The sequence below is a fragment of the Cryobacterium sp. SO2 genome (assembly GCF_026151165.2).
Taxonomy (GTDB): Bacteria; Actinomycetota; Actinomycetes; order Actinomycetales; family Microbacteriaceae; genus Cryobacterium.
Window position 1 is genome coordinate 114399 of sequence record NZ_CP117849.1, and the last position, 227383, is coordinate 341781.

Consider the following 227383-nt stretch of genomic DNA (forward strand, 5'->3'; position numbering starts at 1 on the left):
CAGGGGGCCGGCGCCGGCGATGGCGGCGAAGTGGTGGCCGAAGAGCACCCGGCGGTCGGTGGCGGCGTAGTCCTTGCCGTCGGCCTTGTACTCGGCGGGGGTCGCCCGGCGGTCATCCGGCCGGAGCAGGTGCTTCTGGATGTAGTTGGAGTAGAACCTGTAACCGATCAGGTAGGTGCAGATCGCGGCGAAGACGAACCAGATGGCGTTCACGGTCTCGCCGCGCACCACGGCCAGCATCACCCAGCTCAGCCCGCCGAGCAGCGCGATGGCCACCCAGATGGCGATCTTCAGCGGCGTCCAGTGAGCCTCTTCGGCCTCGTGGATGGTGGGATCCAACGCCACGGGCGGCAGCGCCGGGTCCTGGGTCAGGTCTGGTTCGTCGATAGCGTCGTGCGGAATGCTGGACGTGGCGCCCATTGGTACTCCCCTTTGAGATACACAGTGAAACTCACAGCAGTTTGCCGGGTAACTACGTAACGGTAACAGCCGAGAACTTCTCAGGCGGGGCCTTAGGTCCCGCGCGTGTCGCCCGGACGGCTCCGCACCGGCCCCGCTCAGGGGTGCGCGGCGCTCGTGAACACGTCGTTGAGGGTCACCGTGGTCAGGCCCCGATCGTGCAGCAGGCCGCGCAGTTGCGGGAACACGTTCGTCACCGGTTCGAAGTTGAGGTGCCCGATTACGATGTGCTGGGGCAGGAACCAAGTGGTCGCGAAATCCACCACCTGTTGCTCGGTGATGAGCCCTGAGTCGGACAGCGAGCCGTACCAGGTGGTGGGCGCGGAGTAGCCGAGATCGGCGGCCAGCGCATCCACCCTGTCGTCGTGCACCCCGAACGGCGGCCGGAAGTACGGGCGGGCATCCGTGCCGAAGGTGTCGGTGATGAAGTCGTGGTTGCGGCTGAGCTCGCCGGTGATGTCGGCGTCGGCCAGGGTGCTGAGGTCTGGATGCGACCAGGTGTGGTTGCCGAGCTGGATCTGGCCGGTCTGCACGAGCGGGCGCAGCTGGTCGGCGTTGTCGGTCCAGGCGTCGTAACAACCGGTGACGAAAAAGGTGAGCCGGATGCCCGTCTCGGCCGCGAAGCGGATGTACCGGGCCACCACCTCACTGTTCGAGCCGTCGTCCACGGTCCAGGCGAGCAGGGCGCCCTCGCCCGGCAACCCGGAGAGGGTGCCGGCCGGCACCGGAACCCGCACGAGGTTCGGCGCCGGCTGGAGCGCCGGCACCGGCGGTGGCGGAGTGCCCGGCAGCGGCCGGGGGAGTGCGCTGGGAATGGAGGTCGTGACGGCGGCCCGGGTGGCCGGCGTCGGGGTCTTCGGTGCCGCGGCCGCGCAGCCGGCCAGGGCGAGGGAGAGGCCGAGGGAGGCGAGCATGGTGCGCCGGGTGAGGGCGCCGGGGCCGGTGGCCGGGTCCTGTCGCACGCGGACCTCCCCCCAGAGCCGGTCGATGGAGCTGATGGAACAGCGGAACGAGCGGGCCGAGCGGAGTGCGAGTCGACCGACTCGAAGATAGCGCCGCCGGCAGCGACGGGCAACGCCCGTAAGCGGGGGACGTGCCCGCGTCGCTAAAATGGACGAATCCGTACCCGGGCGCTCGTTCCGGTGTTTTGACCATCCTTTTGGACCATTGGAGCCACCGTGGCCGCACTTTCCCGTCTTGATTCCGTCATCGCCCTCGCCCGCCACCGCGGCTTCGTCTTCCAGGCCGGTGAGATCTACGGCGGTAGCCGGTCAGCCTGGGACTACGGGCCCCTCGGTGTGGAGCTCAAGGAGAACATCAAGAAGCAGTGGTGGCGTTTCATGGTCACCAGCCGCGACGACGTCGTGGGCCTGGACTCCTCCGTCATCCTGCCGCGCAAGGTCTGGGAGGCCTCCGGCCACGTCGAGGTCTTCTCCGACCCGCTGGTGGAGTGCACCAGCTGCCACAAGCGTTTCCGCGAGGACCACCTGGTGGAGGAATTCGAAGAGAAGAAGGGCCGCCCGCCCGAGGGCGGCATCGACGGCATCGCCTGCCCCAACTGCGGCAACCGGCACACCTGGACCGAACCGCGCGCCTTCTCCGGCCTGCTCAAGACCTTCCTTGGCCCGGTCGACGAAGAGGCCGGCATGGTCTACCTGCGCCCCGAGACCGCGCAGGGCATCTTCGTGAACTTCGCCAACGTGCTGCAGGCCGCGCGCATGAAGCCCCCGTTCGGCATCGGCCAGATCGGCAAGAGCTTCCGCAACGAGATCACCCCCGGAAACTTCATCTTCCGCACCCGCGAGTTCGAGCAGATGGAGATGGAATTCTTCGTCGAGCCCGGCACCGACGAGGAGTGGCACCAGTACTGGATCGACCAGCGGATGGGCTGGTACACCGGCCTCGGCATCAACCCGGAGAACCTGCGCCTGTTCGAACACGCTCAGGAGAAGCTCTCGCACTACTCCAAGCGCACCGTCGACATCGAGTACCGCTTCGGCTTCTCCGGCAGCGAGTTCGGCGAGCTCGAAGGTGTGGCCAACCGCACCGACTTCGACCTCAAGACGCACTCCGAGGCCTCCGGCAAGGACCTCTCCTACTTCGACCAGACCAAGAACGAACGCTGGATCCCGTACGTGATCGAGCCCGCGGCCGGTCTCACCCGCTCGCTGATGGCGTTCCTGGTGGATGCCTACCACGAGGAGGAAGTGCCCAACGCGAAGGGCGGCGTCGACAAGCGCACAGTGCTCAAGCTCGACCCGCGCCTGGCCCCGATCAAGGCCGCCGTGCTGCCGCTCAGCCGCAACGAGGCCCTGTCGCCGATGGCGCGCTCGCTCGCCGCGCGCCTGCGCGAATCGTGGAACGTGGACTTCGACGACGCCGGCGCCATCGGCCGCCGGTACCGCCGCCAGGACGAGATCGGCACCCCGTACTGCATCACGGTGGACTTCGACTCGCTCGAGGATCAGGCCGTCACCGTGCGTGACCGCGACACCATGGCGCAGGAGCGCGTGCCCCTGGCCGAGCTCGACGCCTACCTGGCCGTGCGCCTGCGCGGAGCGTAACCCGCCCCGCCACCTCCGGCGCCTGACCCGCTGGCACGTCGCGCGGGTCAGGCGCCGTTGTGCTGGGTGGGCAGGGTCAGGTCGATCAGGGTCACGCCGGCCGCGGGCTGGGGTGCCGACATCGCGGCCAGCGCCGCCGGGGCATCCGCCAGCGGGATGCGGGCAGCGATCAGGTCTTGTGGGCGCAGCCGGCCGCTCGCCACGAGCGCCATCAGCTCGGGGTAGTCGCTCGCGGGCATGCCGTGGCTGCCGAGCACCGCCAACTCGCGGCCGATCACCAGGCCCAGCGGCAGCCGCGGGTCCTCGGCGAGCAGACCGATCTGCACGTGCCGGCCCCGGGTGGCCAGCGAGCGGATGGCGATGCCCACGGTGTTCTCCCGGCCGAGGGCCTCGACCGACACCTGGGCGCCGCCGGCGGAGAGCAGGCGCACCTTCTCCACGACCTCGGCGTCGGTGAGGCCGCTGGAGTTGACCGTGTAGGTGGCGCCGGCGCGGGCCGCGGCGGCGAGGGCGTCCACGCTGATGTCCACGGCGATGACCCGGGCTCCCAGGGCCTGGCCGATCATCACGGCGGACAGCCCCACTCCGCCGCAGCCGATCACCACGAGGGTTTCGCCGGCCACGAGCTTCGCCTGGTGCACGAGCCCACGGTACGAGGTGGCGAACCGGCAGCCGAGCAGCGCCGCGGCGCCCGCGTCGAGGTCGTCCGGCACCGGGATGAGGTTGACGTCGGCGTTGTGCAGCGCCACCCGCTCGGCGTAGGAGCCCCAGTGGGTGAAGCCGGGCTGGGTCTGGTTGCGGCAGACCTGGGCGTTGCCGGCGTCGCACTCCGGGCAGTCGCCGCAGGCGCAGACGAACGGCACGGTGACCCGCTGGCCCACCGTGAACCGGGTGACCAGGGGGCCGGCGGTCTCGATCACACCGACGAGTTCGTGGCCGGGAACGTGCGGCAGGGTGATGCCGTCGTCGTGGCCCAGCCAGCCGTGCCAGTCGCTGCGGCAGAGTCCGGTGGCCTCCACCCGCACCACCACGCCGGCGGCGCTGGGCTCGGGGTCGGCCACCTCCCTCAGCTCGGGCAGACTGCCGAACGCGTCGAACCAGACCGCCTGCACGTCAGGAGGCCGCGTCGGCCGCGCCGGGCAGTTCGACGGCCGCGGTTGCCTCCGGCAGGGTCACGTCGATGCCGAAGAGGGCGTCGAGCCCGCCGAGGAACGCGGCCTGCTCGCCGGCCCTGGCCAGCTCGCGGGAGCGCACCATGGGCGTGTGCAGGAGTACCCCGGTGAGGTGGCGCAGGGCCGCCTCGGTCTGTTCGCTGTTGTCACCGCGGGCGTGCGCCCGCTCGATCTCGGCGTCGAGGATGTCGAAGACGTAGGAGCGCAGCGCCACGACGGCGGGGGCCAGGCTCTGCTCCTCGGCCACGGCGGAGAACTTCTTGGCAGCCCGGCCCACGAGCTTGCGGGCCTCGCTCGTGGCGTTGAGCTGCTCGAGCGGAGCGTGGATGCGGATGGTCTCGAGGTCGAGCAGCTCGACGCCGGGCACCTCGCTCACGTCCGGGTCGACGTTGCGCGGCAGGCCGAGGTCGATGACCAGCTGACGTGCGGTCTCGGTCTCGCCCATCGGGCAGGAGCGCAGGCCGGTCGCATCGGCGGCGGGGTGCACGGCGGGCGCCGCGGCGGCCTTTCCGGCGGCTACGAGCGCGCGGCCCGCGGTGAGGATGCTCGCGTCGATGACGTGGTGCTCCACGGTGGTGCAGGTGAGGATCAGGTCGGCCAGCGCGGTCTCGGTGGCCAGGGCGCCGGCATCCGTCGGCACGGCCGCGATGTCGTGCGCGGTGGCGAACTTCACGGCCCGGCCGGACGGCGAGTACACCCGCACGTCGGTGACGCCGAGGTCGCGGAGGGCGGCCAGCGAGGCGCCGGCGTACCGGCCGGTGCCCACCAGCAGCACCCGGGTGTGCGCCCAGTCGGTGACCCGGCTCTCGGCGAGTTCGAGCGACAGGCGCACGAGCGAGCGCCCGGCGGCGCCGATGCCGGTGCGGTTCTTCACCCCGCGGGAGGTCTGCGAGGCCCGCTGGAACAGGCGCTCCAGCTCGGGGCTGGTGGTGCCCTGGGCGCGGGCCTCCTCGAGTGAGCGGCGCACCTGGCCGGCGATCTCGCCCTCGCCGACAACGACGGATTCCAGTCCGCTGGTGACAGCGAAGAGGTGCTCGGCGACGCCGTTGCCGTGCACGAGGTCGAGGGTGTCGCGCAGCAGGTCGGCGCTCACGCCGGTGCTCACGCTCACGGCCTCGATGGCGGCATAGACGGCGGGGAGCGGGGACACGCCGAACGGTTCGTCAAGGTCGAGGTAGGCCTCGAAACGGTTGCAGGTCGCCACGACCACGGCTCCGCTGAGGGCATCGTGCCCGGAGAGCATGCCGCCGGCTGCGGCGTCCGCGCCGACAGAGAGCTTTTCGAGCACGTCGAAGCTGGAGTTCTTGTGGTTCGCGGACAGACAAATCAACACCGCTTGATTCTACGTTGTGTAGCAGTGCGGCCAGGAATCGATCTGGTCTCGCATTTAGGAGAGAATTGATGGTGATGAACCTCGACGAGTTCCACCCACTTTCCGCCGGACGCACCTCCGACTCACGCCTCATCAGGGCCTACCAGGGCACACGCCCCGCCGTGACCCCGGTCTGGTTCATGCGCCAGGCGGGCCGGTCACTGCCCGAATACCGCGAGTTGCGCGTGGGCACCCGGATGCTCGACGCCTGCCTCGACCCCGGCATGGCCAGCGAGATCACCCTGCAGCCCATCCGCCGGCACGGCGTGGATGCCGGCATCCTGTTCAGCGACATCGTCGTTCCGCTGAAGCTCGTGGGCGTCGACGTGGAGATCGTGGCGGGCAAGGGCCCGGTGCTCTCCCAGGCTGTGCGCACGGCCGCGGATGTCGAACGCCTCATCGCGCTGGACCCCGCCGTGCTCGACACCGCGCTCGCACCTATCCGGGAGGCCGTGGCCCTCACTGTCGCCGAGCTGGGCTCGACCCCGCTGATCGGTTTCGCCGGGGCGCCGTTCACCCTGGCCGCGTACATCGTCGAGGGCGGTCCGTCCAAGGACCACATCCATGCCCGCACGCTCATGCACTCGGACCCGGACGCCTGGGCGGCGCTGATGGCCTGGACCGCCGAGGTCACCGGCCGGTTCCTGCGCGCCCAGGTGCTCGCCGGCGCGAGCGCCGCGCAGCTGTTCGATTCCTGGGCCGGTGCGCTCTCGCTCGACGACTACAGCCGTTTCGTCGCCCCGGCGTCTACCGCCGCGATCGCGCATGTGCGCGACCTCACCTATGCGGAGCCCGTCGATGACGAGGCCGCCAACCCCGAGTCGATCCGCCGCAACGTGCCCGTTGTGCACTTCGGCGTGGGCACCGGCGAACTGCTCAAGGCCATGCACGGCATCGGCGCCGACGTGGTGGGCGTGGACTACCGGGTTCCGCTCGACGAGGCCAGCCGTCGCCTGGGTGGGGTGGTGCCCGTGCAGGGCAACATCGACCCGGCCCTGCTCAACGCCCCCTGGCCGGTTCTCGAGGCGCATGTCCTCGACGTTCTCGAGCGCGGCCGCACCGCGCCGGCACACGTGCTCAACCTCGGCCACGGCGTCCCGCCGGAAACGAACCCCGACGTGCTCACCCGGTTGGTCGAGTTCGTGCACGAAACCAGCTCAACCCCCTCGCTCGCGCTCTAGCGCGACGTCAGCCCGGCGGCACGTGTCGCCCGGGCGGAAGGCACGGTCATGAAAGACGTCTTGGTCATCGGCGGCGGTGTCGCCGGCCTGGTGGCCGCTCGCGAGTGCGCCCACCTCGGCCTCAGTGTCGAGGTGCTGGAGGCGACGGGTGCCGTGGGCGGTGCCGTCGGCAGCCACGAGGTGGCCGGGCTGGTGCTGGACAGCGGGGCGGAGAGCTTCGCCGTGCGCGGCAACACGGTGGCGGCGTTCATCGCCGACCTCGGCCTCACCGATCAGATCGTCGAACCCAACCCGGCCGGCGCCTGGCTGCACCTGCCCGCGAATCGCGCGGGCGGCGCCCCGGTGACGGTGCCGCTGCCCGCGGCCGGCGTGCTCGGCATCCCCGGCTCGCCCCTGGCCGACGACGTGCGCAGGGCCATCGGCTGGTCCGGCGCCCTGCGGGCCTATGCCGACAGGCTCATGCCCGTGCTCAAGATCGGCCGCGAGCACAGCCTCGGCGAACTCGTCGAGAAACGGATGGGCAAGAAGGTCCTCGACCGCCTCGTCAGTCCGGTCGCCGGCGGGGTCTACGCCACCGACGCGAACGACCTCGAGGTGGATGTTGTCGCGCCGGGCCTGAACAACGCCCTCACCACCGTCGGGTCGCTCTCCGGCGCCGTCCTGGCCCTGCGCACAGCGGCGCCGGCCGGATCGATGGTGCGGGGACTGAACGGCGGGATGCACACCCTGGTCGACGCCCTCGTGGCCGACCTCGAACGGTTCGACGTCGCGATCCACACGTTGGCCCCTGTCACCGCGTTCCGCCCCGTCGACACGGAGACCGTGGCAGACGACGGCAGTCTCACCAGCACCCGCACCTGGCTCGTCGACGTTGCGGTGACGGATGCCGGTGACGACGCCGCCGAGGACGCCGCGCCGCGCACCATCGAGGCTCGCCACGTGATCCTCGCCGTCGCCGCGGCGCCGGCGCTCGCCCTCCTGGCCCCGCTCGGCCCCGAACTGGCCGCCATCGCCGCCCTCGACTGGCCGGCCCCCGCCTCGGTGGAACTGGCGACGCTCGTGCTCGACGCCCCAGCCCTCGACGCGCACCCGCGCGGCACCGGTGTGCTCGTCGCCGTCGACACCCCCGGCGTCACGGCCAAGGCGCTCACTCACGCCACCGCCAAGTGGGCCTGGCTGGATGCCCTCACCCCGCCCGGCCGCCATGTGCTGCGCCTCTCCTTCGGCCGGGCGGGTGCACCGGTGCCCACCCTCGGCCTCAGCGACGACGAGCTGCGTGACCTCGCCCTGCACGACGCCGCGGCCATCCTCGGGATCGACCTCGCGGCGCACCAGGTGCGCGGCTTCGCACGCACCCTGTGGAGCGACGGACTCTCACCCGCCACGATCGGCGCACCCGATCGCATCCGCCGGGTGCGCGAGGCGATCGAGCAGACGCCCGGGCTCTCCGTCACCGGCGGGTGGCTCTCCGGCACCGGACTGGCGTCGGTGATCCCCGATGCGATGAACGCGGGTATCCGCGGCAGACGGGCAGTGCTAGACCTCTGATCAGGACTGTTCTTCCTGCCGTCTTGCCCCGGCGCACATGTTCCTCGCCGGTTCGGGGGGTTACGCTGGGAAAAACATGAACGTACAGGAATGGAGTCACAATGCGGGGAAAACTTCTTTTCATCACGGGTGGGCTCGTCGGTTACGTCCTCGGCGCACGCGCCGGTCGTAAGCGCTACGACCAGATCGCGTCGGCCGCCTCCGACCTGTGGAACCGGCCGCCAGTGCAGCGGCGCGTGAACGACGTCAAGGACTTCGCGCTCGAGCGCGTCGGCGACGTTCCCGGTGTGCTGTACGAAGCCGGCAAGAAGGTCGTTTCCGCCGTGCAGAACAAGACCGAGGCCAAGAAGACGGCGACCGTCACCGAGACGCCCGCCGCCGAAGCCGGCAGCGCCACCGCGGCCGGCAAGGCAGCGGCAGCCGCTTCCAAGTCCGCCAAGTCGGCAGCGGCGTCGGCCACCTCGGCGGCCAAGGCCGCCGCCACCGACACGCCGTAACCGTAGTCGAGACAGTCCAGGAAGGATGCCAGTGAGCACCAGCGGGTACAACCCCAAGAGCAAGCAGTCCCTGTTCGCGCTCCTCAGCGAGCTCCCCGGCCAGATCGTCGACCTGGTCAAGGCCGAGATCGACGCTTTCAAGGCCGACATCTCCGGCAAGGCCAAGAACGTGGGCATCGGCCTCGGACTCTTCATCGGCGCAGCGGTGTTCGGATTCTTCGCGATCATCGTCTTCATCGCCCTGGCCGTGATCGCCCTCGATCTTGTGTTGCCGCTCTGGCTGTCGGCGCTGATCGTGGCCGTCGCACTGCTCCTGATCGCGGTGATCCTGGCCCTGATCGGCCTCAACCGGGTCAAGAAGGGCACCAGGCACGATCCGGAGGGTGTGACCGCGAGCATCCAGAAGGACGTCGACGCATTCAAGGGAGTTGGCCAGTATGAGCACTGACAAGACCCCGGAGACCACACCGGAACACCGAAGCACCGCCGAGCTGCGGGCCGACGCAACCCGTGCCCGCGCCGCGCTCGCCGGCACGCTCGACGCCATCGAGTACAAGCTCAACGTGCCCAAGCAGATCAAGATCAACACCAGGCGGTTCACGCTCGGTCTGCACAGGCTCGGCGACGACAACCCGGCCGCGCTGGCGGGCATCGCCCTCGCGGCGGCGGCCACCGTGGGTACTTGCGTGTGGTGGGGAGTCAAGACGGTCCTCGACCGCCGCTGACAGATTGTGAACGTCCGATGGCGTGATTGCCATCGGTGAGAGGGTGCCCGGCTTCGGCCGGCACCCTCTTTTTGCGTGCCCGGCCAGCCAGTTAATATTCCTGCTTGACAGTTGTCGCGCCATAGGCGAAGCTTTCTCATGCAGATGGTCAGACCATCTACCCAACACAAACTTCACCCTCCGATATCAGCCCCCACCTACAAAGGAGTAGACAGTGAATCTGTTTTCGCTACTGCAGAAGCGCACCGAGACGCAAGGCCCCATCCGGGTCGGCGTCATCGGCGCCGGCAAGTTCGCCTCGATGTTCCTCACCCAGGCGCTCGGTTCCGCCGGCATCCACGTCGTGGGCGTCGCCGACATCAACGTGCCCAAGGCCAGGGATGCGCTCGCCCGCACCGGCTGGCCCGTCGAGCGGTACGCGGCCGCCTCCTTCGATGAGGCGATCCGCACCGGCGGCACCTACGTCACCGCCAGCGCGGATGACCTCCTCGAGCGCGGCGAGATCGAGGTCATCCTCGAGATCACCGGAAACCCGCTCATCGGCACGTATCACGCCGTGAAGGCCATCGACAACGGCAAGCACGTCGTCATGGTCAACGTTGAGGCCGATTGCATGGTCGGCCCGCTCCTGCAGCGCCGCGCCCAGGCCGCCGGGGTCATTTACGCCATGGCGTACGGCGACCAGCCCGCGCTGATCTGCGAACTCGTCGACTGGTGCCGCACCGTGGGCTTCGACGTCATCGCGGCAGGCAAGGGCACCAAGTACCTGCCGGAGTACAACTACTCCACGCCCGACACCGTCTGGGACTACTACGGCTTCACGCCGGAGCAGCTCGCCTCCGGCGACTACAACCCGAAGATGTTCAACTCCTTCCTCGACGGAACCAAGTCGGCCATCGAGATGGCCGCCGTCGCCAACGGCACCGGGCTCATCCCGCAGGAGGAAGGCCTGCTCTTCCCCGCGGCGAGCAAGGACGACCTGCCGCGCGTCTTCCGGGAGAACACCTTCCCCGGCGGCAGCCTCACTCGCCGCGGCACCGTCGAGATCGCGTCGAGCATGTACCGCGACGGCACCGAGGTGCCGGACAACCTGCGCTGGGGCGTCTATGTCACCTTCGAGGCCACCACGGACTACGCGGCCCAGTGCTTCAAGGAATACGGCGTGCATACCGACGAGACCGGCCGCTACGGCTCGCTCTACCGGCCGTACCACATGATCGGCCTCGAGCTGAATGTCTCGATCGCCGCCGCTGTGCTCCGCAATGAGGCCACCGGTTCGCCCACCGGCTTCCGCGGCGACGTCGTCACGACCACCAAGAAGGCGCTCCGCGCCGGCGACACCCTGGATGGCGAGGGCGGCTACACGGTCTTCGGCAAGCTCGCCCCCGCCCACCTCTCCCTCGAGCGCGAGGCGCTGCCGCTGGGCCTGGCCCACGGCGCCAAGCTCATCCGCGACGTTCCGGCCGACACCACGGTGTCGTGGAACGACGTGGAGCTTGACGAGTCCCAGCTGGCCGTGCAGTTCCGCCGCGAGCTCGAGACGGAGTTCCGCGCCGAGCAGAACGCCGCCCTCGCCGCGGTCTGACGGTCAGACCCGAGTCGTGGAACCTAGGATGAGCGGTGCGGAGGCATCCAGTCTCCGCACCATTCAGGCCCAGGGGTGCAGATATCGTGACGAACGCAAAAGGGTGGGAACCCGTCCAACGGCTTCGCACGTACGAGCAGGTCATGTCGCAGATCGAGGAACGCATCCTCGACGGCCGGCTGAAGGCGGGCGACCATCTGCCCAGCGAACGCGACCTGGCGGTGCTCCTCGGGGTGTCCCGGCCGTCGCTGCGGGAATCGCTGCGGGTGCTCGAAGCCCTCGGCGTGGTGGACATCCGCCGCGGCGGGGGAGCGGACGGCGGCGCGGTTCTCGTCGGGATCCCCGGCCCGGGCTTCGTCAACCTGCTCAAGTTGCAACTCGCTCTCGGCCACTTCAGCTCGACCGATGTCCTCGATACCCGCACGGCGCTCGAGACCTGGTCGTGCACGGAAGCCGCACTCAGATCCACCGGCGCTGACCACCAGGAACTCGCCGCCATCCTCGACGAGATGGATGACCCGTCCATCGAAGCCAAGGACTTCAACAGACTCGACACCGCGTTCCATGTGCGGATCGCCGAGTCCACCGGAAATGCCCTCACCGCCCACCTGATGGGCTCACTGCGCACCGCGATCAACCGCCAGATGGTCGCGGCCTACGAACGGCTCGAGGACTGGCACGCGACCGCTGTGGTCGTGCGGAGCGAACACCGCACCATCCTCGACGCCATCACCAGGAAGGACGCCACCGCGGCGTCCCGCCTGGTGAGTGAGCACATCCACAGTTTCTACACCATCGGCAACGTCGGAGGCACGTACCCTCCCGGATAGCCCCGGCCCCCGGGAGTCGTCCCGGGCTCCTTCGACGGTGTTCACCAGCGGGCCCACCCCGCCGACCTATCAAAGGAGATATCTCGAATGACCGCCACCATGACATCGCCCGTCCCGCTCTCCCAGAGGGCCAGAGACGGTTCGCCGGACAAACTCAAAACTGCCGTCGGCAGCGCCGTCGGCACCACCATCGAAAACTACGACTTCCTCGCCTACGGCACGGCAGCCGCCCTCTACTTCGGGGATGCGTTCTTCCACGCCGAAGACCCGGTCGTCGGTGTGCTGCTGGGCTTCCTCACCTTCGGTATCGGCTTCGCCATGCGCCCCCTGGGCGGCATCATCGGGGGCCACCTGGGCGACAAGTACGGCCGCAAGCCCGTGCTCGTGGGCGCCCTGCTCATCATGGGCTTCGCCACCGTGCTGATCGGCGTGCTGCCCACCTACGAGCAGGTCGGTCTGCTCGCTCCGCTGCTGCTCACCCTCATCCGAATCATCCAGGGCCTGGCCTTCGGCGCCGAATGGGGCGGGGCCATCCTGATGACCTTCGAGCACGCGCCGTGGAAGAAGCGCGGCCTGTACACCGCCATCCCACAGGCCGGCGTTCCGCTGGGCCTCCTGCTGGCCAACCTGGTGTTCCTCTTCTCGGTCGGACTCGACAACGAACTCGCCTGGCGCCTGCCGTTCCTGCTCAGCGCCGTGCTCATCGTGGCCGGACTCATCATCCGCCTCAAGGTCAGCGAGTCTCCGGAGTTCGAGGAAGCCAAGGCGTCTGGCGCACTCGAAAAGAACCCGGTGCTGTCGGTCATCAAGAGCGACTGGCGCAACGTGCTCCGTGCGATCGCCCTCCGCCTGGCCGAGTCTGGCGGGTTCTACGTCATTGTCACCTACCTGATCTCCTACATCTCCAGCGGTGACGCACCCATCGCAGAGCGGTCGACGGCACTGACCGGTCTGGTCATCGCCGCAGCGCTCGGTGTGGGGGCCACCATCCTGTGGGGCCGCCTGGGAGACAAGATCGGCCGCAAGCCGGTGTACATCCTGGGCACGCTGCTGCTCATCGCGTTCGGCTTCCCGCTGTTCGGGCTGGTCAACACCGGCAGTGCCATGCTCATCGTGTTCGCGTACGTCTTCGGCCTCACGGTGATCCACGACATGCTCGCCGGCACCCAGGGCGCCTGGTTCTCCGAGCTGTTCCCCGTGGCAACCCGCAACTCCGGTGCCTCCCTGGGCTACCAGTTCTCTGCCGCGATCTCGGGGTTCATCCCTCTGATCGCCGCCGCCATCGCCGTGCCACTCGGTTTCGGCGGAGTCGCCCTGGTCTACATGGGCTGCGGAGTGATCGGTCTGGTCGGCGCCCTGCTCACCAAGGAGACCTGGGGGCGCAAGGAACGCGCTGCCGTCGACGCCATCATCGCCGGCGACAAGTAACCCTCCTGCGGCGGGCCGGGACGACATCCCGGCCCGCCTTCACGCCATCACGACCCGTTCCAGCAGAGGAATCCCCATGAAGACCATCGTCCTCGACGACGACCCCACCGGCACCCAATCGGCCAGCGACGTGGTCGTGCTCCTGACCAGCAACGCCGACCTCATCGGCCAGGCCCTCACCGAGGCCGACAGCGTCTATGTGCTCACCAACTCCAGGGCCATCCCAGAGGAGGAGGCGGTGGCGCTGATGCGGGCCATCCGCGCCGACGCCCGCACGGCCGGCGCGCGGCTGGGCGAAGACATCCAGATCGTGCTGCGCGGCGACTCCACCCTGCGCGGGCACGTGTTCTCCGAGACCCTGGTCTTCGCGGAAGCCGATTCGGTGGTGCTGTTCGTGCCGGCGTTCCCCGACGGCGGCCGCACGACCGAGAACGGTGTGCATTACGTAACCCAGGCCGGCCAGCGGGTGCCGGCGCACCTCACCGAATTCGCCGATGACCCGGTGTTCCCGTTCGACACCGCGGTGCTGGTCGACTACGTGCGGCAGAAGTCCGGGCGCGACGCGGTGAGCGTGCCGCTCGAGCTGGTCCGGGCCGACGCGGTGCACGAGGTGCTGCTGACGGCCGCGGCCGGCTCCGTCGTGGTTCCGGATGCCGTGACCAACGACGACATCCGCCGCATCGCCCGCGGCGTGGAGGCCGCCAGGGCCCGCGGCGCCAACATCGTCGTGCGCAGCGCGTCGCCCCTGGCCGCGGCGCTCGCCGGAGTCGAGAGCGACGGTCTGCTCCCCAGCCCGCTCCTGGCGGTGCCGGTGCCGACGCTCCTCGTCTGCGGATCGCACACCCAGGGCGCCACAGCCCAACTGGACCTCGTGGCCGCCGGCCACGGCCCCGCCGTCGTCATCCCCACAGCAGACGCCCTGCGCGACCCGGCCGGCACGGGCTCCACCGTGGCGCGCACGGCCGCCGCCGAACTCGCCGGCCGGGGAGTGAGCGTCGTCACCACGGAGCGCGCCCGCTCCGCCGCACACAACACCCTCGAGCACGGCCGGCTCGTCATGGAGGCCCTCACCTCGACGGTGCGGGCGCTGCTGCCGGCGGTCGAGGTCGTCGTCTCCAAGGGCGGCATCACCTCGGCCGACGTCGCCCGGGTGGGCCTGGGCGCCACCAGGGCGGTCGTGCTCGGGCAAGTGCTGCCGGGAGTGTCAGTCTGGCGTCTGGTGGCATCCGACGGGCGCGAACGCCTGCACGTGGTGGTGCCGGGCAACGTCGGCGAGCCGGATGCACTCGTGAAAGTACTCGCAGCGCTGCGCCACTGACGGTTTACTTTTGGCTCTCCGAGCAAAGCGGTGGAGACTAGTACTCATGACTCACCCGGCTGCCGGAGAGGCAGTAGACATGACCATGCCCACCCCCGATTCACACACCTCCTCAGAGGCTGAACCCACCGAGGCTTCCCCCTCCGGATTCACCCTCTTCACTGTGCTGCGCAAGGACCCGTCCAACCCGGACGACCTCGACGGCCACGACGTGCCGCGGTTCGTGGACGAGCTCGACGACATCGTGGCGCTGGTCGAGGCCGAAGGTGTCACCATCCGCGGGTTCTACGACGTCTCCGGCCTCCGCGCCGACGCCGACGTGATGATCTGGACCCACGCCGACGAGGCCCAGACCCTGCAGTGGGCCAACCGCGAGCTGCGTCGCAGCCGTCTGCTCAAGAGCTTGCTGCCTACCTGGAACGCCATGGGGGTGCACCGCGACGCTGAGTTCAACAAGAGCCACGTGCCCGGCTTCCTGCGCGGCATCGATCCCAAGGCCTGGCTCACCGTCTACCCGTTCGTGCGCAGCTACGAGTGGTACCTGCTGCCGGAGGCCGAGCGCAGCAAGATGCTCGCCGACCACGGTCGCAAGGGCGCCGCGTTCCGCGGGGCCATCGCCAACACCGTCTCCTCGTTCGCCCTGGGCGACTACGAGTGGTTGCTGCCGATCGAGTCCGATGAGCTCACCGAGCTCGTCGACCTGATGCGCGAGCTGCGCGCCACCGACGCCCGCATGCACGTGCGCGAAGAGGTGCCCTTCTACACCGGCCGCCGGATCACCACCGCCGAGCTCGTGGAGGTCCTGCAGTAATGACGAACTACGACGCCATCCTGCTCGCCGGTTTCGGCGGGCCAGAAGGCCAGGACGACGTGATCCCGTTCCTGCGCAATGTGACCCGTGGGCGCGGCATCCCCGAGGAACGCCTCGAAGAGGTGGCGGTGCACTACCGGCACTTCGGCGGCATCAGCCCGATCAACCAGCAGAACCGCGTGCTGAAAGCAGCCCTGCAGGCCGAACTTGACCGCCGAGGCATCGAGATCCCGGTGATCTGGGGCAACCGCAACTGGGCGCCGTACTTGCCGGACACCATCGCCGAGGCCCACGCCAACGGCCAGGACCGTCTGCTCGCCATCGCGACCAGCGCGTACAGCTCGTACTCCGGCTGCCGCCAGTACCGCGAGGACTTCGCCCAGGCGTTGGACTCGACCGGCCTGACCGGCGTCGTGCAGATCGATAAGATCCGCCAGTTCTTCGACCACCCCGGCTTCGTCACCCCGTTCATCGACGGTGTGCGCGCGGGTCTGGCCGAGATCGAGGCCGCGAACCCCGGCATCAACCTCGCCACCGAGGTCGAGGTGCTGTTCTCCACCCACTCGATCCCGTCCACGGATGCCGCCAAGAGCGGCCCGGCCGCCCGTGGCTTCGGGCCGGACGGCGCATACGCCGCCCAGCACCTGGCCGTGGCGGATGTGGTCATGCAGGGCCTCGACAGCCCGTGGCAGCTGGTCTACCAGTCCCGCAGCGGGCCGCCCAGCATGCCGTGGCTCGAGCCCGACATCAACGACGCCATCGCCCTGCTGCCCGCCCGCGGCATCCGTGCCGTGGTGATCGTGCCGCTCGGTTTTGTGAGCGACCACATGGAGGTCATGTGGGACCTCGACAACGAGGCCACCGAATCGGCCAAGGAACACGGCCTGTACTCGGTGCGCGTGCCCACGCCCGGGGCCGACCCGGTCTTCGTGAGCGGGCTCATCGACCTGGTCGAGGAGCGCTTGAACGACGTGCCCGCCGAGGACCGGCCCGCACTGACCGACCTGGGGCCCTGGTACGACATCTGCCGGCCGGGCTGCTGCGAGAACGTGCGCCTCGGCTTCAAGCCGGCGGTCGCGGGTATCGCGCCGTGAGCGCCATCAGAGTCGGCACCAGGGGCAGCGCCCTCGCCATGGCGCAGACCACGGCCATCGCCAACCGCATCCAGGCGGCAACCGGCGGCGAGGTGGAGATCATCCCGATCACCACGCACGGTGACGTGTCCCGCGAGTCCCTCGCCAGCCTGGGCGGCACCGGAGTCTTCGCCAGCGCGCTGCGCGAAGCCCTGCTGAACGACGAGTGCGACGTTGTCGTGCACTCCTTCAAGGACCTGCCCACCGACCCGTACGCCGGCCTCGTCATCGGCGCGACCCCCAAGCGTGCCGACGCCAGGGATGTGCTCTGCGCCCGCGCCGGCCTCACCCTCGCCACCCTGCCCGAGGGCGCCAAGGTGGGCACCGGGTCGCCGCGCCGCGCCGCCCAGCTGCGCGAGCTGCGCCCGGACCTCGAGGTCGTCGACATCCGCGGCAATGTCGACACCCGGCTCAAGCTGGTCGCCGACGAGACCCTGCACGCCGTGGTGCTCGCCGCCGCGGGCCTCGGCCGCCTCGGCCTGCTCGAGAACATGGCCACCGACTACCTCGAACTCTCCGACTGGCCCACGGCGCCCGGTCAGGGCGCGCTGGCCATCGAGGTGCGCACCGGCAAGCCGGAGCGACTGCTCGCCAAGGCCCTCGCCGTGCTCAACCACGCCACCACCCAGGCCACTGTCACGGCCGAGCGCCACGTGCTGGCCCGGCTCGAGGCCGGCTGCGCCGCGCCGATCGGGGCGACCGCCGTGATCGACGACGGCCTGCTGTTCCTCACCGCCACGGTCTACAGCCCCGACGGCACCCGCCGCATCACCGCGTCGCACGCGGCGACACCCGAATCGCACTCGGTCGTCGACCTGCAGGATGCCGCCCTCGACGTCGCCGACCGCGCCGCCAGGGAACTCCTCGCCGGAGGCGCCGCCGAGTTCGCCCCGCTGTCGGTGACCCAGTGAGCGCCCTCCGGCACAACCCCGACAAACCGCTCGCCGGTTGGCGCGTCCTCGTGCCCCGCGGCGGCCCCTGGGGCGACCAGGTCGCCGCCAACCTGCGCTCCCGCGGCGCCCTGCCGATCGTCGCGCCGATGATCAACTTCGCGCCCACCGACGACGCCGCCGCCCTCGAAACCGCGCTGGCCAAGCTGGCCGCCGGGGACTTCGACTGGATGACCGTGACAAGCGCCACAACCGTGGACGTGCTGTCCTCGCACCGGGCCGTCGTGGCGCCCGGCACCCGCATCGCGGCTGTCGGCGAGACCACCGCCGCGGCCCTCGTCGCGGCCGGCTACCACGTCGACATCGTGCCCTCCGAGGACAACTCGGCCAAGGGCCTGCTCGCCGATTGGGAGGCCGCCACCCACGGCGTCATCCCGTTGCGGGTGCTCACCCTGCGCTCCGAGATCGCCAAGCCGTTGCTCACCGAGGGTCTGCGCCGCATCGGCCACGACGTCGAATCCGTCGTCGCGTACCGCACCGTGGGCGTGCCCGTCTCCGACCGCGTCGTCGCCGACGTCAAGGCCGGCCGGGTGCACGCCGTGCTGGTCACCAGCGGCAGCGTGGCCCAGCAGGTGCAGGAGCAGCTCGGTCCGATTCCCACGACCACGCTGATCGCCTGCATCGGCCCGCGCACGGCGAAGGATGCGGCGGCCATCGGCCTCCGCGTCGACGTCATCGCCGACGAACGCAGCGCCGAGTCCCTGATCGAGGCCCTCGTGCGCCTCGCCCCGCGCGACCTGTAACCCTCCGCTCCACCCTCGACCCGACCGGCCGCCGCCCCCGCACTCAGGCGGGAGGCCTAGGCTGGTCGGGTGATAAACCCCGTCATCCGCCCGCGACGACTGCGCAGCACCCCCGCACTCCGCCGCCTGGCCAGCGAAACCCGTCTCCACCCCGCCGAACTCGTCCTGCCGCTCTTCGTGCGTGAGGGCAACGAATCCACCGCGATCTCCTCGATGCCCGGTGTGGTGCAGCACAGCATCGACGGAGCCCGCCGCGCCGTGGCCGAGGCCGCCGCAGCCGGCATCGGCGGCGTGATGCTCTTCGGCGTGCCCGCTGTGCGCGACGCCACCGGCACCGGGGCCACCGACCCCGACGGCATCCTGAACGCCGCCACCCGCGCCGTCGTCGCCGAGGTGGGCGACGCCCTGGTGGTGCAGACCGACCTGTGCCTGGACGAATTCACCGACCACGGCCACTGCGGCGTGCTCGCCGCCGACGGCCACGTCGACAACGACGCCACCCTGCTGCGTTATAACGAGATGGCCATCGCGCAGGCCGAGGCAGGCTCGGCGCTGCTGGGCCTCTCCGGCATGATGGACGGCCAGGTCGCCTCCGTGCGCGCCACCCTCGACGCCGCCGGCTACGCCGACACCGCCGTGCTCGCCTACTCGGCCAAGTACGCCTCCGCCTACTACGGCCCGTTCCGCGAGGCCGTGCAGTCCACCCTCGTCGGCGACCGCCGCACCTACCAGCTCGACCCCGCCAACCGCCGCGAGGGCGTGCGCGAGGCCCGCATCGACATCGACGAGGGCGCCGACGTCGTGATGGTCAAGCCCGCCGGCAGCTACCTCGACGTGCTCGCCGAGGTCGCCGCCATGAGCTCGGTCCCGGTCTGGGCGTACCAGGTCTCCGGCGAGTACGCCATGATCGAGGCTGCCGCCGCGCAGGGCTGGATCGACCGCCGCCGCGCCATCGAGGAGTCGGTGCTCAGCATCCGCCGCGCCGGTGCCGACGCCATTCTCACCTACTGGGCGGTCGAACTCGCCGCCTGGCTCACCGAAACGGATGCCCGATGACCGCCAGCACACACAACGACGAGCTCTTCGCCCGCGCCCAGCTCTCCATCCCCGGCGGCGTCAACTCGCCCGTGCGCGCCTTCAAGTCGGTCGGTGGCACCCCGCTGTTCCTGGTGAAGGCTGCCGGTGCTTACGTCTTCGACTCCGACGGCCGCGACTACGTCGACCTGGTCAGCTCCTGGGGCCCTGCGATCCTCGGCCACGCCCACCCCGCCGTGGTCGCCGCCGTGCAGGAGGCCGCAGCGCTCGGGCTCTCCTTCGGCGCCTCGACCCCCGGCGAGACCGTGCTGGCCGAGCTGATCAAGGGCCGCGTCGCCGCGATCGAGAAGATCCGCCTGGTCTCCACCGGCACGGAGGCCACCATGACGGCCATCCGCCTGGCCCGCGGATTCACCCAACGTGACCTGCTGATCAAGTTCGCCGGTCACTACCACGGTCACTCCGACGGCCTGCTCGCCGAGGCCGGAAGCGGCCTGGCCACCCTCGCCCTGCCCGGCTCGGCCGGCGTCACCGCCGCCACCGCCGCGCAGACCCTGGTGCTGCCGTACAACGACCTGGACGCCGTGCGTGCAGCGTTCGAGGCGTACCCCGGCCAGATCGCTGCCGTGATCACCGAGGCCGCCGCGGCCAACATGGGCGTCGTCGCCCCGGATGCCGGCTTCAACGCGGCACTGTGCGACCTCGCGCACGAATACGGCGCGCTGCTCATCGTTGACGAGGTCCTCACCGGCTTCCGGGTCAACCCCGGCGGTTACTGGGCGCTGCAGGCCGACGACGGCGAGAGCTACACGCCCGACCTGTTCACCTACGGAAAGGTCATCGGCGGTGGCCTGCCGGTGGCCGCGCTCGGCGGCCGGGCCGACGTGATGGACTTCCTCGCCCCGGCCGGGCCGGTCTACCAGGCCGGAACGCTCTCCGGCAACCCGGTCGCCGTGGCCGCCGGCATCGCCACCCTCACCGCGGCCGACGCCGCCGTCTACGCGCGCCTCGACGAGACCGCCGAGCTGCTCTCCGACGCCGTCTCCAACGCCCTGTACGCCGAGGGTGTCGCCCACAGCGTGCAGCACGCCGGCAACCTGTTCAGCTTCGTCTTCGGCCAGGAGGCGGCGATCACCCCGCCGCGCACCTACGCCGAGGTGCAGCGCCAGGAGGGCTACCGCTACGCGCCGTTCTTCCACTCGATGCTGGAGAGCGGTATCTCGCTGCCGCCCTCGGTGTTCGAGGCCTGGTTCGTCTCCGCCGCCCACGACGGCGACTCGATCGGCCGCATCCTCGAGGCCCTGCCGGCCGCCGCGAAGGCCGCCGCCGAGGCCCGCCCCACGGTCTGACCGATCCGGCGGTAGCCCGCGCGACGGTCGGCCTGCCGCCAACTGTTCCCGCAGCGGACAATTGCGCCCGGTGCGCCGGGTGCAATTGTCCGCACGGGCAACAGTTGCCGGCTGATTCCACCGCGGCGGCGTTATGGCTTTGTGAGTTACCGACAGGGGGATTTCCAGCCGGACCGGGCAGACTGGGGGAATGGCTTCCTTGCGCGTACACCCCGACCGGCTGGAGATTCACCTGACGCCCGCGGAGAAGACGCTGGCGTTCCGCCGCGAGGATCTGGTGATCGCGCGTGACACCATCCGTTCGGTGACGATCACCGACGACCCGTGGATCTGGGTGCGTGGCATCCGTGCCCCCGGCGCCCTCGTGCCCCTCGTGCTGGCGGTCGGTGTGTGGAAGTTCCACGGCGGCAAGGACTTCCTCGCGATCAAGCGCAAGCGCCAGGCCGTGGTGATCGACCTGATCGGCGACGAGTTCGCCAGGGTGATCCTCTCCACCAACCACGCGCCCGACCTGATCGCCTCACTCAAGCTCGAAGCCACCGACGCGACCGACGTGCCGGAGCTGAACGAGCCTGTCGAGCCCGAGAGCGCCAAGCCCGCCAAGCCGGCCAAGCCGGTCAGGCGTGCCCGCACCGCGAAGCCGGCCGCACCGCTCGCGCCTGTCGAGCCGATCGAGTTCACCGAACCGGCCGAGCCGGTTGCCCCGGTGAAGCGCACCAGGGCCGCGAAGGCGGCCAAGCCGGTGGACTCGGCCGACGCCGGTGACGCGACAACGCCCGCCACGCCCGCCACGCCCGCGAAGCCGGCCAAGCGGGTGCGTACAGCCAAGGCCAAGGTGGCCGCGCCCACGGCGGATCAGCCCGAGACCCCGGAGACCCCAGAGGCCCCCGAGGCTCAGGAGGCGACCGCGTAGGTCGCTCCCGTCATCCGGCTGGGTCAGCGAATGGTGCTGGCCCGCACGTGGATGCGTTCGCCGGTCTGGCCGAACAGGCTGAGGATCTCCGTCGGCTCCGGCCCGGCGCTGCCGAAGGCGTGCGGCACCCTGGTGTCGAATTCGGCGACCTCGCCCACTCCCAGGATCATGTCGTGCTCGCCGAGAGCCAGGCGCAGTCGCCCGCTGAGCACGTAGAACCAGTCGAAACCCTCGTGGGTGCGCTGCTCCAACGGCTCGTCGCCGGTGCGGCCGGGGATGATCACCTTGAACGCCTGCAGGCCGCCGGCGGTGCGGCTGAGCGGCACGAAAGTGCGGCCGTGCCGGGTGAACGGGCGCTGGTCCAGGCGCGGGTCATCCTCGGCCGGGGTGCGCACGAGGTCGTCGATGGTCACGTCGTGGGCGGCCGACAGGGCGAGCAGCAGCTCCAGGGTGGGTTTGCGCTGGCCGGACTCGAGCCTGGACAGGGTGCTCTCCGAGATCCCGGTGGTCGCGGAGAGCTGCGCCTGGGTGCGTCCGCTGTGCAGGCGCAACTCACGCAGCCGGGCTCCCACTGTCTGCAAAACGGATGGTGCGTCGCTGGTCATCCCCTCATTATGCCAGATCAGCAAGCGCCCTTGCTATTGCTGCTCGGTCCGCGCGCCCGGTAGCTCGCGAAAGCGGTCGTGCGGCTGCCTCAGCGAGCTGAAGTGACCGCATGGCCGCTCTCGCGGGGTCAGGCGAGGCGGTCGAGGAACTGGATGGAGCGCTCGAGGATGAGCTCGGCGATGTCCTCGTCGTACTCGCCGAGGCTGGGATCGGCCACAAGGTGCCCCGAGCCCGGGTAGATGAAGAGCTCGGCCTGGCCGGCGTCTCCGGCCAGCTCCTCGACCTCGTCGAGCTCGACCCAGTCGTCGCCCTCGCTGACGTGCATCTGCAGGGCTGCGGGCGCCGGCCACGCCGACCCGAACATCGCCGCGGGCACGCCGCCGTGGTACAGCAGCGCGCCGAGCGCGCCGGCCCGGCTCTGGGCGAGCTTCTGCGCCGGAAGCGTGCCGAGGGAGAAGCCGGCGTAGACGGTGTTCGCCGGGAGGGCCTCCGCCGCCGCGCGCCCGCGTTCGATGATGGTGTCGAAACCGATGGACTCGGCGTTGGCGACCCCGGCGTCGATGGTGTCGAAGGTGCGGCCCTCGTACAGATCGGGAACGACGACCTCATGGCCGGCATCCCGCAGCCGTTGGGCGAACTCCGCCACCCCGTCGGTGAGTCCCTGGGCGTGGTGGAAGAGGATGACGTGGGTCACAACGGTCCTTTCGACGGGGCCGCCCGGGCCTGAGTGCCTAGGCGAACAGGAAGAGGATGAATCCGATCAGGGGCAGCGTACCCTGCGTCAGCGCCGACCTCACCCGGCCGGGCCCCGAGGTGGTGAGCACGATGGCCGCCACGAACATCGAGGCCGTGCTGAACAAGATCAGCGCGGCACCGGCCTCTTCGGGGCCGCCGAAGTACAGGAACAGCCCGATGACGGCGCCGACGGCCAGGAAGAGGTTGTAGAAGCCCTGGTTGTAGGCCAGCACCTTGGTGGTCTCGGCTTCGGCCTGGTTCGCCAGGCCGAAGCGCAGCCAGGTCTTCGGTCGCGTCCACCAGGCGCTCTCCATCAGGAAGATGTAGACGTGCAGAACGGCGGCGAGAGCGATGAAGACTGAAGCGAAGAGGGCCATTCCTGAAGCCTAGCCGTGTACCGCCGGCGCGCCAGGGGTCAGCGGCGCACGTCCACGACCGTGCGACCGTGCACCTGGCCCGCCAGGATCCGCCCGGCCGCCGCGAACGAGTCCTCGAGGGAGATGATCGCGGTGAGGCCGTCGAGGAGCTCGAGGTCCAGGTCGGTGGCGAGGCGGCCCCAGGCCTCCTCGCGGAGTGCCAGCGGCGCCTGGACCGAGTTGATGCCGGCCAGGGTGACGGCCCGCAGGATGAACGGCATCACCGTGGTCGGCAGGTCGGCGCCCTGGGCCAGCCCGCAGGAGGCCACGACGCCGCCCTGGTGGGTCTGGGCCAGGATGTTGGCGAGCGTGAAGCTGCCCACGGAGTCGATGGCGCCCGCCCAGCGCTGCGCCTGCAGGGGCTTGCCGGCCTCGTCGATGGTGTGCCGGTCGAGCAGCTCGGCGGTGCCGAGTCCGCGCAGGTAGTCGCCGAGCTCGGCGCCGCGCCCGGTGGAGGCGACCACCCGGTAGCCGCGAGCCGCGAGCAGTGCGATCGCGATGGATCCCACCCCGCCGGCCGCGCCGGTCACGAGGATGTCGCCGGAATCCGGGGTGACCCCGCCACGCTCAAGGGCGAGTACGGCGAGCATGGCCGTGAAGCCGGCGGTGCCGATGGCCGCGGCGCGGCTGGCGCTCACGGCATCCGGCAGGCGCACGAGGGAGGCGCCGGAGACGCGGGCCCGTTCGGCGAGGCCGCCGTGGTGGCTCTCGCCGATGCCCGCACCGTTGAGGATGACGCGGTCGCCGGCCGCCCAGCGCGGGTCGCTGCTCGACTCGACCGTGCCGACCAGGTCGATGCCCGCGATCAGCGGCCACACCCGTACTACGCCGGGCTTGCCCATCAGGGCCAGGCCGTCCTTGTAGTTGATGCTGGAGAACTCCACCGCCACGGTGACGTCGCCGTCCATCAGGGCATCGTTCCCGACCGTGGTCAGGGCCGCGGATTGGATGCGTGCGCCCGACTCGTCCTCGGTGCGGGTGACGACGATCGCGCGGAATTCGGTAGCAGACATGCATTCACCCTAGACCCGCGGCAGTTGCCGGATCCGGTCGCACACCGGGCCTTTCTGCCCGCACAGCGCCTAGGTGACGTCGCGCTTCCAGCTGATGAAGTACCCGCCGACGGTGGCCGCGAGGCCGTAGGCCAGCAGCACCAGGCCGCCCTGCCAGCTGGTCAGCACTGCGCCGCCGGGGCTGGCCAGGGTGAAGAAGCTCGCGCCGACGAGCGCGTCGGAGGCGGCGCCGGGCAGGTACTTGCCGATATCCGCCGTCACCTCGGTGAACGCGGCGGCGAAGCGCAACAGCGGCTCGACGAACTGGGTGAAGGCGAGCACGATCACGATCGACGCCACCTGGCTGGGCACCAGGGCGCCCAGACCCACGCCGATCACGGCCCACAGCGCCATTGCCAGCACGGTGCGCCCGATCAGCGCCCAGGTCTCGGCGTCGGCGAGCAGCGGGTCGACGCCGAAGCCGCCGAGCACGAGTGCGCCGACCCCCACGGATGCCGCGAGCCCGACCAGGCCGAGACCGGCGCCCACCACGAACAGCGCGATGGTCTTGGCGCCGAGGACTCGGCCGCGCTTGGGGGTGGCGAGGAAGGTGGGAGTGAGGGTCTGGTGCCGGAACTCGCCCGTGGTGGCCAGGGCGCCCAGCAGCACCGGGAAGACATACCCGACGGAGGCCGCGAAGCTGTAGATGAGGGGAGGCAGGCTGCCGAGCCCGGCGAGGCCGCCGGTGCCGCCGCCGGTGTTCATCGAGTCGGGGCTGATCGCGCCGCTTTCGACACCGCCGAACAGGGCGGAGAGCCCGCCGGCCAGTAGGGCGATGTAACCGAACAGCACCAGGGCGAGGATCCACCACATGCGGGTGGTGAGGATCTTGCTGAATTCGGCGGCGACGGGGCGCAGGATCAGGTTCACAGCGAGTCGCCTCCTTCGACGAGGGCGAGGAAGGAGTCTTCCAGGCCCGCCTTCTGCCGGTGCAGCACATTGAGTTCGACGCCGGCGGTGAAGGCGATGTGCCCCACCTGGCCGGGGTCGGGCACCGCCACGATCAGCCCGGTGCGGCCGGAGGTGAAGGCCAGCCCTGCGGCGGTGAGCGCCGTCACGAGGGAGTCCCGGTCGGGCGAGTCCACGATGACCTGCGGGGCGATGTTGGTGTCCAGGCTGGACAGCGGGCCGGAGTGCACAAGTTCGCCCTTGGCGATGATGATGACGTCGTCGACGCTCTGCTGCACCTCGCTGAGCAGGTGCGAGCTCACCAATACTGTGCGCCCCTCGGCGGCCATGCTGCTGAGGAATCCGCGGATCCACTTGATGCCCTCGGGGTCGAGGCCGTTGATCGGTTCGTCGAGCACGAGCACGCCGGGGTCGCCGAGCAGTGAGTAGGCCAGGCCCAGGCGTTGGCGCATGCCCAGGGAGTACCCGCCGACACGCTGGTTGGCGTGGTCGGCCAGGCCGACGGTGTGCAGCACCTCGGTGACCCGGGTGCGGGGGAGGCCGGCGGCGAGGGTGTACACGCCCAGGTGGTTGGCGGCGGTGCGGCCGGGGTGGAAGCTGGCGGCCTCGAGGGCCGCCCCGACGGTGTTCAGCGGCTGGGGCAGGTCCCGGTAGCGCAGTCCGCCGAAGGTGGCGGTGCCCGAGCTGGGGGCGACCAGGCCCAACAGCATCCGCAGGGTGGTGGTCTTGCCTGCGCCGTTCGGTCCCAGAAAACCGGTGACCCGGCCGGGCTCGACAGTGAAGGAGAGGTCGTTGACCGCCGTGACCTGGCCGAACCTCTTGGTGATGTTCGTGAATTCGATGACAGCGCCGATTGGCATCCGTGTCCCCTTTGTTGCTTGATGCACAGCTTATTGGGGGAACGGGCCGGTCCGCCCGGGTTTTTTCCGCCAGACCGGCAGAATCCGGACTACGGGCGTTCAGTCGAGCGCGAACTCCGTCACGGCGGCAAGCACGGCGTCGATCTCGCCGGCGGTGCTGTACGGGGCCAGGCCGATGCGCAGCGCCCCGGTGTCGCCCAGACCCAGGTGCCGGGAGGCCTCCAGCGCGTAGAACGAGCCGGAGGGTGCGAGGATCCCGCGCTCGAAGAGGAACTCGGTGGCGTCGGCGGCCGCGCGCCCCGCGAACCCCACCAGAATCGTCGGGGTGCGCTGATCAGCCCGGGAATACACGGTCACGCCGGGCAGGGCCGCGAGCCCGGACTCCAACCGTTCGCGGAGGGAATCTTCGTGCGCCTCGGCCAGCCGTAGGGAGGTGCGGAGGCTCTCCCGTCGGCCGACGCTGGGGCGCGGGGCAACCCCGGTGGCCAGTTCGCTCAGCCCGGCGATGAAGTCGACGGCCGCGGTCACCCCGGCCAGGGTCTCGTAGGGCAGGGTGCCGAGTTCGAAACGTTCCGGCACCACATCCGTTGACGGCAGCAGCTTGTCGGGGCGGATGCCCGCCAACAGCGCGGGGTCGGCCGCGAGAACGCCACAGTGCGGGCCGAAGAACTTGTAGGGCGAGCAGACGAAGAAGTCGGCGCCGAGCGCGCCGAGATCCACGAAGGCGTGCGGCACGTAATGCACACCGTCGACGAAGAGCAGCGCCCCTGCCCGGTGCACCACTTCGGCGATCTCGGCGATCGGCGGCCGGGTGCCGATCAGGTTGGAGGCGGCGGTCACCGCAACGAGGCGGGTGCGCTCGGTGAGCACCGCGGCCACAGCCGCTGCGGGCAGTTCCCCGGTGGCGGGGTCGAAGTCGACCCAGACCACCGTGGCGCCCGCCTGTGCCGCCGCCTGCACCCACGGGCGGATGTTGGCGTCGTGGTCAAGGCGGGAGACCACGATCTCATCGCCGGGCGCCCAGTCGAGGGAGAGGTGCCGGGAGAAGTCGTAGACCAGCTGGGTGGCGCTGCGGCCGTAGACGATGCCGAGCGGGTCGGCGCCGAGCAGGTCCGCCATCGCGGTGCGGAAGCCGGTGACGGCGTCGTCGGCGTTCCGCTCGGACACGCTGCGCCGGCCGCGGATCGATAGCGGGCCGGTGAGGGTGTCGGCAATGGCCTGGCCCACACCGCGCGGGGTCTGGGTGCCACCGGGGCTGTCGAAGTGCACGGTGCCGGCGGACAGGGCGGGAAAGTGGGCGCGGATCGATTCGACGTCGTAGGTCACCCCGCTATCCAAGCATCGATAGCCGTGCAGCCACCGGTGGCGCGGCGACCGAACTAGCATGGCGCCATGACAGAGGCGACGACGGTGCCCGCCGGCCGCCGGCGCGTCTCGCCGGGGGCCATGCTCGACTCGTTCTTCTTCGTGCTGGCCGGCTTCGCGTCGGTATGGCTCGCGGTGCTGCTGGCCACCGAGAGCCTGGGGCTGGGCTGGGGCCTGCTCTGGTTCGCCGTGCTGTTCTGGGCGCTGTTGGCCTACCTCGTGCTGCCGCGCCTGCACCGCATCCTCACCCGGCTCTACGTGCCCGACTACTTCATCGGCCGCACCCGCACCAGCGACGGCCTGCTCGGCGACCCGGTCAATCTCGCCCTCATCGGCAGTGCCGACCAGGTGCATGCGGCGCTCGCCGCCGCCGGCTGGATCCGGGCGGACGACGTGACCCTGGCCTCGAGCTGGCGCATCGTGACCGCAACGGTGAGTCGGCGCAGCTACCTCCGGGCCCCGGTGAGCCCGCTGCTGCTCTTCGACAGGGTGCAGGACTTCGCCTATCAGCAGGAGGTCGAGAACAACCCGGCCAAGCGCCACCACGTGCGCTTCTGGCGGTGCCCGGACGGCTGGATGCTGCCCGGCGGGCACCGGGTGGACTGGGTAGCCGCCGGAACCTTCGACCGGGCGGTGGGCCTGTCGCTGTTCACCCTGCAGGTCACGCACAAGATCGACGAGCACACAGATGTCGAGCGCGATCACATCGTGGCGAGCATCCGGCAGGCTGTGCCGGAGACCCGCCTCGTGCTGATCCGCGACTTCGCCACCGGATATCACTCCCGCAATGGCGGCGGCGACTCCATCCAGACGGATGGTGACCTGCCGGTGCTCGACCTGCGCGCGGTGCCGGGTGAAGCCGGCGCCGTCGTCGAACTGACCGGGCTGACATGACGGCGGCGGATGCGCGGGGCCGGGTCAAGCGTCCTCCCTCGGTGACCGGCGGGGTGCTGCTGATGGCGGTGCGGGCGCTGTCCGGCGGGTTCGTCATTCTCACGGTGGTCGGGTCGTGGGACACGTTCACGGCCACGATCGTGCTCAACGGCGAGAAGCTCGCGCAGACCGACCCGCCGGCCGCCGGCGCCCTGCTCGGCGGAGTGCTCGCGGTCTACGGGCTCTACCTCCTGCTCTACCTGGGCCTGGCCGCGTTGGTGTTCACCGGTCGCAACTGGGCCAGGGTGGTGGCGATGTCGTTCGCGTCGGTAAGCATCCTGGTCTCGTTCGCCGACTACGAGCTGGGCGGCGCCCAGATCACCCTGCGCACCTCGCTGGTGAGCGTCACGATCGACATCCTGATACTCCTGGCGCTCTCCAGCACCAACGCCAGGCACTACGCCAGGGCCGTGCGGGACGCCCGCACCGCACGGTCCGAACCAGCTGCCCGCTGATACGGTGCAGACATGGCACTACGGGGTAGCGATCCGAATGATTCGCCTGCCGACCCGAGTGCAGGTGAGGCTGGTGCTGCCGTGCCTGCCGCGGGCGATGCCGGAGTCGTTGACGATCTCATCCTGCTCAAGAGCGCGCCCCTGCGGATCCGCGAGTGGGTCGTGCCGCCGATTCTTCTCGCACTGGCGGGCACAATTCCTACTGTGGTCCTGTCTGGGCTGGCCGTGCGGCAGGAGCTCTCCAGCGCCGGATGGGCCGCCATGGCGGTGAGCGTACTTACGGTGTCCTTCGCCGGCGCGCTGGCCTGGTTCGGATATCGGGCCTACGCGCGAGCCACGGCCCCCGCCGCAAGGTCATTTGTCATCTTCCGGACCGCGGGATTCCTGTCCTTGGCGTCGTGCTCAGTACTCGTCGGCATCGTCGGCCTCATTCTCCCTGTGGTCTATGCCGGGCTCGCCGCGCTTGTCGTGACGTTCTGGGCGTACGCCCACGCACAACCCGACGAGGAACCGGCAGCAATTCGCGTGGTACTCGCCCGTATTGCGAAGCAGGTGACTCTGGCGAACGGGATCGTGCTGGTGATACTGCCCGTGGGCGCCGCGTTCATGGCCCTCAGCGGATCGTATTCGGGAGGCGACATGGCCGCACGGTACGTGGCCCAGGCCTTCGTGCTCCCAGCCGTCGGCGTGTTCCTCATGATCTGGGTGCTGCGCGGCAGACGTGCTCTCTCAGCGCCTTAGCTCGTCGGCTCAGCCGCTGAGCCGTGCCGGGTGGGAGCCTAGGAGACTGCGGCGGCCGTGACGAGAGTGGCGGCGCTCGCCGGAGCGAGCGTGCTGCGCCGGGTCGCGGCCCCGATCATCACGAGCGCCGCGGCCGCGGTGATCGCGGCACCGGCCCAGAGCGGCGAGGTGTAGCCCAGGCCCACGCTGATGGTGATGCCGCCGATCCAGGCGCCCAGGGCGTTGCCCACGTTGAACGCGGCGATGTTGGCGCTCGAGGCCAGGGTGGGCGCGGTGTCGGCGTAGAGCATGATGCGGGTCTGCAGGCCGGGCACGGTGCCGAAGCCGAAGCCGCCCATCAGCACGAGCGCGATGACCGTGGCCACGGGGTTTGCGGCCGTGAGCGCGAAGAGCGCCATCACGATGGTGAGCCCGATCAGCAGCAGCACCAGGGTGAGGTCGAGGCGGCGGTCGGCCGCCTTGCCGCCGAGGATGTTTCCCACGAACAGGCCGGCGCCGAAGACCACGAGCAGCCACGGCACCGCCGCGCTGGAGAACCCGCTCACCTCGGTGAGCGTGTAGGCGATGTAGGTGAACGCACCGAACATGCCGCCGAAGCCGAGCACCGTGACAATCAGGGAGAGCCAGACCTGGCTGGAGCGGAAGGCGCGCAGCTCCCCGCGTAGGTTGCTGACGTGCGCGGTCTCGTCGGTGGCGCGGGGCACCAGGGCCGCGATGCCGGCCAGGGCGATGACGCCGATCACGGTGATCGCCCAGAAGGTGGCCCGCCAGCCGAAGCTCTGGCCGATGAAGGTGCCGAATGGCACGCCGAGCACGTTGGCGAGGGTGAGCCCGGTGAACATGATCGCGATGGCGCCGGACTTCTTGCTGGCCGGCACCAGGCTGGCAGCGACGACGGCGCCGATGCCGAAGAAGGCACCGTGGCAGAGCGCCGCGAGGATGCGGCCGAGCAGCATGATCGGGTAGCTGGGGGCCAGGGCCGAGACCAGGTTGCCGAGAATGAAGAGCACCATCAGGCCCACGAGCACGTGTTTGCGGGGCAGCCGGGTCACGGCGGCGGTGAGCAGGATGGCGCCGACCGCGACGCTCAGGGCGTATCCGGAGATGAGCCAGCCGGCGGCGGCCTCGCTGACGGCGAAGTCGGCGGCCACCTCGGGCAGCAGGCCGGCGATGACGAATTCGGTCAGCCCGATTCCGAAGCCGCCCAGGGCGAGTGCGATCAGTCCAATGGGCATACGAGTGACTCCTTCAAGCGTGTGGGATGAGCGCCAGTGGTCGAGCCAGTCGACAAGACAAACAGTCAACGGTAGTTGCAGGCGCGCTATAAATGATTGCACGCGCTAGGTACCTGCGCAAGCAACTACCCGGAGGGAGTCGTGAGCGCCACCAACTCCGGACGGGCTCAGGCCGCGTGTGCCGCGCAGGCCGGGGCGGCCACGGCCACGCACGCCGGGCACGCGACGAGCTGCTCCCGGCACGACAAATCCCGGCAGTTGAGCATGTTCTTGGTGGCCTCGCCGCAGACCATGCAGTGGCCGAGCACCGCGGTGTGGTCGCTGAAGTCCACCGACATCCGCTGGTCGAACACGTACAGCGAGCCGTCCCAGAGGCCGTCGTCGCCGTAGGCCTCGCCGTAGCGCACGATGCCACCCTCGAGTTGGTAGACCTCGCCGAAGCCGCGGTCCTTCATGAGCGACGAGAGCACCTCGCAGCGGATGCCGCCGGTGCAGTAGGTCACAACGGGCTGGCCCTTGAGATGGTCGTATTTGCCGCTGTCGAGCTCTGCCGCGAAATCCCTGGTGTTGGCCACATCCGGCACCACCGCGCCGCGGAACCGGCCGATCTCGGCCTCGAAGGCGTTGCGGCCGTCGAAGAACACCACGTCGTCGCCGCGTTCGGCCACGAGGGCGTGCAGGTCGGCCGGGGCCAGGCGCGTGCCGCCGCCGACCACGCCGCCGGCATCCACGCTCAGCGACTCCGGCGAGCCGAAGCTCACGATCTCGTCGCGCACCTTCACCACCAGGCGGGGAAAGTCCAGGCTCGCGCCGGAGTCGTCGAGGCCGGTGCCCTCGCTCCACTTGAAGTCTATGCCGGCGAACGCCGCATACTGGCGGGTCTTGCGCACGTAGCGCTTGAGGGCGGGCAGGTCGCCGCCCACCGTGCCGTTCAGGCCGTCCTTCGAGATGAGGATGCGCCCGCGCAGGCCGAGCGACTCGCAGAGGTCGCGCTGCCAGAGCCGAATGGCCTCCGGGTCGCTCAGCGGGGTGAAGACGTAGTAGAGCAGGATCTTCGGAATGGCCACCCCCACATTTTAGGTGGCGGTGCGGGGCGTGGGGCGGCCCACGTAGGCTGGGCCAACCAGACCACCAACCAGATCCATGGAGTGTGTGCATGACCACGACTGATCCCTTCGCCCGCTTCGGTGAAGTGCCCCTGTTCAGCTTGACCAGTTCGGTGATGACCGACGGTGGCCCGCTGGCTGCCGCGCAGTACGGCACGGGCGCCGGCGGGGCGGATGTCTCGCCCGACCTGCACTGGAGCGGCTTCCCCGCCGAGACCAAGAGCTTCGCGCTCACCGTTTACGACCCGGATGCCCCCACCGGCTCCGGGTTCTGGCACTGGGCGGTGTTCAACATTCCCGCGGACGTGGACGGCCTGCCCACCGGTGCCGGCGTGGAGAACTCGGTACTGCTTCCCGCCGGCGCCGTCGTGATGCCGAATGAAGCCCGCAAGCTCACCTTCATCGGCGCCGGTCCGCCGCCCGGAACGGGCACGCACCGCTACCAGTTCGTGCTGCACGCCCTGGATGTCGCCGACCTCGGCGTCGACCCCGCCGCGACCCCGGCCGTGCTCGGTTTCAACGTGCACTTCCACACCCTGGCCCGCGCCGTGCTCGAGGCCACCGGAGTCGCAGGGGGCGCCGCCGCCTAAATCGGTCGCCCCGGCGGTGCGCGGGCGCCGCGCCCGCGCACCGGCCTCAGCTGACTTGAGAGATTCTCAGGTCATCTCAGGGTTGCGCGCCTATGGTCGTCAGGCGGCAAAAAACTATGCAAGCGCTACCATGCCAGATCGGCATTTCGAAGCCGCATCCGGTAGCGCCCCGTCGGCAGTAAGGCACGTCGGCAGTAAGGCACCATGTTCCACGCTTCCCCTCACGTTTCCCCCCGTTCCAGCACCGGCTTCGACCCCGCCGCCGGCCCCGCCCCTGGCGCGCACCTCAGCCACAGGGAGACCGGGCTCTCCAGGGTTCCCGTCTGGCTCTGGAAGGCCATCATGACGAGGATCGCGCCGGGCGAGCTGCACAAGTTCAACGCCGACCCGATCGACGCCGTCGACTACAACTTCGACCTCGACTACGTGGGCGACGGTATCCGCGACCACCGCCTCGATGTGCTCGTGCCGCACGCCGCCGCCGACACGACTGGCGCGACGGACGCCGCGCCGCTGCCGGTCTACATCTACTTCCACGGCGGCGGCTGGACCTCCGGCGACAAGGCGCCGCTCACGAAGTACGCCGCCAGCCAGGCCGTGGAGGGCATGGTCGTCGTCAACGCCAACTACCGTATGGCCACCCGTTTCGGCATCAAGCACATGCTGCACGACGCCAACGCCGTTCTCACCTGGGTCAAGCGCAACATCCTCAACTACGGCGGGGACCCCACCCGCATCGTGATCGGCGGCGACTCGGCCGGCGGCCACATCGCGGCCCTGATCACCGCGGCGGCCAACGACGAAGCCCTCGCCGAGCACTACAACATCGACCTGCAGATCGAGCCAGGGCACCTGCGCGGTCTCGTGCAGCACTGCAGCATCGCCGATTTCTCGGTGATGTTCGACCGCGGTTTCGTGCTCAGCCTCAATTTCCTGCGGATGCTGCTGCCCGAGCGGGGCCGCGGCATGTCCCTGCGCGACGCGTCCAAGTTCCTCTCGCCCATCGAGTGGCTCGACAAGGGGTTCCCGCCGGTGTTCGTCACGACCTCCGAACGCGACTACTTCTACCGCGCCAACCTCAACTTCATCGAGGCCCTGCGCCGCCGCTCGGTGCTCGTCGACACCGTGATCTACGGCCGTCACCGCACCAACACCCGGCACACCTGGCAGCAGGATGCCCGGCACCCCGAATCGCAGGAGGTCTACCGCCGCCTGGGCTCATTCGTGCGCTCCGTGGCGGCGATTCCGGCCGCGGCGCAGAACCTGGTCACGACGGCGCTGGCCCAGCCCGCGCCGGCCGAGCCCGCCCTGGCGTAGCTCCTCACCTGCGGCGCCCCTCAAGCGCTTCCCGGCGGCACGCCCCACCTGCGCATGGTAGACAAGTTCGACACCTGCCAGGCCACCAGGGCCGCGCCACCCAGAGGAGCACAGATGACCCAGGCCGACACGTTCCCGGTGACCGGACTTCCCCGAACCGGCCTGCCCACCCGTGCCCTCGTGGTCGGTGACCCGTTCCGCGCCGAGCGCATCTCCCACCAGCTCACCAATGTGCGGGAGGTCGCCCATCAGCGCGAGTACCGCTCGTTCGTGGGCGAGTGGAACGGGACGCCGGTCGTGGTCGCGTCCCACGGCGTCGGGGCCCCCGGCGCCATCTGCCTCTTCCAGGAGCTGATGGACGCCGGCGTCGACACCATCATCAGGCTCGGCACCGCCGGGGCCATGCTCCGCGGGATCGGCGATGGCGACCTCATCATCGCCGAGTCCTGCGTGCGCGACGACGGCGTCACCCACCAGCTCGTGCCGGAGAGCTACCCGGCGGCCGCCACCCCGGAGGTTGTGGTCGCGCTTGCAGACGCCGCCCGCCGTCATGACGCGCCGCACCACCGCGGGGTCGTCTGGACCAGAGCAGCGTTCTACCCCGGGATCATCGACCTCAACCAGGACGGCTACGTGAAACTGGGCGTGCTCGCCATCGAGATGGAGCTCTCCGCCCTGCTGGTGCTGGCCTCCACCCGCGGCGTCCGGGCCGGCGGCGGCCTGGTCATCGACGGCGCGAACGCCGACGACCTCGTCGACGGCGCCGGCTACGACCCGCACCGCACCGTCGTCGCGGACGGCGTCGCCCGCGGAGTCCAGGTCACCCTCGACGCCCTCGTCGCCCTGCCAGAGCTCGCCTGATGGCCACCGAACCCGTCGACCTGATCCTCACCGCGGATGCCGTGCTCACGGTCGACGCCACCGGCACGATCGTCGAGGCCGGCGCCGTCGCCATCCGCGCAGGGCTCATCGTGGAGGTCGGGCCTGCCGCCGAGCTGCTCGCCCGGTACCACCCCGCCGAGCTCATCGAGAACCCCGGCTGCGTGCTCGCGCCCGGCTGGGTGAACACCCACACCCACCTGGCCATGAACCTGTTCCGCGGCGCCGCCGACGACGTCACCCTCGAGGTGTTCCTCGAGCGCATGATCGCTGCGGAGATGCGCACCCTGAGCGCGGCGACCGTCGCGGTCGGTGCCCGGGCCGGCATCGCGGAATGCCTGGCCGGCGGCACCACCACGGCGCTGGACATGTACTGGTTCCCGCGCGCCACCCGTGCCGTCGCCGCCGAAGCCGGTTTCCGGCTGCTGAACGGACCCATCTTCATGGGCAACCAAGACCCGGAGGGCCGTGATTTCGCGGGCATGCTCGCCGAGGCGCGCGCGATCCTCGCCGACAACCGCGCCGAGACGCCCGACGACGACCTGTGGGTGATGCCGCACTCCGCCTACCTGCTCGACCGGCCGCAGCTCGAGGACATCCGCGCGCTGGCCGCCGAGGCCGGCGCCCGGGTGCACACCCACGCCTCCGAAAGCCTCGGCGAGGTCGCCATGGCCGGGCAGGTCAACGGCGACCGGCCGATCGCGGTGCTCGATGCATCCGGGCTGCTCACCGCCCGCACGGTGCTGGCCCATGCCGTGCACCTCACCGACGCCGAGATCGACCGCATCGCGGCCAGCGGCGCCGCCGTGGCGCACTGCCCGGTGTCGAACCTCAAGCTGGGCTGCGGCATAGCGCGGGTGCCCGAGCTGCTCGCCGCCGACGCCGCGCTCGGCCTCGGCACCGACGGGGCCGCATCCGCCGGCGCCCTGGACATGTTCGCGGCCGTGCGGATGGCCGCGCTGCTTCACAAGGGCACCACCAACGACCCCACCATGGTCAGCGCCGAACGGGCCGTGCGGCTCGGCACCGTCGACGGCGCCCGAGCCCTGGGCCTGAGCGACGTGGGCACGATCGAGGCCGGCATGCAGGCCGACCTGCAGGTGGTGCGGGTCGACACCCCCAACGCGCAGCCCACCCGTGACCCCTGGTCGGCGCTCGTCTACGCCGCCACGGCCACCGACGTACGGCACACCGTTGTGCGCGGCCGCGTCCTGCTGCGAGACCGGGTGCTGCAGACCATCGACGAGGAGTCGGCCCTGCGCGACCTTACGGAGGCCGTCGCCCGCTAGCATCATCGGGTGCACATGTTCTTTCGAACCCTGCTCCACTCCCTGCTGTCGCGCTTCGGCCGCCGCCTCGGGCACTACGACGTCGCCCGCACGCGGTTCATCACGCTGCCCAGCGACCAGGACATCCTGCGGCACATGAACAACGGCGTCTATCTGTCGATCATGGACATCGCCCGGTTCGACATGCTGCACCGCACCGGCATCTGGGCGATCTTCCAGGCCAAGGGCTGGTATCCGGTCGTGGTGTCCGAGACCATCAGCTTCCGCAAGTCGCTCACCCTCGGCCAGCGCTTCACGGTTGAGTCGCGCATCCTCGGTTTCGACGAGAAGGCCGTCTACGTCGAGCAGCGCTTTGTGCGCCCCGTCGACGGTCCGGATGCGACGCCCGGCGAGGTCGAGGTCTACGCGCGCGGCTTCATCCGCGGCCGGTTCCTCAAACGCACGGGCGGCGTGGTGACCATCGCCGAGCTCACGGCCGCCGTCGGCGCCGCGCCGGACGAACTCACGGTGCCGGCCTGGCTGCTCGACTGGAGCGCCGACGTGGCGATGCCGGCCACTCGGGCGCCGGCCCCCAGCGTCTGGGAGTAACGCTCTCGCGGTTCAGACCGAGTCGGCGTTCTGGGGCGGATGCGTGTGCTTGGGCACGATGAGCTCCTGGTAGTGCCGCTTCAGCGCCGGGTAGTACCGGCTGAACGCCGGCAGCGTGTGGTGGGTGCGCGAGGCGACGAGGCGGTCCAGGTAGTAGTCCCAGACCGGCCCGAATGTGGCCGCCTCCGCCGCGGAGTGCAGGCGCAGCCCGAAGGTCAGCACGGTCTTCCCCGACCCCTCGGTCAGGTGTGCCAGGACCCGCCAGGCATCCTCCCCTTCGCCGATGTCCAGCGCCAGCCGGTTCGGCGGGGTGCATTCGAGGATGCTCACGTATTCCCACTGGGAATCGTTCTTCGACTCCATCCGGAAGCGCACCGCCCCGGTCAACGGCGACCCTGTGTAGGTGCCGATCCAACCGTGCAGGGCCTCTGGCTTGGTCAGGCCTTCCCAGACATACTCGGGGGCCGCCGAGAAGATGCGGTCGAAGAGCAGGTAGAGGCCGTCAGCCCGGTGGGCGAACCGCCCGGTGGCGTGGGCGATATCCGGCGGACCCGGCATAGGTTGGGTGGGCATTGTGACCTCCACGGTGAGTGAACACGAGCCTTCTCTCTGAGGCTATGCCTTCTTCAGGGTCGCCGCCAGAGAGCCCCCGTGCTGGGCTCACTCGGCCTCGAGCACCGCCATGGCGGCGTTGTACCCGCCGATCCCGCTGACGCCGCCGCCACGACGCGCACCGGCGCCGCAGAGCAGGATCCGGGGGTGGCCGGTCGCGACGCCCCAGCGCTGGGCCGGGGTGGTCCGAGCGTCGTCGTCCTCCAGGAACGGCCACGACAGCAGGCCGTGGAAGATGTCGCCGCCGGGCATGTTCAATGCCGCCTCCAGGTCCGCGGTGGTCTTGGTCTCGATGCAGGGCGCCCCGGCGGCGTCGGTCATCAGCACGTCCTCGATGGGTTCGGCGAGCACCGAGTTCAGGGAGGCGAGCACGGCCGCCTGCAGCTGGGCGCGTGTGGCGGTGTTGTCCGCCGTGGTGAGGCGGTCGGGCGTGTGCAGGCCGAACACCGTGAGAGTGTGGGCGCCGGCGGCGACGAGGTCGGGGGAGAGGATGCTCGGGTCACTGAGTGAATGGCAGTAGATTTCGCAGGCCAGCGTGCCGGGGATGCGGCCGGTGCTCGCCTCGGCGTACGCGGCCTCGAGTTGGCTGAGGGTCTCGTTGATGTGGAAGGTGCCGCCGAACGCCGCCTCAGCCGAGACCGAGGGGTCGAGCAGCCGGGGCAGCCGGGTCAGCAGCAGGTTCACCTTCACCTGGGCACCCTCCGGCTTCACCCCCGGGCTCTCACCCAACAGTCCCCGCAGCACCCAGGGCGCCACATTCGCCAGCACGTGTCCGCCGACGACGCTGTCGTCCCATCCCGCCACGGTGTACCGCACGGTCCCGTCCGGGTCGATCCCGGTCACGGTCGCCCCGGTCAGGATGCGCGCGCCGGCCTGTCGGGCCACCCGCTCCAGTTCCGCCGTCACCGCGCCCATCCCGCCGATCGGCACGTCCCAGTCGCCGGTTCCGTTGCCGATGGAGTGATAGAGAAAACACCGGTTCGCGTCGAGTGACTCGTCGTGCACCGAGGTGAACGTGCCGATGAGTCCGTCGGTGGCCACGACACCGCGCACGAGGTCGTTGCCGAACCGCCGGGTGAGCAGGTCGCCGAGGGGGCGTTCGATGAGTTCGTTCCACAGCTTGTCGTCGCCGAGCAGCCGCCTGGACTCCGACCGGGTGGGCAGCGGCTCGCAGACCGTGGGGAAGAGGACACGGGCCAGCTGGGCGAGATCCTCGCCCAGCGTCTCCCACGCAGCGAGGTCGCCGCCGGCCCCGATCCGCTCGAAGGAGGCCCTGGTGGCAGCCGTGTCGCCGGAATCGATCAGCAGGCCGTGTGCCGGATTGGCGGGATCCGGCGTGTACGAGGAGAAGCGGCGCCGGGCCAGGCGGATCGACAGGCCGAGCTCGTCGATGATCCGGGCCGGCAGCAGGCTCACCAGGTACGAGTATCTGGACAGTCGGGCATCCACCCCGGCGAACGCCGTCGCTGAGACCGCGGCGCCGCCCACGTGGTCGTCGCGCTCGAGCAGCAGCACGCTCTTGCCCGCCCTGGCTAGGTAAGCGGCGGCGGTCAGGCCGTTGTGGCCCGCCCCGACGATGACGATGTCGTGTGTCTTATCCATGGAGGGACCCTTTCTGGACGGCGGCGATGCCTGGTCTCGACCCTAGCTTCGCAGGGCCGACACGCCCGGGATGTGGATGGGATTTGCGACCCCCTCAGAATCCCCGTAATGTCATCTCTCGTCACCCCACAGGTTCGGAAAGCCGCAGAGCTTCCGGCCTCAAGCGGGACCAAATCCAAGCAGAAAAGAAAGCGATTCTTCGCTTTGTACAGCTTGATGAAGTTCGCTTCGAATCCAGTTTCTGGAAACCAAGCGGGCAACAAGAACAACATCGAAGTGCCCCGGAGCGACAGCCATTAGGCCTGAAGTCGGGTGCGTCCGATCCTTGAGAACTCAACAGCGTGCACAATGTCAAATGCCAAAAACCTCGGTCGTAGGGCTCCTTTCTAGGGAGTACCGCGGAAGAGATTCCTTTGGAAAACATTTAAACAACAAAGCAAGTCAGTAATGATTTGTTCTGTCAGTTTCAAACTTGTGTCTTGTTCGCCTATTCCGGCGGCTGGACACACTAGATGTGCCCACTGAGCTTGCTTGGTGAGGCTATTAAACATTTACGGAGAGTTTGATCCTGGCTCAGGACGAACGCTGGCGGCGTGCTTAACACATGCAAGTCGAACGGTGAAGAGGAGCTTGCTCCTTGGATCAGTGGCGAACGGGTGAGTAACACGTGAGTAACCTGCCCCAAACTCTGGGATAAGCACTGGAAACGGTGTCTAATACCGGATACGAGCTTCAGCCGCATGGCTAGGAGCTGGAAAGAATTTCGGTTTGGGATGGACTCGCGGCCTATCAGCTAGTTGGTGAGGTAATGGCTCACCAAGGCGACGACGGGTAGCCGGCCTGAGAGGGTGACCGGCCACACTGGGACTGAGACACGGCCCAGACTCCTACGGGAGGCAGCAGTGGGGAATATTGCACAATGGGCGCAAGCCTGATGCAGCAACGCCGCGTGAGGGACGACGGCCTTCGGGTTGTAAACCTCTTTTAGTAGGGAAGAAGCGAAAGTGACGGTACCTGCAGAAAAAGCACCGGCTAACTACGTGCCAGCAGCCGCGGTAATACGTAGGGTGCAAGCGTTGTCCGGAATTATTGGGCGTAAAGAGCTCGTAGGCGGTTTGTCGCGTCTGCTGTGAAAACCCGAGGCTCAACCTCGGGCCTGCAGTGGGTACGGGCAGACTAGAGTGCGGTAGGGGAGATTGGAATTCCTGGTGTAGCGGTGGAATGCGCAGATATCAGGAGGAACACCAATGGCGAAGGCAGATCTCTGGGCCGTAACTGACGCTGAGGAGCGAAAGCATGGGGAGCGAACAGGATTAGATACCCTGGTAGTCCATGCCGTAAACGTTGGGAACTAGATGTGGGGACCATTCCACGGTCTCCGTGTCGCAGCTAACGCATTAAGTTCCCCGCCTGGGGAGTACGGCCGCAAGGCTAAAACTCAAAGGAATTGACGGGGGCCCGCACAAGCGGCGGAGCATGCGGATTAATTCGATGCAACGCGAAGAACCTTACCAAGGCTTGACATATAGAGGAAACGGCTGGAAACAGTCGCCCCGCAAGGTCTCTATACAGGTGGTGCATGGTTGTCGTCAGCTCGTGTCGTGAGATGTTGGGTTAAGTCCCGCAACGAGCGCAACCCTCGTCCTATGTTGCCAGCACGTAATGGTGGGAACTCATGGGATACTGCCGGGGTCAACTCGGAGGAAGGTGGGGATGACGTCAAATCATCATGCCCCTTATGTCTTGGGCTTCACGCATGCTACAATGGCCGGTACAAAGGGCTGCAATACCGCAAGGTGGAGCGAATCCCAAAAAGCCGGTCTCAGTTCGGATTGAGGTCTGCAACTCGACCTCATGAAGTCGGAGTCGCTAGTAATCGCAGATCAGCAACGCTGCGGTGAATACGTTCCCGGGCCTTGTACACACCGCCCGTCAAGTCATGAAAGTCGGTAACACCCGAAGCCAGTGGCCAAACCCGCAAGGGATGGAGCTGTCGAAGGTGGGATCGGTGATTAGGACTAAGTCGTAACAAGGTAGCCGTACCGGAAGGTGCGGCTGGATCACCTCCTTTCTAAGGAGCACAGCAGTGCCGTCTGTATACAGCGGAGTAACACTGCCAAGTCATACGAAGACGAATGTTCTTCGATGGCGCTCATGGGTGGAACATTGACATTGATGCGCAGAGTAATGGTTTGAACTAAGTACGCTTCTTCGGGGGTTGGAAAGGTTTGGGCCGGCATGAAACGCATATGCACGCTGTTGGGTCCTGAGGGACCGGAACGATCAGGGCAACCTGGTTGGACTTTTCCTCTGGACCTTTTTCGGTCAACAGTCGTACCTCTAGGGGTCGTTGGTCGTAAGGGGTACCGCCCGTACTTTGAGAACTACACAGTGGACGCGAGCATCTTAAATTTGAACCCTTCGGGGTCAAATTACAAAGATCAACACACTCTTTGAGTGTGTGATCATTGGTCAATTTCGGTCGCGAATTTATTCGCGGCACTTAATCGATTCAAACTCATGTGATTTCAAATTTCTAAGAGCAAACGGTGAATGCCTTGGCATGTAGAGCCGAAGAAGGACGTAGTAATCTGCGATAAGCCTCGGGGAGTTGATAAACGAACTGTGATCCGAGGATGTCCGAATGGGGAAACCCCGCCAGGCCCGCAAGGTGACCTGGTGACTCCCGCCTGAATATATAGGGCGGGTAGAGGGAACGTGGGGAAGTGAAACATCTCAGTACCCACAGGAAGAGAAAACAATAGTGATTCCGTTAGTAGTGGCGAGCGAACCCGGATGAGGCTAAACCGATCATGTGTGATAGCCGGCAGGCGTTGCATGGTCGGGGTTGCGGGACTTTTCTGCTGATTCTGCCGAACAGTGAGCGTTACAAAGTTGTATAGACGAACAGGATTGAAAGCCTGGTCATAGAGGGTGCGAACCCCGTAGTCGAAATGCAGCGATGGCGCGAAGAGTATCCCAAGTAGCACGGGGCCCGAGAAATCCCGTGTGAATCTGTCAGGACCACCTGATAAGCCTAAATACTCCTACATGACCGATAGTGAACAAGTACCGTGAGGGAAAGGTGAAAAGTACCCCGGGAGGGGAGTGAAATAGTACCTGAAACCGTTTGCTTACAAACCGTTGGAGCATCCTTTGTTGGTGTGACAGCGTGCCTTTTGAAGAATGAGCCTGCGAGTTAGTGATATGTGGCGAGCTTAACCCGAGAGGGGAATGCGTAGCGAAAGCGAGTCTGAATAGGGCGATTCAGTCGCATGTCCTAGACCCGAAGCGAAGTGATCTATCCATGGCCAGGTTGAAGCGACGGTAAGACGTCGTGGAGGACCGAACCCACTTCAGTTGAAAATGGAGGGGATGAGCTGTGGATAGGGGTGAAAGGCCAATCAAACTTCGTGATAGCTGGTTCTCTCCGAAATGCATTTAGGTGCAGCGTTGCGTGTTTCTTGCCGGAGGTAGAGCTACTGGATAGCCGATGGGCCCTAAAAGGTTACTGACGTTAGCCAAACTCCGAATGCCGGTAAGTGAGAGCGCAGCAGTGAGACGGTGGGGGATAAGCTTCATCGTCGAGAGGGAAACAACCCAGACCACCATCTAAGGTCCCAAAGCGCGTGCTAAGTGGGAAAGGATGTGGAGTTGCATAGACAACCAGGAGGTTGGCTTAGAAGCAGCCACCCTTGAAAGAGTGCGTAATAGCTCACTGGTCAAGTGATTCCGCGCCGACAATGTAACGGGGCTCAAGCACGCCACCGAAGTTGTGGCATTGATATTTTTGGTAAGCCGCACCCTTGTGGTGTTGGTTCAGCCGTGTTGATGGGTAGGAGAGCGTCGTGTGGCCAGCGAAGCGGCGGTGTAAACCAGCCGTGGAGGCTACACGAGTGAGAATGCAGGCATGAGTAGCGAAAGACGGGTGAGAAACCCGTCCTCCGAAAGATCAAGGTTTCCAGGGCCAGGCTAATCCGCCCTGGGTAAGTCGGGACCTAAGGCGAGGCCGACAGGCGTAGTCGATGGACAACGGGTTTATATTCCCGTACTGATGAAAAACCGTCCAAGCTAATCCAGTAATGCTAAGCATCTGAATCCTCTAGATGGATCCCTTCGGGGTGAAGCGTGAGGCCTAGCGTGCGACCCTATGCTGGTGCGGTTAGCGTATTAACAGGTGTGACGCAGGAAGGTAGCTGAGCCGGGCGATGGTTGTCCCGGTCTAAGGATGTAGGGCGAACGATAGGCAAATCCGTCGTTCATTAAGCCTGAGACCCGATGGGTAGCCCGTAAGGGCGAAATCAGTGATCCTATGCTGCCAAGAAAAGCATCGACGCGAGGTTTTAGTCACCCGTACCCCAAACCGACTCAGGTGATCAGGTAGAGAATACTAAGGAGATCGAGAGAATCGTGGTTAAGGAACTCGGCAAAATGCCCCCGTAACTTCGGGAGAAGGGGGGCCTGAGGCGTGAAGGGATTTACTCCTGGAGCGTTCGAAGGCCGCAGAGACCAGTGGGAAGCGACTGTTTACTAAAAACACAGGTCCGTGCCAAGTCGCAAGACGATGTATACGGACTGACGCCTGCCCGGTGCTGGAAGGTTAAGAGGAACGGTTAGCCGCAAGGCGAAGCTGAGAATTTAAGCCCCAGTAAACGGCGGTGGTAACTATAACCATCCTAAGGTAGCGAAATTCCTTGTCGGGTAAGTTCCGACCTGCACGAATGGCGTAACGACTTCCCAGCTGTCTCAACCGCGAACTCGGCGAAATTGCATTACGAGTAAAGATGCTCGTTACGCGCAGCAGGACGGAAAGACCCCGTGACCTTTACTACAGCTTGGTATTGGTGTTCGGTGTGGCTTGTGTAGGATAGGTGGGAGACTTTGAAGCTTGGACGCTAGTTCAGGTGGAGTCATCGTTGAAATACCACTCTGGTCATATTGGATACCTAACTTCGAACCGTGATCCGGTTCAGGGACAGTGCCTGGTGGGTAGTTTAACTGGGGCGGTTGCCTCCTAAAAAGTAACGGAGGCGCCCAAAGGTTCCCTCAACCTGGTTGGCAATCAGGTGTCGAGTGTAAGTGCACAAGGGAGCTTGACTGTAAGACTGACAAGTCGAGCAGGGACGAAAGTCGGGACTAGTGATCCGGCAGTGGCTTGTGGAAGCGCTGTCGCTCAACGGATAAAAGGTACCTCGGGGATAACAGGCTGATCTTGCCCAAGAGTCCATATCGACGGCATGGTTTGGCACCTCGATGTCGGCTCGTCGCATCCTGGGGCTGGAGTAGGTCCCAAGGGTTGGGCTGTTCGCCCATTAAAGCGGTACGCGAGCTGGGTTTAGAACGTCGTGAGACAGTTCGGTCCCTATCCGCTGCGCGCGCAGGAAATTTGAGAAGATCTATCCCTAGTACGAGAGGACCGGGATGGACGAACCTCTGGTGTGTCAGTTGTTCCGCCAGGAGCACCGCTGATTAGCTACGTTCGGAACGGATAACCGCTGAAAGCATCTAAGCGGGAAGCCGGCTTCGAGATGAGATTTCCATCCCTTAGGGGGAGAGGCTCGCAGCTAGACTACTGCGTTGATAGGCCGGATGTGGAAGTGGGGACTAAAGACCCACGGAGCTGACCGGTACTAATAAGCCGATAATTTGATAACACTCAGTTTGAATAAGCTGCTATGCGTCCACTATGTGGTTCTCGATGTACGGTCGAGAACAAACACACTCCTCATGGGAGTGTTCTATAACTAAAAATATAGATTCGATTCACCATCACCAGGTGTTTCGGCGGCTATAGCAAGAGGGAAACGCCCGGTCACATTCCGAACCCGGAAGCTAAGACTCTTTGCGCCGATGGTACTGCAGGGGGGACCCTGTGGGAGAGTAGGACACCGCCGGACTTAACTTAGCAACACACAAAATGGCCACCCCTCAGGGGTGGCCATTTTGCGTTTAACCCACCCCACCCCACCCCGCCCCGCCCGTCCCGCGACCCGTGAGTCAAACCCCCAAAACCCCCGGTTTTCGGGGTCAAACTCACGGCTCGCGATGTTGGTACCGTGGGGATTCACCTGAACCGGGGGAGACACCTATGAACGTTGGCACCTGGCCCGTCGCAGAACTTCACGTGCACATCGAGGGCACGCTCGAGACCGAGCTTCTCGTGACCCTGGCCCGCCGCAACAACGTGCCCCTGCCCAGTTACGACCCCGACGCGCTCCGTGAGCTCTACAGGTTCACCGACCTCCAGTCGTTCCTTGATATCTACTACGCAAACCTCGCCGTGCTGCGCACCGAGGAGGACTTCTACGACCTGGGCCTGGCCTACCTCGTTCGTGCCGCCCGCGCCGGTGTGCGCCGGGCCGAGATCTTCTTCGACCCGCAGACCCACCTGGCCAACGGCATCCCGCTCGCGGTGGTCTTCGGCGGACTCACCCGCGCCCTCACCGAGGGCCGCGAGAACCTCGGTATCTCCGCCGACCTCATCCTCTGCTTCCTGCGCCACCTCGGTGGCGCCGCTGCGCTGGAGACCCTCGACGCGGCCATCCCGTTCCTCGACCAGTTCATCGGCGTCGGACTCGACTCCGCAGAGGTCGGCTTCCCGCCGTCGCTCTTCACCGAGGTATTCGCCAAGGCCCAGGCGCTGGGCCTGCACCGCGTGGCGCACGCCGGCGAGGAGGGCGGACCCGACTATGTGCACGAAGCTCTCGACCTGCTCGGTGTTGAGCGCGTCGACCACGGCATTCGCGCCATCGAAGATCCCGATCTGGTGCAGATACTGCGCGACAGGCAGATTCCGCTCACGGTGTGCCCGCTCTCCAACGTATGCCTGCAGGCGACCCCGACGCTCGGAGCACATCCGCTGCCGGCGCTGCTTGCCGCGGGTCTGCTCGTGACCATCAGCAGCGACGATCCGGCCTATTTCGGTGGTTACGTCGACGACAACCTCGCCGCCGTCGAACACGAATTCGGCCTGGACCCGCACGAGATGGCGACCCTCGCCCGCAACTCCTTCCGGGCGTCGTTCTTGCCCGAGGCTGAGAAACGCCGGCACCTCGCCGCCGTGGACGAGCACCTCGAGGGGTTGCTGCGACTAATCTCGTGAGCATGACCAATCCCACTCCGAACGTGCAGCAGGACCTCGGTGCGGAGGTCGTGAACCTCGTCACCAAGTGGCTGGCCGACAGCGCCACGATCCCCGCGGACCAGTCTGCGGAGCGGTTGGCCGGGGTGCTGAAGGACCCGAACGGACTGGACTTCACGGTGGGTTTCGTGGACGGTGTGATGCGTCCGGAAGACGTCATGGTGGCCGGCTACAACCTGCAACGGGTCGCCAAACTGGCACCGGCCTTCCTTCCCCCTGTGCTCCGCGGCGCCATCGGCGTGGGCGGTGTGATGGGCCCTGTGCTGCCCTGGGTGGTCATCCCGGCAGCGCGCAAGGTCCTGCGCCAGATGGTCGGGCACCTGGTGGTGGATGCCACACCGGAGAAGCTCGGTCCGGCCATCGACCACCTGCGCGCATCCGGCAACCGGTTGAACATCAACCTGCTCGGCGAGGCCGTGCTCGGCGAGAAGGAAGCGTTGCGCCGCCTCGATGGCACCCGCGACCTCCTCGCCCGCGATGACGTGGACTACGTGTCGATCAAGGTCTCCGCGATCGTGAGTCAACTCTCGATGTGGGCGTTCGACGAGGCCGTCGACCGGGTCGTGGAACGCCTGACCCCGCTCTATGAATTGGCCGCAGCGTCGCCGAGCCCCAAGTTCATCAACCTCGACATGGAGGAGTACCGGGACCTGGACCTGACCATCGCGGTCTTCGAACGCATCCTCGACCAGCCGGCCCTGCAGCACCTCGAAGCCGGCATCGTGTTGCAGGCCTACCTGCCGGATGCGCTCGGCGCGTTGCAGGACCTCACCCAGTGGGCCCATGCGCGCCGTGCCGGCGGCGGTGCCCCCATCAAGGTGCGCATCGTCAAGGGCGCCAACCTTGCCATGGAGCACGTCGACGCTGTCGTGCACGGCTGGCCGCTGGCCACGTACGCCAGCAAGCAGGACACCGACACCAACTACAAGCGGGTGCTCAACTGGGCGCTCACCCCCCAGAACACCGACGCCGTGCGCATCGGCGTGGCCGGCCACAACCTGTTCGACGTGGCCTACGCCTACCTCCTCGCCCAGCAACGCGGCGTGGACGACCGCATCGAATTCGAAATGCTCCTGGGCATGGCCACGAGCCAGGCCGAAGCGGTGAAGAAGGACGTGGGCCGGCTGCTGCTGTACACGCCGGTGGTGAACCCCGCCGAGTTCGACGTGGCCATCAGCTACCTGATCCGCCGCCTCGAAGAGAACGCCAGTGACGACAACTTCATGTCCGCCGTCTTCGAACTAGTCGACACCCCCGCCCTGTTCGACCGGGAGAAGCAGCGCTTCCTCGCCTCGCTGGCCGCCCTGGAATCCGGCGCAGCCATGCAGCGCGGCGTCATCCAGGCGCCGGCGCCCAACCGGCGGCAGGACCGCTCGGTCGTCGTCCCCCTCGAACCGGCGCCCGGCCAGACTGATACGCCCGCACTGACCACGCCGCCGGCTCCGGACGACGACCCCAACCTCACCGCCATGGTTCTCGGACTCACCCGGGGGTCGGTGTCCAGGAGCCTGTCGGTGCTGGGCGGCTTCCACAACGAACCCGACACCGACCCGTCCCTCCCGGCGAACCGGGCCTGGGGGCGCGAGATCCTCGCCCGCGTCGAGGACTCCCGCCTGGGTGCGGACACCATCGCCCAGGCCCGCATCGACGACGCCGACAGGCTCGACGAGGTGATCACGACTGTCACCGATGCCGCCGCCGTCTGGGGGCGGAAGACCGGCGCCGAACGCGCCGCCGTGCTGCACCGGGCCGGCCAGGCCCTCGCCGCCAACCGGGGTCGCCTGATCGAGGTAATGGCCGCCGAAACCGGCAAGACCATCGCGGAGGGTGACCCCGAAGTGAGCGAGGCGATCGACTTCGCGCACTACTACGCCGAACGCGCCCGCGACCTCGACCGGGTGCAGGGCGCCACGTTCGTGCCCGCCCGGCTTACGGTGGTCACACCGCCGTGGAACTTCCCCGTCGCCATCCCCGCCGGAGGGGTGCTCGCCGCCCTGGCCGCCGGGTCCGGCGTGATCATCAAGCCCGCCACCCTCGCCCAACGCACGGGCGCCGTTCTCGTGGAAGCGCTCTGGGAGGCCGGCGTGCCCCGGGACCTGCTGGCCATCGTCGACCTGCCCGACCGCACCCTCGGCAGCCGGCTGATCGCGAGCCCCGGCGTGGACCGGGTGATCCTCACCGGAGCGTACGAGACCGCGCAGCTGTTCCGCGGGCTGCGCGAAGACCTGCCGCTCCTGGCCGAGACCAGCGGCAAGAACGCCATCATCGTCACCCCGTCCGCCGACCTCGACCTGGCCGCCGCTGACGTGATCAAGAGCGCGTTCGGTCACGCCGGCCAGAAGTGCTCCGCCGCCAGCCTGGTCATCCTCGTCGGGTCGGTCGCCAGGTCCACCCGGTTCCTCGGCCAGCTCGTGGATGCCGCGACCTCCCTGCGCGTGGGACGTCCCGCCGATCCCACCAGTCAGATGGGCCCCATCGTCGAGCCTGCCGCCGGCAAACTGCTGCACGCGCTCACCGAGCTCGGCGCCGGCGAACGGTGGCTGGTCGAACCGAAACTGCTCGACGACCCGCTGGAAACCGGCGTCGGGCAACTGTGGTCGCCGGGCATCCGCTCTGGCGTCGCCCCCGGCTCCTATTTCCACCTCACCGAGTTCTTCGGTCCCGTGCTCGGCGTCATGCACGCCCGCACGCTGGCGGAGGCCATCCGCTACCAGAACGCCGTCGACTACGGGCTCACCGCGGGGCTGCACTCCCTCGACGCCGACGAGATCGCCGAATGGGTCGACACCGTGCAGGCCGGCAACCTCTACGTGAACCGGGGCATCACCGGCGCCATCGTGCAGCGCCAGCCGTTCGGCGGCTGGAAGCGCTCCGCTGTGGGACCGGGCAACAAGGCCGGCGGACCCAACTACCTCTTCGGGTTGGGCGGCTGGGTCACCGACCCTGGCCGCAACAGCTCCACCCTGCACCTGCGGGGACTCGAAGACCGGATCACCGACCTGATCGAGGCCTCCCAGCCGTCGCTGCCCTATGAGGACTTCGACGTGCTCCGGCGCTCGGCCCTGAGCGATGCGCTTGCCTGGCGGGAGGAATTCAACACCGTGACCGATGTCTCCGCCCTCGGGCTGGAGCGCAACCTGTTCCGGTATCTGCCCCTGCCCGTCACCGTGCGCCTGGGCGAAGACGGCAACCTCGCGCTCCTGTTGCGTGTGGTCGCCGCCGGCCTGTTGTCCAAGTCGAAGTTCGTGGTCTCCAGCGCCCTGGAGGTGCCACAGCGGGTCCTCGCCGTGCTGGCGCCGCGGGGCATCCAGGTGATCATCGAGACCGATGCGGGCTGGCTGGCCAGGGCCGCCGCGGGCGAGATCTCCACCAGCCGGGTGCGCCTGGTCGGCAGCGACCCGCTGGCCGACGCCACCGAGGCAGCGGCATTGGCCCATGCGCTCGGCGGCAGCCCCGACATCGCCGTCTACGCCCAGCCGGTCACCCAGGCCGGTCGGGTCGAGCTGTTGCCGTTCCTGCGGGAACAGGCCATCTCGATCACCGCCCACCGTTTCGGCAACCCGAGCACCCTCACGGATGAGGTCATCTAGCGCCATAATGGCTGCGGTCGGAGGCGAGGTGATCCAGTGGCGGCACCGAAGTACCTCCGCCTGCGCCGCGAAGCGTGGGGATTCATCGTCGGATCGGCCCTGTTCATCGTGGGCGCCGTGCCCGGATACCTGCAGGCGTTGGGATCCACGGTCGACAACGCCACCTTCTTTATCGGCTCGGTGTTCTTCACGGTGGCGGCGTACATCCAACTCAACCTCAGCGGCCGGCGCCCTCCGCGCGCCGCGACCAACCGGCCGGACCGGTTCGACTGGTGGGCCGCGGCCATCCAATTCGCCGGCACCCTCTTCTTCAACCTGAGCACGGCGGCAGCCCTCACGGCCAGCCTCGGCGGCGCATCCCGCACCGGCTGGCGGCCGGATGCCTATGGCTCGGTCTGCTTCCTGGTGGCCGGAATCCTCGCCGTCGTGGCGACCACCGGGCGGGATGCGCTCTGGGATCCCAAGGCGCGCACCTGGCGCAGCACGTGGCTGAACCTGCTCGGCTCCGTCGCCTTCGGCGTCGCGGCGATCGGGGCGTTCCCAGTCGCGGCGACCGGGCAGGAGCTCATGGCGGGCTGGGCCACGGGCGGCACCATCGTCGGCGGAGTGTGCTTCCTGGCGGCGGCGGCCCTCGCCAGACCGGGGCCCGCGCGTCTGGCCTGAACCGCCTAAACGCGGTACACCGGTCTCAATGCCGACATGCCCGGAGAAAGGGCTGATAATGGAGGGTAGCCGTGGCGGAATCCAGGGAACGAGCGGTCGTTGCGGGTATCAGCTACCGCACGGTTGCCACTCAGACTTCTGAGAGAAAATCGATAGGACATGATTTGTCGCCACTCATAACTCGACAGGGGACCCCGTTGGACGGAAACGCAACGACGATGCACCGCAATGTCGCGTTGTTGTCGGTCGCCACCACGATCGCCCCCCGCATCACGACGTCTGAGGACATCGACCGGCGCCTGCAGCCGGCGCTCAAACGGCTTCGGCTGCCCAAGGGGCTCCTGCAGCGTGTGGCCGGCGTGCACGAACGCCGCAACTGGGCCGAAGGCCAGGCGTTCGACGACGCGGCCGTTTCCGCGGGTAAACGTGCCCTCGCCGAGGCCGGGGTCGACCCCAGCGAGGTGGGGCTGATGATCAACACCTCGGTCACCCGCAAGCACCTGGAGCCGTCGGTCGCTGTGCGCATCCACCACGGCCTCGGACTGCCCTCCTCTGCGACGAACTTCGACATCGCCAACGCCTGCCTGGGCTTCGTCAACGGCATGACCCTGGCCGCCCAGCTCATCGACTCCGGCCAGATCAAGTACGCGGTGATCATCGACGGCGAGGACGCCGACGAGATCCAGACCAACACCATCGAGCGTCTCGGCCGGCCCGACATCGGCCGCAAGGACTTCATGAGCGAGTTCGCCAGCCTCACCCTGGGCTCGGGCGCCGCCGCCGCCGTGCTCGGCCGGGCCGACGCGCATCCGGAAGGCCACCGCATCCTCGGCGGCGTGACCCGCGCCGCCACCCAGTTCAACGACCTCTGCGTCGGCAGCGTCGACGGCATGTTCACCGACGCGAAGGCCCTGCTCAAGGGCGGCATGGAACTGGTCGTGTCGGCCTGGACCGAGGCCAAGCGGGACTGGAGCTGGTCGAACATGGACCGGTACATCCTGCACCAGGTCTCCGACGTGCACACCAACGCCATCGTGAAGGCCACCGGCCTGGACCGCACCCGGGTTCCGCTGACCTACCCCGGTTACGGCAACGTCGGCCCTGCTTCGATCCCGATCACCCTGTCGGAGGAGGCCGCCCGCCTCGAACCCGGCAACCGGGTGCTGCTGATGGGCGTCGGCTCCGGCCTGAACACGGCCATGATGGAGATCCAGTGGTGAGCTACCGGCTGCCGCGTCCTGCGACGGCTCCGGCTCCGGCGAGCATTCCCCCCAGCGGCCTTCCCGGGCTCGACCCGGACTGGTCGCGCATCGTGGACGTGGTGGAGAGCGGCAGCGACACCAGCCACGCCTGGCACCTCCTCGACAACGGGGACCAGCTGGCCGCGCTCGGCGCCGAGCCGGTGGGCACGGTGCTGTGCGTGCACGGCAACCCCACCTGGTCCTACCTCTGGCGTGACCTGGTGGCCCAGGCCACCGCGGTCGCCGCCGCCGGAGGGCCGGCCTGGCGCATCCTCGCCGTCGACCAGCTCGACATGGGCTACTCCGAACGCACCGGCGTCGCCCGGCCGCTCGCCCGGCGCGTGCAGGACCTCGACGACCTCACCCGCACCCTCGGCCTCACCGGCACCGTCGTCACCTTCGGCCATGACTGGGGCGGCGTGGTCTCGCTGGGCTGGGCCGTCGACCACCCCGAACACCTCGCGCGGGTCATGCTGCTGAACACGGCCATCCACCAGAACGACACCGAACCCATCCCGGCCCCGCTGCGCCTCGCGCTCGCCCGCGGGATGCTCAGCGCCGGCACCGTCTTGACCCCCGCGTTCCTCGACACCACCCTTGCGCTCGGGCATCCAGCCCTCGCCACCGACGTGAAGAACGCCTACCGGGCGCCGTACCGCAGCAGCGCCCGCCGCGGCGGCATCGGCGGGTTCGTCGCCGACATCCCCGTGGATGCCCGGCACGACAGCCACGCGGAGCTCGACCGCATCGCCGACGCCCTGCGCTCCCTCACTGTGCCCACCCTCATGCTGTGGGGCCCACGGGACCCGATCTTCAGCGACCGGTACCTCGACGACCTCATCGACCGGCTCCCGCATGCCGATGTGCACCGCTTCGAAGGCGCCGGCCACCTCATCGCCGAGGACGTCGACTACGCGGGCGCCGCACTCACCTGGCTCGGCACGGATGCGTCGGGGCCGCTGGTCGAGCTTGTCGAGACCCCGCAGGTCGAACTCAAGACCCGGCCCCTCTGGCACTACCTCGACGAGCTCCAGGACAGCGACGAGACCGCCCTCATCGACATGGCTCCGGCCTCGGGTGACGAGCCCCGGATCGTCAGTTGGCGGCTGCTCTCCCGCCGGGTACACGAGATCGCGGCCGGCCTGCACCAGGTCGGTGTGCGCCGCGGCGACAGGGTCTCCCTGCTCGTGCCGCCCAGTGCCGACCTCACTGCGGTGCTCTACGCCTGCCTCCGCATCGGCGCGATCGTCGTCGTCGCCGACGCGGGTCTCGGCCTCACCGGTCTCACTCGCGCCGTGCGTGGCGCCCGCCCCGACCACGTCATCGGCGCTCTCCCCGGCCTGATGGCTGCGCGCGCGCTCGGCTGGCCCGGCCAGAAGATCTCCACCAACCGGCTTCCCGCCGCGAGCCGCCGTGCGCTCGGCGTGTCCTACGCGCTCGCCGACCTCATCTCGCTCGGCCGCGACCTGGAACTGCCCGACCCGCCGCAGCCTGCCGACGTGGCCGCGGTGCTCTTCACCTCCGGCTCCACCGGCCCCGCCAAGGGCGTCGTCTACACGCACGGCCAGCTGGCCGCCGTGAGCCGTGCGCTGCACGACCAGTACGGCGTCGGCCGCGGCACCGGTCTGGTCGCCGGTTTCGCACCGTTCGCGCTGCTCGGCCCGGCGCTGGGTGCGCGCTCGGTGACCCCAGACATGGACGTCACCGCGCCCAAGACCCTCACCGCCACGGCCGTCGCTGCTGCAGTGGCCGCGATCGACGCCACTGTCGTGTTCCTGTCTCCGGCAGCGCTCGCCAACGTCGTGGCCACCCAGGGCGACCTGGGCCCCGCCGACCGTGCCGCCCTGGCCGGTGTGACGAGCTTCCTCTCTGCCGGCGCCCCGGTGTCCGAGCCGCTGCTCGCGTCGGCGGCCGCGCTCATGCCCGGCGCCAGCGCCCACACCCCCTACGGCATGACCGAGGGGCTGCTGATGACCGACATCACGCTCGAGGGCATCCGCGAGGCCGCCCGCGACGACGTGGCGCGCGGCCCCGGTGGAGTCTGCGTCGGCCGCCCCGCCGCGACCACCCGGGTGCGCATCAGCGCCCTCGACGAGTCCGGCGCCGCCGTCGGCGCCCTGTCAGAGGCCGCCGGCGTCACCGGCGAGATCGTGGTCTCCGCCCCGCATGTCAAGGACCACTACGACAGGCTCTGGCTCACCGACCTGGCCGCCACCCGCGAGGTCACCCCCGGCGAACGATGGCACCGCACCGGCGACGTCGGGCACCTGGATGCCGCCGGCCGGCTCTGGGTCGAGGGCCGGCTGCCGCACGTGATCACCACGCCGCACGGGGTCGTCACCCCCGTCGGCCCGGAGATCGCCGTGTCGGCGCTGGCGAACGTGGCCAGGGCCGCCGCCGTGGGCGTCGGCCCCTCCGGCAACCAGCAGATCGTCATCGTCGTCGAGACGATCCCCGCGGCCGGCCGCGTCGGGCTCGCCGACCCGGCCGTGGCCGAAGACGTGCGGATGGTCGCCGGCCAGCGGATCGCAGCCGTTCTCGTCGTGCCGCACCTGCCCACCGACATCCGCCACAACTCGAAGATCGACCGCACCCGTCTGGCCGGCTGGGCGCACGGCATCCTCACCGGCGCGAGGCTGACACAGCCGTGAGGGAAGCACAGTCGTGAAGGTGCTCGTCACGGGCGCGAGCGGTTTCCTCGGCGGAGCCGTCGCGGCCGCGATCATCGCCGCCGGCCACGAGGTGCGCTGCTTCCAGCGCCGGTCGAGCGGCGTTGCCGGCGCCACGGATGTGCTGGGCTCGATCACCGAACCGGCCGAGGTCGCCCAGGCCGTCGCCGGTGTCGACGCCGTCGTGCACCTGGCCGCGAAGGTCTCGCTGGCCGGGCCGCCGGCGGAGTTCGACACCGTGAACGTGGGCGGCACCCGCACCCTGATCGACGCGGCCCGCGCCGCCGGGGTCAATCGTCTGGTGTTCGTGTCGTCGCCGTCGGTGGCGCACTCCGGTGCCTCCATCACGGGCAGCGACGCGCTGCCCGCCGACCCGGCGCAGGCCCGCGGCGACTACGCCCGCACCAAGGCCGCCGCCGAGTTGCTGGCCCTCGCCGCCGATTCGCCGGAGCTGCGGGTCGTCGCCGTGCGGCCGCACCTGGTCTGGGGCCCCGGTGACACCCAGCTGATCGCGCGCATCGTGGAACGGGCCAGGGCCGGACGGCTGCCGCTGCTCGGCCACGGCGCCGCCCTCATCGACACCACTTACATCGACAATGCCGCCGCCGCCATTGCGGCCGCCCTCGAGCGGGTGGATGCCGTGCACGGCAACGCCTACGTCGTCACCAACGGCGAACCCCGGCCGGTGGCGGAGCTGCTGGCCGGCATCTGCGCTGCCGCCGGCGTGCCGGCACCGGCCTGGAGTGTTCCCGCCGGTGTGGCCCGCGCAGCCGGTTCGCTCATCGAGGCCGCCTGGCGGGTGTTCCCCGGCGAGGACGAACCGCCGATGACCCGTTTCCTCGCCGAACAGCTCTCCACAGCCCACTGGTTCGACCAGCGCCGCACCCGCGCCGACCTGCACTGGACCCCGTCGGTCACCCTCGACGAGGGCCTGGCCCGCCTGGCGGACCACTACCGCACCGCCTGAATATTCGCCGACTTGCCGTAAAAGTCCCCTTCGGGTGCGCTGAAGGGGCGTTTTGCCGCAACTCGGCGCTCGGTTGCCGCCGCCCGGCGCCGGCCGCATACTCGGACTATGGACTTTCGCGCCGTCATCGAGCAATCCGGCCAGACCGCAACCGGCATCCCGGTGCCGGAGGAGGTGGTGGCGGGCCTCGGCCCGGGCAAGCGCCACGCCATCACGGTGACGATCAACGGGCACAGCTACCGCAGCTCGGTCGCCCCGTACCGGGGCAAGTACATGATCGCGCTGAGCGCCGAGAACCGCGCCCAGGCCGGTGTCGCCGGCGGCGAGGAGGTAGACGTGACGATCGAGCTCGACGACCAGCCCCGCACCGTCGAGGAGCCGGCGGCCCTCACCGCCGCTCTCGCCGCAGACCCGGCCGCTCGAGCGGCCTTCGACAGGCTCTCTTTCAGCAACCAGCGTCGACACGTGCTCGCCATCGACACCGCCAAGACGGATGCCACGCGGCAGCGGCGTCTGGACGCCGTGCTGGTCGAACTCAGCGGGGCCTGAGCAGGTCAGCCGGGCAGCCCCAGCGCCGCCCGCACGATTGCCAGCGCCTCGTCCGAGCCCACCCCGAGCGACTTCGCCCGGTCGGCGTAGGAGACCGCGGCCAGCTGCAGCTGCCGGTGCGTCGCATCCCCGGTCGCCGCGACGAACGAGCCGAGCCGCCCACGGGTCTCGATCACTTCGTCCTGCTCCAGGGCGCGATAGCTGCGCGCCACGGTGTTCGGCGCCAGGCCCAGTTCCTCGGCCAGCCGGCGCACTGTGGGCAGCTTGTCACCGGGGGCGAGGGCGCCGGAGCGCACGGCCTCGATCACCAGCACGCGGATCTGTTCGAACGGCGGTGTCGCCGCATCCGGGTCGACCTGGAGGCTGAGGGAGGGCGCCATCGGGCTACTCCGGACCGCGGTGGATCAGCCGGGTGAGCACGATCGCGCTGCGGGTGTGGTCGACGTTCGGAGCCAGCCGCACCTTCTCCAGGGCCGCCTCGAGGCCCGGGATGTCGCGAGCCCTGATGTGCACGATGGCATCGGCGCTGCCGGTGACGGTGCCCGCGTCGACGACCTCCGGCACGCCGGAGAGGATGCGGAGCAATTCGTCGGGGGCGACGGTGCCGCGGCAGAACAGCTCGACGTAGGCCTCGGTGCTCATGCCGTCGATGGCCGGGTCCACCTGGATGGTGAAACCGCGAATCACGCCGTCGGCGACGAGCCGGTCAACCCGACGCTTCACGGCAGAGGCCGACAGGCCGACGACCGACCCGATATCGCCGTAGCCCGCACGGGCATTCTGGCGGAGGAGGTCGAGAATGCCGCGATCGAGGTTGTCCATTTGATCAGTGTACGCGGCGAACTTGCGCGGACCTCGGTGGCAACGCGCGTTCCCTGCGCCGATTCGCATGAAACGTTGATTCGTGCTGTGTGACACTAGAAGCGGCGTCCCTGTTCGATCGGTGCCATCGATCGTTCCGGGCTCACGAGAGCGACCTGGTCCGCCATCCACCCGCGTTCCGCCTCGCGCCCGCCGGCGGAGCGCCAACAGAGGAGCTCCCGTGTCAATAGATCTCGCGGCCACCCCGAACGAGTCTGCGGCAACAGTCGCGCCCGTTCGCACGCCGGTCACCCGCACCATCCTGATGTGCAAGCCCGACTACTTCACGGTCGTCTACCGGATCAACCCGTGGATGGACCCGGCACTGCCCACCGACACCAGCCTGGCCGTGGCCCAGTGGCAGACCCTGTACGACACCTATGTCGGCCTCGGCTTCGACGTGCACCTGATCGACCCGATCGACGGCCTGCCCGACATGGTCTACGCCGCCAATGGCGGATTCGTCATCGACGGCATCGCGTACGGCGCCAAGTTCACCTACCCGCAGCGCCAGCCGGAAGGCCCGGCCTACATGGACTGGTTCGGCGCCAACGGCTTCGATGTGCGCGAGCCCGTCGAGATCAACGAGGGCGAGGGCGACTTCCTCCTGGTCGGCGATGTCATCCTGGCCGGCACCGGATTTCGCAGCGCCTCGAACAGCCACGAGGAGGTGTCGACGATCTACGGTCGTCCGGTGATTACCCTCACGCTGGTCAACCCGAGTTTCTACCACCTCGACACCGCGATCGCCGTTCTCGACGACACGAACATCGCCTACCTGCCCAGCGCGTTCGACGAGGCCAGCCTGGCGATCCTGCGCCAGCGCTACCCCGACGCCATCATCGTCACAGAAGAGGATGCCGCCATCCTCGGGCTCAACTCTTATTCCGACGGCTACAACGTGGTGATCGCCGCGAGGGCCAAGGACTTCGAACGCCAATTGCGCGAGCGCGGCTACAACCCGATCGGCGTCGATCTGTCCGAGCTGCTGCTCGGTGGCGGGGGCGTGAAGTGCTGCACTCTGGAGCTGCGCCGATGAGCGCCCTGACCGATGCGACCGGCCTGGCCGCCCAGGTGGGCCTGACCGACCAGACCGCGGCGATCGCGCTCGAGAATGAGCACGCCGCGCACAACTATCACCCGCTGGCCGTCGTGGTCGCCTCCGGCGACGGCGCCTGGGTCACGGACATCAACGGCAAGCGCTACCTCGACTGCCTGGCCGCGTACTCCGCGGTCAACTTCGGCCACTCCAACCCGGTGCTGCTGGATGCCGCGCGCGCCCAACTGGGCCGCATCACCCTCACCAGCCGGGCGTTCCACAACGACCAGCTCGGCCCGTTCGTGACCGCGCTGGCCAAACTGGCCGGCAAGGACATGGTGCTGCCGATGAACACCGGCGCCGAGGCCGTCGAATCCGGCATCAAGGTCGCCCGCGCCTGGGGCTACCGGGTGAAGGGCGTCGTGGCGGGGATGGCGAACATCATCGTGGCCGGCGGCAACTTCCACGGCCGCACCACCACCATCATCAGCTTCTCCGACGACGAGTCGGCACGCGCCGACTTCGGCCCCTTCACCCCCGGGTTCCGCACCGTTCCCTACGGGGATGCCGGCGCGCTCGAGGCCGCCATCGACGAGAACACCGTGGCCGTGCTGCTCGAGCCCATCCAGGGCGAGGCCGGCATCGTCGTTCCGCCCGCCGACTACCTGCCGGCGGTGCGGGAGATCACCAGCCGCCACAACGTGCTCTTCATCGCCGACGAGATCCAGTCCGGCCTCGGCCGCACCGGAGCCACCTTCGCCGTGGAGCAGGCCGGCGTCGTACCCGACCTCTACCTGCTCGGCAAGGCCCTCGGCGGCGGCATCGTGCCGGTGTCCGCGGTCGTCGGCAACACCGACATCCTCGGCGTGCTGCGTCCGGGCGAACACGGCTCCACCTTCGGCGGCAACCCATTGGCCGCCGCCGTCGGCCTGGCCGTGGTGAACCTCCTGGCCACCGGCGAATACCAGCAGCGCGCCAGGGACCTCGGCGCGCACCTGCACGAACGGCTGCTCGGCCTGGTCGGGCACGGCGTGCTCGAGGTGCGCGGCGCGGGCCTCTGGGCCGGCATCGACATCGACCCGGCGCTGGCCAGCGGCCGCGCGGTCTGCGAGGCGTTGATGGAGCGCGGGGTCCTGGCCAAGGACACCCACGGCTCCACCATCCGCCTCGCCCCGCCGCTGGTGGTCTCGGCCGAGGACCTGGACTGGGCGGTCGACCAGCTCGCCGCCGTGCTGGAGGAGTTCGGCGCCGCCTAGACCTGCGCCTACAGCCGGCCGGGCAGCGCCTCGACGGCCTGCGCGGCCAGCGGGTCGATGCGGCCGAGCCGGGTGAGCTGGGTCACGTGAGCAGGTTCGAGCTCCTCGAGCGCGTTCACGCCCAGCAGCCGCATGGTGCGGGCAACCTGGTCGGAGAGGATCTGGATGGCCCTGTCCGCTCCGGCCTCACCGCCGGCCATCAGGCCGTACAGGTAGGCGCGGCCGATCATGGTGAACCGGGCGCCGAGGGCCACGGCGGCCACGATGTCGGCGCCGCTCATGATGCCGGTGTCCAAGTGCACCTCGAGGTCGTTGCCCACCTCGCGGGCCACGCTCGGCAGCAGGTGGAACGGGATCGGGGCCCGGTCGAGCTGCCGGCCGCCGTGGTTGGAGAGGGTGATGCCGTCCACGCCGAGGTCGGCGAGTTTTTTTGCGTCGGCGAGGTTCTGCACACCCTTCACGACCACCTTGCCCGGCCACTGCGCCTTGATCCAGGCCAGGTCCTCAAAGGTCACGGTGGGGTCGAACATGGTGTCGAGCAGCTCGCCGACGGTGCCGCTCCAGCGGTCGAGGCTCGCGAACGCGAGCGGCTCCGTGGTGAGGAAGTTGATCCACCATTCCGGCCGGGGCAACGCGTTCACCACGGTGCCGAGGGTGAGCTGCGGCGGGATGGAGAAGCCGTTGCGCTTGTCGCGGAGGCGTGCGCCGGCCACGGGCACGTCCACGGTCACGAGCAGAGTGTCGAAACCGGCCGCGGCGGCGCGCTCGACGAGGGCCATCGACCGGTCGCGGTCCTTCCACATGTAGAGCTGGAACCAGTTGCGGCCCTGCGGGTTGGCCGCTTTCACATCTTCGATGGCCGTGGTGCCCATGGTCGACAGCGAGAACGGGATGCCCGCCTTCGCGGCGGCGTGCGCGCCGGCGATTTCGCCCTCGGTCTGCATCATCCGGGTGAAGCCGGTGGGAGCGATGCCGAACGGTTGGGCCACGGGGGCGCCGAGCACGTCCCAGCCGGTGGAGACCGTGGACACGTCGCGCAGGATGGACGGGTGGAATTCGATGTCTTCGAAGGCCTGGCGGGCGCGCTGCAGTGAGATCTCACCCTCGGCGGCCCCCTCGGTGTAGTCGAACGCGGCCTTGGGGGTGCGCCGCTTGGCGATGGCCCGCAGGTCGTTGATGGTGAGCGCGGCATCCAGCCGACGCTTCTTCGCGTTCAGCTCCGGCACCTTGAACTGCATCAGCGGGGCGAGGTCTTTGATCTTGGGGATGCGGCGGTCAACCATGGGTGGGTCCTGTTCTCGGCGTTGGGTCGGCTGGGTCAGTGCGAACGGGGTCAGTCTTTACGAAACGGGGTGGAGCCGGGTCTCGGCGTAGTAGCCGGAGATGTGCGCGTGCACGAGGGAGTGGGCTTCGGCCGGGTCAGCGGCCTCGATCGCGGCCAGGATGCCCCGGTGCTCGGCGCGCAGCCGCACCGAGGTGGCGCTCCAGGAGGTCAGCCGGGTCACGCCGGCCCGCACGTAGCCCTCGATGGCGGTGCGCAGCCCGGCCATGGTGGCGATGACCACCTGGTTTCCGCAGGCCTCGGCCAGCGACAGGTGGAACGCCGCGTCGAGGGCCAGGAACTCGTCTTCGGTGAGTCCGTCGGCATCCATCGCGTCGAGCAGCTGCACGCAGCGGGTGAGATCCGGGTCGAGCCGGTCGGGGTGCAGGAGGGCGGCGGAGAGCACGGCCTCGGCGAGTTCGGCCGCGACCGCGGTCTCGAGAATGAGGCGTGTCTTGACGATGTCCGCCACCGGGAAGCCCTGGGCCGCGACCTGCAGGCGCATCAGGGCGCTCATGCCGCCACCGGGCAGGGCCACGATGATGGCACCGGCGGTGGGACCGGAGCCCACATTGGTGCGCACCAGCCCGAGCACTTCGAGCACCCGGATGGCCTCACGCACGCTCGAGCGGCCCACCCCGAGGTCGGCGGCGAGGGCGCGCTCGCCGGGGAGCCGGTCACCGGGCTTCAGCCGCCCCCAGAGCAGGTCGTTCTCGATGTGGGCGAGCACGGTCTCCCAGGCGCGGCGGTCGTCGACGGTCACGGTGTCCTCCTCCATTGGCGGGCTGTGGGTCTGACGTGCTGTGGGTCTGACGTGCCGCGGGTCTGACGTGCGGTGTTCTATGTGGTCTGACCACACAGCCTAGCCAGCCCGAGCGGCGAAAGCTACCCCGAAATTTCGGCTCAGCGGGACTGGCGGCGCTTGCCAGGCGCCGATTGGCCCTTGACCGCGGGAGCGCGGCCGCGGCCCTTGGACGCCTTGGCCTTGCCGCCGCCGGTGCCCGAACTGTTGCCGGAACCTTGCGACGGACCGCCGGCCGGCGGCATGTGGGCGAGCAGTCCCTTGGACTCGGCGAGCAGGGCGATGCCGGCCTCGGTGAGGTACGGGTTGTCGGCGGCGGGCTCGAACAGTGCAACGCCCAACTCGTTTTCCAGCGCGGCCACGGACTTCATCAGCGTCGTGCGCGACACGTTGAGGTTCTTCGCGGCGCGGGGGATGTCCAGCTCTTCGGCGACGGCGACAAAACGCCGGAGCAGTGTGGTGTCCACGGGCATCCCCTCGCCGCACGCGCGAATCGCGTGCCTACAGTACAGGCTACGCGGTGGCGACGGCCTCCACTGGCCGGCTCTGCACCCGGGCATCGTCGAGGAGCTTCATGAATTCGCGCATCCACTCGGGGTGGTCGGGCCAGGCGCGCCCGGAGACCAGGTCGCCGTCCACCACGGCCGCGCCGTTCTCGAAGGTGCCGCCGCCCAGCTCCACGTCGAGTTGCAGGGCCGGGTACGCCGACGAGGTGCGTCCGTGCAGCACCCCGGCCGCAGCGAGCAGCATGGGGCCGTGGCAGAGCGCGGCGACGGGGGCGTTGATCTCGAAGAAGTGCCGCACGATGCGCTTGGCGTCTTCGTCGTTGCGGATGTACTCCGGCGCCCGGCCGCCGGGAACCACGACGGCCAGATAGTCCGCGGGGTCGACGTCCTTGAACGCGATGTCAGCCTCCCACATGTGGCCGAGCTTCTCGGTGTAGGTGTCGAAGCCGTCGACGAAGTCGTGCACGACGAATTGCAGTTTCTTCTTCTCCGGTGCGGCGATGTGCACCTCGTAGCCGGCCTCGCGCAGGCGCTGGTACGGGTAGAACACCTCGAGGGTCTCTGCGGCGTCTCCGGTGAGAATGATGATCTTGTCCATGGCATACCTCTCTGTATGGGGGTTCTGCATCTCGGTGGGTCCCGTGATTGAGCGGGTCCGGAATCATGATCGGCCGCAGAGGGCCTTTAGACAACCCGGTTTCTCCCAGGACCGAGCGGGGCTCAGACGAAGAGCAGCACGATCCCCAGGATCGCGGAGCCGACCCCGATTCCGGTCAGGATCAGCCCGGTCAGACGCAGGGCCTTGCCGTCGTGGTCGGGCGAGTGGGTGCGGCAGCGCGCGGGAGAGCGCGGGCGGAACCACACCGTGATGTCATCACCCGGGTCGAGGTCGGCCGACTCGTGGCTGTCGGCCAGGGCCTCGTGCACGTCACCGGTGGTGTCGAACCAGCGGATCACCGGGCCCTGCGCGGTCTGGGCGATGACGCCGTCGGTCTGTTCCCAGCGGCCGCCGAAGCCGCGCATCGACAGGCCGGCGATGTAGAGCGGGATGCCGACGAGCAGGCCGACGATCGTGAAGATCTCGCTGAGCATCGAGACGATGTCGTGAAGGTCCACCCGTGCCCGCCGTTTCCGTCGCTCTGCCTAGGGTGAAATGTTATCGTGCGGAACCCGTCCGGACGGTTCCGGGCGAAAGCTCCGCGGCGGAAACGCCTGCTGCACCAGGGCACGCAGGCTCTCCAGGCTGCCGGTCGCGTATCCCTGGGTGCGGGCTTGCACCAGGATGTTGCCGATGGCCGTCGCTTCCATCGGGCCGGCCTGCACCGACAGCCCGGTGTGGTTCGCGGTGAGCTGGCAGAGCAGGTCGTTCTGCGAGCCGCCGCCCACGATGTGTACTGTGCGCACGACCTGCCCGGAGAGCTCGGTGATGGTGCGGAGTGCGCGGGCGTATGCGGCGGCGAGGCTCTCCACGATGACGCGCACAAGCTCGGCTCGGCTGCCCGGCGGGCGGATGCCGCGCTCGAGGCAGTAGTCGCTGATGCGTTCCGGCATGTCGCCCGGTGGCAGGAACCGGGCGTCGTCGACATCGAAGAGGATGCCGGGGCCCGGCAGCGCGGCCGCCTGAGCGAGCAGGGCGGCCAGGTCGATCTGCTCGCCGCCGCGTTCCCAACTGCGGATCGACTCGCTGAGCAGCCACAGTCCCATCACGTTGCGCAGGTAGCGCACCCGGCCGTCGACCCCGCCCTCGTTGGTGAAGTTCGCGGCCCGGCTGGCCTCGGTGAGCACGGGCGACGGCAGCTCCACACCCACGAGCGACCAGGTGCCGCTGGAGATGTAGGCGCAGTCGTCGGTGAGCATCGGCACCGCGACGACGGCGGAGGCCGTGTCGTGCGATCCCACCGCGACGAGTTCGAGACTGTCGCGCCCGATCTCAGCGGCTACGCCGGGCAGGAGCGCCCCGATCGGCTCGCCGGCCGAGACGAGGTCGGGGAACAGGGCGCGGGGCAGCTGGAGCCTGGCGATGAGAGCGTCGTTCCAGCCGGCGGATGTGCCGCCGACGGCGTGCAGCAGCCCGGTGGTCGAGGCGTTGCTGCGTTCGGCGACCCGGCGGCCGGTGAGCCAGAAGCCGAGCAGATCGGGGATCAGCAGCAGGCCGTCCGCCGCCTGGAGGTCGCCGGCCGCCCGGTCGGCGGCCAGCTGGTACAGCGTGTTGAAGGGCAGCACCTGGAGGCCGTTCTGGCGATACAGCTCCGCCGGCGGCACCAGGGCGTGAGTGGCCGCGGCGCCGGCCGGGTTGCGGCCGTCCCGGTAGTGGAACGGGGTGCCCAGCACCCGGTCGCCGCGCAGCAGCGCGTAGTCGACGGCCCAGGAGTCGATGCCGATGCTGGCCAGCCCCGGCGCTTCGCGCACCGCGGCCTGCAGCCCGCTCAGCGCGTTGCGGTACAGCTCCAGGATGTTCCAGTGCAGCCCGTCGATGGTGCGCACCGGGTTGTTCGGGAACCGGGCCACCGAGTGCAGGTCGAGCCGGTTGGGGCCGACCTCGCCGAGCATGACCCGGCCGCTCGACGCGCCGAGGTCGACCGCCGCGACGGTGCCGCTGCCCCCGCCGCCGACCGTGGTCACCGGAGGAAGGCGGCGGCGACGCCGGCGTCGACGGGGATGTGCAGGCCGGTGGTGTGGCTCAGGTCGCTTGTGCAGAGCACGAACACGGCGTTGGCCACGTTCTCGGGCAGCACCTCGCGCTTGAGCAGCGTGCGCTGGGCGTAGTACTTGCCCAGGTCGTCTTCCTTCACTCCGTAGACCGCGGCGCGTTTGGCGCCCCAGCCGCCGGCGAAGATGCCGGAGCCGCGCACGACCCCGTCGGGGTTGATGCCGTTGACCTTCACGCCGTACTCGCCGAGCTCAGCGGCCAACAGCCGCACCTGATGCGCCTGGTCGGCCTTGGTCGCCGAGTACGCGATGTTGTTGGGCCCGGCGAACACCGAGTTCTTCGACGAGATGTAGATGATGTCGCCACCCAGCTTCTGGTCGATGAGCACCTTCGCAGCCGCCCGCGAGACCAGGAACGAGCCCTTGGCCATCACATTGTGCTGCAGGTCCCAGTCGGCCACCGTGGTCTCGAGCAGCGACTTGGACAGCGACAGGCCGGCGTTGTTCACGACCAGGTCGAGACCGCCGAAGGCGAGCACGGCGGCGTCCACGGATGCCTGCACCTGGGCCTCGTCGGTGACGTTAGCCTGCACGCCGATCGCCACGTCTTCGCTGCCGATCTCGGCGGCGGCGGCCTGCGCCTTGGCCAGGTCGAGGTCGGCGATGACGACGCAGGCTCCCTCAGCGGCCAGCCGGGTGGCGATGGCCTTGCCGATACCGGACGCCGCTCCGGTGACGAGGGCGACGCGGGTGGCCAGCGGTTTGGCCTTCGGCATCCGCTGCAGCTTGGCCTCTTCGAGGGCCCAGTATTCGATTTTGAACTTCTCGGCCTCGTCGATCGGCGCGTAGCTGGAGAGCCCTTCGGCGCCGCGCATGACGTTGACGGCGTTGAGGTAGAACTCGCCAGCGACCCTGGCGGTCTGCTTGTTCGCACCGTAGCTGAACATGCCCACGCCGGGGATGAGCACGATGAGCGGGTCGGCGCCGCGGATGGCGGGGGAGCCCTCCACGGCGTTCCGGTCGTAGTAGTCCTGGTAGTCGGCGCGGTAGGCCTCGTGCAGCTCCTGCAGGCGCGCGATCGAGTCCTCGACCGAGGCGTCGGCCGGCAGGTCGAGCAGCATCGGCTTCACCTTGGTGCGCAGGAAGTGGTCGGGGCAGCTGGTGCCGAGCGCGGCCAGGCGCGGGTGCTCGGTGCGGGAGAGGAAGTCCAACACCTCCGGCGCATCGGTGAAGTGGCCCACCTTGGCGCTGTCGGTGGAGACCAGGCCGCGCAGCACCGGAGCGAGAGCCGCGGCCTTGGCCCGGCGTTCCGCCTCGGCCAGCGGCCCGTAGCCGGCCAGCACCGCGCCAAAGGGCTCGGCGATGGAGTGCTCGGCGATGTAGGCGGTCGCGGTGGTGATGATCCAGAGCGAATTGGCCTCGCAGGTCGCACTGGTGTCGCCCCACGCGCTGATGCCGTGGCCGCCGAGGATACAGCCGATGGCCTGCGGATTGGCGGCCCTGATCGCGGCGATGTCCAGGCCCAGCTGGAAACCGGGGCGGCGCCAGGGCACCCAGACCACGCGGTCGCCGAAGATCGTGCCGGTGAGGGCCTCACCGTCGGCGACGGTCGCGATCGCGATGCCGGCATCCGGGTGCAGGTGGTCGACGTGGGCGGCGTCGACGAGCCCGTGCATGGGGGTGTCGATCGACGGCGCCGCGCCGCCCTTGCCGTGCAATGTGTAGTCGAGCGCGGCGACCATCTCGTCTTCGCGGTCCTCACCGAGGTAAACGTTGACCAGGGCCCGCATCCGGTCCAGCCGCAGCACGGCCAGCCCGGCCTCGGTGAGGGTGCCGAGGTCGCCGCCGGAGCCCTTCACCCAGAGCAGCTCGATGGTCTCACCGGTGACGGGGTCGATCTCGGTGCCCTTCGCGGAGGTATTGCCGCCGGCATAGTTGGTGTTGCGGGGGTCGGCGCCGAGCCGGTTGGAGCGAGCGATGAGCTCTGCGGCAGTGGGGTTGGTCATGGCGAAACTTTCTCTCTCTGGGTCGGAAACGGGGGCTCAACTGTTGCCAATCCGGACATTTGCGCCCGGTGCGCCGGACGCACTTGTCCGTTTTGGGAACAGTTGGTGCAGGTCAGGCGCCCCAGCCGGCCTGCTGGCCGCCGGCGCGGTCGGCGGCGATGGCCTCCTGGTAGCCGGATGCGGCGTAGGCGGCCATCGGGTCGGCCGGCAGCCCGCGGGTCTCCCGCCAGTTGGCGAGGTGCGGGCGCACATCGGTATAGAAGGCATCCATCAGGATGCCGTTCGCGCCGAGTACGTCGCCGGCGTCCTGAGCGCTGGTGAGTGCGGTGCGGTCCACGAGCAGCGCGCGGGCGGTCATCTCCTGTACGTTCAGCACCGACCGGATCTGGCCGGGGATCTTGTCTTCGACGTTGTGGCACTGGTCGAGCATGAAGGCGACGGTGGAGTCGGGGCCGAAGCCGCCGCCGCGGATGACCTCGTAGAGGATCCGGAACAGCTGGAACGGGTCGGCGGCGCCGACGATGAGGTCGTCGTCGGCGTAGAAGCGGGAGTTGAAGTCGAACGAGCCGAGCTTGCCGAGCCGCAACAGCTGCGCGACGATGAACTCGATGTTGGTGCCGGGGGCGTGGTGGCCGGTGTCCAGGCAGACCAGGGCGCGCTCGCCGAGGGCCGAGACCTGGGCGTAGGAGGTTCCCCAGTCGGGCACGTCGGTGTGATAGAAAGCGGGCTCGAAGAACTTGTACTCGAGCACCAGGCGCTGGTTCTCGCCGATGCGGGCGTAGATCTTCGCGAGCGAGTCGGCGAGGCGGTCCTGGCGGCCACGGATGTCGCCCTGGCCGGGATAGTTGGTGCCGTCGGCCAGCCATACCTTGAGGTCCTGCGACCCCGTGGCGTGCATGATGTCGATGCACTCGAAGTGGTGGTCGATGGCCTTCTGGCGCACAGCGGCATCCGTGTGGGTGAGGCTGCCGAACTTGTAGGCGTCGTCCTGAAAGGTATTGGAATTGACCGTGCCGAGGGCCAGCCCGCGCTCGCCGGCGAAGTCCCGCAGGGCGGCGTAGTCGTCGACCTTGTCCCACGGGATGTGCAGTGCCACCGACGGGGCCAGGCCGGTGTGCCGGTGCACGGTGGCGGCATCCGCGATTTTCTCCTGGATGGTGCGGGGGGTACCGGGGGTGGAGAACACCTTGAACCGGGTGCCGGAGTTACCGAATGCCCAGGAGGGCAGTTCGATGGCCTGCGTGGCGAGTTGGGGGGTGATGGAATCGAACGTCGTCATGAGGTGGTCACTTCTCTGTGATCGCTGGTGGAACTGGATGTCAGGGTGGGCCGCCACGGCTGCGACGGCCCACCTCTGTGAGCGCGGCTAGAAGTCGAAGTCGCCGATGTTGTCCTTGTCGAAGACGAACGGGTCGCCGAGGAGAACCACGCCGTCGGCGCCCACGGTGAACTCGCCCAGTTCGCCGGCGTCGAAGCTGTCGCCGTCTTCGCCGGTGATGGTGCCCTCAACGAGAGCCTTGGCCGCGTAGGCGGCCAGGTAGCCCAGGTCAGCCGGGTTCCACAGTGCGAAGGAGGTGACGGTGCCGTCTTCGACGTAGTCACGCATCTGGTTCGGGGTGCCGAGGCCGGTGAGCGCCACGGTGCCCTTGTACTCAGACGTCTGCAGGTACCGGGCCGCGGCCGCGATTCCGACGGTCGTGGGCGACATGATGCCCTTGAGGTTGGGGTGGCTCTGCAGCAGCGCCGCCGTCTTGTCGAACGATGTCTGGTCGTCGTCGTCGCCGTACACGGTCTCGACCAGGGTGATGTTCGGGTGGTTGGTGGCCAGCTCGTCCTTCATCAGCTCGATCCAGGCGTTCTGGTTCGTGGCGTTGGCCGATGCCGAGAGGATGGCGACCTCGCCGGCGTCGCCGATCTGCTCGGCGATCAGGTCCACCTGCACCTTGGCGATGCCCTCGGCATCGGCCTGGTTGATGAACACGTCGCGGTACTCAGGGTCGGTGTCAGAGTCGAAGGTGACGACCTTGACTCCGGCGTCACGCGCCTCGGTCAGGGCACCGCCGATGGCCTTGGGGTCGTTGGCCGACACGACGATCGCTCCCACTCCCTGCTGGGTGAGGGTGTTGATGTAGCTGACCTGGCCGTCCGGCGTGGCTTCGACGGGGCCGACCTCGGCGTAGGTTCCGCCGAACTCGTCGATGGCCGTCTTGCCACCGTTGTCGGAGGTGTCGAAGTACGGGTTGCCCAGGTTCTTGGGCAGGAAGGTGATGGCAAGGTTGGCGTCTCCGCCGGCCTCATCGGTTCCTCCGGAGGAGCTGGTGTCTGACGAGCAGCCGGTGGCGACGAGAGCGAGGCTCAGGGCGACGGCGGCGATGGCCGCCGTGCGGCCCTTCCGGGTGCCGTGGGTGCGAAACAACATCATTGTTCTTCCTTTCAATGCGGTGAGTGTTGGGCTGTGCGATTGCGGAACTACGCCGATGGTGCGGCGCCCCTGCCCTTTCTGGATCTTCCGGCCCGCTGCACGGTGTTCTGCAACCAGACCAGAAAGCTTGTTGACACCACGGAGAGCACGAGGAGCACTCCGGTGATGATGTTGATGACGTCGGCGGTCACGTTGGCGAGGCGCAGAGCGCTGCCGAGGACCCCGATGAGCAGGACCCCGGCGATCACGCCGTGCAGGGCGCCGCGGCCGCCGAAGATGGAGACCCCGCCCAGCAGCACCGCGGCGATCACCTGCAGCTCGAGGCCCGTGGCGTTGTCGCCCCTGGCGCTGCCGAATCGCAGCGTGTAGTAGATGCCGGCCAGTGCCGACACGGCGCCGGCGAGCACGAAGAGGATGAACTTGGTGCGGTTCACGTTGACGCCGGAGAAGGTCGCCGCCTCCGAGCTCTGGCCGATCGAGTAGATGCCGCGTCCGAACGGTGTGAAGTGCAGCAGCAGCGCGAAGATCACCAGCAGGATCACGAAGGGGATCATGATGCTGGGCACCGCCGTTCCGGTGATCTTCGACTTGGCCAGGTCGGTCCAGAACTGGGGGAAGTCGGTGACGGCCGTCGTGCCGAGCAGGCCGACCGCCAACCCGCGGTACAGCGCCAGCGACCCGATGGTGACGGCCAGTGACGGCAGGCCGACGACGGTGACCAGGAATCCGTTGATCGCCCCGCCGACGCATCCGACCAGAACGGCGAGGAGCCCGGCGACGGGGACGCTCAGGCCGCCCTGGTGCAGGATCCCGACGAGCACGCTGCTGAGCCCGACCATGCTGGCCACGGACAGGTCGATCTCACCCGTGATGATGATGAGGGTCATCGGCAGGGCGATGAGCAGGATCGGGGCGACGTCCAGCAGCAGGTAGGTCATGGTGAGGGGGCTGCCGAAGTTGTTCACCCGCAGCATGGCGACCACGATCACGATCACCAGCAGGACGATCACCGCGCTCTCCCTGGTGAGGAGCAGGCGGCGCCAGAGCGGGTGCCCGTAGTCGCGGTAGGTGCGGGTGGCGGCGGTGCCGGCGACTGTCGTGTCACTCATGGGCGTCGTCCCTTTCTTCCCGGAGCTTGCGCGATTGTCGGAGAGCCAGAATGCGGTCGAGCACGATGGCGCCGATGATGAGGGCGCCCACCACGGCTCGCTGCCAGAAGTCGGGCACGCCCAGGATCGGCAGGGCCCGGTTGATGGTGAGGAGCAGGGCGGCGCCGAGGGCGGCACCCCAGACGGTTCCGCTGCCGCCGAAGATGGCGACACCGCCGATCACGGCCGCGCCGACCGCGTCGAGTTCGAATCCGCTGCCGGCCTGGGAATTGATCGTGCCGTACCGGGCGGCGTAGAGCACACCGGCCAGACCGGCCAGGCTGCCGCAGGCGATGAACGCGATCAGGATGCGCCGGGTCACCTTGAGCCCGTAGAGCTCGGCGGCGGCAGGTTCGGAGCCGATCGCGTAGAACTCGCGGCCACCCCTGGTGTTGCGCATGTACCAGCCGGCGGCGGCTAAGACCACCAGGGCGATCAGGGTCAGCAGCGGGATCCCCAGGAGTGAACCGGTGCCCAGCGCCAGGAAGTCCTTGGGCATGTCCGACGCGTTGATCCGGTCGCTCCCGGCCCACAGCACGTTGATGCCCCGATAGGCATAGAGCGTGCCCAGGGTGATCACCAGGGCGGGCACCCGGGCGAAGGCGACGAGTGCGCCGTTGATGAGCCCGAGCAGCCCGCCGAACACGATGCCGGCGACGAAGACCGCCACGACCGGAATGCCGGGGATATCGATGAACAGCCGGCCGGTCAGGTAGGCGGTGAGCCCGAGCACCGACCCCACCGAGAGGTCGACGCTGCGGGTGATGATCACGATCGCCTGGCCGATGGCCACAAGGATCAGGATGGCCGGGGTCAGCAGCAGGTCGCGCCAGCCGTCTGAACTGAAGATGAAGTTCGGGTTGACCGCCGTCGCGGCCACGATCACCACGATCAGGGCGAGCAGGATGCTCGTCTCGCGGGCGCCGATGAAGGACTTGAGCAGGCGCACGGCCGGCTCGCCCCTGGTGGGTGTCAGTGTGGTCACTTGGAGTGCTCCGTTGCGTGGGTCGCGGCGTACATGACGGTCTCAGAGGTGGCGTCGCTGCGGCTGATGTCGGCGGTGATGCGTCCCTCGCACATCACGAGCACCCTGTCGGCCATGCCGAGCACCTCGGGCAGCTCGGAGGAGATCATGAGGATCGCCAGGCCCTGGCCGGCGAGCTCGGAGAGCAGCCTGTGCACTTCGGCCTTGGTGCCGATGTCGATGCCGCGGGTGGGTTCGTCGATGATGAGCACCCGCGGGTCGGTGGCCAGCCATTTCGCCAGCACGACCTTCTGTTGGTTTCCGCCGCTGAGTGTGCCGGCGACGGCGTCGAGGGCGTTGGTCTTCACCTCCAGGCGGCTGGCCCAGATGCGGGCGGCGGCGTTCTCGGCGGCCGCGGAGATCAGGCCGGCCTTGGTGAGCGTCTGCTGGATCGACATCGTTGTGTTGCGGGCGACGCTCGAGTCGATGACCAGACCCTGTTTGCGTCGATCCTCCGGCACGAGGGCGAGGCCCAGGTTCATGGCCGCCACCGGATTGTGTTTCGGTACCCGGCGCCCGGCCATCGTGACGGTGCCGGAATCGTAGACGTCCACCCCGAAGACGGCCCTGGCGACCTCGCTGCGGCCGGCGCCCACGAGTCCGGCCAGGCCCACGATCTCGCCGCTGCGCACCGAGAAGGTGATGTCGTGGAACACTCCGGCGGAGGTGAGGCCGGCCACGTCCAGGACCGTCTCGCCGATGACCGCTTCCTGCTTGGGGAAGAGGTCGGTGATGTCGCGGCCCACCATGCGGCGCACGATCTCGTTCACGCTGGTGTCGTCGATGGCGTCCGTGGAGATGTAGCGGCCGTCGCGCATGACCGTGATGGTGTCGCAGAGTGCGAAGACCTCGTCGAAGCGGTGCGAGATGAAGACGATCGCCCGACCCTCGTCGCGCAGGCTGCGGGCCACCGCGAACAGCCGGTCGACCTCGACGCCGCTGAGGGCCGCGGTGGGCTCGTCCATGATGAGCACCCGGGCATCCAGCGAGATCGCCTTGGAGATCTCGATGATCTGCTGGTCAGCGATCGACAGGCCCTCAGCGGGGCGATCGGGGTCCATCCGCACGGCCAACCTGGCGAAGAGTTCCTCCACCTCGGCGCGCATCCGCTTGCGGTCGATACGCCCGAACCGGTTGGTGGGCTGACGCCCCATGAAGATGTTCTCGGTCACCGACAGGTCGGGGAATAGCGTCGGTTCCTGGTAGATCACGGCGATGCCGGCCGCCTTGGATTGGGCCGTCGAGGTGAAGTCGACGCTCTCGCCGCGCAGCAGGAGCTCACCGGCGTCGCGCTGGTAGAGCCCGGCGATGATCTTGACGAGCGTGGACTTGCCTGCGCCGTTTTCGCCGACCAGGGCGTGAATCGAGTTCATCTGCACGGTGAGGTCGGCAGACGCGAGGGCCACGACGGGGCCGAAAGACTTGGCCACGTTGCGGAGTTGGAGGGCGGCGGGACCGGACGTGCCGGAGCTAATCGTCATTGACGTGACCTATTCTTCGGCGCTGAAGGATGGGGAGTAGTTGAATCGTTTTAATCGACTGGTGAAGAATATATGTCGACGACGAGACAGTGTCAAGCAACGACTTGGTCACGGATGCGCCGCGGGCGCGCGGCGTCCGGAAAACCGGGTCAGGCGTTGAGGGCGGCGAGTTGGCTCTCGAGGTTGAAGGCCTCGGTCAGCTGCAGGAATCCGGTGTCGGGTGCGCCGTCGAGGGCGACGAAGAAGTCACCCATCTCGGCCTGCCAGCGCTTGTTGACCTCGGTCGCCGCCATGCCGGCCTGCGCGGCCGCGAGGTCGTCGGTCTCGAGGTAGCCGATCAGCAGGCCGTCTGCGCGCAGGAACAGGGAGTAGTTGTGCCAGCCGGTGGCGGCCAGGGCGCGCAGCATGTCCGGCCAGACCGCGGCGTGCCGCCGGGTGTATTCGGGAATGAGTTCAGGCTTCACCTGCAGTTGGAAGCACACACGCTCGCGGTGGCTGACGCTCGTCATTGAGGACCTCTGCTTCTGGGGGAAAATGACATGAATCGATTCAATCATGACGTGTCGATGTGCTCTCCGCAAGCCGCGGCGGGCCAAAACGAATCGTTTCACTGACCGGCCGCTAAACTGCAATCGGATTCGCGGCGAAGGAGAACCGGTGGCATCAATCAGTGTGCGCGAGGTTGCGGCCGAGGCCGGAGTCTCGGTGGGCACGGTCTCCAATGTGCTCAACCGGCCGGACAAGGTCTCGGCAGGTACGGTCGCCAGGGTCCAGGCGGCGATCGAGCTGCTCGGCTTCGTGCGCAACGACGCGGCCCGCCAGCTCCGCGCCGGTCGCAGCCGCAGCATCGGCCTCGTCGTGCTCGACGTGGGCAACCCCTTCTTCACCGACCTCGCCCGAGGCGCGGAAGACCGCGCCGCCCAGGCTGGGTTGACCGTGTTGCTGGGCAACAGCGACGAGACCGTCGAGCGCGAAAGCGCCTATCTCGACCTGTTCGAGGAGCAGCGGGTGCACGGCGTGCTGATCTCCCCCCTCGGCGACAGCGGCGAGCAGCTCAAACGGTTGCGACGGCGCGGCACCCCCACGGTTCTCGTGGACCGGCAGACCGAGGATCGCAGCTTCTCGTCTGTGGCGGTCGATGACGTGGCGGGCGGCTACCTGGCCGCGAGCCACCTGATTGCCGTCGGGCGCACCCGGCTGGCCTTCGTCGGCGGGCCCCACAGCATCCGTCAGGTGACCGACCGGCTGGAGGGCGCCCGCAAGGCGGTCGCCGAACATCCGGGCGTCTCGCTCGAGTCGCTTGACACCGCGTCACTCTCGGTTCTCGAAGGCCGCCGGGTGGGCGAAGGCCTTCTGGCGCGGCCGGTGGATGCCCGGCCGGACGCTGTTTTCGCGGCCAACGACCTGCTCGCCCTCGGCGTTCTGCAGGCGCTGAGCATGTTCGGCGATGTGCGCGTGCCGGAGGAGATCGCCCTGATCGGCTACGACGACATCGCCTTCGCGTCAGCGGCTGTCGTGCCGCTGTCGTCGATCCGGCAGCCGAGCGCCCTGATCGGCTCGACGGCCGTCGACCTGCTGCTGCGCGAGGCCGAGGCCGGCGAGGCCTTCGTGCCGGAGCAGATCGTGTTCCAGCCCGAGCTGGTGGTGCGCGCCTCCACTGGCGGCTGACGCCCAGAGCCGAACGGGGCTGGGGCGATCGCGAGGATCGGCGACCCGTTTTCGGGTGCACACGGGCCTCTGTCGAGGGCTGTTCGGCGTGCGCCGCGGCGGAGTTGACCCGCTCCGGCTTCCGGGGTTATGCTCCTTGTGTTGAAACGATTCAATCAAAGGACGAGGATTCCCATGAGCAGGGCAAGCAACGAGCTGAGAGAAGAGATTCTGTACTGGTGCCGCGAGTCGGTGCGCACCGGACTGAACTTCAACACCCAGGGCAACATTTCCATCCGGCTGCCCGAGCACGAGGCGATCGTCATCACCCCGTCCGGCATCCGCTACGACGTGCTGACCATCGATCAGATGGTCGTCGTCGGCTACGACGGCGTCGTACTCGAGGGTGACCTGTTCCCCTCCACCGAAACGGATGTGCACCTCGCGCACTACCGCCGCCGCCCCGACGTCAACGCCATCGTGCACACCGAATCGCCCTACGCCAACATGTTCGGCGCCGTCGGCAAGACCATCGACCCCGTGCTGCTGAACATGGTGCTCTACGCCAAGGGTGCCGTGCGGATCATGCCGTTCGAGTTCTCCACCAACACCGACTTCGGCGAACTGAGCGCGGCCTTGATGGGCGACGACACCAACGCTGTCGTCTGGGGCAACCACGGCATGCTCTCGGTCGGCGAGGATGTCGCCGGCGCCTTCAAGGTCGCCGTTGCGGTCGAAGCCAACGCTCAGGTGCTGCACGGCGCACTCGCGCTGGGCACGCCGAACATCCTGCAGCTGGACCACATCGTGATCCCAGAGGGCGCACGCCTGCCATGACGCTCACCCCGGAAACTCTCTCCCTCCTGGAAACCCAGGCCATCGAACTGCCCTCCTGGGCCTTCGGCAACTCGGGTACCCGGTTCAAGGTGTTCGGCACCCCCGGCACTCCGCGCACCCCGCAGGAGAAGATCGCGGATGCAGCCCAGGTGAATGCCTACACCGCGCTCTCGCCCAGCGTCGCGCTGCACATCCCCTGGGACAAGGTGGACGACTACGACGAGCTCGGCCGTTTCGCCGAAGACCACGGCGTGAAGCTCGGCACCGTCAATTCGAACACCTTCCAGGACGACGCCTACAAGTTCGGCAGCCTCACCCACATCGACGCGGCCGTGCGGCAGAAGGCCATCGACCACCACTTCGAGTGCATCGACGTGATGGACGCGACCGGCTCCCGCGACCTCAAGGTGTGGCTGGCCGACGGCACCAACTACCCCGGCCAGGGCGACATTCGCGGCCGCCAGGACCGCCTCGCCGATTCACTGGCGAAGATCTACGCCCGGGTCGGCGAGAACCAGCGCCTGGTGCTCGAGTACAAGTTCTTCGAGCCCGCTTTTTATCACACGGATGTGCCCGACTGGGGAACCTCCTACGCCCAGGTCTCGGCCCTCGGCGACCGGGCGATGGTGTGCCTGGACACCGGTCACCACGCCCCCGGCACCAACATCGAGTTCATCGTCGCGCAGCTGCTCCGGCTCGGAAAGCTCGGCTCGTTCGACTTCAACTCCAGGTTCTACGCCGACGACGACCTCATCGTGGGTGCCGCCGACCCGTTCCAGCTGTTCCGGATCCTCTACGAGGTCATCCGAGGCGGCGGTTTCGGCCCCGACTCCACCGTGGCGTTCATGCTCGACCAGTGCCACAACGTGGAGGAGAAGATCCCCGGCCAGATCCGGTCGGTGCTGAACGTGCAGGAGATGACTGCCCGCGCTCTGCTGGTGGACGCCGACGCCCTCGCCACGGCGCAGGCGAACGAGGACGTGCTCGGCGCCAATGGCATCCTTATGGATGCCTTCTACGCCGATGTGCGCCCCGACCTCGCCGCCTGGCGCGAGTCCCGCGGTCTGGCCGGCGACCCGATGAAGGCGTACGCCGCATCCGGCTACCAGGAGAAGATCTCGGCCGACCGGGTCGGCGGCCAGCAGGCCAGCTGGGGCGCCTGATGCCGCACGCCGTCGTCGCGGCCGTCGACCTCGGCGCCACGAGCGGCCGGGTGATGCTCGGCCACGTCGGGCAGAACGAGCTGCGCCTGCGGTCGGTGGCCCGCTTCCCGAACGGGCCCACCCCGGTGAACGAGAACGGCCGGGTGTCGCTGCACTGGAACATCTCGGAGCTGTACCGCAACGTGCTGGCCGGGCTCACGGCGGCGGTCGCCGCGGAACCCGGGCTGGTCGGCATCGGGGTGGATTCCTGGGCCGTGGACTACGCGCTGCTGCGGCAGGGCCGGATGCTGCAGGTGCCGTACCACTACCGCGATGACCGCACCCGGCCGGCCGTCGAGACCGTGCACGCGCTGAGCGGCCCGGCCGAGCTGTACGAGGCCAACGGGCTGCAGTTCCTGCCGTTCAACTCGCTCTACCAGCTTCGGGCTGACCTAGACGCGGGCACCCTGGACCTGGCTGACCAGGTTCTGCTCGTTCCCGACCTGCTCACCTATTGGCTCACCGGTGTCAGCGCCGCCGAACGCACCAACGCCTCCACCACCGGGCTGCTCGACGTGCGCACCGGTGACTGGAACGAGGCCCTGATCAGCCTGCTGGGCTTCAACCGCAGCCTGTTCCCTCCGCTCGTGAACGCCGGCACTCGGATCGGCAGCCTGCTGCCCAGTGTGGCGGCCGAGATCCGCTCCAGCCGCCCGATCGAAGTCACGGCGATCGGCTCGCACGACACCGCCTCCGCCGTCGCCGCGGTGCCCGCCACCGGCGACGACTTCGCCTACATCTCCTGCGGCACCTGGGGCCTGGTGGGTGTCGAGCTCGACGGGCCCGTGCTCAGCGCCGCCAGCCGGGCGGCGAATTTCACCAACGAGGGCGGCGTCGACGGCCGCGTGCGCTACCTGCACAATGTGATGGGCCTGTGGCTGCTGAGCGAGTCCATCCGCAGCTGGGAACTGGACGGCGCACCGATCGTGCTCGCCGACCTGCTGCGGGAAGCCGCGGCCGTGACCGGGCCCGTCGCGGTGTTCGACGCCGACGACCAGCGTTTCCTGGCGCCGGGGGACATGCCCGCCCGCATCCGGGCGTACTGCGTCGAGAACGGCCTCGAACCGCCCCGGTCGAAGGCCGAGATGGTGCGCAGCATCCTCGAGAGCCTGGCGGATGCGTTCGCCCGCGGTGTGCAGCAGGCCAGCCTGCTCTCGGGCAAGACCGTTCGCGAGGTGCACATCGTGGGCGGCGGCTCCCAGAACCGCCTGCTCTGCCAGCTCACCGCCGACCGCCTGGGCCTGCCCGTGCTGGCCGGCCCGGTGGAGGCCACGGCGATCGGAAATGTGCTGATCCAGGCCCGCGCCCAGGGGCTCGTCAACGGATCCCTCGAAGAACTGCGCGCCCTCGTGGCCCGTAGCTTCGTACCCGTTGCCTTCACCCCGGCCCGGTCGCTGGTTCGGCAGTAACCGCAACAACACGAAAGCGTCCGGCCCTCGCGGGTCGGACGCTTTTCGGTGTGCTGGCCGGGCCTAGTAGATCGACGTGTACAGCGCCAAAATCTGCTCCACGGTCACGTCGCGCGGGTTGCCGCCGGTGCAGACGTCGTCGAAGGCGGACTGGGCGAGGGCCGGCAGGTCGGCCTCCTTGGCGCCGATCTCGCGCAGCGTGGTGGGGTTGCCCAGCGCGCGGGCGAACGCCGACACGGCCTCGACGGCCGCGGTGCGGGCATCCTGGAGAGGCAGCTCGGCCGCGCCGGCCACCCGGAAGGCCACCGCGATGTCGCGGAAGCGCTCGCCGGTGGCCTCGGCGTTGAACGCCATCACCGGCGCCAGCAGGATGCCGTTGGCCACGCCGTGCGGGGCGTTGTAGAACGCGCCGAGCGGGTGGGCCATGCCGTGCACGAGCCCGAGGCCCACGTTGGAGTAGCCCATGCCGGCGATGTACTGGGCGAGCGCCATGCGGTCGGCGGAGTCCGGGTCGCCGTCGGCGGCGGCGCGGAGGGATTCGGCGATGGTCGTGATGGCCTTGAGGTGGAACAGGTCGGAGAGTTCCCAGGCGCCCTTGGTGGTGTAGCCCTCGATGGCATGGGTGAGCGCGTCCAGTCCGGTCGCGACCTTGAGCGAGCGCGGTGCGCTCGACATCATCTCGGAGTCGACCACGGCGACCACCGGGATGGCGTGCGGGTCGACGCAGACGAACTTGCGTGAGCGCTCGACATCGGTGATGACGTAATTGATCGTGGTTTCAGAGGCGGTGCCGGCGGTGGTCGGCACGGCGATGATCGGCACGGCCGGGTACTTCGTGGCGGCGACGCCCTCGAGGCTGCGCACATCGGCGAACTCGGGGTTGCGGGTGATGATGCCGATCGCCTTGCAGGTGTCCTGCGGCGAGCCACCGCCGATCCCGATCAGCACGTCGGCGCCGGAGGCGGCGAACGCGGCAACGCCCTTCTGCACGGCTTCGATCGGCGGGTTCGGCGTGACGTCGGAGTAGACCTCGTACGGGAAGCCGGCGGCGTCGAGCAGCGCGGTGACCCTGCCGGTCACGCCCGTGTCGACGAGGACCTGATCCGACACGACAAAAGCCCTGGTGAATCCGCGGTTAGCGAGTTCGCCGGGGATCTCCCGAATCGCCCCCGCACCGAAGTGGGCGGTCTGGTTCCAGATCATTCGATTGCTCATTAGTCGTGACTTCCTTATCGTCGACACCGATTATTGAATCGTTTCAGTGTTCGAAGTCTACTCCCGGAAGCCCCCGGAATCAGCGCGGAATCAGCGCGGGCTGGTCGCCTCGACGACCGCGATTTCGCGGGTCGCCGTCTCGCGGTCGCGGTCGCGCCTGGCGGCATCCGCCTTGTCCGAGACGACGCGGATGGCCGAGGTGAGCGGGTGCCCGTCGCCGCGGTGCCGCACGAGCAGCCGGGCGGAGCGGGACGACGTGCGCGGGCGGATGCGCACGCGCAGGCGTTGGTACCTGATCATCCAGAACAGCACGGCGGCGGCGGCGAGCAGGCCCGAGACCGCGGCCACGCCGATGGCCCAGCGCGGGCCGTACTGGTCGGCGACCCAGCCCACCAGCGGGGCGCCGAGCGGGGTGCCGCCGGCGAAGATGGCCATGTACAGCGCCATCACCCGGCCGCGCATGGCCGGTTCGGTGGTGGTCTGCACGTAGGCGTTTGCCGTGGTCATCAGGGTGAGGGAGGTGAGCCCCACGAAGGCCAGGGAGATCGCGAAGGTGATGTAGCTCGGCATCACGGCGGCGATCGCGCAGGTGAGGCCGAAGAAGAAGGCGCCGCCCACCACGAGCCGCATGCGGGGCCGGTTGCGCCGGGCCGAGAGCAGGGCGCCGGCGACGCTGCCCACCGCCATGATCGAACTGAGCATGCCGAACTCGCTGGCTCCCATGCCGAATTCAACGGTGGCCATGGTCGAGGTGAAGATGGCGAAGTTGAAGCCGAAGGTGCCCACCAGGAACACGGTGACCAGCACGGCGACGATGTCGGGGCGTTTCCAGACGTAGCGGAATCCGGCCATCAACTGACCGCGCTCGCGGGGGCCCTGGGTTGGGAGCGGAGTTGCTTGGTACGCAGCAGCGTCATCGCGAAGACCGTGAATCCGAAGGTGATGGCGTTGATCAGGAACACCCAGCCGGCGCCGACGGCGACGGTGAGCAGGCCGGCGGCGGCCGGGCCGATCAGTCGCGCCCCGTTGAAGGAGGCTGAGTTGAGCGCTACGGCGTTGGACAGGTTGTCGTCGGGCACGAGCTCGGAGACGAAGGTCTGCCGGGCGGGCGCGTCGATGGCAGCCACGACGCCCAGGCCGAACGCGAAGAGGTAGACGTGCCAGAGCTCGACGACGCCGGTCACCGTGATGAGCCCGAGCCCCAGGGCGAGCAGGCCCATCAGGGTCTGGGTGAGCATCAGCAGCTTGCGCCGGTCGAACCTGTCGGCGATAAGCCCCGACCAGGGCATCAGCAGCAGCTGTGGCCCGAATTGCAGGGCCATGACGATGCCGACCGCGGTGGCGTTGTGGTCGGTGAGCTGGGTCAGCACGATCCAGTCCTGGGCCGTGCGCTGCATCCAGGTGCCCACATTGGACACCAGGGCGCCGGCGAACCAGATCCGATAATTGACCACGCTCAGGGAGCGGAACATTGCACTCAACTGTTGGAGAGCTCCTTCATGATTTCGGTGGCGGCGGCCAAGACCTGGCGTTGCTCGGGAGTGAGGCGCAGGATGCGCTGGGCGATCCAGTCGTCCCGGCGCTTGCGGGTCTCACGCACGATTGTCATCCCGGTGTCGGTGACCGTGAGCACGACCTTGCGGCCGTCCTCGGCCGACCCGGCCCTGTCGACCAGGCCGGCTTCGACCAGGGCGTTGACGGTGCGGTTCATCGACGGCGGGGTCACCCGCTCTTCGTCGCTGAGCGCGCTGAGGGTCATCGGGCCCAGCCTGAACACGGCGCCGAGGGCCGAGAACTGGCCGCTGGTGAGTTCGTTGTCGGCCTGCTCCTGTCGCACCCGGCGGGCGAGCCTGCCGTTGGCGAGCCGGAAGTCATGGCTCAACTCCGCGACGGTGCGTCGCTTGGCGTGGGGGGCAGCGGCGGGGGCGGTGTGCCCAGGAAGAAGAGTCATGATTACTTAGCCTAACAAATTAGCCATGCTAATGATTCCCCGCTCGTCTGATTGCGCTATCTGTTCCCGTTCCGGACAACTGCGCCCGGTGTGCCGGACGCATTTGTCTGCATGGGGAACAGTTGGGACGAAAACGGGGGCGGGACAGGTGCGGGGGTTGTGCGGCAGAATGAGGCCGTGCCCACCTTCACCGATGAATATGGCGTTCCGATCGTCTACTACGCCTGGCCCGTTGACCACCCGCGCGCCATCGTGCAGCTCGTTCACGGCGTGGGGGAGCACGCCCTGCGCTACCGGGAGGTGGCCCGCGCGCTGAACGCGGCCGGCTACTCGGTCTACGCCGACGACCACCGCGGCCACGGCCAGACCGGGATGCTGCAGCACGGCGGCGACGCCGGCCGGCTCGGCCGGCTCGGCCCCGGTGGACTACGCGCGGCGGTGGCCGCCGTGCACAGATTCACGGACGTGATCCGGCAGGCCGCGGCCCCTCAAGCACAGCAGGGACATCCGCCGGTACCCCTGGTACTGCTCGGCCACAGCTGGGGTTCGTTCATGGCGCAGATGATCATCAACCGGTATCCGCAGGACTATCAGGCCGTCGTGCTCACCGGCACCGCTTACCGCTGGCCCGGCTTCCTCAACAGCGGAGACCTCAATGCCAGGCACAAGCACCTCGGCACGACGGGCGCAGAGTGGCTGAGCCGTGACCCGGCCGTCGCGGCGGCGTTCGTGGCCGACCCGCTCACCACCAGCGTGCCGCTGGCCAAGCTCTTCGGCCTGCGCGATGCCGCCCGCATTCTCGGCCGTCCCGCCAGGCGGCTGCCCCCGACCCTGCCCGTGCTCATCCAGGTCGGCGGCGACGACCCCGTCGGCGGAGAGCGCAGCGCCAGGAAGCTCGTGGACGCCTACACCCGCCGCTCAGGCGTGCGTGATGTGCGCCTGATCGTGTACCCGGGCGCCAGGCACGAGGTCTTCAACGAGACCAACCGCGACGAGGTGCTGGCCGACCTGGTCGGCTGGTTGGACAGCCACCTTCCCGCCTCCGTCCAGGACGGTTCTGTCGACGATTAGGCTGGGCTCCATGCATGGTGAATACAAGGTTCCTGGCGGCAAACTCGTTGTGGTCGATCTCGACGTTGTCGACAACGTCATCACCGATTTCCGCCTGGCCGGTGACTTCTTCCTCGAGCCCGACGATGCCCTCGAAGACATCAACGCCGCGGTGAACGGCCTGGCCGCCGACAGCGACGCCGCCACCATCGCGGGTGTGGTGCGGGCTGCGCTGCCGCCCCAGGCCACCCTGCTCGGCTTCTCGCCGGAGTCGGTGGCCGTGGCCATCCGCCGTTCGCTCGCCCACGCCAGCGGCTGGCGCGACTACGAGTGGCAGCTCATCCACACCAAGGCGGAGCGACCGGTGATGCAGATGGCGCTCGACGAGGTGCTCGCCGTCGAGGTCGGCGAGGGCCGGCGCAAGCCCACGCTGCGCATCTGGGAGTGGAACGAACCTGCCGTCGTGATCGGCAGTTTTCAGTCGCTGAAGAACGAGGTCGACCAGGTCAACGCCGAGAAGCATGGATTCACCGTGGTGCGCCGGGTCTCCGGCGGCGGCGCCATGTTCATGGAGGCCGGCTCGGTGATCACGTACTCGATCTACGCGCCCACCGATCTTGTGCACGGGATGACCTTCGCCGACTCCTACGCGTTCCTCGACGAGTGGGTCATCACAGCGCTCAAGTCGCTCGGCATCGACGCTCACTACCAGCCGCTCAACGACATCACGAGCCCCACCGGCAAGATCGGCGGAGCGGCCCAGAAGCGCCTCGGCAGCGGCGCCGTGCTGCACCACGTCACCATGAGCTACGACATGGACGGCGAGAAGATGGTGCAGGTGCTGCGCATCGGCCGTGAGAAGCTCAGCGACAAGGGCATCACGAGTGCAGCCAAGCGGGTGGACCCGCTGCGCAGCCAGACCGGCCTCAGCCGGGCCGAGATCATCGACCGGATGAAGCAGACCTTCACGAGCCTCTACGGGGCCGTTCCCGGAGAGATCACCGAGGCGGAGTACGCCAAGGCCGCCGATCTCGTGGAGAGCAAGTTCAGCACCGACGAGTGGATCGGCCGCGTTCCCTGACCGCTACCGGCCGCGGCTGAGCAGGTCCTGGTATTCGGCGTGCTGGTCGATCCAGTCGGCGACGAACGGGCAGGCCGCCACCACGGTGAGGCCGGTGCGGATGCGCACGTCGTCAAGCGCCTGCTCGACGAGGATGCCCGCCAGACCGTGCTCCCGCTTGGCGGGGTCCACCTCGGTGTGCGTGAACCGCATCTCCTGGCCCACGATCCGGTAGTCGGCGAGCCCGGCGGGTTCTCCGTCCAGCCACAGGGTGTATCGCGATAGATCGGGTTCGTGCACAACCTCGGCGGCAGCGTCCCCAGCGGCAGAGCCCTCACGTGTCATCTTGTCGATCGTCATCGGATCAGCGTAGGCCGACTGACAGAATGAGGGAATGCCAAACGCGTGGACTCAGTTCTCTCCCAGCCGCGTCATCCAGGCCGACAACCTGGAGATCCTGCCCACGCTGCCCGACGGCGCGTTCACCCTCATCTACCTCGACCCGCCGTTCAACACCGGCCGCACCCAGAAGCGGCAGGCCACCACCTCGGTGCGGAGCACCCTGGCCAGTGGGGCGCACGCCACCGGAACCATCACCGGGTTCAAAGGCCAGCGCTATGAGCGCATCAAGGGTGACCTGCTCGGCTACGACGACCAGTTCGAGGACTACTGGGCCTTTCTCGAGCCCCGGCTGATCGAGGCCTGGCGGCTGCTGGCCGAGGACGGCACGCTCTACCTGCACCTGGACTACCGGGAGGCGCACTACGCCAAGGTGCTCCTCGACGCCCTCTTCGGCCGGGACTGCTTTCTCAACGAGCTCATCTGGGCCTACGACTACGGCGCGAAGTCGAAGAACCGCTGGCCCACCAAGCACGACACGATCCTGGTCTACGTGAAGGATCCGCGAGCGTACTATTTCGATTCCAGCACCGTCGATCGCGAGCCGTACATGGCGCCCGGGCTGGTCACGCCGGAGAAGGTGGCCAAGGGCAAACTGCCCACTGACGTCTGGTGGCACACCATCGTGTCGCCGACGGGCAAGGAGAAGACCGGCTACCCCACCCAGAAGCCCGTCGGCATCCTGCGCCGCATGATCCAGGCATCCAGCCGCGAGGGTGACTGGGTGCTGGACTTCTTCGCCGGCAGCGGCACGACGGGCGCGGTCGCGGCCGCCCTGGGTCGCCGATTCCTGCTGATCGACCAGAATCCGGAGAGCCTCGCCGTGATGCACGAGCGGCTGGGCGCTCTGCCCGACGTCGATTTCGTCGACGACGACCGGGCCACAAGACTGGGAGCATGAGACTCCGCATCTTCACCGAGCCCCAGCAGGGCGCCAGCTACGACGACCTCCTGGCGGTGGCGCAGGCCACCGAGAAGCTGGGCTTCGATGCCTTCTTCCGCTCAGACCACTACCTCGCCATGGGCGACCACGTCTCCGGGCTGCCCGGGCCCACGGATGCCTGGACCACGCTGGCCGGCCTGGCCCGCGAGACCGAACGCATCCGCCTGGGCACCCTGGTGTCGTCGGTCACCTACCGGCCGCCGGGGGTGCTGGCGATCCAGGTGGCCCAGGTCGACCAGATGTCGGGCGGCCGAGTGGAGCTCGGGCTGGGCACCGGCTGGTTCGAGCAGGAGCACCTCGCGTACGGCATCCCGTTCCCGGCCAAGCGGTTCGGCATGCTCGAAGAGCAGCTCGAGGTGATCACCGGCCTGTGGGGTACTCCCGTCGGCGAGAGCTACAGCTTCGCGGGCGAGCACTACACCCTCGTCGATTCACCCGCCCTGCCCAAGCCCACCCAGGCGCGGGTGCCCGTGATCGTCGGCGGCGGCGGTGCCAAGCGCACCCCGGCGATGGCTGCCCGGTTCGCCACCGAGTTCAATCTGCCGTTCCCTGACTTCGCCGATATCCCGGCCAAGTTCGCCGGGGTTCGGGCCGCCTGCGAGGCGGTGGGCCGCGACCCGAAGGAGCTCGTCTACTCCGCGGCGCTCATCGCGGTGGCCGGAGCCGACGAGGCCGAGTTCACCCGCCGGGCCGCGGCCGTGGGCCGGGAGCCCGCGGAGCTGCGCGAACACGGGATCGCCGGAACCACCGGCGAGGTCGTCGACAGGCTCGGTGCCCTCGCGGCCGACGGCGTGGAGTGCGTCTACCTGCAGATCATGGATCTGGCCGACCTCGACCATCTGGATTTCATCGCCCGCGAGGTCATGCCGCAGCTGGACTAGCGGCGCGAGCCAGCCAGGTCAGGCGGATTCGCGCAGCACCAGGCGGGTGGGCATGAAGTTGTGGTGCGGAACCGTCTCGTCGTCGGCCAGGAGGCGCAGCAGCAGGTCTGCCATGGCGAAGCCCATCTCCCGCGACGGTTGGCTCACCGTGGTCAGCGAGATCGGGCCGGAGACGGCCGCCGGGCTGTCGTCGAAGGAGACCACGGCGATGTCTCCGGGCACGGACCGGCCCTGTTCGGCCAGCACGCCCATGGTGCCGACCGCCATGAGGTCGCTCGCGACGAACAGGGCGTCGATGTCCGGGTTCTCGGCGAGCAGGCGGCGGGTAGCGGCCGCGGCGCCGGCAGCCGTGAAGTCGCCGTGCTCGACAGCCGCGGCCACGAGGCCGGCATGGTCGAGGGCCTGGGTGAAGCCGGTGAGCCTGTCGATTCCGGCGGGCATGTCAACCGGGCCGGTGATGGTTCCGATGCGGCGCCGGCCGATGTCGATGAGGTGCTGCACGCCACTGATCGCCCCGGCGACGTTGTCGACATCCACGAAGTAGTTGTCGGCGCCCGAGTGGTTCGTGGGCCGGCCACCGAAGACCACGGGCATGGTGGACTCGAGGTTGTCCACGAAGTCGTCCCCGGTGTGGTGGGAGATCACGAGCGCGCCGTCGACGTTGCCCGACCGGAGGTAGCGCATGGTCTTGTGCCGCGGGTCGCTGGATGCCACCAGCAGGTTCAGTGTGTAGTCACTCTCGTCCAGGCGGTTGGTGATGCCCTGCACGACCGCGGCGAAGTAGGGGTCGCCGAAGAACTTCGTCATGTCTTCGGGCACGACGAGGGCGACGGACTGGGTCTGGTGGCTCGCGAGGGATCTGGCGGCGCGATTGGGCACGTAGTTGAGGCGCTCGATCGCGGCGTTGACCGACTCGACCACCTCCGGCCGCACCTTCGGGGAGCCGTTGACGACCCGGCTGACCGTGGCCCGGGATACGCCGGCAGCGGCGGCGACCATCTCGAGGGTCGGCTGGGGCGGACGCGCACTCCGGGTTCCCAATGTCATGGCGTCATTCTATTTGCGCTGGCACCGCCGGTGTCGCGCGCACGGCGCGCGTCGGTGGTCGCGGGTGCGACGCGCCGGTGGATCGCCCGCGCAGAGCCGTCGCCTTGACAAGCTCTGCACAACTGCCCTAGGGTGACGGTGATTGATGAGAGCGCTCTCACGATGCGAAATGAGAGCGCTCTCACCACGGCACGTATGTCTTGCATTCGCAGCACACGCACACAAAGGAGTGAAAGTGAAGTTCTCACAACGCACCAAGGTTGGCGCCGCAGTAGCCTGCGCCGCATCCTTCGCCCTCATCGCAACAGGCTGTTCGTCGGCAGGCACCGACACCGCCGGCGGCGACGACGCGATCGAGTTGACCGTCACCACGTTCGGCAGCATGGGCATGGACGACCTCTACGCACAGTACGAGGCGGACAACCCCGGCATCACGATCAAGGCCAACAACATCGACACCGGCGGCAACGCCCGCACGGATGCCTTCACCAAGATCGCCGCCGGAAGCGGACTCTCCGACGTCCTGGCCGTCGAAGAGGGCTGGCTCGGCTCGATCCAGACCGTTTCCGACCAGTTCGTCGACCTGTCCGACTATGGCGCAGACAAGATCAAGGACCGCTGGGTTCCGTGGAAGCTCGAACAGGGCACCGACAAGGACGGCCGCATCATCGCGTACGGCACCGACATCGGCCCGGAGGGCCTCTGCTACAACAGCGCAGCTTTCGCCGCAGCCGGCTTGCCCACCGACCGCACCGAGGTCGCGGCTCTGCTCGGCGGCGCGGACGCCACCTGGGACAGCTACTTCGCCCTCGGCGAGCAGTACCAGAAGGCCACCGGCAAGGCCTGGTTCGACCAGTCCGGCTTCATCTGGAACTCCATGGTGAACCAGATGGACGAGGGCTACTACACCGCTGACGGCGAACTGAACGTCGTCGACAACCCCGACCTCAAGGCGGCCTGGACGAAGCTCGCCGACGCCAACGCGGCCGGCCTCTCCGCCAAGCAGACCCAGTGGGACTGGAACAAGGGCTCGTCGTTCACCGACGGAACCTTCGCAACGTTCATGTGCCCGGGCTGGATGCTCGGAGTCGTCCAGGGCCAGGTTGAGACCGCGGGCGGCGACGCCACCGGCGCGACCGCAGGCTGGGACTTCGCCGACGTCTTCCCCGGCGGCGCAACCAACTGGGGTGGTTCGTTCCTGACCGTTCCGACGCAGTCGAAGCACCCGCAGGAAGCTGCCGACCTGGCCGCCTGGCTGACCGACGCCGACCAGCAGGTCGCCGAGTTCAAGGCCCAGGGCCCGTTCCCGAGCGTCACTGCCGCGCAGACGGATCCCGCCCTCGCCGAGGCGACCGGTGTCTCCGCGTTCTTCAATGACGCGCCGATCGCCGAAATCCTCACCAAGCGTGCCGATGGAGTGAAGGCCCAGTTCAAGGGCCCGGATGACTCCACGATCCAGGAGCAGGTCTTCGGACCGTCCGCGATCTCGCTCGACCAGGGCGTGGCCGGAGACAAGGCATGGGATGACGCCATGACCCTGTTCGACCAGCTCATCACCAACAAGTAGTAGCAAAAATCCGCTCTTGCCGGGCTCCCCGGCGCCGCACGCAGGCACCGGGGAGCCCGGCTCGAAGGCAGAAAGCCACCATGACACGAACACTCGAACCAGAGATCAGCGCTCCCGCGCCTCTCAAGCGTCCCGGCCGCGCGAGCGCCCTCACCTATAAGCACCGGCTCAGCCGCCTGGATGTGAAGCTCTCGCCCTACCTGTACATCTCGCCCTTCTTCGTTTTGTTCGGTCTGGTGGGATTGTTCCCGCTGGTCTACACCTTCGTGGTGTCCCTCAACAACTGGAACCTGCTCAGCGGACCGGGGGAGTGGGTCGGCTTCGACAACTACAGCGCAGAACTCGCTGACCCTCTGTTCTGGAACTCACTGTTCAACACCATGAGCATCTTCCTGCTCTCGAGCATTCCGCAGCTCGTCGTCGCCACGGCCATCGCCGCTATCCTCGACCAGAACCTGCGCGCCAAGACCTTCTGGCGCATGAGCGTGCTCATCCCCTACGTCGTGACACCGGTGGCCGTCGCCCTGATCTTCTCCAGCATGTTCAGCGAGCAGAGCGGCCTGGTGAATCACCTGCTCAGCTTCGTCGGCGTGGATCCGATTCTCTGGAAAACCGATGTGCTGCCCAGCCACCTGGCAATCGCCGGAATGGTGAACTGGCGGTGGACCGGGTACAACGCCCTCATCCTGCTCGCTGCGATGCAGTCTGTGCCCCGGGACATCCACGAATCAGCCGCCCTGGACGGGGCAGGCTTCGTGCGCCGGTTCTTCTCGATCACCCTGCCGAGCATCCGCCCCACCATGATCTTCGTGATCATCACGGCCACCATCGGCGGCCTGCAGATCTTCACCGAGCCGCGCCTCTACGACGCAACGAGCTCCACCGCGGGCGGAGCGCACCGGCAATTCCAAACCACCGTGCTCTACCTCTGGGAGATGGCTTTCCAGAGGCAGAACTTCGGCAAGGCCTCAGCTGTGGCCTTCATCCTCTTCCTCATCATCGTGGCGTTCGGTCTGCTCAACTTCATGATTTCGAACCGCATTGCGACGACGGACTCACGCTCAGAGTCCAAGAGACAGAAGCGCGCGTTGCGTCGCACGCTCCGAGACGGCGCTAAGGAGCCCCGCGCATGACCGACACCATCACCCGCCCAGAGAGCGCGTCGGGCGTGCCCGCTTCGGTGCCCGCCACAGCGCCCAAGAAGACCAAGCACAAGGGCCTCGGAATCGACCGCCGGCCGGGCTTCCTCACCTACGGCATCCTGATCGCCCTGTTCGCCGGCGGCACCTACCCGCTCTGGTGGTCGGTCGTCGTGGGCGCGAGTCCCTCGTCGGTCCTGTCGCAGGACTGGCCGCCCCTGCTGCCGGGCGGGCAGTTCTGGGACAACGTCGCCGTCGTCTTCGACACCATCCCGTTCTGGCAGGCCCTGCTCAACAGCGTGATCGTGTCGACGATCATCACGGTCTCGGTGGTGTCGTTCTCCACCCTCGCCGGTTATGCCTTCGCCAAGCTGAGGTTCCGCGGCAGCAACGGCCTGATGGTCTTCGTCGTCGCGACGATGGCGATTCCCACCCAGCTGGGCATCATCCCGCTGTTCATCCTGATGCGTCAGTTCGGCTGGACCGGGTCCATCGGCGCCATCATCGTCCCGACTCTCGTCACGGCCTTCGGCGTGTTCTTCATGCGCCAGTACCTCGTCGATGTCATCCCGGACGAACTCATCGAGGCAGCCCGTGTGGACGGCGCGAACATGATCACGACCTTCTGGAACGTGGCCGTGCCCGCCGCCCGTCCGGCGATGGCGATCCTGTCGCTGTTCACCTTCATGATGGCCTGGACCGACTTCCTCTGGCCGATGATCGTCTCGCCGCAGAACCCCACCCTGCAGGTCGCGCTCAGTCAGCTGCAGTCCGCTCGCTACATCGACTACTCGGTCGTGCTCGCCGGTGCCGTGCTGGCCACTCTCCCGCTGCTCGTACTCTTCGTGCTGGCGGGCAAGCAGCTCATCTCGGGCATCATGGCGGGAGCCGTCAAGGGCTGATCGAGAGAGCCGGTCAACGGCTCACTAAAGCTAGAACGGTGGCGGGCCCTCATCCTCACGCGGGGGCGGAGGAACAACGGGTACCGCCACCGTTCTATTGACCCGGCCGAGCGGACGTCCGGGGTAGTTCGCGGGGTCGGTTTTCGCGGGTGCGAAGGTGTATTTCTTGCCGCCGGGGGTGGTCCAGGTGAGGGCGCCGCCGGGGCCTTGGCTGGTGCTGAAACTGGACTGGTGTTTGAGCCGGTGGCAGGGTTTGCAGAGGTGCACGAGGTTGTCCACGCTGGTCGCGCCGCCGGTGTTCCACGGCTGGGTATGGTCGATCTCGCTGAGCGTGGCCCGTCGGCTGCAGCCGATTCCTTGGCAGGTTTGGTCGCGGATCTGAAGGTAGCGGCGCATGTCCGCCGGCGGTGCGTACTGCTCGCGGCCCACGCTGAGGCGGCAGCCGGTCTCGGGGTGGGTGAGGACCCGCGTCCAGCTGGTCGCGGTGCCCGCGATCTGCCGCGCGGTCTCGGGGTCGATGGGTCCGTAGCCCTCGAGAATCGCCGGTTCGTCGCTCCGGTCCAGCAGCGTCAGCGCCGGCACCGTGAGGCGCACGGTTCCGCGGATGCCGTGGCCGAGCCCGGTGGGGCCGACGCCGTCCAGGAGCAGGTCGCGGTAGGCGTCCGCGCGGCGCTGGTCCTTCGTGCGACCCGGAACTGTTGCGTCGGTGCCCGTCGCCGGGTCGGTATCGGCGTCGTCTGTGACCTCTGTGGCGATGAGGGTCAGCCGGTCGTAGATCGCCTGAGCGTCGTCGGCCTTGAGGTACGCGTTCAGCCAGGCCATGCCGTCCACGTCGGGCTTCATCACCACGCGACGCTTCACGAAGCCGGCGTTCGCGCGCTCCTGCAGGGGCACCGGGTGCATGCGGTCGAGGATGCGGCCGGCGACCCGCACGAACTGGGTGGAGGTGAGTGTCTCCGCTGCGGGCAGCACCGTCGCTTCGAAGACGGGCAGGATCTCTTCGGGCAGACCCTCGGTGAGGTCGAGCATCTTCATCGCGTGGCCCCAGGTGATGCTGCCCCGGGTGAGCGCGGCGTGGAAGAGGGGGAGGTCGTCGGTGAGGCGGGCGGCGTTGAAGACCATGCTGCCCGCGGTGGTCGCGGTGACCCGCAGCACCCCGGCGGCTTCGGCGGCCATGCAGCGGCGGGAGAGTTCCTCGTCGTTCCAGGCCGGCCCGTGGGCCTGGGTGTCGGGGTCGTCCCGGCCGGACTCGACCGGGTCACCGCAGAGCCCGCGGATGATGCGGGGCTGGTGGCCGAGCCGGTCCAGTTCGGCGAGCAGCCGGGCGCGTTCGGCGTACCCGGCGGCGATCACCTTCTCGTTCTCGATCAGCGGGTCGATGACCGCGCGGATCGCCACCACCGTGGGATCCTCCATGGGATCCCCGGCGGCGTTTGTGCTGTCTTCGGGTGTGGCATCTGGGGTGGCCATAGGAACAGCGAACCACCCACCACCGATACTTACAGGCCCGAAAACCCAGGTGGGGAAAGGTCGTTCACCCTCACCCTGTGGAGGAGAGGCGCCCGCGACTCAGGCGAAGATTTCCACGGCTTCGGCCACGGTGGCCGGCCCGGAAATGAGGTGCAGCGTGGTGCGCGCGCCGGCTCCGGTGCGGATGAGTTCGGCCAGCACCGCGGCCACGTCGGCACGGGGGATGCTGCCTTGCGGTTCGGGGTGAACGGCGCCGCTCTCGTCCGGACCGGTGCGCTCGAGGCGGACCAGGCCGGTGGGTTCGTCGTCGGTGAGGGTGCCAGGGCGCACGATGGTCCAGGCCAGGTCGCGGCGCACGAGGTCCATCTCGGCGCCGAGCTTGGCCTGCAGGTAGGTGACGAAGTCTGCCGGCACATCGTCGGGGATGGCGCCATCGCGCACCAGGTCGGCGCCGGTCGAGGAGATCTGCACGAACCTGGGCACGCCGGCGGCTTCGGCTGCATCGGCCAGCAGCACCGAGGCGCCCAGGTCGACGGTGCCCTTGCGGGCGTCGCCGCTGCCCGCACCGGCTCCGGCCGCGAAGACGGCCACATCCGCGTCGGCCAGAACGGCGGCGAGTGCGTCAACCGAACTGTTCTCCAGGTCGAGCACCACGGGCTCTGCGCCATCCAGCAGCAGGTCGGCGCTCTGCTCCTCCGACCGGATCAGTCCGACGACGGTGTGTCCATCGCCCGACAAGGCCCGCGTGAGGAAGCGCGCGATTTTTCCATGTCCACCAGCTATAACAATTCGCATACTCGGTACAACAGGAGGTCGGCCGGCGGAATTCCCCCGACGCCGGAACGGGCACCACGAGGTCGCCGACCCAGGATAGGCTCTGCAACGTGTCAGAAGAATCGCGCCGGGGGGCGTCACCGCGCGTGCGCCGTCGTCGCGCTCTCGCCGCAGGAGTCGGCCTTGTCATCGTGGCGGTCATCACCGTCGTGGCTGTGTCCGCTCTGACCGGGCCGAACAGCACCGTTGCCACGGCCGGACACTCGCCGGCGTCCACGTCGGCGTCCACGGCGCCGACCGAGCCCCCGCGACCGTCTCCCACGGCGTCGCCGGAACCCGCTCCGGCGCCCACCTTCGACCGCGCGGCCCACTCGATCGACGATCCGAACAGCATCTGGGTGGTCGTGGACAAGCTGCGCCCGCTCAACCCGACGGACTACGCTCCCGCCGACCTCGTCGACGTGCCCGTTCCGTTCGCCAACCCGCCCAAGCTCCGGCAGGAGGCATCCGACGCTGTCGTTGCTCTCTTCGCCGCGTTCACGGCCGAAACCGGGCTGGCCCTGCAGTCGCAGAGCGCGTACCGCAGCTTCGAGGCCCAGACGCGGGTCTACGACGGCGACGTCGCCAACCTCGGCCAGGCCGGCGCCGACCTCAGCACCGCCCGCCCGGGAACGAGCGAGCACCAGACCGGGCTGACCATCGACATCAGCGCCCAGCCCCCACAGTGTTCGCTGGATGCCTGCTTTGGCGATACCCCGCACGGCCAGTGGCTGGCCGCCAACGCCTGGCGATTCGGTTTCCTCTTGCGGTACCCCGCCGACAAGGTCGGGATCACCGGGTACGAATTCGAGCCCTGGCATTTTCGCTACATCGGGATCGACCTGGCCACCGAGATGCACAACACCAATGTGAGTACTCTCGAAGAATTCTTCGGCCTGCCGGCCGCGCCGTCATACGGCTGACTCCATACCCACGCATGGACTGTGGAGGTTTTCCACAGGGTTTTACCATCGGCGGATGTTTCCCTAACGGGTCCCCACCCCGCCGACGAGAAACGATTCTGTGCGCCCCGTTCTACCTCCTGCCTCCCAGCCCGCCACCAGACGCCAGCTCAGCCGCCAACGTAAAAGGACCCAGCGCAGAGTCCACCTCGCCATCGTGGCGAGCCTCACGGCCGGCAGCACCATCGTGGCGATCATCGCCGGACTCTCGATCGCTCCTGGGGATGTGCGGGCCGCGGCCGGCGCTGATGTTGCGGTGGCCAGCGCGACGCCCACGCCCACGCCCAGCGCCACCATCACGATGCCCACCGTGGTGGAACCGGCGCAGCCGATCGTGCGCAGCGCCGTTGTCGCCGCCGACGGCAGTCCGGCCGGCCCGGTCACCGGCGGCACCGTCGTGACCGTCACCGGCACCGACCTGGCCGATGTCACGAGCGCGAGTTTCGGCGAGAATCCAGCCCAGGTGGTGTCGGCGACTACGGACACCGTGACCCTGCAGACCCCCGCCGCCACCGGCCTCAGCACCGGTTCGGTGGCGGTGAGCCTCTACGCCAGCACCGGCGAGGCCGTCGCGGTGGCCGGTGGGGCCGGCGTCGACACCACCTCTGCCAGCGCCGCCGCCACGGCCGCCCTCACCGACGCGATCGAGCCGACGGCCGACGCCGCCATCACCGTGCCGTCGACGTCCGCCGCCACGACCGACCCGCCCGTGCTCACCTTCACCTATGTGCCCGACCCGCGGATCACCGCACAGATCGACTATGTGCTCGCGCACTGGCAGAACTACAACTCGGCCGCCTATGGGTCGATCTCCGGCAACGACTGCGTCAACTTCACCAGCCAGTCGCTCATCGCCCGCGGCTGGACCATGGATGCCGACTGGTCGTACGTCGCCGGAAAGTACAGCTCGGCCTGGGCCAGCTCCACGGCCTTCGCCGCCTACCTCGCCGCGCACCCGGAGCGGGCCACCCCGCTCACCGCCGCGCAGCGCGCCGAGGTGAAGGTTGGCGACATCGTGCAGTTCGACTGGGACAACTCGGGCGACAAGGACCACACGGGGATCGTGACCCGGGTGGAGCAAACCTCGACCGGGGTGGACATCTACTACGCGGGACACACCAACAACACCGACTACCGCTCGGTCGACGAATCGTTGGCGCTGTCGGGCGGCAGCGTCACCTACTGGAGCGTCGCCTAACCGGCCCACCTCATCGGCGGCTCATGGCGTGGTCCCAGACACTTCTGAAGATCATGTGGTTGGCTTGAGAATTCGCCCCCCCGAATAGAGGTAGTTGTGGCTTTAGCTCGACCAGCACGGATCGGTGTCGTCGCCCTCGTTATAGGCGGAATCTGCGTCGGAGGTGTGGCCCTGGCCACATCGGGCCAGGACCGAGTCTCCACGGCACAGACCGACGCCGCGGCACCGGCAACCGACACGACCACGGCCACCGCCGAGCCCCGCGAGACGCCGGCGGCGACAGCGGAACCCGTCGCCGTGGACACCGCCGTGCAGGCGCAACTGAACTACGCGCTCACCTACTGGTCCGACTACAACACCGACGAATACGGTGTGGTCACCGGCACCGACTGCGTCAACTTCACCAGCCAGTCGCTGATCGAACGCGGCTGGGCGATGGACGACGCCTGGTGGGCATCCGGCACCGGCTCGGACTTCGACTTCTCGTCACCCTGGGTGAGTTCAACGGCCTTCATGAACTACCTGGCCGACTCCGGCCGTGCCACCGCCCTCACCGACGACCAGCGCGACCAGGTGAAGCTCGGTGACGTCGTGCAGTTCGACTGGGACAACTCCGGCGACCGCGACCACACCGCCATCGTCTCCAAGATCGAGGGCAGCGGCGACAACATCGTCATCTACTACGCCGGGCACACCGACGACACCGACTACCGCTCGGTGGACTACGCGATCACCGAGAAGCACCCGGGCGGCACCGCGTACTACTGGAGCATCCCCTAGCCCCACCCGCACACACAAGAGTGGCCCATTTTTGCTAGTTGAGCGGGGTCCCGCACTAGCAAAAATGGGCCAGTCAGTGGTTCGGGCTAGCTGATCGCGGCGTCGACGATGGCCTTCGCCTCGACCTGCACCTGCTTGAGGTGTTCCGGGCCCTTGAACGACTCCGCGTAGATCTTGTAGACGTCTTCGGTGCCGCTGGGCCGTGCGGCGAACCAGGCGTACTCCGTGAAGACCTTCACGCCGCCGATCGCGGCGCCGTTGCCCGGCGCGTTGCTGAGTGCGCCGATGATCTTGTCGCCGGCGAGCTCGGTGGCCGTGATGGCGGCGCCGTCGAGCTTGCCGAGAGCGGCCTTCTGCGCGGGCGTGGCCACGGCGTCGATGCGCTCATAGGACGGAGCGCCGAAGTGCTCGGCGAGCTCGGCGTAGCGCACACTGGGGGACTTGCCGGTGACGGCCACGATCTCGGCCGCGAGCAGGGCCAGCAGGATGCCGTCCTTGTCGGTGGTCCACACGGTGCCGTCGAAGCGCACGAAGCTCGCACCGGCGCTCTCCTCGCCACCGAAGGCGACCGAGCCGTCGATCAGGCCGGGGACGAACCACTTGAAGCCCACCGGCACCTCCCACAGCTCACGGCCGAGGAAGCCAGCGACGCGGTCGATCATGGTGGAGGAGACGAGAGTCTTGCCGATCGCGGCATCCGCCCGCCAGCCGTCGCGGTGGCTGTAGAGGTACTCGATGGCCACGGCCAGGTAGTGGTTCGGGTTCATCAGGCCGGCATCCGGCGTGACGATGCCGTGCCTGTCGGCGTCGGCGTCGTTGCCGGTGAGGATGTCGAAGTCGTCCTTGTGCGCCAGCACCGAGGCCATGGCGGAGGGGCTGGACGGGTCCATCCGGATCTTGCCGTCCCAGTCGAGGGTCATGAACGCCCAGGTGGGGTCGACGTGCGGGTTGACCACGGTGAGGTTGAGCTCGTAGCGGTCGCGGATGGCGCTCCAGTAGTGCACACTCGCTCCGCCCAGCGGGTCGGCGCCGATGCGGATGCCGCTGGCCTTGATGGCCTTCATGTCGATGATGTTCTCGAGGTCGTCGACGTAGTGGCCACGGAAGTCGTAGGTCTCCACTGCGCTGGGCTCTGCCATGAGCACGGCGCGCATCTCGTCGGCGATGATCTCGTTTGCACGGTTGGCGATCCACGAGGTGGCGTCGCTGTCGGCCGGTCCGCCGTGCGGCGGGTTGTACTTGAAGCCGCCGTCCATGGGCGGGTTGTGGCTGGGGGTGACGACGATGCCGTCGGCCTGGTCGTCGTTCCCGGCACGGTTGTAGGCCAGGATCGCGTGCGAGAGGGCCGGGGTGGGCACGAAGTCGGCAAACTCGTCGACCAGCACCCGCACGCCGTTGCCCACCAGCACCTCGAGCGCCGAGGTGGTGGCCGGTCCGCTGAGTGCGTGCGTGTCCGCTCCGATGAACAACGGCCCGGTGATGCCCTGGCCGGCTCGGTACTCCACGATCGCCTGCGTCGTGGCGAGGATGTGGTTCTCGTTGAATGCCGTGTTCAGCGAGCTTCCGCGGTGGCCGGAGGTGCCGAAGACGACCCGCTGGGCGGCGACGGAGACATCCGGTTTCAGGTCGTAATACGCCCTGATGAGAGCCTCAACGTCGATCAGATCGGATTTCTGGGCCGGGGTGCCTGCGCGTGCGTTCATAGTGCCCAGTCTTGCACTCCAACTAGGCTGTGAGCCATGCCAGAGACTCCCGATGTGCACTACAGCTTCCTTGGGCCGGCCGGGACCTTCACCGAGGCCGCCCTCGCCCAGGTGCCAGAGGCCCAGGGCCTGCCGTGGCGAGCCGTCAACAATGTGGGTGAGGCCTTCGCCGACGTCGTGAGCGGCCGCAGCGTCGCCGCCATGATCGCCATCGAGAACTCCGTCGACGGCGGCGTGAGCGCCACCCAGGACGCCCTCGCCAGCGTGCCGAACCTGCGGATCATCGGCGAATACCTTGTGCCGGTCAACTTCGTGCTCGTCGCCCGCCCCGGTACCACCCTGGACGACGTCAAGATCGTGAACGCGCATCCGGTGGCGTACGCCCAGTGCCGCAGCTGGCTGGAGAGCACCCTGCCCAAGCACGGCCACATCCCCTCGTCGAGCAATGTGGCCGCCGCCGCTGCCCTGTTCGAGCCGGGCCCGGCGGATGCCGCCGTGGCGCCGCCCGGCATCGAGAAGCACCACGACCTCGTTGTGCTGGCCCGCAACATCGGCGACAACCCCAACGCCGTGACCCGGTTCGTGCTCGTCGGCCGCACCACCGTGATCCCGGCGCCCACCGGCGCGGACAAGACCAGCGTCATCGTGGAACTGCCAGAGGACCGGGCCGGAGCCCTGCTCGAGATGCTCGAGCAATTCGCCACCCGCGGCGTCAACCTCAGCCTGATCCAGTCCCGACCGATCGGCGACTCCCTCGGCCGCTACCGGTTCGTCATCGACGCCGACGGGCACATCCTCGACGAACGTGTCGCCGACGCCCTGTTGGGCCTGCGCCGGTTCAGCCCCAAGGTCATCTTCCTCGGCTCCTACCCGCGGGCCGACAAGGCGCCCAATGTGTTCACCGACCGGTACGACGACGAGGTCTTCATCGAAGCCAGGGACTGGCTGCGCGGTCTGGTGGCGGGGGAGCCCACGGCCTAACCGTCCAGGGCGCCCGGCTCAGGCCGCGCTCACCTGGCGTGCGGCGGGCACCCGCACCAGCAAGGCGCCGGCGTCAGCGCGCAGGAACACGCTCTTCACCAGGCCGAACTCGTCACCGTCCAGTTCGAACTCCTGCGGTTTCTCCGGCACGATCCGGATGTCGGTGCCGAGCAGGGTGGTCATGGCGCGTTCGTTGTCGGTCTCGGTGAGTTCGATGATGCGCCGGCCCACCGCCGAGCGTCGCAGCACGCCGTTCTGCCAGGTGACCCGCCGCCAGATCTTCAGCCAGCCCAGGAAGCCCTTGGGCTGCAGCACGGCGATGTCGAGGATGCCGTCGTCGATGAGCGCGTCGGGCAGGAACTGGATGTTGCCGGGCAGCAGCCCGCAATTGGCGATCAGGATCGTGCTCACCGTCGCCTGGTGCTCGCTGCGGGTGCCCAGGTTGTAGCGGATCCGGAACGGTTCGGCCTTGGGGATGGCGCGCATGCCGGCGTCGACGTAGGCCAGCCAGCCCACCTGCTTCTTCAGGTCGGGGCGGGTGGCGGCGATCATCTGCGCGTCGAGGCCGAGGCCGGCCATGACCAGGAAGACATGGTCGTCGATACGCTCATCGGGGAAGGTGACGGACGCCACCCCGAGGTCGATGGCCTTGGTGTCGCCGGTGAAGGCGATACCGATCGCGTCGTCGAGGCTGTTCAGGGGCAGCTGCAGGTTGCGGGCCAGCAGGTTGCCGGTTCCCACCGGCAGCACGCCGAGCGGCACTTCGGAGGCGCGCAGGGACTCCGCCACGGCGCGCACAGTTCCGTCGCCACCCGCCACCAGCACCAGATCCACGCCGTGGCGCAGCGCCTGACGGGTCACCCGCTGGCCCGGGTCCGCCACCGAGGTCTCGAACCACAGGGTTTCGGCCCACCCGGCCGCCTCGGCGACAGCGGTGACGCCGGCCATCAGCCGCACGGCATCCGTCTTCACCGGGTTGTAGATCACCGCGGCGCGGCGCTCGGCAGGGCTGTCATCACTGGAGGTCGATTCAGAGGCCGAACTGGAGGGCTGCACCCGCACAGGCTATAGCAAGGGGGTGCGGGCTGCGCTTGTAGACTGGCCGAGTGATTGATCCGGTGCTGTTACGCGAAAATCCCGACCTCGTCAAGCGATCGCAGGAGGCGCGGGGGGATTCCGTCGACGCCGTCGACGAGGCGCTCGCCGCCGACGCCGAGCGACGAGCCTCGATCACCGCGTTCGAAGCTCTGCGCGCGTCGCAGAACGCCTTCGGCAAGACGGTGGCCCAGGCCCCGCCAGCCGAGAAGAAGGCGCTCGTCGCCCAGGCTCAGAGCCTCGCCGCCGAGGTCAAGGCGGCCGGTGTCGTCGCCGCAGAGGCCGAGGCCCGCTTCACCACCGTGATGCGCACCATCGCCAACCCGATCATCGACGGCGTGCCCGCCGGCGGCGAAGACAACTTCGCCACCCTGCGCACCCACGGCGAGATCCCCACCTTCGACTTCGAGGCCCGCGACCACCTCGAACTCGGCGAGATGCTCGGCGCCATCGACATGAACCGGGGCGCCAAGGTGTCGGGGGCCCGCTTCTACTTCCTGCGCGGTATCGGCGCCAGGCTCGAGATCGCGCTGATGAACATGGCGCTCGACCACGCCCTCGCGGCCGACTTCATCCCCATGATCACGCCCACCCTGGTGCGCCCAGAGATCATGGACGGCACCGGGTTCCTCGGCGAGCACGCCGACGAGATCTACTACCTGCCCGCGGACGACCTCTACCTCACCGGCACCAGCGAGGTCGCGCTCGCCGGGTACCACAGCGACGAGATCCTCGACCTCACCGACGGCCCGCTGCGCTACGCCGGCTGGTCCACCTGCTACCGCCGCGAGGCCGGTTCGGGCGGCCGGGACACCCGCGGCATCATCCGGGTGCACCAGTTCAACAAGCTCGAGATGTTCACCTACGTGCTGCCGGAGAACGCCGAGGCCGAGCACGCCCGCCTCGTGGCCCTGCAGGAAGGCATGCTGCAGGCCCTCGGCCTGAGCTACCGCGTGATCGACGTCGCCGCCGGCGACCTCGGCTCCAGCGCCGCCCGCAAGTTCGACATCGAGGCCTGGGTGCCCACCCAGAACGCGTACCGCGAGCTCACCAGCACCAGCAACTGCACGAGCTACCAGGCGCGCCGCCTCGACATCCGCTACCGCACCGAGTCGGGCAAGACCGCCCCGGTCGCCACCCTCAACGGCACCCTGGCCACCACGCGGTGGATCGTCGCGATCCTGGAGACCCACCAGCAGGCCGACGGCTCGGTCATCGTGCCGGAGGCGCTGCGACCGTACCTCGGCGGACTCGACGTGCTCACGCCCATCCGATGACCGTCGTCACTGACGCCCCCTGGCTCATTGCCCTCGACATCGACGGCACGACCCTGCACGAAGACGGCTCCATCAGCGAGGCCGTGATCAGGCAGATCCGCCGGGTGTCAGAGGCCGGGCACGAGATCATGCTCGCCACCGGACGCAGCGCCGCCGCGACCCTGCCCGTGCTGGACAGGCTCGAGATCACCCCGCAGTTCGTGGTCTGCTCCAACGGCGCCATCACGCTGCACCGTGACGCGGATGCGCCAATGGGCTACCGACGCGAATGGGTGGAGACGTTCGACCCGAGCGACGTGCTCCTCTCCATCCGCTCACACCTCTCCAGCGCCAGATACGCCGTCGAAGACGAGCACGGCTACTACCGCTACACCGAGCCGTTCCCGGACGCCACCATCGGCATCGACAGCGAACACGTCGACTTCGAGGAGCTGCTCCTGCACGACGCCACCCGCGTCGTCGTGGTGTCACCTGACCACGACATGGAGGACTTCCTCCAGGTGGTGGAACAGATGGGCCTCAACCGGGTGAGCTATGCGATCGGGTGGACCGCCTGGCTCGATATCGCGCCGGACGGCGTGAACAAGGCCACGGCCATGGAGCGGGTGCGCGCGGAGATCGGCATCCCGCGCAGTCGGGTGATGGCCGTCGGGGACGGTCGCAACGACATCGACATGCTGCTCTGGGCCGGCGCCCAGGGACGCGGTGTGGCCATGGGACAGTCGCCGGAGGACGTGCTCGAAGCGGCCAGCGAACTCACCGTGAGTGTCGACGACGACGGCCTCGCCGTGGTCCTGAGCAGCCTCTAGCAAGGAGCCGTACGCCTGTGCAGGACCTTGCCAGACTGGCGTGTCAGGCTGCACATTCCGTGATCGGCTAAGATCGGGCGCAGTTCGAAGTTGGATCACGCCCCGCACGGGACGCCTCCGGCGACGAACACGGGAGGGCTGTCCGAGCGGCCGATGGAGCCAGTCTTGAAAACTGGTGGGCAGAAATGTCTCGTGGGTTCGAATCCCACGCCCTCCGCGCCGCGAGGCGCTGCACCTGCATAATGACGAAAGGATCTGAGTGAGCGACCAGTTGCGCCCCCGCTCGAAACGATCAAAGCAGATCAGCACCATCGCCAGGCACGGCAGGCTCAAGCGGTCCAACGCGTTCGCCAACGTCGCCAAGGTCCTCGCCGGCGCGCTCGCCGTTGTCATGGTCAGCGGGGTGTCCGTCGCGGCTCTCGCCACCCTCAACGTGGCCTCCAGTGTGAAGCCCGCCGTCGTGCTCGAGAACGAGACCGACGGCCCCGCTCCCAAGATCGACTCGATCGACGGCGGCGCCAACCTGCTGCTCGTCGGCAGCGACAGCCGCGAAGGCCAGGGCGACGGCTTCGGCGATCCCGCCGAGGAAACCGCCGTGCTCAACGACGTGACGATGCTCATGCACATCGCCGAAGACCACAGCAGCGCCACGGTAATCAGTTTTCCCCGGGACACCTTCGTGCCGATCCCGTCCTGCCCGGATCCCAACGGCGGCGACTTCAGCGCCATGAGCAGCCAGAAGATCAACACCACGCTCAACTACGGCGGCCTGGCCTGCACGGTCAAAACCGTCGAGGCGCTCACCGGCCTGTCGATCCCCTATGCCGCGCTCATCCAGTTCAACGGTGTGGCCGCGATGTCCGAGGCGGTCGGCGGAGTGCCCGTGTGTATCGCCGAGCCCATCGTCGACGAGTACACCGACCTCAACCTCAGCGCCGGCGAACACGAGCTCAAGGGCCTCGAGGCCCTGCAATTCCTGCGCACCCGCCACGGCGTCGGCGACGGCAGCGACCTGGGCCGCATCAGCAACCAGCAGGTGTTCCTGTCCTCGCTCGTGCGCACCCTGAAGAGCGCCGAAACCCTCAGCGACCCGCTCAAGCTCTATTCCATCGCCAAGGCCGCCGTCGACAACATGGAGCTGTCCACGTCACTGCAGAGCATGGACACCATGGTGTCCATCGCCATGGCCCTCAAGGACATCCCGCTCGAGAAGGTCGTCTTCGTGCAGTACCCGGTCAACTACGTTGACGGGGGCGTCGAACCGGACGAGACCGCTGCCGCCGACCTGATCGCCGATATCAACGCGGATGTCTCCCCGACGCTGGATCCCGGCGACGCCAGCTACCTGTCGGTCGCCGATCCCGCGGCGACTGCGGACCCCGCGGCGACGGCGGACCCTGCTGCCACTGCCGACCCCGCTGCGGACCCCGCCGCGGAACCGACGGACACGGCGACTGCCCTCCCGTCGAACGTCTACGGGCAGGACGCCTCGCAGCTCACCTGCTCGGCCGGACGGGCCGTCGAGGACCAGTAAGACCTCCGTCCGCGGCATCCGTTGAGCCAATGTGCAAACGGATGCCGCGGTGCCGTTAGTATGGTGGATGTGCGTTTGCGAAAGCTCTCGCTCGGGAGACGTCGCATAGCCCGGCTTAGTGCACCACCCTGCTAAGGTGGAGTGCCCCTCACGGGGCACCGAGGGTTCAAATCCCTCCGTCTCCGCTCTTCAAAAAACCCGCCTCATCACTCCGATGGGGCGGGTTTTTCGTGCACGAGGTGCCCGGCGAGTCTGCCGCGTCATGGAACTCGCGAGAGCCTGACGACGGTCACCGGAGTGAGGTCCACGGTGACCCGCTCCGGGTCGACGCCGGCCGCGGCCAGCGCCGTTTCCAGCTCAGCGGTCCCTGGCGCCGGTGGGGTGCCCTGCACGTGCAGGATCACCTCGGTGCCCTGCGTCGAGACGCCGGTGACCGACCAGCCGACGCCGGCGGCCCAGTCCCGGCCCACGGTCTGCACGGTGCCCTCGAGGTTGCTCTGCGCGGTGACGGTGACGCTCGTGACGGTGAGCGGAATGCCGATGAGCACCAGCATGCCGGCGAGCAGGGCCACGGGGGCCAGCAGGCTCGGTGCGGTGTGGTCGCCTGGCGCTCGCCGGCGGGTGAGCCGGCTCACGCCGTAGACCGACATCACCACGATGCCGGTGCCGAGGATCGCGACGACGTTGGTGAGGAACAAGAGCAGGGCGCCCAGGAACTGGGCGACCGACCCGGATTCGAGCACGAGGCCGGCTACGGAGAGTGGCGGCACGAGGGAGATGGCGATCGCGACGCCGGGCAGCGTGTCGGAGATGTCCCGGCGCACCAGCGCCACCGAGCCGACGACGCCGGTGCCCAGCGCCGCCAACAGGTCGATCAGCCGGGGGCTCACCCGGGCGGCGACCTGGGCGTTGGTGGCGGCCAGCACCGGTGTCTGCACGAGCAGCCCGACCGCGAAGCCGATCAGCACCGCGGCCGCGGCGCCGCCGAGCACGAGCAGCAGCGACCGCCCCAGGTTGGCCCGGTCGCCCAGCACCGTGGCAAGCATGGTGCCGAGGATCGGCGTCATCAGGGGTGCCACGATCATGGCGCCGATGACGGTGGCCGTGGAGTCGCCCACGATGCCCGCCGAAGCGATGATCGAGGCCAGCACCAGCAGCATCCAGAACCTGGAGTACCGCGCACCGGACGACGAGCCGTCGAAGAAGACGGCGTCGCGCATGTCAGCTGAGGTGTTGAACCGGTCGGCCACGCTGTGAACCTATCCCCGCAGCGCTGTCGGGGGTAGGCGCGCCAGAATGGGGCATGGCCACCAGACTGCTGCTGATCTCGGACACCCACGTTCCCCTGCGTGCCCGGCGCCTGCCCGAGCAGGTCTGGCGAGCCGTGGACGACGCCGATGTGGTGCTGCACGCGGGCGACTGGGTCGACCTCGCCCTGTTTGACGAGCTCAGCGCGCGGGCCAGGGCGCTGCTGGGCGTGTACGGCAACAACGACGGCGCCGGCCTCCGGGCGGTGCTGCCGGAGATCGCCAGGGACACGATCGAGGGCATCCGGTTCGCCATGATCCACGAGACCGGCGCCGCCGCGGGGCGGGAGGCGCGCGCGGATGCCGCCTTCCCCGCCACGGACGTTCTCGTGTTCGGGCACAGCCACATTCCCTGGGACACGGTCTCGCCCGGCGGCCTGCGCCTGCTCAACCCCGGCTCGCCCACCGACCGGCGGCGGCAGCCTGTGCACACCTATCTCACGGCCGTCGCCGACGCCGGGCAGCTCACCGAGGTGACCCTGGTTCCGGTCACTCCGGACTAAGGCCGCCGAATTTCAGGACCGGGAGGTGGACCGCAGATCAAGGAACCTGGCCACGAAATCCTCGGACGGCACCGGCCGTGAATACAGGTAGCCCTGCGCGAATTTACAGCCTCTCACCCGCAGCCATTCGGCCTGCGCCTCGGTTTCGACACCCTCGGCGATCACGTCGAGGCCGAGCGACGCCGCCATCTTGATGGTGAGGTCGGCCACCGGCGAATCACGGTCGGGGGTGATCAGGGCCACGAAGGACTGGTCGATCTTGATCACGTCCAGGTCGATCTCGGTGAGCCTGGACAGGCTCGAGTGGCCTGTGCCGAAATCGTCCATCGAGATGCGCACGCCGGCGTCCCGCAGCACCCGGATGTTGGCGCGCACGTCGGCGGCGTCGGTGCCGAAGTCGGTTTCGGTGACCTCGATGCGCACCAGGTCGGCCGGGAAACCCACCGCCGCGCACTCGGCGAGCACAAAATCGCCGTAGCCGGCGGAGGCCAGCTCCCGGGCCGACGCGTTGATCGACACGCTCACCGCTTGGCGGTCCCACCGGCGCAGCCGCCGCCAGGTCGCCGCCTCGGCGATCGACTCGCGCACCACCCACTGCCCCAGCACCTGGATCGAGCCGCTCGCCTCGCAGAGCGGGATGAATTCGGCCGGCGACACCAGGCCCCTGGTGGGGTGTTGCCAGCGCACCAAGGACTCGGCGCCGACCGCGACTCCGGTGGCCAGGTCGATCACGGGCTGGAAGCGCAGGAAGAACTCGCCGTTGCGCAGCCCGTCCCGCACGGCGGATGGGGAGGCGTAGTAGCCGCCATGGGTGATGATCTTGCCGCGGCCGACCCGCTGCGCCTCGAACAGCGCCTTGCCTGCCCGGCCGAAGAACTCGGTCTGCGACTCGTCGCCGTCCCGGGAAGAGATTCCGGCCGAGAACCCCGCCACCTGCCCCTGGATGCGCACCAGCAGGTCGCGTGCCTGGGTTGAGGTGTGCGCGGGCAGCAGGATCGCAAACGCGTCACCCTCCATCCGCGCCATGGTGGCGGTGGCCGGTAGTGCCGCGGAGACCCCGGTGACGAAGGCCACCATGGCCGCGTCGCCGCCCTCCAAGCCCTCGCGCCGGTTGACCAGGGCGAACTCGTTGATGTCCAGCCGCACCAGGGAGAGCAGTTCCGTGGGCGCGGCGTCCCGCATCGCGGCGCTGAGGATCTGCTCGAAGCCGCCGAAGTTGGGGATGCCGGTGAGCTCGTCGGTCTCGGCCAGGAGCGCGCTGCGGGCGAACCAGGTGAGGCCAAGCCCCGTCGCCAGCATGAGGAGCGCCGACATGGCGACATCGGCCGGGGCGGCCCCGGGGTGCACCGCGAGGGTGATGAGCGACAGCGGGATGAAGATGATCGGGTAGAACAGTGATTGCGCCGCGGGGATCACCGCGAAGGCGATCAGCGCGAGCAGGCTCGGGGTCCAGGCGAAGGTGAACGTGATGGCCTGATCGCCGGTGGCCGCCTGGCAGAGGAGGCCCATGACTCCCATCCAGCACAGGACGAGGTGGCGGAGCGGCACGCGCATCCGGCGCCGGAAGCACACCGTGATCGCCCCGGAGACGAGCAGGGCTGCGCCGACGACGAGAAGCACGCCGTCTCGCTCGTCGTTTTGCAGCATGCCATGAACGCCGTACAGGAACAGGGGAAGGCCGAATCCGAACTGGGCGATGCCCAGCAGGATTCCGGCGGAATCGGCGGCGTTGAACAGGCCGGGACGATAGCCCACTCCGGGGCGCCGAGCAGAGCGCGCCATGCCCCCACCCCCTGCCCCACAATCATCGGCTTCTTCACCGGGTTGACCTCAATCTACTGCCAGCGCCCCCAACCGCGGGACAACGATTATTCAGCGGGCTTGAGCACCTCGTCGGTGAACCCCTCGAGGCGGGCGAGCAGCCCGGCGCCGCGGGTCGCGACCATCTCGGCGGGGTTGGGCTGCATCTGCGACGGCGGCGGCAGAATGCGGATGAGGGTTGAGCAGGCCAGGTCGGAGCAGATGTAGGTGCCGACGGTGTTGCCGTCCCGGCCGGCCTGGCCGGCCTTGGGCACACTGAACAGGCTCACCTGGTGCGCCGGCTGTTGCGTGCGGCACAGGGAACAGAACGCCGACATGGAGCGGCCCGGCCCCCCGGTTGCGGCTCGCAGCACCATGCCCAGCGGGGTGTCGCCGCGCCAGAACACGATGTAGCCACGCTGAGGCGACTGCGGGTCGCGCCAGCCCAGGTACTCGCGTTCGGACCAGATGGTCTCGTGCAGCCCGGGGAGCGGTATCCGGGCGATCTCGTCGGCCGTGGCGTTCACGAAGGAACCCCGGATCTCGGACGCGGTCAGTGGTTTCATGATCTCCCTCCGATGATCCGTACAGCGTAGTCGAGCCTTTCGGCAGGCTCAATGGCAGCGCCCCCGGCGCGCTGGGCGGGCCGGGGGCGGATGCGAAAGGGTTGCGGCGGGAGCGCCGCCGTGGGTTACGCGACCGCGCGCAGTCCGTCCACCAGCGGGGTGGTGGGGTGGCCGATCAGGGTGGCCAGATCGTTCGATCCGCCGGCCAGCAGGCCGTCGCGGGTGTTGCCGTCCAGGGCGACGACGAAACCGACGGTGCCGCCGTCCAGGCCCGCGCCGGTGAGGATGGCGGTGTGCTCCTCCGGAGAGACGGCCGTGAAGACGACCGGGCGGCCGACGACCTCGGTGAGGGCCTCGGCCATCTCGGTGCCCGACCAGGCGACATCGCCGGCGAGCTCGTAGACCGTGTTCTCGTGGCCGGGGGTGGTGAGAACCACGGCGGCGGCCTCGGCGTAGTCGCTTCGCGAGGCGCTCGCGACGCGGCCGTCGCCGGCGCTGGTGAGGTAGACGCCGCTGTCGCGGGCCTGCTGGACGGCGGCGGCATAGTTCTCGGTGTACCAGCCGTTGCGCAGGATCGTGAAGGGAACGCCGGACGCTACCAGGGCCTCCTCGGTGGCCTTGTGCTCCGGGGCGAGGATCAGGGCCGAGGTCGTGGCCTTCGGAGCGCTGGTGTAGACGATGCGGCCCACGCCCGCGGCGGCGGCGGCGGTGATGGCGTTGGTGTGCTGCGCGACACGCTGGCCCACCTCGCTGCCGGAGACGAGCATCAGAACGTCGGCGCCGGTGAACGCGGCGACGAGGCTGGCCGGGTCGGTGTAGTCGATGACCGCCGTGGCCACACCCGTCGCGGCCAGATCGGCAAGCTTGGCGGTGTTGCGGCCCACTGCGGTGATCTCGGACGGGGTGACGCCGCGGTTGATGAGGTGCTCGACGATGAGGTGGCCGAGCTGGCCGGTGGCTCCGGTGACGACGATAGACATGGGGTTTCCCTTCGTAGCGCGCAGTCGCGCGCCTTCTGGGAGGTGTAACCGGCACCCCCGCCCATTACTTCCCAACCGCAGGTACCCACCTTTTGGTAAGCTACTTTCCATGACCACCGACCTGACCGCTCCTGCCGCCCCGCCCGCCGCCGAGGGTGCCGTGCGCGACCGCCTGGCCCGGCTGGTCGGCGACGTCGTTCCGGCCGACGGCGAGGCGCCGGCGGCGAATGTCTTCGCGGCGGGATGCGCAAGCCGGGTGGTCCTCGACCACGTCACGAGCAAGTGGGGCGTGCTCGTGATCGTGGCCCTGGCGGAGACCAGCCTGCGCTGGGGCGAACTGCGCCGCGGTATCGAGGGCATCAGCGAGAAGATGCTCGCGCAGACCCTGCGCACCCTCGAGGCCGACGGTCTGGTGCACCGGGAGGCGCAGCCGACCATTCCGCCCCGGGTGGACTACAGCCTTACCGACCGCGGGCACGAACTCGCGGCCCACCTCATCCCGCTGGTGCGCTGGGTGGGCGCGAACGCCGGCGACATCGTGGGCGGGCGCTGACCCGGTTCGGGCTCAGAGGTCCGGCAGGAACTGCAGCCACGCCACCCGGCGCTCGCCGCGGGGATCTGACTCCACCCGGTCGGCCTCGTCGAAGATCAGGGTGAGCCGGTCGCCCTCGGTGTAGGCCGGCCAGCCGACCCCGGTCAGGCCGGTGCTGGCGAAGCGCAGCCAGTGGGCGCGCATCCGCTCGCCGGTGCCGAGGAAGCTTTCGCGGCCGCCGAGGGCGGTGAGCGTGCGCATCCGGGGCTCGGTGCCGCGGCCGAAGAGGGCCAGGAGTTCAAGGCCGTGGGTGGCGTCGAGGCCCAGCAGCCGCATCAGGCGTGGCGCCAGGTCGAAGCGGTACAGAAAGACCGGCGCCACCCTGGAGTGCAGTTCGGCCACCTGCACGCTGGGGAACCAGAACGCGTAGTCGCCGCTGAAGTCGGCCTCGGCATGCGCGGCCGGCAGGGCGGAGTACACCGAGCGCATGATCGGGTGCGAGTGCGGCGGAGCGCTGTCGAAGAGCGACTGGATGCGCCGGGTGGAGCGGGGCAGGATGTCGACCCGGCCGCGGAAGATCGACCCCTCCCTGTCGTTCGTGCCGATGATGAGCGGCACCGGGTGGGCGCGGCCGTGCCGGAAGGCGTCCAGCGGCCGTTCGGGCAGGAAGGCGCCGTCGACGACCGGGGCCATGCAGAAGGTGCCGGGGTCGACATCCGGAGTGCGACGTTGCAGCACCAACGCGGCGCGCACCAGCGCGGGCCAGGACGCGGCGGCCAGTAGCTCGGCGGCGGGCCGGCGACCGCCGGCGAGCTCCGGCGCACGGGAGTGCCGCAGCACCTCGACGAACTCGGCCGCCCACCGCCCGGCCAGCTCCGGCGTGTACGCGGCGTTGGACGGCGGGCTCTGCGCGATGGCCTGGGCGAACAGGCCGGCCGCCGCCGGGGTGGCGAGCAGGGTGATCACGGCGTTGCCGCCGGCGGACTCGCCGAAGACCGTGACGTTGTGCGGGTCGCCGCCGAAGGCGCGGATGTTGTCCCGCACCCACTCGAGCGCGGCGACCTGGTCGCGCAGGCCCAGATTGCTCTCGAACGGGCGGGCCGGTGTGGCGAACCGGCTGAAGTCGAGGTAGCCCAGGGCGCCGAGCCGGTAGTTGAAACTCACGTAGATCACCCGGCCGGTGCGCACGAAACTCTCGCCGCGGCCGGAGTGGTCCTGGGAAGACCCGGCGCTGTAGCCGCCGCCGTGGATGAACACCATCACCGGCAGGCTGGTGTCAGGGGCGGTGTCTGCCGGGCGCTGCACGTTCACGCTCAGGCAGTCCTCGCCCATACGGGTGCGCCGGTCGACGCCCTTGAACTGGGTGCCGCGGTCCTGCGGGGCGACGGGACCGAACTCGCCGGCCTGGCGCGTGCCCGGCCAGGGGCGCACCGGCTGCGGGGCGCGGAACCGCAGCGGCCCGACCGGCGCCGCGGCATAGGGGATGCCGCGCCAGCTCAGGATCCCGTCGTTGGAGACTCCCCGCACCAGGCCTCCGGTCACGCGCACATCCAGCGGCCACGAGGGGGCCGGCCGGGTCAGGCCGTTCCTGGCCGGGTTCGGGGACAGGCCGCGCACGGTGTCTCCCTCCTTGCCGGGGTGGTCCCGGACGTCTCCCGGCGGTGCTGCTACCGGTATTCCGGGTTCGGTTCGAACCCGAACCTCTCGCCGGCGTCCCACTCCTGCCGCAGGTTGCCGTAGGCGGGGATGCCCCGGTTGGCCTTGAGGATCGCCGCGAGGTGCATGAGGTTCCAGGTCATAAACGTGGTGTTGCGGTTGGTGAACTCGTTCTCGGGGCCGCCGGAGCCCGCATCCAGATAGCTGGGCCCCGGGCCGATCTCGCCGATCCAGCCGGCGTCGGCCGCGGGCGGGATCGTGTAGCCGATGTGCTGCAGGCTGTAGAGGATGTTGGACGTGCAGTGTTTCACGCCGTCTTCGTTGCCGGTGATGATGGCGCCGCCCACCTTGCCGTAGTAGATGTACTGGCCCTTGTCGTTGAACTCGCCCGACATCGCGTAGAGCCGCTCGATGACCCGCTTGGTGACCGAACTGTTGTCGCCGAGCCAAATCGGACCGCCGAGCACCAGGATGTCTGCGGCGGCGACCTTGTCGAATAGCGCCGGCCAGGCATCCGTGGCCCAGCCGTGCGTGGTCATATCGGGGTAGACGCCGGTGGCGATGTCGTGGTCGATGGCGCGGATGACCTCGACGTGCACGCCCTGTTCGCGCATGAGGTGCGCGCTGAGGGTGATGATGCCCTGGGTGTTGCTGATCTCCGGGCTGCGCTTGAGGGTGCAGTTGATGAACAGGGCGCGCAGACCCTGGTAATCGAACGAGGCCTGCGTGTTCCTGGTCGTGTGCGGCATGGGGGCAGTCAAGCACCGAACCCCCGGCCTCGTCTAGGCCGGTGCGCGCGCCGGTTCAGCGTGGGTGGCGGCGATGCGGATGGCGCGCAGCCGGCTGCCGCGGAACGCCACGAGCAGCAGTAGGGCGGCGCCGTCGGCGGCGAGACCCCATCCGTTGATGTCTATGGTCAGGGCGGTGGTGAACAGGGAGGCTACGCCGAAGATGAGCAGCAGGGCGGCGTGGACCGCAGTGAGCGTGACCAGCAACCGCCAGGCGACCTGACTGCCGCGCCAGATGCCGGCGAGGATGAGAGCGTGCAGGACCAACCATGGCGAGAACGACGTCTCCCGCACGACGTGACCGGCGGCCGAGAGCGCCAGCGCGCACCCGAACCAGATCCGCGCGTCGACCTGGGCGATCCTGTTCCGCAGCTGCGTCATGGCCTCACCCTAGCGAGCAGCGGATGCCTCCCGAGCGTTCATTCCGTTCAATTGCGGACTTCGCACCTTCGTTTCGGAAACGAAGGTGCGAAGTCCGCAAATGAAACGTCTCAACCCTGAGTCAGGCCGCGGGGAGGGCCGCGTGCCGGGCGCGGAGGACCTGCCGGAGCGTGGTCGCGACCAGCGCGAGGAGGGCTACGGCGCTGATGGCGTACAGGAGTGCTCCCCAGGGAGCGTGGTCGCCGCCGCTGATCCCGAAGGTATCGGCGAGCGACATCCCAGCCCCGAAGGCGACGAACATGTGGGCTGGAGCGGCCAGGACAAGCAGCCAGAGATCCGTGGCGAGGACCACCGGCGCTGGCATCGCGGGGAGCAGGGCGGCGAGAAGGACCACGAGAGCGGCCAGAACCACGCCGATGATTGCCCAGACGAGCACCAGTGGCTCGCCGAGCGACTCATTCGCCCGCCCGAGTGCCGCGCGAATCTCGTCGAGGGTTGTGCCGGGGGCGGCGGCGAGTGGGTTCCACACGAGGGTCTGCGTGGCGCCGACCGCGGCATACGCGGCGATCGCCACCAACCCGACTAGGCCGGTGACGATGCTCTGGCGCGACCTGTGTGCTCCCGGGTTCCCCATGTCGCGAGCCTAGCGAGCGGCCCGCCGGGTGGGCGGCATTCATTCGCACACTTCCACCCTGAGTTTCCGCGACGAGGGGTCGAAGTTTGCGAACGAGTCGCGCGACATCCGTGTGCGGCGGATGCGGCGCGCCGCGAGCGCGGTCAGGGGGTGGGGGTCGGCGCCAGTGCGCGCGCGGGGCGCGGGCCGAAGCGGCGGGCCAGGAACAGCACGGGGATGAGCAGCGCCATCGGCAGGAGGAACGCGTGGGCGAGTCCGGTGCTGTCGGCGAGCAGGCCCACCAGCACGGCGCCGAGCACGGCCCCGGCGTAGTTGAACAGGTTGACCCTGGCGATCACCTCGTCGCTGCGGGCCTCGTGCAGCTCACCGGCTGCGCTGAACGCCAGCGGCACCAGGGCACCCACGCCGAAGCCGGCCAGGGCGAAGCCGGCCACGGCCGCCCAGGTGGAGGGCACGGATGCCACGACCAGGCAGCCGAGGATCGCCAGCACCGTGGTGACCACGGCCAGGATCACACGGCCGAACCGGCGCACCAGCATGTCGGCGCCGACCCGGGTCACCAGGATCGCGGCCTGGTAGGCGGCGTAGCCGAGCGGGGCGATCGCGGCGCCGGTGAGCAGCACGTCGTGCAGGTACACGGTGCTCCAGGTGCTCACCGCGGAGTCCACCACGAACGCGGCCAGCACCACGGTGCCGAACAGGGCGATGCCCCGGTGCGGCAGCTTGCCGTGCGGCGCCGCATCCGGTGCGGGCGGCAGCTTGGTGAGCCGTGGGTCGAAGCCGCGTACCCCCACGATGGCGATGGCGAGGGCCACGATCGCGCCCACGACCAGGGCGATGCTGGCGTTGGCCGCGGTGCCGGCCACGGCCGACATCAGCAGGGCGCCCAGGATGGCGGCGCCGGTGTACCAGGCGAAGAAGCCGGCCATCACCGAGACGCCCACGCGTTGCTGCACGAGCACGCCCTGCATCGCCCCCGCGGCGTCGACGATGCCCAGGCCGGCGCCGTAGATCGCGAACGCGGCGATGAAGGCGGGCAGTCCCACCGGCGAGGCGATCAGCGGCAGGGCGACGGCCTCGAGCAGCAGGCCCACCACCAGGGCCACGCGGCTTCCCCAGCGCAGGGCGAGCCGGTCGGCCAGCAGCGAGCCGCCGGCCGCCGCGATGCAGACCAGCAGCACGATCAGCGACACCACGGTGTCGTCGATGCCGTGCCGGGTCTTGAGGTTGGGCAGCGAGGTGACGACCACGGCGTAGCCGAAGCCCTGCGCGGCGTAGCTGGCGCTCACGGCCACCCGGGATCGCCGGAGACTGACGGGTGTGCGGATGCTCGTCGGTGCGCTCATGCGGTCAGCTCCAGTTCGGGGTGGTGGGAACGCACGATGCCGAAGGCCTCGTGGGCGATCTCGAGCGTGCGGGTGATGTCGTTTTGGGTGAGGGCGGCGTTGAGGAAGTGGTTGTGGTGCGAGGTGAAGAACACCCCGCGCCGCACGCATTCGGCCACCCACTCCTGGTGCAGCATGAGCGAGTCGTCGTCGGCGATGCGGAGGTAGAACAGGGCGGGTGCCCCGGAGGCTATCAGGCTGAAGCCGTGCTCGGCACCTGCCTGCACGAGTCCCGTCGTGAGCTCGGTGCCGAGGCGCTGGAACTGCGCCGGCGCATCCAGCTGCTTGAGCTTGGTGAGGGTGGCGATGCCGGCCGCGAACGGTATGGCGCTCATCCAGTAGCTGCCGGTGTAGTGCAGGCTGCTCACGGTGTCCTTCAGCGATTCGCGGCCACAGAGCGCCGAGACGTTGTAGCCGTTGGCGAGGGCCTTGCAGAAGCAGATGAGGTCGGCCTTGAACCCGAAGTAGTGGTCGGACCCGGCCAGGTCGAGGCGGAACCCGGCGCGCACGTCGTCGACGATGAGCACCACCCCGTGCGCGTCGCAGAGCGCCCGCACGGCTTGCCAGTAGCCCGCCTCCGGGAGGGTGTTGTCGGTGAAGTTGCCGTGCATGTACGGCTGGGCGATGAGGCCGGCGATGCTGCCACGGTGCTCACTGAACAGGCGCTCCAGGGCGGGCAGGTCGTTGAAGTCCACGTAGAGGTTGTTCGCCACCTCCTCCTCGAGCACGCCGGGGTAGTCGAGCTTCTGGGTCCACGGTGCAACGCCGTGATAGAAACCGTTGATGAAGACAATCTTCTTGCGCCGGGTGGCGGCGCGGGCGGTGAGCACAGCGAGGGTGGTGGCGTCGCCGCCGTTCTTGGCGAAGAAGGCCCAGTCGGCGCTGGCCACGGTGTCCACGAGCAGCTCGGCGAAGTCGACCATGATGGCGGAGGGGATCGTGACCACGTCTTCGAGCCTGGCCTGCTTGGCGGCGGCGGCGTCGACATCCGGGTCGCCGTAGCCGAGCACATTGGGGCCGTAGCCGCACATGTAGTCGATGTACTCGTTGTCGTCGAGGTCCCAGAATCGGGTGCCTTCTGCCCGGGAGGAGAACAGCGGGAACGAGGTCTGCGGGATGTAGCAGCCCTCGGTGGGGCCCTGGTGGCCGTAGATGCCGGAGGGGATGACGTTCAGCGCGCGGGCGAATGCGGCGCGGCTCTTCTCGAAGGTGTACGGGGTGGTGGGCGCGGTGCGCGCGGGAACGAGGCTCATGGTGCTTACTTTCCGAGGTAGTGACCGACGCGGTCGAGGATGCGGTTGACGTTGTCGACCATGGAGATGACGCCGCGCATGGCCAGGCGGCCGTCGCTCATGCAGGCGATGGCGCTGAGGTCGCCGGCGAGGATGCCGCCGGTGACCTCGAGGGTGGAGAAGGTGAGGGCGCCGCGCGGGTGCGGCGACGGCGCGGCAACGAAGGTGGCGTGGTGGTCGCGCAGTTGCAGGTGGTAGGCGAGGGTGCCGGTGACCTCGAGGGCGATGTCGCCGTCGGGGATGTGGTGGGCGCTGAACTTGCCGCTGCGGTCTTCGTTGGCCACCTGGGCGAGGGCGGCCGCGGCCACGTGCAGGGTGAGGATGGTGCTCGTCTCGCGGAATTCCGGGTCGGCCAGGTCGGCCTCCGTGGGCTGCAGGTAGCGGCCGAGCAGGTCGGTGAGGGGCGCGAAGACCCCGGTGAGGAAGCGCAGCCGGTGCGGGGCGGCGAGCGGGATCGGCTGGGCGGTGCCGTCGATCATCTTGTTGAAGTGCGCGACCGAGGTGAAGGCCAGGGTGAGCAGCGGTGCCTTCGGCGCACGGTCCCAGCGCACGCCGGTGGCGTCGAAGGTGAGCACGGGCCGGGGCATCCCGGGGATGACGAAGCGGATGCCCACCGGGGCCGGTGTGCCGGCGAGCAGGGCGCGGGCCGCTGGCACGCGGTCGACCAGCACCGGCAACGTGCCGAGCACGGCGAAGAGGTTGATGTGCGCCTGGACGCGCGGGTCGGTGTCAATCAGCACGGGGCTGCTCCTTGAGGGACGGGGTGGTGTCGGTGGGTATGGTCATGTCGGCCTGGCCGGCCAGCCGGGCGAGGGCATCCGCTGCGAAGACAATGGTGTCGCGGGCCGCCGCGGTGTCGCGGTCGGCGAGCCAGGTGCTGGTGATGCCGTCGGTGAGGGTCACGAGAAGCCGCGCGGCCCGGGGCAGCGGCACCGACCACTGGGCGCCGCACGCGTCGGCCGCCAGGGTGAGGCTGCGCTCGGCCGCCGCGTAGTAGGCGCGGTACTGGCCGGTGGTCTCGGGGGAGGGCGTGTTCTGCCGCATCGCGTACAGGCTCAGCTCCAGCAGGGCCTGCTCGCGCTGCGGGTCGGCCACAAGCAGGTCGAGGTAGCGGTCGAGGCCGTGCCGCAGGATGCCGGAGAGGTCGGTACCTGGCTGCCCGGCGGCCGGAAGGGCCGACAGTGCGGCCTCGAGCTCCGCGTGGGTGACGGTCTCGATGACCGCCGTGATCAGGTCGTCACGGGAGTCGAAGACGTAGTGGAAGCTGCCGAGCGGCATACCGGCCTCGGCGACGATGGCGCGGGTGGTGGCCGCGGCCAGGCCGGAGCGGGCGATCACTCGTACGGCGGCGCTGATCAGGGCCGCCCGGCGGTCGGCGAGGGGGAGGCGGGCCATGGGACGCCGAATCGGCGTGGTTGTGTGCGGTGCGGCGCTCATGCGGTGAGCCGGGCGGAGACGAGCAGGGCGAGCCGGGCCGGGGCCAGCCGGGCGAACATCGCGGTGGCCCGGTTGCGGCTGCCGACCACGAGCGAGGGTGGCGAGGAACGGCGGCCGAGGGCGACGAAGGCGGCATCCACCACCTGGTCGACGGTGAGCATTTGCCCCACCTTGAACCGTTCGGAGCCGGCCGCGGCGAAGAACTCGGTCTGGGTCGGACCGGGCGCGAGGGCCAGCACCTGCAGCGACGTGCCGCGGGACTCCTGCCAGATGGCCTCGGTGAGCGCTGTGACGAAAGCCTTGGTGGCGGCATAGACCGCGATGTTGGGCAGTGGTTGGTAGGCGGCGGTGCTCGACACGTTGAGCAGCAGGCCGGCGGGCGACGCGGTCAGCTGGGGCAGGAGCAGCAGGCTGAGCTGGGTGAGCGCCATCACGTTGACCTGGATCTCGTCGGTGATGCGGCCCAGGTCTTCCTCGGCGAACGGGCCCGCCGTGCCGAAGCCGGCGCTGTTGACGAGGGCGTCGACGGTGATTCCGCGCTCGCCGAGGTCGTCGACGAGGGCTTGCGCGGCGCCGGGCTGGCTGAGGTCGGTGGCCATCACCGTGGTGGTGGTGCCGAACGCGGCAGCCAGGTCGCGGGCCAGGGTCTCCAGGCGGTCGCGGCGACGGGCCACGAGCACGAGGTCGGCGCCCTGCTTGGCGAAGCGCCGGGCGAAGGTGCTGCCGAAGCCGGAGCTGGCTCCGGTGATGAGCACAACACGGCGGGGAACGGCGGGGGTCACGGAATCTCCAGTGGGTCAAACGACTTGGACACTTGTCCAACTAGCTCAATCTCCCGCACCGCAGGCCAAGCCACAAGCGATTTCGGCGGGCTTTACCGGCTCGAAACACAACCGTTCGACGGCGGACATGCGGCCGCGCCCTAACCTGCCCGAAACATCCGCCTCGCACGCTGTGAGATCTCGGCGGCCGCACAGTGCGGCACCGCCGACTGGAACGCCGAACTGGAAGGCTCTCATGGAGACCGAATTCACCCTGTCCCTGCCGCCGTGGCTGACCGAGCTGGTACCGGGACTCCCGCGCATCCTGCCGACCCTCGACGAGCGGATGGCCTTGGTGAACTCGCTGGCCGACCGCAACTACCGCGAAGGCAATGGCGGCCCGTTCGCCGCGATCGTCGTCGACGCCGTCACCGGTGAGCTCGTCTCGGTGGGTGTCAACGTGGTGCTGAGCTCTGGTGTCGCCGGAGCGCACGCGGAGATCATGGCGCTGGGGCTGGCGCAGCGGAGCACCGGCTCCTGGGATCTGGGCGCCGACCCGGCCCGGCCGCTCGAACTCGTGGTCAATTGGCGCCCGTGTGTGATGTGTTACGGCGCCACCATGTGGTCGGGGGTGCGCCGACTGGTGGTGGCCGGCTCTGGGGCCGAACTCGAGGCTCTCACCGGCTTCGACGAGGGTCCCATGCGCGAGGACTGGGCCGAACAGTTCGAGGCCAGGGGCATCACCGTGGTGCAGGGTATTGGCCGGGACGAGGCCCTGCGGGTGTTCCGCGACTACGGCGAGGCGGATGTGCTGGTCTATAACGCCCGCGGCGGACTCGGCTGATCGGGCCCGCCCGGCCGCCTGCGCGCCGGGCATGCCTCTGACCGGCTGCCGACGGAGAGCGTCGGGCAGCCGGTCAGAGGCTCTGTCAGTCCGTTCCGATCAGGCCTGGCTCGTCGGCCAGGTCGAGATCCCCTGTCGGCGTCGCATGCCGGCCAGCAGGATCAGCAGCAGTGATCCCACAGCAATCGGGATCAGGGCGATAGTGAGCACAAGTGTCGTGTTCGCCCCGGTGTTCGCCAGCGCGGTCGGCAGGAAGCCGGCAGCTGTGGAACTCGCGACTCCTATGGTCGTGCCGGCCGTGTTCGGGCCGGTCGGAGCCGGGATCACCGTGGCGCCGGGCACGGTCGGCTGCACCGGGGTGACCGGGGTGACGGGACTTACCGGGGTGACCGGGTTGGTCGGTGCGATCGGGTCCACCGGGGTGACCGGGGTGACGGGTGTTACCGGGGTCACGGGCGTGACCGGGGTGACGGGTGTGAGCGGGTTCACCGGGGTGACAGGCGTGACCGGGGTGATGGGTGTGACCGGGTTGACCGGGGTGACAGGCGTCACTGGTGTGACCGGGGTCACCGGCACCGTGGTCGTGCTGCCGGAGGTGGTCGAGTCACCCACCACCGAGATCGAGTTGCCGGTCACGGTGACGGGAAGTAGACCGCCGAGTACAGCCTGGGTGCCGCCGAGGAGGCTGTCGCTTCCGGCGGTCGCGGCGTCCGGTTCGGAGACACCGGCACCGGGACCCGCCGTAGTGGTGTCGGTGCTGGCCGAGTCGCCGACCACAGAGATCGCGTTGCCGGTCGCGGTGACGGGTGCCACTGCGTCGACGACCGCTTGGGTGCCGCCGAGGGTGCTGTCGTTTCCGTCGGTGCTGGCGCCATCCGTCGGGGTCGCTGCGGTGGTGCCGGCCGGCGCTACCGCAGTGGTGGTGTCAGAGCTGGTGGAGTCTCCGACCACGGAGATCGCGTTGCCGGTCGCGGTGACGGGTGCCACTGCGTCGACGACCGCTTGGGTGCCGCCGAGGGTGCTGTCGTTTCCGTCGGTGCTGGCGCCATCCGTCGGGGTCGCTGCGGTGGTGCCGGCCGGCGCTACCGCAGTGGTGGTGTCAGAGCTGGTGGAGTCTCCGACCACGGAGATCGCGTTGCCGGTCGCGGTGACGGGCGCCACCGCATCGACGACCGCTTGAGTACCGCTCAGGGCCCCGTCGCTTCCGTCTGTTGTGGCCGCCTCCGTCGTTTCCGGTGCGGCTGTCGTCGTTGCCGGGGCAGTCGTGCTGGTGCCGGAGCTGTTCGAATCCCCGACTACGGAGACCGAGTTGCCCGACTCGACGACGGGTGCCGCCGCGTCAACCACTGCCTGGCTGCCGCCGAGGATGCTGTCGCTTCCGCTGGTGGCGGCACCGTCTGATGTGCCGGCATCCGTGGCACCGGCCGCAGGAGCGGAGGTGCTGGTGGCGGAGCTGCTCGAGTCGCCGATGACGGCGATCGAGTTGCCGGTCACGGTGACGGGGATGGCGGCATCGACAACGGCCTGAGTGCCCGACAGGATTCCATCGGAGCCCGAGGTGTCTGGTGCTTCTGCGGCGTTGGCAACGCCGGCGCCGATGACCGACAGGCCTCCGGCGAGGAGGGCGCAGTAGAGGCCCTTTTTGACGTACGAGAACATGGTTTTACTCCTTGATTGAATGATGTTGTGCTCCCTGACGGGAGACTGTGGTCGCGGTCTGCGGGAATTCAGCAGCGCGACCCATCAATCAGGAGTGGACCCGGGGTCGAACGAGGGGTTGATCGGAAGCGCGTCGCCGGCGTCCGGCGACGAGTGGAATCGGCTGGAGGGCACGGGGAGCAGACCGGACGGCGTGGTGGTCGCAGCCAGAGGGCCGTTGCCCGTGCCGGAACTCGTGATTGAGCCACCCGGGGACGCGGGAAGCGCCACAGGGGCGAGCGGGGAACCGAACGGCGCCGCCGGAGCGGTGGGCTCCGGTGTGCCCGTCATTGTGGGCACGGCGGCGAACGCATCACTGCCGGAGTGAGGCGCGGAGAAGGTGGCCCCCACGATGCTGAACGGGTTCGTTAGAGCCGGGGTCGACGCTGCGGCGGAGGAGTCAGGAGCCACGGGAAGCGCAGCCACCTCGCCGGGAACGGGCACTGCCGGGGCGGCGATGCCGGTTGCGGCATCCGGCACGATCGCAGGGTCGAGCACGGGCGTGACGACTGCATCCAGGATGGGCGACGCGACAGGGGCGATCGCACCGTTGACGGCGGGTGGCACGACGGTGTCGATGACCGGGGTGACGACGATGTCGACGACCGGAGTGACGACGATGTCGACGACCGGAGTGACGACGGGGGCGACCACCGTGTCCACGACGGCGCCGGTTGTGGGAGCCACAACTTCATTCACGACCGGCGCAACCACGGTGTCGAGCACCGGGGAAGCGATCTGGTCGACAATCGGTTCGAGAGCGGGCTGGGCGATCGGTTCGACAACGGTAGCGACGACGGGCGTCACCACGGCCTCCACGGCGGGAACAGCAGCCACGACCTCGGTGATCGTCGTGTCGACGGTCGTGACAACCTCGGCGACCTTTACGGCGTCCCGCACCGGCTCCGGTACCGAGACGACGGTGCCCACGGTGTCGACGTGGTCATCCACGGCGTCGACGACCGGGGCCGCCGTGTCCAGAATGCCGCCTATAAGCGAGTCATCGGTGTCGGCGGGACTGGCCGCGGACGGCTGGGTCGAGGCGGATGCCGATGACGCGGTGGAGAGAAAATCCACGACAAGCCAGGCGAGGACAACCATGGCGGCGGCGAGCAGAACGCGCAACGGAAGCATGAAATGCATTTCACGTCGTTGTTCCACGTCATTCACCCCCCGGTGACTTCGTCTGAATGTCAGAACACCACAGGTTTCGCGCAAAGTCCAGCAATTGTGCACAACCCGGGTCCGGCGGCGTTCGGGTGGCGGTGCCAAAACGGCCGGTCCGCCGCCACTCGCGACTGCCCCCGAGGAGAGTTAACTAGAGGAATGACACCCAGCCAGCGGCGCATCCTCGTCGTCGCCATCCTGTCGTCGTTTGTGGCGTTCCTCGATGGCTCGATCATCAACGTCGCGCTGCCGGCCATCTCCCGGGAGCTCGGTGGCGGCCTCGCCCTGCAGCAGTGGGTGGTCGACGGCTACCTGCTCAGTCTGGGCGCGCTCATCCTTGTCGCCGGGTCGCTCTCCGACACCTTCGGCCGGGTGCGGGTGTTGCGGGCCGGGCTGCTCTGGTTCGGCATCACCTCGCTGGCCTGCGGGCTGGCGCCCACCGGTGTCGTGCTGGTCATCGCCCGGTTGCTGCAGGGGGTGGCGGCGGCACTGCTGGTGCCCAGCTCACTCGCCCTGATCACCTCGAGGTTCAGCGGTGTAGCGCAGGGCAAGGCCATCGGGGCGTGGACCGGTTGGACCGGAGTGGCCGGCATCGCCGGACCGCTGCTGGGCGGCATCCTGGTGGACTCGTCGAGCTGGCGGCTGGTGTTCTTCATCAACGTGATCCCGATCGCGGTCACGATGTTCCTGCTGCGCCGGGTGGAGGAGCCGGCACGGCCCGCAGGGCGCGCCCGCGTCGACGTGCGCGGTGCGGTGCTGGCCGTGGTGGGGCTGGGCGGGCCGGTCTTCGCCCTCATCGAGCAGGGCCGGTTCGGCTGGGCCAGCCCGGTCGTCTACCTGCCGATGGCGGTCGGCCTCGTCTCGTTCGCGGCCTTCGTCTGGTGGGAGGCCAGGGCGCCGCAGCCGATGATGCCGCTCGGGCTGTTCCGGGTGCGCAACTTCGCCGTGGGCAACATCGCCACCGTGGGCATCTACGCGGCCCTCAACCTCGGCTTCTTCCTCTTCGCCCTCTACCTGCAAGAGGTCGGCGGCTTCTCGGCGACCCTCGCCGGATTCGCCGGCATCCCGGCGACTGTGATGATGATCCTGTTCGCCACGACCTTCGGCACCCTGGCCGGCCGGTACGGGCCGCGCCTGTTCATGACCGTGGGCCCGTTCGTCGCCGGCACGGGATTCCTCATCCTGCTCACCGCGGTGCCGCCGGTCGACTTCTGGCTGCACGTGCTGCCGGGGATCGTGCTGGTGGGTCTCGGCCTGTCGATCACGGTGGCGCCGCTCACCTCGGCGGTGCTCGGATCGATCCACCCCGGCCAGGCCGGCATCGGATCGGCCGTCAACAACGCCGTCGCGCGCGTCGCCGGCCTCATCGCCATCGCCATGACCGGCACCATTGTCGGGTCCACCCTCGATGTCGCCGGCTTCCAGCGCGCGATGGTGGTCGTCGCCGCGTTGATGTTCGCCGGCGGCATCGTGTCGTGGCTGGGCATCCGCACGCCCGCACCGACGTCGGATGCGCCGGCCGCGGCCATCGGGGAGCCAGCGTGACCATGCCGCACCCGTTGTTGTTCGACGAGCCGGATGCAGCGCTGGACCGCCTGCGCGCCGTCTGCCTGGCCCTGCCGGAGGCGGTCGAAGTGCTCGCCTGGGGCCGACCCACCTTTCGGGCCGGCAAGAAGATCTTCGTCACCGCAGGCGCGAGCATGGACCGGCCGCACAGCCTGGTTTTCAAGCCCGATCCCGACGAACGGCGGGCGCTCGTGCAGGACGACCGCTTCTTCATCCCGCCGTATTTCGGGCCGGCCGGCTGGCTCGCCCTCGATTTCGACTCGCCGCACACCGACTGGGTGGAGCTGGCCGAATTGGTCGAGACGTCGTACCGCCAGGTGGCACTCAAGCGTCAACTGGTGCAATTGGAGCGCTGGAGGGCAGAATCGGCGTCCGACGGCTCCGAATAGCTGCTATAGTTTTCAAGTTGTCTTCGAGCGTTTACGCTGCAGAAGTCACCACTGCGCCCGTAGCTCAACGGATAGAGCATCTGACTACGGATCAGAAGGTTGGGGGTTCGAATCCCTTCGGGCGCACAGGTTGAAAGCGGTTCACTTCGGTGGGCCGCTTTTTTCATTTCTCCGATCCGGGTACTCTCCCCAATGCGTTGCCGCTGACCACCGCGCGGCGGCCGGTGACGCGCTCAAAGCACCATGCGAGATCCCAGACCGAGGAGGAGCAGCAGATGAGCATCACCGAACCATCCGCCACCAAACCGACGGTAGTACTCGTGCACGGCGCGTTCGCCGAATCCTCGAGTTGGAGCGGGGTGATCACCGGTCTGCTCAACGAGGGATACCCCGCGGTCGCGGTCGCCAACCCGTTGCGTGGCGTGACATTCGACTCGGACTATCTGCGGGACACGCTGGCCGACATCACCGGCGACATCGTGCTTGTCGGGCACTCCTACGGCGGCACCGTGATCAGCGGCGGCGGGGCTGGTAATCCCAACGTGAAGGCTCTCGTCTTCGTCGGTGCCTTCGCTCCGGAGGCCGGCGAGACGCCGGGCGAGCTTGCGGCCAAGCTGCCCGGTTCCAGCCTGGGCGACACTCTCACGCAGGTGAAACTCGCCGACGGCGGCGTCGACCTCTACATTCGGCAAGACCAGTACCATGCCCAGTTCGCCGCCGACTCGCCGGCCGCGGTCGCCGACGTCATGGGGGTCACCCAGCGCCCCATCCGGGAATCCGCTTTCGGTGAGGCCTCCGGCGAACCCGCCTGGAAGACCGTGCCGTCGTGGTTCCTGTTCGGGGCGCTCGACAAGAACATCCCGGCGGCCACGCACCGATTCATGGCCGAACGCGCCGGCTCACGCAAGACGGTCGAGCTGGCCGGCGGCTCTCACACCGTCGGTATCCCGGAGGCGGCCAAGGTCATCCAGCACGCCGCGTCGTCCATCCCGGGCCGGGACATCGTGCAGGTACTCACCGAGATCCCCGTCGACGTGTCTTCCGGCTGGCACCACCACCCGGGTGAGGAAGTGGGCTACATCGTCGCCGGCCGGGTGCGGATGGAACGTGAAGACGGGGAAACTCAGACCCTCAACGCGGGCGACGGGTTCCTCATCCCGCCCGGAGTGCCCCACAACGCCACCGACCTGGGCCCGGCCACCGGGCAGATGCTGTCCACCTACATCGTGGAATCGGGTCGGCCCGTGGCCACCCTGGGCAGGTGACCCTGCCCAAGAGCGATGGGGGATGAGCTTCGCCTAGGCTGTCGCGGCGTTCTGCTGCTGGTGCGCGAGCTCGGCGAGCACGCCGGCCAGGCGCCGGCCGAAGTGCGGGGGCACATTCGCGGGCAGCGCGTCGACGGGCCACCAGGCCACATCCTCGCTTTCGGCGCTTGCCACCGGCGCAGCCTCGGGTCTGGCGATCGCGGCGAAGCCCACATCCCAGTGCGCACTGCAGCGAAACCCTCCGCCCAGTTCGTGCCGGTCAAGGTCGAGGATTCCGTCGTCCGTCGGCACGAGGTCGTCGATGCCGCACTCCTCGCGAGCCTCCCGATAGGCGGCGTCGGCCACGGAGCGGTCGGTCGGCTCGACGTGGCCGCCCAGCTGCACCCAGAACTGGCCCTTCTTGTGGAAGCAGAGCAGCACCTGGGCCAGATCGGGGGTGAAGACGAAACAGCTGCCGGTCACGTGCTCCGGGCCGCCGTCCCGCTCCAGCGCGGAGGCCGGCGAGCCGGTGACGAACCATAGGTAGTCCTCCCGCAGCGTGGCCTGCTCGGCGCGCAGCGGCATCCACCCTCGAAGCCGCGCGATCAGGTCGTCTGCGGGGGTGGGAGATGCGGCGGGGAGCGGCGCGGGAGGCCCGTCTGTTGAGGTGAGCGGCGCGGCTGGGCGGGGTAAGGAGGCCATATCTGAGGGTAGCCGCCGCCAACTGTGCCCCGTGCGGACAACTGTTACCGGCACACCGGGTGCCAATGTCCGAAGGGGCAACTATTGCGTCGGCGCCGATCGGGATATCGTGCGCGTCAGTCACGACGGCCGCCGCAGCCACGCTCGCGCCGCTGCCGAGACCAGCCGCAACACTCCAGCTCCATCGAAGCGAAGTGAGGCTCCTCGTGATTCCAGACACCGCTCCAGCCCGCACCGGCTGGCATCGGCGGGCCGCAGCCGCGGTCGCGCTGCTGCTCTCGGCCGGCCTCGTCGGCTTTGCGGCCGCACCTCCGGCGCTGGCCGCCACGACAGGCACGGCAGACGTGACAATCACGGGTGGCGGTGCCGACTTCTACTTTGCCAACGTCCCGGCTATGTTCATCGGTCAGGTGAGCCCCGTCGAGCGCTCCCTGGGCTGGCCGACCGGCACCGTGAGAGTCATCTCCAATGAACCAGGCAATCCCACGGATGAGACAGAGCTCTTCTTCCAGGGCGAGGGGGGCCTTTTTTCGAGCTGGGCGTATCCCACAGAGGTTGGCGTTCGGCAGGTCACCGTCGAGTATTCGGGCGATGCCACTTTTGCGCCCAAGACTCAGGTTCTCGACTACCGTGTGCCGCCGGGCCCGCTGACAAAGACCACACTCACTGCCAGCTCGACGGGACCGGTGGCTGTCGGCCAGACGGTCACTTTCACGTCGAACACAACAGACGACGAGGGCAGGACGCTGGAGGCAGGTGGCGCCACGGGCCGGGTCTCCTTCTTCGATAATGGCGTGCTCTTCGGTGACCAGATCGAGGTGACATCCGGGACGGTACCGGGCAAGACGCTCTACGCCACGAAGTCCAGAACGTTCACTTCGGCTGGCGTGCACACAATCACGGCTCTCTTCGAACCGGGGTATACGTTCTATTACGAGTCGACATCGGCACCGGTGGTGATCACGGTGACCGGAACGCCGACGCCGAAGCCGACGGCCACTGCGACGCCCAAGCCCACCGCGACACCGAAGCCGACCGCCACTCCCGCTCCGCCGGCCACGCCGGCGGCAGTCGGCGGCTCGTTCACCGTCACGCCTCGCGGCACCGTCAAGGCGGGCGCCACCGTGCGCGCCACGGCCGAGATCCACGCCCGGGCGACCGGTTCGGCCGTGACCGGCTCGGTGCAGTTCTACGACGGAAAATTCAAGGTCGGCAAACCGGTGGCGCTCGTCAAGGGCCAGGCATCCGTGAAATACACGAACCTGACGGCTGGGCAGCACGTGCTCAAAGCCAAGTACCTGGGCACCGGCGCCTTCGTCGCCGCTTTCACCCGCAACGTGACCGTCACGGTGCGCAAGTGACCCGCTGACTGTGCCCCGTGCGGACAACTGTTACCGGTGTGCCGGGTGCAATTGTCCGCACGGGGCACTTTTGCGACCGGCGCGCGGTCACTGGGCGTGCTGGATGATGAAGTCGGTGCCGGGGAACACCAGCGACTCGTGCCCGTCGTCGAAGGAGACCAGGTAGGGCGGCTCTCCGTCCGGGCCGCGAACCTCGCGAACGGTTCCGTGCCGGTCCGGTGTCGAGTCGGTCTTGCCTCGAATGATGATGCGGTCGTTCTCTGCTGCGCGCATGGCGCTCACCTCCTGACGGGCAGGCTACGCTCGCACTCACCCAATGCACAGGGCCTCCACGCCGGGCAGAGCCGGTCCCGACGGCAAAATGAGATAACCTTAGTTCCGTTGTGCGAACGAGGCCTACTGTCAGCGCGGGTTCACACCCCTGGCCCGAATGCGGCGGTCCGGGCCTCGTTCGCCACAAGGATTCTCGGCCAGGCAACGTTCGGGTCGCCAGACCGGGAAGGCAATCCTGCAAGGGAGTGCCACGGCGGGGTGAGGGGTAGGGCCCTTACCTCGCCGCTAATCCGCCGCTAACCTCGTCCGGGCTCCTGGTCAGAGCCCAGGCGCAGCCGGTCGCAGAGCGCCGTGAGCTGCACCAACTCGTCGGTGCTCAGGCTGTCGCCGATGCGCGCCGTGATCGTCGACATGTGGTCCACCGCCACGCGCCGGAACAAAGCGAACCCGGCATCCGTCAGTTCGACGATGGCGCCACGGCCATCGTCGGGGTCGGCGTGCTTGTGCACGTACCCGCGAGAAGCCAGCCGGTCGACCAGACGACTGACGCTCGGCTGGGTGAGCAGCACATGCTTGTTGAGTTCGCGAAGGCGGATGCTGCGCTGCGGCTGACGGGACAGGTTGAGCATCACGTCGTACTCGTTGAAGGAGATATCCCGCGAAGGGAAGTCTTCGGCCAGGCTGCGCATGATGGCGACCTGGGCACGAAACAGCGACTCCCACGCGTCGACGGCCACCGCTCGATCCACCATGGCGCCTCCTCGTCCTGCCCAGGGGGCATCCTGTGTTCAACACTATTGGACGTGCGTAGTGCCTCGCCGCAGCCTAGCCCGATCGATCAGCCAATGCGCCGCGGGGGATGTCGTGACCGCGGGCGTAGTGCGGCCTATAGTGCGCGTATGGATGCTTCGTCGAGTCGGCGCCGCAGAGCCGCCGTGATCATCAATCCGAGCAAGTTCGGCGACCTGGCGGGAACCCGAAGCCTGGTGGACGCCTTCGCCGACAGGTGTGGCTGGGCCGAGCCGGCGTGGTTCGAAACGAGCAGGGACGATTCGGGCGTTGCGGCCGCCGTCGCGGCGGTCGCGGATGATCCGGATCTGGTGTGCGTGATGGGCGGGGACGGCACGGTGCGGGCCGTTGCCAGCGTCTTGCGCGGCACCGGACTGCCGTACGGCCTGCTGCCCGGCGGCACGGGCAACCTCCTTGCCCGCAACCTGGGAATCCCGGTGAATTCGCTGCCTGACGCCCTCGAGATCGCCTTCCTGGGCCAGGACCGGGCCATCGACGTAGGTCTCGCGACCTTCGACGACGGTGAAGAGCGCGCATTTCTCGTGATGGGAGGGGTGGGGGTGGACGCCGACATCATGGAGCAGACCGACGGCGCCCTGAAGAAGAAGGTGGGCTGGGGCGCCTACGTCGTGGCGGGCGGAGCGACCATGTTCCGCGGCGGCTTCGGCGCGACCCTGTCGGTCGACGGCGAGGAGCACGCGAGCAGCGACAGCCTCATGGTGCTCGCCTGCAACTGCAGCTCCGTCGTGGCGAACATCGAGCTGGCCACCGGAGCCCAGGTGGACGACGGCAACCTGGAGCTGGTGATGCTGCGCCCGAATGCCGTGGCCGGCTGGGTGGGGGTGGCCATCGATGTCGCCACTGGGATGCGCAACGGGATGGCCTCGCTGGGCCAATGGTCCGGGCGACAGTTCCACTTCGAACTGGACCGGCCTGTGCTCGCCGAGATCGACGGCGACCCTGTGGGGGAGACCCGCTCCGGCCGTTTCGGCGTGGACCCGGGCGCCCTGCTGGTGCGCCTGCCCGTGCCCGCCAGGCTCGGGTGATGCTCGGCGTTCAGTCGGGATGGTGGGGTTAACCCGCCCCGGGTCCGGGAGCCAGCTCGCTAGTGCGGGGTGGAACGCGTCCGTAGCGTCGGAGACAACGAAGTCCAGCCCCATCGTCATCCCGTGGGGCGGCCTTCCCGACAGATTGGAACCCGTGTGGAGGCGCTCAACGAGCTCATCGTTTCCTGGGCGGCATCCCCGTTCGTTCTCGTCGTCATCTTCCTGCTGGTCGCGCTCGACGGGTTCTTTCCACCCGTTCCCAGCGAACCCACCGTGGTGGCCGTCGCGGCGGTAGCGATCGCCACCGGGAGTCCGAATCCCTGGGCGGTGTTGCTCGTGGCGGCGATCGGCTCGTTCGTCGGCGACAACCTCGCCTTCTCCCTCGGCCGCCGGGTCGACCTCGAGAGCTTCCGCTGGACGAGCAGCCCGCGGGCGGCACGGCTGCTCGACCGCGCTCGCGGCGCACTCGAGCGTCGCGCGGCATCCGTCATCCTCACGGCTCGTTTTGTGCCGGTGGGCCGCGTCGCGGTGAACGTCATGGCGGGCTCGAGCGGGTTCCCCCGACGCCGTTTCGTGCCGCTCAGCGCGGTGTCGGGTGTGGCGTGGGCCGGCTACTCGGTTCTCGTGGGCGTCTTCGCGGGAGCCTGGCTTCGCGACCAACCTGTGCTGGGCGCGGGGATGGCGGTTGTCATCGCCCTCGGCGGCGGGGTGCTCATCGACCTCGTGCTCAGACGAGTGCGCCGTCCCTACGCGGGCAGCACCGCCGCGATCGCGCTCACCTCGATGAGCGCGCCGGGCACGCCGAGCCCGGCCACCCGTGCCGCGGTCACGAGCGGCGGAGCGCCCGCCCCGGCGAGTCGTGGGGCGATGGCGCCATAGGCGGCGCCGAGGTCGGCGTCGGCGACGATCAGCACGGTCCACTGCACGACGTCGGCCAGGGATGCACCTGCCGCTTCGAGCGCCACGCTCGCGTTGTCGAGGGCGCGGCTCGACTGCGCGGCGACGTCGGTCGAGACGAGGGCGCCGTTCTCGTCGACCCCGTTCTGCCCGCCCAGGTAGATGGTCGTGGCGCCGGCCGGCACGATGGCGACATGGCTGAACGCCGGGCTTCGCACGAGACCGGCGGGTTGCAGGCGGATGATTTCCATGATTTCTCCTTCGCGTGCACTCGGCTGGTGGGCGGGACGACCGCCTGTTGGAGTGAAACTACGCCGCCGAAAGGGGTGTCCACCAGGGCCTTAGCTCACCCAAAGCGAACACAAGGTGAACTCGCAGGAAAATAACGATTAGATAACTGGCGCTCCGTTACCGCTTCGTTATATATTCGTAGTGCGTCAACCGTTTGCTGTGGCGGAAGACGCGAATGTGATTGCAGGACACTCTTGGTGCAAGGGAAGAGGGTCGGTCGTTTGCCTCTACGACCGGCCCTCAATCACGTTAACGGCCGGTAGGCGCGCCCGGGTTCTGCGAACGCCGCCATCCCGTCAATCGAGCTTGTCCAGACCCCGCGAGCAGGCCTGCGAACGCGACGACGGGGTGCGACACGCACACGCGTCACCGGGTCTCGACAGGCCCGACCTACGATCGGGCGCGACCCGAGGCCACCGAGGGCTAGAAGCGGTCGGGGCTGGGCGTGCTGGCCTGGCGGATCGACACGTCGGCGTGACGGTCGAAACGGTAGCCGACGCCGCGCACGGTGCGCACGATGTCTTCGTAGCGGCCCAGCTTGGAGCGCAGGCGGCGCACGTGCACGTCGATGGTGCGCTCGTTCGGCGCATCCTCTTCGCTGTCGGCGTCCCACAGCTTGGAGATGAGCTCGGCGCGCTCGATGGTGCGGCCTTCGCGCAGCACCAGGTACTGCAGCAGCTCGAACTCCTTGTAGGTGAGCGCCGCGGTCTCGTTGTCGAGGATCACGCGCTTGCGGGAGATGTCGACGACCACGCCGCCGGGGGCGCGGTCGGCGTCTTCTGCCGAGTTGCGGTGCTTGGCGAGGGCGGCCGGGTCCTGTAGGGCGAGGCGCACGACGTCCACGTCACGGCCGCCGACGCCCTCGGGTGCCAGGGCAACGGCGGCGTGGGTCTCGGCCGACGGGGCGATCGCTTGGGTGAGCTTCTTCAGCTCCTCGACGATGCGGTGCAGGCTCGTGCCGGCGGCAGCGGCCTTGGCCTCGTCGATGCCCACGTAGAGCACGAAGCCGCGGGCCTGGGTGCCGTCCGGCACGGCGCGGATGCGCGGTGCGGCCGGTGCGGGCGCCGGGGCGAGGGTGAGCTCGGGGCGGTAGGACTGGACGGAGCGGGCTGAGTCGATGTGTGCGAGTGACATTGGAGGAATCCTTGGATGTGATGATGCGCGTGACCCGGCGCCGAGGCGCTCCTGGGTTCAAGAAAGGGCGGCCGCAGCGGCCGGTGATGCGGGCGGACTCGAAGAGTGCCCTGGAGTCGGGCCTTCAGCGGCTACAGGAGAGCGGGTGAAGGACTATCGACTCGGCGTGAGTGTCAGTTGATTAGCGACACATTCGGCAACACGCCATCACGCTGCCGGGCATCATCATGCCGGCAGTCCCCAAAGCCTCGAAGGAGGTCGGGATGCGTGTGGAGGAAGTCATGTCTGTGAGTAAAGCCGACTATGACGAGTTGTGTCAATTCACTGAGACACGCTGCCCCGGAATGTGATGCACCACGTTCACGGTGATCCGGCGAAATCGGAGGATCTCGCAAAAAGGCCACTTTTGCAAAAGAAAACCCCTCCAAAAGGAGGGGTTTCAAAGTTTCGTGAATTTATCCACGATCGGCGTGGCGTGCGTCGCAGGATCTGCGGTAGTCCGGGCGCGCCGGAGTCGGCGACGCCCGTCACGCTGTCGGTCTAGACCAGGCCGTACAGGCGGTCGCCGGCGTCGCCGAGGCCGGGAACGATGTAGCCGTGCTCGTTGAGGTGGTCGTCGACGGCGCCGAGCACGATGGTGACCTCGCGGCCGGCCAGCGCCTTCTCAACGGCCGCAAGGCCCTCGGGGGCGGCGAGGATGCAGATGGCCGTGACATCCACGGCGCCGCGGTCGAAGAGGAACTCGATGGCCGCGATGAGTGAGCCGCCGGTGGCGAGCATCGGGTCGAGCACAAAACACTGGCGGTCGGACAGGTCGTCCGGCAGACGCTCGGCATAGGTGGTGGGCTGCAGGGTCTCTTCATTGCGGGCCATGCCCAGGAAGCCGACCTCGGCGGTGGGGAGGAGCTTGACCATGCCCTCGAGCATGCCGAGCCCGGCGCGCAGGATGGGGACGACGAGCGGCTTCGGGTCGCTGATCTTCACACCGTGGGCGATCGACACGGGCGTCTGCACGGTGACCTCTTCGACGCGCACGCCGCGGGTGCCTTCATAGGCCAGCAGCGTCATCAGCTCTTCCACCAGCGCCCGGAACATCGGCGACGAGGTGCTCTGATCACGCAGCACGGTGAGCTTGTGGGTGATGAGCGGATGGTCGGCTACGTGGACTCGCATAGGCTCAATCTACTAGCTCACGCGGGCATCCGGCTCTAGTGGGGCGGCCAGGAACGAGGTGACGTGGTGCGGCACAGCGACGAACACGCGGCCTGGATGCGGCTGGCCCTGCACGAGGCACACGGCGCGCTGGCCAGCGGGGACGTTCCGGTGGGTGCTGTCGTGCTGGATGCGGCGGGCCGGGTGATCGGCCGGGGCCGCAACGAGCGGGAACTCCACCAGGATCCAACCTTGCACGCCGAGGTCGTAGCCATCCGCGAGGCCGCCGCCGCGACCGGCGACTGGCACCTCACCGACTGCACACTCGTGGTGACCCTGGAGCCCTGCGTCATGTGCGCCGGCGCCATCGTGGCGGCCCGAGTGGCCCGGGTGGTGTTCGGCGCCTGGGATGAGAAGGCCGGGGCCGCCGGCTCGCTCTATGACGTGCTGCGCGACCGCCGCCTCAATCACCGGGTCGAGGTCGTCTCCGGGGTGGCGGAGGCCGAGTGCGGACTGCTGCTCAGGGAGTTCTTCGAGGATCCTCTGCGGCGTCCGGCAGGGCCGACAGCCACTCGCTGAACAGCGCACGGGAGGCCTCCTGCATGGCATCGGAGTGCAGTGCGCGTTCCCGACGCAGGTCGTCGGGGTCCAGGCCTTCTGCGCGCACTTCCTCCTCGGAGGAGGCCAGCCACTCTTCATGCATCTCCGCGGTCAGCTCGGGGTGGAACTGCACGGCGAGGGCCCAGTCCTCGATGCCGAACGCCTCGTTGCCGTATGCGTCGGAGCCCGCCAGCCGGGTCGTGCCCGCCGGCAGGTCGAAGGTGTCGCTGTGCCACTGCATCATCGGGATGCCACTGACGTGGCGGAGCGGCGAGTCCTGGCCGGCCTCGGTGGGCTCCACGAGGCGGAAGCCGATCTCGTTGCTCGGGCCCCGGTAGACCGGCGAGCCGAGCGCGCTGGCCATCAGCTGGGCGCCCAGGCAGACGGCGAACACTGGCCGGCGAGCCTCGATCCGGCCGTTGATCAGGTCGATTTCGTCGGCGAGCACCGGGAAGAGGTCGGTTTGGTACGCGCCCATCTCGCCGCCGAGCACCACCAGCAAGTCGGCCTCGGCCGGGTCGATGCCCCGCACGCCGTCGGCGCCGAGAGTGTCGACGTACCGCACCGTGTAGTCGTGTTCTAGGAGCACCTGCTCAAGGTTGCCGAGGTGGATCTCGTCGGCGTGCCGCAGCACGAGCGCGACGCGGCTCACGCGGTCACGCTCACTCACGGCCCTTGATGACGATGGTGTCGGTCGGAGGGCTCACGCTGGCCGGGTCGATGTACACGTCGGGCTCGAGGTAGATCACCCGCGCGCTGGGCACGGCCGCGCGCACCCGGGCTTCGATGGTGTCGATCCCCGCAGCCACGTCGGCGAACCGCTGGCTGGAGTCGAAGGACAGCTTGGCGGCGACGAGCAGCTCGTCCGGGCCGAGGTAGAGGGTCTTGAGGTGGATCACGGTGCGGGTCTCGGGGCCGGCGAGGATCGCGGCCTTGATGGCCTCGACATCCTTCACGCTGGCGCCCTCGCCCACCAGCAGGCTCTTGGTCTCGACACCGAGCACGATGGCCACCAGCACGAGCAGCACACCGATCGCCAGGGTGCCGAGGGCGTCCCAGGTGGCGTCGCCGGTGATCACGGTGAGGCCGACGCCGGACAGCGCCAGCACCAGGCCGGTGAGCGCCGCGACGTCTTCGAGCAGCACGACGGGCAGCTCTGGAGCCTTGGCATGGCGGATGAACTGCACCCAACTCTCACCCTTGCGGGTGTGGTTGGACTCCTTCACCGCGGTGCGCAGCGAGAACGACTCGAGTCCGATCGCGATGAGCAGCACCAGGATCGGCAGCCAGGCGTTCTCCAGCTCGTGCGGATTCTGCAGCTTCTCGATGCCTTCGTAGATCGAGAACACGCCACCGACGGAGAACAGGATGATCGACACCACAAAGGCGTAGACGTACCGTTCGCGCCCGTAGCCGAATGGATGCTCGATGTCGGCGGCCTTCTTCGACTTGCGACCGCCGATCAGCAGCAGGATCTGGTTGCCGGAGTCAGCGAGCGAGTGCACGCCCTCCGCCAGCATCGAGGACGACCCCGAGACGAACCACGCGATGAACTTGGTGATCGCGATGCCGAGATTGGCCAGCAGTGCAGCCACAATCGCCCTGTTACCGCCTGATGCGCTCATGCCCACAATCCTAGAACCGTCGGGGCGGTCCTGCGGCCCCGCTGCCAGGAGCACGGGCCGCACCCGGGCGCGAAAACTACACTGGGGGGATGACCTCGACCACACCCGTCACCTTGCCCGCCATCGCCTTCCTGGGCGCAGGTTCCATGGCCAGGGCCGTCCTGGCCGGCCTGCTCAAGCCCACCGTCACGGTGACCGGCGGCATCCGCACCACCAACCGCTCGGCGGCCAAAGCGGCCGAGCTGGCCGGCACCGCCGGCGTCACCGCCTGGGCCACCGAGACCGAGCCCAACGCGAATCGTCTCGCGGTAGCCGGGGCCGGCATCGTGATCGTGGCGGTCAAGCCCGCCATGGTGCCCGACCTGCTCGCCGAGATCGCCGACAGCCTGGACCCCGGCACCCTCGTGGTGAGCGTGGCCGCCGGCGTCACGATCGCCACCTTCGAGAAGCACCTGCCGGACGGGGTCGCGGTGATCCGGTCGATGCCGAACACCCCGGCCGTGGTGGGCATGGCCGTCACCGGGCTGAGCGCAGGCACCCGCTCGACGACCGAGCAGATGGCGCTGGCAACGGCGCTGTTCGAGACCGTGGGGGAGGTGCTCGTGGTGCCGGAGGACAAGATCGACGCGCTGAGCACCATCTCCGGCTCGGGCCCGGCCTACGTGTTCTACCTGATCGAACAGCTCACCCGCACGGCCATCGACAAGGGCTTCACCCCGGCGGAGGCGGCCACCATGGTCAACGGCACGTTCCTCGGCGCGAGCGCGCTGCTGGCGATGTCCGACCTCACGCCCTCAGAACTGCGCCGCCAGGTGACCAGCCCCAAGGGCACCACCGAGCGGGCCGTGCAGCAGCTCGAGACCGGCGACCTCAAGGGCCTGTTCGACCGGGCCACGGATGCCGCGCTCGCCCGGGCCCGGGAGCTCGCCGCCTCCTAGGACCCCGGAGTACTAGGAGCCGAGGGCGGCGAAGCGTTCGATGTCGCTCTCGGTGCCGGCGACGATGATGAGGTCGTGGTCGGAGACCACGGTCTCCGCCGTGGCGTAGGAGAACGGCCGACCGGGGCTCTTCACGCCGACGACGGTCACGTTGTGCTTGGTGCGCACGCCGGACTCGGTGAGGTTGAGGCCGCGGATGGGCTTGGGCGGGTACATCTTCACGAGCGCGAAGTCGTCGTCGAACTCGATGAAGTCCAGCATCCGCCCCGACACGAGGTGGGCGACGCGCTCGCCGGAGTCGGCCTCCGGGTAGATCACGTGGTTGGCGCCGATGCGCTCGAGGATCTTGCCGTGCGTCTGCGAGATCGCCTTGGCCCAGATCTGCGGGATCTTGAGGTCGACCAGGTTCGCGACGATCAGCACGCTGGCCTCGACCGAAGAACCAACCGCGCAGACGGCCACGGAGAAGTCCTGCGCGCCGATCTGGCGCAGGGCGTCGATGGACTTGGCGTCGGCCTGCACAGCGTGCGTGACGCGCTCAGACCACTTCTGCACGAGGGCCTCACTGTTGTCCACGGCCAGCACCTCGCGGCCCAGCCGGTCGAGCTTGCCGGCCGTCGCCGCACCGAAACGACCCAGCCCGATGATGAGAACGGGGGCGTCGTGCTTGATCCGGTCAACCAACGATGGGCCTTTCCTCGGGGCGTTTGAACAACTGTCTGCTCTGGCTCGCTGCCAGCGCCGCCGCGAGAGTCACTGTACCAACCCGGCCCATGAACATCGTGGCGGCCAGCACGTACACGCCCTCCGGCGGCAGTTCGGCCGTCAACCCCGTCGACAGCCCCACGGTGGCGAACGCCGAGATCACATCGAAGAGCACCACATCCAGCGCCTGCTTGGAGATGTGCAGAATCAGGATGGTGGACACGGCCACCGTGGTGGCGCCCCACAGCACCACGCTGACCGCCAGACGCAGGATGTCGCTGGGGATGCGGCGGCCGAACGCCTCCATCTGCTCCTTGCCCTGGGCCTCGGCGAATGCGGCCAGGAACAGCACCGCGAGGGTGGTCACCTTGATACCGCCGGCGGTGGACGCCGAGCCGCCGCCGATGAACATCAGCATGTCGCTGAGCAGCAGGCTGGAGCCGTGCAGGTCGGCGATGTCGATGGTGGCGAAGCCGCCCGACCGGGTCATCACCGACATGAACAGCGATTGAAAGATCGTGTCGCCGGCGTTCAACGAGCCGAAGGTCAGCGGGTTGTCGAACTCCAGGATGATGTAGAAGATCATTCCGACGACCATCAGCACGGTGGTGGTCCACAGGGTGAGCTTCACGTGCACCGACCAACGGCGCGGCCTGCGCCAGCTGCGGGCGAAGGTCATCAGCACCGGGAAGCCCAGGCTGCCCAGGAACACGCCCACCATGAGCGCGCCGAGGAACCAATAGTCGTTGGCGAATTGGTCGATGCCCGCGGCGTTCGGGCTGAACCCGGTGTTGGTGAAGGCCATCGCGGCGTAGTAGATGCTCTGCCAGAGGGCTTCGCCGGTGGGCACGCCGTCGATGAGCATCCGTGGGAACAACAGCAGCGTGACGGCAGCCTCGATGGCCAGGGTGCTGATGGCCACCGTGAGCAGCAGGCTGCCGACCTCGCCGAGGCGCACGGCCTGGCCCTCGTTGACCGGCCCCATATGGATGCGCGACGGGTTCGAGTCGCTGGCGGCCATGAGCTTGGCGCGCAGCCCCAGGCGCCGGGAGATGACCAGGCCCATCAGGGAGGCCAGGGTGAGCACACCGACGCCACCGATGTTGACGCCGACGACGACGAGCACATTGCCGAACGGCGACCAGTGCGTGGCCATGTCGACGGTGCTCAGCCCGGTGACGCAGATCACCGAGACCGCGGTGAAGACGGCATCGTGCAGCGGGGTCTCCGTGTCGCCCGCCGAGGCGATCGGCAGCGAGAAGAGCAGGGTGAAGAGCAGGATCAGGGCGGTGAAGACCAGAAGGGCGAATCTGGACGGAGACCGGCGCACCAGACCGTCAACGGAATCGCGGATCCGGCCGTACCAGGTGTCGGAATGGTGCGTGAATCGCACGTTGGGGGCCTGCGTTTTCACTCGAAGCCCCTTGCCTGGCCTGTGGGTCGCTGACAACTTGTCATATTACCCGCACCGGGAATGACTAGCCTTGGGGCATGGCAGACATCTTTGGCGTGGTGGCGGACTCGACCCGACGCGATATCTTACGCATTCTCCTCGAGCGCTACAACCAGTCCAGCGCCGCCCAGGGGGAGTTGAGTGTCTCCGACATCGTCAGCTCGCTCGGGCTGAGCCAGCCCACGGTGTCCAAGCACCTCAAGGTGCTGCGCGAGGCCGGGCTGGTCGGCGTGCGCGAAGAGGGACAGCACCGGTACTACCACCTCGACTACGCACCGCTGGAGGAGATCGAGGATTGGCTCATCCCGTTCCTCAGCATCGACGTGGCCACCACGGTCCCCGGCGCGTCCGACGAGACCGAGGTTCTCAAGGACGAGCAGCGTGCGTTCGCCGCGGCGATCGGCAAGGCGTTCGCCGACACGTCCTTCCAGATGTCGCACGTGGTCAAGGACAAGGCCGTGACGAAGAGCGTCAAGAAGTGGCGCAAGAACGACTAGCGATCAGGTGGGCTTCGTTTTAGAGTTGCGGCACCAACACCCGCCCAGCCGAGGGAGTCGCCGATGTCACGCGAGCTCTCCTCCGACGCGCGATTCGACGACCCCCGGTTCCTGACGGTCGCCGAGGTGGCGCTTCTCATGCGGGTCTCGCGGATGACCGTGTACCGCCTCGTGCACGCTGGCGAGCTGCCCGCCGTCAGGTTCGGCCGCTCCTTCCGGGTGCCGGAAGCGGCGGTGCTGAAGGCCATCGAACCACCGATTGCGCCAAGTGCGTAGGACACGACTTTCTTTATCCGTTAGAATGGGGTTTTCGTGTCGGTCGCGAATCCCGCGGCTAAACCAAATCTTTGTGAGGTCCGTGTGGGTTCTGTAATCAAGAAGCGACGCAAGCGTATGGCGAAGAAGAAGCACCGCAAGCTGCTTCGTAAGACTCGCCACCAGCGTCGTAATAAGAAGTAGACGGTCTCGACCGTTTTTATGAGCTGAGCGCTAGGTCTGTGACCTAGCGCTTTTTGCTTGCGTGGGCGGCCTTGAGCTGGGCGACCTTCATCTGCATGATCGGCCAGCCGCGCGCAGACGCATACCGGCGCAGAATCGCATCCGGGTTCACGGCGACGGGATTGCCGACGAGCTCGAGCAGCGGAATGTCGTTGTGCGAGTCGGAGTACGCCCAGCAGTAGGTCAGGTCGATGTCGCGAGCCTCGGCGAGGCCGCGCGCGACGACCGCCTTGCGGTCGCCGTGGCAGATGCCGTCCATGATCTGACCGGTGAAGATGCCGTCGACGGTGTCGAGCCGGGTCCCGAGCGCGCCCGTGAGGTCCAGGCGCTCCGCGATCACGTCGGCGACCTCCTGGGCCGTCGCGGTGACCAGCCACACCTCCCGCCCGGCGCGCAGGTGGGCGTGCGCCACGGCGACGGTCTCCGGCCAGAGCCGTTGGGTGAGCCTGGAATCGAAGATCTCATGGCTGAGGGAGACGAGTTCGTCACGGGTGTGGCCGGTGACGATTTCCATCGCCCGCAACCGGAGCCTGGCGATGTTGATGCCGTTTTCCCCGACCGCCAGGAACCGGGCCTGGTTCCAGCCGAAGGACAGGATATCGGCGAGGGTGATGAACCGCCGCCGCCAGGCGCCGACGCCCACGTGGTACAGGCTGGCGCCGCGCAGCAGGGTGTTGTCCACGTCGAAGAACGCGATCGCGCGGGGGCCGGATTCGTCGGACATTGCGCCTGAGTCTACCCAGGGTCGGGGTCGCCCGGCGGCCTAGGCTGGGGGCATGTCCACAGCGCACCTGACCCTTATCGGCAAGCCGGGGTGCCACCTCTGCGACGACGCCAGAACCGTCGTCACGACGGTTCTCACGGACCTGGCGGCCGAACCCGGTGCGCCCCAGGTGGTGCTCGAGGAGAAATCGATCCTCGACGACCCGGAGCTGCACGAGCTCTATGTCGAAGACATCCCGGTGCTGCTCATCAATGGGCTGGTCCACAACTATTGGCGCATCGATCCGGTGCGCCTGCACACCGCACTCTTGGAGGTTCGATGACCATTCTGCATATCGTGTCGTGGAAGCTGGCCGCATCGGACCCCGCAGAGAAGGCCGAGCATGCCGCCCAGATGACGGCCAGGCTCGGCGGACTCGTCGGTGTCGTCGACGAGATCCGCACGCTGCGCATCGGCCCCGACGTGGTCGGCGGCGCGAACTGGGACATCGCCCTCGTCGCCGAGTTCGACGACGAGGCCGCACTGGGCCGCTACCAGGTGCATCCGGCCCACGTCGAGGCGGGCCGCTACGTGAAGGCGGTCACCGCCGAGCGGATGGCCGTCGACTTCGTCGTCTAGTCGAGGTCGCGCTCGTCCGGGGCCGTCGCGCGCCCCGTTGCCCGCGCATCGTGCACCGCGGCCGCGAGAGCGGTGTTGTGGTTGCTTCGTAGCGCTGAGGTGACCGTTAACCCGCTCTCGCGGGAGGTTCGCGTCGTCATCGGGGCGGGTGCGGGGGTGCGGGCGCGAAAAAACGGCCGAGCGGGTGCTCGGCCGTTTTTCGGGTGGTGCTGGGTGTTACTTGGTGGCGACGGTGATGGTGGCGATGCCGACGAGGAGCTGGTCGGCGACGGCGTCGGTGTTGAAGGTGCTGTTGAGCAGGCCGGCGGCTTCGGCGGAGATGTGCACGGTGGTGCCGGTGAGGATGGCGTTGTCGCCGTCCATCTGGAGGGGCTTGAGGGTTCCGCCGTAGAGGTTGAAGAGGAGGACCTGGGTGGCGGCGGATTCGCCGTTGACGGTGACGTCGCCGAAGAGTTCGGAGGTGCCGGGGTCGATGGTGAAGTTGGTCAGTTCGACGACGGTGTCTCCGGCGGTGAGGGAGAAGCCGCTGCCTTCGTGTTCGATGTTGCCCTGGACGTAGGGGCGGTAGTCCTCGGCGGGGTCGTAGTAGTCGACGTTGCCGCCGGTGATGGGGAAGTGGAGGCTGCCTTCTTCGAGGGTGGCGGTGCCGACGGTGCCGGGGGTGAGTCCGAGGCTGGTGAGGGCGGCGGCGAAGTCGGCGTCCAGGAGGACGGCGGTGTCGACACCGGTGAGGCTGGGGATGGAGGCGACGGGGGTGGGGGTGGCTTCGGCGGAGCTGCTGCTGGAGCTGCTGGACGAGGAGGACGTCGACGTCGAGGCCTCGGTGGAGCAGGCGGCGAGGCCGGCGACGAGCAGGCCGGCGGTGGTGAGTCCGAGTGCGGTCTTGGTGAAGCTGCGCATGATGTGTTCCTTTGCTGTGGGGATGGTCTGCGGGGTGTTGCTGGTGTTGCTTGGTATGCAGGTGGTTCGGCCCCCCGGCAGAAACGGTTTGGTCGATGTGGAAAAAAGATTGACGGCAACAAAAATCGCGCCTGTCCAGAGGACAGGCGCGACTTGTGAAGCGGGAGGTGCGGGTTACGGCTCCAGGCGGGTCGGGCCGCGGAACAGGTAGGTGACCTCGCGGATGGACGCCTGGTGCAGCATCAGCATCAGCACGCGGGCCAGACCCATGCCGAAACCACCGTGCGACGGAACGCCGTAGCGGAAGAAGTCGAGGTAGCCAGCGATCTCGGCCGGGTCGACGCCCTTCTCGATGGCCTGCTCGGTGAGCACGTCGATGCGGTGCTCACGCTGGGCGCCGGTGGAGATCTCGGTGCCGTTGAAGATCAGGTCGTAGCTGTTGGTGAGGCTCGCGTCGCCCTCGTGGCGCATGTGATAGAACGGGCGGATGCTCGATGCGTAGTCGGTGAGGAACACGAACTCGTGCCCGTAGGTCTCGGCGACGTACGCCGCGATCTGGCGCTCGCCCTCCGGGTCCATGTCGTCGTCGTCGCGGGGAACCTCGTAGCCGCGGCTCTTGACGATCTCCTTGGCCTCGGCCAGCGGGATGCGCGGGAACGGCGTGCTCGGAACGGTGACCTCGACGCCGAACAGCGCGAGCACCTCCTCGCCGTGCTTCGCCTTGACCGCGGTGAACGCGGCCACGAGCAGGTCCTCGTGCAGCTGAATGACGTCTTCGTGGCTGTCGATCCAGCTGATCTCGGAGTCGACGCTGGTGAACTCGGTGGCGTGCCGGCTGGTGAACGACGGGTCGGCCCGGAACGCCGGCCCCACCTCGAAGATCTTGCCGAAGCCAGAGGACTGCGCCATCTGCTTGAAGAACTGCGGGCTCTGCGCGAGGTAGGCCTTGGTGTCGAAGTACTCCACCTCGAACAACTCGGCGCGGGACTCGCTCGCGCTGGCCATCAGCTTCGGGGTGTGCAGCTCGATGAAGTCGTGCTCGATCCAGTACGTGCGCAGCGCGTGCTCGAACGTGGTCTGGATGCGGAAGATGAGGTTCGACTTGGGCTGGCGCAGGTCGAGGAAGCGCCAGTCCATGCGCTTGTCCAGGCTGGAGTCCGCCGCGATCGGGGTCTCGGGGATCGCCAGGGTGACGACCTCGAGGGACGCCAGCTTGATCTCGATGCCGCCGAGCTTGACCCGCTCGTCGTGCTTGAGCTGGCCCGTCACGGTGACGAAGCTGCCCTGGGAGAGGCCGGAGATGGTGGTGGCCGGCTCGTCGTCGACGACGACACCCTCGGCATCCGTGGTGCGCGGATTGACCAGCTGCACCGCGCCGGATTCGTCCCGCAGAACGACGAATTGCACCTTCTTCTGGTCTCGGACGGTTTCGACCCATCCGGACACGGAAACGAGACCGTCGTCGAGGGCGGCAAGGTTCTTTATCAGTACGCGAGCATTCACCCGGCAAGTTTAGCCGCACAGCTCTCGGCGAATTCGCGGGTGACCTCTCCGTAGACTGGACGGCGTGGTAGCTAGCCAAGTACATCTCGTGCGTCACGGTGAGGTTTTCAACCCCCAGCGCGTGCTTTACGGCAGACTTCCCGGCTTCAGGCTGTCCGATTTGGGACAGCAGATGGCCGAGGCGGCTGCCGCAGACCTCGTCGCGCGTGCGCGCCCCGTCGTGCGGGTGATCGCGTCGCCGCTGCAGCGCACCCAGGAGTCCGCCGCCCCGATCATGGCGGCCTTCGGCCTGCCCATCCACCTGGACGAGCGCCTCATCGAGCCCGCCAACCGGTTCGAGGGCAAGCGGATGCGCGGCCCGGGCGGCGCCCTGCGTGACCCGCGCAACTGGCCCAGCCTGATCAACCCGGCCCGGCCCAGCTGGGGCGAACCGTTCCGATCTATCTCTACCCGGATGCTCGCGGCGATCGATGACGCCTTCCATTCCGTCGACGACGGTGACGTTGTGCTGGTCAGCCACCAATTGCCGATCTGGATGGTGCACCGCAGCCTGGCCAAGGAGCGTCTCGCCCACGACCCGCGCAAGCGCCGCTGCGACCTGTCCAGCATCACCACCCTGACTCTGCGCGGCAACGTGCCCGCCGAGGTCGCCTACGCGAGCCCTGCCGCCGCCCTGCTGGTTCCCGCCAATGACGTGGGTGCAGTGTGAGCCGGCCGCGCCGCATTGCGGCCATCCTCGCCGGGTTCGCTGTTGCTGCCCTGGTCCTCTCCGGCTGCTCGAGCGACGATTCCCTGGCCAACCAGTATCGGGAAGGCAACAGCAAGGGCTACATCGCCGGCGATGGCAGTGTCACCGAAATCCCCGCTGACGAACGCGGTGAGGCCATCGAGTTCGACAGCACCCTCGAAGACGGCTCAGCGGTCAGCTCCGCCGATTACGCCGGCGAGGTGCTCGTGGTCAACTTCTGGTACGCCAGTTGCGCCCCCTGCCGCGCAGAGGCCCCCGATCTCAAGACCATCAGCGAGCAGTTCGCCGGCGAGGGCGCCAGCTTCCTGGGAGTGAACGTGCGCGACCAGCCCGCCAGCGCCATCGCCTTCAACGAGGCCTACGAGATCAGCTATCCGTCGGCGATGGATGTCGACGACGGCGGCATGCAACTCGCCTTCAGCGGCAGCATCCCCCCGAACGCCGTGCCCACCACGCTGGTGCTGGACTCCTCCGGCCGGGTCGCCGCGCGCATCCTCGGCCAGGTCGACTCGCCGTCCATCCTGGAAACCCTGATCAAGGACACGATTGCCGAGGACGGCTAGGCGTGGGCAATCCCTTCGGTGAGATCGTCTTCAGCGGGCAACTGTTCCTGGCGATCCCGATCGCAGTGCTGGCCGGCCTCGTCTCGTTCGCCTCACCGTGCATCCTGCCGCTCGTGCCCGGCTACCTGGCCTACATCGGCGGGTTCGCCGACGGACGCACCGGCTCCGCGCTCAGCGCCCGCCGCGGGCGGAGCCGGCTGCTGCTCGGCGTGGCACTGTTCGTCCTCGGGTTCACGCTGGTCTTCGTGCTCACCGGCGTGGTGTTCGGCTTCGCCGGCTTCTGGCTCAACCAGTACCGCGACCTGATCACCCGCATCGCCGGCGTCATCGTGATCCTGCTCGGCCTGGTCTTCGTCGGCCAGTTCGGCGCGATGCAACGCACCATCAAGTCGTCCTGGCGGCCGCGGATGGGCCTGGCCGGCGCCCCCGTGCTCGGCGCGGTCTTCGCGGTCGGTTGGACGCCCTGCACCGGCCCCACGCTCACGGCCATCAACTCGCTCAGCCTCAGCACCGGCTCGCCCTGGCAGGGCGGCCTGCTCGCGCTGTTCTACGCGCTCGGCCTGGGCATCCCGTTCCTGCTCATCGCCCTCGGTCTGAACTGGGCCACCGGGGCCGTAGCCTTTCTCAAGCGTCACATCCGGGCAATCAACCTGTTCGGCGGCGTGCTCCTGATCGTTATCGGGGTGCTCATGGTGAGCGGCGTGTGGAATGCCTGGCTCCTGAACCTGCAAGGGGTGATTGGCAGTTATGTCCCGGCCATCTGACCACATCGACTCCGCCCCGGCGCCCTCCGGCGACGGCATCACCCAACCCAAGCTCGGCTTCGTCGGCACCCTGCGCTGGTTCTGGCGCCAGCTCACCAGCATGCGCACGGCCCTGTTCCTGCTTCTGCTGCTCGCGATCGCCGCCGTGCCAGGCTCCCTGGTGCCCCAGCGCAGTTCAGACCCGAACGGCGTCACCCAGTACTTCACCGACAACCCGGACCTCGCACCGTTGCTCGACAAGATCCAGGCGTTCGACGTGTACTCCTCGGCTTGGTTCTCCTCTATCTACCTGCTGCTGTTCATCTCGCTGATCGGCTGCGTCATCCCGCGCACCAAGCATCACCTGCAAGCCCTCCGTGCCAAGCCGCCGAAGACCCCCGCGCGCCTCGGCCGGCTGGCCGGCTTCACCACCCGCACCGCCCCGGCGGGCACGGATGCCGCCACCGCCGTCGCATCCGCCCGCACCCTGCTCAAACAGGGCCGCTACCGGGTGGCCCTGTTCGACAGCCCCACAGAGTTCTCGGCCTCCGCCGAACGCGGGTACATGCGCGAGACCGGCAACCTGGTGTTCCACTCCGCCCTGGTGGGACTGCTCGTGGTCGTCGGCTTCGGCAGCGGTTTCGGCTTCAGCGGCCAGCGGGTGCTGGTGGAGGGCCAGACCTTCGTGAACACGCTGTTGGCGTACGACTCGTTCAACCCCGGCCGGTTCTTCAACGACACCGGGCTCGACCCCTACAAGCTCACCCTCGACGACTTCGAGGTGAGCTACGAGACCCAGAACCTCGAGGCGTTCGGCCAGCCCGTCGACTTCACCGCCGGAGTCACCGTGACCCCGCGCGGCGGCGACGCCCAGGCCGGCGAGGTTCGGGTCAATGACCCGCTCCGCACCGGCGGCACCAGCGTTTACCTGCTCGGCAACGGCTACGCGCCCACCATCACGGTGCGGGATCCAGAGGGCACCGTGGTGTTCACCGACTCCGTGCCGTTCCTGCCGCAGGACGCCAACCTCACCTCGCTGGGCATCGTGAAGGTGCCGGACGGCCTGGCCGAGCAGGTGGGCCTGGTCGGCTTCTTCTACCCGACCCAGGACGAGACCACCACCGGCTCCTATTTCTCCAGCTTCCCCGACCTCGAGTACCCGGTGCTCACCCTCAACGTGTACGCGGGTGACCTGGGGCTCAACGACGGCGTACCCACCTCGGTGTATGCCCTCGACACCGACACGATGGAGCCGCTGGCCACCCGAACGAGCGACATCAAGCCGCTCGAGCTGAAGCCGGGCGAAACGCAGGAACTGCCCAACGGGCTGGGCTCCGTGACCTTCGAGAACGCCACCCCGGATGCCGCCGAAGGCGACTATTCGGGTTCGGTGCTGCGGTTCGCGTCGTTCGACATCCACCACGACCCCACCCAGGGCTGGGTGCTCCTGTTCGCCGTGCTCGTGCTCGGCGGGCTACTCACCTCGCTGTTCGTGCCGCGTCGCCGGCTCTGGGTCAAAGCCATCGAACAGGCGGATGGGTCGGTGCGGCTCGAATACGCCGGACTCGCCCGCGGTGAGGACCCCGGCCTGGAGTCCGCGGTGACGGCCCTCGCGGACCGGCACGCCGCCCTGCTCGAGCGCGGCTCTGCTGAGCGCACAAGTCCGGCTCCTAAAACCGCTGATCCCGCTTAGGCTGTACAAGTGAATCTGAACGAGCTCTCGATCCTCAGCCTGTACTCGGCCATGGCTGTCTACGCGCTGGCGTTCATCGCCTACTCCATCGACCTGGCCAGGCGCAGTTCCGCCGTGGGATCGGCAGAGATCGGCTCCGCCGATGTTGCCGGCGAGAACTCGGTGGCCGGTGTTGTCGCGGCGGGCGGCACCACGACGCTCACCCGCATCAGCGCCCGGATCGCCAACGACGCCGCGACGCCGTACGGCCGCTCCGCCAGCCTGCGGGTCGGGGTGTCCCTGACCGTGCTGGCCTGGGGCCTGCACCTGGTGGCCGCGGTGTTGCGCGGCATCGCCGCCGAGCGGGTGCCGTGGGCCAATATGTACGAGTTCGCGATGACGGGCACCTTGCTCATCGTCACGGTGTTCCTCGTTGTGCTCACCCGCGCCGACCTGCGCTTCCTGGGCACCTTCGTCACCGGCCTGATCCTGATCCTGCTCGGCATCGCCGCCCTGCAGTTCTACGTGGAGGTCGCCCCGCTGCCGCCGGCGCTGCAGTCGGTGTGGCTCGTCATCCACGTGTTCGTGGCGTCCCTGGGCACCGGGTTCTTCGCGCTCGGCTTCGCGCTGTCGTTCGTGCAGCTGCTGCAGTCCCGCCGGGAGGAACGAGCCGACACCGCCAAGCCCGGCCGGCTCAAGTTCCTCTCGACCCTGCCGTCGGCGTTCACGCTGGAGAACCTGGCCTACCGGGTCAACATCATCGGGTTCATCCTTTGGACCTTCACCCTGATGGCCGGCTCGATCTGGGCCGAGCGTGCCTGGGGCCGGTACTGGGGCTGGGACACCAAGGAGGTCTGGACCTTCATCATCTGGGTGATCTACGCGGGGTACATCCACGCGCGCGCCACCCGCGGCTGGCGCGGATCGCGCTCGGCGTGGCTGGCCATCATCGGCTTCGCCGCCGTGATGTTCAACTTCGGCATCGTGAACGTCTTCTTCAAGGGCCTGCACGCCTACTCCGGCCTGTAGCCGCCCCGCCGCCCCGGGTGGGCGGATCCCGGTGCGCGGGTGCCACGCCGCTCCGCGGGTGGCGCGCCACCCGCGAAGCGGCGCCTGACCCGCGCATCGCGAAACCGGCGGGTTAGTCGGCGAGCAGCGCGTGCACGCGTGTGATGCGGGCGAGCCACCAGTCGCGGCGCTCAGGCGCGGCCGCGTAGGTGTCGAGCAGGTCGGCATCCGGCACCACCCGGCGCACCGGGATGCTGCCGCCGACCGGCAGCAGCGGGTCGTGCGTCACATCGGCGGCCAGCAGCGACGCCGTGGCCAGGCCGCAGTCGTAGTCGAGCTCGGGCAGGGCCGCGGCGAGGAACGCGCCCATCGAAATGCCCACCGAGGTGTCGAGGGCGCTGGAGACGATCAGCGGCAGTCCGGTCTCGGCCTGGATGGCGAGCACAGCGCGGATGCCGCCGAGCGGCTGCACCTTCACCACCAGGAGGTCGGCGGCGCCTGAGCGCGACACCAGTAGGGGGTCGGACTCTTTGCGCACGCTCTCGTCGGCCGCGATCGGCAGGTCGAGGTAGTCGGTGCGGCGCCGGATCTCGGCGAGCTCGTCGATCGTCGCGCAGGGCTGCTCGACGTACTCGAGGTCGAACTCGGCCAGGGCGTGGATCGCGTGCTCGGCTTCATCGAGGTTCCAGAGCCCGTTCGCGTCCACCCGGATGCGTCCCTCAGGGCCGAGCACCCGGCGCACGGCGCGCACCCGCTCCACGTCTTCGGCGAGGGTCTGGCCGGCGTCGGCGACCTTCACCTTGGCGGTGCGGCAACCGGGGAAGCGGGCCAGCAGGGCGGGCACGGCGTCGGCGTCGATGGCCGGCACCGTCGCGTTCACCGGCACCCGGTCGCGCACGAGCGTCGGAGTCTCCTGCCAACCGAACTCCAGGGCGGCCCGCAGCCAGGCTGCAGCCTCCTCGTCGTCGTACTCCACGAACGGGGAGAACTCGGTCCAGCCGGCCGGACCCTCGATCAATACAGCCTCCCGGCTGGTGAGGCCACGAAAACGGGTGACGAGAGGAAGGTCGACCACTCGGGCGGTCGCGAGCACGTCGTGCAGTGAGGGGAGCATGGCTCTAGTGTGCCAGCATCCGCGCGCACCGCCCGGTGCGGGTCACGGGCTGGGCCGGCTCACTCGGTGGAGTCGGCGACGAAGGTCTGCTCGTCGGTCAACACCACGTCGGGGCCGTTCGGCTGCACATCGACGATGGCGATCGCGGTGCTGGCCGAGATCAGGAGGTACGCATCCTGATATCGGCCGGCACCGCTGTTCACGCGCAGCCAGCTGGGCACCCCGGAGGTCACCGCGGTGGTGATCTCGGCGCGCAGTGACTCCATCGTGCGATCGCCGAGGGTGTACGGCTTGCCGCCGTAGACGATATCGATGCGGGTCACGAGTCATCCTTCACGGTCGAGGTGGATCCCAGCCGGTGCGGTTCTGGCACGATCTGCAGGCCGCCGGATGAATTCGCCGTGAGCATGAGCGCTTCGATCCAGTCCCGGTTCAGGCTGGGCGAACGACCCCCGAAGTACTTGTAGGCCAGCGGGATGCTCGGATGCATCCAGATCGTGCTCCGGCCATCACCACCCTGGGGGTCGTCCCGCCACGTGAAATAGAACGCCTCGCCCCGGCGGAGTTTCGCGCCGATGACGACCTGGATGTGCGCGAGGACACGATCATCGAAGTCCGCCGTGAGGCTCGAATCGTACGTCAGCTTGCCCATTGCACCACTCCGTCATTAGGGTTTGCTGTCACGGTACGCCGGTTTTGGCTTCTAGTCCCTGAGATAACGTTCGAGTCGTGGCACCTTTAGGAGGGCCAAGGCGCGCTTTTCGATTTGGCGGACCCGCTCCCGGGTGACGCCCTGGATGACGGCGATCTGGTCGAGGGTGCGGGGCTCGTCGCCGGTGAGGCCGAATCGTGCCGTGAGGATGGATCGCTCCCGATCCGGCAGGGCGTCCAGGTAGAACGTGATGTCCGCGGCCCGCAGGGTGATCGTGGCGCACTCGTCCGGCTGGGGCAGGTCGTCGTCGATGATCAACTCGGCGATGTCGCCGATGCCGTCGCCGACGGGGGCGTGCAACGAAATGGGCTCGTTGTCGTACTGCAGCAGGCGGGATACGTCGCGCACCGCGATCTGCGACAGCTCGGCGATCTCCTTCAGCGTCGGCTCACGGTCGAGCGTGCTGGTGAGGTCGCGGCGGATGCGCTTGATCTTGTTGAGCTTCTCGGCCGTGTGCACCGGGATGCGGATCATGCGGGACTTGTCGGCCATGCCGCGGTGGATCGCCTGGCGGATCCACCAGGTGGCATAGGTGGAGAACTTGAACCCGGTCATGAAGTCGTACTTCTCCACGGCCCGCACCAGCCCGATGTTGCCGTCCTGCACGAGGTCCATGATGGGCACGCCCCGGCCGGAGTAGTGCTTGGCGATGCTGACCACCAGGCGCAGGTTGGCTTCGATGAAGTGGTTCTTCGCGCGCCGACCCTCGAAGACCAGGGTCATCAGTTCGCGCTTGAATTCGGGGTTCACGTCCGCGCCTTCGGCGGCGGCCCTGGCGATCTTCTCTTCGGCGAAGAGGCCGACCTCGATCTTGCGGGCCAGATCCACTTCGTCTTCGGCGGAGAGCAGCGGGCCCTTGCCGATGCGGCGCAGGTAGTCACCGAAGGCATCCGTCGACGCCCGGCTGTACCGGGAGGTGGCCGCGGCGCTGGCCGCCGCAGACGGGGAATAGGAGGAGGTGGTCGGTTCGGCGACGGGCCGCTCCGACGGGGTGGTGGACCGCGTGGCGGTGCGGGCGTCGGTGGTGGTGCGGGTGTCATGGGTGTGGACGATGGTGCTCATGCGAGTACCCCCCGGTTCAGAAGACTGGCTGTGGCGCGGTCAAAGGAAGTGAAATACGCCCGCTCACGCGGACGACCGAGGTTGGTGACCTCGAAGGCGCTGCCCACTGTCTGGATGAAACCCAGCAGGGCGGATGGATCGTCATGCTCGATGGCCTGGTCGGCGACCCGCCATTCGGTGGGGGAGATGGCGGTGATCTGAACCTCCGCCGGATCGGCCTGTGCGGCGGTGACATCTCCCAGATCCGCGTGTCGCGCGACGCCGACTGGATGGCTGTGATGCTGAATAGAGTGGTGCGGGGCTTCGGCGCTGATGACGGCTGCGTGTTCGGGTAACGCGGTGTCGGCTGCCGAGGGGCTGTTATCAAACATGACCACCTCCGGGTCTTTCGGGTGAGATAAGTAGACAGCCGGGCGTCAGACCCGTTCAAGGGGTTGACGTGAGCGCCGCCGACGAGGTACACCTGAAGAGCCCTCATCTCTTGTGTGAGCGGTTACAGCCTGGTTGGCCCCGCGTAGGCTGGATGCATGCCCGAACAGGTTTCAGAGATCTTCGACCCCAGCCAGTGGCGATCAGTGCGCGGCTTCGGCGCGCTCACCGACGTCACCTATCACCACGACGTCACGGGCCGCATCGCCCGGGTGGCGTTCAACCGCCCCGAGGTGCGCAACGCCTTCCGGCCGCACACCGTCGATGAGCTGTACGCCGTGCTCGAAGACGCCCGCACCAATCCGCAGATCGGCGTGGTGCTGCTCACCGGCAACGGCCCGAGCCCACGCGACGGCGGCTGGGCCTTCTGTTCGGGCGGTGATCAGCGCATCCGTGGCCGTGACGGCTACAAGTACGGCGAGGGCGAGACCGCCAGCGGCATCGACAAAGCCAGGGGCGGTCGCCTGCACATCCTCGAGGTACAGCGGCTGATCAGGTTCATGCCCAAGGTCGTCATCGCGGTCGTTCCCGGTTGGGCGGCCGGTGGCGGGCACTCCCTGCACGTGGTCTGTGACCTCACCATCGCCAGCGCCGAGCACGGCAAGTTCAAGCAGACGGATGCGGATGTCGGGTCCTTCGACGGCGGTTACGGCAGCGCATACTTCGCCCGCCAGGTCGGCCAGAAGGCGGCCAGGGAGGTCTTCTTCCTCGCCCGCGAGTATTCGGCCGAGCGCGCACTCGAGATGGGGGCGATCAACGCAGTCGTTCCGCACGCCGAGCTGGAGAACGAGGCCCTCGACTGGGCCCGCACCATTTTGACCAAGTCGCCCACGGCCATCCGCATGCTCAAGTTCGCCTTCAACGCCGTCGACGACGGCATGGTGGGTCAGCAGATCTTCGCCGGCGAGGCGACCCGCCTCGCCTACGGCACCGACGAGGCCGTTGAGGGGCGGGACTCGTTCCTGGAGAAGCGCGAGCCCGACTGGGCGCCGTACCCCTGGCAGTTCTAGGGATTCCGGTGAGACCAGTACGGGTCGTGCCGGTCGACGACCCGGCCGCGTTCCTGATCGAGCTGCGCCGGGCCCTGTCGGCGACCGAAGAGGCTCTGCTGCCGGTGCCCGCCGGCGAGTCGCCACTCGCACACGGTCGGGACCGGCTCGGCCGGGTGCCGCAGGGCGTGGCCGTGGTGATCGAAACATCCGGCTCGACCGCCGCGCCCAAACGGGTGATGCTCAGCACCGACGCCCTGCTCGCCTCCGCCGCCGCGTCGAGCGTCGCGCTCGGCGGCGACGGGCAGTGGTTGCTCGCCCTGCCCGCGCACTACATCGCCGGGGTGCAGGTGCTCGTGCGGTCGATCGCCTCCGGCACCGAACCCGTGCTGCTGCCGCCGGGCCATTTCGACCCCGCCGTGTTCGCCGAACACGCCAACCGGCTCGTCGAACCGCTGCGGTTCACCTCGCTTGTGCCCGTGCAACTGGCCAGGCTGCTGGATGCGGCGGCGACCGACCCGGCGATCCTGGCGGTGCTCACCCGGTTCACCGGAATCCTGGTGGGCGGGCAGGCCGTGTCGGCGGACCTGATCAGCCGGGCCGAGGGCCTCGGGATCCGGGTTCTGCGCACCTACGGGTCGTCTGAGACGGCCGGCGGCTGCGTGTACAACGGTGTGCCGATCGGGAACACCGTTGTGCGCGCCGTCGACGGGCAACTCGAGATCAGCGGCTCGGTGCTCGCCGAGGGCTACCTGGGTGACGAGGAGCGCACCGGAGACCGGTTCGTCGAGGAGCACGGCGTGCGCTGGTACCGCACCGGCGACCTGGGTGCCGTGGCCGCTGACGGAACCGTGAGCGTCTCCGGCCGGGCCGACAACGTGATCATCTCCGGTGGCGAGAAGGTGTCACTCGATGCCGTCGAGACCGTGGTGCGCGGTCTGCCCGGACTGGCCGAAGCCGTGGTCGTGCGCGCCGTCGACCCGGTGTGGGGCCAGGTGCCGGTGGTGGTGCTGGCGGCCGGTGCCGGGCAGACCCCTCTCGACGCCGTGCGCCGCGCCGTGGCGGCGACCCTCGGCCGGCCGGCCAGGCCGGCCCGCCTCGTCGAGGTCGACGCGATCCCATTGTTGGCCTCCGGCAAGCCCGACCGCCAGGCGCTGGCGGCGATCGTCGGCGGCTGAGCCGGCCGGCGGTCAGGGCAGCTTCAAGGCCGGGGCCAGTAGCATGAAGTCGTGGCACAAGGAGCGCGGCCGAACGGCCCCAAACAGCAGAAATCCCCTCAGAGCGGCAACCCGGCCAAGTCCGGCAACCCGGCCCGCAAGAACGGCAGCGTGACGGGCGCCGTGCGCGCGCCCGGCCCGGTGGGCCTCGGTACCTGGATCTCGGGTGCGCGGCTGCGCACCCTGCCCCTGGCGATCGCCCCCGTTCTACTCGGAACCGGCGCGGCCATCGTGGCCGGCGACGAGGGCGAGTTCCACTGGGTGCGCGCGCTGCTCGCGCTGGTGGTGGCCGTGAGCCTGCAGATCGGCGTGAACTACGCCAACGACTATTCCGACGGCATCCGTGGCACCGACGATCACCGCGTCGGACCTGCCCGCCTCACCGGCGGCGGAGCGGCCCGGCCGCGCGCTGTGCTCACCGTGGCGCTGCTGTTCTTCGGCCTCGCCGCCGTGGCCGGTCTGGTGCTCGTCGTGCTGAGCCAGCACTGGTGGCTGCTGATCGTGGGCGCGGCGGCCATCGTCGCGGCCTGGTTCTACACCGGCGGCAAGCGACCTTACGGGTACCTGGGCCTCGGCGAGATCTTCGTCTTCGTCTTCTTCGGGCTGGTGGCGACCACCGGCACCACCTACGTGCAGGTGGACGTGGTCACCATGGAGAGCTGGCTGAGTGCCGTGGGCATCGGCCTGCTCGCCTGTGCGGTGCTGATGGTGAACAACCTGCGCGACATCAAGCCGGACAAGGTCTCCGGCAAGCGCACCCTGGCCGTGCGGATCGGTGCCACAGCATCCAGGGTCGTGTTCTGCGTTTTCCTGCTGCTGCCGTTCGGCATCGCGGCGTTCTTCGCGCTGCTCTACCCGCTGGCCTGGTTCACGATGTTCGTTCTGCTGCTGGCGCTGCCGGCCTGCCTGATCGTGGCCACGGCGAAGACCGCCAGGGAACTGATCCTGGCGCTCAAGCTCACCAGCATGGCGGCGTTGCTGTACGGCGTGATCCTGGGCCTGGCCTTCGCCCTGTAACCCGTCGTCGGGCGCTCACCCTCGCGGCAACTGTTGCCCGTGCGGACAAATGCGCCCGGCGCGCCGGGACCAATTGTCCGCTTCGGGAACAGTTGACCCGCGGTCTGGCGACCTACGTGCGGTCGGCCTTGTTCGCGGCGGCGCTGGCGGCGGCACTGTCTGTGGCGGCGGCGGCGTCGACCGCGGCATCCTCTGACTCGGCGTCGGGGTGCACGGGCTCCTTCGTGCGGTGCCGCACCTCATAGAGGCCGCGGGCCACGGTGTCCCGGGGCTTCCGCAGGAAGATGTAGGACAGGCACAGGCCGATCACGGCGGCCAGGATGGCGGCCAGCCAGCCCTCGATGGCCAGGGCGAGCAGGAGGACGAACGGGATCGCAAACGTCAGGACCCGGAGCACCGTGAACACCAACCACGCTGGAACAGCTTTCATAGACCCAGCTTAAGCCGTGCTCCAGACGGTACTCACCGATCTCTCGGCTGACCGGCCTACAATTGGGGCATGTTCCGCCTGTTGTTCGGCCTCGGAGTCGTCGTCGTCATTCTCACCATCTATACGTTGGTGGATTGCGCGGTGTTCGACCGCAACCGCATACGCGGTGTGCCCCGGTGGGTGTGGATCTTCGTGATCATCCTCATCCCGGTGATCGGACCTGTGCTCTGGCTGCTGATCGGCCGCGGACGCCGCGGCAACGCCGGCCCGGCCGGCGGCCGGGTCATGCGCTCGATGGCGCCGGACGACGACCCCGACTTCCTCCGCGGCCTGGACCGCGTCAAGGACCAGGACCAGCGCATCCGCGACCTCGAGAAGGAACTGGCGGATTTCGACAAGACCGACCCGGAGGATGACGGTCCCGGCCGATCGGGCACGGCCGGCGTCGACCCCAAGAAGACCGACCCCGGTGAGGGTGACCAGCCGGGCCGACGGGATGCCTGAGGCGGCTCAGGAAACCACGTCGACGACCCCGCCCGAGGCGGCGGGGTTTGCCCTGTTCCAGAACGTCGCCCCCAGCGGTAGCCCCGCGACCGACTTCAGCGTGGCCCTGCTGGCCGAATTCGTGGCGCTCGGCGTGCGCGACATCGTGCTCAGCCCCGGCTCGAGGTCGCAGGCGCTTGCACTGGCTGCGGCCGAATTCGAACGCCTCGGTCTGCTGCGGCTGCACGTGCGCATCGACGAACGCGGTGCCGGGTTCCTCGCGCTCGGCCTCGCCATCGAGAGCGGGCAGCCCGCGCTCGTGGTCTGCACCTCCGGCACCGCCGTGGCCAACCTGCACCCCGCGGTGCTCGAGGCACACCACTCCACGGTGCCCATGATCCTGCTCACGGCGGACCGGCCGGCCGAGCTGCGCGGCATCCGCTCGAACCAGACCACCGTGCAGCCGGGCATCTTCGCCGGGGCGGTGCGACTGTGCGACGACGTGGCCGCACCGACCGGAGACCCGGCAGAGGCCGCCGCCGCGGTGGCGATTGCGCGCCAGGCACACCGGGCCGCTGTGGGCGCCGAGACGAGCAACCCCGGGCCCGTGCAGCTCAACCTGGCCTTCCGGGAGCCGCTCTCGGCCGCGCTCGAACTGGTGCCCGTCACCGGTGGTGACGAGGCGGCGCACCGGCCGGATGCCGCGGCGCCCGCCGCCGCCGACGTCAGTGCCGCTGCCGTGCCGGAACCCGCGCTGCTCCTGGCCCCCGGCCCTCTGACCGTGGTGGTCGCCGGAGCCGGCGCCGGCGCGGCAGCCGAAGAACTCGCCCGCACCGCCGGCTGGCCGCTGCTGGCCGAGGTGTCCAGCGGCTCGCGGTTCGGGCCCAACCTCGTGGTGGCCTACCGCGAACTGCTCGGCGACCCCGACTTCGGCGGTCAGGTGCAGCGCGTGATCGTGTTCGGCCATCCCACCCTGAGCCGGGAGATCCCGGCGCTCGTGATGCGCGACGGCGTGGAGACCATCGTCGTGGCCCCGGTGGGCGCCGAGTGGTACAACCCCGGCCATCGGGTGCACAGCTTCGTGCGCGCCGTGGCCGCCGCCGACGAGACGGTCGCGGCGGCGAGCACCAGGGACGCGCGGGCCTGGGCCGGCCGGTGGGTGATGACGAGCCGGGCCATCCTGGCCGCCGACACCCAGCTGGACGCCCCGGCGTTTGGCGCACACGGCATGACGAAGGCCGAGTTCGCCGCCATGAAGGCCCCGGTCACCCGCGCAATCCTTGCGGATGCGGTGTGGCGGGCCTCCTGGCCGCACGACCGTCTGGTGCTCGGCGCATCCCGGCTGATCCGCGAACTCGACACCCGGGTGACCGGCAAGAAGATCCCGGTGCACGCCAACCGCGGGCTGGCCGGCATCGACGGAACCGTGGCCACGGCACTGGGCATCGCGCTGGCCAGCCAGGCCGGCGCGCATCCGCGGTCGACGGGCACCACGCGCCTGCTCGTCGGTGATGTGACCCTGCTGCACGACGCCGGTTCGCTCCTGATCGCGCCGGGCGAGACCCGGCCCCGCCTGCAGGTGATCGTCGGCAACGACGGCGGCGGCACGATCTTCGACGGCCTCGAGGTGGCGGCGACGGCCAATCCCACCGCCATCGACCGGGTGCTCTTCACCCCCCACAGGGTGAACCTGGAGGCCCTCGCATCCGCCTACGGCTGGAGCTACTCCCGAGCCGCCACCCGAAGCGCCTTGGAGTCCGCCCTGACGGCCCCCGTGACCGAGCCAACTCTCCTAGAGGTCCCACTAGCCCGCGAGCCGTGAGAAGAGCCCCGAAAACCTGGAGTTTTCGGGGCTCAACTCACGGCTCGCGAGAGGTGGGTGGGGTTAGTGGGTGGGTTCCAGGAGGGTTGCCTGTTCTTGGGCCAGCTCGGCGGCGATCTGCTGCTCGAAATCCTGCTCGCGCTGGGGGCGGGGGTGCAGGATGGCCACGAGCACGAACGAACCAATGCCCACCGCTGCGGAGATCATCGTTGTCCAGCCATCGAGGTCGGCCGTGATCAGGGTGTTCGGCACGTAGAACAGGTCGTTCGGCACGCCGTACATGGTGGGGGTGAGCGCCAGCAGGGTGATCCGCACGACGAAGCCCAGCAGTACGCCCACGATCACGGCGCTGGCGCCCGGCCGCTTCCAGAACAGCCCGAGCACCAGCGGCGCCGCGAGGCAGGCCAGCATCAGGTCGAACGCGAAGGTGAGCAGGATGCCGGTCTGGCTCACCCGGATCGCCAGCAGCACGCCGATCACCACGATGGGAACCATCGCGATCCGGGTCCAGCGCAGCAGCGGGTCGGCGCCGCCGGAGACGATGCGGCGCACGCCGAAGATGTTACGCACGGCGATCGCCGAGGTGGCCAGGATCGCGCCGGCCGCGGTGGAGAACGACGCGGCGACGATGCCGGAGAGCACGAGGACGGCCAGCAGCGGCGGTGCGTAGTCGCCGAGCAGGGTGTACAGGATGGGCCCGTCCGCGGTGGAGAGGCCGAGCGCCGCCGTCGTGGTGAGCGCGACCAGTGCGTAAATGATGCCGATCACGAACGTGCCGCCGGCGGCGTAGAAGCAGGACTTCTGGGCCACCTCCGGCGACTTGGCGGCGAAGATGCGCTGCATGAAGTCGATGGCCACGAGGTCGCCGATGCCCAGCGAGATGAGGGTGGCCCAGTTGATCGGGGCGCCCTGGGCGGGGTCGGTGAGCTGGCCGAGGTCGAACGGGCCCATGCCGGCCGGCACGATGATGCCGAAGTTGATGACCACCCAGCCGAGCAGGGCGATGGAGGCCACGACGGTGATGACGGTCTGGATGGCCGCGGTGTAGGCATCCGAGAACAGGCCGCCGGCCAGCGTGTAGGCGAGCACGAGCGACACCGACAGGATGATGCCCCAGACGTAGGAGATGCCGGCGAAACGTTCGAGCAGGAAGCCGACGGCCACGAGGTTGCCGGCGAGGAGAATCGTGAACGAGAAGATCATGATCACCGAGGAGCCGACCTCGACGACGCGGCCGTAGCGGCGGCGGAAGAAGTCGGCGAGCGTGTACAGCCCGAGTTTGTTCATCGGCTTGGCCAGGAACAGGCCCGAGATCAGGAGGCAGATGGCCAGCCCGATGGCCAGCGACGCGCCCGACCAGAAGCCGTAGCCGGAGGTGAGGTCGGTGTTGCCGACGGTGGCGTTGCTGTCGACGGCCGCTGCCATCAGCGAGACCGCGACGAGGGGCACGCCGAGGCTGCGCCCGGCGACGAGGTAGTTGGCGCTGTCGCCGTCGACCTTGCGGGCGACGACTATTCCGACGATGAGGACGATGAGGACACTGATGCCCACGCCGATGACGATCATGGATGCTCCTGACTTGGCTGGCGGAAGGGAACGCTGAAGGGAGTGGCTGGCGGTGATAGGGCCTGGCTGAGCGAGTGCGATGCGGTGCGGGTTCGCGGTCGGCTGACATTCCGGTCGACTGATCGATAAGGCAATTCAGCCCGCTGAGTGTCACAGCGGCGCATCGAATTGACGACGATTGTGTTAACTCGCACCGTCGGCGTCGCGACCGGAGCACCCGCAGTGGCGTTCGGGAAAGGCCGGTCGCCGGCGCCCCGTAACACGCTCTTAACACGGGAGACACGGCGGCGACACCCCGCCGCGGTTTAGTTTCTATCAGTTGATCGAAAACCGTGGTCGACGGACAGGGAGAAGCCACCGTGACAGCAGACACAGCGTCGTCGAGCACGTCGACCACCGCGGGTGCCCGGGCACACGCCAGGGCACAGGAGGGCACCGTCGTGGCCGCCGCCCCCGTGCGGCCGGCGACCGCCTGGCCCGCCCCGGCGGCCGACGTCGCCGCCGACCGCCTGGTCTGGGCCGAGACCGTCGCCGGTGGCGGCTACACCCAGAAGGTGCTCGCCCGCGGCACCACCCTGCGGCTCACCGACCTCGCCGGCGACGCCTGCGCCCACGTGCTGCTCTTCAACGCCGACCAGCCGTTCGAACGCCTCAACGTGGCCGACACCGTGAAGGTGCAGTGGCAGGTATACACCGCCGCCGGCCAGCTGCTGCTCTCCGACCAGGGCCGGGTGCTCGCCACCGTCGTGGCCGACAGCGCCGTGGCCGACGGCCCCCGCCGGCACGACACGATCTTCGGCACCAGCACCCTCGCGCGCAACACCGCCCGCTACGGCGACGGCTCCGCTCAGGGCCCCACCCCGGCCGGCCGGGAACTGCTCACCCTCGCCGGGGCCAAGAACGGCCTCACCCGCCGGGACCTGCCGCCGAGCGTCTCCTACTTCCAGGGCGTCACGGTCGACGCCGACGGCCGGCCGGGCTTCACCGGCAGCGCCGGCCTCGGAGCCAGCGTCACGCTGCGCACCGAGATGCCGGTGATCGTGCTCATCGCCAACACGGCGCATCCGCTCGACGACCGCACCGAGTTCGTCTCGACGGCCCTCGAGGTGCTCGCCTGGGCGGATGCGCCGACCACGCCGGAGGATCCGCTCTGGGATGCCAGCCCTGAGGGCCGCCGCGCCTTCGTGAACACCGCAGACTACCTCGCCGCAAGGGGACTGAAATGACCACCACCACCGCTGCCATCGTCGGCGCCGAACTCTCCCGCGAGACCGTGGCCGCCCGCGCGCCCTGGTCCGCCGTGCTGAAGGCCGGGCAGGTTCTCACCATCGTCGACCTCGACGGCAACCAGGCCGTCGACTTCCTCGCCTACGCGGCCGACGACACCGCCAGGGCCTACAGCGCCCAGGCCACCCTGCAGGAGCAGGACAGCGTCTACCTCACCGTGGGCAGCGTGCTGCGCGACAACGAATCCACCGCCCTGCTCACGATCATCGCCGACGACTGCGGCCGGCACGACACCCTCGGCGGCGCCTGCTCCAAGGAGTCCAACACGCTGCGTTACGGCCTGCACACCTGGGCCCAGCACGCCTGCGTCGAGAACTTCCTGGCCGAGGGCTCCCGCCGCGGCCTGGGCAAGCGCGACCTGGTGTCGAACATCAACTGGTTCATGAATGTGCCCGTCGACGCGGATGGCGCGCTCGGCATCGTCGACGGCATCTCGGCGCCCGGCCTGTCGGTGTCGCTGCGCGCCGAGGTCGACACCCTGGTGCTGGTCTCCAACTGCCCGCAGATCAACAACCCGTGCAACGGCTTCAACCCGAGCAGGGCCGAGATGATCATCAGCGCGGGGGCGCCGGCGTGAGCGCTGCAGCGGCACCCTTCGACACCCTGCTGATCGCCAACCGCGGCGAGATCGCGGTGCGCATCATCCGCACCGCCAAGGCCATGGGCCTGCGAACCGTGGCCGTCTATTCGGAGGCCGACCGCGGCGCCGCGCATGTGCACCAGGCCGACACCGCCGTGCTCCTCGGCCCGTCGCCCGCCGGCGAGAGCTACCTGCGCGGCGACCTGATCATCGCCGCCGCCCTGGAGACCGGCGCCGGCGCCATCCACCCCGGCTACGGATTCCTCTCCGAGAACGCCGACTTCGCCCGCGCCTGCCAGGCCGCCGGCATCGTCTTCGTGGGCCCCACCCCCGAGCAGCTCGACCTGTTCGGCACCAAGCACACCGCCCGCGACGCCGCCACGGCGGCCGGAGGGCCGCTCTTGGCCGGCACCGGCCTGCTCGACAGCCTCGAGCACGCCCTCGCCGCGGCCGAGACCATCGGCTACCCGGTGATGCTCAAGGCCACCGCCGGCGGCGGCGGCATCGGCATGCAGGCCTGCCACGACGCCGCCGAACTCGCCGGCTCCTGGGAGAACGTCACCCGCATCGCCGGAGCCAGCTTCTCCTCGGCCGGGGTGTTCCTGGAGCGCCTCGTCGTGGGCGCCCGGCACGTGGAAGTGCAGGTGTTCGGCGACGGCCTCGGCACCGTCGTGAGCATCGGCGACCGGGACTGCAGCCTGCAGCGCCGCAACCAGAAGGTGGTCGAGGAGGCCCCGGCCCCCGACCTGCCCGCCCACGTGCGCGCGGGCATCGCCGACGCCGCCCGCCGGCTGTGCGCATCCGTGGACTACCGGTCGGCCGGCACCGTTGAATACATCTACGACCCGGTGCGCCAGGAGGCCGCCTTCCTCGAGGTGAACACCCGCCTGCAGGTGGAGCACCCCGTGACAGAGGCGGTCTACGGCATCGACCTGGTCGAGTGGATGCTGCGCCTGGCCCTCGGCGACACCGCCGTCGTGGCCACGCCGCTGGTCGCGGCCGGGTTCGCGGTGGAGGCCAGGGTGTACGCCGAGAACACCGACCTGGGCAACCTGCCCAGCGCCGGCACCATCACCCGGGTCGTGCATCCGGACGCGTCGTCTGACCCGGCCGCCCGCGTCGACACCTGGCTGGAGCCCGGCGCGGAGGTGAGCACCCACTACGACCCGCTGCTGAGCAAGGTGATCACCCACGGTGCCACCCGCGAGGCCGCCTGGCAGGCCCTCTCCGACACCCTCGCCGACGTGCGTGTGGACGGGGTCGCCACCAACCTGGGGATGCTGCGCTCGATCGTGGTCGACCCGGCGGTGCGGGCCGCCACCCACTCCACCGACACCCTTGCCGGCATCCGCAACACCAGCCCGCGGTTCGAGGTGGTGAAATCCGGACTGCTCTGCACCATCCAGGACTGGCCGGGCCGCACAGGCTACTGGGCCGTCGGCATCCCGCCGTCCGGCCCGATGGACGACCTCTCCTTCCGGCTCGGCAACGCCGCCCTGGGCAACGCCGAGGGCGAGGCCGGCCTGGAGATCACCATGCAGGGCCCCACCCTGCGCTTCCACACGGCCGCAACCGTGATGCTTACCGGAGCGCCCACGCCGCTCACCGTCGACGGCGCCGACCTGCCGCAGTGGACGCCGGTGCGCGTGCCGGCCGGCGCGCTGATGGCCATCGGCACGCCCAGCATCGGCATGCGCAGCTACCTGCTCGTAGCCGGCGGCCTCGACGTGCCCCTGGTGCTCGGCAGCGCCGCCACCTTCGACCTCGGTGAGATGGGCGGCGCCGCCGGCCGGGCCCTCCGCACCGGCGACATCATCGCGCTCGCCGGGCGGATGCCGGAGACCGACCCGCAGGCCGTGGCCGTGCGCGACCGCCCGGTGTTCACCTCCGAGTGGCGCATCGCCGCCCTCGAGGGCCCGCACGCCGCCCCGGAGTTCTTCACGACGGCCGACATCGAGGTGTTCCACAGCACCCGCTGGGCCGTGCACTTCAACTCCGCCCGCACCGGCGTGCGCCTGGTCGGCCCGAAACCCGAATGGGCCAGGAACGACGGCGGCGAGGCCGGCCTGCACCCGTCCAACATCCACGACACCCCGTACGCGGTGGGCGCCGTGGACTACACCGGCGACCTGCCGATCCTGCTCGGCCCGGACGGACCGAGCCTGGGCGGCTTCACCTGCCCGGCCACGGTGCCCAGCGGTCAGCTCTGGAAGCTCGGCCAGTTGCGCCCGGGCGACACCGTGGAGTTCGTTCCCGTCGACGACGGGCAGGCGCACGCCCTGCGCCTCGATCCCACCCTGGCCGTCACCGCCGGCCGCGCGCCGACCGTGGACGGCGGCATCCTCCGGAGCCTCCCGGCCACCGCGACGAGCCCGGCCATGACCTTCCGCCGCAGCGGCGACGCCAACCTGCTCGTGGAGTACGGCGAAATGGTGCTCGACCTGGCCTCCCGGATGCGTGTGCACGCGCTCGCCGCCGTGCTGCAGCAGCGCTGGGACGACGGCGAATTGCCCGGCATCATCGACCTGACCCCGGGCATCCGCTCGCTGCAGGTGCACGTGAACCCCGACGTGCTGCCGCTGGCGGAGCTGCTCGACATCGTCGCGGCCGTCGAGGCCGGCCTGCCCGCCACCAGCGAGCTCACCGTGCCCAGCCGCACGGTGTCGCTGCCGCTGTCCTGGGACGACCCGGCCACCCGGGAGGCCATCGAGCGGTACATGTCGGGCGTGCGCGACGACGCCCCGTGGTGCCCGTGGAACATCGAGTTCATCCGCCGCGTCAACGGCGTGGCCTCGGTGGACGACGTGATGCGCACCGTGTACGAGGCCGAGTACCTGGTGTTGGGCCTGGGTGACGTCTATCTCGGCGCGCCCGTGGCGACGCCGCTGGACCCGCGGCACCGCCTGGTGACCACCAAGTACAACCCGGCGCGCACCTGGACGCCCCAGAACGCCGTGGGCATCGGCGGCGCCTACCTCTGCATCTACGGCATGGAGGGCCCTGGCGGCTACCAGTTCGTGGGCCGCACGGTGCCGATCTGGTCGACCCACTCGCAGCGCGGACCGTTCGCCGCGGGCGTGCCGTGGCTGCTCAAGTTCTTCGACCGCATCAGCTGGTACCCGGTACTGCCGGAGGAGCTGCTGGAGATGCGCGCCGAGATGAAGGCCGGCCGGCTGCCGATCCGGATCGAGGAGGGCGAGTTCTCGATGAAGGAGTACGAGGCCTTCCTCGCCGAGAACGCCGAGTCGATCGCGGACTTCCGTGCCCAGCAGGGCGAAGCCTTCGCGGCGGAGCGGGACGCCTGGGAAGAAGCGGGGGAGTTCGACCGTGACGACGCCGCGACGCTGGCCCCCGTGGTGGCCGCCGGCACCGTGCTCGTGCCGGAGGGCTGTGAGGGAGTCGAAGCGCCCTTCACCGCGAGCGTGTTCAGGCTCGACGTGGCCGTGGGCGACACCGTCGCCGCCGGCCAGACCCTGGTCTCGCTCGAGGCCATGAAAATGGAGGCCCACGTCGTGGCGCCCTTCGACGGGCGAGTGGTGCGCATGGTGGCGGCCGCCGGCGACAGCGTCGCGCCCGGCTCGGTACTGGTGATCGTGGAGCGGAAGGATGCGGCATGAGCGGGTTGGTGACGGAGACGGGCGCGGCTGACGCGGTGTTGGATGCGGTTGCGGCCGCCTACGACCGCATCGCGGCCGCCGACCGCCCCGAGGTGTGGATCCACCTGCGTCCCCGGGCCGACGTGCTCGCCGACGCGCAGGAGGTGGCGCGGCTGCTCGCCGACGGCGCCGACCTGCCCCTGGCCGGGCTGTTCTTCGCGGCCAAGGGCAACATCGATGTGCGCGGACTGGTCACCACAGCCGCCTGCCCGGCCTTCGGCCAGGTGGCCCAGACGGATGCGACCGCCGTGGCCCGGCTGCGCGCCGCGGGGGCCGTGTGCCTCGGTGCCACCAACCTCGACCAGTTCGCCACCGGCCTGGTGGGCACCCGCAGCCCCTACGGCGCTGTGCGGAACGCCTTCCGGCCGGACTACATCTCCGGCGGCTCGAGCAGCGGCTCCGCCGTTGCCGTGGCGCTCGGCCTGGTGGACTTCGCCCTGGGCACCGACACCGCGGGCTCCGGACGGGTCCCGGCCGCATTCCACGGCCTGGTGGGCATCAAGCCCACCCGCGGCCTGGTCTCGGCCGCCGGCGTCGTGCCGGCCTGCCGGTCGCTGGACTGCGTGAGCGTGCTCGCCGCCGGCCTCGACCTGGCCGACCGGGTGCTGCAGGTGCTGGCCGGCTACGACGAACGCGACCCGCTGTCGCGGGTGGCTCCGGCCGGGTCCTCGGCCAGCACCGCAGCCGGCGCGCGCATCGGTATCCCGCGCCCCGGCCAGCTCGGCGAGCTCGCCCCCGGCTGGGCCGACGCCTTCGAGGCCGTCGTTGCGCGGCTGCGCACCGACGGCGCCGACCTCGTCGAGGTCGACATCGAGCCGTTCCTGCGCACCGCGCGGATGCTCTACGAGGGCGCGTTCGTGGCCGAGCGCTACGCCGCGGTCGGCGCGTTCGTCGACGCGCATCCGGATGAGGTCGACCCCGTCGTCGGCGCCATCGTGACCGCAGCGCGGGAGGTGCCGGCGTACCGCCTGTTCAGCGATCAGGAGGCCCTCGACGCCGAACGCGTCCTGAGCCGGCAGGTCTTCACGACCATCGACGCTCTGCTGCTGCCCACCACCGTTGAGCACCCCACCCTGGCCGAGGTCGCCGCGGAGCCGTTCGCGGTGAACGGCCGGCTCGGCCGGTTCACCAACTTCGCCAACCTGCTCGACCTGGCCGCCGTCGCGGTGCCGGGCGGCATGGTCGGCGAGACCCACTTCGGCGTGCAGCTGGTGGGCCCGGCGTTCACGGATGCGCGTCTGTCCGCCCTCGCCCGCCGCATCGTCGGCACCGACCCGGCCGGCCTGCCCGCGCCCGCGACACCCGCGCCCGCGACACCCGCGGCCGGGGGCGCACAGGCCGGCGAGATCGTGCTCGCGGTGGCCGGCGCGCACCTCTCCGGGCAGCCGCTCAACCACCAGCTCACCACGCTGAACGGCCGGCTGCTCGCCACCACGACCACCTCGGCCGACTACAGGCTCTACGCCCTCGACACCGTGCCGCCCAAGCCCGGCCTGGTACGGGTGGCCGAGGGCGCAGGGGCGCCGATCGAGGTCGAACTCTGGGCACTGGGAGAGGCGGCCTTCGGCCGGTTCGTGGCGGCCCTGCCGCAGCCCATGGCCATCGGCCGGCTGCTCCTGGCCGACGGCAGCCAGGTCGAGGGGTTCCTCTGCGAGCCGATCGCCACCCACGCCGCCGCCGACATCACCGCCACCGGAGGCTGGCGGGCCCACCTCGCCCGCCCGTCCCGTCCCTGACCCGCGGCCTGACTCGCCCAGCCGCCGGCAACTGTGCCCCGTGCGGACAATTGCGCCCGGCACACCGGGCGCAATTGTCCGGAACGGGAACAGTTGCGGCGCGCGAGCGGGTACCGTTGCAACGTCCCGTCACGTCGTGTCGGACAGGCCCTCAGGAGTGCAGCATGACCGGCAAGTCCTCGTCCGCCCGGCCGACACCGGCCACCACCGCGCCGGTGCGCCCGCGCGCCGACTCGCTCGCCCTCTGGGCCATGATCGTGGGCATCGTCGCGTTCCTCGGCGGCTGGCTGCCGGTGCTGGGCTTCATCCTCGGCGCCGCCGGTGTGATCCTCGGCGTGCTGGCCAAGCGGCGCTCCAACCGGCCGGAACTCGGCCTGACCGGCCTGATCCTCTCGACCATGGCGGTGCTGACCAACATCGTGATCGACGTGATCGTGGTGGTCTCGATCGTGACCCAGTTCAACAACCTGCCCGCGTAGCGCAGCCCGCGCCGACTGGCCCGCGCCCAGGCATCCGCTGACTGTTGCCGAAGCGGACAACTGCGCCCGGTGCGCCGGACGCACTTGTCCGGAGCGGGAACGGTTGCGGCGCGAGTTAGGCGAAGGCCTCGACTATGGGGCGAAACTTCATCTTCGTTTCGGCCAGCTCTCGGTCCGGCTCCGAGTCCAGCACGATGCCGCAGCCGGCGTACGCGGTGACGTCGCCCGCCGGGGAGACCTGCGCGCAGCGCAGCGCGATGGCCCATTCGCCGTCGCCGTCGGCGCCGACCCAGCCCACCGGGCCGGCGTAGCGGCCGCGGTCGAACGGCTCCAACTCGCGGATGAGCGCGAGAGCGTCCTGAGTGGGCGTTCCGGCCACGGCCGCGGTGGGATGCATCGCCGCAATGAGGTCGAGCGAGGTGGACCCGTCGCTCAGGGTGCCCTCGACATCGGTGGCCAGATGCCAGAGGTTGGGCAGCTTGACCGTGAACGGGATCTCGCTCGTGGTGAGCACCGAGGTGTGCGGACGCAGCGCAGCCAGCACGCTCTGCACGGCGAACTCGTGTTCGTCGCCGTCCTTGCTCGAGGTGGCCAACGCGAGCGCGGCCTCGATGTCGGCCGCGGCATCCGCCCCGCGGGAGATGGTGCCGGCGAGCACCCGGGCGTTGACCTCGTTGTGGTCGGCACGGATGAGGGTCTCCGGGCTGGACCCGACCAGGCCGTCGACGGCGTAGGTCCAGCAGTCCGGGTAGCCCAGCGCGAGCTCGGTCAGCAAGCGGCGCAGGTCGGATTCGGCCGGCAGGTGGCCGACGAGGTCGCGGGCCAGCACTACCTTGCTCACCTCGAGCGCGCCGATGCGCTCGACGGCGGTGGCCACGGCCTCCCGGTAGCCGGCCGGCTTCAGCGCGCCGGGCAGCAGCGCGATGCGGTACTCGTCGCCGAGCGGGCGCAAAGCCAGCGGGATCTCCGGGGCGGCCTGGCCGGTGGGCCAGATGCGGGTGACCCAGCACTGGCCGTCTTCGCGGCCCACGATCACCTCAGGCACGATCAGCACGCTGGTCTGGCTGGAGGAGTCGTCGAAGGCGAAGGTGCCGAACGCCAGCAGACCGGTTCCCGTGCGCGCCAACGGGTCCGTCACGGTGGCGGCCGCAACGACCTCGCTCCACGCGGCGGCGGCATCCGTCATGCGGGTGGGGCCGGAGAACTCGAGACGCAGAGCCGTGCCGATGCCGGCGAGGCCCTGGTTGCGGCGCATCCAGAGCAGCGGCTTGCGCTCGTCGAGCAGCAGGACCAGTTGGCGAATGTCGGCAATCGGGGAGGTCTCAACCGTTAGAGCAGGCGCATTCACTCGTCTACCCTACGCCCGCGCTCGTTGATACCCGGTCGCGCCGCAGTGCGGGCGCCGCAATCTAGACTGGACCGGTGAGTAGAGCAGATCTTAATAAGCAGCCAGCACAGGTCGCAGCCATGTTCGATCTGGTCTCGACGCACTACGACCGCACCAACGCGGTGCTCTCCGTGGGCAACGCCTCCCTGTGGCGCGTCGCGACCACCCGGGCGGTGAACCCGAAGGCCGGCGAGCGGATCCTGGACATCGCGGCGGGCACGGGCACCTCGAGTGTTGCCCTCGCGCACACCGGCGCGCATGTCGTGGCCGCGGACTTCTCCGAGGGCATGATCAACGTGGGACGCGAGCGCCACGGCGACAACCCCAACGTTGAGTTCGTGCAGGCGGATGCCACCAAGCTGCCGTTCAAGGACGGCGAGTTCGACGCCGTGACCATCTCCTTCGGCCTGCGCAACGTGGTGGAGCCCAAGAAGGCGCTCGCCGAGTTCTACCGGGTGACCAAGCCCGGCGGCCGCGTGGTCATCTGTGAGTTCTCCACCCCGCCGTTCACGCCCATCCGGGTGGGCTATTTCGCCTACCTCAACCACGTGATGCCGCGCATAGTGAAGCTGGCCTCCTCCAACGCCGAGGCCTACGACTACCTGGGCGAGTCCATCGCCGCGTGGCCGAATCAGCCCACCCTCAGTGCCTGGTTGCGCGACGCCGGATACGATGCCGTCGCGTACCGCAACCTGAGTCTCGGTATCGTGGCTCTGCACCGCGGAATCAAGACCGCAGACGCCCCCGCTGCAACTTCCTGAAACTCCCAGATCCGATCGTTAGGCTGACAGAGTGAAATTGACCGCCCCCGTGGCCCGCCGGAGCCCGTCGGTAACGTCGCAGCTGGGCCTGAGCGATCGAATCTTCTCCACCGCGGCCGACCGCGGCCTGGCCGCGAGCCTTGACAGCGGCCTGGAGCAGGTGACGAAGACCCTGCTCGGCGAACTCGTCTTCGCCGACGAGATCGCCGCCGTCACCAGCCGGTACCTGCTCGACGCCGGCGGCAAGCGTGTGCGCCCGATGCTCGCCCTGCTCACCTCGCACCTCGGTGACGGCACTGTCCCCGATGTCATCCGCGCGGCAGCCGCCATCGAGATCACCCACCTCGCCTCGCTGTACCACGACGACGTGATGGACGACGCCGAGAAGCGCCGCGGGGTGCCCAGCGCCCAGGTGGTCTGGGGCAACTCCATCGCCATCCTGGCCGGCGACCTGCTCTTCTCCCGCGCCAACCAGCTGATGGGCCGGCTCGGCGAACGCGCCGTACGCCTGCAGGGCGACACCTTCGAGCGTCTGGTGCTCGGCCAGCTGCACGAGACCGTCGGCCCCAAGGACGGCGAAGACCCCGTCGAGCACTACATCCAGGTGCTCGCCGACAAGACCGGCTCCCTGATCGCCGCCGCCGCGCAGGCCGGCATCATCTTCTCCAACGCGCCCACCGAGTTCGAGGAGCCCGTCGTGCTCTTCGGCGAGCGGATCGGCGTGGCCTTCCAGCTCATCGACGACGTGCTCGACCTCTCCCCGCAGCCCAAGGAGACCGGCAAGGTGCCCGGCACCGACCTGCGCGCCGGCGTGGCCACCCTGCCGCTGCTGCGGCTGCGCGAGCGGGCCGCAACGGATGCGCGCGCCGCCTCGCTCGTTGGCCGCCTCGAGGCCGATGTGATGAAGAGCCAGGGCGTCGCCACCGAGGCCGCCGACGCCGCCATCACGGCGCTGCGCGAACACGATGTGACCACCCAGACCCTCGCGGAGGCCCACGGATGGGCCCGTGATGCCGTTGCCGCCCTTGCCCCCCTGCCGAACGGCTCGGTCAAGAAGGCGCTCACCCGTTTCGCCGAGACCATCGTCGAGCGATCCAGCTAGAAAGGCTTCCATGACCAAGTTGCGATTGGCCATAGTCGGTGCGGGCCCCGCCGGCATCTACGCCGCAGACATCCTCCTCAAGGCGGAGCGGAACTTCGACGTGTCGATCGACCTGTTCGATCACCTGCCTGCCCCGTACGGACTGGTGCGATACGGCGTGGCCCCTGACCACCCCCGCATCAAGGGCATCATCAACGCGCTCCGCGATGTGCTCGACCGTGGCGACATCCGCCTGTTCGGCAACGTGCGCTACGGCACCGACATCACCCTGGACGACCTCAAGAAGCACTACAACGCGGTGATCTTCGCCACCGGCGCCGTGCACGACGCCGACCTGGCCATCCCCGGCATCGAACTGGAGGGCTCCTACGGCGCCGCCCGCTTCGTGAGCTGGTTCGACGGCCACCCCGACGTGCCCCGCACCTGGCCGCTCGAGGCCGCCTCCGTGGCCGTGATCGGCAACGGCAACGTCGCCCTCGACGTCTCCCGGATGCTCGCCAAGCACGCAGACGACCTGCTGCCCACCGAGATCCCGGCGAACGTCTACGAGGGCCTCAAGGCCTCCCCGGTCACCGACGTGCACGTGTTCGGCCGCCGCGGCCCCACCTCGGTGAAGTTCACCCCGCTGGAACTGCGCGAGCTCGGCGAACTGAACGACGTGGACATCATCGTGCACGACGAGGACTTCGACTACGACGACGCGGCCCGCGCGGCCGTGGCCAGCAACAAGCAGGTCTTCGTGATCGACAAGGTGCTCAACCAGTGGCGGAAGCGCGAGACCGGCACCGCCTCGCGCCGGCTGCACCTGCACTTCTTCGCCCGCCCGGTGGAGGTCACCGACGACGGCAACGGCCACGTCGGCGGCTTCAGGTACGAGCGCACCGCACCGGATGGCCAGGGCGGCGTCGTGGGCACCGGCGAGATCCGCGAGGTGCCGATCCAGGCCATCTACCGGGCCGTCGGCTACTACGGCTCCTCACTGCCGGGCATCCCGTTCGACAAGAAGCGCGGCGTGATCCCCAACCGCGAGGGCCAGGTGCTCTGGAAGGGCGAGCCCGGCTTCGAGTCCAGCACCGCCAGCCAGCAGATGTACGGCGTCTACGCCACCGGCTGGATCAAACGCGGACCGGTGGGCCTGATCGGGCACACCAAGTCCGACGCGATGGAGACCGTGCGGCACCTGATCAACGACGTCGGCAACTGGTGGCGCCCGGAGTCGCCCGCCGAGGACAGCATCGTGCAGCTGCTCGACGAACGCGGCGTGGCCTACACGAACCTCGACGGCTGGCACCGCCTCGACCAGCACGAGCTGGCGCTCGGCGCCGAGCAGGGCCGCACCCGCGTGAAGGTCGTCCCCCGCCACGAAATGGTCGAGGTCTCTCGCGCCCAGGTTCCCGCCGAGCTGTAACCCATCCCTCCTCCCGCGAGCCGTGAGTTGAACCCCGAAAATAACGAGTTTTCGGGGTCAAGCTCACGGCTCGCCTGGCGTGCGGACCTCTTGGGGAGCGACTATCAGCAGGCCACACTGCCGCTGGGGAGTGACGAAGAGGGGGAGGTCGTCGCGACGATCGTGCGGTACCGGCCGGCGCTGAGGGACCTGGTGTCGCCGTTCGCCCCTGCACACGGCACCGACGTGCTCTATCTGCACGGATGGTCGGACTACTTTTTCCAGACCGGGCTCGCCGAGTACTGGCACAGCGTGGGCGCCCGTTTCCACGCCCTCGATCTGCGCAAGTACGGGCGCAGCCTGCGCGAGCACCAGACGCCCGGGTACGTGGCCGACCTGGCCACCTACGACGCCGACATCGAGGCCGCCCTCGCCGCCATGGGCCACGGCGAGCACGCCGACCGGCCGTCGCGGCGGCGCCTGGTGCTGATGGGGCACTCCACCGGTGGCCTCACCCTCAGCCTGTGGGCGGCCAGGCATCCCGGCCGGGCCGGTGCCCTGGTGCTCAACAGCCCGTGGCTGGAATTCCAGACCGGCGGCGTGGGCCGGGCGTTCATCACGCCCCTGGTGCAGCTGGGCGCCCGCGTGCAGCCGCTGGGCACCCTGCCGCAGGTGGACCTGGGCTTCTACAGCCGGTCGGTGTCGGCGAACCTCGGCGGCGAGTGGTCCTACGAGCCGCAGTGGCGGCCGGTGCGCGGTTTCCCGGCGCACCGGGCCTGGCTGAACGCGGTGCTCGAAGGCCACGCGGCCGTGGCCGCCGGCCTCGACATCGACGCGCCGATCCTCACCCTGCTCTCGAAACGGTCGACGATCCTGCCGCGCTGGAACGAGCAGATGCGCCACTCCGACAGCGTCCTCGTCGTCGATGACATCGCGCGCGCCGCCATGCGGCTGGGCGGCACGGTGACGGTCGCGCGCATCGACGGCGCCTTGCACGACGTGACCCTCTCCGCGGAGGCTCCCCGAGCCGCGGCGTATGCGGAAGTAACTCGTTGGCTACGCGCCTACGCCCCCAAATAATCCCGCGAGCCGTGAGAAAAGCCCCAAAATCGCGTCGATTTTGGGGCTTAACTCACGGCTCGCGAGAGTGAGAACCTAGCGGAAGTTGACGAACTGGAGGGCCACGTCGAGGTCCTTGCCCTTGAGCAGGGCCATGGTGGACTGCAGGTCGTCGCGGCTCTTGGAGGAGACCCGGAGTTCGTCGCCCTGGATCTGGCTCTTGACGCCCTTGGGGCCCTCGTCGCGGATGATCTTGTTGATCTTCTTCGCGTTCTCCTGGTCGATGCCGGCCTTCATGCTGGCCTCGATGCGGTATTCCTTGCCGGAGGCGTACGGCTCGCCGGCGTCGAGGCTGCGCAGGGAGATGCCGCGCTTGATCAGCTTCGACTCGAACACCTCGAGGATCGCCTTGACGCGCTCCTCGGTGTTCGCCTTCATGAGCACCTTCTCGCCGCTCATCTCGATGGATGCCCCGACGTTCTTGAAGTCGTAGCGCTGGGCCACCTCTTTGTGAGCCTGGTTGAGCGCGTTGTCGATCTCCATGGGGTCGACCTTGCTGACGATGTCGAACGTTGAATCTGCCATGGGAGCCATGTTACCGAGAAGCCCGCAATGATGCGCCGTCAGGCGCGGCCGGGCCGGTGAGCGGCAACAGGCCGGTGGCGGCGCATATTCATACCCCGCCGATAGCTTCGGCATGCTCCATCCATAGTTCCGCTCCCTAGGTTCGATCGAGTCGGCCGGCGTGAGCCGTCCCCGGACGCCCGCCAGGCCCGTTGAACCCAGCTATGAGGAGATCATGAAGCTCAAGACGTTTCTCACCCGAATCCGACCCCGCACCTGGGTGATCGCCGGGGTCGTTGTCGTGGCGCTGGCCGGCGGCGGCGTCTACTGGTTCGTCATCGCGGCGCCGGCCTCCAGCGCCACCGCCGAGGTGGCGCCGACCACGGTGGCCGCGTCCCTGGAGACGATGGAACAGACCGTGGCGTCCTCCGGCACTCTCGCCGCTGCCGTGCAGGAGGATGTCTCCTTCTCGGTCTCCGGCACCGTGACCGCCGTGAACGTGCAGGCCGGGACCGTTGTCGCCGCCGGTGACGTGCTCGCCACCGTCGACACCCTCACCGTGGACAGCGCCCTGCTCACCGCGAAGGCGACCCTCGCCTCCGCCGAAGCCAAACTCTCCGACAGCGAGGACGCCAGCGACGGATCCGACTCCGACCTGGCTCAGATCGCCGCGAACGGGGCATCCGTCACCGTGGCGCAGACCGCCGTCACCGACGCGGAGGCCGACGTGGCCGCCGCCGTGCTCACCGCGCCCGTCGCCGGCCTGGTCACCGCCGCCACCGTCGAGGTCGGCGACGTCATCTCCGGCTCCGGCTCGAGCGGCTCCTCAGGGTCGGCCGCCGGCTCCACGACCGGCGCCACCACCACGACCACCGCCAGCAGCGCAGCGTTCACGATCGTGGGCACCGACAGCTGGCAGATCGACCTGGCCGTCGGCGAGACCGACATCGCGGATGTCTCGGTCGCCGACCAGGTGGAACTCTCGTTGGACGACGGTACTGCCTTCTTCGGAACCGTCACCGAGGTCGGATTGCTGCCGTCCACGACCTCCGGAGCGGTGACCTACCCCGTGGTCGTGACCGTCACCGGCACCCCGGACGGGCTCTTCGACGGCATCGCCGTGACGGCCTCCATCGTGTACGAGCGCCGCACCGACGTGCTCACCGTGGCCAGTAGTGCCGTGACCACCACGGGCGACACCACGACGGTCACCACCCTCGACGACGACGGCAACGAGGTGGAGACACCCGTCACCGTGGGCGAGACCGTGGGCAACCTGACCGAGATCGTGGACGGCCTCGAAGAGGGCGACGAGGTTGTCGTGACCGTCTTCACCCCGGCCGGCGGCACCAACGACAGCGGCACCGACACCGGTGAATTCCCCAGTGGCGGTATGCCAGGCGGCGGCACGGGCGAGATGCCCACGGATATGCAGGCACCGACCGGGACGGGGAACTGATCGTGAGTAACGCAGCCCAGCCCCTGTCCTTCGACGACTCCTTCGACAACGACTACACCGGCGACGAGTACGCCGACGAAGACTATGCCGACGAGAACAACGGCGACGACTCCTACGCCGGCACCGCGCCGGGGGAGCCCCGCCCGGTGATCGAACTGGTCACGGCCGGCAAGACCTACCGCTCCGGCACCATCGAGTTCGAAGCCCTGCGCGGAATCGACCTGGCCATCCACGAGGGCGAGTACGTGGCCATCATGGGCCCGTCCGGGTCGGGAAAATCCACCATCATGAACATTCTCGGCTGCCTGGACACCCTCACCCGCGGCCGCTACCACCTCGGCGGCGTCGATGTGGAAGACCTCGACGAGATCGAACTGGCCGCTATCCGCAACCAGCAGATCGGATTCGTCTTCCAGGGCTTCAACCTGCTGCCGGCCCTGTCGGCCTGGCGCAACGTGGAGTTGCCGATGATGTACGCCAGCGTGCCGGCGGCCGAACGCCGTGGCCGCGCCGAACGCGCCCTCGAACGGGTGGGCCTGGGCGACCGGCTGGAGAACCGGCCGGGCGAACTCTCGGGCGGCCAGCAACAACGGGTGGCCGTGGCCCGCGCCCTGGTGGGCGAGCCGACCATGATCCTGGCGGACGAACCGACCGGAAACCTGGACTCGGTGTCGACCAGGGACGTGCTCGAGCTCTTCGACGAGCTGCACGACCTGGGCCGCACCATCGTGCTCATCACCCACGAACTCGAGGTGGCGCAGCGTGCCGCCCGCATCGTCTGGGTGCGCGACGGGGAGATCGTCCGCGACGAGGTCAACGACCTCGCCGCGGTGCAGGCCGCCCGGGAAGCCAGCGCAGCATGAGCTGGCTGGAGACCCTGCGCACGAGCTGGAGCGCCGTGCACTCGCACGCGCTGCGGTCGACCCTGACGGTGCTGGGCATCCTGATCGGAATCGCCGCGGTGATCCTGACGGTGGGCCTGGGCCTGGGCACGCAGAAGGACGTGAGCGCCCAGATCAGCTCGCTCGGCAGCAACCTGCTCATAGTCTCGCCCGGCAGCAGCACCGACACCTCAGGCACCAGGGGCGGGTTCGGCACCAGCGCGTCGCTGACCATCGCGGATGCCGAGGCGCTGGACTCCGACGTCAACGCCCCCGACATCTCGGGGGTCGCCGCGGAGAAGACCACCTCGCTCTCGCTCGAGGCCAACGACACCAACTGGACCACCACGGTGACCGGCACGACCACCTCGTGGCTGGACGTACGGCAACGCACCCTGGCCTACGGCGACTTCTTCACCGAGGACGACGACACCGACTCCGCCGCCGTGGTGGTGCTCGGCTCGGAGACCGCCGACGAACTGTTCGGCACCCAGAACGTGGTGGGCCAGTCCGTCGTGATCGACGCCAAGTCCTACGAGGTGATCGGGGTGCTCGAATCCGCCGGATCGGACTCGTCCAGCAACCTCGACGACGTGGCCGTCATGCCGCTGAGCACGGTGGCCAACGACCTCGTCGGCGGCACCACCAGCAGTGCGGTGTCGACGATCTACCTGCAGGCGGCCAGTGACACCCAGTTGTCGGCGGCCTACCAGGAGGCCGAGACTTTGCTGCTGAACCTGCACGCCATCTCGGACACCGAGGATGCCGATTTCGCGATCAGCAGCCAGGACGCCCTCGTGAGCACCGCCACCGCGGTCTACGCCACCCTCACCATCCTGCTCACCGGCGTGGCCGGCCTGTCGCTCCTGGTGGGCGGCATCGGCGTGATGAACATTATGCTCGTCTCCGTCTCCGAACGCACCAGGGAGATCGGCCTGCGGAAGGCCTTGGGGGCGCCGCCGTGGGCGATCCGCCGCCAGTTCCTGATCGAGGCCGCGATCCTCGGCCTCTCCGGCGGGCTCCTCGGCGCCGCCCTGGGCGTGGTCGCGGCCGTGACCCTGCCGGGGGTGATCGGCAGCTCGATCGTGGTGTCGCCGCCCGCCGTCGTCCTGTCCATCGGCGTGGCCATCGTGATCGGCCTGGTGTTCGGGGTCTACCCGGCCACCAGGGCGGCCAAGCTCGCGCCCATCGACGCCCTGCGCAGCGAATGACCGGCGCACCCCCACCCATCCACCCGACCGCTGCCACAACGGCACCCAGAGGAGCTTCCATGACCAGCACACCCACCACCCCGCCCACCACCAGCCGGATGCCCGGCGCCCGGCGCTCGCCGCTCGGCCGCCGCCACGGCGCGAAGATCGGCCTGGCCTTCGCGATCGGCGGTGCGCTCCTGCTCAGCGGATGTGCGGCATCCGCCGACGCGACGACCGACTCGGCGGCGTCGACCGCGGAGGCGGCCCCGGCCGACGGCCAGACGGCCGGCGGCATGATGGGCGGCGGGATCACCGGCGAGATCGCCGCGGTCTCGACCAACCTGCTGCAGGTGCAGGACGCCGACACCCAGACCGCCGTGACCTACACGGACAGCACCACCTTCACCGCCACGGTGGCCGCCGCGCTCGCCGACGTGACGACCGGGGTCTGCGTGAGCGTGAGCACAGCATCCACCGACACCGACACCGACGCGGATGCCGCCGCCGCTGTCGCGGCCAGCGCCGTCGTGGTCAGTGCCGCCGTGGACGGGGCGTGCGAGTCCGGCGCCGGGATGGGCGGCGGGGAGCCGCCGACCGGCGGCGGCACCGACGTGCCCAGCGACATGTCCACGGATGCGCCGACGGACATGCCCACCGACATGCCGACGGATATGCCCACCGACATGGCCGGCGGGGGCGGCGGCTTCGGCGGCCGCACCTCCGGCCTCGTCACCGCGGTGACCGGCACCGGATTCACCGTCGAGAGCACTGGCACCGACGACGCCACGGAGACGATCGAGGTGACCGTCGACGACACCACGTCCTACACGCAGACCGTCGCGGCGGACTCCAGCGCGATCGCCGTGGGCAGCTGCGCCACCGCAACCGGCGAATCCACCGATGACGGCGGGTACGCCGCCACCACGATCGCACTGTCAGAAGCCGGCGACGACGGCTGCGTGACCGCCATGGGCGGACGCGGCGGCGCCGGAGCCCCGACCGGAGACTCGGCCGATGAGTAAGCGCTCGGGCGGCTGGCGCGGCTGGCGCATCCCGGCCGGCCGCCGGGCCGCGCCGGCGGACACCACCGAGCCTGCCTTCACGCTGACCGACGCCGACCTCGCCACCGGAGCGCCTGTGCCCGCATCCGCGGCTCTCTCCACCCCTGCCTCCGAGCCTGCAGCGCCGGCCACGCCGCCGCGCAAGCCGAAGGCCAAGGCCCGCACCGCCCGCCGGCGCCGACGCATCGTGGCCGTCGGCGCGGCCACCGCCGTGCTCTGCGCCTCCGGCGGCGGCGTGGTCTACGCCCTCGCGCAGGACAGCTCCGGCAACTACCGCACGGCCCTCGCCACGACCGGATCGGTCAGCGAGTCACTCAGCCTCACCGGCACCGTCGCCTCGGTCAGCCGCCACGACGCCGCCTTCGCGGTGGACGGCACCGTGAGCGCGGTGAACGTGGTCGTCGGCGACACCGTCACGGCCGGACAGACTCTGGCCACCCTCGATACCGAGTCCCTCGAGGACGCCGTGGCCTCCGCTGAGGAGGCGGTCACGGCCGCCGAACAGACCTTGGCCGACGACCTCGACTCCCAGACCGCGACCACCACCACGACGACCGACAGCTCCGCCACGGCCGCCGCGGGCGACGCCGCATCCGGAGCCTCAGGCGTCGGCGGAACCGGCGGTACCGGCACAACCGATGCCACCGGCACCGGCGCTGACGGCGCGGGCACCGGAACCGACGGCTCGGGCGGCACCGGCTCCGGCGCCAGCCCGACCGGCACGCCGACCGATTCCTCAACCGCCGCACCCACCGACGGCGCCACCGGGACGCCGACCGCCAGCCCCACGGCGACCCCGACCCCCACGGCCACGCCGACGCCCACCGCGACGGCAACGCCCGACGAATCGACCGACGACGACGCTGCGGTCACCGCCGCGCTCGCAGACGTGTCGGCCGCCCAGGATGCCCTGCTCGCCCAGTCCGAGGTCGCGAGCACCTCCCTCACCGCCACCCAGGGCATCATCAGCACGTCGGCCGAGACCTGCCAGCCCTTCCTGGAGGCCGCTGTGCAGACGGCGGCCACCGACGACACGGCGTCGACCGACGCCGCCGCCGCAACGCCGGAGGAGGAGGCCGCTGCCGCTGCCGCCGCGGCCGAGGCGCTGGCCGTGTCGCAGGCCGCGATGGCCACCGCGCTCACGGATGCGCAGACCGCCCTGGCCGAGTGCCAGAGCGCCATCACCGAGGTGCTGGCCGGCCAGACGGAGACCAACGACGCCCAGAGCGCCGTCGTCACCCTGATGACCGCCCTCGACGACGCCGTGGCGGCACTGCAGGCCGCCGTCGCGGAGGCCGCCGCAGCCGACGACACCGACTCGAGCGACAAGACCGACGCCGCCACCAGCTCCACCTCCAGCACATCGGATGGTGCGGCCACGGCCGCGACGGCATCTGCGACGGTCTCAACCGACGCGACGATCTCGCTCGCGAGTCTCACCACATCCGTCGTGGCGGTGACCGCCGCGGTCGACGACGGGGCGACGTCCGGCGCCACGGACAGTGCCGCAGCCAGCGGCACCACGACCGTGGCGTCCGCCGCCACGATCGTCGCCGACACGGCAGCGATCGCCGCAGCCGAAGCCGAACTGGCGATCGCCCAGCAGCAGGTGAGCCTGGCCGTCCTGACCAGCCCGCTGGCCGGGACCGTGGCCGCCGTGAGCCTCGCCGCCGGTGACAGCGTGTCTGCCGGATCCACGACGGCCCTCATCACGGTCATCGGTGGCGACGGCTACTCCGTCACCTCGACGGTGACCCTCGCGGACATCGCCGGGGTGGAGGTCGGCCAGAGCGCCACGGCCGACATCATCAGCTCGAGCGCCACCCTGGCCGGGGAGGTGAGCTCGATCGGCGTCGTGAACGTGGCGACCGACTCCACCACGCCGTCCTACTCGGTCACGATCGCCCTGGACAGCGCCGACACGGCCCTGCTCAACGGCGCATCCGCCCAGCTCGAGGTGGCCGTGGCCGTCGAGGACGGCGTGCTGACCGTTCCGACCAGCGCCGTGCACCGCGCGGGAACGGTCTACACCGTCGACGTGCCGAAGGACGGCGGAACGGCCCCGGTGACCGTCGAGATCGGAGCGCTGGGCACCGAACTGACCGAGATCACGTCGGGACTGGAGGAGGGCGACACCGTTGTGCTCGCCGACCTCGACGCGGCTGTGACGGAGGAGGAGACCGAGGAGACCAGCCTGACCGACCTCGGCGGCACGACCGACGAGCAGCAGCAGATGACCCCGCCGGACGGCTTCACCGGCGGCGGCATGGGCGGCGGCCCGCAGGGGTAGCTTCTGCGGTAGCCGCGCGGCCCGGCGTCAGTCGCCGGGCCGCGCCGTGCTCGAGCGCACGATGAGTTCGAACGGCATCGGTGTGTTCAACGCGGCCTGGTCGTGCTGGCCGGGGTGCAGCTGGTCCATCAGGATCTCCACGGCCGTGGCGCCCTGGCCCTGCGGGAATTGCGCGATGGTGCTCAGGCCGAAGAAATCAGCGAGTTCGTGGTCGTCGATGCCGATCACCGAGACGTCCCGCGGCACCACCAGGCCCAGATCGCGCGCCGCCAGGATGCTGCCGATCGCCATTTCGTCCGACGCGGCGAAGATGGCGGTCGGACGGTTGTGCGGGCTGCCGAGGAGCTGCTTGGCGGCCTGGTAGCCGCCGCGGATGGTGAAATCGGCGGGCTGGAACAGCTCGGGGGCGATCCCGATCCCGGCGGCCTCCAGCGCGGCCTCGTAGCCGTACCGGCGGTTGGTGGGCAGGTGGAAGTCGAGGTCGAAGTCCTTGTTGCCGCCGATGTGCGCGATCCGGGTGTGGCCGAGGGCCAGCAGGTGCTCCGTCGCGAGCCTGGCCACGGCCACGTCGTCGATCGTGAGGGTGCGCACACCGGTGATCGGGCCGCCGACGCCCACGAGGGGCTTGCCGAGGGCGTGCAGCCTGGCCACCTCGCTCTCGGTGAGTTCGAGGGAGATCGCGATGACGGCATCCACCCGCTGGCGCAGCAGGAAGTGTTCGAACACGCTGCGCCGCTCGTCGCCGCCGCCGGTGAGGTTGTAGAGGGTGAGGTCGTAACCGTTGTGCAGCAACGCGGTCTGGGCGCCCTCGACGACGCTGGAGAAGAACCAGCGGCTCAGAAAGGGCACGACGACGCCGATGTTCTTCATGCGGCCGGAGGCCAGGCTCGACGCGTTCGACGACACGACGTAGCCCATCTCGAGCGCCGCGGCCTTGACCTTGAGCCGGGTCGCAGGCGACACGTGGCCGTTGCCGCTCAGGGCGCGCGAGACCGTGGCGGTGGAGACGCCCGCTCGACGGGCGACCTCGTCGATTCCGACCATTCGGGTTCCTTACCGGCGTACAAGAGGGGTGTGAAGTGATCATATCCACCGGTTTGGATGCCTGCTGCCCCCGCTGATTTCGCACTTGGGCCCTCTGGCTTGTATTCTGTCTGAGCGTCTCCGGTCACGTGGCTACATATGGCCGGGTATGCACTGGCGAGTTACCCAAGCGGCCAAAGGGATCTGACTGTAAATCAGACGGCGTAGCCTTCGTGAGTTCGAATCTCGCACTCGCCACAGCAAGAATGCAGCACCAGCACAACAACGAAACGCGCCGGGCTCCGGCGCGTTTCGTGCGTTAACAACCACCGTGCGCCTGTCGCCGCGGGGCAGCGGGGCGTACCGTGGGCGGATGACCACTCCCGCTTCGACCGAACTCCTCGCCCTCGCCCAGAAGACGGCCATCACCGCGGGGGAGCTCGCCCGCCGGCGACGCGCTGAGGGCGTGGAGATCGCCGCGTCGAAGTCGTCGCCGGAGGATGTGGTGACCCTGGCTGACCGCGAGACCGAGACGCGCATCCGGGAGCTGCTGGCCGACGCGCGGCCGAACGACGGCTTCTACGGCGAGGAATCGACCGCTACCGCCGGGACCTCCGGGCTGACCTGGGTGGTCGACCCCATCGACGGCACCGTGAACTACCTCTACGGCATCCCGTTCTACGCCGTGAGCATCGCCGTGGTCGAAGGCGACGCCGACCCGGCCACCTGGAACGCGCTGGCCGGAGCGGTGCGCAACCCGGCCATCGACGAACTCTTCTCGGCGCGGGCCGGCGGAGGAGCGGAGCTGAACGGGCGCCGCCTGCAGGTGAAGACCGGCGTGCCGCTGTCCCTGGCCCTGTTCGGCACCGGCTTCTCCTACGACTCGGTGCGACGCACCCGCCAGGCGAAGGTGCTGCACGGCCTCATCCACCGGGTGCGGGACGTGCGCCGGATGGGAGCGGCGTCGCTCGACCTGTGCTCGGTCGCCGCCGGTCGGCTCGACCTCTACTACGAACGCGGACTCAACCCGTGGGACCACGCGGCCGGCGGACTGGTGGCGGCGGAAGCCGGTGCCAGGGTCGGCGCGTTCGGCGACGACCGTGAAGGCCTCAACCTTCTCATCGCCGCGGCTCCCGACCTCTACGCCACCGCGGAGCCGCTCCTCGTGAATCTTTTCAATGAATTTATGGCGGACGACGACATATAGGGTTCCGGTCCGCCGGCGACGGTTTTCCGTCGCGCGATGGCAGGCCAGAAGGCGGTTCCAGGCCCGGTCCGAGGTTTCGCGACACGGTGTCGGGCCGGCCCGATCTGCCCCGTCAGTGGGGGCGATCCGGCATCGCCGGATGGAGATTTCGCGGCTCGCCCGCTAGCCTTTATCTATTCGTTACTTTGGCCTGGCCTGAATGACGAGCATCTCGCCCCGTCAATCGCGCCGAAAGTACCGTTACTTTGTCACCTCACTCCCCGCAGTCGGATGCCTCCGCACCCGACCCGAGTGACCCCACACAAAGCGACCTGGCAGTGGCCGGCAGCACGCCTGCACGCGTGCTCACGCGCCGCGAACTGCGCGATCTGGAACGCCGAGCCGCGACGCCCGCTGCCGAGCCGAGCCCCGCTGCCGCTCACCACGGAGCCCACACCGACGACGCCTTCGAGTTCCCCGCCGCGGAGCTCAGCGCCGAGGCTCAGGTGCTGGTCGGCGCCGAGCTGGCCGAGCCGCACCTCGAACCCGTTGTCATCAAGGCGCCGGACCTCGCCCTGCCGGCCGAGCCGGCTTACGAGCAGCTCACCAGCGATGTGTCGCCGAACACCACCACGACCACCATCGTCCTGCCCTCCCGCGCGGCTCTGCGCGCGCAGCTGCGCGCCGAACAGGCCAGCACCGAGGCGCCTGCCCCTCTGGCTCCCGTCGAGGCCGCAGCGCCCCGCACAACGCCGGCCGAACCTGAGCGCGTGCTGCCGGCCTACGTGCCGCGCACCCGTGCCCGCACCGGCACCGCGAACCGGGCTCCGGTCTCCGTGCGCTCCGGCCACCACCGCATGCGCCTGCTCGCCACCAAGGGCGGCTCCATCGTCGCGATGTCGATTGTGGCCCTGATGGCCGTCGCGACCTCCCTTCCCGCCGACGCGCTGCTGTCGTCCAGTGACGTGCGCGCCGCGGCGCTCGAGGCGCAGAAGCCGGCCAGCAGCGAGCCGGCGCAGACGATCGACCTCGCCAACGGCACCGACACCATCACGGTGGAGCAGGACAGCTACCAGGCCAAGTCCATCGCCGAGGTCGCCGCCGCCAGCGGCATCCGCTTGGAAGACTCCTTCACCAACAACCCGAACGGCACCATCCAGTGGCCGTTCGCGGTCGGCGTGCACATCGGCGACCAGTTCGGCTACCGCAACTGCGCCGGCTGCTCGGTGAACCACGGCGGCCAGGACTTCAACCCCGGCGTCGGCGCTCCGATCCAAGCGATCGCCGACGGCGTGGTGAGCTTCACCGAAGACGGCGAAGGCAGCCTGGGCGTGCACATGGTCATCGATCACATGATCGACGGCGAACTGGTCTCCAGCGTCTACGCCCACATGATCCACGGCTCGATGCTGCTGAAGACCGGCGACGTCGTCAAGGTCGGCCAGGTCATCGGCCAGGTCGGAACGACGGGCATGTCGACGGGCCCGCACCTGCACTTCGAGATCCGCATCGGCGGCATCAAGGGCACCAAGGTCGACCCGCTGGTCTGGCTCTACGCCAACACCAACTAGCGCCCGCAGCAAGACGCGAAAGCGGTCATAGGGATGCTTCGCGGGCACCGAGGTGACCGGATGCCCGCTTTCGCGACGTCCGGGTCAGACGGCCTTGGCCAGGAACGCCTCGAGGATGCTGCGGGGGAGCGGGAACGGCACCAGACCGTCGGCCGCATGCGGCGCCGACGGCGGCGACCCCCGGGTCGCCAGCGCATCCTCAGCGGTGCCCAGTGACAGCACCTGGTCGTGCAGGCGCTCCATGTCGATGTCCAGCCGGTTGGCCACGTCGGCGGCCTGCTTGAGCTCACCGACCAGGGCGCTGGGCACGGCTCCGTCGTACTTGTAGAAGATCTTGTGCTCGAGGCTGGCCCAGAAGTCCATCGCCACGGTGCGGATCTGCACCTCGACGGTCACGGGCTGCACCCGGTCGGACATGAACACCGGGATCGCGACGATCAGGTGCAGGCTCTTGTAGCCGTTCGGCTTGGGATCCTTGATGTAGTCCTTGACCTGCAGCACCGTGATGTCCTGCTGGCTGGTGAGCATCTCGAGCACCCGGTAGGTGTCCGAGATGAAGCTGCAGGTGATGCGGATGCCGGCGATGTCCTGGATGTTCTCCCGGATGCCCTCGAGGTCGAGCGGGTAGCCCTTGCGGTTCGCCTTCTTGAGGATCCCCTCCGGCGACTTCAGCCGGTGGCTGACATGCTCGATCGGGCTGTAGTCGTGGATCGCGCTGAACTCTTCCTTGAGGATGTTGACCTTGGTCATCATCTCGTCGGTCGCGAACTTGTACGACATCATGAAGCGCGTGAGCTCGGTGCGGATGGCCTGGAGGTCGTTCGGCCATTCGACATCCTGGTCGGTCAACGAGTGCTCCCTTATCGGCGGTGGCCCCGCGAACGGCGACGGCCACCTTGAGTCTGCCACCCCCCGCATCCGGACTCGCTGGGAGCGGGCTGGGAGAGGGGGTGGCAGACCCGGTGAACGGTACGCGTCGGCGTTCTGTGGATCAGCCCTGCAGCCAGGCGGTGGTGTCGCCGGGCAGGGTGCGGTCGACCAGGACCTCGCTGGCCACGAGCACCTCGCCGGCCGGAAGCTCGACGGGCGTCTGGCCCGTGTTCGCCACGACAATGACATTCCCGTTTCGGAATACGAGCACGTCGGGCCCGGGGGAGGCGAGCCATTCCACCGAACCGAGGCCGAGGCCCCGCTCGCGGCGCAGGGCGAGCGCCCGCGTGTACAGGTCGAGCGTGGAGCCGTCGACGCCCTGCTGCGCGTCGCGGGCCAGAGTGGCCCATTCGGCGGGCTGGGGCAGCCAGCTGTTCGAGCTCGGGCCGAAGCCGTACGACGGCGATGCCGACTCCCACGGGATCGGCACCCGGCAGCCGTCGCGGCCGTAGCGTTCTCCGTTGGTGCGGAACCAGGTGGGGTCCTCGCGGGAGGAGTCCGGCAGGTGGATGACCTCGGGCAGGCCGAGCTCCTCACCCTGGTAGATGTAGCTGGAACCGGGCAGCGAGAGCATCAGCGCCGAGGCGGCGCGGGCGCGGCGCAGGCCCACCGCGGTATCGGGCAGCCCGACGGTGTTCGGGCCGATGCCGTGACCCTGCAGGTTGTCCGCCGTGAGGGCCAGCCTGGAGGCGTGTCGCACGACATCGTGGTTGGAGAGCACCCAGGTGCTCGGGGCGCCGACGGCGCTGAACGCGGCGAGGGAGTCGTCGATGACGCGGCGGAGCGGAGCGGCCTGCCACGGGGTCTCCAGGTAGGCGAAGTTGAACGCCTGGTGCATCTCGTCCGGGCGCACCCACTGGGCCACTCGGTTGAGCGGGTCGACCCAGGCCTCGGCGGCGAGGATGCGGTCGCCGTCGTACTCGTCGAGCACGAGGCGCCAGTCGCGGTAGATGTCGTGCACGCCGTCCTGGGCCCAGTACGGGGCGCCGGCGACGGGCTCGGCGACGACGCCGGGCTCGAGCGACGTTGCGCCGCCCATGCTGCCGCCGTCGACGGGCGGGGTGTAGTCGGGCAGACCCTTGGCCTTGATCATGCCGTGCGCGACATCCACCCGGAAGCCGTCGACGCCGCGGTCGAGCCAGAACCGGAGGACGGCGCGGAACTGCGTGCGCACCCACTCGTTGTCCCAGTCGAAGTCGGGCTGGGTGGTGTCGAAGAGGTGCAGGTACCACTGGCCGGGGGTGCCGTCTGGGTCGGTCGTGCGAGTCCAGGCGTTTCCACCGAACACGGACTCCCAGTTGTTCGGCGGCAGTTCGCCGTTTTCGCCGCGACCGTCGCGGAAGATGTAGTGCCCGCGCTCCTCGCTGCCGGGGCCGGCGGCCAGAGCGGCCTGGAACCACGGGTGGTCGCTGGAGGAGTGATTGGGCACGATGTCGACGATCACCCGGATGCCGAGCGCGTGCGCGGCTGCCTGCATGCTGTCGTAGTCGGCGAGGCTGCCGAAGAGCGGATCGACGTCGCAGTAGTCGGAGACGTCGTAGCCGGCATCCCGCTGCGGCGACGTGTAGAACGGCGACAACCAGATGGCGTCGACGCCCAGTTCGGCCAGCTGCGGCAGGCGCGACTGGATGCCCGCGAGGTCGCCCATGCCGTCGCCGTTGGCGTCAGCGAACGACCGTGGGTAGATCTGATAGATAACGGCGGTACGCCACCACTCTGTGCCTGTCATGACGCACACACTACGGCATTCCGGCCTATGTGCAAGCGCTTCCACTAATCGGCTGTTTCAAACGCGCTCGTGAGCTGTAGATAACCACACACTGGGTTGCCATTCGAAGAATTGGCAGGTATACATGTAACCGCTTGCACAAATGTCAATGTTGATTATGAAAGGCACACCAATGATGGTGAAGAAGAATGGCCTGCTCGCCGCCGGCGCGATAGCTGTCGCCGCGTCCCTGGCCCTAGCCGGATGCTCGGCGGGTTCGAGCTCGAGCGGCACCACGTCCGATGCCGATTCGAGCACGTTGACCGTCTGGGTGGACGCCGACCGCGCCGCCGTGCTGAAGGACGCCGCAGCGGCCTTCACCAAGGAGTCCGGGGTCAAGGTCAAGCTCGTGCAGAAGGACTTCGCCAAGATCCAGGAGGAGTTCATCGCCCAGGTCCCCACCGGGAAGGGCCCGGACATCACCATCGCCGCGCACGACTGGCTCGGTAACTTCGTGAGCAACGGCGTGGTGCAGCCCGTCGAGCTCGGCGACACCGCGGCCGACTACCAGCAGGTCGCCGTCACCGCCATGAGTTACGAGGGCAAGACCTACGGCGTGCCGTACTCGATCGAGAACATCGCACTGCTGCGCAACACCGCGCTGGCTGCCGAGGCCCCGGCCACCTTCGACGACATGACCGCCGCGGGCGTCGCCGCCGGCACCGAATTCCCCTACCTCGTGCAGATCGGCCCCGAGGCCGACCCGTACCACCTGTACCCGTTCCAGACCTCGTTCGGCGCCCCGGTGTTCGGCACCAACGCCGACGGCAGCTACAACCCCGACGACCTCACCGTGGGCAATGCCGGGGGCGAAGCCTTCGCCACCTGGCTGGCCGCAGAGGGCGCGGCGGGCCGGATGAGCGTGAACCTCACCGGCGACATCGCCAAGGAGAAGTTCTACGCGGGAGCTTCCCCGTTCCTGCTCACCGGACCGTGGAACGTGCCGGACGCCCAGGCTGCCGGCATCGACGTCTCCGTCGACCCGATCCCGTCCGCCGGGGGCCAGGTCGCCCAGCCGTTCGTGGGCGTGCAGGGCTTCATGGTGAGCGCCAAGACCAAGAACGCCATCGCCGCGAACGAGTTCCTGGTGAACTACATCGGCAGCGAAGAGGTGCAGACCGCACTCTACGACGTGGGTGGCCGCCCGCCGGCACTGACCGCCGCCTTCGAGGCCGCCAGCTCCGACCCGATCACCGCCGGTTTCGGCGCCGTCGGCGCCACCGCCGTGCCGATGCCCAACATCCCGCAGATGGGCAAGGTCTGGCAGTTCTGGGGCGTCACCGAGGCCGCGATCATCAGCAACCAGGGCGACCCGGTTGAGCTCTGGCAGAAGATGACCGCGGACATCGCGGCCGCCATCCAGTAATCAGCACCACCAAGCACCACCAAGCACCACCGGGTGCGCCCGGCCTCACCGGGGCCGGGCGCACCGCACCATCCGCAGCACCCGGCCTTCGGGCACGCCGGCACCGATGCCGGCAGAGAGCAGACAATGATGACTACCTCCGCACCCGAGCGCGATCGGGCCCAGATCGTCGCAGCCAAGAAGCAGCGGCAGGCGAGCCGCATCGCGGAGGCCGCATCCGCCGGCATCAAGGTGCTGTTGCTCAAGGTGCTGCTGCTCGGCATCGTGGACGCGATCAGCGTCTATGCGCTCTTCGTGCTCTTCATCAAGCAGGACTGGCTGGTCTTCGGCCTCGTGCTGCTGGTCACGATCATCGTCAATGTGATCTACTTCCGCGCCAAGGGTCTGCCGGCCAAATACCTCACGCCCGGCCTGATCTTCCTGCTGATCTTCCAGATCTTCGTCGTCGGCTACTCCGGCTACATCGCCTTCACCAACTACGGCACCGGCCACAACAGCACCAAGGATGACGCGGTCAACTCCCTGATCCTCTCCTCCCAGGAGCGGGTGCCCGACTCGCCCAGCTACGCCGTCACCGTGCTCGAACAGGCCGGCGCCTACAGCTTCCTGGTCACCGACCCCGACGGCGAGATCAGCGTCGGCAACCCGGATGCGCCGCTGAAGCCGGTCACGGACGCCGAGACGGATGCCTCCGGCCAGGCCATCAGCCTGCCTGGCTACACCACGCTCAACTTCGCCGACATCGTGGCCAACCAGGAGGCCATCGCGGCCCTCGCGGTGCCCGTCTCGGACGACCCCAACGACGGCAGCCTCCGCACCCCGGACGGCTCCGCCGCCTACCTCTACCTCTCCGACCTGGTCTACGACGAAGCGGCCGGCACCATGACCGACGCCGGCACCGGCGTGGTCTACACCGAGGACCCCTCCCAGGGCTCCTTCGTCGCCGAGGACGGCGCCGACCTGCAGCCCGGCTGGAAGGTGGAGGTGGGACTGGCCAACTTCGCCAAGGCCTTCGGCACCGACTCCATCCGCGGCCCGCTGATCAGCGTGACCCTGTGGACCTTCGCGTTTGCGTTCCTCTCGGTGGCCACCACCTTCGCGCTCGGCCTGTTCCTGGCCATTGTCTTCAACGACCTGCGGATGCGCGGACGCAACGTCTATCGGGTCGTCATGATCCTGCCGTACGCGTTCCCCGCGTTCCTCTCCGCCCTGGTCTGGGCCGGCATGCTCAACCCGCAGTTCGGCTTCATCAACCAGGTCTTGTTCGGCGGGGCGGAGATCCCCTGGCTCACCAACGAGTGGCTGGCCAAGTTCAGCATCATCTTCGTCAACCTCTGGCTGGGCTTCCCCTATATGTTCCTGGTCTGCACCGGCGCGCTGCAGTCGATCCCCGGCGAGTTGCAGGAGGCGGCCACCGTGGACGGCGCTCGGCCCTGGCAGGTCTTCCGGCTGATCAAGCTGCCCTTGCTGCTGGTGTCGGTCTCGCCGCTTCTGATCGCGTCGTTCGCGTTCAATTTCAACAACTTCAATCTCATCTACATGCTCACCAACGGCGGGCCCAGAGACGTCACGGCCGGGGTGAACGTCGGCGCCACCGACATCCTCATCTCGATGGTCTACAAGGTGGCCTTCGTCGGCGCCAACCGCGACTACGGGCTGGCCAGCGCCTTCTCGATCCTCATCTTCGTGCTCGTCGCGCTCGTGTCGATCATCAGCTTCAGACAGACCAAGGCACTAGAGGAGTTGAACTGAGATGGCGACCACGACTATCGCAGCCCCCACCGGCACGGACTACATCCCCGCCAAGCACCCGTTCAACGTCGGCCGCTGGTTCCGCGCCACCGGCTGGCGCCATCTGGTCGGCGCCGTCATGGTGGTCTTCTCCGCCTTCCCCCTGCTGTACGTGCTCTCGGCGTCGCTGCACCCCGGCGGCACCCTGATCACCGCCAACGGCCTGTTCAGCGAGGTGGACCTGGGCAGTTACGTCACCCTGTTCAACCTGCCGCAGCAGCCGTACGCGGCCTGGTACGGCAACACCCTGCTGATCGGCGGCATCACCTCGGCCGGCACGGTGTTCCTCGGCGCGCTGGCCGCGTACTCCTTCTCCCGGATGCGTTTCGTCGGCCGTCGCGCCGGCCTGCTGATGCTCGTGCTCGTGCAGATGTTCCCGCAGCTGCTCGCCGTCGTGGCGATCTTCCTGCTGCTCAACGGCATCTCCGACATCTTCCCGGCCATCGGCCTGGACACCCAGATCGGCCTGATCATGGTCTACCTCGGCGGCGCCCTCGGCGTGAACACCTACCTGATGTACGGCTTCTTCAACACGATCCCGGCTTCCATCGACGAGGCCGCCAAGCTCGACGGCGCCGGCCACGCCCGGATCTTCTTCACGATCATCCTGCGGCTGGTCGCGCCCATCCTCGCCGTGGTCGGGCTGCTGTCGTTCGTGGGCACCACCAACGAGTTCGTGATCGCGAGCATCGTGCTGATCACTCCGGAGAAGCAGACCCTCGCGGTGGGCCTGTACCAGTTCGTCTCGCAGGAGTTCTCCAGCAACTACTCGGTCTTCGCGGCCGGCGCGGTGCTCGCCGCCCTGCCCGTGATGGCGCTGTTCCTTTGGCTGCAGAAGTACATCGTCGGTGGCCTGACGGCCGGATCGGTCAAGTAATTTACCCAATGCGCCCGGCCCACTTGCTCCCGCACTACCTGCTCCCGCACCATGACGGCTCGCCGCTCTACGTCTCCACCCAGGCGCCCATGCTCGGCGACACCGTCACCGTGCGGCTGCGCATCCCGCTGACCTTCGGTGACGTCACGATGGTGCGCACCCGCTCCAACCCCGACCGGGAGCCGCGGTTCGACGAGGCGCGACCGATCGGGTCGACCGGCGCGGGCGATGACGGATACGCCTGGTGGGCCGCCGACCTCGTGGTGGAGAACCCGGTGCACGGCTATAGGTTTCTGCTCAGCCTGGCCGACGGCAGCCACTGCTGGCTGAACGCCAGCGGGCTGCACGACATCGAGACCCTCGACGCCGAGGACTTCAAGCTCGTCGCCCACCCGGCACCACCGGACTGGGCTGCGACGAGCGTGATGTACCAGGTCTTCCCCGACCGGTTCGCCCGCTCCGCCGCCGCCGGCCAGCGCCAGGCGCCGGACTGGGCGATGCCCGCGGAGTGGGACGACGCCGTGGACCAGCTCCCGCCGGGCCGCTCGCACCAGTTCTACGGCGGGGACCTCGACGGCATCACCGAGCACCTCGACCACCTCGAGCGGCTCGGCGTCACCCTGCTCTACCTCACCCCGGTGTTCCCCGGCCGCTCCAACCATCGGTATGACGCGTCCGGTTTCGCCGAGGTCGACCCGCTACTCGGCGGCGACCCCGCGCTCATCCGCCTCGTCGAGGCCGCCCACGCCCGCGGGCTCCAGGTGATCGGCGACCTCACCGCCAACCACTCCGGCGACGGCCACGAGTGGTTCCAGGCCGCGCACCACACCCCGGATGCCCCGGAGAGCTCCTTCTACTACTGGCTCGACCCCGAGCAGCACGACTACATGTCCTGGCTGGGCGTGCCCGCACTGCCCAAGTTCAACTGGACCTCCCCGGAGCTCCGCCGCCGGTTCATCGACGGCCCGGACTCGGTGGCGGCCCGTTGGCTGAAGCCGCCGTTCAATCTGGACGGCTGGCGCATCGACGTGGCGAACATGACCGGCCGGCTCGGCGACGACGACCTCAACGCGGAGGTGCGCCAGACCATCCGCCGCACCATGATCGACGTGAATCCCGACACCATCCTGCTCGGCGAATTCACCAACGACGCCTCCGGGGACTTTCAGGGCGACGCCTGGCACGGCGCGATGACCTATGCCAACTTCACCCGGCCGCTCTGGTCGTGGCTGGCCCGGCCCGACCCGGTGTCGTCGTTCTTCGGGCTGCCGCTGGGCAGCATTCCGGCGCACACCGGCGAGCAGTTCCACCGGGCGCACACCCGCTTCGCCGCAGGCTTCCCCTGGCGCACCCGGCTGGCCACCATGAACGCTCTCGACACCCACGACACGGCCAGGTTCCGCACCCACGCCGACGCCGAGGCGGTGCCCGTGGCCGTGGGCCTGTCGGTGACCCTGCCGGGCATCCCGGTGGTCTTCGCCGGCGACGAGTTCGGCCTGGTCGGCGTCGACGGCGAGCACTCCCGTACCCCGATGCCGTGGGGGAGTGCGGCCGAGCCGGCCGTCGCCGCGACCATCGACCTGTACGCGGAGCTGATCGGCCTCCGTCGCAGCCACGAGGCGCTGAGCACCGGTGGTCTGCGCTGGTTCCACGTGGGCGACGACGCTCTCGTGTACGTGCGCGAGAGCGAGCAGGAGACGGTGCTGCTGCTGGCGGCCCGCGCCGCCGCCGACGTGACCCTGCCCGGCTGGGTGCTGCCCGTCGGCGGCGGTGCCGGTGCAGTGCCGCCCGAGGTCGGAACGGCCGTCGCCACGGTGTCCGACGCCGGCCTCCGCCTCGTCGCCACCGGCGCATCCTTCACCGCCTGGGTGCTGCCCGGCGTCACAATTCCGCCGGATGCCCACCTCGTGTCGCCGAGGGGTCTCGCGAGGTGATAATGTTTACCGGTTGCCAAAAGCACGGTTTAGCTTCAGAACTATGAAGTTTTGCCCCCTTAGCTCATTGGTAGAGCACTTCCTTGGTAAGGAAGAGGTAGTGGGTCCGATTCCCACAGGGGGCTCAGGCTTGAGAGCTAGGCTCTGAAAGTCGCGGCGGGGTAGCTCAGTTGGTTAGAGCACACGGCTCATAATCGTGGTGTCGCGGGTTCAATTCCCGCTCCCGCTACACACAAAGGCCCTTTGATCTGGATTTCTTCCGATCACGGGGCCTTTCTCTTTGGCGTTGCATTGCGCCGCGCCGCTCTGGATCCCGGTCTAGGCCTGGAATTCGGGTAAGCCCACAAGGTCTCAACCGTTTCGGCAGGCATGGCATCCCTTTTCCCGAGACTCATGCACTGACCATTGACATATATAGTCCTACATGGGACTCTTTCTGTATGCACATGTCCACCTCTCAAGCCGCCAGCGAACTGGGAATCAGCGCGCGCCAGGTAAGGCGATCCGCGGCCAATGGACGCATCGTTGCCACCAAGTACGGCGCATCCCACGCTTTTTCCCAGCGTCAGGTGCAGGCTCTCGAACGCACAGCGCACCGAGGCCGCAACTGGACTGACACGGTGCAAAAGGCTGCGCTTGACCTTCTCGCGACTGGTACAACCACCGAGCTGAGCAGCACTGAACGAAGCCGCCTCAAGCAGCGCATCCGAACGTCCGACGTGGGCGCGCTGGCGGGTCAGATCCTGCGAGGGCGGGTGTCTCTGAGACGAGCCGCAAGCGACGAGGCCAAGAGCCGTTTCCTAGCCGGGCTAGCCAGCGAGCTTGGCCTCTCTGGAGGCGGCGGATTAGGTGTGCTCGTCGCACAAGACGCCAATCGCGCGGCCAGAAAGGCCCGTCTGGGCCTCGATGATGCAGGCGACATCGCAGTCGTTGAAGGCGAAGAGATGCACCGAAAAGCTCTTGAGGCCCTGGCGTTGTATGCGTATGGCGACTCGCGCGAAAGCTCGGCCGCGTCCCACTGGCTCGCATTCGCGCAACAAGCGCTATGAGCGAACTGCCGATGGTCGGCCGTCCGCTGGTCAACCTCTATGCTCGCTCCAGCACATGGGAAGAACCCCCATGGCCCTCAGCGTTCGAGCTCGCGCGACTGCTGCCGCACAGCTCCTGGACTCTGGTCGGCGGCCTCATGGTGAAGTTGCATGCCGAGTTGGCTGAGCTCCCCGCCCCACGCACGACAGTAGACGTGGACGCTGCTCTCCACCTCGAAACTGAGGCGACCACATTTCCCCAGGCCGCCGCGCTCCTACAGGGGGCCGGCTACGTTCTGGATAGATCCACCAAACACGCATATCGCTTCGATCGCGGCCAGGATCGGGTGGACCTCATGTGCGCCGACCGGCAGATCATCATCAAGCACCCTCGATACGACGGCCGGCCACTCTTCGGAATCCCCGGGGGGACCAGGGCGCTCCAGCAGACGATCAACATAGACGTGCTGACGGCGGTGGACACCGTCCGGCTCGTCGTCCCCACCGTTCGCGGCGCGCTGGTGCTCAAAGGAGCCGCCTATCTAGCGGACTCCCGACATCGAGGCCGCCACGCTGAAGACGCCGTGGTGCTCCTGGCCTGCATGGACGATGCCAGCGAAGCGCTGCTCGGGCTGAGCCAACAGAGTCGGGGGCGGCTACGCGCGCTCGTGAAAGTGCTGACCGAGCAGACAGCGCCTTGGGCGAACCACGATGCCGTGGTCCAGTCGCTTGCACGAGAGACGCTTGATGAATTGGCTGAGTTGCTTGGCACGTAGTCCGATGCGTGGCGCTGGATACTCGCTGGAACGGGCAACGTCTTCGAGCTGGCGCAACGATGCTCGACCTGCCAGAGTTTTGAACCGGCTGGTGCTGGTTCATCACCGCCTTGGAGGTGCTGGCCACGAGAGGCCCCACTCATTGTTCTCGCTTGACCTCGTGGTCCGACCGCTCGCACCGCTCGATGGATAGGCTCACTGCATGATCGACGTTCCCGATGACCTGGACAGGTGCGAACTCGTCCCGGGTGTCTCGGAGCATCGATGGTCACGCATCACGCGGGTGGTGGTGGGCGTGCTGAGCATCATGTCCGGTGTGATGATCTTCGTCGTCACGAAAGCTCTTCAGAATCAATCCGGGGTGAGCACGCAGGGCCTCGTCGCGGTTGCGGCGGGGTTCGGACTTCCCGTTCTGGTCCTCATCGGCCTCACTATCGTCCGTGGTCGCCGCGGAAACCTCGAGGCGGCCGCTGGCTACACAACGCTGACGAACGGTCGTCTTGATCTCAATCAACTCGACCCGATCACCGGCGTCGTCCTACGCAGAGCCGGCTCGGTCATCTTCCGGAAGCCCAAGCACGATGCTGCCGCTGGGGGAACGACCTCCGGACCGTCTACCTACGCGCCACAGCCCGACAGTGTCGTGCGGTTCGTCGATGATCCTCCGTCCCCGCTGAAGACCGTAGCCATCTGGGGCCTCGTGACCATTGGGATTGGGATGATCGCCGTCGCCCTCAGCCTGGTGAACGGGAGCTCACACGGCCAGAGCGCCGATGATCTGTCGTTCCCGCAGCTCGGCCGCATCGTGCTCGGAGGGTGCGGAATTCTCGTGGCCCTCACCCTCGGGGGTGCCGCCGTGTCTCACCGCGCCAAATTGCGGGCAGCCAGGAGGGTTCGACCAGACGCCTGTGTCTTCCTGACGCAGCGCACCCCGCAACTCCTCGACGCGCTGAGGAACATTCGTGCCGACCGACCACGACTGCCTCAATACTTCGCCGTCACACTCGGAACGCAAGGAATCGAATTGTGGGGTCGCAAACGATCTGAGGTGCCCCGCTTTGTATTGCCTTGGAAGGACATCGAGTATGTGCATCCCGGCCGTCTTTCCGTTGAGTTCGCACAAGACTTCAGTGTCACGGTTCAGGCCCTCCACTTCTTCCAGAGTGTCGATGGGCGCCCCATAGACCTACCGTTCACGATGCTCGGCCCACGCGGATTCAATCGAGCCGCAACTCGGGATGCCAATAAGATCCTGAGCGCCTGCTCCCGCTTCACAAAGATCCGCTGACTGATCCACGGCCGCGATCGCGGCGTCGACGTGGCCGTGCCGGAGTCATGCCCTCACAGTCAGCCATTCGGGGCGGGGCGTGAGGGGCACGGGGGTGGGACGCTCGGCCGTGGTGGTCAGGTCGACGCGGCGGCCCTCGGTGGCGGCGCGCTGCAGCGACTCCATCACGTCGAGAACGTGCAGGGCGAGTTCGCCGCTGGCGCGCGGCGCGGTGCGGTGCGGCGTGCGGATCTGGTCGAGCAGGCCGATGCCGCGGGCGCCGTCGGCGTAGCCGGCCAGCGGGTCGAGCAGGTGGAAGCCGCCGTCGTTGACGCGCCGGAGGCTGGTGGGGCCGTCGAAGGTGTTCGGGTCGCCCACGGCGAGGGTGCCGTCGGTGCCGTGCACCTCGAGCGGCGACGCCACGGTGGCGCCGGAGTCGAAGCTCATCGTGATGGTCGACAGGGCACCGCTGTCGTGTTCGAGCACGCCGGTGACATGGGTGTCGACGAAGACCGGGATGCTCTCGCCGGCCCGCGGCCCGGTGCGGATGATCCGGTGGTCGTGCGGCCGGCTGGACGAGCCGGTGACCGAGCGGATGGGTCCGAGCAGGTGAACCAGCGCGGTGATGTAGTACGGGCCCATGTCGAAGAGCGGGCCGCCGCCCTCGCGGTAGTAGAAGTCCGGGTGGGGGTGCCAGAGCTCGTGCCCGGCCGTGACCATCACCGCCGACGCAGCCACCGGGCGGCCGATCAGGCCGTCGTCGATGGCGGCGCGGGCGGTCTGGATGCCGGTGCCGAGCACGGTGTCCGGTGCGGAGCCGACGCTCAGGCCGGCATGGGTCGCGGCCGCGAGGATGCTGCGGCCCTCGACCAGCGTCACCGCCAGCGGCTTCTCGCCGTAGACCTGCTTGCCCTGGGTCAGGGCCCCGAGCGCGATTTCGGCGTGCGCGGCCGGGGTGGTGAGGTTGAGCACGGTGTCGACCTCGTCGCTGGCGAGCAGCTCGGCCACGGTCATCGCCTGGGCCGCCGGCAGGCGGGCGGCTACCGACCGGGCGCGCTCGGCATCCAGATCGGCCACGGCCGTGATGACCACGGCGTCGCTGGCCGCCAGCGTCTCGAGGTAGGCGGCGGAGATGACGCCCAGGCCCACGATGCCCACGCGGTGCGGTGTCAGGTCTCGATTGGTGTGCGACTCGCCCACAGCATTCCCCTTTCGATGATGGTGCGAACAGAGGCGTCTTCGAGCACGTCCAGGCTGTGCCCGGGCGTCGTCACGACGATCCGGCCCTCGCCCCACCGCCGGGTCCAGACCACCGGTGACGTCACCGGCCGGTGCCACGGCTGCCAGGGCTGGGCCGGATGCGTCGTCGTCGCGAGCACGTCGCACAGGTCGTCGTGCAGCACCCAGTACTGCTCGGTGGTGAGGCTGAAGTCGGCCAGGCCCGCGGTGACCGGATGCGCGTGGCCCGCGGCGGTGACGCTGACGCGGTACTCGAGGTAGTTGTCCTCCTCGCCGCCGACCACGAACTCCGGCGCTTTCGACGGGTGCGTCACGAACTGGCCGCCCACGAGCTGCAGGTAGTCGGAGGACGCCCGGTAGGAGTCGGCGATGCCGCCGTGCCAGCCGGTCAGGCCCGTGCCGGCGGCGACGGCATCCCGCAGCCCGGCCACCTGCTCGGCCGTGATCTCGCTCATCGTGACGCACTGCACGATGAGGTCGATGCCGGCCATCACCCCGGCGTCGGCGTAGACGGCCGGGGACTCCTCGATCCGCACCTCGTAGCCGTGCTCTCTGAGGAACGGCACGAACAGCTCGGTGCTCGCCACCGGATGGTGGCCGTCCCAACCGCCGCGCACGATCAGTGCCTGCATGCTTGCCTCCTCATCGTTGAGCCGGGTGAAAACGTCAGCCGTGCGGTGGTGCCGTCGTGGCCCGGCGCACCAGCCCGGTCGGCAGCCGAATGTGGTTCTGCGGCAGCGTCTCCCCGTTCAGCAGTGCCACAAGCATCCCGGCCGCCGTGGCGCCGAGCTTCTTCATCGGCTGCCGGATGGTGGTGAGCGCCGGATTCATCTGCGAAGCCTCCGGAATGTCGTCGAAGCCGATCACCGACAGGTCGCCCGGCACCTCGAGGCCGAGCTCCGCGGCCACCTGGATGATGGCGATGGCCGAGAGGTCGTTGGCGGCGAACACCGCCGTGGGGCGGTCGGTCATCGACAGCAGCGATGCGGCGGGGGCCTTGGCCGTGTCTCGCTTGTACAGGCCCACCCGCACCAGGGCGGGGTTGAACTGGATACCCGCATCCGCCAGCGCCTGCCGGTAGCCGGCTTCGCGCAGCGTGGCCGAGCGGAGGTCGGGGCGGCCGGCCAGGAAGCCGATCCGGCGGTGGCCGAGTTCGATGAGGTAGCGGGTGGCCTGCAGGGCGCCGCCGAAGCTGTCCGACTCCACGGTGGGAAGGTCGGCGCGGCCGGTGTGCGGGTCGATGGCCACGACGGGGATCTCGGCCGAGGTGGTGTCGACGGTGGGCGTGACCATGATCGCGCCATCGATCAAGGTGCCGCTCAGCCGGCTGAGTGATCGCCGCTCCCAACCGTTGGTCTCCCGCTGCCGGGAGCCGCTGTAGGCGAGCAGGTCATAGCGGGAATCCGCCAGCGCGACGCCGACGCCCTTGAGGATCTCGGCGCTGAACGGTTCGAAATCGGCCACCAGGATGCCGATGACGCTGGTGCGGCGCGAGCGCATGCTGCTGGCCACGAGGCTCGACTCGTAGCCCAGCTGTTGCACGACGTCGAGCACCCTGGCGGTGGTCGAGGCCGAAATTCCGTAGCGGCCGTTGACCGCTTTGGACACCGTGGCCACCGAGACGCCGGCCGCGGCGGCGACGTCATGGATGGTGGCACGGGGAGTCATGGGATCAGCATAGGCGAGATGGAAACTGATTTCGAAAACGTTTGACACTTCTTTTTGCCGCTGTGACACTGAGGCAATTCCCCACCACCTCAACGAAGAGAAAAAGGTTGAACCAATGAAGGTGAACCACACCACGGCGAAGAGAATCTTCGCGGGAACCATGGTCCTGGGCCTCGGCGCCCTGGGCCTCACGGCCTGCAGCGGCGCGTCAGACGGAGCGTCCTCCGGCGGCGACGTCACGATGAGCCTCTGGCAGAACTCCACCACGGGCCCCGGCCAGGAATTCTGGGACAAGACCGTCGCGGACTTCGAGGCCGACAACCCCGGCGTCACCATCGACGTGCAGGCGATCCAGAACGAAGACCTCGACGGCAAGCTGCAGACCGCGCTCAACTCCGGCGACGCACCCGACATCTTCCTGCAGCGCGGCGGCGGCAAGATGGCCGCCATGGTCGCGGCCGGCCAGCTGATGGACATCACCGGTGGCATCTCCGACCAGGTGAAGGAGGAGATCCCCGAGGGCTCGTTCATCGCGAACAGCCTCGAGGACAAGATCTACGCCATGCCCGTCGCGGTTCTGCCCGGCGGCATCTTCTACAGTCAGGACCTCTTCGACGCGGCCGGGATCACCGAGACCCCCACCACGATTGATGACCTCGAGGCCGACGCCGCCAAGCTCAAGGCCACCGGGGTCGCTCCGATCGCTCTCGGCGCCAAAGACGCCTGGCCGGCCGCGCACTGGTTCTACTTCTTCGCCCTCCGCGAGTGCAGCCCTGACGTGCTGGCCGAGGCCGCCGACACCAAGGACTTCAGCGACGGCTGCTGGATCAAGGCCGGCGAAGACCTGCAGAGCTTCGCCGACACCGAGCCCTTCAACGACGGCTTCCTCACCACCGCCGCTCAGCAGGGTGCCGGCAGTTCCGCCGGTCTGGTGGCCAACCACCAGGCGGCCATGGAGCTGATGGGTGCCTGGAACCCCGGCGTCATCGCCTCTCTCACCCCCGACACCAAGCCGCTTGCTGACCTGTCCTGGTTCCCGTTCCCCGAGGTGTCCGGCGGCGACGGTGAGCCCGGCTCGATCCTCGGCGGCGTGGATGGCTACTCCTGCTCGGTCTCGGCCCCGCCGGAATGCCTCGACTTCCTCAACTACATCGGCAGCTCCGACGTGCAGAAGGAGTACTACGCGGCCTTCAACGCCCCGCCCGTGAACACCGTGGCGCAGGAAGCCGTCACCGAGCCCTACCTCAAGGAGATCATCGCGGCCTACAACGCGGCCCCGTACGTCTCGCAGTGGCTCGACACCGTCTACGGCCAGAACGTCGGCAACGCCCTGAACGTGGGCGTGGTCGACCTGCTCGCCGGCAAGGGCAGCCCGGAGCAGCTCATCCAGGCGGTCAACGACGCAGCCAAGAAGGCCTAGGCGCGCTCATGTCGGTTCGCGAGAATACTTCAACGCGATTAGAGGTGGATCTCGCGAAGGGCGGGGTCGCGGGCGTCACGCCCGCGGCCCCGCCCGTGCGGCGCCGCCGCCGCACGTCAGTGGGGGCCAGGGTCGAGATCGCGGTTCTCGTCGGACCGGCCCTGATCGTCTTCCTCGGCTTTGTGATCTTCCCCGTCGTCATGGCGGCCTACTACGGCTTCTTCAGCTGGCAGGGCTACGGCCCGCCCACCGTCTTCGTCGGGTTCCGCAACTACATCACGATCATCCAGGACCCCACCTTCCAGGAAGCCCTCACCCACAACGGCATCATCGTGGTGCTCTCCCTCCTGCTGCAGGGTCCGGTCGCGATCCTCCTGGCGCTGCTGCTCAATCGCAAGCTGCGCGGCCAGTCCCTCATCCGGGTGCTCATCTTCGTGCCGTACGTGATCTCCGAGGTCGTCGTCGGCACCGGCTGGAGCCTGATGCTGCAGTCCAACGGCGCCGTGAACGGCCTGCTGGAGAAGCTCGGGCTTGGGGCTTTCACCCAGGACTGGCTGTCGAACCCGGACATAGCCATCTGGACCCTGATGGTGATCATCACCTGGAAGTACGTCGGCTTCGCCGTGATCCTCTTCCTTGCCGGCCTGCAGGGCATCCCGGAGGAGCTGCCGGAGGCGGCCGCCATCGACGGGGCGTCGTTCTGGCAGATCCAACGGCACATCACCTTGCCGCTTTTGGCACCCACGCTGCGCATCTGGGCGTTCCTGTCGATCATCGGCGCCCTGCAGCTCTTCGACCTCGTCTACATCATCTGGGGTCAGTACATCTCCTCCACCGCGGGAACGTCGACCATGGCGACCTATCTCGTGGCGAACGGCCGGAACGCCGGCAACTACGGCTACGGGAACGCCGTCGCCGTGGTGCTCTTCCTGATCTCGCTCGTGGTCGCGCTGATTTATCAGCGTTACGTGCTGCGCCGGGACACCGAGGGTGCCATCACAGACAAGGGGACGGAAAAATGACCGCGCTCATCACGCCCGCTGTGGCGCTGCCGCCGGCCAATCCGCCGGCCCCGATCAAGACGAGCCGGCGGTGGGGAACCCCCGTGGCCTACGTCGTCGCCGTTCTGGTGATCGGCCTGATGCTCGCGCCGGTGCTGTTCATCATCATCGGCGGTTTCCGCACCAACGCCCAGATCACCACCGACCCGTCCGGCTGGCCCAGCGTGTGGAACATCGGCAACTACCTCGATGTGCTCACCGGCGGCATGTTCTGGCGGCTGGTGGGCAACTCCCTGATCGCCGGGCTGGCCACCACCGTCGGGGTGGTGCTGTTGGGCCTGATGGCCAGCTACGTGCTCGCCCGGTACTCGTTCCGCGGCCGCGGCATCCTGTATGCCATGTTCGCGGCCGGGCTGATGTTCCCGATGACCGTGGCCATCACACCGCTCTACCTGGTGGTGAAGAACCTGGGCCTGATGAACTCGTTGGGCGGGGTGATCTTGCCGCAGATCGCGTTCGCGCTGCCCACCACGATCATCATCCTGGTGCCGTTCCTGCGGGCCATCCCCGACGAGATCCAGGAGGCCGCCTTCATCGACGGCTGCAGCCGGCTCGGCTTCTTCTGGCGGATGATTGTGCCCCTGGCCATGCCCGGCGTCATCACCGTGGGCATCCTGGCGTTCATCGCCAGCTGGAACAGCTACCTGTTGCCGCTGTTCATCCTGAACAACGAGGCCGTGTTCACGCTGCCGCTGGGCGTGCAGTCCTTCGCGTCGCAGTACTCGGTGGACACCGCGAAGGTGCTGGCGTTCACGTCGCTGTCCATGATTCCCGCCCTGGTGTTCTTCGCCCTGTTCGAACGCCGCATCGTCGGCGGGCTGACGGGCGCGGTCAAGGGCTGACCCGCGGCCCTGCGGGGTCGCTGTCTTGCTGTTGTTGTGTCGAAGTGGAAAGAGAACGTTGTGAGCAATCCAGAACTGCCGCCGGTGTCCGAACGTGTGCGGACCCTGTTCGCCCAGATGACCCTGGAGGAGAAAGTCGCCCAGCTCGTGGGCTACTGGGTCGACCAGGGCGGTGAGGTCGTGGCCCCGCTCGCCGGGGAGATGGGCTCCTCGACCCGGTATGACGAGGCGACGGTGCACGGGCTCGGGCATCTCACCCGGGTGTACGGCACCCGCCCGGTGCACCCGGTGGAGCGGGCCGAGTGGCTCTGGGCCGAACAGCGCCGGCTGAAGTCGGAGACCCGGCTGGGCATCCCCGCCATCGTGCACGAGGAGTGCCTGACCGGCCTCGCCGCGTGGAAGGCCGCGACCTTCCCCACCCCGCTCGCCTGGGGCGCCGCCTTCGACCCCGGCCTGGTCGAGCAGATGGGCGGCCTGATCGGGCAGTCGATGCGTGAGCTCGGCATCCACCAGGGTCTCGCGCCGGTGCTCGACGTGATCCGCGACCCCCGCTGGGGCCGCGTCGACGAGTGCATCGCCGAGGACCCGTATGTGGTGGGCACCATCGGCACCGCCTACGTCACCGGGCTGCAGGCGGCCGGGGTGCACGCCACCCTCAAGCACTTCGTGGGCTACTCGGCCTCGCAGGCCGGCCGCAACCACGCTCCGGTGCACGCCGGACGGCGGGAGATCAACGACGTGTTCCTGCCGCCGTTCGAGATGGCTGTGCTCGACGGCGGGGTGCGCTCGGTGATGAACTCCTACGCCGAGATCGACGGCGCCCCGGTGGGCGCCACGCCGGAATACCTCACCGAGATCCTCCGCGACCACTGGGGCTTCGACGGCGTCGTCGTCTCCGACTACTTCTCGGTGGCGTTCCTGCACCTCATGCACGCTGTCGCCGCCGACAGGGGAGAGGCCGCCGAGCTTGCCCTGGCCGCCGGGATCGACGTGGAACTGCCGACCGGGGATGCGTTCCTGGCGCCGCTCCTGGACCGGATCCGGGCCGGGCAGACCGACGAGGCGCTCGTCGACCGCGCCGTGTTGCGGGTGCTCGCGCAAAAGGAAGACCTGGGCCTGCTCGATGAGACCTTCAGCATGGCGCCCACCGAGGTCGACCTCGACTCGCCGGAGCACCGCCGGGTGGCGCGGCTGCTGGCCGAGGAATCGCTGATCCTGCTGACCAACGACGGGGTGCTGCCGCTTCGCTCCGGCGACGGGCCGCTGCCGCGCACGATCGCGGTGCTCGGGCCGAACGCCGACTCCACCGAGGCGCTGATGGGCTGCTACTCGTTCGTGAACCACGTTCTCGCCCACCACCCGGACGTGCCGGCCGGGCTGAACATGCCCACAGTGCTCGACGCCCTGCGCGGCGAGCTGACCGGCACCGAGATCCTCTACGCCGCCGGCTGCACGGTCGAAGGCACCGACACGGCCGGTATCGCCGCCGCCGTCGCGGCCGCCCGCGCCGCCGATGTGGCCGTGGTCGTGGTGGGTGACCGCGCCGGCCTGTTCGGCCGCGGCACCGTCGGCGAGGGCAACGACGTGGAGAGCCTGGAGCTGCCCGGCGTGCAACGCGAACTCGTCGAAGCCGTGGTGGCCACGGGCACCCCCGTCGTGATGGTGCTCATGACGGGCCGGCCCTACGCCGTGGCCTGGGCGGTGGACGGCCCGACCGCCCCTGCGGCGCTGCTGCAGGCGTTCTTCCCCGGCGAGGAGGGTGGCGTGGCTATCGCTTCGGTGCTCTCCGGCGCCGTCTCGCCCACCGGGCACCTGCCCGTGTCGTTGCCGCGGTCGGCGGGCGCGCAGCCGTACTCCTATCTGCACCCGATCCTCGGCGGGCCGAGCGATGTGACCAGCGTGGACAGCACCCCGGTGCTGCCGTTCGGGCACGGCCTGGCCTACACCACGTTCGAGCGCACGGCACTGGATGCCGATGACACGGTGGCCGCCGGCGGCACGTTCTCGGCGAGCGTGCGCATCCGCAACACCGGTGAGCGGGCCGGCACCGACCTCGTGCAGTTCTACGCCAGGGATATCCACGCGAGCGTGACCCGGCCGGTGGCCCAACTGCTTGGCTACCAGCGGGTCGAGCTCGAACCGGGCGAGGAGGCCCTGGTGCGCTTCGAGGTGCCGACGACCCGGCTGGCGTTCACCGGACTGAACCACGAGCGGATCGTGGAGCCCGGCGCCGTTCACCTGTGGGTCGGCTCGTCCTGTGCCGCCCAGGAGACCGAGGCGGAGATCAGTATCACCGGGGCGGTGCACCGGGTGACGTTGGCCGACGCCCGGCTGGTGCAGAGCTCGGTCGAGCGGCTGGTGGAGCCCGTGCGGGATGCCGAGGTGGTGCCGGCGTAGCCCGGTGCGCGGGTAAGGCGCCGATGCGCGGGTGGCGCGCCACCCGCGCATCGGCGCGCCACCCGCGTATCGCGGATCGCACGTCGGCGAGGGCAGGAGAAGGGGCAGGCCACCCCGATGACGGCCCGCCCCATGCGGAGGTGCTTCGGGTGTGACCTCGGTCGGGCCCTATCAACGGTGCCTCAGGGTCACACTTCGGGGAACACCCCCGTATGGGGGGATACTAGCCCCGAATTCACGGCTTCGTAAGGCCGGGCCGGCACTGAATGCGAAAGGAGAGGCTCGCGGTTTGGCAGGATGTTCTGACAGACGTCGCGGTGCGCCCCGGGAACCGGTGCGACGCGGCGCGGGGACCAGGGGAGTGACATGACGAGGCAGCCATCCGAGGCGGAATCCGCTCGGGCTGTGCGGGTGCGCGGGGTACGGCAGCGTGGGCCCGCGTCGCCCGCTGCTGCGGCCGACCTGGCCGGGGTGGCCGCGGCCGCGTGGGCGGTGGACGGCGACGCCGCCCGCGCCATCCGGTTCGCCCTCGACACGGCACCGAAGCTGCCGATGCCGGGCTCGGGCCGCACGATCGAGCTGTTCGACGCACTGGCCACAGTGGCCGCGGCCGACCTCACGGCCGCCCGGGTGATCGAGGCGCACGCCGATGCGCTGAGCATCCTGCACCAGGCCCCTGCCGGGTCGGTACCCGCCGGTCCCTCAGCATCCGCAGAGGCCAGCTGGGGCGTCTTCGCGGCCGAGGGTCCCGCGCAACGGCTCGACGCGACCCGGCAGGGCGACGTCTGGGTTCTGCACGGCCGGAAGCCCTGGTGCTCGCTGGCCGGGTCACTCAGCCACGCCCTCGTCACCGCGCACACCACGCCCGAGGGGGCGACGCCCGCACACCGCCGGCTGTTCGCCGTCGACCTGCGCCACCCCGGCGTCGCCGTGCACGACGGCGCCTGGGTCGCCACCGGCCTCACCCAGGTGTCCAGTGGCCCGGTGGACTTCGCCGCGGTTCCGGCCGTGCCGGTCGGCGCCGACGGCTGGTACCTCAGCCGGCCCGGCTTCAGCTGGGGCGGCATCCAGGTTGCGGCCTGCTGGTGGGGCGGCGCCGTCGGCGTGGCCCGCCGGCTGCGCGCCGCGGCGGGCAGCCGGGAACCCGACCAGATCATGCGTGCGCACCTCGGCGCGATCGACCTGGCCCTGGCGGCCGCCGGCGCAGCGCTGGCCGATGCGGCGGCCGCGATCGACGCCGGCGAGGCCGCCGGCGAGGCCGTCGGCGCGGACGGATCCCTGCTCGCCGCCCGGGTGCGCGGACTCGTCGCCCGCAGCGTCGACGAGGTGCTGACCCGGGTCGGGCACGCGCTCGGCCCGGCGCCGCTCGCCCTCGACGCCCGGCACGCCCGCCGGGTCGCCGACCTCACCCTGTACGTGCGGCAGCATCATGCCGAACGCGACGATGCCGCGCTCGGCGCCACCCTGCTCGACGAGGAGAGCACGACATGGTGACCTTCACCCACAACGGCGACGGAACCAGCGAAGAGGTGTGGCAGGGGGCCGACTGGGCGGCGCGCGCCCGGCCGCTCACTCTGTCTGGGTGCGACCGGCTCGTGGTCGTCGCCGCCCACCCCGACGACGAGTCCCTCGGCGCCGGCGGCCTGATCGTCGCGGCCGCGGCTCAGGGGATCCCGGTCACGGTGATCGTGGCCAGCAACGGTGAGGCCTCGCACCCGCACTCCACCACCACCACACCCGCCGGCCTTGCCGCGGTGCGCCGCACCGAGGTGGTGGCAGCCGTGCGCGCGCTGACGCCGGCGGCGCGCATCCGGCTGCTCGACCTGCCCGACGGCCGGCTCGCCGCCCACCGCACCGAGCTGGCCGACGCGCTCCGGGCCGAGGCGCGGGCGGATGAGCCCGAGCGCGCCACCGGGGTGTGGCTGGTCGCCCCGTGGCGGAGCGACGGGCACCCCGACCACACCGCGGCCGGCGAGGCTGCAGCGCTCGTGGCCGGCCTCACCGGCGCCCGGCTGCTGGAGTACCCCATCTGGGCCTGGCACTGGTCGACCCCGGCGGATGCCGTCTGGCCGGTCGGCGACGGCGCGGAGGCGCTGTACTCGATCGCCCTCGGCGCGGCGGGTCATGCGCGCAAGAGCGCCGCGATGGCCGCGCACGTCAGCCAGGTACGCCCGCTCTCGGCCCTCCCCGGCGACGAGGCCATTGTGCAGCCGGGTTTCGCCGCGCACTTCGAACGATCCTGGGAGATGTTCCTGGGGGCGGCGCCCTCGATCACGCGTGCACCCGACGCGGCCGCGCCCGGCCGTGCCGCGCCCGATGATGCCGCGCCCGATGATGCGGCGGCCGACAGCCTGACAGCCGAGTTCTTCGATGAGTTCTACGCCGGGTCGCATGACCCGTGGGGCTTCGAGACCCGCTGGTACGAGTCCCGCAAACGCGCAGTCACTTTGGCCGCCCTGCCGTTGGCGCGTTACACCGCCGCCCTCGAACTGGGTTGCTCGATCGGGGTGCTCAGCCGGGAACTCGTCGACCGGTGCGACACCCTGCTCGCCACCGACATCGCCGAACAGCCGCTCGAGGTGGCCCGCCGCCGGCTGGCCGGCCTTCCCGGCGTCACCGTGGAACGTCGCACCCTGCCGGCGGAGTGGCCCGACGGGAGTTTCGACCTGGTGGTGCTGTCGGAGATCGGCTACTACTGTTCACCGGCCGATCTGGGGCTGCTGCTCGAGCGCTGCCGGCAGAGCCTGCGTCCGGGGGGATCCCTCGTGGCCTGCCACTGGCGGCACCCGGTGGGCGAGTACCCGCTGGGCGGAGACGACGTGCACGCCGCGCTCGCCGCGCTGCCCGGCCTGGAGCGCACAGTGCAGCACCTGGAACGGGACTTCGTGCTCGAGGTCTACGAACCGGCGCCGGCCCGCTCGGTGGCCGAACGGGAAGGCCTGCTGCCGTGAGCATACGGATCGACAGCGTGATCGTGGTCGTGCCCGCTCGCAACGAGGAGAGCCGGCTGCCGCGCTGCCTGGCCGCACTGGCCGACGCCGTCGCGGCCGTGCGCGAGGAGTTCGGCGGTGACGCCCCCGCCATCTCGGTGCTCGTGGTGCTCGACCGGTGCACCGACGGTTCGGCCGAGGTCGTGGCCCGGTGGCCCCAAGTCCAGGCGCTGGCGAGCGACGCAGGGTCGGTCGGCTCCGCCCGACGACTCGGGGTGTCCCGGCTGCTGGCCGGCGCCGTTCCCGAGCACACCTGGGTGGCGACGACGGATGCCGATTCCGCCGTGCCCCGCCGCTGGCTGAGCGTGCAGCTGGCGCTCGCCGAGGCCGGCACCGAGCTGCTGCTGGGCACGGTGCTGCCCGATGCCGAACTGCCCGCGGCCGACCGCACCCGGTGGCACGACGAGCACACCCTGGTGGACGGGCATCCGCACGTGCACGGCGCCAACCTGGGGGTGCGGGCGGACCGCTACCTCGCCGCCGGCGGATTCAGCGACGTGGACTCCGACGAGGACGTGCTGCTGGTGCAGGCGCTGCGCGCCCTGGGGGTGCGCGAATGCCGCACGGCCCTAATCCCGGTGCTCACCTCCGGCCGGCTCGATGGCCGCGCGCCCGGGGGATTCGGCGGGTACCTGGCCGAACAGGTGGCGGCGAACGGCTGAACCGACCGGTTGAACCGGTCGGTCAGACCGTCGGGACGATGACCTGGGTCAGCTCGGGGCGCTTGGGCGGGCGGCCGTCGCCGGAGGACCGGCCGGTGAGCCGGCGGCCGATCCAGGGCAGCACATAGGCGGCGTAGTACGCCGCGGTGTCCTGGATGCGTTCGCGCGGCGGGGCCTCGCCGGCCTCGCCCTGCGCCCAGCCGGCCGGGATCGGCACGTTCAGGGCGCTGAGCACGTTCGTGGCGACCCTGGTGTGCCCGCAGGCGTTCAGGTGCAGCTTGTCGGCCGACCAGAACCGGCTCTGCGACAGGTCGGTGTCGACCCAGTTGTCGACCAGGGTGACGCCGGGCTTGCCGAAGGTGTCCCTGGCGGCCTCGGCGAGCTTGTCGCCGCGCTTCTGCATGAGCGAGCCCAACGGCAGGTGCCTGGACGGGTTACCGCCGCTGAGCACCACCACGTGGATGCCGTCGGCCACGGCCTTCTCGACCACGTGGTCGAGCAGGTCGATGACGTAGGAGATCTCGACCCGGGGCCGCATCATGTCGTTGCCGCCGCCGCACACCGTGAGCAGGTCGGGCCCCAGCGCCAGGGCCGGCTTCAGCTGTTCGGTCACGATCGGTCCGAGCAGCTTGCCCCGGATCGCGAGGTTCGCGTATGACACCGGCTCTGGGGTCGCCGCGGCCAGCCCGAGCGCGACGAGGTCGGCCCAGCCGCGTACCTGGCCGTCGGGCAGGTCGTCGCCGACGCCCTCTGTGAAGCTGTCGCCGATCGCCACGTAGCGGCGATAGGGCTGGTTGCCCGGCTGCGGCGTGCTCTGGTGCGGAGCGGGAATGGCGTTCGTGGGTTACTCCTTGGGGAGGTTGAGCCGGGTCACGATGGCGTCGCGGGCCTGCTGCGCGGCGCGGCGGACGTCCTTGTCGGGGTCGCGCAGACGCACCGAGATGGTGGGGATGTCCTGCTCGCGGCCCTGCAGGGCGAGGGCGTTGAGGGCGGCGACGCGCACGCGGGGCACCTCGTCTGTGGTGGCCTTCACGAGCTTGGGCGCAACATCCAGCTTGCGGAGCATGACGACCTTCGCGCACATCTCGCGGATGCGCCAGGCCTCGTTGTTGAGGCCGACGACCACGTAGGGGGCAGCGGAGTCGTTCCAGACGTGCAGCAGGGCGCGGGCGCCCCACAGCTCGGGCCAGTACAGGGCGGGGGCACCCTCGAGGATGCCGAGAGCGTGCCGGCCGCCCACATAGAGCAGGAAGTCCTTGCCGGCGTTCTTGCCGCGCATCAGGGCGACGGAGTGGTCGACGACGACGGACTCGCCGTAGTGCTCGACGGCCTTCGCGAGGCGTTCGTCGGTGGGCAGGTCGATCGGAAGATCGGGGTGGGGGGTCAATTTGTTATGCATAACGTGTCCACGTTATCCCTCACAGCGGGCCGCCGACGAATGCATTCGCCAGTCGGCGTGGGCAATCGGGGGCTCTGGGGTACCTGAAACATTCCGTCACAGTGATTTGGTCTCCGGCGTTGCGGTTGACACACTCGGAAGCACTGCGGTAATAGGCCGCCGCGAACCCTCAGGACCACCGTGATATCCGTACAGAATGTTTCCAAGACCTTCCGCTCAGGGGGCACCGTCACCGCTGCCCTGCGGGAGGTGTCCCTCGAGGTGGCCGAGGGCGAGATCTTCGGCGTGATCGGCCAGAGCGGTGCGGGCAAGAGCACCCTCATCCGCGCCGTCAACCTGCTCGAACGCCCCGACTCCGGCACCGTGACCGTCGACGGCGACGAGCTCACCGCCCTCTCGCCGGCCGCGCTGCGGGCCGCCCGCCGCAAGATCGGCATGGTCTTCCAGCACTTCAACCTGCTCGCCGGGCGCACGGTGCGCGGCAACGTGGAATTGGGCCTGGAGATCATCGGGGTCGACGGCGAGACCCGCCGGCGCCGGTCGCTGGAGATCCTTGAGCTGGTCGGCCTGGACGACAAGGCCGGCGCCTATCCTGCCGAACTGTCCGGCGGGCAGAAGCAGCGGGTGGGCATCGCCAGGGCGCTGGCCGGCAACCCCAAGGTGCTGCTCTCTGACGAGGCCACCAGCGCGCTCGACCCGGAGACCACCCGGTCGATCCTGGACCTGGTGAAGAAGATCAACACCGAGCTGGGGCTGACGGTGCTGCTGATCACGCACGAGATGGATGTCGTCAAGCGCATCTGCGATTCCGCCGCGCTTATCGAAGACGGCCGCATCATCGAGCAGGGCCGGATCGTCTCGCTGATCTCCACGGCCGGGTCCCGCCTGGCGCACGAACTGTTCCCGCTCGGTGATGCCCCGTCGCTGCCGGGCGACACCGTCATCGACATCACCTTCAGCGGCGGCTCCGCCGACCGCCCGGTGATCGCGCAGCTGGCCCGCACCTACGGCCTGGACGTGTCGATCCTCGGTGCCGCCATCGAAACCATCGGCGGAAACCAGGCCGGTCGCACCCGCCTGGCGCTGCCGGGCAGCCCGGCCACCAACGCCAGACCTATCGAGGACCTGCGCAGCCAGGGCATGCTCGTCGAAATCGTGGGGGAGTAACTTGTGATCGATCCATCCGCACCCGGCTTCTGGGCCGGCTTGTTCCAGGTGTTGCTCGTCGGCACCGGCCAGACCCTGTATATGGTCGGCGTTTCGCTGTTCATCACGATCATCGTGGGCCTGCCGCTGGGCATCCTGCTCGTCGGCACCGAGCCCGGCGGCCTGTTCGAGAGCCCGTTCGGTTCCCGCAAGCTCGGCCGGGTGATCAACCGGGTGCTCGAGTTCGTGGTGAACCTGGGCCGGAGCGTGCCGTTCATCATCCTGATGGTCGCCCTGATCCCGTTCACCAGGCTCGTGGTCGGCACCTTCATCGGCCCAACAGCCGCCATCGTGCCGCTGGCCGTCGTGGCCATCCCGTTCTTTGCCCGGATGGTGGAGATCGCCATCAAGGAGGTCGACACCGGCCTGATCGAGGCGGCGGAGTCGCTCGGCGCGACCCGCTGGCAGATCGTCTCCAAGGTGCTCGTGCCCGAAGCGCTCTCGCCGATGATCCTGGGCCTGTCCACCACGGTGACCTCGATCATCAACTTCTCGGCCATGGTGGGCACCGTCGCCGGCGGTGGCCTCGGCGATGTGGCCGTGCGCTACGGCTACCAGCGCTACAGCACCATCCACATGGTCGCCGTGATCATCGTCATCTTCGTGATCGTGATGGTGCTGCAGGGGCTGGCGACGTTGCTGGCCAAGCGCTTCGCCCACAAGTCCCGGCCGTCTCGCGCCGAGCCGACCACGTCCGCATTGCGCGCCAGCGTGATGACCGGCGCCGGCTGACCTGCACGCACTCTTTCTTACCCAGCCCCTGAACCCCACCCGGCCGCACCGAAGTCAGCATGACGGCGCGGCCACCACCCCACCACCACCACGAGAAGAGCCCTCCCATGCAGTTCACCTCCCGCAGCACGCGCCTTGCTGGTGCCGCCGTTGCTATCTCCGCCCTGTTCGCCCTCACCGCCTGCGCGGGAACGGCCGACGAACCTGCCGCGACGCCCGCTGCCGCCGGTGACGACCTGGGCACGATCACCGTCGGCGCGCTGGCCACGCCGGCCGGCGACATCCTCAAGTTCGTGCAGGACAACCTCGCGGCCGACGCGGGCCTGAACATCGAGTTCCAGGAGTTCACCGACTACAACACGCCGAACGTGGCCCTGTCCGACGGTTCGATCGACGCCAACCTCTTCCAGAACGCCACCTTCCTGGAGACCTACAACACGCAGGCCGGCGGCAACCTGGTGAGCGTCGGCGAGATCTACCTGCCGAGCGCCGCGTTCTACAGCGACACCGTGAAGTCGCTCGACGACCTCAAGGACGGCGCCACCATCGCCATCCCGAACGACCCGACCAACGAGGGCCGCGCGCTCAAGATCCTCGCCGGCGAAGGCCTGATCGAGACGACCGACGAGCCCACGTCGATCGCCGACATCACCGACAACCCCAACAAGTACGAGTTCCAGGAGATCGAGAACGCCACCCTGCCGCAGGCCGTGCAGGATGTTGACGCCGCGTTCGTCACCATCTCGTTCGCGCTGCCGGCCGGCCTCACCGCCGACCAGGCCATCCTGGTCGAGGGCAAGGACAGCCCGTACGCCAACGTGCTGGCCACCACGCCCGAGCTCGAGAAGGACCCGCGCGTTCTCAAGCTGAAGGAACTGCTGCTCTCCGACGAGACCCAGGCCTACATGGAAGACACCTGGGGCGGACTGGTCATCCCGTCCGTCTGATCTCTTCCCTCCCAACAGGCTCGACCACAACCGTGGTCGAGCCTGTTCGCGTTCAGTGGCGGGGCGTGTTCGAGACGGCGTCGATGTCGAGTTCGAACGCGGAGGCGTGTTCGTACGGGCCGTAGCTGTCGATCTCGACGAAGCCGAGCCCGCGGTACAGCGCCAACGCCTCCGGCTGCGCGAAGCCGGTCTCCAACCGCACGGTGCGGTAGCCGAGCTGCCCGGCCAGGCCGGCCAGTTCCCGCAGCATCCGGATCGCGTGGCCCTGGCGGCGATAGTCGGGGTTCGTCCACATCCGCTTCACCTCGACGGTCGTCTCGTCGATCCGACGGATGCCGCCGCCGGCCACTGTCGTACCGCCGTCGACGAGCACCACGAACGCGCCGGTCGGCGACTCGAACTCGCTGGCCGCGACATCCAGCACCGAATCACCGGCGCCGTGTCCGTACCGGGTCTCGTATTCTTGGCGGAGGCCGGTGAGCAGGGGGACGACCTCGGGGTCGGTCAGGGCGACTTGTACATAATCCACTGGGCCAATTCTGCCCCAGCGCGCCGCCGGCGACAATTCCGGGTGCGCGCGCGGTGGGAGCCGGCCACCCGGGCCCGCGACGGGTTGCGCTGCGCAAGTACACTCGGTACGTGTCTGTGAATCCAGCAATCCAGGGCCGGGTCTTTCCCGCCGTGCCGCCGTATCTCGTCGGCCGGGAGAAGGTGCGCGAATTCTCGCGTGCCGTCTTCGCGACCAATCCGATCAACTTCGACCCTGAAGCCGCCCGTGCCGCCGGGCACAGTGACATCGTCGCGCCGCCGACGTTTGCCGTGGTGGTGCAGGAGGCGACGTTGGCCCAGCTGCTCGCCGAACCCGACGCCGGAATCGACTTCACCCGGGTGGTGCACGGCGACCAGCGTTTCAGCTACAGCCGCCCGATCGTGGCCGGTGACGAGCTCACCGCCACCCTTACCGTCGCCAGCGTGAAGAGCCTCGGCGGCCACTCGATGGTCACCGCGGAGTCCACCGTCGTCGACGCATCCGGAGCCCACGTGGTCACCGCCACGTCCACCCTCGTCGTCAGGGGAGACGAATGACCATCAGCGCACCCGTCACGCCCAGCCTCGACACCCTCACTCTCGGCGACATCGTCGCCGAGAGTAGCTTCCCGCTCACCAGGGATTCCCTGGTGCGCTACGCCGGCGCATCCGGCGACTTCAACCCCATCCACTACCGCGACGACGTCGCCCACTCGGTGGGGCTGCCCGGTGTGCTCGCGCACGGCATGCTCACCATGGGCCTGGCCATCCAGCCCGTCGTGGACTGGGCCGGCGACCCCGCCAGGGTGCTCGACTACCAGGTGCGGTTCACCCGGCCGGTGCCGGTGGACCCCGATCTCGGCGCCGTGATCACCGTGGTCGCCAAGGTCGGCGCGCTCGACGCCGACGCCGGCGTCGCCAGGATCGACCTCACCGTCACCTTCAACGCCGTGACGGTGCTCGGCAAGGCGCAGGCGCGCGTCTTCCTCGCCTAGGACCCCATGACCGAGCCTTTCCTCGCGCCCGTTCCGCCCACCTTCGCCGAACTGACAACGCTGCGTGTCGGCGGCGCCCCGGCGCACCTCGTGGCGCCCGTCGACGAGGCCGGTCTCATCCGGGCGGCTCTGGACGCCTGGGGCTCCGACGAACCGTGGCTGCTGCTGGGCGGCGGCTCGAACACCGTCGCGCCGGATGCGGGCTTCGACGGCATCGTCATCCACGTGGTCACCCGGGGCGTCGAGGTGCTCGCTCCGGCCACCGAGGCTGTGAGCGAGACCGTCACCGAGCCCGGCACCGACACGGGTGTCGACGGCCGTGCGGTGCGCATCCGGGTGCAGGCCGGCGAGCCGTGGGACGACCTCGTCGCCCTCACCGTGGCCAACGGCTGGGCCGGTATCGAAGCGCTCTCCGGCATCCCCGGCACCAGCGGTGCGGCCCCAGTGCAGAACATCGGCGCCTACGGCCAGGAACTGGCCGACAGCCTGGCCGCGATCGACTTTCTCGACTACGAGACCGGCGAGGTCGAGCACCTCAGCGCCGCCGAGCTGGGCCTGGGCTATCGCACCTCGGTGCTCAAGCAGGGCCGCCGGGGCGTGGTGCTGGCCATCGAACTCGACCTGCGCGACATGTCACCGCAGGCGGCCGTGCTCGGCAACGCCCTGAGCCGACCCGTGAACTACCCGCAGCTGGCCGGCGCCCTCGGCGTGCAGCTGGGCGACCGGGTGCCGCTGGCCGACCTGCGCGAACGGGTGCTCGGGCTGCGCGCGAGCAAGGGCATGGTGCTCGATCCCGCCGACCCCGACACCTTCAGCGCCGGCTCGTTCTTCACCAACCCGATCGTGACCGAGAGCTTCGCCCGCACCCTGCCCGCGGATGCTCCGCGCTGGAAACAGGCCGACATCGAGCTACCCGACCGGGTGATCCCGCTCGACGAGTACGCCGGTGTGGGGCCGATTCCCGGTGCAGAGGTGCTGCGCACCGTGAAGCTCAGCGCCGCCTGGCTGATCGAGCACTCCGGCATCGGCCGCGGGTTCCGGCTGCCCGGCTCCGCCGCCGCAATCTCGAGCAAGCACACGCTGGCGATCACCAACACGGGCGGCGCCACCGCCGATGAGATCGGCCAGCTGGCCCGGTACGTGCAGCAGCGGGTGCAGGCCGACTTCGGCGTCATCCTGCAGCCCGAACCCGTCTTCGTCGGCTCCAACCCGCTCTAACGCCGCCCGGGCGCCCGCCCCCCCCTGCCGCCTGGGCGTCGCCCGTCGCGAGTTGCTTCATAAGTCCCCTTCCCGGCGCCCCAAGGGGGGTTTTGCGGCAAGTGAGCGCATCCTGCTCTCGCGAGTTGCTTCATAAGTCCCCTTCGGAGCGTCCCATGGGGGTTTTTGCGGCAAGTCGGCGCGGGGTGGGCCGCTGCAGGCGGGCGGCCGGGCGGATGCCTCAGAGCAGGCGCAGCTCCATGGCGAGGGTGACCGCACGGGTGCGGTCGTCCACGCCGAGCTTCTCGAAGACGTGCAACAGGTGCGTCTTCACGGTGGCCTCGCCGATGAAGAGCGATCGGGCGATCTGCGGGTTGCTCTGGCCGGCGGAGACCAGGCGGAGCACCTCGAGTTCGCGGGCCGACAGCCGGGGCGTTGGCGTGGCATCCGTGCGCACCCTCTGCACCAGCCGGGCGGCGATCACCGGCGCCAGCACGGTCTGGCCGCCGGCCACCGAGCGCACGCCCTCGATGATCTCGGCCTGCGGCGCGGCCTTGAGCAGGTAGCCGCTGGCGCCGGCGGCGATGGCGCCGAGGATCTGGTCGTCGGTCTCGTAGGTGGTGAGGATCAGCACCCGAACGGCCGGGTTGTGCGCGAGGATCGCGGCGGTCGCCGCGGCGCCGTCCAGGTTCGGCATGCGGAGGTCCATCAGTACGAGGTCGGGGCGCAGCTGCTCGGCCAGGAGCACCGCGGCGGCCCCGTCGGCCGCCTCGCCGACCACCTCGATGTCGTCGGCCTCGCCGAGCAGTCCCACGATGCCGCCCCGCACGATCGGATGGTCGTCGGCGACCAGCACCAGGATCATTCGCGGACTCCCGCGACGGCGGGCAGTGCCGTCGTGGCCGCCACAGTCGGTCCGGAGAGCGGCAGGGTCACCCGGAGGGTGGTGCCGTGCCCGCCGGTGCCGCAATCGGCGGCGCCCTTGGTCACGACGCCGGCGATAGGGTCGGTGCCTGACGGGGTCTCGCCGACGGCGATCCGGTCGGTGCGCGACGGGGCCGCGCCGGTGGCGACCTCGAGGCTCCCGCCGACAAGGGCGAGCCTGTCGCGCATCCCGGCCAGGCCGAAACCGTGTTCGGTGTCGGGGGTGTAGTCGCCCAGTCCCCGGCCGTTGTCGGAGACGGTGAGGACGATGTCGGGGCCGGTTCGCTCGATGTCGATCCGGGCGGCTCCGGCGCGGGAGTGCTTGCGCACGTTGGCCAGGCCTTCCTGAGTGCAGCGCAGCAGCACGACCTCCAGGGCGCGGTCGAGCACGGGCACGGTGTTGTCGTCGGCGTTGCCGAGTCCGTCGAGGTGGACGCGCACCAGGATCCCGGTTTCGCGTTCGAAGCGCTCGGCGAGCCGGGTGAGCGTGTGCGTGAGGTCGCCGTCGCCCACTCGGGCCGGCGCCATGGAGGCCACCAGAGCGCGCGCCTCGGCCAGGGCATCGCGGCCGGTGGCCTCGATGAGGTCGACGCTGTCCGCGGCATCGGAGGTGTCGACGGGTAGGGAATCAAGTTCGCGACGGGTGCGCTGGGCGAGCATTACCAAGCTGGTCAGGCTCTGCGCGATGGTGTCGTGGATCTCGCGGGCCAGGCGCTCCCGTTCGCTGGCGCTGCCGGCATCCCGGTGCATCAGGGCAAGTTCGTCCTGAGCCAGGGTGAGCTTCTCCACCAGCCGGCGCTGCTCGGCGCCGGCGGTGGCGATGCGCGTGATCCAGGTTCCCATGGCCAGGGCGAACACGAGTGAGATCGTCTCGATGGCCACGGCCTGGGCGGCGGCGTCCGGTGTTCGCCCGCTGCCGATCCAGAGGCCCAGTCCGCTCACGACGGTCAGGCTCGTGCTGAGCACGGTGGCGTGCCGGCATGAGTCGGCCAGGGCCCAGATCAGCGGGAAGACCAGCGTCTGGAGGGTGGCCATGTTCGGGTCGAAGGAAGTGGCGACACCGCAGCCGACAATGAGGGCGATGCGCAGCGCCCGGGCGGAGCGCGCGTAGGTCACGTGATCGAAGCCGGAAGACCCGCGGTCGCCGGACACGGGTTGGGGGCGCAGCATCCGCCGGCCCCAGACGATGTAGGCCAGCCCGACCGCCGCGAGTGACAGCACGGCTCCGGTGGTGCTCGCGGCGTGCGTGGCCGAGCCTTCCAGCGCGATTGCCGCGAGGACGATCAGGGAGCCGGCGATGATCAGGTCCCACCACCGTCTGGCATTCATGCGCCAAGCATCCCATGCCGCAGCGGGCACCTGCGGCAGGGACGTGCGGCGCACTCAGGCGTCCTTGCGGATCCAGCGGAAGCTCAGGCGGCTGCCGACAAGTCCCACCACGAGCCAGATCAGGAGCGCGAGCAGCACCAGGTCGAGGTCCCAGGCGCCGTTCTGCTCCTGGTCGGCGAAGCTGTCGGGCAGGAACACCGCCCGCATACCCTGAGCCATCCACTTGAGCGGGAACAGCCCGGCGACGTTCTGCATCCACTCCGGCAGGGCGTTGAACTGCAGGTAGACGCCGGAGATGAACTGCAGCACCAGCACGATCGGGATCACGACCGCCGAGGCGCTGCGGCCCGACCGGGGCAGCGCCGAGAGGGCGATGCCCAGGAACGCGCAGGTGATCACGCCGAGCAGGAACACCCAGGCGAAGGTGAGCCACTTCTCCGGTTCGGTGGGCAGGGCGATGTCGAAGACGAACCTGGCCACCAGCAGCAGCAGCACGGCCTGCATGATGCCCGTGACGAGCACCTGCCCGATCTTGCCGATGAAGTAGCTGAGCGGGGAGAGCGGGGTTCCGCCGAGGCGTTTGAGGGTGCCGTCACCCTTCTCGCCGGCAATGTCGATGGCGAGGTTCTGCAGTCCGGAGAGCAGCATGCCCGCGGCCAGCATGCCGGGCAGGTAGTACGCGCCCACGCTGATGCCGCCCGAGCCGTCCGGGTTGGTGCCGATGTTGCCGGATGCGCTGAACGCGGCCGTGAAGATGCCCAGCATGATGAACGGGAACAGGAAGGTGAAGAAGACGGTGTCGGTGGAGCGGAAGTAGAGCCGGATCTCGAACCCGATCCGGGACAGGCCCAGGGTGAGCAGGCCGCGTCTGGCGGTGCGGGCCGGCCGCGTGGGCGTGGTGGTCAGGACCGTGCTCATGCGAGTACCTCTGTCTTGTCGGTCGCGGTGAGGGCCGCATGGTTGCGCACCAGGCCCAGGTAGATGTCCTCCAGGCTGGGGCGGATGACCTGCAGTTCGGCGGGTTCGCCACCTGCGGCAGCGGCCAGCTCGGCGACGAGCTGGGCCGGTGCATCCGTTCGCTTCTCCCGGTGCACGCCGGACAAGTCCCGCCAGCGGACCATCGGGGTGCGGGCGGCCGGGCCGCCGAGCTCGTCGATGGCGCCGATGTCGATGAGTTTGCCGCCCACGATGATGCCGGCTCGGTCGCTCAGTTCAGCGGCCTCGTCGAGATTGTGGGTGGTCAACAGGATGGTGGTGCCGTCGCATTTGAGATCGCGGATGAGGTCCCAGAACTGATGCCGGGCCTCCGGGTCGAATCCGGTGGTCGGTTCGTCGAGGAAGAGCAGTTCGGGCCGGCCGATGATGCCGAGCGCCACATCCACCCGCCGTTGTTGACCGCCGGAGAGCCGGTGGATGCGGGTCTTGGCCTTCGCCTCGAGCCCGACGGCGGCGATGACCTCGTCGACCTGGCGCGGGTTCGGGTAGAGCCCGGCGAAGTGCCGCAACTGTTCGAGCACGGTGGCGTTGCCGCTCTCGCCGCTGGACTGCAGCACGATGCCGATGCGCGCCTTCCAGTCCAGGCCCGCGTGCTGCGGGTCTTCGCCGAGCACGGTCACGTCGCCCTCTGAGCGGTCGCGGTAGCCCTCGAGGATCTCGATGGTGCTGCTCTTGCCCGCCCCGTTCGGGCCGAGCAGGGCGAAGGTCTCGCCGGGCAGGATGTCGAAGCTGATGTCGGACACCGCGTCGAAGTCGCCGTAGGACTTGCTCAGCCGTGCCACGCGCACCGCCGGAGTGGGAGTTGTCATGCACTCAGACTCGTCCCAGAACCCGCCCGGGGCAACACCCATCCGGCCGACGGGTCTATCCACCGACCGGTGGACCCGCGACCCGTGAGAAGAGCCCCGAAAAGGTGCGCTTTTCGGGGCTCAGCTCACGGTTCGCGGGCTACGCGAAGAGGGATTGGAGGCGGCGGATGCCTTCTAGGAGGGCCTCGTCGCCCAGGGCGTAGGACAGGCGCAGGAAGCCGCTCGGGCCGAAGGCCTCGCCGGGAACCGCGGCGACCTCGGCCTGGTCGAGGATGAAGTCGGCCAACTCGAGCGACGAGGTCGGCGTGACACCGTTCCAGGTGCGGCCGAGCAGCCCGGTGACGTCGGGGTAGACGTAGAACGCGCCCTGCGGGGTGGGCGTGCGGATGCCGGGGATCTTGTTGAGCTCGGCGACGATCAGCTTGCGGCGGCGGTCGAAGGCGACGCGCATGGTCTCGGCGTCGTCCTGCGGGCCGTTCAGCGCGGCGATGCCGGCGCGCTGCGAGATGTTCGACACGTTGGAGGTGAGGTGTGACTGCAGGTTGGCCGCGGCCGTGATGGCGTCCTGCGGTCCGACCATCCAGCCCAACCGCCAGCCGGTCATGGCGTAGGTCTTGGCGACACCGTTCACCAGGATGGTGCGGTCGGCCAGGGCGGGAACGGCCTCGACGATCGAGACAGCGCGCACGCCGTCGTAGGTGAGGTTCTGGTAGATCTCGTCGCTGATCACCCAGAGGCCGTGTTCCTCGGCCCATTCACCGATGGCACGGGTCTGCTCCTCGGAGTAGACGGCGCCGGTGGGGTTGGACGGTGAGACGAAGAGCAGCACCTTGGTCTTCTCGGTGCGAGCGGCCTCGAGCTGTTCGACGGTGACGAGGTAACCCTGGTCGCTGCCGGCGAACACGTCGACGGGAACACCGCCGGCCAGGCGGATGGCCTCGGGGTAGGTGGTCCAGTACGGCGTGGGCAGCAGCACCTCGTCACCCGGGTCCAGCAGGGTGGCGAAGGCCTGGTACACGGCCTGCTTGCCGCCGTTGGTGACGAGCACCCTGGATGGCGGAACGGCCAGGCCGCTGTCGCGCAGGGTCTTCGCGGCGATGGCCTCGCGCAGCTCCGGGAGTCCGGCGGCCGGGGTGTAGCGGTGGTTGCGCGGGTCCGTCACGGCGGCCAGGGCGGCCTCGACGATATGCGGCGGCGTGGGGAAATCGGGCTCGCCCGCGGCGAAGCTGATCACCGGCCGCCCGGCCGCCTGCAGCGCCTTGGCCTTGCCGTCGACCTTGAGGGTCGCGGACTCCGCGATAGAGCCGATTCTGGTGGAGATCCGTTTGATGTCGTGTGCCACGCTACGAGCATACGGGGGCTGCAATGCAGTGGGAACAGGGACCCTGGCTTTACAGGGCCCCCGCCGTGACCTAGACTCGATCCGGTAGTTGAAATCTGCCAAGCTTTTTTGCGCCTGTTTTGGTCAATTGACTAGCACTGGGCGCAGGGAAGCCGGACGGTTTCGCTTCATAGGGTGGTGGCTCAATTGGTAGAGCAGCGGTCTCCAAAACCGCAGGTTGCAGGTTCGAGTCCTGTCCGCCCTGCAAGTCGGTGGTCTTTCCGCCGGCCCACGAAAGGTGTAACAGGTGGCCCGAAAAGTTATCGACGAACCCAGCGAGGAAATCGTCGCCAACGCCAGAGTGGCCCGCGAAGCAAAGCGCGGTCCATTTGCTCGGGTGTCCCTGTTTATCAAGCAGGTCCTGGCCGAACTTCGCAAGGTCGTCACCCCGACCCGCAAGGAACTGCTCAGCTACACCGCAGTGGTTCTCATTTTCGTCGTGATCATGATGGCTCTGGTATCGGCATTCGACTGGGTGTTCGCACTAGCCGTCACGTACGTTTTCGGCACACCCAGCTGATCCGTGCCGCGCGAGCGGCACCCGGACTGATCATGAAACGTGGATCGGTGAGCGAGCATCACGGTGCCGCCTCACGCCCACGCAATAGAAGAAGGATTGATATTTAGTGACTGAGACCAATCGCGACGACGTCGACTGGGCCACCGCCGCCGAGCAGTCCGCCAACGACGACGAGGCGCAGGAGGGCAACACCCTCGCTGCCGACGAGACGTCTGTCGAAGCCGCCGAGCAGGTCGCCCTGCACGTGGAAGACGAGAACGCCGACATCGAAGACGATCTCGACGCCGCGCTTGACGCCCTCGCCGAGTCCACCGACCCCGAGGCCGACGCCATCGTCGAAGACGCTCTCGACATCGACTCCACCGACGAGGCCGAGGCCGCCGTCGAAGCCGTCGACGACGAGGAAGAGGCCGACGCCGAGGCCGAGGATGAAGACCCGTACGAAGCCTTCCGCAAGGAACTCCGCTTCCAGCCGGGCAAGTGGTTCGTCATCCACTCCTACGCCGGCTTCGAACGTCGGGTGAAGTCGAACATCGAGAACCGCAAGCAGTCCATGGCCATGGAAGATTTCATCTACCAGGTCGAGGTTCCGATGGAAGACGTCGTCGAGATCAAGAACGGCCAGCGCAAGATGGTCACCCGCGTGCGCATCCCCGGCTACGTGCTCGTGCGCATGGACCTCAACGAAGACAGCTGGTCTGTCGTGCGTCACACCCCCGGTGTCACCGGCTTCGTGGGCAACGCGCACAACCCCACCCCGCTGCGTTTCGAAGAAGCCTTCGGCATGCTCAAGGGCCTCGTTGAGATCAAGGATGTGCCGGTCACCAAGTCCGGCGCTCCGGGCAAGGCCGCCCAGCGTGTGCTGCCCGCCGAGATCGACTACGAAATCGGCGAGACCATCACGATCAAGGAAGGCTCGTTCGCGGGCCTGCCCGGTTCGATCAGCGAGATCAAGCCCGAGAGCGGCAAGCTCATCGTGCTCGTGTCGCTCTTCGAGCGTGAGACCCCGGTCGAGCTCAGCTTCGACCAGGTCACCAAGCTTTAGGTTCCGCCCGGCCTCGGCCAGCAGAACCCTGAACCACCGGGGCCCATCCGGGCCACCGGGAGAGCGACCTTCGCGGCCGCTCGAACATCAATAACGAAGGAAGAACAATGGCACCGAAGAAGAAGGTTACTGGTCTGATCAAGCTTCAGATCAAGGCCGGCGCCGCCAACCCCGCACCCCCCATCGGGCCGGCGCTGGGTCAGCACGGCGTGAACATCATGGAATTCTGCAAGGCATACAACGCCCAGACCGAATCCCAGCGCGGCAACGTCATCCCGGTTGAGATCACCGTCTACGACGACCGTTCGTTCACGTTCATCCTGAAGACCCCGCCCGCAGCGGAGCTCATCAAGAAGGCCGCCGGAGTCGCCAAGGGCAGCGGAACCCCGCACACCGTCAAGGTTGCCAAGCTCACCAAGGCGCAGGTTCGCGAAATCGCCGAGGCCAAGATGGTTGACCTCAACGCCAATGACCTCGACGCAGCGTCGAAGATCATCGCCGGAACCGCTCGCTCCATGGGCATCACGGTCGAGGGCTAATACCCCTTTCGTTCGACTCGTCGAACACCCGCCGACAGGCATGGTCATTTGCGACCTGCCGACAGGCACCAAGTGGAAGAGCCAGCCAGGCTCACGAAAACCACGCTCTCAGCACATGCATCTACAGGAGATTCAAAATGGCACCCAAGTCAAAGGCCTACCGCGCTGCGGTCGACAAGATCGAAGCCGATAAGTTCTACACCCCCACCGAAGCCGTCACCCTCGCCCGCGAGACCGGCTCCGTCAAGTTCAACTCCACCGTCGAGGTCGCGCTCAAGCTCGGCGTCGACCCCCGCAAGGCAGACCAGATGGTCCGCGGCACCGTGATTCTTCCTCACGGCACCGGTAAGACCGCCCGCGTCATCGTCTTCGCAACGGGCCCCGCGGCCGAGGCAGCCATCGCTGCCGGCGCCGACGAGGTCGGTGGCGACGAGCTCATCGAGAAGGTGGCCGCCGGCTACACCTCGTTCGACTCCGCCGTCTCGACCCCCGAGCTCATGGGCAAGGTCGGTCGTCTCGGAAAGGTCCTGGGCCCGCGCGGCCTGATGCCGAACCCGAAGACCGGAACCGTGACGCCGGACGTGGCCAAGGCCGTGAACGACATCAAGGGTGGAAAGATCGAGTTCCGCGTCGACAAGCACTCCAACGTGCACTTCGTCGTTGGCAAGGCTTCCTTCTCGGCCGAGCAGCTGGACGAGAACATCGGCGCTGCACTCGAGGAGATCGTTCGCCTCAAGCCGAGCTCCTCCAAGGGCCGCTACATCACCAAGGGCGCCGTCTCGACCACCTTCGGTCCTGGCATCCCGCTCGATGTGAACAGCATCTAAGCACCTCAACGCTTCCTGGAAGCGTGACATGAAGGGCCCGTCGCAAGACGGGCCCTTTGTGCGTCCCGGATGCCGTGCGAGCACCCCCAGTACGGGGCGCTGGCGCGGCATCCTGCCGTTTTGGCCCGTTTCGGGTTGGTCTGTGTAAAGCTCGAGACACGGGTGGGGTGCGCCCGCCATGGATGGAGGGGCACTGTGGCGTCTACGGGCGGTGAAACTGTCTATCTGACCTTGCGAGCGCGCATCCTCTCTGGTGAGTTGGCGGCCCACGCCGTGCTGCGTGAGCAGGCCCTCGCCCAGGAACTGGGCGTGAGCCGCACGCCGGTGCGCGAAGCGCTCCGCCGCCTCGACGAGGCCGGCCTGGTGACCTTCGTGCCCAACCGCGGGGCCACGGTGGTGGCCTGGTCGATCGAGCAGGTGCGGGAGACCTATTTCGTGCGGGCGATCCTGGAGAGCCGCGCCGCCGGCCTCGCGGCGGCCGGCATCACGACGGCTGAACTGGAACGTCTCGCCGACCTGATCGACGCCATGGAGCCTCTCGTGACGGCCACCGACGACGCCGGCCTCACCGATCTGGCCGCGCTGAACGCCGAATTCCACCGCATCGTCGTGACGGCGGCGCGCAGCCCGCAACTCCTCACGCTCACTGCATCGGTGGCCAGAGTGCCGCAAATGAGCGATGCGTTCCGCCGTGACGGAGCTCAGTTCCGGGCGCGCAGCAACCACCAGCACCGCGACATCCTCACCGCCCTGAGCACCGGAGACGTCGCCTGGGCCGAAGTGGCCATGCGGAGCCACATCCTCAGCGCCAGGAACGCCGTCGTCGAGAACTGACGCCGCACGCGCTCAGCGCTGTGCCGGTGCCCGGCGTGCCTCACGCTCCGCGAGCAACAGCCGGGTGTGCGGATGCTGCGGAGCCGTGAAGAGCTCACCGACCGAAGCGTGTTCCACGATGGTGCCCGAGCTCATCACCGCGACCCTGTCGCAGCGCACGGCCAGCTCCACCCGGGCCGAGGAGACGATGAGGGTGAACCCCGCCTCGCGGCGCACGGCATGCAGGAGGTCGAGGAACTCCGTCTCGGCGGCCGCGTCGAGCCCGAGGGTGGGGTCGTGGGCGACCAGCAGCTGCGGCCGGGGTGCGAGCACGCCGGCGAGCAGCACACGCTGGGCCGTCTCGGCCGAGACCTCGTACGGGTAGGCCCGCAACACGGCCTCCGGTTTCTCGATGCCGACACTGGCGAACAGGTCCGCGGCGGCCTGCCGGAGGCCGGAGCGCGATGCCAGCGGCTGCCGTGCGAGCAGGGTCAGCACCTGCCGCCCGAGGCGGGCCCGCGGATCCAGGCGATGCGGCCCGGGCGCGGCCAGGTAGCCGATCAGGTGACCGCGGAGTCTGCTGAAGTCCCGCTCTGGCAGGCCCACGAGCTCGTGGCCGTCCACGAGGATCGACCCCGAGCGCACCGGAACTCCAGCCGGCAGCAGCCCCGCGATGGCGAGGCAGAGGGTGGAGGTGCCGGAGGACGCGTCGCCGATCACCGCGAGAGTCTCCCCGCGCTGCACGGTGAGGCTGATGCCGGCGCCCTGCGAGACATCCGTGCTGCCCGCAGGGGTGAAGCCGAGGTCGCGGATGTCGAGGAAGTCGGCCGCGCGGAAGGACGTGGACGGCAAGGTGCCGGCTGCCGCCGGCTGGTAGTCCGGCAGGGTCGCCGCGGAGCCGCGCTGGACCGCGGGGCCCGGCAACGCGGGCGGCTGCGACGGTGCGAACTCCAACGGTGCGACCTGTGACGGTGCGAACTGTGCCGGCGTGAACCGGGCCGTGCCGAACCGGGCCGCGCCGAACCGGGCCGCGCCGAACCGGGCCGCGCCGAACCGGGCCGCGCCGAACCGGGCCGCAGCCGGCACCCCGGCGACGACGATGCCCACGGCGCCCACCAGGACCAGAGCCAACACCACCGGCAGGCCCTGGGCGGGCACGTTCAATGAAAGTGCGCCGCCTGGGGCGGGGGACGCGAGCACGGCCTGCGCGGCCAGCGCGCAGCCGAACGCCACGACGAGTTCGGCGGCCAGAACCGCCAGGATGGGCAGGGCGGACCGGCGCAAGACCCGCCGCCCCACGAGAGCGGTGGTGGGCAGGCCCCGGCTGCGCATGGTCTGCAGGAACTGCTCCCCGGACACGCTGCGCGCCGTGGCGCGCACGTGCACGGCGATGACGGCCGCGGATCCGAACACGACGGCCACGGCCGGGATGAGCAGGTAGTTCAGCACTCCCTGGCCGGGGTTCCCCGCCATCCCTGCGTCGGCATCGACCACGTCGGAGGCGACGGGGCCGAGTCCGATCGCGACGGCGAACCACAGGGCGCTCACGATGGCCGCCCAGGACAGGCACAGCGCGCATCCGGTGAGCACGAGATTCCGCAGGACGGCGTCGTCCCGCCCGCCTCGGTCGGCCGACAGCAGCAGCCCCAGGCCCACCCCGAGGAGGCCGGACAGCGCGGGTGCCGCGAGGGTCACGATCGACGTCAACGGCCAGGATTCGGCCAGGGCGTGGAGCACGGCGTCGTTCGGATCGGCGAGCCGCGTCAGCACGATGGCGCCGCTGCCCACCAGGGACAGCAGGACCATCATCCCCAGCCACCGGGGCCCTGTAACAGCGCGCATGAGTGTGCTCAGTTCTCGTTGGTCCGACCGAATCGAGAGCTGACGGGTGTGTCAGATTCGGTAGTTGGAGCTAACTGTATGCAACAAAACACGTGCTCGTCACGGATTTACCGATATTTCGGGGGTGAAAACATCAGTGGACGGCAAATTTGTATGCACTCTGGCCGGCCCGTGGGTCGGAAACAATCCGGCAACACCGGGCGACTACCATCCAGACATGGTTGACCTCTTCAGTGGCTATGGCGCTACCTCCGCACCGCCCCGCGAGCGAGGGCAGGCTTCGGCCTGGGACGAGATGTTCCCCGATCCGTCGTCGCTCTCCCCGTCGGAGGCCCGTGCGGCCTACAAGGACGTGTACAGCGCGCTCGCCAAGATGACCCAGGAGGAGTTGCGCGGCCGCACGGATGCGCTCGCCAGCTCGTACCTGGCCCAGGGCGTGACGTTCGACTTCGCCGGCGAGGAGCGGCCGTTCCCGCTCGACGCCGTTCCCCGCGTGATCGAGCAGCCGGAGTGGGTGCGGGTCGAAGCCGGCATCAAGCAGCGCGTGCTCGCGCTCGAGGCCTTCCTCGCCGACATCTACGGACCACAGGCCGCCGTGCGCGACGGCGTCATCCCGGCCGGCCTGATCACCTCCTCCAAGCACTTCCACCGCCAGGCGGCGGGCATCGTGTCGGCGAACAACGTGCGCATCCAGGTGTCTGGCATCGACCTGATCCGCGACGAGGTGGGCGCCTGGCGGGTGCTCGAAGACAACGTGCGGGTGCCCAGCGGCGTCAGCTACGTCATCTCCAACCGGCGCGTGATGGCCCAGACACTGCCGGAGCTGTTCGTCTCGATGCGGGTGCGCCCGGTCGGCGACTACCCCAACAAGCTCCTGCAGGCCCTGCGCGCGTCGGCTCCGGCCGGCGTCGACGACCCGAACATCGTGGTGCTCACCCCCGGTGTCTTCAACTCGGCCTACTTCGAGCACACCCTGCTCGCCCGCCTGATGGGCGTCGAGCTCGTCGAGGGCCGCGACCTGTTCTGCTCCGGCGGCCGGGTGTGGATGCGCACCACCGCCGGACCCACCCGCGTCGACGTGATCTACCGCCGGGTTGACGACGAGTTCCTCGACCCGCTGCAGTTCCGCGCCGACTCGCAGCTCGGCTCGCCGGGCATCCTGATGGCCGCCAGGCTGGGCAATGTGACCATCGCCAACGCCGTGGGCAACGGGGTGGCCGACGACAAGCTCGTCTATACCTACCTGCCCGAGCTGATCAAGTACTACCTCGGTGAGGACGCGATCATCCCCAACGTCGACACCTGGCGGCTCGAAGACCCGCTCGCGCTCGAGGAGGTGCTCGACCGGCTCGACGAGCTCGTCGTCAAGCCCGTCGACGGCTCGGGCGGCAAGGGCCTCGTGGTCGGCCCAGCGGCGTCGAAAGACGAGCTGGAGACCCTGCGCCAGCAGCTGCTCAAGGACCCGCGCGGCTGGATCGCCCAGCCGGTGGTGCAGCTGTCCACCATTCCCACCCTCGTCGACGACGGCATGCGTCCCCGGCACGCCGACCTCCGCCCGTTCGCTGTGAACGACGGCACGGATGTCTGGGTGCTGCCCGGCGGCCTCACCCGGGTGGCGCTGCCCGAGGGCGAACTCGTGGTGAACTCCAGCCAGGGCGGCGGGTCGAAGGACACCTGGGTGATCGGGCTCGAACCTGACTTCCACAGCGGGTCGGCCCGCAACATCCAGGGCCTGGTCAACGACCAGGCGGCGAACACGCAGTCGATCTCGATCATCCCGACCCGCACTGTCGACCACTCCCCGCAGGACACCCCGCCGGGCGGCGACCAGGATCAGGAACAGCAACAACAACAGCAACGCAGCACCACCGCCATGACCAACGCCGCCACCACCACCGCAGAGGGGACCCTCGAATGCTGAGCCGCATCGCCGAGAGCCTGTTCTGGATCGGCCGCTACATCGAACGCAGCGACGGCACCGCGCGCATCCTGGATGTGCACCTGCAGCTGCTGCTCGAAGACCCGTGGATCGAGGAGAACCTCGCCTGCCGGTCGCTGCTGCACCTGATGGGCAGCCCGGTGCCGCCGGACCGGGACCTCACCCGCAAGGATGTGCTGGCCACCCTGGCGGCCGACCGCACGCATCCGGCCTCGATCGCGTACTCGCTCGGCGCCGCCAGGGAGAACGCCAGGCGGGCCAGGGAGATCGTCTCGACCGAGCTCTGGGAGTGCCTGAACACCACGTACACGAAGATGCCGAAGAACATCGCCAGCGCCAAGACTCACGACTTCTTCGGCTGGGTGCGCGAACGCGCCGCCCTGGCCGTGGGCATCGTGGAGTCCAGCGCCAGCCGCGACGACGCCTGGCACTTCTTCACCCTCGGCCGCAGCCTCGAGCAGGCCGACATGACCGCACGCCTGCTGGCGACGCGGTCGCTGACCGAGAACAGCGGGCCGTCCTGGACCACGATCCTGCGCTCCTGCGGGGCGTACGAGTCGTACCTGCGCACCTACCGCGGGGTGCCGAGCGCGCGGAACGCCGCCGAGTTCCTGCTGCTGGACCGCCTGTTCCCGCGGTCGATCGTGTTCTCGATCTCCCGCGCCGAGCAGTGCCTGCAGGAACTGGAACCGCGCACCGACCGGGTGGGCGTCTCCGATTCGTCGGCGCGCATCCTCGGCCAGATCCGCAGCCAACTGGAGTACCGCCCGATCATGGAGATCCTGAACGACCTGCCGGGGCACATGGACATGGTGCAGGATGCCACCAGCACGGCGTCCGAGTCGATCGGGCATCGGTACTTCCCGACCAGCGCTGTACCGACCTGGACGGGGGAGGCCTCGTGAAGCGCCTGCGCATCCGGCACACCACCGGCTATCGCTACGACGGCGAGGTGGCCACCTCCTACAACGAGGCCAGGATGCTGCCCGTCACGTCGCCCGAGCAGTTCGTGCTCTACTCCAACCTCGATATCACCCCGGTGTCGAGCAACCACAACTACCTGGACTACTGGGGCACCAGGGTGTCGTCGTTCGAGGTGCTCACCCCGCACGCCGAGCTCACCCTCACCGCCAACAGCCTCGTGGAGGTGTCGCCGCGAGAGCACCCGGTGCATCCGCTGAGCTGGGAGGAACTGGCCACGGCCGTCGCCCGGTCGACCTCGTCGGTCGAGCACTCCTGGCAGACCCCGCTCACCGAGCCGCCGGCGGATGTGGTGGCCAGCGCCGCGGAGATCGCCGCGCGCCTCGACCCGTGCGATGCGGCGCTGGAGATCTGCCGTTTCGTGGGCGAGAACATGGCGTACGTGCAGGGTGTCACCGGGGTGAAGACCAACGCGGGGGAGGCCTGGGCCGACAAGCGCGGCGTCTGCCAGGACATCACCCACGTGGCGCTCGGCGCACTCCGCTCGGTGGGCATCCCCGCCCGGTACGTCTCCGGCTACCTGCACCCCAAGCCGCAGGCCGCGATCGGTGAGACCGTGACGGGCGAATCGCACGCCTGGGTGGAATGGTTCTGCGGCGAGTGGCGCGGCTACGACCCCACCAACCTGATCGACATCGGGGACCGGCACGTGGGCGTCGGCCGAGGCCGCGACTACAACGACATCGCCCCGCTGCGCGGCGTCTACGCCGGCACCGGCGGGTCGCAGCTGTTCGTGAAGGTGGAGATCACCCGGGAGTCGTGACCGCTGAGCGGACCGAGGCGGCCGGGCTGCCTAGACTGGTAGTTGCACGCGCGTTGTACGTGCGTCTGTAGTCTGAGTCGGGTCGAGGGAGCAGCACTGATGAGCATCGAAGACGACGCCGTCGAGGTTCGCGCGCAGGGCTGGCGCACCCTCGCGGCCCTGCACGCCCGCATCGAGACCGTTCTCGAACGCGCCCTGCAGGCCGGGTTCGACCTCTCGGTGGTGGAGTTCACCGTGCTCGACGCGCTCAGCCGGCAGCACGGCTGGCACATGCGGATGCAGCAGCTCGCCCGGGCCGCGGCCCTGTCCAGCAGCGCAACGACCCGCCTGGTGAACCGGCTGGAAGACCGGGCGCTGCTCACCCGCATCCTCTGCGCCGACGACCGGCGCGGCATCTACACCGAGCTCACCGAGGCCGGCAAGGCCCTGCTGACCCGCGCCCGCCCGGCCTACGACGAGGCCCTGGCCGGGGCCCTCGCCGCCGCGGAGGAAGAGCCCGAGCTCGGCCCCCTCGTCGATGCCCTGCACCGCCTGCCCGACCTGGCCCGCGCCGCCGTCTAGGCTCGCCCATTTTCGCTAGTGCGGACGGGGTCTGGACTAGCAAAAGTGGGCCACTCTCGGCGCGCGCTTCGGTGACTGGCCCATTTTTGCTAGTGCGGAAGAGGTCCCCACT

Annotated in this window: 212 protein-coding genes, 7 tRNA genes, 3 rRNA genes and 2 pseudogenes (1 of these 224 running past the window's edge); 133 read left to right on the forward strand and 91 right to left on the reverse strand. The window is 68.9% G+C overall.

The window, feature by feature from the left end:
* Positions 1-420, reverse strand: the start of a protein-coding gene (locus tag BJQ94_RS00525) for a carbon starvation CstA family protein (RefSeq protein WP_265399486.1). 1863 nt of this gene lie to the left of the window's left edge; the window shows 420 of its 2283 coding nt (coding positions 1-420); the start codon lies at positions 418-420; its stop codon lies beyond the left edge, outside the window.
* A 137-nt stretch (positions 421-557) separates the two neighbouring features.
* Entirely contained in the window at positions 558-1421 is an 864-nt protein-coding gene (locus BJQ94_RS00530) for a polysaccharide deacetylase family protein (protein ID WP_265399487.1), read from the reverse strand.
* A gap of 216 nt (positions 1422-1637) precedes the next feature.
* Here BJQ94_RS00530 and BJQ94_RS00535 point away from each other — a divergent pair, with 216 nt between their 5' ends.
* Complete coding sequence (locus tag BJQ94_RS00535) at positions 1638-3023, forward strand: glycine--tRNA ligase (protein ID WP_265399488.1); 1386 nt, start codon at positions 1638-1640, stop codon at positions 3021-3023.
* A gap of 47 nt (positions 3024-3070) precedes the next feature.
* Here the strand turns inward: BJQ94_RS00535 and BJQ94_RS00540 are convergent, their stop codons facing one another.
* Together BJQ94_RS00540 and BJQ94_RS00545 are read right to left on the reverse strand one after the other, a co-directional pair.
* Positions 3071-4135, reverse strand: a complete 1065-nt coding sequence (locus tag BJQ94_RS00540) for an alcohol dehydrogenase catalytic domain-containing protein (RefSeq protein ID WP_265399489.1) — start codon at positions 4133-4135, stop codon at positions 3071-3073.
* Between the two features lies 1 nt (position 4136).
* The gene (locus BJQ94_RS00545) at positions 4137-5528 is read right to left on the reverse strand and encodes a glutamyl-tRNA reductase (protein ID WP_265399490.1); all 1392 of its coding nucleotides are present in this window, start codon (positions 5526-5528) and stop codon (positions 4137-4139) included.
* Between the two features lie 74 nt (positions 5529-5602).
* On the opposite strand from BJQ94_RS00545, the gene hemE reads away from it, so the two are divergent.
* The 16 genes from hemE (at position 5603) to BJQ94_RS00625 (ending at position 21613) form a co-directional block, all read left to right on the forward strand.
* On the forward strand, positions 5603-6748 hold the full coding sequence (gene hemE / locus BJQ94_RS00550; RefSeq protein ID WP_265399525.1) for a uroporphyrinogen decarboxylase: 1146 nt from the start codon (positions 5603-5605) through the stop codon (positions 6746-6748).
* A gap of 48 nt (positions 6749-6796) precedes the next feature.
* A complete protein-coding gene (gene hemG, locus BJQ94_RS00555; RefSeq protein WP_265399491.1) occupies positions 6797-8296 on the forward strand; it encodes a protoporphyrinogen oxidase in 1500 nt (499 codons plus the stop codon).
* Between the two features lie 101 nt (positions 8297-8397).
* Positions 8398-8793: a hypothetical protein gene (locus tag BJQ94_RS00560; RefSeq protein WP_265399492.1), complete on the forward strand. Its 396-nt coding sequence runs from the start codon at positions 8398-8400 to the stop codon at positions 8791-8793.
* Positions 8794-8824: 31 nt separating this feature from the next.
* Positions 8825-9241 (forward strand): phage holin family protein, encoded by a 417-nt coding sequence (locus BJQ94_RS00565; RefSeq protein ID WP_265399493.1) that lies wholly within the window; start codon positions 8825-8827, stop codon positions 9239-9241.
* Entirely contained in the window at positions 9231-9518 is a 288-nt protein-coding gene (locus tag BJQ94_RS00570; RefSeq protein ID WP_265399494.1) for a DUF3618 domain-containing protein, read from the forward strand. The genes BJQ94_RS00565 and BJQ94_RS00570 overlap by 11 nt, the downstream gene beginning before the upstream one ends.
* 214 nt (positions 9519-9732) lie before the next feature.
* Entirely contained in the window at positions 9733-11103 is a 1371-nt protein-coding gene (locus BJQ94_RS00575) for a Gfo/Idh/MocA family oxidoreductase (protein ID WP_265399495.1), read from the forward strand.
* 86 nt (positions 11104-11189) lie between these two features.
* Positions 11190-11933 carry a FadR/GntR family transcriptional regulator gene (locus BJQ94_RS00580; RefSeq protein WP_265399496.1) on the forward strand — a complete coding sequence of 248 codons (744 nt, stop codon included), beginning with the start codon at positions 11190-11192 and terminating at the stop codon, positions 11931-11933.
* 87 nt (positions 11934-12020) lie between these two features.
* Positions 12021-13361, forward strand: coding sequence for an MFS transporter (locus BJQ94_RS00585; RefSeq protein WP_265399497.1), 1341 nt, complete (start codon positions 12021-12023; stop codon positions 13359-13361).
* A gap of 76 nt (positions 13362-13437) precedes the next feature.
* The gene (locus BJQ94_RS00590; protein WP_265399498.1) at positions 13438-14679 is read left to right on the forward strand and encodes a four-carbon acid sugar kinase family protein; all 1242 of its coding nucleotides are present in this window, start codon (positions 13438-13440) and stop codon (positions 14677-14679) included.
* A gap of 85 nt (positions 14680-14764) precedes the next feature.
* Positions 14765-15490 carry a hydrogen peroxide-dependent heme synthase gene (gene hemQ, locus BJQ94_RS00595; protein WP_265399526.1) on the forward strand — a complete coding sequence of 242 codons (726 nt, stop codon included), beginning with the start codon at positions 14765-14767 and terminating at the stop codon, positions 15488-15490.
* Positions 15490-16584 carry a ferrochelatase gene (locus BJQ94_RS00600; protein WP_265399499.1) on the forward strand — a complete coding sequence of 365 codons (1095 nt, stop codon included), beginning with the start codon at positions 15490-15492 and terminating at the stop codon, positions 16582-16584. The genes hemQ and BJQ94_RS00600 overlap by 1 nt, the downstream gene beginning before the upstream one ends.
* Positions 16581-17534: a hydroxymethylbilane synthase gene (gene hemC / locus BJQ94_RS00605; protein WP_265399500.1), complete on the forward strand. Its 954-nt coding sequence runs from the start codon at positions 16581-16583 to the stop codon at positions 17532-17534. Before BJQ94_RS00600 ends, hemC begins: the two co-directional genes overlap by 4 nt.
* Positions 17531-18316, forward strand: coding sequence for a uroporphyrinogen-III synthase (locus BJQ94_RS00610; RefSeq protein ID WP_265399501.1), 786 nt, complete (start codon positions 17531-17533; stop codon positions 18314-18316). Before hemC ends, BJQ94_RS00610 begins: the two co-directional genes overlap by 4 nt.
* A 69-nt stretch (positions 18317-18385) precedes the next feature.
* A complete protein-coding gene (hemB, locus tag BJQ94_RS00615; RefSeq protein WP_265399502.1) occupies positions 18386-19372 on the forward strand; it encodes a porphobilinogen synthase in 987 nt (328 codons plus the stop codon).
* Positions 19369-20700 (forward strand): glutamate-1-semialdehyde 2,1-aminomutase, encoded by a 1332-nt coding sequence (gene hemL / locus BJQ94_RS00620; RefSeq protein WP_265399503.1) that lies wholly within the window; start codon positions 19369-19371, stop codon positions 20698-20700. The genes hemB and hemL overlap by 4 nt, the downstream gene beginning before the upstream one ends.
* Positions 20701-20890: 190 nt before the next feature.
* Entirely contained in the window at positions 20891-21613 is a 723-nt protein-coding gene (locus tag BJQ94_RS00625; RefSeq protein ID WP_265399504.1) for a hypothetical protein, read from the forward strand.
* A 23-nt stretch (positions 21614-21636) separates the two neighbouring features.
* On the opposite strand, the gene BJQ94_RS00630 is transcribed toward BJQ94_RS00625, so the two are convergent.
* The 7 genes from BJQ94_RS00630 to BJQ94_RS00660 all read right to left on the reverse strand — a co-directional run bounded on the left by BJQ94_RS00630 (position 21637) and on the right by BJQ94_RS00660 (position 27517).
* Positions 21637-22218, reverse strand: a complete 582-nt coding sequence (locus tag BJQ94_RS00630; RefSeq protein WP_265399505.1) for an XRE family transcriptional regulator — start codon at positions 22216-22218, stop codon at positions 21637-21639.
* Between the two features lie 128 nt (positions 22219-22346).
* Entirely contained in the window at positions 22347-22913 is a 567-nt protein-coding gene (locus BJQ94_RS00635; RefSeq protein WP_265399506.1) for a dienelactone hydrolase family protein, read from the reverse strand.
* A gap of 37 nt (positions 22914-22950) precedes the next feature.
* Positions 22951-23331 (reverse strand): DUF1304 domain-containing protein, encoded by a 381-nt coding sequence (locus BJQ94_RS00640; RefSeq protein ID WP_265399507.1) that lies wholly within the window; start codon positions 23329-23331, stop codon positions 22951-22953.
* A 38-nt stretch (positions 23332-23369) separates the two neighbouring features.
* A complete protein-coding gene (locus BJQ94_RS00645; protein WP_265399508.1) occupies positions 23370-24383 on the reverse strand; it encodes an MDR family oxidoreductase in 1014 nt (337 codons plus the stop codon).
* 69 nt (positions 24384-24452) lie between these two features.
* On the reverse strand, positions 24453-25292 hold the full coding sequence (locus BJQ94_RS00650) for an ABC transporter permease (protein ID WP_265399509.1): 840 nt from the start codon (positions 25290-25292) through the stop codon (positions 24453-24455).
* Positions 25289-26191 carry an ATP-binding cassette domain-containing protein gene (locus BJQ94_RS00655; RefSeq protein WP_265399510.1) on the reverse strand — a complete coding sequence of 301 codons (903 nt, stop codon included), beginning with the start codon at positions 26189-26191 and terminating at the stop codon, positions 25289-25291. The genes BJQ94_RS00650 and BJQ94_RS00655 overlap by 4 nt, the downstream gene beginning before the upstream one ends.
* A 99-nt stretch (positions 26192-26290) precedes the next feature.
* Positions 26291-27517: a cysteine desulfurase-like protein gene (locus BJQ94_RS00660; protein WP_265399511.1), complete on the reverse strand. Its 1227-nt coding sequence runs from the start codon at positions 27515-27517 to the stop codon at positions 26291-26293.
* Between the two features lie 66 nt (positions 27518-27583).
* Between BJQ94_RS00660 and BJQ94_RS00665 the strand changes: the two genes are divergently transcribed.
* The 3 genes from BJQ94_RS00665 (at position 27584) to BJQ94_RS00675 (ending at position 29685) form a co-directional block, all read left to right on the forward strand.
* Entirely contained in the window at positions 27584-28450 is an 867-nt protein-coding gene (locus tag BJQ94_RS00665) for an LssY C-terminal domain-containing protein (RefSeq protein WP_265399512.1), read from the forward strand.
* Positions 28447-28944, forward strand: coding sequence for a hypothetical protein (locus BJQ94_RS00670; protein WP_265399513.1), 498 nt, complete (start codon positions 28447-28449; stop codon positions 28942-28944). The genes BJQ94_RS00665 and BJQ94_RS00670 overlap by 4 nt, the downstream gene beginning before the upstream one ends.
* A gap of 81 nt (positions 28945-29025) precedes the next feature.
* Complete coding sequence (locus BJQ94_RS00675) at positions 29026-29685, forward strand: hypothetical protein (RefSeq protein ID WP_265399514.1); 660 nt, start codon at positions 29026-29028, stop codon at positions 29683-29685.
* Positions 29686-29723: 38 nt separating this feature from the next.
* Here the strand turns inward: BJQ94_RS00675 and BJQ94_RS00680 are convergent, their stop codons facing one another.
* Both BJQ94_RS00680 and BJQ94_RS00685 read right to left on the reverse strand, forming a co-directional pair.
* Positions 29724-30920: an MFS transporter gene (locus tag BJQ94_RS00680; protein WP_265399515.1), complete on the reverse strand. Its 1197-nt coding sequence runs from the start codon at positions 30918-30920 to the stop codon at positions 29724-29726.
* A gap of 167 nt (positions 30921-31087) precedes the next feature.
* Complete coding sequence (locus BJQ94_RS00685; protein ID WP_265399516.1) at positions 31088-31987, reverse strand: rhodanese-related sulfurtransferase; 900 nt, start codon at positions 31985-31987, stop codon at positions 31088-31090.
* Between the two features lie 89 nt (positions 31988-32076).
* Between BJQ94_RS00685 and BJQ94_RS00690 the strand changes: the two genes are divergently transcribed.
* From BJQ94_RS00690 to BJQ94_RS00710, 5 genes are all read left to right on the forward strand, one after another.
* Positions 32077-32616: a YbhB/YbcL family Raf kinase inhibitor-like protein gene (locus BJQ94_RS00690; RefSeq protein WP_265399517.1), complete on the forward strand. Its 540-nt coding sequence runs from the start codon at positions 32077-32079 to the stop codon at positions 32614-32616.
* 204 nt (positions 32617-32820) lie between these two features.
* Positions 32821-33933 carry an alpha/beta hydrolase gene (locus BJQ94_RS00695; RefSeq protein ID WP_265399518.1) on the forward strand — a complete coding sequence of 371 codons (1113 nt, stop codon included), beginning with the start codon at positions 32821-32823 and terminating at the stop codon, positions 33931-33933.
* 114 nt (positions 33934-34047) lie between these two features.
* Positions 34048-34794: a nucleoside phosphorylase gene (locus tag BJQ94_RS00700; protein ID WP_265399519.1), complete on the forward strand. Its 747-nt coding sequence runs from the start codon at positions 34048-34050 to the stop codon at positions 34792-34794.
* Positions 34794-36101, forward strand: a complete 1308-nt coding sequence (locus tag BJQ94_RS00705; RefSeq protein ID WP_265399520.1) for an amidohydrolase — start codon at positions 34794-34796, stop codon at positions 36099-36101. The genes BJQ94_RS00700 and BJQ94_RS00705 overlap by 1 nt, the downstream gene beginning before the upstream one ends.
* Before the next feature lie 9 nt (positions 36102-36110).
* Complete coding sequence (locus tag BJQ94_RS00710; RefSeq protein ID WP_265399521.1) at positions 36111-36689, forward strand: thioesterase family protein; 579 nt, start codon at positions 36111-36113, stop codon at positions 36687-36689.
* A 12-nt stretch (positions 36690-36701) separates the two neighbouring features.
* Here the strand turns inward: BJQ94_RS00710 and BJQ94_RS00715 are convergent, their stop codons facing one another.
* Together BJQ94_RS00715 and BJQ94_RS00720 are read right to left on the reverse strand one after the other, a co-directional pair.
* The gene (locus BJQ94_RS00715) at positions 36702-37262 is read right to left on the reverse strand and encodes an SRPBCC domain-containing protein (protein ID WP_265399522.1); all 561 of its coding nucleotides are present in this window, start codon (positions 37260-37262) and stop codon (positions 36702-36704) included.
* Positions 37263-37349: 87 nt separating this feature from the next.
* Entirely contained in the window at positions 37350-38903 is a 1554-nt protein-coding gene (locus tag BJQ94_RS00720) for an NAD(P)/FAD-dependent oxidoreductase (RefSeq protein ID WP_265399523.1), read from the reverse strand.
* A gap of 550 nt (positions 38904-39453) precedes the next feature.
* Between BJQ94_RS00720 and BJQ94_RS00725 the strand changes: the two genes are divergently transcribed.
* The 10 genes from BJQ94_RS00725 to BJQ94_RS00770 all read left to right on the forward strand — a co-directional run bounded on the left by BJQ94_RS00725 (position 39454) and on the right by BJQ94_RS00770 (position 55723).
* A 16S ribosomal RNA gene (locus BJQ94_RS00725) occupies positions 39454-40974 on the forward strand.
* Between the two features lie 455 nt (positions 40975-41429).
* A 23S ribosomal RNA gene (locus tag BJQ94_RS00730) occupies positions 41430-44557 on the forward strand.
* Between the two features lie 126 nt (positions 44558-44683).
* Positions 44684-44800 (forward strand): 5S ribosomal RNA (gene rrf, locus BJQ94_RS00735).
* The 16S, 23S and 5S rRNA genes sit together here, the layout of an rRNA operon.
* A gap of 191 nt (positions 44801-44991) precedes the next feature.
* Entirely contained in the window at positions 44992-46005 is a 1014-nt protein-coding gene (locus tag BJQ94_RS00740) for an adenosine deaminase (RefSeq protein WP_265397671.1), read from the forward strand.
* A gap of 2 nt (positions 46006-46007) precedes the next feature.
* Complete coding sequence (locus BJQ94_RS00745) at positions 46008-49634, forward strand: bifunctional proline dehydrogenase/L-glutamate gamma-semialdehyde dehydrogenase (RefSeq protein ID WP_265397672.1); 3627 nt, start codon at positions 46008-46010, stop codon at positions 49632-49634.
* A 36-nt stretch (positions 49635-49670) separates the two neighbouring features.
* Positions 49671-50297 (forward strand): hypothetical protein, encoded by a 627-nt coding sequence (locus BJQ94_RS00750; protein WP_265397673.1) that lies wholly within the window; start codon positions 49671-49673, stop codon positions 50295-50297.
* A gap of 218 nt (positions 50298-50515) precedes the next feature.
* Positions 50516-51517, forward strand: coding sequence for a 3-oxoacyl-ACP synthase III (locus tag BJQ94_RS00755; RefSeq protein ID WP_265397674.1), 1002 nt, complete (start codon positions 50516-50518; stop codon positions 51515-51517).
* Positions 51514-54189, forward strand: a complete 2676-nt coding sequence (locus BJQ94_RS00760; RefSeq protein ID WP_265397708.1) for an alpha/beta fold hydrolase — start codon at positions 51514-51516, stop codon at positions 54187-54189. Before BJQ94_RS00755 ends, BJQ94_RS00760 begins: the two co-directional genes overlap by 4 nt.
* A 13-nt stretch (positions 54190-54202) precedes the next feature.
* Complete coding sequence (locus tag BJQ94_RS00765; RefSeq protein WP_265397675.1) at positions 54203-55174, forward strand: NAD-dependent epimerase/dehydratase family protein; 972 nt, start codon at positions 54203-54205, stop codon at positions 55172-55174.
* A 108-nt stretch (positions 55175-55282) separates the two neighbouring features.
* Positions 55283-55723, forward strand: a complete 441-nt coding sequence (locus tag BJQ94_RS00770; RefSeq protein ID WP_265397676.1) for a YdeI/OmpD-associated family protein — start codon at positions 55283-55285, stop codon at positions 55721-55723.
* Between the two features lie 5 nt (positions 55724-55728).
* Here the strand turns inward: BJQ94_RS00770 and BJQ94_RS00775 are convergent, their stop codons facing one another.
* Together BJQ94_RS00775 and BJQ94_RS00780 are read right to left on the reverse strand one after the other, a co-directional pair.
* Complete coding sequence (locus BJQ94_RS00775) at positions 55729-56103, reverse strand: GntR family transcriptional regulator (RefSeq protein ID WP_265397677.1); 375 nt, start codon at positions 56101-56103, stop codon at positions 55729-55731.
* Between the two features lie 4 nt (positions 56104-56107).
* The gene (locus BJQ94_RS00780) at positions 56108-56545 is read right to left on the reverse strand and encodes an Lrp/AsnC family transcriptional regulator (RefSeq protein ID WP_265397678.1); all 438 of its coding nucleotides are present in this window, start codon (positions 56543-56545) and stop codon (positions 56108-56110) included.
* A gap of 220 nt (positions 56546-56765) precedes the next feature.
* Here BJQ94_RS00780 and ddaH point away from each other — a divergent pair, with 220 nt between their 5' ends.
* Both ddaH and rocD read left to right on the forward strand, forming a co-directional pair.
* On the forward strand, positions 56766-57623 hold the full coding sequence (ddaH, locus tag BJQ94_RS00785; RefSeq protein ID WP_345893463.1) for a dimethylargininase: 858 nt from the start codon (positions 56766-56768) through the stop codon (positions 57621-57623).
* Positions 57620-58879 (forward strand): ornithine--oxo-acid transaminase, encoded by a 1260-nt coding sequence (rocD, locus tag BJQ94_RS00790; protein ID WP_265397679.1) that lies wholly within the window; start codon positions 57620-57622, stop codon positions 58877-58879. The genes ddaH and rocD overlap by 4 nt, the downstream gene beginning before the upstream one ends.
* Positions 58880-58887: 8 nt before the next feature.
* Here the strand turns inward: rocD and BJQ94_RS00795 are convergent, their stop codons facing one another.
* The 13 genes from BJQ94_RS00795 to BJQ94_RS00855 all read right to left on the reverse strand — a co-directional run bounded on the left by BJQ94_RS00795 (position 58888) and on the right by BJQ94_RS00855 (position 72747).
* Entirely contained in the window at positions 58888-60162 is a 1275-nt protein-coding gene (locus BJQ94_RS00795; RefSeq protein ID WP_265397680.1) for an alpha-hydroxy acid oxidase, read from the reverse strand.
* Between the two features lie 57 nt (positions 60163-60219).
* Entirely contained in the window at positions 60220-60963 is a 744-nt protein-coding gene (locus BJQ94_RS00800) for a GntR family transcriptional regulator (RefSeq protein WP_265397681.1), read from the reverse strand.
* Positions 60964-61103: 140 nt separating this feature from the next.
* Complete coding sequence (locus tag BJQ94_RS00805) at positions 61104-61469, reverse strand: LysR family transcriptional regulator (RefSeq protein WP_265397682.1); 366 nt, start codon at positions 61467-61469, stop codon at positions 61104-61106.
* Between the two features lie 46 nt (positions 61470-61515).
* Positions 61516-62106 carry a DJ-1/PfpI family protein gene (locus BJQ94_RS00810; RefSeq protein WP_265397683.1) on the reverse strand — a complete coding sequence of 197 codons (591 nt, stop codon included), beginning with the start codon at positions 62104-62106 and terminating at the stop codon, positions 61516-61518.
* Positions 62107-62228: 122 nt separating this feature from the next.
* The gene (locus BJQ94_RS00815; RefSeq protein WP_265397684.1) at positions 62229-62624 is read right to left on the reverse strand and encodes a sortase; all 396 of its coding nucleotides are present in this window, start codon (positions 62622-62624) and stop codon (positions 62229-62231) included.
* Positions 62625-62651: 27 nt separating this feature from the next.
* Entirely contained in the window at positions 62652-64130 is a 1479-nt protein-coding gene (locus BJQ94_RS00820) for a rhamnulokinase family protein (RefSeq protein ID WP_265397685.1), read from the reverse strand.
* On the reverse strand, positions 64127-66163 hold the full coding sequence (locus BJQ94_RS00825) for a bifunctional aldolase/short-chain dehydrogenase (RefSeq protein ID WP_265397686.1): 2037 nt from the start codon (positions 66161-66163) through the stop codon (positions 64127-64129). Before BJQ94_RS00825 ends, BJQ94_RS00820 begins: the two co-directional genes overlap by 4 nt.
* Before the next feature lie 112 nt (positions 66164-66275).
* Positions 66276-67442, reverse strand: a complete 1167-nt coding sequence (rhaI, locus tag BJQ94_RS00830) for an L-rhamnose isomerase (protein WP_265397687.1) — start codon at positions 67440-67442, stop codon at positions 66276-66278.
* Between the two features lie 87 nt (positions 67443-67529).
* Positions 67530-68582, reverse strand: coding sequence for a rhamnose ABC transporter substrate-binding protein (gene rhaS, locus BJQ94_RS00835; RefSeq protein WP_265397710.1), 1053 nt, complete (start codon positions 68580-68582; stop codon positions 67530-67532).
* Between the two features lie 50 nt (positions 68583-68632).
* Positions 68633-69694 carry an ABC transporter permease gene (locus tag BJQ94_RS00840; protein ID WP_265397688.1) on the reverse strand — a complete coding sequence of 354 codons (1062 nt, stop codon included), beginning with the start codon at positions 69692-69694 and terminating at the stop codon, positions 68633-68635.
* Entirely contained in the window at positions 69687-70709 is a 1023-nt protein-coding gene (locus BJQ94_RS00845) for an ABC transporter permease (protein ID WP_265397711.1), read from the reverse strand. The genes BJQ94_RS00840 and BJQ94_RS00845 overlap by 8 nt, the downstream gene beginning before the upstream one ends.
* 5 nt (positions 70710-70714) lie before the next feature.
* Positions 70715-72238: a sugar ABC transporter ATP-binding protein gene (locus BJQ94_RS00850; RefSeq protein WP_265397689.1), complete on the reverse strand. Its 1524-nt coding sequence runs from the start codon at positions 72236-72238 to the stop codon at positions 70715-70717.
* 149 nt (positions 72239-72387) lie between these two features.
* Positions 72388-72747 carry an L-rhamnose mutarotase gene (locus tag BJQ94_RS00855; protein WP_265397690.1) on the reverse strand — a complete coding sequence of 120 codons (360 nt, stop codon included), beginning with the start codon at positions 72745-72747 and terminating at the stop codon, positions 72388-72390.
* A gap of 148 nt (positions 72748-72895) precedes the next feature.
* Here BJQ94_RS00855 and BJQ94_RS00860 point away from each other — a divergent pair, with 148 nt between their 5' ends.
* From BJQ94_RS00860 to BJQ94_RS00875, 4 genes are all read left to right on the forward strand, one after another.
* Positions 72896-73906: a LacI family DNA-binding transcriptional regulator gene (locus BJQ94_RS00860; protein WP_265397691.1), complete on the forward strand. Its 1011-nt coding sequence runs from the start codon at positions 72896-72898 to the stop codon at positions 73904-73906.
* A gap of 174 nt (positions 73907-74080) precedes the next feature.
* Positions 74081-74722, forward strand: a complete 642-nt coding sequence (locus BJQ94_RS00865; protein ID WP_265397692.1) for a class II aldolase/adducin family protein — start codon at positions 74081-74083, stop codon at positions 74720-74722.
* Positions 74719-75885: an L-rhamnose isomerase gene (gene rhaI, locus BJQ94_RS00870; protein WP_265397693.1), complete on the forward strand. Its 1167-nt coding sequence runs from the start codon at positions 74719-74721 to the stop codon at positions 75883-75885. Before BJQ94_RS00865 ends, rhaI (BJQ94_RS00870) begins: the two co-directional genes overlap by 4 nt.
* Positions 75885-77333: a rhamnulokinase family protein gene (locus tag BJQ94_RS00875; RefSeq protein ID WP_265397694.1), complete on the forward strand. Its 1449-nt coding sequence runs from the start codon at positions 75885-75887 to the stop codon at positions 77331-77333. The genes rhaI (BJQ94_RS00870) and BJQ94_RS00875 overlap by 1 nt, the downstream gene beginning before the upstream one ends.
* 63 nt (positions 77334-77396) lie before the next feature.
* Here the strand turns inward: BJQ94_RS00875 and fucO are convergent, their stop codons facing one another.
* From fucO to BJQ94_RS00890, 3 genes and pseudogenes are all read right to left on the reverse strand, one after another.
* Positions 77397-78548: a lactaldehyde reductase gene (gene fucO / locus BJQ94_RS00880; protein WP_265397695.1), complete on the reverse strand. Its 1152-nt coding sequence runs from the start codon at positions 78546-78548 to the stop codon at positions 77397-77399.
* 90 nt (positions 78549-78638) lie between these two features.
* A pseudogene (locus BJQ94_RS00885) lies at positions 78639-80020 on the reverse strand (MFS transporter).
* 5 nt (positions 80021-80025) lie between these two features.
* Complete coding sequence (locus BJQ94_RS00890; protein ID WP_265397697.1) at positions 80026-80499, reverse strand: MarR family transcriptional regulator; 474 nt, start codon at positions 80497-80499, stop codon at positions 80026-80028.
* A 177-nt stretch (positions 80500-80676) separates the two neighbouring features.
* Between BJQ94_RS00890 and BJQ94_RS00895 the strand changes: the two genes are divergently transcribed.
* Positions 80677-81570 (forward strand): alpha/beta fold hydrolase, encoded by an 894-nt coding sequence (locus BJQ94_RS00895; protein ID WP_265397698.1) that lies wholly within the window; start codon positions 80677-80679, stop codon positions 81568-81570.
* A 10-nt stretch (positions 81571-81580) separates the two neighbouring features.
* On the forward strand, positions 81581-82630 hold the full coding sequence (locus tag BJQ94_RS00900) for a biotin/lipoate A/B protein ligase family protein (RefSeq protein ID WP_265397699.1): 1050 nt from the start codon (positions 81581-81583) through the stop codon (positions 82628-82630).
* A 3-nt stretch (positions 82631-82633) separates the two neighbouring features.
* Here the strand turns inward: BJQ94_RS00900 and BJQ94_RS00905 are convergent, their stop codons facing one another.
* Positions 82634-82969, reverse strand: coding sequence for a GNAT family N-acetyltransferase (locus tag BJQ94_RS00905; RefSeq protein ID WP_265397700.1), 336 nt, complete (start codon positions 82967-82969; stop codon positions 82634-82636).
* A gap of 34 nt (positions 82970-83003) precedes the next feature.
* Between BJQ94_RS00905 and BJQ94_RS00910 the strand changes: the two genes are divergently transcribed.
* Together BJQ94_RS00910 and BJQ94_RS00915 are read left to right on the forward strand one after the other, a co-directional pair.
* Positions 83004-83909: a DNA methyltransferase gene (locus tag BJQ94_RS00910; RefSeq protein WP_265397701.1), complete on the forward strand. Its 906-nt coding sequence runs from the start codon at positions 83004-83006 to the stop codon at positions 83907-83909.
* The gene (locus BJQ94_RS00915; protein ID WP_265397702.1) at positions 83906-84832 is read left to right on the forward strand and encodes an LLM class F420-dependent oxidoreductase; all 927 of its coding nucleotides are present in this window, start codon (positions 83906-83908) and stop codon (positions 84830-84832) included. Before BJQ94_RS00910 ends, BJQ94_RS00915 begins: the two co-directional genes overlap by 4 nt.
* Positions 84833-84850: 18 nt before the next feature.
* On the opposite strand, the gene BJQ94_RS00920 is transcribed toward BJQ94_RS00915, so the two are convergent.
* Positions 84851-85879 (reverse strand): LacI family DNA-binding transcriptional regulator, encoded by a 1029-nt coding sequence (locus BJQ94_RS00920; protein ID WP_265397703.1) that lies wholly within the window; start codon positions 85877-85879, stop codon positions 84851-84853.
* 235 nt (positions 85880-86114) lie between these two features.
* Here BJQ94_RS00920 and BJQ94_RS00925 point away from each other — a divergent pair, with 235 nt between their 5' ends.
* From BJQ94_RS00925 to BJQ94_RS00935, 3 genes are all read left to right on the forward strand, one after another.
* Positions 86115-87446, forward strand: a complete 1332-nt coding sequence (locus BJQ94_RS00925; RefSeq protein WP_265397704.1) for an extracellular solute-binding protein — start codon at positions 86115-86117, stop codon at positions 87444-87446.
* Positions 87447-87526: 80 nt separating this feature from the next.
* Positions 87527-88579: a sugar ABC transporter permease gene (locus tag BJQ94_RS00930; protein ID WP_265397705.1), complete on the forward strand. Its 1053-nt coding sequence runs from the start codon at positions 87527-87529 to the stop codon at positions 88577-88579.
* Positions 88576-89487 carry a carbohydrate ABC transporter permease gene (locus BJQ94_RS00935; protein ID WP_265397706.1) on the forward strand — a complete coding sequence of 304 codons (912 nt, stop codon included), beginning with the start codon at positions 88576-88578 and terminating at the stop codon, positions 89485-89487. Before BJQ94_RS00930 ends, BJQ94_RS00935 begins: the two co-directional genes overlap by 4 nt.
* Before the next feature lie 30 nt (positions 89488-89517).
* Here BJQ94_RS00935 and BJQ94_RS00940 read toward each other — a convergent pair whose 3' ends face one another.
* Both BJQ94_RS00940 and BJQ94_RS00945 read right to left on the reverse strand, forming a co-directional pair.
* Positions 89518-90957 carry an HNH endonuclease signature motif containing protein gene (locus BJQ94_RS00940; RefSeq protein WP_275875532.1) on the reverse strand — a complete coding sequence of 480 codons (1440 nt, stop codon included), beginning with the start codon at positions 90955-90957 and terminating at the stop codon, positions 89518-89520.
* Between the two features lie 99 nt (positions 90958-91056).
* Positions 91057-91752, reverse strand: a complete 696-nt coding sequence (locus BJQ94_RS00945; protein ID WP_265398973.1) for an NAD(P)H-binding protein — start codon at positions 91750-91752, stop codon at positions 91057-91059.
* 89 nt (positions 91753-91841) lie between these two features.
* Between BJQ94_RS00945 and BJQ94_RS00950 the strand changes: the two genes are divergently transcribed.
* The 3 genes from BJQ94_RS00950 (at position 91842) to BJQ94_RS00960 (ending at position 94710) form a co-directional block, all read left to right on the forward strand.
* Complete coding sequence (locus BJQ94_RS00950) at positions 91842-92693, forward strand: D-alanyl-D-alanine carboxypeptidase family protein (RefSeq protein ID WP_265398972.1); 852 nt, start codon at positions 91842-91844, stop codon at positions 92691-92693.
* A 196-nt stretch (positions 92694-92889) separates the two neighbouring features.
* Positions 92890-93930, forward strand: coding sequence for an amidase domain-containing protein (locus tag BJQ94_RS00955; protein WP_265398971.1), 1041 nt, complete (start codon positions 92890-92892; stop codon positions 93928-93930).
* A gap of 96 nt (positions 93931-94026) precedes the next feature.
* A complete protein-coding gene (locus tag BJQ94_RS00960) occupies positions 94027-94710 on the forward strand; it encodes an amidase domain-containing protein (RefSeq protein WP_275875533.1) in 684 nt (227 codons plus the stop codon).
* A gap of 86 nt (positions 94711-94796) precedes the next feature.
* Here BJQ94_RS00960 and pgm read toward each other — a convergent pair whose 3' ends face one another.
* On the reverse strand, positions 94797-96413 hold the full coding sequence (gene pgm, locus BJQ94_RS00965; protein ID WP_265398969.1) for a phosphoglucomutase (alpha-D-glucose-1,6-bisphosphate-dependent): 1617 nt from the start codon (positions 96411-96413) through the stop codon (positions 94797-94799).
* A gap of 36 nt (positions 96414-96449) precedes the next feature.
* Between pgm and pheA the strand changes: the two genes are divergently transcribed.
* Positions 96450-97394, forward strand: coding sequence for a prephenate dehydratase (gene pheA, locus BJQ94_RS00970; protein ID WP_265398968.1), 945 nt, complete (start codon positions 96450-96452; stop codon positions 97392-97394).
* 18 nt (positions 97395-97412) lie between these two features.
* Here the strand turns inward: pheA and BJQ94_RS00975 are convergent, their stop codons facing one another.
* Positions 97413-98450 (reverse strand): diacylglycerol kinase family protein, encoded by a 1038-nt coding sequence (locus tag BJQ94_RS00975; RefSeq protein ID WP_265398967.1) that lies wholly within the window; start codon positions 98448-98450, stop codon positions 97413-97415.
* Positions 98451-98500: 50 nt separating this feature from the next.
* Here BJQ94_RS00975 and serS point away from each other — a divergent pair, with 50 nt between their 5' ends.
* The 5 genes from serS (at position 98501) to BJQ94_RS01000 (ending at position 102294) form a co-directional block, all read left to right on the forward strand.
* Positions 98501-99766, forward strand: coding sequence for a serine--tRNA ligase (gene serS / locus BJQ94_RS00980; RefSeq protein WP_265398966.1), 1266 nt, complete (start codon positions 98501-98503; stop codon positions 99764-99766).
* On the forward strand, positions 99763-100575 hold the full coding sequence (locus tag BJQ94_RS00985; protein WP_265398965.1) for an HAD family hydrolase: 813 nt from the start codon (positions 99763-99765) through the stop codon (positions 100573-100575). Before serS ends, BJQ94_RS00985 begins: the two co-directional genes overlap by 4 nt.
* A 132-nt stretch (positions 100576-100707) precedes the next feature.
* Positions 100708-100792, forward strand: a tRNA-Ser gene (locus tag BJQ94_RS00990).
* Positions 100793-100834: 42 nt separating this feature from the next.
* The gene (locus BJQ94_RS00995; protein WP_265398964.1) at positions 100835-102109 is read left to right on the forward strand and encodes an LCP family protein; all 1275 of its coding nucleotides are present in this window, start codon (positions 100835-100837) and stop codon (positions 102107-102109) included.
* Between the two features lie 94 nt (positions 102110-102203).
* Positions 102204-102294: transfer RNA gene (locus tag BJQ94_RS01000), tRNA-Ser, on the forward strand.
* Between the two features lie 75 nt (positions 102295-102369).
* On the opposite strand, the gene BJQ94_RS01005 is transcribed toward BJQ94_RS01000, so the two are convergent.
* Positions 102370-103359, reverse strand: coding sequence for a DUF389 domain-containing protein (locus BJQ94_RS01005; RefSeq protein WP_265398963.1), 990 nt, complete (start codon positions 103357-103359; stop codon positions 102370-102372).
* A 53-nt stretch (positions 103360-103412) separates the two neighbouring features.
* Here BJQ94_RS01005 and BJQ94_RS01010 point away from each other — a divergent pair, with 53 nt between their 5' ends.
* On the forward strand, positions 103413-103919 hold the full coding sequence (locus tag BJQ94_RS01010; RefSeq protein WP_265398962.1) for a metallophosphoesterase: 507 nt from the start codon (positions 103413-103415) through the stop codon (positions 103917-103919).
* 12 nt (positions 103920-103931) lie between these two features.
* Here BJQ94_RS01010 and BJQ94_RS01015 read toward each other — a convergent pair whose 3' ends face one another.
* The 3 genes from BJQ94_RS01015 to BJQ94_RS01025 all read right to left on the reverse strand — a co-directional run bounded on the left by BJQ94_RS01015 (position 103932) and on the right by BJQ94_RS01025 (position 107265).
* Positions 103932-105701, reverse strand: coding sequence for a bifunctional diguanylate cyclase/phosphodiesterase (locus tag BJQ94_RS01015; protein ID WP_265398961.1), 1770 nt, complete (start codon positions 105699-105701; stop codon positions 103932-103934).
* An 86-nt stretch (positions 105702-105787) separates the two neighbouring features.
* Positions 105788-106285, reverse strand: coding sequence for an FBP domain-containing protein (locus BJQ94_RS01020; RefSeq protein WP_265398960.1), 498 nt, complete (start codon positions 106283-106285; stop codon positions 105788-105790).
* 125 nt (positions 106286-106410) lie between these two features.
* Positions 106411-107265, reverse strand: coding sequence for an SDR family oxidoreductase (locus BJQ94_RS01025; RefSeq protein ID WP_265398959.1), 855 nt, complete (start codon positions 107263-107265; stop codon positions 106411-106413).
* Between the two features lie 109 nt (positions 107266-107374).
* Between BJQ94_RS01025 and BJQ94_RS01030 the strand changes: the two genes are divergently transcribed.
* Positions 107375-107818: a helix-turn-helix domain-containing protein gene (locus BJQ94_RS01030; protein WP_265398958.1), complete on the forward strand. Its 444-nt coding sequence runs from the start codon at positions 107375-107377 to the stop codon at positions 107816-107818.
* Between the two features lie 12 nt (positions 107819-107830).
* On the opposite strand, the gene BJQ94_RS01035 is transcribed toward BJQ94_RS01030, so the two are convergent.
* The 9 genes from BJQ94_RS01035 to BJQ94_RS01075 form a co-directional block, all read right to left on the reverse strand.
* Complete coding sequence (locus BJQ94_RS01035; protein WP_265398957.1) at positions 107831-109414, reverse strand: carboxylesterase/lipase family protein; 1584 nt, start codon at positions 109412-109414, stop codon at positions 107831-107833.
* Between the two features lie 50 nt (positions 109415-109464).
* Entirely contained in the window at positions 109465-110202 is a 738-nt protein-coding gene (locus tag BJQ94_RS01040) for a flavodoxin family protein (RefSeq protein WP_275875534.1), read from the reverse strand.
* Between the two features lie 33 nt (positions 110203-110235).
* Complete coding sequence (locus BJQ94_RS01045; RefSeq protein ID WP_265398956.1) at positions 110236-110622, reverse strand: hypothetical protein; 387 nt, start codon at positions 110620-110622, stop codon at positions 110236-110238.
* Between the two features lie 121 nt (positions 110623-110743).
* Positions 110744-111256, reverse strand: coding sequence for a hypothetical protein (locus BJQ94_RS01050; protein WP_265398955.1), 513 nt, complete (start codon positions 111254-111256; stop codon positions 110744-110746).
* Positions 111257-111399: 143 nt separating this feature from the next.
* Entirely contained in the window at positions 111400-112602 is a 1203-nt protein-coding gene (locus BJQ94_RS01055; protein ID WP_265398954.1) for an MFS transporter, read from the reverse strand.
* On the reverse strand, positions 112599-113894 hold the full coding sequence (locus BJQ94_RS01060) for an aminotransferase class III-fold pyridoxal phosphate-dependent enzyme (protein WP_265398953.1): 1296 nt from the start codon (positions 113892-113894) through the stop codon (positions 112599-112601). The genes BJQ94_RS01055 and BJQ94_RS01060 overlap by 4 nt, the downstream gene beginning before the upstream one ends.
* A 5-nt stretch (positions 113895-113899) precedes the next feature.
* Positions 113900-114673: a hypothetical protein gene (locus BJQ94_RS01065; protein WP_265398952.1), complete on the reverse strand. Its 774-nt coding sequence runs from the start codon at positions 114671-114673 to the stop codon at positions 113900-113902.
* Positions 114663-115328, reverse strand: a complete 666-nt coding sequence (locus BJQ94_RS01070) for a TetR family transcriptional regulator (RefSeq protein WP_265398951.1) — start codon at positions 115326-115328, stop codon at positions 114663-114665. Before BJQ94_RS01070 ends, BJQ94_RS01065 begins: the two co-directional genes overlap by 11 nt.
* A gap of 38 nt (positions 115329-115366) precedes the next feature.
* Positions 115367-116152, reverse strand: coding sequence for an SDR family oxidoreductase (locus BJQ94_RS01075; protein ID WP_265398950.1), 786 nt, complete (start codon positions 116150-116152; stop codon positions 115367-115369).
* A gap of 235 nt (positions 116153-116387) precedes the next feature.
* On the opposite strand from BJQ94_RS01075, the gene BJQ94_RS01080 reads away from it, so the two are divergent.
* Entirely contained in the window at positions 116388-116975 is a 588-nt protein-coding gene (locus BJQ94_RS01080; RefSeq protein ID WP_265398949.1) for a nucleoside deaminase, read from the forward strand.
* Between the two features lie 99 nt (positions 116976-117074).
* Here the strand turns inward: BJQ94_RS01080 and BJQ94_RS01085 are convergent, their stop codons facing one another.
* Complete coding sequence (locus BJQ94_RS01085; RefSeq protein WP_275875535.1) at positions 117075-118634, reverse strand: hypothetical protein; 1560 nt, start codon at positions 118632-118634, stop codon at positions 117075-117077.
* Positions 118635-118718: 84 nt separating this feature from the next.
* Positions 118719-119816: a hypothetical protein gene (locus BJQ94_RS01090; protein ID WP_265398947.1), complete on the reverse strand. Its 1098-nt coding sequence runs from the start codon at positions 119814-119816 to the stop codon at positions 118719-118721.
* A 183-nt stretch (positions 119817-119999) separates the two neighbouring features.
* Between BJQ94_RS01090 and BJQ94_RS01095 the strand changes: the two genes are divergently transcribed.
* The 4 genes from BJQ94_RS01095 (at position 120000) to BJQ94_RS01110 (ending at position 123060) form a co-directional block, all read left to right on the forward strand.
* Entirely contained in the window at positions 120000-121385 is a 1386-nt protein-coding gene (locus BJQ94_RS01095; RefSeq protein WP_265398946.1) for an MFS transporter, read from the forward strand.
* A 2-nt stretch (positions 121386-121387) separates the two neighbouring features.
* The gene (locus tag BJQ94_RS01100) at positions 121388-121795 is read left to right on the forward strand and encodes an MmcQ/YjbR family DNA-binding protein (protein WP_265399018.1); all 408 of its coding nucleotides are present in this window, start codon (positions 121388-121390) and stop codon (positions 121793-121795) included.
* Between the two features lie 53 nt (positions 121796-121848).
* Positions 121849-121921 (forward strand) — tRNA-Arg (locus BJQ94_RS01105).
* A 149-nt stretch (positions 121922-122070) separates the two neighbouring features.
* The gene (locus BJQ94_RS01110; protein WP_265398945.1) at positions 122071-123060 is read left to right on the forward strand and encodes an alpha/beta fold hydrolase; all 990 of its coding nucleotides are present in this window, start codon (positions 122071-122073) and stop codon (positions 123058-123060) included.
* A 33-nt stretch (positions 123061-123093) separates the two neighbouring features.
* Here the strand turns inward: BJQ94_RS01110 and BJQ94_RS01115 are convergent, their stop codons facing one another.
* A complete protein-coding gene (locus tag BJQ94_RS01115) occupies positions 123094-123741 on the reverse strand; it encodes an NUDIX domain-containing protein (protein ID WP_265398944.1) in 648 nt (215 codons plus the stop codon).
* A 65-nt stretch (positions 123742-123806) separates the two neighbouring features.
* Here BJQ94_RS01115 and BJQ94_RS01120 point away from each other — a divergent pair, with 65 nt between their 5' ends.
* The gene (locus BJQ94_RS01120) at positions 123807-125102 is read left to right on the forward strand and encodes an Ig-like domain-containing protein (protein ID WP_275875536.1); all 1296 of its coding nucleotides are present in this window, start codon (positions 123807-123809) and stop codon (positions 125100-125102) included.
* Positions 125103-125189: 87 nt separating this feature from the next.
* On the opposite strand, the gene BJQ94_RS01125 is transcribed toward BJQ94_RS01120, so the two are convergent.
* Both BJQ94_RS01125 and BJQ94_RS01130 read right to left on the reverse strand, forming a co-directional pair.
* Entirely contained in the window at positions 125190-125375 is a 186-nt protein-coding gene (locus BJQ94_RS01125) for a DUF1918 domain-containing protein (protein ID WP_265398942.1), read from the reverse strand.
* Positions 125376-125671: 296 nt separating this feature from the next.
* Complete coding sequence (locus BJQ94_RS01130) at positions 125672-126127, reverse strand: MarR family transcriptional regulator (RefSeq protein WP_265398941.1); 456 nt, start codon at positions 126125-126127, stop codon at positions 125672-125674.
* A gap of 147 nt (positions 126128-126274) precedes the next feature.
* Here BJQ94_RS01130 and BJQ94_RS01135 point away from each other — a divergent pair, with 147 nt between their 5' ends.
* Positions 126275-127210, forward strand: coding sequence for a diacylglycerol kinase family protein (locus BJQ94_RS01135; protein ID WP_265398940.1), 936 nt, complete (start codon positions 126275-126277; stop codon positions 127208-127210).
* Between the two features lie 156 nt (positions 127211-127366).
* Positions 127367-127828, forward strand: a pseudogene (locus tag BJQ94_RS01140) (DedA family protein); the annotation flags it as partial.
* A gap of 128 nt (positions 127829-127956) precedes the next feature.
* On the opposite strand, the gene BJQ94_RS01145 reads toward BJQ94_RS01140, so the two are convergent.
* The 3 genes from BJQ94_RS01145 to upp form a co-directional block, all read right to left on the reverse strand.
* A complete protein-coding gene (locus BJQ94_RS01145) occupies positions 127957-128361 on the reverse strand; it encodes a RidA family protein (RefSeq protein WP_345893497.1) in 405 nt (134 codons plus the stop codon).
* A 460-nt stretch (positions 128362-128821) separates the two neighbouring features.
* Positions 128822-129532 (reverse strand): winged helix-turn-helix domain-containing protein, encoded by a 711-nt coding sequence (locus BJQ94_RS01150; protein ID WP_265398938.1) that lies wholly within the window; start codon positions 129530-129532, stop codon positions 128822-128824.
* A 540-nt stretch (positions 129533-130072) separates the two neighbouring features.
* Positions 130073-130705 (reverse strand): uracil phosphoribosyltransferase, encoded by a 633-nt coding sequence (upp, locus tag BJQ94_RS01155; RefSeq protein WP_265398937.1) that lies wholly within the window; start codon positions 130703-130705, stop codon positions 130073-130075.
* Positions 130706-130768: 63 nt separating this feature from the next.
* On the opposite strand from upp, the gene tadA reads away from it, so the two are divergent.
* Positions 130769-131263, forward strand: a complete 495-nt coding sequence (gene tadA / locus BJQ94_RS01160; RefSeq protein ID WP_265398936.1) for a tRNA adenosine(34) deaminase TadA — start codon at positions 130769-130771, stop codon at positions 131261-131263.
* Here tadA and BJQ94_RS01165 read toward each other — a convergent pair.
* Together BJQ94_RS01165 and BJQ94_RS01170 are read right to left on the reverse strand one after the other, a co-directional pair.
* The gene (locus BJQ94_RS01165; RefSeq protein ID WP_265398935.1) at positions 131205-131936 is read right to left on the reverse strand and encodes a gamma-glutamyl-gamma-aminobutyrate hydrolase family protein; all 732 of its coding nucleotides are present in this window, start codon (positions 131934-131936) and stop codon (positions 131205-131207) included. The genes tadA and BJQ94_RS01165 overlap by 59 nt on opposite strands.
* A gap of 10 nt (positions 131937-131946) precedes the next feature.
* On the reverse strand, positions 131947-132909 hold the full coding sequence (locus BJQ94_RS01170) for a cation diffusion facilitator family transporter (RefSeq protein WP_265398934.1): 963 nt from the start codon (positions 132907-132909) through the stop codon (positions 131947-131949).
* Between the two features lie 89 nt (positions 132910-132998).
* On the opposite strand from BJQ94_RS01170, the gene proC reads away from it, so the two are divergent.
* Positions 132999-133847, forward strand: a complete 849-nt coding sequence (gene proC / locus BJQ94_RS01175) for a pyrroline-5-carboxylate reductase (RefSeq protein WP_265398933.1) — start codon at positions 132999-133001, stop codon at positions 133845-133847.
* A gap of 12 nt (positions 133848-133859) precedes the next feature.
* Here proC and BJQ94_RS01180 read toward each other — a convergent pair whose 3' ends face one another.
* Positions 133860-134531 carry a TrkA family potassium uptake protein gene (locus BJQ94_RS01180; RefSeq protein ID WP_265398932.1) on the reverse strand — a complete coding sequence of 224 codons (672 nt, stop codon included), beginning with the start codon at positions 134529-134531 and terminating at the stop codon, positions 133860-133862.
* Complete coding sequence (locus BJQ94_RS01185) at positions 134524-135906, reverse strand: potassium transporter TrkG (protein ID WP_265399017.1); 1383 nt, start codon at positions 135904-135906, stop codon at positions 134524-134526. Before BJQ94_RS01185 ends, BJQ94_RS01180 begins: the two co-directional genes overlap by 8 nt.
* A gap of 137 nt (positions 135907-136043) precedes the next feature.
* Between BJQ94_RS01185 and BJQ94_RS01190 the strand changes: the two genes are divergently transcribed.
* From BJQ94_RS01190 to BJQ94_RS01200, 3 genes are all read left to right on the forward strand, one after another.
* Positions 136044-136502 (forward strand): metalloregulator ArsR/SmtB family transcription factor, encoded by a 459-nt coding sequence (locus BJQ94_RS01190; RefSeq protein ID WP_265398931.1) that lies wholly within the window; start codon positions 136044-136046, stop codon positions 136500-136502.
* Between the two features lie 63 nt (positions 136503-136565).
* On the forward strand, positions 136566-136778 hold the full coding sequence (locus tag BJQ94_RS01195) for a helix-turn-helix domain-containing protein (protein WP_265398930.1): 213 nt from the start codon (positions 136566-136568) through the stop codon (positions 136776-136778).
* Between the two features lie 84 nt (positions 136779-136862).
* On the forward strand, positions 136863-136961 hold the full coding sequence (locus BJQ94_RS01200; protein ID WP_003792170.1) for an AURKAIP1/COX24 domain-containing protein: 99 nt from the start codon (positions 136863-136865) through the stop codon (positions 136959-136961).
* Positions 136962-137004: 43 nt separating this feature from the next.
* Here the strand turns inward: BJQ94_RS01200 and BJQ94_RS01205 are convergent, their stop codons facing one another.
* Positions 137005-137724, reverse strand: coding sequence for an HAD-IB family hydrolase (locus BJQ94_RS01205; RefSeq protein WP_265398929.1), 720 nt, complete (start codon positions 137722-137724; stop codon positions 137005-137007).
* A 52-nt stretch (positions 137725-137776) separates the two neighbouring features.
* Here BJQ94_RS01205 and BJQ94_RS01210 point away from each other — a divergent pair, with 52 nt between their 5' ends.
* Positions 137777-138046: a glutaredoxin family protein gene (locus BJQ94_RS01210; RefSeq protein WP_265398928.1), complete on the forward strand. Its 270-nt coding sequence runs from the start codon at positions 137777-137779 to the stop codon at positions 138044-138046.
* Positions 138043-138342 (forward strand): Dabb family protein, encoded by a 300-nt coding sequence (locus tag BJQ94_RS01215; protein ID WP_265398927.1) that lies wholly within the window; start codon positions 138043-138045, stop codon positions 138340-138342. The genes BJQ94_RS01210 and BJQ94_RS01215 overlap by 4 nt, the downstream gene beginning before the upstream one ends.
* A gap of 216 nt (positions 138343-138558) precedes the next feature.
* On the opposite strand, the gene BJQ94_RS01220 is transcribed toward BJQ94_RS01215, so the two are convergent.
* Together BJQ94_RS01220 and aspS are read right to left on the reverse strand one after the other, a co-directional pair.
* A complete protein-coding gene (locus BJQ94_RS01220; protein ID WP_265399050.1) occupies positions 138559-139242 on the reverse strand; it encodes a hypothetical protein in 684 nt (227 codons plus the stop codon).
* 174 nt (positions 139243-139416) lie between these two features.
* Positions 139417-140745 (reverse strand): aspartate--tRNA(Asn) ligase, encoded by a 1329-nt coding sequence (gene aspS / locus BJQ94_RS01225; RefSeq protein WP_265400536.1) that lies wholly within the window; start codon positions 140743-140745, stop codon positions 139417-139419.
* Positions 140746-140809: 64 nt separating this feature from the next.
* Here aspS and BJQ94_RS01230 point away from each other — a divergent pair, with 64 nt between their 5' ends.
* The 5 genes from BJQ94_RS01230 to ccsB are packed head-to-tail and all read left to right on the forward strand — an operon-like array spanning position 140810 to position 145500.
* The gene (locus BJQ94_RS01230; protein ID WP_265400537.1) at positions 140810-141454 is read left to right on the forward strand and encodes a histidine phosphatase family protein; all 645 of its coding nucleotides are present in this window, start codon (positions 140810-140812) and stop codon (positions 141452-141454) included.
* On the forward strand, positions 141451-142056 hold the full coding sequence (locus tag BJQ94_RS01235) for a TlpA disulfide reductase family protein (protein WP_265400538.1): 606 nt from the start codon (positions 141451-141453) through the stop codon (positions 142054-142056). Before BJQ94_RS01230 ends, BJQ94_RS01235 begins: the two co-directional genes overlap by 4 nt.
* A gap of 2 nt (positions 142057-142058) precedes the next feature.
* A complete protein-coding gene (locus tag BJQ94_RS01240) occupies positions 142059-142820 on the forward strand; it encodes a cytochrome c biogenesis protein CcdA (protein ID WP_265400539.1) in 762 nt (253 codons plus the stop codon).
* Positions 142804-144492, forward strand: a complete 1689-nt coding sequence (locus BJQ94_RS01245) for a cytochrome c biogenesis protein ResB (protein WP_265400540.1) — start codon at positions 142804-142806, stop codon at positions 144490-144492. Before BJQ94_RS01240 ends, BJQ94_RS01245 begins: the two co-directional genes overlap by 17 nt.
* Positions 144493-144543: 51 nt before the next feature.
* Positions 144544-145500 (forward strand): c-type cytochrome biogenesis protein CcsB, encoded by a 957-nt coding sequence (gene ccsB / locus BJQ94_RS01250; protein ID WP_265400724.1) that lies wholly within the window; start codon positions 144544-144546, stop codon positions 145498-145500.
* Between the two features lie 112 nt (positions 145501-145612).
* On the opposite strand, the gene BJQ94_RS01255 is transcribed toward ccsB, so the two are convergent.
* Genes BJQ94_RS01255 through BJQ94_RS01275 form a run of 5 tightly spaced genes read right to left on the reverse strand, consistent with a single transcriptional unit; the run spans position 145613 to position 148738 of the window.
* A complete protein-coding gene (locus BJQ94_RS01255) occupies positions 145613-146593 on the reverse strand; it encodes an o-succinylbenzoate synthase (RefSeq protein ID WP_265400541.1) in 981 nt (326 codons plus the stop codon).
* Positions 146594-146652: 59 nt separating this feature from the next.
* Complete coding sequence (locus tag BJQ94_RS01260) at positions 146653-146916, reverse strand: hypothetical protein (protein WP_265400542.1); 264 nt, start codon at positions 146914-146916, stop codon at positions 146653-146655.
* Positions 146913-147245, reverse strand: a complete 333-nt coding sequence (locus tag BJQ94_RS01265; protein WP_265400543.1) for an ATP-dependent DNA ligase — start codon at positions 147243-147245, stop codon at positions 146913-146915. Before BJQ94_RS01265 ends, BJQ94_RS01260 begins: the two co-directional genes overlap by 4 nt.
* A 51-nt stretch (positions 147246-147296) precedes the next feature.
* On the reverse strand, positions 147297-148367 hold the full coding sequence (locus BJQ94_RS01270) for a sigma-70 family RNA polymerase sigma factor (protein WP_265400544.1): 1071 nt from the start codon (positions 148365-148367) through the stop codon (positions 147297-147299).
* On the reverse strand, positions 148364-148738 hold the full coding sequence (locus tag BJQ94_RS01275) for a hypothetical protein (protein ID WP_265400545.1): 375 nt from the start codon (positions 148736-148738) through the stop codon (positions 148364-148366). The genes BJQ94_RS01270 and BJQ94_RS01275 overlap by 4 nt, the downstream gene beginning before the upstream one ends.
* Positions 148739-148894: 156 nt before the next feature.
* On the opposite strand from BJQ94_RS01275, the gene BJQ94_RS01280 reads away from it, so the two are divergent.
* The 3 genes from BJQ94_RS01280 to BJQ94_RS01290 all read left to right on the forward strand — a co-directional run bounded on the left by BJQ94_RS01280 (position 148895) and on the right by BJQ94_RS01290 (position 152019).
* Complete coding sequence (locus BJQ94_RS01280; protein ID WP_265400546.1) at positions 148895-149806, forward strand: 1,4-dihydroxy-2-naphthoyl-CoA synthase; 912 nt, start codon at positions 148895-148897, stop codon at positions 149804-149806.
* 8 nt (positions 149807-149814) lie between these two features.
* Positions 149815-150963 (forward strand): AMP-binding protein, encoded by a 1149-nt coding sequence (locus BJQ94_RS01285; protein WP_265400547.1) that lies wholly within the window; start codon positions 149815-149817, stop codon positions 150961-150963.
* 150 nt (positions 150964-151113) lie between these two features.
* Positions 151114-152019, forward strand: a complete 906-nt coding sequence (locus tag BJQ94_RS01290; RefSeq protein ID WP_265400725.1) for a 1,4-dihydroxy-2-naphthoate polyprenyltransferase — start codon at positions 151114-151116, stop codon at positions 152017-152019.
* A gap of 112 nt (positions 152020-152131) precedes the next feature.
* Here the strand turns inward: BJQ94_RS01290 and BJQ94_RS01295 are convergent, their stop codons facing one another.
* Positions 152132-152449 carry a DUF4229 domain-containing protein gene (locus BJQ94_RS01295; protein WP_265400548.1) on the reverse strand — a complete coding sequence of 106 codons (318 nt, stop codon included), beginning with the start codon at positions 152447-152449 and terminating at the stop codon, positions 152132-152134.
* Positions 152450-152518: 69 nt separating this feature from the next.
* On the opposite strand from BJQ94_RS01295, the gene BJQ94_RS01300 reads away from it, so the two are divergent.
* Positions 152519-152953 (forward strand): PLD nuclease N-terminal domain-containing protein, encoded by a 435-nt coding sequence (locus BJQ94_RS01300; protein WP_265400549.1) that lies wholly within the window; start codon positions 152519-152521, stop codon positions 152951-152953.
* Positions 152919-154754, forward strand: coding sequence for a 2-succinyl-5-enolpyruvyl-6-hydroxy-3-cyclohexene-1-carboxylic-acid synthase (menD, locus tag BJQ94_RS01305; RefSeq protein ID WP_265400550.1), 1836 nt, complete (start codon positions 152919-152921; stop codon positions 154752-154754). Before BJQ94_RS01300 ends, menD begins: the two co-directional genes overlap by 35 nt.
* 63 nt (positions 154755-154817) lie before the next feature.
* Here the strand turns inward: menD and BJQ94_RS01310 are convergent, their stop codons facing one another.
* Entirely contained in the window at positions 154818-156320 is a 1503-nt protein-coding gene (locus tag BJQ94_RS01310; RefSeq protein WP_265400551.1) for a sodium:solute symporter family protein, read from the reverse strand.
* Between the two features lie 359 nt (positions 156321-156679).
* Here BJQ94_RS01310 and BJQ94_RS01315 point away from each other — a divergent pair, with 359 nt between their 5' ends.
* The 5 genes from BJQ94_RS01315 to BJQ94_RS01335 all read left to right on the forward strand — a co-directional run bounded on the left by BJQ94_RS01315 (position 156680) and on the right by BJQ94_RS01335 (position 164058).
* The gene (locus BJQ94_RS01315; RefSeq protein ID WP_265400552.1) at positions 156680-157546 is read left to right on the forward strand and encodes an urea amidolyase associated protein UAAP1; all 867 of its coding nucleotides are present in this window, start codon (positions 156680-156682) and stop codon (positions 157544-157546) included.
* Positions 157543-158184, forward strand: coding sequence for an urea amidolyase associated protein UAAP2 (locus BJQ94_RS01320; protein WP_265400553.1), 642 nt, complete (start codon positions 157543-157545; stop codon positions 158182-158184). The genes BJQ94_RS01315 and BJQ94_RS01320 overlap by 4 nt, the downstream gene beginning before the upstream one ends.
* Entirely contained in the window at positions 158181-161804 is a 3624-nt protein-coding gene (uca, locus tag BJQ94_RS01325; RefSeq protein WP_265400554.1) for an urea carboxylase, read from the forward strand. Before BJQ94_RS01320 ends, uca begins: the two co-directional genes overlap by 4 nt.
* Positions 161801-163579 carry an allophanate hydrolase gene (atzF, locus tag BJQ94_RS01330; RefSeq protein WP_265400555.1) on the forward strand — a complete coding sequence of 593 codons (1779 nt, stop codon included), beginning with the start codon at positions 161801-161803 and terminating at the stop codon, positions 163577-163579. Before uca ends, atzF begins: the two co-directional genes overlap by 4 nt.
* A 164-nt stretch (positions 163580-163743) precedes the next feature.
* Positions 163744-164058 (forward strand): hypothetical protein, encoded by a 315-nt coding sequence (locus BJQ94_RS01335; protein WP_265400556.1) that lies wholly within the window; start codon positions 163744-163746, stop codon positions 164056-164058.
* A 115-nt stretch (positions 164059-164173) separates the two neighbouring features.
* Here BJQ94_RS01335 and BJQ94_RS01340 read toward each other — a convergent pair whose 3' ends face one another.
* Complete coding sequence (locus BJQ94_RS01340; protein ID WP_265400557.1) at positions 164174-165406, reverse strand: isochorismate synthase; 1233 nt, start codon at positions 165404-165406, stop codon at positions 164174-164176.
* Between the two features lie 74 nt (positions 165407-165480).
* Here BJQ94_RS01340 and BJQ94_RS01345 point away from each other — a divergent pair, with 74 nt between their 5' ends.
* From BJQ94_RS01345 to BJQ94_RS01360, 4 genes are all read left to right on the forward strand, one after another.
* A complete protein-coding gene (locus tag BJQ94_RS01345; protein ID WP_265400558.1) occupies positions 165481-166206 on the forward strand; it encodes a class I SAM-dependent methyltransferase in 726 nt (241 codons plus the stop codon).
* Between the two features lie 31 nt (positions 166207-166237).
* Entirely contained in the window at positions 166238-167308 is a 1071-nt protein-coding gene (locus BJQ94_RS01350; protein ID WP_265400559.1) for a polyprenyl synthetase family protein, read from the forward strand.
* A gap of 10 nt (positions 167309-167318) precedes the next feature.
* Entirely contained in the window at positions 167319-168716 is a 1398-nt protein-coding gene (locus BJQ94_RS01355) for an FAD-dependent oxidoreductase (RefSeq protein WP_265400560.1), read from the forward strand.
* A 90-nt stretch (positions 168717-168806) separates the two neighbouring features.
* Positions 168807-169775, forward strand: a complete 969-nt coding sequence (locus BJQ94_RS01360) for an alpha/beta hydrolase (RefSeq protein ID WP_265400561.1) — start codon at positions 168807-168809, stop codon at positions 169773-169775.
* Between the two features lie 75 nt (positions 169776-169850).
* On the opposite strand, the gene BJQ94_RS01365 is transcribed toward BJQ94_RS01360, so the two are convergent.
* Positions 169851-170339: a YajQ family cyclic di-GMP-binding protein gene (locus BJQ94_RS01365; protein WP_110124962.1), complete on the reverse strand. Its 489-nt coding sequence runs from the start codon at positions 170337-170339 to the stop codon at positions 169851-169853.
* Positions 170340-170553: 214 nt separating this feature from the next.
* On the opposite strand from BJQ94_RS01365, the gene BJQ94_RS01370 reads away from it, so the two are divergent.
* The 5 genes from BJQ94_RS01370 (at position 170554) to BJQ94_RS01390 (ending at position 177202) form a co-directional block, all read left to right on the forward strand.
* Positions 170554-171777: a biotin/lipoyl-binding protein gene (locus BJQ94_RS01370; RefSeq protein ID WP_265400562.1), complete on the forward strand. Its 1224-nt coding sequence runs from the start codon at positions 170554-170556 to the stop codon at positions 171775-171777.
* 146 nt (positions 171778-171923) lie between these two features.
* Positions 171924-172640, forward strand: coding sequence for an ABC transporter ATP-binding protein (locus BJQ94_RS01375; RefSeq protein ID WP_265400726.1), 717 nt, complete (start codon positions 171924-171926; stop codon positions 172638-172640).
* A complete protein-coding gene (locus BJQ94_RS01380; RefSeq protein WP_265400563.1) occupies positions 172637-173869 on the forward strand; it encodes an ABC transporter permease in 1233 nt (410 codons plus the stop codon). The genes BJQ94_RS01375 and BJQ94_RS01380 overlap by 4 nt, the downstream gene beginning before the upstream one ends.
* 59 nt (positions 173870-173928) lie before the next feature.
* Complete coding sequence (locus tag BJQ94_RS01385) at positions 173929-174873, forward strand: hypothetical protein (protein WP_265400564.1); 945 nt, start codon at positions 173929-173931, stop codon at positions 174871-174873.
* A complete protein-coding gene (locus BJQ94_RS01390; RefSeq protein ID WP_265400565.1) occupies positions 174866-177202 on the forward strand; it encodes a biotin/lipoyl-binding protein in 2337 nt (778 codons plus the stop codon). The genes BJQ94_RS01385 and BJQ94_RS01390 overlap by 8 nt, the downstream gene beginning before the upstream one ends.
* Before the next feature lie 27 nt (positions 177203-177229).
* Here the strand turns inward: BJQ94_RS01390 and BJQ94_RS01395 are convergent, their stop codons facing one another.
* Entirely contained in the window at positions 177230-178246 is a 1017-nt protein-coding gene (locus BJQ94_RS01395; RefSeq protein WP_265400566.1) for a LacI family DNA-binding transcriptional regulator, read from the reverse strand.
* Positions 178247-178401: 155 nt separating this feature from the next.
* Here BJQ94_RS01395 and BJQ94_RS01400 point away from each other — a divergent pair.
* From BJQ94_RS01400 to BJQ94_RS01410, 3 genes are all read left to right on the forward strand, one after another.
* Positions 178402-178483, forward strand: a tRNA-Tyr gene (locus BJQ94_RS01400).
* 115 nt (positions 178484-178598) lie between these two features.
* Positions 178599-179432 (forward strand): inositol monophosphatase family protein, encoded by an 834-nt coding sequence (locus BJQ94_RS01405; RefSeq protein ID WP_265400567.1) that lies wholly within the window; start codon positions 178599-178601, stop codon positions 179430-179432.
* Positions 179433-179773: 341 nt separating this feature from the next.
* Positions 179774-180982 carry a peptidoglycan DD-metalloendopeptidase family protein gene (locus BJQ94_RS01410; RefSeq protein ID WP_265400568.1) on the forward strand — a complete coding sequence of 403 codons (1209 nt, stop codon included), beginning with the start codon at positions 179774-179776 and terminating at the stop codon, positions 180980-180982.
* A gap of 84 nt (positions 180983-181066) precedes the next feature.
* Here BJQ94_RS01410 and BJQ94_RS01415 read toward each other — a convergent pair whose 3' ends face one another.
* The gene (locus tag BJQ94_RS01415) at positions 181067-181765 is read right to left on the reverse strand and encodes a GTP pyrophosphokinase family protein (RefSeq protein WP_265400727.1); all 699 of its coding nucleotides are present in this window, start codon (positions 181763-181765) and stop codon (positions 181067-181069) included.
* A gap of 208 nt (positions 181766-181973) precedes the next feature.
* A complete protein-coding gene (locus BJQ94_RS01420; protein WP_265400569.1) occupies positions 181974-183641 on the reverse strand; it encodes a glycoside hydrolase family 13 protein in 1668 nt (555 codons plus the stop codon).
* Positions 183642-183813: 172 nt separating this feature from the next.
* Between BJQ94_RS01420 and BJQ94_RS01425 the strand changes: the two genes are divergently transcribed.
* The 9 genes from BJQ94_RS01425 to BJQ94_RS01465 all read left to right on the forward strand — a co-directional run bounded on the left by BJQ94_RS01425 (position 183814) and on the right by BJQ94_RS01465 (position 192740).
* A complete protein-coding gene (locus BJQ94_RS01425; protein WP_265400570.1) occupies positions 183814-185046 on the forward strand; it encodes a maltose ABC transporter substrate-binding protein in 1233 nt (410 codons plus the stop codon).
* Positions 185047-185172: 126 nt separating this feature from the next.
* The gene (locus BJQ94_RS01430) at positions 185173-186798 is read left to right on the forward strand and encodes an ABC transporter permease subunit (protein WP_265400571.1); all 1626 of its coding nucleotides are present in this window, start codon (positions 185173-185175) and stop codon (positions 186796-186798) included.
* Position 186799: 1 nt separating this feature from the next.
* On the forward strand, positions 186800-187714 hold the full coding sequence (locus BJQ94_RS01435; RefSeq protein WP_265400572.1) for a sugar ABC transporter permease: 915 nt from the start codon (positions 186800-186802) through the stop codon (positions 187712-187714).
* 8 nt (positions 187715-187722) lie between these two features.
* Positions 187723-189648 (forward strand): glycoside hydrolase family 13 protein, encoded by a 1926-nt coding sequence (locus BJQ94_RS01440; protein ID WP_265400573.1) that lies wholly within the window; start codon positions 187723-187725, stop codon positions 189646-189648.
* A gap of 53 nt (positions 189649-189701) precedes the next feature.
* Positions 189702-189773: transfer RNA gene (locus BJQ94_RS01445), tRNA-Thr, on the forward strand.
* Positions 189774-189803: 30 nt separating this feature from the next.
* Positions 189804-189877, forward strand: a tRNA-Met gene (locus tag BJQ94_RS01450).
* A 211-nt stretch (positions 189878-190088) separates the two neighbouring features.
* Entirely contained in the window at positions 190089-190697 is a 609-nt protein-coding gene (locus BJQ94_RS01455) for a hypothetical protein (RefSeq protein WP_265400574.1), read from the forward strand.
* Entirely contained in the window at positions 190694-191452 is a 759-nt protein-coding gene (locus BJQ94_RS01460; RefSeq protein ID WP_265400575.1) for a hypothetical protein, read from the forward strand. Before BJQ94_RS01455 ends, BJQ94_RS01460 begins: the two co-directional genes overlap by 4 nt.
* 202 nt (positions 191453-191654) lie before the next feature.
* A complete protein-coding gene (locus BJQ94_RS01465; RefSeq protein ID WP_265400576.1) occupies positions 191655-192740 on the forward strand; it encodes a hypothetical protein in 1086 nt (361 codons plus the stop codon).
* Positions 192741-192785: 45 nt separating this feature from the next.
* Here the strand turns inward: BJQ94_RS01465 and BJQ94_RS01470 are convergent, their stop codons facing one another.
* From BJQ94_RS01470 to BJQ94_RS01480, 3 genes are read right to left on the reverse strand one after another with little or no spacing between them, the layout of a single operon-like run.
* Positions 192786-193919 (reverse strand): Gfo/Idh/MocA family oxidoreductase, encoded by a 1134-nt coding sequence (locus BJQ94_RS01470; protein WP_265400577.1) that lies wholly within the window; start codon positions 193917-193919, stop codon positions 192786-192788.
* The gene (locus BJQ94_RS01475) at positions 193889-194590 is read right to left on the reverse strand and encodes a ThuA domain-containing protein (protein ID WP_265400578.1); all 702 of its coding nucleotides are present in this window, start codon (positions 194588-194590) and stop codon (positions 193889-193891) included. The genes BJQ94_RS01470 and BJQ94_RS01475 overlap by 31 nt, the downstream gene beginning before the upstream one ends.
* 34 nt (positions 194591-194624) lie before the next feature.
* Positions 194625-195626: a LacI family DNA-binding transcriptional regulator gene (locus BJQ94_RS01480; protein ID WP_265400579.1), complete on the reverse strand. Its 1002-nt coding sequence runs from the start codon at positions 195624-195626 to the stop codon at positions 194625-194627.
* A gap of 115 nt (positions 195627-195741) precedes the next feature.
* Between BJQ94_RS01480 and BJQ94_RS01485 the strand changes: the two genes are divergently transcribed.
* The 7 genes from BJQ94_RS01485 (at position 195742) to BJQ94_RS01515 (ending at position 204998) form a co-directional block, all read left to right on the forward strand.
* Entirely contained in the window at positions 195742-197046 is a 1305-nt protein-coding gene (locus BJQ94_RS01485; RefSeq protein WP_265400580.1) for an extracellular solute-binding protein, read from the forward strand.
* A gap of 8 nt (positions 197047-197054) precedes the next feature.
* Positions 197055-198068 carry a sugar ABC transporter permease gene (locus BJQ94_RS01490; protein ID WP_265400581.1) on the forward strand — a complete coding sequence of 338 codons (1014 nt, stop codon included), beginning with the start codon at positions 197055-197057 and terminating at the stop codon, positions 198066-198068.
* Positions 198065-198949: a carbohydrate ABC transporter permease gene (locus tag BJQ94_RS01495; protein WP_265400582.1), complete on the forward strand. Its 885-nt coding sequence runs from the start codon at positions 198065-198067 to the stop codon at positions 198947-198949. Before BJQ94_RS01490 ends, BJQ94_RS01495 begins: the two co-directional genes overlap by 4 nt.
* Positions 198950-199066: 117 nt before the next feature.
* The gene (locus BJQ94_RS01500) at positions 199067-201346 is read left to right on the forward strand and encodes a glycoside hydrolase family 3 N-terminal domain-containing protein (protein ID WP_265400728.1); all 2280 of its coding nucleotides are present in this window, start codon (positions 199067-199069) and stop codon (positions 201344-201346) included.
* A 366-nt stretch (positions 201347-201712) separates the two neighbouring features.
* A complete protein-coding gene (locus BJQ94_RS01505) occupies positions 201713-202840 on the forward strand; it encodes an acyl-CoA dehydrogenase family protein (RefSeq protein WP_265400583.1) in 1128 nt (375 codons plus the stop codon).
* Positions 202834-204297, forward strand: coding sequence for a bifunctional PIG-L family deacetylase/class I SAM-dependent methyltransferase (locus BJQ94_RS01510; protein ID WP_265400584.1), 1464 nt, complete (start codon positions 202834-202836; stop codon positions 204295-204297). Before BJQ94_RS01505 ends, BJQ94_RS01510 begins: the two co-directional genes overlap by 7 nt.
* Positions 204294-204998: a glycosyltransferase gene (locus BJQ94_RS01515; protein ID WP_265400585.1), complete on the forward strand. Its 705-nt coding sequence runs from the start codon at positions 204294-204296 to the stop codon at positions 204996-204998. The genes BJQ94_RS01510 and BJQ94_RS01515 overlap by 4 nt, the downstream gene beginning before the upstream one ends.
* A 22-nt stretch (positions 204999-205020) precedes the next feature.
* Here the strand turns inward: BJQ94_RS01515 and BJQ94_RS01520 are convergent, their stop codons facing one another.
* Together BJQ94_RS01520 and BJQ94_RS01525 are read right to left on the reverse strand one after the other, a co-directional pair.
* Entirely contained in the window at positions 205021-205773 is a 753-nt protein-coding gene (locus BJQ94_RS01520) for an SGNH/GDSL hydrolase family protein (protein WP_265400586.1), read from the reverse strand.
* 69 nt (positions 205774-205842) lie between these two features.
* Positions 205843-206397 carry a HEAT repeat domain-containing protein gene (locus tag BJQ94_RS01525; protein WP_265400587.1) on the reverse strand — a complete coding sequence of 185 codons (555 nt, stop codon included), beginning with the start codon at positions 206395-206397 and terminating at the stop codon, positions 205843-205845.
* A 180-nt stretch (positions 206398-206577) separates the two neighbouring features.
* Here BJQ94_RS01525 and BJQ94_RS01530 point away from each other — a divergent pair, with 180 nt between their 5' ends.
* The 3 genes from BJQ94_RS01530 (at position 206578) to BJQ94_RS01540 (ending at position 209282) form a co-directional block, all read left to right on the forward strand.
* On the forward strand, positions 206578-207564 hold the full coding sequence (locus tag BJQ94_RS01530) for an ATP-binding cassette domain-containing protein (RefSeq protein WP_265400588.1): 987 nt from the start codon (positions 206578-206580) through the stop codon (positions 207562-207564).
* A gap of 3 nt (positions 207565-207567) precedes the next feature.
* Entirely contained in the window at positions 207568-208335 is a 768-nt protein-coding gene (locus BJQ94_RS01535; protein WP_265400589.1) for a methionine ABC transporter permease, read from the forward strand.
* A 107-nt stretch (positions 208336-208442) separates the two neighbouring features.
* Positions 208443-209282, forward strand: coding sequence for a MetQ/NlpA family ABC transporter substrate-binding protein (locus BJQ94_RS01540; RefSeq protein WP_265400590.1), 840 nt, complete (start codon positions 208443-208445; stop codon positions 209280-209282).
* Between the two features lie 52 nt (positions 209283-209334).
* Here BJQ94_RS01540 and BJQ94_RS01545 read toward each other — a convergent pair whose 3' ends face one another.
* Positions 209335-209811: a GNAT family N-acetyltransferase gene (locus tag BJQ94_RS01545; protein WP_265400591.1), complete on the reverse strand. Its 477-nt coding sequence runs from the start codon at positions 209809-209811 to the stop codon at positions 209335-209337.
* A 110-nt stretch (positions 209812-209921) separates the two neighbouring features.
* Here BJQ94_RS01545 and BJQ94_RS01550 point away from each other — a divergent pair, with 110 nt between their 5' ends.
* Genes BJQ94_RS01550 through BJQ94_RS01560 form a run of 3 tightly spaced genes read left to right on the forward strand, consistent with a single transcriptional unit; the run spans position 209922 to position 212023 of the window.
* Complete coding sequence (locus BJQ94_RS01550) at positions 209922-210368, forward strand: MaoC family dehydratase N-terminal domain-containing protein (RefSeq protein ID WP_265400592.1); 447 nt, start codon at positions 209922-209924, stop codon at positions 210366-210368.
* Positions 210365-210805 carry a MaoC family dehydratase gene (locus tag BJQ94_RS01555; protein ID WP_265400593.1) on the forward strand — a complete coding sequence of 147 codons (441 nt, stop codon included), beginning with the start codon at positions 210365-210367 and terminating at the stop codon, positions 210803-210805. The genes BJQ94_RS01550 and BJQ94_RS01555 overlap by 4 nt, the downstream gene beginning before the upstream one ends.
* A 6-nt stretch (positions 210806-210811) precedes the next feature.
* Positions 210812-212023 carry a UDP-N-acetylmuramate dehydrogenase gene (locus tag BJQ94_RS01560; RefSeq protein WP_265400594.1) on the forward strand — a complete coding sequence of 404 codons (1212 nt, stop codon included), beginning with the start codon at positions 210812-210814 and terminating at the stop codon, positions 212021-212023.
* Positions 212024-212243: 220 nt separating this feature from the next.
* Here BJQ94_RS01560 and BJQ94_RS01565 read toward each other — a convergent pair whose 3' ends face one another.
* The 5 genes from BJQ94_RS01565 to BJQ94_RS01585 all read right to left on the reverse strand — a co-directional run bounded on the left by BJQ94_RS01565 (position 212244) and on the right by BJQ94_RS01585 (position 217402).
* Positions 212244-212867, reverse strand: coding sequence for a response regulator transcription factor (locus tag BJQ94_RS01565; RefSeq protein ID WP_265400595.1), 624 nt, complete (start codon positions 212865-212867; stop codon positions 212244-212246).
* Complete coding sequence (locus BJQ94_RS01570) at positions 212864-214255, reverse strand: sensor histidine kinase (RefSeq protein WP_265400596.1); 1392 nt, start codon at positions 214253-214255, stop codon at positions 212864-212866. Before BJQ94_RS01570 ends, BJQ94_RS01565 begins: the two co-directional genes overlap by 4 nt.
* Before the next feature lie 54 nt (positions 214256-214309).
* Positions 214310-215173, reverse strand: coding sequence for an ABC transporter permease (locus tag BJQ94_RS01575; RefSeq protein WP_265400597.1), 864 nt, complete (start codon positions 215171-215173; stop codon positions 214310-214312).
* A complete protein-coding gene (locus BJQ94_RS01580; RefSeq protein ID WP_265400598.1) occupies positions 215170-216060 on the reverse strand; it encodes an ABC transporter ATP-binding protein in 891 nt (296 codons plus the stop codon). Before BJQ94_RS01580 ends, BJQ94_RS01575 begins: the two co-directional genes overlap by 4 nt.
* Before the next feature lie 139 nt (positions 216061-216199).
* Entirely contained in the window at positions 216200-217402 is a 1203-nt protein-coding gene (locus BJQ94_RS01585) for a pyridoxal phosphate-dependent aminotransferase (RefSeq protein ID WP_265400599.1), read from the reverse strand.
* A 171-nt stretch (positions 217403-217573) separates the two neighbouring features.
* On the opposite strand from BJQ94_RS01585, the gene BJQ94_RS01590 reads away from it, so the two are divergent.
* From BJQ94_RS01590 to BJQ94_RS01615, 6 genes are all read left to right on the forward strand, one after another.
* Positions 217574-217646 (forward strand) — tRNA-Trp (locus tag BJQ94_RS01590).
* A 42-nt stretch (positions 217647-217688) separates the two neighbouring features.
* Entirely contained in the window at positions 217689-217961 is a 273-nt protein-coding gene (gene secE, locus BJQ94_RS01595; protein WP_265400600.1) for a preprotein translocase subunit SecE, read from the forward strand.
* A gap of 106 nt (positions 217962-218067) precedes the next feature.
* On the forward strand, positions 218068-219006 hold the full coding sequence (gene nusG, locus BJQ94_RS01600) for a transcription termination/antitermination protein NusG (protein WP_265400601.1): 939 nt from the start codon (positions 218068-218070) through the stop codon (positions 219004-219006).
* A 107-nt stretch (positions 219007-219113) separates the two neighbouring features.
* On the forward strand, positions 219114-219545 hold the full coding sequence (gene rplK, locus BJQ94_RS01605) for a 50S ribosomal protein L11 (RefSeq protein WP_066592266.1): 432 nt from the start codon (positions 219114-219116) through the stop codon (positions 219543-219545).
* A 137-nt stretch (positions 219546-219682) separates the two neighbouring features.
* Positions 219683-220372: a 50S ribosomal protein L1 gene (gene rplA / locus BJQ94_RS01610; RefSeq protein ID WP_265400602.1), complete on the forward strand. Its 690-nt coding sequence runs from the start codon at positions 219683-219685 to the stop codon at positions 220370-220372.
* Positions 220373-220441: 69 nt separating this feature from the next.
* Positions 220442-221206, forward strand: coding sequence for a GntR family transcriptional regulator (locus BJQ94_RS01615; RefSeq protein WP_265400603.1), 765 nt, complete (start codon positions 220442-220444; stop codon positions 221204-221206).
* 12 nt (positions 221207-221218) lie between these two features.
* Here the strand turns inward: BJQ94_RS01615 and BJQ94_RS01620 are convergent, their stop codons facing one another.
* Positions 221219-222994: an ATP-binding cassette domain-containing protein gene (locus BJQ94_RS01620; RefSeq protein ID WP_265400604.1), complete on the reverse strand. Its 1776-nt coding sequence runs from the start codon at positions 222992-222994 to the stop codon at positions 221219-221221.
* A gap of 250 nt (positions 222995-223244) precedes the next feature.
* On the opposite strand from BJQ94_RS01620, the gene BJQ94_RS01625 reads away from it, so the two are divergent.
* From BJQ94_RS01625 to BJQ94_RS01640, 4 genes are all read left to right on the forward strand, one after another.
* Positions 223245-224948, forward strand: coding sequence for a circularly permuted type 2 ATP-grasp protein (locus BJQ94_RS01625; RefSeq protein ID WP_265400605.1), 1704 nt, complete (start codon positions 223245-223247; stop codon positions 224946-224948).
* Positions 224942-225871, forward strand: coding sequence for an alpha-E domain-containing protein (locus BJQ94_RS01630; protein ID WP_265400606.1), 930 nt, complete (start codon positions 224942-224944; stop codon positions 225869-225871). The genes BJQ94_RS01625 and BJQ94_RS01630 overlap by 7 nt, the downstream gene beginning before the upstream one ends.
* Positions 225868-226710, forward strand: coding sequence for a transglutaminase family protein (locus tag BJQ94_RS01635; RefSeq protein ID WP_265400607.1), 843 nt, complete (start codon positions 225868-225870; stop codon positions 226708-226710). Before BJQ94_RS01630 ends, BJQ94_RS01635 begins: the two co-directional genes overlap by 4 nt.
* A 99-nt stretch (positions 226711-226809) precedes the next feature.
* Positions 226810-227271 carry a MarR family transcriptional regulator gene (locus tag BJQ94_RS01640; RefSeq protein WP_265400608.1) on the forward strand — a complete coding sequence of 154 codons (462 nt, stop codon included), beginning with the start codon at positions 226810-226812 and terminating at the stop codon, positions 227269-227271.
* The last annotated feature ends 112 nt before the right edge of the window (positions 227272-227383 follow it).

Excerpts from the sequence above, each read along its gene's own strand:
- BJQ94_RS01440 (WP_265400573.1), top strand. The coding sequence starts at position 187,723 with ATGCGCCCGGCCCACTTGCTCCCGCACTACCTGCTCCCGCACCATGAC.
- BJQ94_RS01020 (WP_265398960.1), bottom strand. The coding sequence starts at position 106,285 with ATGAAACCACTGACCGCGTCCGAGATCCGGGGTTCCTTCGTGAACGCC.
- BJQ94_RS01560 (WP_265400594.1), top strand. The coding sequence starts at position 210,812 with ATGACCGAGCCTTTCCTCGCGCCCGTTCCGCCCACCTTCGCCGAACTG.
- BJQ94_RS01270 (WP_265400544.1), bottom strand. The coding sequence starts at position 148,367 with ATGAGCACCATCGTCCACACCCATGACACCCGCACCACCACCGACGCC.
- ccsB (WP_265400724.1), top strand. The coding sequence starts at position 144,544 with ATGGCTGTCTACGCGCTGGCGTTCATCGCCTACTCCATCGACCTGGCC.
- BJQ94_RS00655 (WP_265399510.1), bottom strand. The coding sequence starts at position 26,191 with ATGCCAATCGGCGCTGTCATCGAATTCACGAACATCACCAAGAGGTTC.
- BJQ94_RS00670 (WP_265399513.1), top strand. The coding sequence starts at position 28,447 with ATGACGGCGGCGGATGCGCGGGGCCGGGTCAAGCGTCCTCCCTCGGTG.
- BJQ94_RS00875 (WP_265397694.1), top strand. The coding sequence starts at position 75,885 with ATGCCGCACGCCGTCGTCGCGGCCGTCGACCTCGGCGCCACGAGCGGC.
- BJQ94_RS00715 (WP_265399522.1), bottom strand. The coding sequence starts at position 37,262 with ATGCCCACCCAACCTATGCCGGGTCCGCCGGATATCGCCCACGCCACC.
- BJQ94_RS01380 (WP_265400563.1), top strand. The coding sequence starts at position 172,637 with ATGAGCTGGCTGGAGACCCTGCGCACGAGCTGGAGCGCCGTGCACTCG.
- BJQ94_RS01205 (WP_265398929.1), bottom strand. The coding sequence starts at position 137,724 with ATGTCCGACGAATCCGGCCCCCGCGCGATCGCGTTCTTCGACGTGGAC.
- BJQ94_RS01110 (WP_265398945.1), top strand. The coding sequence starts at position 122,071 with ATGAGCATCACCGAACCATCCGCCACCAAACCGACGGTAGTACTCGTG.
- BJQ94_RS01300 (WP_265400549.1), top strand. The coding sequence starts at position 152,519 with ATGTTCCGCCTGTTGTTCGGCCTCGGAGTCGTCGTCGTCATTCTCACC.
- BJQ94_RS00770 (WP_265397676.1), top strand. The coding sequence starts at position 55,283 with ATGGACTTTCGCGCCGTCATCGAGCAATCCGGCCAGACCGCAACCGGC.
- BJQ94_RS01620 (WP_265400604.1), bottom strand. The coding sequence starts at position 222,994 with ATGATGGTCCTGCTGTCCCTGGTGGGCAGCGGCGCCATCGTGCTGACG.
- rhaS (WP_265397710.1), bottom strand. The coding sequence starts at position 68,582 with ATGTTGTTTCGCACCCACGGCACCCGGAAGGGCCGCACGGCGGCCATC.
- BJQ94_RS01480 (WP_265400579.1), bottom strand. The coding sequence starts at position 195,626 with ATGACTCCCCGTGCCACCATCCATGACGTCGCCGCCGCGGCCGGCGTC.
- BJQ94_RS00840 (WP_265397688.1), bottom strand. The coding sequence starts at position 69,694 with ATGAGTGACACGACAGTCGCCGGCACCGCCGCCACCCGCACCTACCGC.
- BJQ94_RS01010 (WP_265398962.1), top strand. The coding sequence starts at position 103,413 with ATGGCCACCAGACTGCTGCTGATCTCGGACACCCACGTTCCCCTGCGT.
- BJQ94_RS00930 (WP_265397705.1), top strand. The coding sequence starts at position 87,527 with ATGACACGAACACTCGAACCAGAGATCAGCGCTCCCGCGCCTCTCAAG.
- BJQ94_RS01370 (WP_265400562.1), top strand. The coding sequence starts at position 170,554 with ATGAAGCTCAAGACGTTTCTCACCCGAATCCGACCCCGCACCTGGGTG.
- BJQ94_RS01255 (WP_265400541.1), bottom strand. The coding sequence starts at position 146,593 with ATGCTCCCCTCACTGCACGACGTGCTCGCGACCGCCCGAGTGGTCGAC.
- BJQ94_RS00705 (WP_265399520.1), top strand. The coding sequence starts at position 34,794 with ATGGCCACCGAACCCGTCGACCTGATCCTCACCGCGGATGCCGTGCTC.
- BJQ94_RS00905 (WP_265397700.1), bottom strand. The coding sequence starts at position 82,969 with ATGACGATCGACAAGATGACACGTGAGGGCTCTGCCGCTGGGGACGCT.
- BJQ94_RS01050 (WP_265398955.1), bottom strand. The coding sequence starts at position 111,256 with ATGGGGAACCCGGGAGCACACAGGTCGCGCCAGAGCATCGTCACCGGC.
- fucO (WP_265397695.1), bottom strand. The coding sequence starts at position 78,548 with ATGAGCAATCGAATGATCTGGAACCAGACCGCCCACTTCGGTGCGGGG.
- hemQ (WP_265399526.1), top strand. The coding sequence starts at position 14,765 with ATGCCCACCCCCGATTCACACACCTCCTCAGAGGCTGAACCCACCGAG.
- BJQ94_RS01565 (WP_265400595.1), bottom strand. The coding sequence starts at position 212,867 with ATGATCCTGGTGCTGGTCGCCGACGACCATCCGATCGTGCGGGGCGGC.
- BJQ94_RS00700 (WP_265399519.1), top strand. The coding sequence starts at position 34,048 with ATGACCCAGGCCGACACGTTCCCGGTGACCGGACTTCCCCGAACCGGC.
- BJQ94_RS01365 (WP_110124962.1), bottom strand. The coding sequence starts at position 170,339 with ATGGCAGATTCAACGTTCGACATCGTCAGCAAGGTCGACCCCATGGAG.
- BJQ94_RS01190 (WP_265398931.1), top strand. The coding sequence starts at position 136,044 with ATGGCAGACATCTTTGGCGTGGTGGCGGACTCGACCCGACGCGATATC.
- BJQ94_RS00900 (WP_265397699.1), top strand. The coding sequence starts at position 81,581 with ATGCATGGTGAATACAAGGTTCCTGGCGGCAAACTCGTTGTGGTCGAT.
- BJQ94_RS01280 (WP_265400546.1), top strand. The coding sequence starts at position 148,895 with ATGCCCGAACAGGTTTCAGAGATCTTCGACCCCAGCCAGTGGCGATCA.
- BJQ94_RS01495 (WP_265400582.1), top strand. The coding sequence starts at position 198,065 with ATGACCGCGCTCATCACGCCCGCTGTGGCGCTGCCGCCGGCCAATCCG.
- BJQ94_RS01040 (WP_275875534.1), bottom strand. The coding sequence starts at position 110,202 with ATGCCGCACACGACCAGGAACACGCAGGCCTCGTTCGATTACCAGGGT.
- BJQ94_RS01490 (WP_265400581.1), top strand. The coding sequence starts at position 197,055 with ATGTCGGTTCGCGAGAATACTTCAACGCGATTAGAGGTGGATCTCGCG.
- BJQ94_RS00680 (WP_265399515.1), bottom strand. The coding sequence starts at position 30,920 with ATGCCCATTGGACTGATCGCACTCGCCCTGGGCGGCTTCGGAATCGGG.
- BJQ94_RS01015 (WP_265398961.1), bottom strand. The coding sequence starts at position 105,701 with ATGGCGCGCTCTGCTCGGCGCCCCGGAGTGGGCTATCGTCCCGGCCTG.
- BJQ94_RS01220 (WP_265399050.1), bottom strand. The coding sequence starts at position 139,242 with ATGCGCAGCTTCACCAAGACCGCACTCGGACTCACCACCGCCGGCCTG.
- BJQ94_RS01120 (WP_275875536.1), top strand. The coding sequence starts at position 123,807 with ATGTCCGAAGGGGCAACTATTGCGTCGGCGCCGATCGGGATATCGTGC.
- BJQ94_RS01415 (WP_265400727.1), bottom strand. The coding sequence starts at position 181,765 with ATGATGTCGTACAAGTTCGCGACCGACGAGATGATGACCAAGGTCAAC.
- BJQ94_RS01150 (WP_265398938.1), bottom strand. The coding sequence starts at position 129,532 with ATGTCACTCGCACACATCGACTCAGCCCGCTCCGTCCAGTCCTACCGC.
- BJQ94_RS01060 (WP_265398953.1), bottom strand. The coding sequence starts at position 113,894 with ATGAGCCTCGTTCCCGCGCGCACCGCGCCCACCACCCCGTACACCTTC.
- BJQ94_RS00850 (WP_265397689.1), bottom strand. The coding sequence starts at position 72,238 with ATGACGATTAGCTCCGGCACGTCCGGTCCCGCCGCCCTCCAACTCCGC.
- BJQ94_RS01195 (WP_265398930.1), top strand. The coding sequence starts at position 136,566 with ATGTCACGCGAGCTCTCCTCCGACGCGCGATTCGACGACCCCCGGTTC.
- BJQ94_RS01045 (WP_265398956.1), bottom strand. The coding sequence starts at position 110,622 with ATGACGCAGCTGCGGAACAGGATCGCCCAGGTCGACGCGCGGATCTGG.
- BJQ94_RS01420 (WP_265400569.1), bottom strand. The coding sequence starts at position 183,641 with ATGACAGGCACAGAGTGGTGGCGTACCGCCGTTATCTATCAGATCTAC.
- BJQ94_RS00920 (WP_265397703.1), bottom strand. The coding sequence starts at position 85,879 with ATGACATTGGGAACCCGGAGTGCGCGTCCGCCCCAGCCGACCCTCGAG.
- BJQ94_RS01310 (WP_265400551.1), bottom strand. The coding sequence starts at position 156,320 with ATGATCGTCATCGGCGTGGGCATCAGTGTCCTCATCGTCCTCATCGTC.
- BJQ94_RS01580 (WP_265400598.1), bottom strand. The coding sequence starts at position 216,060 with ATGACAACTCCCACTCCGGCGGTGCGCGTGGCACGGCTGAGCAAGTCC.
- BJQ94_RS01080 (WP_265398949.1), top strand. The coding sequence starts at position 116,388 with ATGGAGACCGAATTCACCCTGTCCCTGCCGCCGTGGCTGACCGAGCTG.
- atzF (WP_265400555.1), top strand. The coding sequence starts at position 161,801 with ATGAGCGGGTTGGTGACGGAGACGGGCGCGGCTGACGCGGTGTTGGAT.
- BJQ94_RS01170 (WP_265398934.1), bottom strand. The coding sequence starts at position 132,909 with ATGAGCGCATCAGGCGGTAACAGGGCGATTGTGGCTGCACTGCTGGCC.
- BJQ94_RS00560 (WP_265399492.1), top strand. The coding sequence starts at position 8,398 with ATGCGGGGAAAACTTCTTTTCATCACGGGTGGGCTCGTCGGTTACGTC.
- BJQ94_RS00810 (WP_265397683.1), bottom strand. The coding sequence starts at position 62,106 with ATGGACAAGATCATCATTCTCACCGGAGACGCCGCAGAGACCCTCGAG.
- BJQ94_RS00645 (WP_265399508.1), bottom strand. The coding sequence starts at position 24,383 with ATGTCTGCTACCGAATTCCGCGCGATCGTCGTCACCCGCACCGAGGAC.
- BJQ94_RS00600 (WP_265399499.1), top strand. The coding sequence starts at position 15,490 with ATGACGAACTACGACGCCATCCTGCTCGCCGGTTTCGGCGGGCCAGAA.
- BJQ94_RS01540 (WP_265400590.1), top strand. The coding sequence starts at position 208,443 with ATGCAGTTCACCTCCCGCAGCACGCGCCTTGCTGGTGCCGCCGTTGCT.
- BJQ94_RS01090 (WP_265398947.1), bottom strand. The coding sequence starts at position 119,816 with ATGCATTTCATGCTTCCGTTGCGCGTTCTGCTCGCCGCCGCCATGGTT.
- BJQ94_RS00630 (WP_265399505.1), bottom strand. The coding sequence starts at position 22,218 with ATGACCAGCGACGCACCATCCGTTTTGCAGACAGTGGGAGCCCGGCTG.
- BJQ94_RS00825 (WP_265397686.1), bottom strand. The coding sequence starts at position 66,163 with ATGACCAACCCCACTGCCGCAGAGCTCATCGCTCGCTCCAACCGGCTC.
- BJQ94_RS01100 (WP_265399018.1), top strand. The coding sequence starts at position 121,388 with ATGCCGCACCCGTTGTTGTTCGACGAGCCGGATGCAGCGCTGGACCGC.
- BJQ94_RS00570 (WP_265399494.1), top strand. The coding sequence starts at position 9,231 with ATGAGCACTGACAAGACCCCGGAGACCACACCGGAACACCGAAGCACC.
- hemG (WP_265399491.1), top strand. The coding sequence starts at position 6,797 with ATGAAAGACGTCTTGGTCATCGGCGGCGGTGTCGCCGGCCTGGTGGCC.
- BJQ94_RS01085 (WP_275875535.1), bottom strand. The coding sequence starts at position 118,634 with ATGTTCTCGTACGTCAAAAAGGGCCTCTACTGCGCCCTCCTCGCCGGA.
- BJQ94_RS00740 (WP_265397671.1), top strand. The coding sequence starts at position 44,992 with ATGAACGTTGGCACCTGGCCCGTCGCAGAACTTCACGTGCACATCGAG.
- BJQ94_RS01430 (WP_265400571.1), top strand. The coding sequence starts at position 185,173 with ATGATGACTACCTCCGCACCCGAGCGCGATCGGGCCCAGATCGTCGCA.
- BJQ94_RS01095 (WP_265398946.1), top strand. The coding sequence starts at position 120,000 with ATGACACCCAGCCAGCGGCGCATCCTCGTCGTCGCCATCCTGTCGTCG.
- BJQ94_RS00780 (WP_265397678.1), bottom strand. The coding sequence starts at position 56,545 with ATGGACAACCTCGATCGCGGCATTCTCGACCTCCTCCGCCAGAATGCC.
- BJQ94_RS01135 (WP_265398940.1), top strand. The coding sequence starts at position 126,275 with ATGGATGCTTCGTCGAGTCGGCGCCGCAGAGCCGCCGTGATCATCAAT.
- BJQ94_RS01355 (WP_265400560.1), top strand. The coding sequence starts at position 167,319 with ATGACCAAGTTGCGATTGGCCATAGTCGGTGCGGGCCCCGCCGGCATC.
- BJQ94_RS01210 (WP_265398928.1), top strand. The coding sequence starts at position 137,777 with ATGTCCACAGCGCACCTGACCCTTATCGGCAAGCCGGGGTGCCACCTC.
- BJQ94_RS01055 (WP_265398954.1), bottom strand. The coding sequence starts at position 112,602 with ATGAGCGCACCGACGAGCATCCGCACACCCGTCAGTCTCCGGCGATCC.
- BJQ94_RS01435 (WP_265400572.1), top strand. The coding sequence starts at position 186,800 with ATGGCGACCACGACTATCGCAGCCCCCACCGGCACGGACTACATCCCC.
- BJQ94_RS01335 (WP_265400556.1), top strand. The coding sequence starts at position 163,744 with ATGACCGGCAAGTCCTCGTCCGCCCGGCCGACACCGGCCACCACCGCG.
- BJQ94_RS00795 (WP_265397680.1), bottom strand. The coding sequence starts at position 60,162 with ATGGTTGACCGCCGCATCCCCAAGATCAAAGACCTCGCCCCGCTGATG.
- BJQ94_RS00585 (WP_265399497.1), top strand. The coding sequence starts at position 12,021 with ATGACCGCCACCATGACATCGCCCGTCCCGCTCTCCCAGAGGGCCAGA.
- rhaI (WP_265397693.1), top strand. The coding sequence starts at position 74,719 with ATGACGCTCACCCCGGAAACTCTCTCCCTCCTGGAAACCCAGGCCATC.
- BJQ94_RS01215 (WP_265398927.1), top strand. The coding sequence starts at position 138,043 with ATGACCATTCTGCATATCGTGTCGTGGAAGCTGGCCGCATCGGACCCC.
- BJQ94_RS01025 (WP_265398959.1), bottom strand. The coding sequence starts at position 107,265 with ATGTCTATCGTCGTCACCGGAGCCACCGGCCAGCTCGGCCACCTCATC.
- rplK (WP_066592266.1), top strand. The coding sequence starts at position 219,114 with ATGGCACCGAAGAAGAAGGTTACTGGTCTGATCAAGCTTCAGATCAAG.
- BJQ94_RS00640 (WP_265399507.1), bottom strand. The coding sequence starts at position 23,331 with ATGGCCCTCTTCGCTTCAGTCTTCATCGCTCTCGCCGCCGTTCTGCAC.
- BJQ94_RS00945 (WP_265398973.1), bottom strand. The coding sequence starts at position 91,752 with ATGCGAATTGTTATAGCTGGTGGACATGGAAAAATCGCGCGCTTCCTC.
- BJQ94_RS00935 (WP_265397706.1), top strand. The coding sequence starts at position 88,576 with ATGACCGACACCATCACCCGCCCAGAGAGCGCGTCGGGCGTGCCCGCT.
- BJQ94_RS01275 (WP_265400545.1), bottom strand. The coding sequence starts at position 148,738 with ATGTTTGATAACAGCCCCTCGGCAGCCGACACCGCGTTACCCGAACAC.
- BJQ94_RS01500 (WP_265400728.1), top strand. The coding sequence starts at position 199,067 with ATGACCCTGGAGGAGAAAGTCGCCCAGCTCGTGGGCTACTGGGTCGAC.
- BJQ94_RS01525 (WP_265400587.1), bottom strand. The coding sequence starts at position 206,397 with ATGCATAACAAATTGACCCCCCACCCCGATCTTCCGATCGACCTGCCC.
- BJQ94_RS00690 (WP_265399517.1), top strand. The coding sequence starts at position 32,077 with ATGACCACGACTGATCCCTTCGCCCGCTTCGGTGAAGTGCCCCTGTTC.
- BJQ94_RS01070 (WP_265398951.1), bottom strand. The coding sequence starts at position 115,328 with ATGGCCCGCCTCCCCCTCGCCGACCGCCGGGCGGCCCTGATCAGCGCC.
- BJQ94_RS01505 (WP_265400583.1), top strand. The coding sequence starts at position 201,713 with ATGACGAGGCAGCCATCCGAGGCGGAATCCGCTCGGGCTGTGCGGGTG.
- rplA (WP_265400602.1), top strand. The coding sequence starts at position 219,683 with ATGGCACCCAAGTCAAAGGCCTACCGCGCTGCGGTCGACAAGATCGAA.
- BJQ94_RS01455 (WP_265400574.1), top strand. The coding sequence starts at position 190,089 with ATGCACATGTCCACCTCTCAAGCCGCCAGCGAACTGGGAATCAGCGCG.
- BJQ94_RS00745 (WP_265397672.1), top strand. The coding sequence starts at position 46,008 with ATGACCAATCCCACTCCGAACGTGCAGCAGGACCTCGGTGCGGAGGTC.
- BJQ94_RS01385 (WP_265400564.1), top strand. The coding sequence starts at position 173,929 with ATGACCAGCACACCCACCACCCCGCCCACCACCAGCCGGATGCCCGGC.
- BJQ94_RS00625 (WP_265399504.1), top strand. The coding sequence starts at position 20,891 with ATGGCTTCCTTGCGCGTACACCCCGACCGGCTGGAGATTCACCTGACG.
- BJQ94_RS01625 (WP_265400605.1), top strand. The coding sequence starts at position 223,245 with ATGGTTGACCTCTTCAGTGGCTATGGCGCTACCTCCGCACCGCCCCGC.
- BJQ94_RS00890 (WP_265397697.1), bottom strand. The coding sequence starts at position 80,499 with ATGACTCTTCTTCCTGGGCACACCGCCCCCGCCGCTGCCCCCCACGCC.
- rocD (WP_265397679.1), top strand. The coding sequence starts at position 57,620 with ATGAGCGCCCTGACCGATGCGACCGGCCTGGCCGCCCAGGTGGGCCTG.
- upp (WP_265398937.1), bottom strand. The coding sequence starts at position 130,705 with ATGCGAGTCCACGTAGCCGACCATCCGCTCATCACCCACAAGCTCACC.
- BJQ94_RS00720 (WP_265399523.1), bottom strand. The coding sequence starts at position 38,903 with ATGGATAAGACACACGACATCGTCATCGTCGGGGCGGGCCACAACGGC.
- BJQ94_RS01555 (WP_265400593.1), top strand. The coding sequence starts at position 210,365 with ATGACCATCAGCGCACCCGTCACGCCCAGCCTCGACACCCTCACTCTC.
- BJQ94_RS00755 (WP_265397674.1), top strand. The coding sequence starts at position 50,516 with ATGCACCGCAATGTCGCGTTGTTGTCGGTCGCCACCACGATCGCCCCC.
- BJQ94_RS01115 (WP_265398944.1), bottom strand. The coding sequence starts at position 123,741 with ATGGCCTCCTTACCCCGCCCAGCCGCGCCGCTCACCTCAACAGACGGG.
- BJQ94_RS01510 (WP_265400584.1), top strand. The coding sequence starts at position 202,834 with ATGGTGACCTTCACCCACAACGGCGACGGAACCAGCGAAGAGGTGTGG.
- pheA (WP_265398968.1), top strand. The coding sequence starts at position 96,450 with ATGCCAGAGACTCCCGATGTGCACTACAGCTTCCTTGGGCCGGCCGGG.
- BJQ94_RS00590 (WP_265399498.1), top strand. The coding sequence starts at position 13,438 with ATGAAGACCATCGTCCTCGACGACGACCCCACCGGCACCCAATCGGCC.
- BJQ94_RS01130 (WP_265398941.1), bottom strand. The coding sequence starts at position 126,127 with ATGGTGGATCGAGCGGTGGCCGTCGACGCGTGGGAGTCGCTGTTTCGT.
- BJQ94_RS01320 (WP_265400553.1), top strand. The coding sequence starts at position 157,543 with ATGACCACCACCACCGCTGCCATCGTCGGCGCCGAACTCTCCCGCGAG.
- BJQ94_RS01630 (WP_265400606.1), top strand. The coding sequence starts at position 224,942 with ATGCTGAGCCGCATCGCCGAGAGCCTGTTCTGGATCGGCCGCTACATC.
- hemE (WP_265399525.1), top strand. The coding sequence starts at position 5,603 with ATGAACCTCGACGAGTTCCACCCACTTTCCGCCGGACGCACCTCCGAC.
- BJQ94_RS01390 (WP_265400565.1), top strand. The coding sequence starts at position 174,866 with ATGAGTAAGCGCTCGGGCGGCTGGCGCGGCTGGCGCATCCCGGCCGGC.
- BJQ94_RS00910 (WP_265397701.1), top strand. The coding sequence starts at position 83,004 with ATGCCAAACGCGTGGACTCAGTTCTCTCCCAGCCGCGTCATCCAGGCC.
- BJQ94_RS01245 (WP_265400540.1), top strand. The coding sequence starts at position 142,804 with ATGTCCCGGCCATCTGACCACATCGACTCCGCCCCGGCGCCCTCCGGC.
- BJQ94_RS01265 (WP_265400543.1), bottom strand. The coding sequence starts at position 147,245 with ATGGGCAAGCTGACGTACGATTCGAGCCTCACGGCGGACTTCGATGAT.
- BJQ94_RS01615 (WP_265400603.1), top strand. The coding sequence starts at position 220,442 with ATGCCGTGCGAGCACCCCCAGTACGGGGCGCTGGCGCGGCATCCTGCC.
- BJQ94_RS00695 (WP_265399518.1), top strand. The coding sequence starts at position 32,821 with ATGTTCCACGCTTCCCCTCACGTTTCCCCCCGTTCCAGCACCGGCTTC.
- hemL (WP_265399503.1), top strand. The coding sequence starts at position 19,369 with ATGACCGCCAGCACACACAACGACGAGCTCTTCGCCCGCGCCCAGCTC.
- BJQ94_RS00940 (WP_275875532.1), bottom strand. The coding sequence starts at position 90,957 with ATGGCCACCCCAGATGCCACACCCGAAGACAGCACAAACGCCGCCGGG.
- BJQ94_RS01030 (WP_265398958.1), top strand. The coding sequence starts at position 107,375 with ATGACCACCGACCTGACCGCTCCTGCCGCCCCGCCCGCCGCCGAGGGT.
- BJQ94_RS01425 (WP_265400570.1), top strand. The coding sequence starts at position 183,814 with ATGATGGTGAAGAAGAATGGCCTGCTCGCCGCCGGCGCGATAGCTGTC.
- rhaI (WP_265397687.1), bottom strand. The coding sequence starts at position 67,442 with ATGACGACGTTCGATTCCATCACCCCCCAACTCGCCACGCAGGCCATC.
- BJQ94_RS01640 (WP_265400608.1), top strand. The coding sequence starts at position 226,810 with ATGAGCATCGAAGACGACGCCGTCGAGGTTCGCGCGCAGGGCTGGCGC.
- BJQ94_RS01475 (WP_265400578.1), bottom strand. The coding sequence starts at position 194,590 with ATGCAGGCACTGATCGTGCGCGGCGGTTGGGACGGCCACCATCCGGTG.
- BJQ94_RS01395 (WP_265400566.1), bottom strand. The coding sequence starts at position 178,246 with ATGGTCGGAATCGACGAGGTCGCCCGTCGAGCGGGCGTCTCCACCGCC.
- BJQ94_RS00915 (WP_265397702.1), top strand. The coding sequence starts at position 83,906 with ATGAGACTCCGCATCTTCACCGAGCCCCAGCAGGGCGCCAGCTACGAC.
- proC (WP_265398933.1), top strand. The coding sequence starts at position 132,999 with ATGACCTCGACCACACCCGTCACCTTGCCCGCCATCGCCTTCCTGGGC.
- BJQ94_RS01295 (WP_265400548.1), bottom strand. The coding sequence starts at position 152,449 with ATGAAAGCTGTTCCAGCGTGGTTGGTGTTCACGGTGCTCCGGGTCCTG.
- BJQ94_RS01485 (WP_265400580.1), top strand. The coding sequence starts at position 195,742 with ATGAAGGTGAACCACACCACGGCGAAGAGAATCTTCGCGGGAACCATG.
- BJQ94_RS00985 (WP_265398965.1), top strand. The coding sequence starts at position 99,763 with ATGACCGTCGTCACTGACGCCCCCTGGCTCATTGCCCTCGACATCGAC.
- BJQ94_RS01575 (WP_265400597.1), bottom strand. The coding sequence starts at position 215,173 with ATGAGCACGGTCCTGACCACCACGCCCACGCGGCCGGCCCGCACCGCC.
- BJQ94_RS01460 (WP_265400575.1), top strand. The coding sequence starts at position 190,694 with ATGAGCGAACTGCCGATGGTCGGCCGTCCGCTGGTCAACCTCTATGCT.
- BJQ94_RS00855 (WP_265397690.1), bottom strand. The coding sequence starts at position 72,747 with ATGACGAGCGTCAGCCACCGCGAGCGTGTGTGCTTCCAACTGCAGGTG.
- BJQ94_RS01465 (WP_265400576.1), top strand. The coding sequence starts at position 191,655 with ATGATCGACGTTCCCGATGACCTGGACAGGTGCGAACTCGTCCCGGGT.
- BJQ94_RS00665 (WP_265399512.1), top strand. The coding sequence starts at position 27,584 with ATGACAGAGGCGACGACGGTGCCCGCCGGCCGCCGGCGCGTCTCGCCG.
- BJQ94_RS00775 (WP_265397677.1), bottom strand. The coding sequence starts at position 56,103 with ATGGCGCCCTCCCTCAGCCTCCAGGTCGACCCGGATGCGGCGACACCG.
- BJQ94_RS01570 (WP_265400596.1), bottom strand. The coding sequence starts at position 214,255 with ATGAATGCCAGACGGTGGTGGGACCTGATCATCGCCGGCTCCCTGATC.
- BJQ94_RS01125 (WP_265398942.1), bottom strand. The coding sequence starts at position 125,375 with ATGCGCGCAGCAGAGAACGACCGCATCATCATTCGAGGCAAGACCGAC.
- pgm (WP_265398969.1), bottom strand. The coding sequence starts at position 96,413 with ATGAACGCACGCGCAGGCACCCCGGCCCAGAAATCCGATCTGATCGAC.
- BJQ94_RS00865 (WP_265397692.1), top strand. The coding sequence starts at position 74,081 with ATGAGCAGGGCAAGCAACGAGCTGAGAGAAGAGATTCTGTACTGGTGC.
- BJQ94_RS01405 (WP_265400567.1), top strand. The coding sequence starts at position 178,599 with ATGACCACTCCCGCTTCGACCGAACTCCTCGCCCTCGCCCAGAAGACG.